139 protein-coding genes and 1 pseudogene are annotated in these 170600 nt (G+C 60.9%); 77 read left to right on the forward strand and 63 right to left on the reverse strand.

Translation table 11 applies throughout. The features are described from left to right. The 6 genes from CRI93_RS10085 to CRI93_RS10105 form a co-directional block, all read left to right on the forward strand. On the forward strand, positions 1-1856 hold a 1856-nt coding region (locus CRI93_RS10085; RefSeq protein ID WP_141491660.1), incomplete at its 5' end, for a T9SS type A sorting domain-containing protein. 58 nt (positions 1857-1914) lie between these two features. Continuing rightward, positions 1915-2109 (forward strand): hypothetical protein, encoded by a 195-nt coding sequence (locus tag CRI93_RS15165; protein ID WP_141491661.1) that lies wholly within the window; start codon positions 1915-1917, stop codon positions 2107-2109. 37 nt (positions 2110-2146) lie between these two features. Beyond that, entirely contained in the window at positions 2147-3238 is a 1092-nt protein-coding gene (locus tag CRI93_RS10090; protein WP_098062515.1) for a hypothetical protein, read from the forward strand. Between the two features lie 25 nt (positions 3239-3263). Further along, complete coding sequence (locus tag CRI93_RS10095; protein ID WP_098062516.1) at positions 3264-3593, forward strand: PqqD family protein; 330 nt, start codon at positions 3264-3266, stop codon at positions 3591-3593. Further along, complete coding sequence (locus CRI93_RS10100) at positions 3590-4096, forward strand: lasso peptide biosynthesis B2 protein (RefSeq protein WP_098062517.1); 507 nt, start codon at positions 3590-3592, stop codon at positions 4094-4096. The genes CRI93_RS10095 and CRI93_RS10100 overlap by 4 nt, the downstream gene beginning before the upstream one ends. Continuing rightward, positions 4096-5358, forward strand: a complete 1263-nt coding sequence (locus CRI93_RS10105; protein WP_098062518.1) for a nucleotidyltransferase family protein — start codon at positions 4096-4098, stop codon at positions 5356-5358. Before CRI93_RS10100 ends, CRI93_RS10105 begins: the two co-directional genes overlap by 1 nt. 268 nt (positions 5359-5626) lie before the next feature. Here CRI93_RS10105 and CRI93_RS10110 read toward each other — a convergent pair whose 3' ends face one another. Both CRI93_RS10110 and CRI93_RS10115 read right to left on the reverse strand, forming a co-directional pair. Next, complete coding sequence (locus CRI93_RS10110) at positions 5627-6937, reverse strand: NupC/NupG family nucleoside CNT transporter (RefSeq protein ID WP_098062519.1); 1311 nt, start codon at positions 6935-6937, stop codon at positions 5627-5629. A gap of 160 nt (positions 6938-7097) precedes the next feature. Then, positions 7098-8678 (reverse strand): hypothetical protein, encoded by a 1581-nt coding sequence (locus tag CRI93_RS10115; protein WP_098062520.1) that lies wholly within the window; start codon positions 8676-8678, stop codon positions 7098-7100. Positions 8679-8841: 163 nt separating this feature from the next. Here CRI93_RS10115 and CRI93_RS10120 point away from each other — a divergent pair, with 163 nt between their 5' ends. The 5 genes from CRI93_RS10120 to CRI93_RS10140 all read left to right on the forward strand — a co-directional run bounded on the left by CRI93_RS10120 (position 8842) and on the right by CRI93_RS10140 (position 13705). Beyond that, a complete protein-coding gene (locus tag CRI93_RS10120) occupies positions 8842-10068 on the forward strand; it encodes a hypothetical protein (RefSeq protein WP_141491662.1) in 1227 nt (408 codons plus the stop codon). A gap of 62 nt (positions 10069-10130) precedes the next feature. Beyond that, positions 10131-10784, forward strand: coding sequence for an ABC transporter ATP-binding protein (locus CRI93_RS10125; RefSeq protein ID WP_098062522.1), 654 nt, complete (start codon positions 10131-10133; stop codon positions 10782-10784). A 218-nt stretch (positions 10785-11002) separates the two neighbouring features. Continuing rightward, positions 11003-11572 (forward strand): NfeD family protein, encoded by a 570-nt coding sequence (locus CRI93_RS10130; protein WP_098062523.1) that lies wholly within the window; start codon positions 11003-11005, stop codon positions 11570-11572. A 128-nt stretch (positions 11573-11700) separates the two neighbouring features. Then, entirely contained in the window at positions 11701-12615 is a 915-nt protein-coding gene (locus CRI93_RS10135; RefSeq protein WP_098062524.1) for an SPFH domain-containing protein, read from the forward strand. 55 nt (positions 12616-12670) lie between these two features. Then, positions 12671-13705 carry an SPFH domain-containing protein gene (locus CRI93_RS10140; protein ID WP_217992528.1) on the forward strand — a complete coding sequence of 345 codons (1035 nt, stop codon included), beginning with the start codon at positions 12671-12673 and terminating at the stop codon, positions 13703-13705. Between the two features lie 96 nt (positions 13706-13801). On the opposite strand, the gene gcvP is transcribed toward CRI93_RS10140, so the two are convergent. Then, positions 13802-16693: an aminomethyl-transferring glycine dehydrogenase gene (gene gcvP, locus CRI93_RS10145; protein ID WP_098062525.1), complete on the reverse strand. Its 2892-nt coding sequence runs from the start codon at positions 16691-16693 to the stop codon at positions 13802-13804. 232 nt (positions 16694-16925) lie between these two features. Between gcvP and CRI93_RS10150 the strand changes: the two genes are divergently transcribed. Then, positions 16926-18623, forward strand: coding sequence for an amidohydrolase (locus tag CRI93_RS10150; protein WP_098062526.1), 1698 nt, complete (start codon positions 16926-16928; stop codon positions 18621-18623). 129 nt (positions 18624-18752) lie between these two features. On the opposite strand, the gene CRI93_RS10155 is transcribed toward CRI93_RS10150, so the two are convergent. Together CRI93_RS10155 and CRI93_RS10160 are read right to left on the reverse strand one after the other, a co-directional pair. After that, positions 18753-19646 (reverse strand): tetratricopeptide repeat protein, encoded by an 894-nt coding sequence (locus CRI93_RS10155; protein WP_176521820.1) that lies wholly within the window; start codon positions 19644-19646, stop codon positions 18753-18755. A gap of 136 nt (positions 19647-19782) precedes the next feature. After that, positions 19783-20469, reverse strand: coding sequence for a YiaD family glycine zipper/OmpA-like lipoprotein (locus tag CRI93_RS10160; RefSeq protein WP_098062528.1), 687 nt, complete (start codon positions 20467-20469; stop codon positions 19783-19785). A 474-nt stretch (positions 20470-20943) separates the two neighbouring features. Here CRI93_RS10160 and CRI93_RS10165 point away from each other — a divergent pair, with 474 nt between their 5' ends. The 3 genes from CRI93_RS10165 to CRI93_RS10175 all read left to right on the forward strand — a co-directional run bounded on the left by CRI93_RS10165 (position 20944) and on the right by CRI93_RS10175 (position 26285). Continuing rightward, positions 20944-21951 (forward strand): sugar phosphate nucleotidyltransferase, encoded by a 1008-nt coding sequence (locus CRI93_RS10165; RefSeq protein ID WP_098062529.1) that lies wholly within the window; start codon positions 20944-20946, stop codon positions 21949-21951. Between the two features lie 430 nt (positions 21952-22381). Continuing rightward, positions 22382-24847 carry an endonuclease MutS2 gene (locus CRI93_RS10170; RefSeq protein WP_098062530.1) on the forward strand — a complete coding sequence of 822 codons (2466 nt, stop codon included), beginning with the start codon at positions 22382-22384 and terminating at the stop codon, positions 24845-24847. Positions 24848-25520: 673 nt separating this feature from the next. Beyond that, a complete protein-coding gene (locus CRI93_RS10175) occupies positions 25521-26285 on the forward strand; it encodes a response regulator transcription factor (protein WP_098062531.1) in 765 nt (254 codons plus the stop codon). Between the two features lie 309 nt (positions 26286-26594). Here CRI93_RS10175 and CRI93_RS10180 read toward each other — a convergent pair whose 3' ends face one another. Next, complete coding sequence (locus CRI93_RS10180) at positions 26595-27317, reverse strand: response regulator transcription factor (protein WP_098062532.1); 723 nt, start codon at positions 27315-27317, stop codon at positions 26595-26597. 302 nt (positions 27318-27619) lie between these two features. Here CRI93_RS10180 and CRI93_RS10185 point away from each other — a divergent pair, with 302 nt between their 5' ends. Then, positions 27620-28696, forward strand: coding sequence for a M42 family metallopeptidase (locus CRI93_RS10185; RefSeq protein ID WP_098062533.1), 1077 nt, complete (start codon positions 27620-27622; stop codon positions 28694-28696). A 152-nt stretch (positions 28697-28848) separates the two neighbouring features. After that, positions 28849-29544: a TIGR04283 family arsenosugar biosynthesis glycosyltransferase gene (locus CRI93_RS10190; protein ID WP_098062534.1), complete on the forward strand. Its 696-nt coding sequence runs from the start codon at positions 28849-28851 to the stop codon at positions 29542-29544. A gap of 72 nt (positions 29545-29616) precedes the next feature. Here the strand turns inward: CRI93_RS10190 and CRI93_RS10195 are convergent, their stop codons facing one another. Further along, positions 29617-29895, reverse strand: a complete 279-nt coding sequence (locus CRI93_RS10195) for a DUF4290 domain-containing protein (protein WP_098062535.1) — start codon at positions 29893-29895, stop codon at positions 29617-29619. Positions 29896-30117: 222 nt separating this feature from the next. On the opposite strand from CRI93_RS10195, the gene CRI93_RS10200 reads away from it, so the two are divergent. Continuing rightward, complete coding sequence (locus CRI93_RS10200; RefSeq protein WP_098062536.1) at positions 30118-30402, forward strand: hypothetical protein; 285 nt, start codon at positions 30118-30120, stop codon at positions 30400-30402. Positions 30403-30538: 136 nt separating this feature from the next. On the opposite strand, the gene sov is transcribed toward CRI93_RS10200, so the two are convergent. The 5 genes from sov to dnaX all read right to left on the reverse strand — a co-directional run bounded on the left by sov (position 30539) and on the right by dnaX (position 43484). Continuing rightward, the gene (gene sov, locus CRI93_RS10205; protein WP_098062537.1) at positions 30539-38242 is read right to left on the reverse strand and encodes a T9SS outer membrane translocon Sov/SprA; all 7704 of its coding nucleotides are present in this window, start codon (positions 38240-38242) and stop codon (positions 30539-30541) included. Between the two features lie 373 nt (positions 38243-38615). Further along, complete coding sequence (locus CRI93_RS10210; protein WP_098062538.1) at positions 38616-39818, reverse strand: saccharopine dehydrogenase family protein; 1203 nt, start codon at positions 39816-39818, stop codon at positions 38616-38618. Between the two features lie 92 nt (positions 39819-39910). After that, on the reverse strand, positions 39911-40627 hold the full coding sequence (locus tag CRI93_RS10215) for a recombination mediator RecR (RefSeq protein WP_098062539.1): 717 nt from the start codon (positions 40625-40627) through the stop codon (positions 39911-39913). 69 nt (positions 40628-40696) lie between these two features. After that, complete coding sequence (locus CRI93_RS10220) at positions 40697-41038, reverse strand: YbaB/EbfC family nucleoid-associated protein (RefSeq protein ID WP_098062540.1); 342 nt, start codon at positions 41036-41038, stop codon at positions 40697-40699. Between the two features lie 121 nt (positions 41039-41159). Further along, a complete protein-coding gene (gene dnaX, locus CRI93_RS10225; RefSeq protein WP_098062541.1) occupies positions 41160-43484 on the reverse strand; it encodes a DNA polymerase III subunit gamma/tau in 2325 nt (774 codons plus the stop codon). A gap of 686 nt (positions 43485-44170) precedes the next feature. Here dnaX and CRI93_RS10230 point away from each other — a divergent pair. From CRI93_RS10230 to CRI93_RS10255, 6 genes are all read left to right on the forward strand, one after another. Then, positions 44171-44827, forward strand: coding sequence for a hypothetical protein (locus tag CRI93_RS10230; protein WP_098062542.1), 657 nt, complete (start codon positions 44171-44173; stop codon positions 44825-44827). A 162-nt stretch (positions 44828-44989) separates the two neighbouring features. After that, the gene (gene rpmE, locus CRI93_RS10235; protein ID WP_098062543.1) at positions 44990-45244 is read left to right on the forward strand and encodes a 50S ribosomal protein L31; all 255 of its coding nucleotides are present in this window, start codon (positions 44990-44992) and stop codon (positions 45242-45244) included. Between the two features lie 189 nt (positions 45245-45433). After that, positions 45434-46783: a thymidine phosphorylase gene (locus tag CRI93_RS10240; protein ID WP_098062544.1), complete on the forward strand. Its 1350-nt coding sequence runs from the start codon at positions 45434-45436 to the stop codon at positions 46781-46783. A 159-nt stretch (positions 46784-46942) separates the two neighbouring features. Then, positions 46943-47740, forward strand: a complete 798-nt coding sequence (locus CRI93_RS10245) for a PspA/IM30 family protein (protein ID WP_098062545.1) — start codon at positions 46943-46945, stop codon at positions 47738-47740. An 88-nt stretch (positions 47741-47828) separates the two neighbouring features. Beyond that, positions 47829-48332, forward strand: a complete 504-nt coding sequence (locus CRI93_RS10250; protein ID WP_098062546.1) for a hypothetical protein — start codon at positions 47829-47831, stop codon at positions 48330-48332. Between the two features lie 15 nt (positions 48333-48347). Beyond that, complete coding sequence (locus tag CRI93_RS10255) at positions 48348-49259, forward strand: hypothetical protein (protein ID WP_098062547.1); 912 nt, start codon at positions 48348-48350, stop codon at positions 49257-49259. A gap of 35 nt (positions 49260-49294) precedes the next feature. Here CRI93_RS10255 and CRI93_RS10260 read toward each other — a convergent pair whose 3' ends face one another. Both CRI93_RS10260 and moaC read right to left on the reverse strand, forming a co-directional pair. Continuing rightward, entirely contained in the window at positions 49295-49870 is a 576-nt protein-coding gene (locus CRI93_RS10260; protein WP_098062548.1) for a hypothetical protein, read from the reverse strand. A gap of 50 nt (positions 49871-49920) precedes the next feature. Continuing rightward, positions 49921-50409 carry a cyclic pyranopterin monophosphate synthase MoaC gene (gene moaC / locus CRI93_RS10265; protein WP_098062549.1) on the reverse strand — a complete coding sequence of 163 codons (489 nt, stop codon included), beginning with the start codon at positions 50407-50409 and terminating at the stop codon, positions 49921-49923. Positions 50410-50764: 355 nt separating this feature from the next. Here moaC and CRI93_RS10270 point away from each other — a divergent pair, with 355 nt between their 5' ends. From CRI93_RS10270 to CRI93_RS10290, 5 genes are all read left to right on the forward strand, one after another. Then, on the forward strand, positions 50765-52891 hold the full coding sequence (locus tag CRI93_RS10270) for a vWA domain-containing protein (RefSeq protein WP_176521821.1): 2127 nt from the start codon (positions 50765-50767) through the stop codon (positions 52889-52891). A 114-nt stretch (positions 52892-53005) separates the two neighbouring features. Next, positions 53006-53524: a hypothetical protein gene (locus CRI93_RS10275; RefSeq protein WP_098062551.1), complete on the forward strand. Its 519-nt coding sequence runs from the start codon at positions 53006-53008 to the stop codon at positions 53522-53524. Between the two features lie 150 nt (positions 53525-53674). Next, positions 53675-55042, forward strand: a complete 1368-nt coding sequence (gene hflX, locus CRI93_RS10280; RefSeq protein WP_098062552.1) for a GTPase HflX — start codon at positions 53675-53677, stop codon at positions 55040-55042. Between the two features lie 137 nt (positions 55043-55179). Then, complete coding sequence (locus tag CRI93_RS10285) at positions 55180-55842, forward strand: CBS domain-containing protein (protein WP_098062553.1); 663 nt, start codon at positions 55180-55182, stop codon at positions 55840-55842. A 211-nt stretch (positions 55843-56053) separates the two neighbouring features. Further along, the gene (locus tag CRI93_RS10290) at positions 56054-56557 is read left to right on the forward strand and encodes a hypothetical protein (RefSeq protein ID WP_098062554.1); all 504 of its coding nucleotides are present in this window, start codon (positions 56054-56056) and stop codon (positions 56555-56557) included. A 34-nt stretch (positions 56558-56591) separates the two neighbouring features. Here CRI93_RS10290 and CRI93_RS10295 read toward each other — a convergent pair whose 3' ends face one another. From CRI93_RS10295 to CRI93_RS10315, 5 genes are all read right to left on the reverse strand, one after another. Further along, positions 56592-57191 (reverse strand): hypothetical protein, encoded by a 600-nt coding sequence (locus CRI93_RS10295; RefSeq protein ID WP_098062555.1) that lies wholly within the window; start codon positions 57189-57191, stop codon positions 56592-56594. 250 nt (positions 57192-57441) lie between these two features. After that, positions 57442-57783, reverse strand: a complete 342-nt coding sequence (locus CRI93_RS10300) for a hypothetical protein (RefSeq protein ID WP_098062556.1) — start codon at positions 57781-57783, stop codon at positions 57442-57444. 593 nt (positions 57784-58376) lie between these two features. Then, positions 58377-60065, reverse strand: a complete 1689-nt coding sequence (gene argS / locus CRI93_RS10305; RefSeq protein WP_098062557.1) for an arginine--tRNA ligase — start codon at positions 60063-60065, stop codon at positions 58377-58379. A 124-nt stretch (positions 60066-60189) separates the two neighbouring features. After that, on the reverse strand, positions 60190-60573 hold the full coding sequence (locus tag CRI93_RS10310; RefSeq protein ID WP_098062558.1) for a DUF779 domain-containing protein: 384 nt from the start codon (positions 60571-60573) through the stop codon (positions 60190-60192). 113 nt (positions 60574-60686) lie between these two features. Continuing rightward, entirely contained in the window at positions 60687-62213 is a 1527-nt protein-coding gene (locus CRI93_RS10315) for an aldehyde dehydrogenase family protein (RefSeq protein WP_098062559.1), read from the reverse strand. A 249-nt stretch (positions 62214-62462) separates the two neighbouring features. Here CRI93_RS10315 and CRI93_RS10320 point away from each other — a divergent pair, with 249 nt between their 5' ends. Continuing rightward, positions 62463-63443, forward strand: coding sequence for a helix-turn-helix transcriptional regulator (locus CRI93_RS10320; protein ID WP_098062560.1), 981 nt, complete (start codon positions 62463-62465; stop codon positions 63441-63443). Positions 63444-63450: 7 nt separating this feature from the next. On the opposite strand, the gene accC is transcribed toward CRI93_RS10320, so the two are convergent. Next, entirely contained in the window at positions 63451-64962 is a 1512-nt protein-coding gene (accC, locus tag CRI93_RS10325; RefSeq protein WP_098062561.1) for an acetyl-CoA carboxylase biotin carboxylase subunit, read from the reverse strand. A gap of 121 nt (positions 64963-65083) precedes the next feature. Here accC and CRI93_RS10330 point away from each other — a divergent pair, with 121 nt between their 5' ends. From CRI93_RS10330 to CRI93_RS10340, 3 genes are all read left to right on the forward strand, one after another. After that, complete coding sequence (locus CRI93_RS10330; protein ID WP_098062562.1) at positions 65084-66031, forward strand: DnaJ C-terminal domain-containing protein; 948 nt, start codon at positions 65084-65086, stop codon at positions 66029-66031. A gap of 222 nt (positions 66032-66253) precedes the next feature. Continuing rightward, the gene (locus CRI93_RS10335) at positions 66254-67483 is read left to right on the forward strand and encodes a PGAP1-like alpha/beta domain-containing protein (protein WP_098062563.1); all 1230 of its coding nucleotides are present in this window, start codon (positions 66254-66256) and stop codon (positions 67481-67483) included. A 146-nt stretch (positions 67484-67629) separates the two neighbouring features. Next, a complete protein-coding gene (locus tag CRI93_RS10340; protein ID WP_098062564.1) occupies positions 67630-68370 on the forward strand; it encodes a class I SAM-dependent methyltransferase in 741 nt (246 codons plus the stop codon). A gap of 39 nt (positions 68371-68409) precedes the next feature. Here CRI93_RS10340 and CRI93_RS10345 read toward each other — a convergent pair whose 3' ends face one another. The 9 genes from CRI93_RS10345 to CRI93_RS10385 form a co-directional block, all read right to left on the reverse strand. Further along, positions 68410-69705 carry an APC family permease gene (locus CRI93_RS10345; RefSeq protein WP_098062565.1) on the reverse strand — a complete coding sequence of 432 codons (1296 nt, stop codon included), beginning with the start codon at positions 69703-69705 and terminating at the stop codon, positions 68410-68412. A gap of 35 nt (positions 69706-69740) precedes the next feature. Next, positions 69741-71381 (reverse strand): potassium channel family protein, encoded by a 1641-nt coding sequence (locus CRI93_RS10350; protein ID WP_098062566.1) that lies wholly within the window; start codon positions 71379-71381, stop codon positions 69741-69743. Positions 71382-71482: 101 nt separating this feature from the next. Beyond that, positions 71483-73504: a TonB-dependent receptor family protein gene (locus CRI93_RS10355; protein WP_176521822.1), complete on the reverse strand. Its 2022-nt coding sequence runs from the start codon at positions 73502-73504 to the stop codon at positions 71483-71485. Positions 73505-73808: 304 nt separating this feature from the next. Further along, positions 73809-75947 (reverse strand): heavy metal translocating P-type ATPase, encoded by a 2139-nt coding sequence (locus CRI93_RS10360; RefSeq protein WP_098062568.1) that lies wholly within the window; start codon positions 75945-75947, stop codon positions 73809-73811. Between the two features lie 87 nt (positions 75948-76034). Continuing rightward, entirely contained in the window at positions 76035-76805 is a 771-nt protein-coding gene (locus tag CRI93_RS10365) for a c-type cytochrome (RefSeq protein WP_098062569.1), read from the reverse strand. A 45-nt stretch (positions 76806-76850) separates the two neighbouring features. Continuing rightward, entirely contained in the window at positions 76851-77438 is a 588-nt protein-coding gene (locus CRI93_RS10370) for a cbb3-type cytochrome c oxidase subunit II (RefSeq protein WP_098062570.1), read from the reverse strand. Positions 77439-77498: 60 nt separating this feature from the next. Next, positions 77499-79016 carry a cbb3-type cytochrome c oxidase subunit I gene (locus CRI93_RS10375; protein ID WP_245850459.1) on the reverse strand — a complete coding sequence of 506 codons (1518 nt, stop codon included), beginning with the start codon at positions 79014-79016 and terminating at the stop codon, positions 77499-77501. Between the two features lie 53 nt (positions 79017-79069). Beyond that, positions 79070-79330, reverse strand: a complete 261-nt coding sequence (locus tag CRI93_RS10380) for a hypothetical protein (RefSeq protein ID WP_098062571.1) — start codon at positions 79328-79330, stop codon at positions 79070-79072. Between the two features lie 6 nt (positions 79331-79336). Continuing rightward, positions 79337-79624, reverse strand: a complete 288-nt coding sequence (locus CRI93_RS10385) for a hypothetical protein (RefSeq protein ID WP_098062572.1) — start codon at positions 79622-79624, stop codon at positions 79337-79339. 380 nt (positions 79625-80004) lie between these two features. Between CRI93_RS10385 and CRI93_RS10390 the strand changes: the two genes are divergently transcribed. Together CRI93_RS10390 and CRI93_RS10395 are read left to right on the forward strand one after the other, a co-directional pair. Then, the gene (locus CRI93_RS10390; protein ID WP_098062573.1) at positions 80005-80328 is read left to right on the forward strand and encodes an ArsR/SmtB family transcription factor; all 324 of its coding nucleotides are present in this window, start codon (positions 80005-80007) and stop codon (positions 80326-80328) included. 189 nt (positions 80329-80517) lie between these two features. Then, entirely contained in the window at positions 80518-82086 is a 1569-nt protein-coding gene (locus tag CRI93_RS10395; RefSeq protein WP_176521823.1) for an OmpP1/FadL family transporter, read from the forward strand. Positions 82087-82108: 22 nt separating this feature from the next. On the opposite strand, the gene mltG is transcribed toward CRI93_RS10395, so the two are convergent. The 8 genes from mltG to CRI93_RS10435 all read right to left on the reverse strand — a co-directional run bounded on the left by mltG (position 82109) and on the right by CRI93_RS10435 (position 90040). Next, positions 82109-83143 carry an endolytic transglycosylase MltG gene (mltG, locus tag CRI93_RS10400; RefSeq protein ID WP_098062575.1) on the reverse strand — a complete coding sequence of 345 codons (1035 nt, stop codon included), beginning with the start codon at positions 83141-83143 and terminating at the stop codon, positions 82109-82111. 36 nt (positions 83144-83179) lie between these two features. Beyond that, positions 83180-83551 (reverse strand): chorismate mutase, encoded by a 372-nt coding sequence (locus tag CRI93_RS10405; protein WP_098062576.1) that lies wholly within the window; start codon positions 83549-83551, stop codon positions 83180-83182. A 33-nt stretch (positions 83552-83584) separates the two neighbouring features. Further along, positions 83585-84598 (reverse strand): tRNA (adenosine(37)-N6)-threonylcarbamoyltransferase complex transferase subunit TsaD, encoded by a 1014-nt coding sequence (gene tsaD / locus CRI93_RS10410; RefSeq protein ID WP_098062577.1) that lies wholly within the window; start codon positions 84596-84598, stop codon positions 83585-83587. A gap of 223 nt (positions 84599-84821) precedes the next feature. Continuing rightward, positions 84822-85529: a succinate dehydrogenase iron-sulfur subunit gene (locus CRI93_RS10415; RefSeq protein ID WP_098062578.1), complete on the reverse strand. Its 708-nt coding sequence runs from the start codon at positions 85527-85529 to the stop codon at positions 84822-84824. Between the two features lie 101 nt (positions 85530-85630). After that, positions 85631-87373, reverse strand: coding sequence for a succinate dehydrogenase flavoprotein subunit (gene sdhA / locus CRI93_RS10420; protein WP_098062579.1), 1743 nt, complete (start codon positions 87371-87373; stop codon positions 85631-85633). Positions 87374-87431: 58 nt separating this feature from the next. Beyond that, positions 87432-87911, reverse strand: coding sequence for a succinate dehydrogenase hydrophobic membrane anchor subunit (locus CRI93_RS10425; protein ID WP_098062580.1), 480 nt, complete (start codon positions 87909-87911; stop codon positions 87432-87434). 125 nt (positions 87912-88036) lie between these two features. Beyond that, positions 88037-88462, reverse strand: coding sequence for a succinate dehydrogenase, cytochrome b556 subunit (gene sdhC, locus CRI93_RS10430; RefSeq protein WP_098062581.1), 426 nt, complete (start codon positions 88460-88462; stop codon positions 88037-88039). A 438-nt stretch (positions 88463-88900) separates the two neighbouring features. After that, complete coding sequence (locus CRI93_RS10435; protein ID WP_098062582.1) at positions 88901-90040, reverse strand: citrate synthase; 1140 nt, start codon at positions 90038-90040, stop codon at positions 88901-88903. Positions 90041-91161: 1121 nt separating this feature from the next. Here CRI93_RS10435 and CRI93_RS10440 point away from each other — a divergent pair. From CRI93_RS10440 to CRI93_RS10475, 8 genes are all read left to right on the forward strand, one after another. After that, a complete protein-coding gene (locus tag CRI93_RS10440; protein ID WP_098062583.1) occupies positions 91162-93105 on the forward strand; it encodes an Rne/Rng family ribonuclease in 1944 nt (647 codons plus the stop codon). A gap of 76 nt (positions 93106-93181) precedes the next feature. Further along, the gene (locus CRI93_RS15390; protein WP_176521824.1) at positions 93182-93544 is read left to right on the forward strand and encodes a hypothetical protein; all 363 of its coding nucleotides are present in this window, start codon (positions 93182-93184) and stop codon (positions 93542-93544) included. Beyond that, on the forward strand, positions 93534-94397 hold the full coding sequence (locus tag CRI93_RS10450) for an MBL fold metallo-hydrolase (RefSeq protein WP_098062584.1): 864 nt from the start codon (positions 93534-93536) through the stop codon (positions 94395-94397). Before CRI93_RS15390 ends, CRI93_RS10450 begins: the two co-directional genes overlap by 11 nt. Positions 94398-94671: 274 nt before the next feature. Next, positions 94672-95106: a type II 3-dehydroquinate dehydratase gene (gene aroQ, locus CRI93_RS10455; RefSeq protein ID WP_098062585.1), complete on the forward strand. Its 435-nt coding sequence runs from the start codon at positions 94672-94674 to the stop codon at positions 95104-95106. A gap of 109 nt (positions 95107-95215) precedes the next feature. Then, positions 95216-95725, forward strand: a complete 510-nt coding sequence (locus CRI93_RS10460; protein ID WP_098062586.1) for a metal-dependent hydrolase — start codon at positions 95216-95218, stop codon at positions 95723-95725. Positions 95726-95738: 13 nt separating this feature from the next. Beyond that, positions 95739-97439 (forward strand): murein biosynthesis integral membrane protein MurJ, encoded by a 1701-nt coding sequence (gene murJ / locus CRI93_RS10465; RefSeq protein ID WP_098062587.1) that lies wholly within the window; start codon positions 95739-95741, stop codon positions 97437-97439. 91 nt (positions 97440-97530) lie between these two features. Then, on the forward strand, positions 97531-98193 hold the full coding sequence (locus CRI93_RS10470; RefSeq protein ID WP_176521825.1) for a haloacid dehalogenase type II: 663 nt from the start codon (positions 97531-97533) through the stop codon (positions 98191-98193). A gap of 329 nt (positions 98194-98522) precedes the next feature. Beyond that, positions 98523-98906, forward strand: a complete 384-nt coding sequence (locus tag CRI93_RS10475; protein ID WP_098062589.1) for an Mth938-like domain-containing protein — start codon at positions 98523-98525, stop codon at positions 98904-98906. A 9-nt stretch (positions 98907-98915) separates the two neighbouring features. On the opposite strand, the gene CRI93_RS15395 is transcribed toward CRI93_RS10475, so the two are convergent. After that, entirely contained in the window at positions 98916-99437 is a 522-nt protein-coding gene (locus tag CRI93_RS15395; protein ID WP_176521826.1) for a nuclear transport factor 2 family protein, read from the reverse strand. Between the two features lie 334 nt (positions 99438-99771). Here CRI93_RS15395 and CRI93_RS10485 point away from each other — a divergent pair, with 334 nt between their 5' ends. Continuing rightward, on the forward strand, positions 99772-101178 hold the full coding sequence (locus CRI93_RS10485) for a Na+/H+ antiporter NhaC family protein (protein WP_098062590.1): 1407 nt from the start codon (positions 99772-99774) through the stop codon (positions 101176-101178). 6 nt (positions 101179-101184) lie between these two features. On the opposite strand, the gene CRI93_RS10490 is transcribed toward CRI93_RS10485, so the two are convergent. The 8 genes from CRI93_RS10490 to CRI93_RS10525 form a co-directional block, all read right to left on the reverse strand. Further along, on the reverse strand, positions 101185-102270 hold the full coding sequence (locus tag CRI93_RS10490) for a mannose-1-phosphate guanylyltransferase (protein WP_098062591.1): 1086 nt from the start codon (positions 102268-102270) through the stop codon (positions 101185-101187). Between the two features lie 171 nt (positions 102271-102441). Further along, complete coding sequence (locus CRI93_RS10495) at positions 102442-107433, reverse strand: C25 family cysteine peptidase (protein WP_098062592.1); 4992 nt, start codon at positions 107431-107433, stop codon at positions 102442-102444. Positions 107434-107502: 69 nt separating this feature from the next. Next, on the reverse strand, positions 107503-108693 hold the full coding sequence (locus CRI93_RS10500; protein ID WP_098062593.1) for a glycosyltransferase: 1191 nt from the start codon (positions 108691-108693) through the stop codon (positions 107503-107505). A gap of 24 nt (positions 108694-108717) precedes the next feature. Further along, positions 108718-110262: a polysaccharide biosynthesis protein gene (locus tag CRI93_RS10505; protein ID WP_141491664.1), complete on the reverse strand. Its 1545-nt coding sequence runs from the start codon at positions 110260-110262 to the stop codon at positions 108718-108720. 151 nt (positions 110263-110413) lie between these two features. Next, positions 110414-111601: a glycosyltransferase family 4 protein gene (locus CRI93_RS10510; RefSeq protein WP_098062595.1), complete on the reverse strand. Its 1188-nt coding sequence runs from the start codon at positions 111599-111601 to the stop codon at positions 110414-110416. Between the two features lie 29 nt (positions 111602-111630). After that, positions 111631-112269, reverse strand: coding sequence for a NeuD/PglB/VioB family sugar acetyltransferase (locus CRI93_RS10515; RefSeq protein WP_176521827.1), 639 nt, complete (start codon positions 112267-112269; stop codon positions 111631-111633). 11 nt (positions 112270-112280) lie between these two features. Then, entirely contained in the window at positions 112281-112886 is a 606-nt protein-coding gene (locus tag CRI93_RS10520) for a sugar transferase (protein WP_098062597.1), read from the reverse strand. Beyond that, complete coding sequence (locus tag CRI93_RS10525) at positions 112883-114052, reverse strand: DegT/DnrJ/EryC1/StrS family aminotransferase (protein ID WP_098062598.1); 1170 nt, start codon at positions 114050-114052, stop codon at positions 112883-112885. The genes CRI93_RS10520 and CRI93_RS10525 overlap by 4 nt, the downstream gene beginning before the upstream one ends. A gap of 713 nt (positions 114053-114765) precedes the next feature. Between CRI93_RS10525 and CRI93_RS10530 the strand changes: the two genes are divergently transcribed. The 5 genes from CRI93_RS10530 (at position 114766) to CRI93_RS10550 (ending at position 121284) form a co-directional block, all read left to right on the forward strand. Then, positions 114766-116157 (forward strand): UDP-glucose dehydrogenase family protein, encoded by a 1392-nt coding sequence (locus CRI93_RS10530; RefSeq protein WP_098062599.1) that lies wholly within the window; start codon positions 114766-114768, stop codon positions 116155-116157. A 72-nt stretch (positions 116158-116229) separates the two neighbouring features. Then, on the forward strand, positions 116230-117186 hold the full coding sequence (locus tag CRI93_RS10535; RefSeq protein ID WP_098062600.1) for a UDP-glucuronic acid decarboxylase family protein: 957 nt from the start codon (positions 116230-116232) through the stop codon (positions 117184-117186). Between the two features lie 76 nt (positions 117187-117262). After that, complete coding sequence (gene cysD / locus CRI93_RS10540) at positions 117263-118174, forward strand: sulfate adenylyltransferase subunit CysD (RefSeq protein ID WP_098062601.1); 912 nt, start codon at positions 117263-117265, stop codon at positions 118172-118174. Positions 118175-118225: 51 nt separating this feature from the next. Beyond that, the gene (cysN, locus tag CRI93_RS10545) at positions 118226-120112 is read left to right on the forward strand and encodes a sulfate adenylyltransferase subunit CysN (RefSeq protein WP_098062602.1); all 1887 of its coding nucleotides are present in this window, start codon (positions 118226-118228) and stop codon (positions 120110-120112) included. A gap of 125 nt (positions 120113-120237) precedes the next feature. Continuing rightward, positions 120238-121284, forward strand: coding sequence for an LLM class flavin-dependent oxidoreductase (locus CRI93_RS10550; RefSeq protein WP_176521831.1), 1047 nt, complete (start codon positions 120238-120240; stop codon positions 121282-121284). 72 nt (positions 121285-121356) lie between these two features. On the opposite strand, the gene CRI93_RS10555 is transcribed toward CRI93_RS10550, so the two are convergent. The 4 genes from CRI93_RS10555 to alr form a co-directional block, all read right to left on the reverse strand. After that, positions 121357-121821 (reverse strand): hypothetical protein, encoded by a 465-nt coding sequence (locus tag CRI93_RS10555; protein ID WP_098062604.1) that lies wholly within the window; start codon positions 121819-121821, stop codon positions 121357-121359. Positions 121822-121913: 92 nt separating this feature from the next. Further along, the gene (locus CRI93_RS10560) at positions 121914-123371 is read right to left on the reverse strand and encodes a sensor histidine kinase (protein ID WP_245850460.1); all 1458 of its coding nucleotides are present in this window, start codon (positions 123369-123371) and stop codon (positions 121914-121916) included. Between the two features lie 155 nt (positions 123372-123526). Continuing rightward, entirely contained in the window at positions 123527-124240 is a 714-nt protein-coding gene (locus CRI93_RS10565) for a response regulator transcription factor (protein WP_098062606.1), read from the reverse strand. A gap of 248 nt (positions 124241-124488) precedes the next feature. Further along, positions 124489-125652, reverse strand: a complete 1164-nt coding sequence (gene alr / locus CRI93_RS10570) for an alanine racemase (protein ID WP_098062607.1) — start codon at positions 125650-125652, stop codon at positions 124489-124491. Positions 125653-125871: 219 nt separating this feature from the next. Here alr and CRI93_RS10575 point away from each other — a divergent pair, with 219 nt between their 5' ends. From CRI93_RS10575 to htpX, 5 genes are all read left to right on the forward strand, one after another. Further along, a complete protein-coding gene (locus CRI93_RS10575) occupies positions 125872-126390 on the forward strand; it encodes a hypothetical protein (RefSeq protein ID WP_141491665.1) in 519 nt (172 codons plus the stop codon). 128 nt (positions 126391-126518) lie between these two features. Next, positions 126519-126839 carry a tetratricopeptide repeat protein gene (locus CRI93_RS10580; protein ID WP_098062609.1) on the forward strand — a complete coding sequence of 107 codons (321 nt, stop codon included), beginning with the start codon at positions 126519-126521 and terminating at the stop codon, positions 126837-126839. A gap of 46 nt (positions 126840-126885) precedes the next feature. Further along, positions 126886-128022, forward strand: a complete 1137-nt coding sequence (locus tag CRI93_RS10585) for a LysM peptidoglycan-binding domain-containing protein (RefSeq protein WP_098062610.1) — start codon at positions 126886-126888, stop codon at positions 128020-128022. A gap of 90 nt (positions 128023-128112) precedes the next feature. Further along, positions 128113-128424 carry a hypothetical protein gene (locus tag CRI93_RS10590; protein ID WP_098062611.1) on the forward strand — a complete coding sequence of 104 codons (312 nt, stop codon included), beginning with the start codon at positions 128113-128115 and terminating at the stop codon, positions 128422-128424. A 125-nt stretch (positions 128425-128549) separates the two neighbouring features. Continuing rightward, positions 128550-129389, forward strand: coding sequence for a zinc metalloprotease HtpX (gene htpX / locus CRI93_RS10595; protein WP_098062612.1), 840 nt, complete (start codon positions 128550-128552; stop codon positions 129387-129389). Positions 129390-129427: 38 nt separating this feature from the next. Here the strand turns inward: htpX and CRI93_RS10600 are convergent, their stop codons facing one another. Further along, on the reverse strand, positions 129428-130735 hold the full coding sequence (locus CRI93_RS10600) for an MATE family efflux transporter (RefSeq protein ID WP_098062613.1): 1308 nt from the start codon (positions 130733-130735) through the stop codon (positions 129428-129430). Between the two features lie 248 nt (positions 130736-130983). On the opposite strand from CRI93_RS10600, the gene CRI93_RS10605 reads away from it, so the two are divergent. The 6 genes from CRI93_RS10605 (at position 130984) to phoU (CRI93_RS10630) (ending at position 136534) form a co-directional block, all read left to right on the forward strand. Continuing rightward, on the forward strand, positions 130984-131691 hold the full coding sequence (locus CRI93_RS10605; RefSeq protein WP_245850462.1) for a response regulator transcription factor: 708 nt from the start codon (positions 130984-130986) through the stop codon (positions 131689-131691). 132 nt (positions 131692-131823) lie between these two features. Further along, complete coding sequence (locus tag CRI93_RS10610) at positions 131824-132906, forward strand: PstS family phosphate ABC transporter substrate-binding protein (protein ID WP_098062615.1); 1083 nt, start codon at positions 131824-131826, stop codon at positions 132904-132906. A gap of 161 nt (positions 132907-133067) precedes the next feature. Continuing rightward, on the forward strand, positions 133068-133967 hold the full coding sequence (gene pstC / locus CRI93_RS10615; protein ID WP_342752107.1) for a phosphate ABC transporter permease subunit PstC: 900 nt from the start codon (positions 133068-133070) through the stop codon (positions 133965-133967). Next, positions 133967-134845, forward strand: coding sequence for a phosphate ABC transporter permease PstA (pstA, locus tag CRI93_RS10620; protein ID WP_098062616.1), 879 nt, complete (start codon positions 133967-133969; stop codon positions 134843-134845). The genes pstC and pstA overlap by 1 nt, the downstream gene beginning before the upstream one ends. A gap of 50 nt (positions 134846-134895) precedes the next feature. Further along, positions 134896-135786, forward strand: coding sequence for a phosphate ABC transporter ATP-binding protein PstB (pstB, locus tag CRI93_RS10625; RefSeq protein WP_098062617.1), 891 nt, complete (start codon positions 134896-134898; stop codon positions 135784-135786). Between the two features lie 49 nt (positions 135787-135835). Continuing rightward, on the forward strand, positions 135836-136534 hold the full coding sequence (gene phoU, locus CRI93_RS10630; RefSeq protein WP_098062618.1) for a phosphate signaling complex protein PhoU: 699 nt from the start codon (positions 135836-135838) through the stop codon (positions 136532-136534). Between the two features lie 17 nt (positions 136535-136551). Here phoU (CRI93_RS10630) and tesB read toward each other — a convergent pair whose 3' ends face one another. Then, positions 136552-137421 (reverse strand): acyl-CoA thioesterase II, encoded by an 870-nt coding sequence (gene tesB / locus CRI93_RS10635; RefSeq protein WP_098062619.1) that lies wholly within the window; start codon positions 137419-137421, stop codon positions 136552-136554. Between the two features lie 74 nt (positions 137422-137495). After that, positions 137496-138701 carry an anhydro-N-acetylmuramic acid kinase gene (locus CRI93_RS10640; RefSeq protein WP_098062620.1) on the reverse strand — a complete coding sequence of 402 codons (1206 nt, stop codon included), beginning with the start codon at positions 138699-138701 and terminating at the stop codon, positions 137496-137498. Positions 138702-138917: 216 nt separating this feature from the next. Here CRI93_RS10640 and CRI93_RS10645 point away from each other — a divergent pair, with 216 nt between their 5' ends. From CRI93_RS10645 to phoU (CRI93_RS10665), 5 genes are all read left to right on the forward strand, one after another. Continuing rightward, positions 138918-139451 carry an SLBB domain-containing protein gene (locus CRI93_RS10645; RefSeq protein ID WP_141491666.1) on the forward strand — a complete coding sequence of 178 codons (534 nt, stop codon included), beginning with the start codon at positions 138918-138920 and terminating at the stop codon, positions 139449-139451. Between the two features lie 133 nt (positions 139452-139584). After that, positions 139585-142011 (forward strand): GumC family protein, encoded by a 2427-nt coding sequence (locus CRI93_RS10650; protein WP_098062622.1) that lies wholly within the window; start codon positions 139585-139587, stop codon positions 142009-142011. 373 nt (positions 142012-142384) lie between these two features. After that, complete coding sequence (locus CRI93_RS10655) at positions 142385-143608, forward strand: glycosyltransferase family 4 protein (protein ID WP_245850466.1); 1224 nt, start codon at positions 142385-142387, stop codon at positions 143606-143608. Positions 143609-143625: 17 nt separating this feature from the next. After that, positions 143626-144843 (forward strand): glycosyltransferase family 4 protein, encoded by a 1218-nt coding sequence (locus CRI93_RS10660; RefSeq protein ID WP_141491667.1) that lies wholly within the window; start codon positions 143626-143628, stop codon positions 144841-144843. Positions 144844-145021: 178 nt separating this feature from the next. After that, positions 145022-145714: a phosphate signaling complex protein PhoU gene (gene phoU, locus CRI93_RS10665; RefSeq protein ID WP_245850467.1), complete on the forward strand. Its 693-nt coding sequence runs from the start codon at positions 145022-145024 to the stop codon at positions 145712-145714. Positions 145715-145926: 212 nt separating this feature from the next. Here the strand turns inward: phoU (CRI93_RS10665) and CRI93_RS10670 are convergent, their stop codons facing one another. Then, positions 145927-147054, reverse strand: coding sequence for a glycosyltransferase family protein (locus CRI93_RS10670; protein WP_176521828.1), 1128 nt, complete (start codon positions 147052-147054; stop codon positions 145927-145929). Positions 147055-147190: 136 nt separating this feature from the next. On the opposite strand from CRI93_RS10670, the gene CRI93_RS10675 reads away from it, so the two are divergent. Then, on the forward strand, positions 147191-148408 hold the full coding sequence (locus CRI93_RS10675) for an MFS transporter (protein WP_098062626.1): 1218 nt from the start codon (positions 147191-147193) through the stop codon (positions 148406-148408). Between the two features lie 96 nt (positions 148409-148504). Beyond that, on the forward strand, positions 148505-149860 hold the full coding sequence (locus CRI93_RS10680) for a dihydrolipoyl dehydrogenase family protein (protein ID WP_098062627.1): 1356 nt from the start codon (positions 148505-148507) through the stop codon (positions 149858-149860). Between the two features lie 280 nt (positions 149861-150140). On the opposite strand, the gene CRI93_RS10685 is transcribed toward CRI93_RS10680, so the two are convergent. Further along, positions 150141-150962, reverse strand: coding sequence for a hypothetical protein (locus CRI93_RS10685; protein ID WP_098062628.1), 822 nt, complete (start codon positions 150960-150962; stop codon positions 150141-150143). 222 nt (positions 150963-151184) lie between these two features. Between CRI93_RS10685 and CRI93_RS10690 the strand changes: the two genes are divergently transcribed. From CRI93_RS10690 to CRI93_RS10710, 5 genes are all read left to right on the forward strand, one after another. After that, the gene (locus CRI93_RS10690; RefSeq protein WP_098062629.1) at positions 151185-152027 is read left to right on the forward strand and encodes an inositol monophosphatase family protein; all 843 of its coding nucleotides are present in this window, start codon (positions 151185-151187) and stop codon (positions 152025-152027) included. Between the two features lie 71 nt (positions 152028-152098). Beyond that, on the forward strand, positions 152099-152941 hold the full coding sequence (locus tag CRI93_RS10695) for an enoyl-ACP reductase FabI (protein WP_098062630.1): 843 nt from the start codon (positions 152099-152101) through the stop codon (positions 152939-152941). A 50-nt stretch (positions 152942-152991) separates the two neighbouring features. Next, entirely contained in the window at positions 152992-153789 is a 798-nt protein-coding gene (locus CRI93_RS10700; RefSeq protein WP_098062631.1) for an HAD family hydrolase, read from the forward strand. Positions 153790-153866: 77 nt separating this feature from the next. Next, entirely contained in the window at positions 153867-154673 is an 807-nt protein-coding gene (locus CRI93_RS10705; RefSeq protein ID WP_245850469.1) for a L,D-transpeptidase family protein, read from the forward strand. A 164-nt stretch (positions 154674-154837) separates the two neighbouring features. Beyond that, positions 154838-155551: an energy transducer TonB gene (locus CRI93_RS10710; protein WP_098062632.1), complete on the forward strand. Its 714-nt coding sequence runs from the start codon at positions 154838-154840 to the stop codon at positions 155549-155551. 137 nt (positions 155552-155688) lie between these two features. On the opposite strand, the gene CRI93_RS10715 is transcribed toward CRI93_RS10710, so the two are convergent. The 7 genes from CRI93_RS10715 to CRI93_RS10745 all read right to left on the reverse strand — a co-directional run bounded on the left by CRI93_RS10715 (position 155689) and on the right by CRI93_RS10745 (position 163389). After that, positions 155689-156096 (reverse strand): hypothetical protein, encoded by a 408-nt coding sequence (locus tag CRI93_RS10715; protein WP_141491668.1) that lies wholly within the window; start codon positions 156094-156096, stop codon positions 155689-155691. 171 nt (positions 156097-156267) lie between these two features. Beyond that, positions 156268-156738 (reverse strand): cupin domain-containing protein, encoded by a 471-nt coding sequence (locus tag CRI93_RS10720; protein WP_098062634.1) that lies wholly within the window; start codon positions 156736-156738, stop codon positions 156268-156270. 96 nt (positions 156739-156834) lie between these two features. After that, on the reverse strand, positions 156835-158124 hold the full coding sequence (locus CRI93_RS10725) for a GAF domain-containing sensor histidine kinase (RefSeq protein WP_176521829.1): 1290 nt from the start codon (positions 158122-158124) through the stop codon (positions 156835-156837). 121 nt (positions 158125-158245) lie between these two features. Continuing rightward, the gene (locus CRI93_RS10730) at positions 158246-158974 is read right to left on the reverse strand and encodes a hypothetical protein (RefSeq protein ID WP_098062636.1); all 729 of its coding nucleotides are present in this window, start codon (positions 158972-158974) and stop codon (positions 158246-158248) included. A gap of 562 nt (positions 158975-159536) precedes the next feature. After that, positions 159537-160172 carry a response regulator transcription factor gene (locus CRI93_RS10735; protein ID WP_098062637.1) on the reverse strand — a complete coding sequence of 212 codons (636 nt, stop codon included), beginning with the start codon at positions 160170-160172 and terminating at the stop codon, positions 159537-159539. Positions 160173-160237: 65 nt separating this feature from the next. Beyond that, positions 160238-161203 carry a sensor histidine kinase gene (locus tag CRI93_RS10740; RefSeq protein ID WP_176521830.1) on the reverse strand — a complete coding sequence of 322 codons (966 nt, stop codon included), beginning with the start codon at positions 161201-161203 and terminating at the stop codon, positions 160238-160240. Between the two features lie 833 nt (positions 161204-162036). After that, positions 162037-163389, reverse strand: coding sequence for an NAD(P)-dependent oxidoreductase (locus tag CRI93_RS10745; RefSeq protein ID WP_098062639.1), 1353 nt, complete (start codon positions 163387-163389; stop codon positions 162037-162039). A 251-nt stretch (positions 163390-163640) separates the two neighbouring features. On the opposite strand from CRI93_RS10745, the gene metH reads away from it, so the two are divergent. From metH to CRI93_RS10765, 4 genes are all read left to right on the forward strand, one after another. Then, entirely contained in the window at positions 163641-167402 is a 3762-nt protein-coding gene (gene metH / locus CRI93_RS10750) for a methionine synthase (protein ID WP_098062640.1), read from the forward strand. A 91-nt stretch (positions 167403-167493) separates the two neighbouring features. After that, positions 167494-167739, forward strand: a complete 246-nt coding sequence (locus tag CRI93_RS10755) for an AbrB/MazE/SpoVT family DNA-binding domain-containing protein (RefSeq protein WP_098062641.1) — start codon at positions 167494-167496, stop codon at positions 167737-167739. 316 nt (positions 167740-168055) lie between these two features. Further along, positions 168056-168919: an SDR family oxidoreductase gene (locus tag CRI93_RS10760; RefSeq protein ID WP_098062642.1), complete on the forward strand. Its 864-nt coding sequence runs from the start codon at positions 168056-168058 to the stop codon at positions 168917-168919. A gap of 99 nt (positions 168920-169018) precedes the next feature. After that, the gene (locus CRI93_RS10765; protein WP_098062643.1) at positions 169019-169609 is read left to right on the forward strand and encodes a Crp/Fnr family transcriptional regulator; all 591 of its coding nucleotides are present in this window, start codon (positions 169019-169021) and stop codon (positions 169607-169609) included. 23 nt (positions 169610-169632) lie between these two features. On the opposite strand, the gene CRI93_RS10770 is transcribed toward CRI93_RS10765, so the two are convergent. After that, positions 169633-170262, reverse strand: coding sequence for a hypothetical protein (locus CRI93_RS10770; protein WP_141491670.1), 630 nt, complete (start codon positions 170260-170262; stop codon positions 169633-169635). A gap of 144 nt (positions 170263-170406) precedes the next feature. Here CRI93_RS10770 and CRI93_RS10775 point away from each other — a divergent pair. Next, a pseudogene (locus tag CRI93_RS10775) lies at positions 170407-170600 on the forward strand (SDR family NAD(P)-dependent oxidoreductase); the annotation flags it as partial.

Below are 170600 nucleotides of genomic sequence, written 5' to 3' on the forward strand. Positions count from 1 at the left end.
CAATTACTATTGTCAACAACGAGTTGGCTGTAGATGCGGGCGTCGCCTCGATCACGGGCAGCCCTGACTTTAACGTGCAGAACCGCTTTACGGGCACCGACGGGGCCGGCAACGACGCGGGCTGGCGTCTTCTTTCGGCTCCACGAGCAGGGATGGACAGCGACGAGATTGGACAGACGCTGCCACAAGCGTCCTCGGGCAGCATTCTCTACACGTGGGACGGTGCGGCACAGAACTTCGTACCGCAGGACCTTACCAGCACCAACAACCTGCCTGCAGGCGAAGGCTTCTTCCTGTATCTATTTGACATCGCCGGGCGCGACCAGATTGACGCCAATCCGGGCAGTACCTGCGGGTCGGGCAGCGCCTGCATCCAGACGGAGGGCCCGCTCTCGTTTGCGGATCCAGTGTCGGATGCGTTTGGCACGGCCAGCGTCGATGTTGCCATCGCGGATGAGGACAACCCGACCGCCACCGAGGCGGGCTACGTGCTGGGCAATCCATTTGCGCAGTCGTTTGACGTGGGCAACCTCGTAGTCAGCAGCCGTAATAGCGATGTCATTGGCACCGAAGGCCAGTTTGTGGCCTCGGTGCAGGTCTGGAATCCGCAAGACGGCCAGTTTGAGGTGATCAACGCCGATCCGAATCTGGACACCGCTGTTGCGCCATGGCAGGGGTTCTGGGTGCTGCGCACATCGACCAGCAGTTTGGATCTGGAAACGCTCACGTTTGAGTCAAGCGGGCGGACCACCGGCGCGCCGTTCATCCCAGCGAAGTCGATGCAGCCGACCTCGGTGGAAAGCGGCATTCTGGATGTGACGATGGAGGTCGAGGATGGCAGCGGGGCACTGATCGCCTCCAGCGAGGCGTCGATCTACGCCCGAAGCGGCGCTACGCTCGGCGATGACGTCTACGACGCGCCTCGCATTACGCCGCCGAACGCGTCGTATGCGCAGGTCTCGTTCGTGCAAAGCAGCGACCAACGGCGGCAGGCGCAGTACAGCGTGCCCTACGACTTAGATGAGCACGTGGAGATTCCCTTGCATGCCGAAGGTGTTGGGCTCAGCGGCACAGCCACAATCAGCACCGATGACTGGACGAACATCCCAAGCGACTGGGCGCTCACGCTCGAAGACACCGAGACGGGCGCGCAGGTGCCGCTGGTGCCAGGCGAAACGTATACGTTCGACTTGAGCGATAGTGGAAGCGGCTCCGGCGGAATTGGCGGCGGCGTGCAAGGCGATGCAGTAGACAATCCGCGCTTTATTGTGCGGGCGGGACCAGAAGCGCCGCTGCCGGTGGAGCTAACCACGTTTGAGGGGCAGTCCGATGGGCAGGCGGCAGTGCTCTCGTGGACGACGGCCTCCGAGACCAACAATGCGGGGTTCCGTATCCAACAGCAAATGGAGAGCGGGACGTACGAAACGATAGAATTTGTCGAAGGCGCAGGCACCACCGACGCGCCGCAGTCCTACCAGATTCGGGTAGACGACCTGAGCTATGGTTCGCACACGTTCCGCATCGAGCAGGTGGACATCGACGGGACGGCCACGCTGAGCGATCCGGTGGAGGTGCAAGTGCGCCTGCAAGATGACATGGCCCTTACTCCAGTGGCGCCGAACCCGGTGCGCGGGCAGGGCACCGTAGAACTCACCGTACGCGAAACGCAGTCCGTGACAGCCACGGTGTACGACGCCCTGGGCCGCCGCGTGCGCACCCTGCACGACGGCGAGATCGCCGGGCAGCGCCCGGAGACGCTAACGATTGACACAGCCACCCTCGCAAGCGGAACGTACTTCCTGCGTGTGCAAGGCGAAGACGCTATGCAGACAACGCGGTTCGTCGTCGTACGATAACATCCAGACGGTGAGACCGCCAGCACCCTCAATCATGTAATCCAAACATCCCAAACTCATGTCTACGTCCTACAATACATCACCGCCCTGGCGTTCGGAGGACGCCGAGCCATCTGATCAATATGAATCGGATGCCGATACGCCGCGTCCTGCGGGGTACGAGCCGCCGCGTGTGCGCTCACTGGGCACGCTGCCCGAGTCAACCGGCATGCAGGTCTCGGCTCCTTCAAATCCGCCCACACCAACTCCATAGTGCGAACCGCACTCTCCCGTACGCTTTTACCGGCCCGATGAAAACCGATCCCAACACCCCCATCGCGGCGTTTCGCATGGCGAAGTCGGCAGGCGAGGGCGTTACAGTACACGTTACGTGCTCAGATGCAGACGTGGGGCCGTCGACGTCTGGCTGGCATGCCATCGGTCAGGCGCTGGAGCTGGAGCCGGTGCCTGCTGCTCATGCACTTAATGCCGACATCTACATTGAGCTGGCCCGTGCGTTGCCGCCCCGCCCCGAAGCAGCCACTCGCGTTAGCCGAGACGAGCGAGGGGCCGTATGGCGCGATCCCTCAGGGTGGTGGATCGAACGCACAGCATATGCAGCCACGCTGGCATCCACCACACCGCATGCCACGCTGGCCATGACGACCGCCCCAGCCGCTGACGAAGCAACGTACCATTGGGCGCATGCCTTTCGCGACGTGCTCACCCTGCTCCTCCCCCGCACCGGCTGGATGCCGCTTCACGCCGCAGCCCTGCGCGCGCCTCCTGCATCCACAGGACCGAATGCCCTCCTGCTGGTCGGGCCGTCTGGATGCGGGAAGTCCACGCTCACCACCGGGCTCATGATGCGCGGGTGGGCGGGCGTTAGCGATGACATGCTGATCGTGCCCCCGCCTGCAACAACGAGCGTGCACGTCCGCAGCCTGGCGCAAACCATTCACGTGTGCACCGATGTGTGGGACCGGCTGGACCTGCCCGCATCCACCAGCGCCAACCTGCCGCGCAGTCTGTTTGGGCGGTTTACGGAACGAGAAAAGCGTCCGCTGGGCTCGCATATCCGTCCGCGCCACCAGCGTCCCGATGCCGTTCCCACAATGCGCCGTGCGGCGCAGGCGGCCCCTGCCGCACTCCTTCTTCCAACCATTACGGATCGCAAGAGGAGCGAGCTCGTTCCTTGCTCAGCCACGCAAGCTCTGCCTGAACTCATGGCGCAGGGCGTACCACCGGCCCTCCTCCCGCCCGATGCCGCCCGCGCCCAGTGGGACCGCATGGGGCACCTGCTGCGTCAGTGCACCGCGTATCGTCTGCACGCCGGGCGCGACCTTTACCACGATCCGGGGCATCTAACAGCGCTCCTGCAAACTCAAACGGCGCTCGCATAGCCTTCTGCATCTGCCCTCCGTCATCATGTCTACCGCTCCTGCCTTTGCCGACGATGTGCCTGTGCGCTGCGCTGCGCATGCCACCGCCACCGCGCTTGATGCCGATGCTGCTGTCGTGCTCGACCTGAACAGCCAGACGTACTACGAACTCAACGAAGCCGGATACGTGCTCTGGGCATATCTGCAAGAGCATGAACAGGCCACCGCTCCCGAACTGGCCGAGGCGCTCCGTGCGCACGCCAACGCCAAAAGCAACGACGCCGACCCCGCCCTTTCACAGGCCACCGCCCGTACGCACACCGACACGTTTCTGCAATCCATGCGCGCGGTCCAGCTTATCGTGCCTGCATCATGATTGCCGACGAATCTCCAACCATAGCGGCGCAAATCCAGCAGTATGCCGCGCGCCCACGATGGCGCCGGGCCCTGGCGTGCACGCGGGTCCTGCCCCACGCGCTCTGGCTCTACGCCACTGTGGCGGTCCACCTGCGCCGTGTGCAGCATGCCGCCGCGTCGCGCACGCTTCCCAACGTACTGAAGCGCCTGACCCCATCCATACCTCATACCACGTGGCACGGACTGGGCTCGCCGCTTGCACTGGGTGCGTGCCTGACAGTGGCCTACCGGCTTACCACACGCGGGCACTCTGGCCGCTGCCTGCCACGCGCGCTTCTTCTGTTCGGATTGGTGCAGCGCACCCAACACGCACCCGTGCATTTCTGCCTCGGCGCACAGCGCGACCGTCCGCATGAGCACCTGGCCCACGCCTGGGTCGAGGTCCAAGGCACAGCGCTGGCCGAGCCCGTCGATCCGCGCGCCACCCATCGCCTGCTCTACCGTTATCCGTCTACCGCCTGATGGCCGTTCCCGACGCTGTTTCTGATACTGCTGTTCAGGTGGGATGCGCCGCGCTCCGCCACGCCCTCCAGGTCGATGCAAAGGAGACATGGACGGCCACGCTCAACAGGCATGGCCCTGCGTGTGAGCCGCGCCACCTGATGGCATGGGCCCAGCATCACAACGTGATTCCCTCGGTGTATCGCGCACTTGCGGCTGTAGACCACCCGAACGCCGCTCCCCTGCGCAGTGCCCTTGCTCCGCATGCACAGACCGTGGCGGCGGCCGGCCTCCTACAGGCCCAGGCACTTACCGACATCCTGCACGCGTTGGACCGTCACAACATCGACGTGATTCCGCTGAAAGGCGTGCACCTGGATGTGCGGGCGTACGGCGGCCCCGGACAGCGCAAAGACGGCGACCACGACCTGCTCATCCGCCCCGAACAACTCACCGATGCGGTCACGGTGTTGCGCGACCTTGGCTACGCCCCCACCGACCCTGACCGTCCGGTCGAAACGTGGCACGAGACCGTGCCCATCCACCATGGGCCGCCGCTCGTGAAGCAAGACGGTCCGATGCCAAGCTGGATCGAAGTGCACTGGCACACCGCGCCCGTCACCGAAGGGCTGCGCCTGCACAATCCAGCACAGCGTACTGCCAACGTGTGGCGCCGCTCGCACCCCGCGACCTTGCATGGTGCTCCCATCCGTGAAATGGACCCTGCCGACGAGGTGGCGTACCTGGCGCTGCATGCCATCCGCCACATGGCACAGCACACGCGTGGTCTCTCGCTGCGCTTTTCGATGCTCGAAGACCTCTACCGGCGCATCCAATCACTGCCGGATCTCTCGGGACGAACGCTTCAAACGCGCATGCAGGCACTGGGGCGGGTGGATGTACAGGGGCCGCTGCACTACGTGTGGGCAACCTTGCTCGGCGCTCCGCACGACGCGCTCTGGCCCAACGGTGCGAGTCCGAGGAGGGCGTGGCCGCGCCAGGGGTGGGAGCGATGGCTTTTGCCCGAGACGTTTCTGCGCAGTGCCCCCCATCCGGATGGGCCTTCAAGGCGGCGCTGGCATCGCGAAAAGGCGTGGGGATTGCTCCTGCACACGCTCCTCCTTCCACGCTGGCGCGACCGAGCAGCGCTTATTGCGCGTGATCTACTCGGTCCGCTGGTGCAGGTGAACGAGAACGACCGCGCGGTAGCTCCGTCCCTGCCCGACCCGCTGCTGCTTCCCGTGCGGTGGGTGCGACTCATGCGGCATCTGGTGCGCAGGTAATAGCCGGTGTTAGAGCCTGTTTTGATTTCTTATTTTGGGCTCCGAGCGGCTCCGCTGGACTACAAAGGATCCCCCGGTATCGGGCCGTAGCCCCAGCTACGAACCTCTACCGTGGTGTCCTTTTCGCCTCACCGGCGCTCGCTCTCGCCGTCAAACGAAACCCCAAACAGGCTCTTAGGGCGTCTTTTGTTTTCATTGGGTAGGGACACGACGCGCTTGTGTCCCTATGGCTACGTGGTCGCGGATACGATTGCACCAGAAGAACGGGTTAGGCCACGAGAACGCCCGCAATGGTGGCTGTCATCCAGGACGCGAGTGCTCCGCCGAGGACTGCACGCAGCCCCAGTGCGGCGATTTCGCCTCGACGTTCGGGCGCGATGCCGCCAATGCCGCCCAGTTGAATGGCAATGGAGGAGAAGTTGGCGAATCCACACAGCGCATACGTGCCAATGATGATAGAGCGCTCGCTCATCACGCCACGCAGTTCGCTCAGCGAGGCAAACGCGATGAATTCGTTAACAGCCACCTTTTCGCCCATGAGGGTGCCAAAGCTCAAGATGTCAGCCGCCTCTACGCCCATTGCCCAGGCCAGTGGGGCAAACACAAACCCAAAAATAGACTGGAGCGAAAGCGCTTCGAACCGCTGATTGGACCATTCGGCTACCAGCGTGTTGATGTCGTAGAGTTGCGTGCCGCCTACCGTGGGCCCGCCGAGCCATCCGAGTCCGGCATTGATGACGCCAATCAGCGCAATGAACGCCAGCAGCATGGCCCCTACGTTCAGGGCCAGCTTGAGTCCTTCGGAGGCCCCATCGGCGGCGGCATCCAGAATGTTATCGCTGGGCTGCTCATAGTTGATGTCGCCAGCGCCGGCTGTTTCAGGCGTCTCGGTTTCAGGGATCAAGATTTTAGCCACGACGATAGCGGCGGGCGCACTCATCACCGAGGCCGACAGGAGATGCTTGGCAAACAGGACGCGCTCAGCCTCCGACTCGCCCCCTAAGAATCCGATATACGCCGCCAGTACACCACCTGCAATCGTGGCCATGCCGCCCGACATGAGCACGAACAGTTCACTCTTCGTCATACTTTTTACGTACGGCTTGATGGCCAGGGGCGCTTCCGTCTGTCCAATAAACACGTTCGAGGCGGTAGCCAGCGACTCGGCCCCCGAGATGCCCAGGGTTTTCTGCATGATCCAGCCCGCGCCGCGCACGACCGGCTGCACAAGACGCAAGTAGTAGAGCACCGCCATCAGCGAAGCAAAGAAGACGATGGTAGGCAATACATGAAAGGCAAATGGCCCCTCAGCCGGACTCCCCAGCGAATCTCCAAAGATAAACGTAGAGCCTTCGTAGGTGAAGGACAGCACCGTGTTAAACAGGCTGGCCAGCGTATCGAAGACGACCTCGCCAGGGCCAGTTTTTAAGACCAGAAGAGCAAACACTAACTGCAAAGCAATGCCCGACCCCACCAGCTTCCAGTCGATTGCTTTTCGGTTGGTAGAGAACACATACGCAATGCCAACAAACACGGCCAGGCCAAACGCGCCGCGTAGCAACGCAACAGAAAATGACATACAAGGGTGGGGTTATCCGCAGAGAACACGTCCGCACAAGATACAGAATGAAACGAAGATGCCAAATAGTAGAGAGGCATTCGTGCACTCAAATGGGCATCTATGGCATCGCTCACACGTTATTCATGAGATGCCGGAGCCTGCGCTTGTTTTTGGAGCATTATCGATAGCGTCGCTCCACGGCATTCGTGAAATTGACGGCAGCATCGCTGTAGATATTGATCTTGTTACGCCGAAATACATCTTGCGCAATGATCTGCGACGCCTCGCGCCAGGACGTGGCATCGCCCAGTGCGCTTAAAATCTTCGCATAGCGCGCGGTTGAGCCATCGAAGAGTTGATCTACGAACAGGCGCCGCCGTCCAGCTTCGAGATCGCCGAGTGCGTCGGACTCCAGCGCATCGAGCTGGTCGGGCGTAGGAGAGGCTGCCGCGTCGTTCGTAGGAGTACGTTGGGCAGTGCTGCCCTGTCCAAACTGCTTCCAGCGTGCCGTGCCTCCCGCCGCCGACTCGTCGGATGCGGAAGGGGCTTGGGGCGAGGCACTGCCCGAGGCACGATGAAATTGCTTCCACCGGGGCGTGGGGCCGTTGGATGAGTCATCTTCGGACGATGTGGCGGAGGCGTCGGAGGAAACAGGGCGCGGGCCGCTGGGGACGTCCCAGGTGGGCTCGTGTGTGCTGTCGTTGCTTGCAGCACTGTGCTCTGTTGCCGCGTTGCTATTCGAGGTCGAGGAGGCATCGGCGTCCGATGAATCCGAATTGCGTTCAGAGGGGCGGCCCCACAGCGACGCGGTGTCGGAGGAGGCTTCTGCAATATCTTCTGCGTCAGAAGACGTTTCCGAGGGCTGTTCGAAAGAAGACGACTCGCGAGGCGGTTCGTTCGAGGTAGGCTCGGCCGGTGGGGAAGGCTCGTTTGCTTGCGTGTTTAGCGTATCTTCGGGCGGAGCAGAGGATGCCGTGGGGCGTGCTGAAGACAGTGGGGGCGAAGCCGCTTCCTTCGTATCCGCAAGTACCGATCGCAGCTCATCTTGTGTGAGTGAGCGGTTGTCATCGAGCGCACGCAGCCGGTCGGCGTAGACGGTTTGCTCTTTGTGCGCAAAGAACGGGTGCAGCACGCGCACCGGGCAGCCCGGATCGCCATAGGCGGCCTCAGCCGCGTCGAAGAGGGGCTGCAGCGTATCCAACCAGCGGTCCACGGAGTAGTCGCGCGTGAGGATGCGGTCGACTTTCATGAGGGTCTCCCGAAAGGTTTTCGCATCCAGCCGTTGCACCTCGCGGTGCCGCGCAAACGCGTCCAGTCCTTTGCGCAGATATTCGTACGGGGCCAGCGCCTGCATCCGGTACGCAATGTACGCGACCGAGAGCGTGGTGTCGCGGCCCTCAAACAGATACGCGGTAGCCGTGGGCACCGGGCGGACCAGGTACGAAACGCCAACGTGGGCGGCCTGCCGCACCATGCGTGGCCAGTCGGATTCGGGGATCTGCCCGTTGGCCCGAAGCGCCTCCTCAAACGCCGCACGCGCCGACTCCAGCTCGGGGTCGCTGTCGTTGACCCAGGCCATCTCTTCCTGGCGCATGCTATGAATCACCTCGTCAAGCTGCTCCAGCAGCCGGTGTTGCAAGAACGACTGCACCACACTCGGCACCGCAGCGGTGCGCCAATCGTCGGGCACATACGGTTGATTCGGGGGGAAGGCGCGCAAGAGGCGCTGCTCAAGAGCTTTAGCCGTGGCGTTGGGCATGAAGACAACACGCTATAGATGGACGATACGCGGCGTGCCAGAGGCACCAAGAAGACGGCAACACGAAGAGCCATTGCGGAACGGCTGCAGCCGGGAACGTGCCCTCGTGACCCTGCGTGCATGAGCGTCCCCGCCGTTGCTGATCCAGATGCTCTGACTGCTCGTGTCGTTGTACGCCCAACTCCGTGCTCGTTCTCCGCTGGTGCTGGGCGCGTATGGACTCTTGGTCACGGTGGTATGTATCATTGTGGCGCAAGCGGTGTTCTCTGCGCCTCCAGAAAGCCACGCGTCCCTGATGCGATACTGGGGGCTCTTGAGTGCGGCGGTCGTGTCGGTGGCGGCTTCAAACATGCTTTTTCCGGACCGCATGGCTCCGGGCATGCAGCTGCTAAACCCCTCCCCGAAGGCGCTGCTGCGCTATCAGTTGACGCGCTGGGCGGCCACTGCCGGCGTGCTTGTCATACCTGCTGTGTTGCTGGCGGTGCTCTCGGATGGGGCCACCGCTCCGCAGATCAATGGCGTGCTGGTGGTGCTCGGTGTGGCGCTGTACGGGTTTGCGGATACGGTGGCGCTGGGACCGGTATCGCAAGCCTGGAGCAGTGGCACATCGGGGCAGTGGTACGCCCGCATGCGCGAAACCAGCGGCGCGGGCTTTAGCGTGCCTCGCGGGCTGGTGCCGTACCTCTTTAGCACCAGCCGATGCTTTCTCTTGGGCGCGGCGGGCGTACTGGGCGAGGGCCTGCTGCGCGCAGCGGGCCTGCCAGGGGTGAGCATTGCTGGCGGGCTGGGCGTGCTCGCATGGGCCGTATGGCGCCTGCGTCCACTGGCCGCCGCATTCGACCGCTTTTATTACCGCACACACGCCTTCTTTCAGGAAGTGCTGGGCGGCAGCATGGGCGTCTCTGACCGCGACCCGATTCCGTACGACAGTCTGTACTGGGTGCCGTCGCGGTGGCGCCCGGCTACGTGGGCCGCGCTGCGCCAGCTCGACCGGCGGCTGCCGCTGGGGCGATTTGTGGCGCTGGGGCACGTCCTGTTTTGGGCGCTCGTCTATCAGGGTGTGGCCCCCGTCGTAGTAAGCGGCTACCTGGCGCTGTTTGTGCTCGTGCAGAACGGCACCGTGCTGCTGCTTACGCGTCCTGAGTTGGCCCCGGCGGCGCTGCACCTGTCGCTTCAGCGTCCGCTCGACTGGATCATCACCCGCTGGTTTGTGGCTGCCCGCTGGCTCGGGCCGTTTGCGGGAAGTCTGGGCCTGGTGGCCTGGGCCAGCCGCTCGTACACCACCACCGATATGCTGGTGTGGACTGCGATCTATGCTGCGGTAGCGGTGGGTACGGCGCTGTGGGCTACTGCGCGCGTTGAATGGGCCCACCGCCGCCAGCTGGCATAACCAGCGCGCCATTCTGCTATTCACATTCGTTGTCTCTTCCTCCCTCATCCTCTTTGCCTGCCATGGCCGATGCGCTCACTGCCGACGCCGTCACCAAACGATACGGACGCCAGGCGCCGGTCCTGCGCGACTTTTCGCACCGCTTTGCGCCTGGAACGCTTACCGTGCTCACCGGGCCTAACGGATCCGGTAAGACCACGCTTATGCGGCTGCTCTCGGTCCTGGCTACGCCGTCGGAAGGCACGATCCGCTACGGCACGCAGGTTATCCACGACGCGCCGCACCGCTACCTGCGCCACGTAGGTATTGTGCATGCCGAGGCCGTGCTGCCCGAACAGCTTACGGCGGTAGAACTGCTTCAGTGGGTGATGCGATCGCGGGGTGCATGGACCGATGACACCGGCGCAGCCACTGTATGCCGGTGGCTCGACCGCGTAGCTCTCGATGAGCGCCGCGAGCAGCGCATTGCGACCTATTCCAGCGGCATGGTCAAGAAAACGCAGATCGCCGCGGCTTTTGTGGCGGCCCCCGACGTGCTGCTGATGGACGAGCCACTGCGCAGCCTCGATGCTCATGCCCGCACCGCCACGCTCGATGCCCTCACCACCTTTCGCGATGATGGCGGCCTGGCCATTGTGGCCAGCCATCTTACCGACGATCTGCTTGCGCGTACCGACACCCATCTCGAACTGGCCGCGCCCACGCCCTCTGCGTAGCGCCTCCATTCAGCCCTGTCCCATCGGAATCTCTGCTAAATCCGAGTGGACGTTCTCCGGGCCAGCATATATCTTACGTACATGTGCAGATTTGGTGGGGAAAGCGGCAGTTGTGCTGGCATACGCTTATTTACGAGCGTGAAGGCACGACCGCACGGTTCGGGCGTATGACTACGTACTTTTTCTCCTCATGCCGAATGCAAGTGTTGGATACTGCGATGGATGCTGAACTACTCACGTGGATCTTCCTGCTCGGCGGCGTACTGCTGATGATCCTCGAAACCGTACTGCCCGGCGGCGTTGCCTTCTTTCTGGGCGTGGGCGGGCTCCTCACGGGCGGGCTGCGCCTACTCGGCCTCGTGTCGGATCCGGTGGCGTCGGTGATTCTGTGGATGTTTGTCTCTACCGGTCTCACTATTGCGCTGCGTCCGCTGGCTGTGCGCTATCTGGGAGGCGACTTTTCGTTTGCCATGACGGACGAGGATGCCGAGGCGATGGGCCAAACCGTAACCGTGGTCGAACCGGTTGATGAAGAAAGCGCAGGCCGCATTCGCTTTCGGGGCGCCACCTGGGATGCCCGCACTACCGAGGGCCGTCTGCCCAAGGGCGCTGAGGCGCGCATCCTCTACCGCGATAACCTGACCTGGATCGTGGAGCCTGTTGACCATGCCGCGCTCGATGAGGAGTTCTCTGATGCCATCAACAATACCCAGTCCGAATCCGAGACAGACTCATCGGGCGAAGATGGCAGCGCGACCCGGTCCTCCGACGCCTCTCGTACGTCATGACGCGTCCGTGCCCCCCGCTTGCATCCCCCGCTGCACCGCACTGTCCGCTTCGACGTCTGCTGTACGCACCTGATAGATGAGGACGTACGAGGCCTCCGCTTTTACTTTCCTGACTTCCTGTTGCTGCTATGTGGACAATTATCCTTGTTCTGGTTGGGCTTGCCCTTTTCATCCTCTACAAGATGTTCATTGTCGTAGAAATGCGCGAAGAGGTGATCCTGGAGCGCTTCGGCAAGTACCGTGAGACGCTCAAACCCGGGCTTCATTTCCTCATTCCGTTTGTGGATCGCGTCGCGTACCGCCAGGAGATTCGCGAGCAGGTGATCGACGTGCCGCATCAGAAGTGCATCACAAGTGATAACATCGAAGTGGAGGTAGACGGCATCATCTACGTGAAGGTGATGGATGCGTACAAAGCCAGCTATGGCATCAACGACTACAAACTCGCCTCCATTAACCTGGCGCAGACGACGATGCGGAGCGAGGTCGGCAAGATTACGCTCGATGACACCTTCAGCGAGCGCGATAAGATGAACGAAGCGATCGTCGAGGAGCTCGATAAGGCGTCGGATCCCTGGGGCGTGAAGGTGATGCGCTACGAGATCAAAGACATCCAGCCGTCGGAAGACATTGTGCTGACGATGGAGAAGCAGATGGAAGCCGAGCGCGAGAAGCGCGCCGAAATCACCGAGTCGACCGGCGAGCGCGATGCCCGCATCAACGTATCGGCCGGGAAGCGGCAGGGCGCCATCCTGCTGTCAGAGGGGGAGCGCGAGAAGCGCATCAACGAGGCCAACGGTCAGGCGCGCGAGATGGAGCTGCTGGCCGAAGCTACGGCCTACGGCATTGAGCGCATTGCCGACGCCATTGCACAGCCTGGCGGCTCGCTTGCCGTGAAGATGCGCCTCACCGAGCAGTACATCGACGAGTTTGAGGGTATCGTGGAGAACGCGAACGTGTCGGTGCTTCCGGTTGAGGCGGCTAATCTGAAGACCTTCTTTGAGGGCGCTGCGCAAATTAGCAACCAGACGAATCCGTCGTAACGAGGCGCGTTGCCTATCCTGCCCATTAACTTTGAGCCTTTGACCCCACTGTGCTATGTACAACTCTATTGAGATGATAAGCGGCACCATCCTGGCGCTGCTGGCTGTGTATGTGCTGTTCCAGTTCCTGAAAGCCATTCGGCTGGTGCCGCAGCAAGAAGCCTACATTGTAGAACGCCTGGGCAACTACCACAAGACGCTTGAAGCGGGATTCCATGCGCTTGTGCCGTTCATCGACCGGGTCCGCTATAAGCAAGACTTGCGCGAGCAGGCCATTCCTGTGGAGCCGCAAGACTGCTTCACCAAAGACAATGTGCGCGTCCGTGTGGATGGCGTAATCTACCTGAGCGTAACAGACCCGGTAAACGCCAGCTACGGCGTGACGGACTACCGACAGGCGGCCATTCAGCTTGCGCAGACCACCACGCGCTCCGTCATCGGCCGGATGGAGTTGGATACCACGTTCCAAGAACGAGCTCTAATCAGCTCCAAGGTCGTCGATGTGCTCAGTGAGGTGGAGCAGACCTGGGGCATGAAGGTGCATCGCTATGAGATCAAGAATATCGACACGCCGCGGACCGTGCAGAAGGCTATGGAGCGCCAGATGACTGCCGAGCGCGAACGTCGCGCCACGGTAGCCCGCTCCGAAGGCCGCGAAGAGTCGAGCATCAACGATGCCGAAGGCGAAAAGCAAGAGCTCATCAACGAATCGGAAGGCGAGCGCGAGAAGCGCATCAACGAGGCCGAGGGCCGCGCCGAAGAGATTAAGGCGATTGCCGATGCTACCGCCGAAGCCATTGAGCAGGTGGCACGCGCAGTGAACACGCCGGGCGGCGAGGAGGCCGTGAAGCTGCAGCTGGCCGAGCAGTACTTGCATGCCCTGGCGCGCCTCGGACGCAAGGAGAATCAGATCTTGCTGCCCACCGACCTGACGCGCTACGACCGCATCATCGACGGGCTGGCGCTCGACGACTTCAAAGTCGAAGCCATCACCGAAGCCCAGGGCGACGGCGCACCGGGGGCGCTTTCGGGCGATGATGAGGCTGCTGATTCCGAATCTGCGAACCCCGATCGTGAGTCGGAAGGGTGATGCTTTCCAGCACGCAACGGCCCCCAAAATAGCTGTAGGGACACGGCGCGCCGTGTCCCTACATTTGTTTGTGTCTAATAAGGGAGCGTCGTGGACCTACGCCACACGCTCTACGCCCTCCTTGTACGCTTCCATGGGCGGGCAGGCGCAGATGAGGTTGCGATCGCCGTAGGCATCGTCAACGCGGCGCACCGTGGGCCAGAACTTGTCGGTGCGGAGGCGCTCCACCGGAAAGGCCGCCTGCTCGCGCGTGTACGGCTGCGTCCACTCGTTCGCCGCTACGCTCGCGGCGGTGTGCGGGGCTTCGGTGAGGACGTTGTGCTCCGCATCCGCCATACCCAGCTCAACGGACTGAATCTCGGAGCGGATGGCAATCATCGCCTCGCAGAACCGGTCGAGTTCGTCTTTCGCCTCGCTCTCGGTCGGCTCAATCATGAGCGTGCCCACCACCGGCCAGCTCATCGTGGGCGCGTGGAAGCCGTAGTCCATCAGCCGCTTGGCCACATCTTGTTCGCTGATGCCCAGCTCCTTGCGGAAGGTGCGCAGATCGAGGATGAACTCGTGGGCCACGCGGTTATTCGCGCCGGTGTACACGATGTCGTAGTGCGCACTCAGGCGCCGCGCCACATAGTTCGCATTCAGAATAGCATGCTTGGTGGATGCGGTAAGTCCGTCCGCGCCCAGCATCTTGATGTAGCCCCACGAGATCAGCAGGATGAGCGCGCTGCCGTATGGCGCGGCAGAAACAGGCGCAATCGCATGCTCACCGCCAACATCTGCAAGCGGATGGCCCGGTAGGAACGGCGCCAGATGCTCCGCCACGCAGACGGGGCCCACGCCGGGTCCGCCGCCGCCGTGCGGGATGCTGAACGTCTTGTGCAGATTCAGGTGGCACACGTCCATCCCGATTTCGCCCGGACGGCACACGCCCACCATCGCGTTCATGTTAGCACCGTCCATGTAGACCTGCCCGCCGTGCTCGTGGACGACATCGCAGACCTCGCGGATGTGTGTCTCAAAGACGCCGTGCGTAGATGGATACGTAACCATCAGCGCGGCCAGGTTGTCGCTGTGCTTCTCGGCCTTGGCCGTCAGGTCCTCCAGGTCGATATCGCCATTTTCGGCGCAGTCGACCGTAACGACGTTCATGCCGGCCATCGAGGCACTCGCGGGATTGGTGCCGTGGGCGGACTCTGGGATCAGGCACACGTCGCGGTGGCCTTCGCCGCGGTGCTCATGGTACGCCCGGATGAGCAAGAGGCCCGTGTACTCGCCCGACGCGCCCGAATTGGGCTGCAGCGACACATCGTCGAAGCCCGTAATCTCAGCGAGCCAGTTCGACAGTTCGTCGATCACCTTGTGGTAGCCTTCTGCCTGCTCGGCGGGCGCAAACGGATGCATGTTACCAAAGCGCGCATCCGAGATCGGCATGAGCGAAGCCGTCGGATTCAGCTTCATGGTGCACGACCCGAGCGGAATCATGCTCGTCGTCAGCGACAGATCTTTCGCCGCCAGCCGGTGGATGTAGCGCGTAAGCTCCGACTCGGAGTGGTAGCTGTCGAAGACCGGATGTGTGAGGAAGTCGGTGGTGCGGGGCAGGGGACCGTTGTAACCACTGTCGAGCTCGGAAGCCAGCGTTTCGGCATCGAGCGAGCGTCCGTTCTGGGCCCCAAAGATGCGGAGCAGCGCGTTGAGCTCGTCGGTCGTGATGGCTTCATCGAGCGCGACGCCGACCGAGCCGTCGTCGTAGTAGCGCAGGTTGATTGCCTCGCCCTGCGCGGTGCGGCGGATGTCGTCAGCCGAGAGCCCGTCGGGGTCGATGCGGAGCGTGTCGAAGAACGCCGTATGCTGCAGCGAGTGCCCCAGGCTGCGCAGCCCGTCGGCCAGCGTCTTGGTTGCGTCGTGGATGCGCGTTGCAATTTGAGTGAGTCCGTCGGGCCCGTGGTAGACGGCGTACATGCTGGCCATGACGGCCAGGAGGACCTGCGCGGTGCAGATGTTCGAAGTCGCGCGTCCTCGGCGGATGTGCTGCTCGCGCGTCTGCAGCGCCATGCGCAGGGCGAGGTTGCCCTCGGCATCCTTCGAGACGCCAATCATGCGGCCCGGCATCTGGCGCTTGTGGGTTTCCTTGGTGGCGAAGTACGCGGCATGCGGCCCGCCGTAGCCCATGGGCACGCCAAAGCGCTGCGTGCTGCCCAGCACGACATCGGCGCCCCAGGAGCCCGGCGCTTCGAGCAGCGTGAGGCTCATCAGGTCGGCAGCCACGGCCACGTAGGCGTCGTGGGCATGGGCATCATCGCAGAACGCCTCGTAGTCGCGAATGGCGCCGTCGGTGGTGGGGTACTGTACGAGTCCGCCAAAGAAATCGTTGGAGAAGTTGAATGCCTCCGCATCCCCCACAACCACCTCAATACCCAGCGGCTCGGCGCGCGCCTCCACGACCTCAATGGTCTGTGGATGGCAGTCTTCAGCCACAAAGAAGCGGCGTGCATCCTGGCGACGCGTAACGCGGTTCAGCATCATCATAGCCTCGGCGGCAGCGGTAGCCTCATCCAGGAGCGAGGCATTGGCGATCTCCATACCCGTCAGGTCGATCGTCATCGTCTGGAAGTTCAGCAGCGCCTGCAGGCGGCCCTGCGAAATCTCGGCCTGATACGGCGTGTACTGCGTGTACCACGACGGATTTTCCAGAATGTCGCGCTGGATGACGGGCGGCGTCACCGTTTCGTGGTAGCCCAGTCCGATAAATGAGCGGTGCATGTCGTTGTCGGATGCGTAGGCGTTGGCCTGCGCGAGCAAGTCGCGCTCGGTGACAGCCTCGGGCAGGTTGAGCGGACGGTTACTGCGGATCTCAGCCGGAATGGCTTCGTCGATCAGCGCATTGAGCGAGTCGGCGCCAACAGCATCGAGCATGGCAGCGCGGTCTTGCGCCGTCGGGCCAATGTGGCGGTGGGCGAAAACATCGGTCGAACGGAGGTCAATAGGCATGAGGATACGGGCACGTAGCCAGCGGAAGAGCGGGATAGAAGATCGACACTCGGATAAACGAGATGGCAAAAGCCGGGTTCAGTCTCTGGGCCGGTGGGCAGTGCAGGAATGTTGAAGAATATGAACCATTTGGACGGATGCGTCTTCTGCTATGCCTACACCGTTCGCATCTGCCCGCAATGCCACCTATCTTATCAAAAAGCGCTTTCCCCGATCATCCCCCACCATATTTATGACTCGTTTGAAACTCCTCGTCTGCGCCACACTCGGAGCGGTGGTGACGCTTGCTGTGCTGGCTGCGCCCCACCCCGCCGCCGCCCAGGCCCGTGCCGATTTAGTGGTGCACAACGCAACCCTCTACACCATGACACCCAATCAGCCCACCGCCGAGGCAATGGCCATTCAGGGCGAGCGGATTCTCATGGTAGGCACCAGCGATCAGGTCCGCAACGCCTACCCCGAGGCTACTACGTTAGATGCTGAAGGCCGCGCCATTGTGCCGGGTCTGATTGATGCGCACGGCCATCTCATGGGGCTGGCGGAAACCTTCCTGCAGGCCGATCTGGTGGGTACCGAATCGGTTGATGCGGTCGTGGAGCGGCTGGAGGCGTTTGCCGAGGACCTGCCCGAGGAGGCCTGGCTTGAAGGGCGCGGATGGGATCAGAACGAGTGGCCGGGTGACGGCGACTTTCCCACCCGCCAGGACCTGGACGAGGCGTTCCCTGATCGTCCAGTGTACCTGGTCCGCGTAGACGGCCACGCGGCCTGGGTAAACACCGCCGCCCTGGAAACGGTGGGGCTGGATACGATTGCTGAGATGGAAGACCCCGAGGGCGGCACCATCCGCCGCGATGATGACGGCCAGCCCACCGGCATCTTGATTGATGCCGCCATGGAGATCATCAACTCCGACATCCCCGAACCCACCGATGCCCAGCTCGATGGCGCGCTCGAAGAGGCGCTTGCCACCACCGCCCGCCTGGGCCTGACGGGTGTGCACGACGCTGGAGCGAGCCGTGCTGACATTGAACGGTATCAGCGTTTTATCGACAACGACCGCTTTCCGCTGCGCCTGTATGCGATGGTGGGCGGACGCGGCGATACGTTCGACTACTTCTGTGAAAATGGCTTGATGCATGACTACGAAGGCCGCCTGAGCGTGCGCAGCGTGAAGTTTTACATGGATGGTGCGCTCGGAAGCCGGGGCGCGGCGCTGCTTGACGACTACCACGACGACCCCGGCAACCAGGGCTTGCTCATGCGCTCTCCCGAAGGGCTTCAGGAGGATGTAGAGGCTGCACTGGCTTGCGGATACCAGGTGAACACGCACGCCATTGGCGATCGTGGCAACCGCGAAGTGCTCGATGCCTACGCCAACGCCCAGGCCGAACAGGGGGTGGGTCCAGGACGCCACCGCATTGAGCACGCACAGGTGCTGGCCTGGCCAGACATGAACCGCCTGGCCGAACTCGACATCATTGCCTCGATGCAGCCGAAGCATGCCACCAGCGACAAGGGCTGGGCCGCCGACCGTCTGGGCGAGGAGCGCGTGCAGGGCGCCTACGCCTGGCAGTCGCTCAAGGAGCGCGGCGTGCCACTGGCCTTTGGATCCGACTTCCCCGTGGAGCCGGTCGATCCGATTCAGGGCTTCCATGCAGCCGTAACGCGTCAGGATTCTGACAACGAACCGGCGGGCGGATGGCAGCCACTGGAGCGCATGGCGCGCTTTCAGGCGTTGCGCGGCTTTACACACGGCGCAGCGTACGCGGCCTTTCAGGAAGACGACCGCGGACAGCTTACCTCTGGGGCCTATGCCGACTTCGTGATCCTCTCGGATGATATCATGCAGATGCCTGCAACCGAGATTTTGGATGCTGAGGTCGTAGCTACCTACCTGGGCGGCACGCCCGTGTATGAGCGCGACGAGTAGCTCTTGTTTCGCACTCATGCCCCACAACGCAAAACGACCGCCGGGCGGCCCATCCGCCCGGCGGTCGTTGCTGTATATTGCGTCTTTTGCAGAGTGCTTAGGCCCTGTACAGGAGCCCAACGGGTACGGTTATTCGCACTCGTTTTCGAGGTAGTGCTGCGCGCGGGCTCGGTAATCACCGTACGCGGCATCCTCAAAGGTAGAGCAGGCCGCTTCGGTATCACCGCTCTGGAACTGCGACTCCGCAATCACAAAGTGATAACGCGCTGCATCCGACCGGCTTCCGCTATGTAGTTCGAGCCCCTGGCGGGCGTTTTCGATCGCGCCCTCATAGTCGCTGTCCTCGAAGAGGGCCACAGCTCGGTAGAAGTAGGAGCGGTCGCTTGGGTCCACGTACTCTTCGAGGGTATCGAGCGCTTCGAGCGCCGCCTCGATGTCGCTCGACGTGACGTTGTCTTTGCTGAGCGACGCAGAAGCACGCGCTACGTACTCATCTCGGATGCGGTCGGTAGCCAGGCTTACCGTACGCTGATCTCCGTTTTCCTCGCCGATGCGAATGGATTCCTGCATGTGCTGCATGGCCTCATCCTCGTTCTCAAGGCGCAGCTGTGCTACGCCCATGCCGTAGTAGAAGTAGGCATCTTCGGAGGCATACTCGGCACCAGTCTCAAAGTGCATGAGCGCATCCTCGTAGTTTTCGTTTTCGAGCGCGTCATTGCCCCAGTTTTTCGCCATGCGCGTCAGGTTATCCTGAATTTGGCGGCGAGCGTTTTCTTGCTCTTCTTGCGCGGCCAGTTCAATCGCTTCAGACAGGTTGTTGTAGGCCACCTCGTGGTTGCCCTGCTGACCCGCCTGCATGCCCTGGCGGTACGATTGCTCCAACTGCTGCATCGCGCTATTACCGCCTTCGCTCTGCGCAAGCGACGGAAGGGCCGTAAACGCGGCCACTATGAAAAGGGCAAGGCTTGCAACCGCCAGGCTGCGCAGCGCACTGCGGTATGAAAAAGAAACAGAAGTAGCCATGGATAGAAGAGTTCGTGGGAAAAATACGATCACGGGGTTTTCTGGCATCGACCGAACGTTCATAGGACGATGGATCTTTTGATGTTTCATGGAAAACGGTAAGGCAGCAAGGTATGCTTCCAACAGGTGCAAATTGTTACTGTTGATTGCGCTGCACCTGCTGGCGGTATTCCTCGCTGGCATAGATGGCAATTTCCACGCGTCGGTTCTGCTGGCGCCCCGACTCGGTTTCGTTGGAGGCGACGGGTTCATCCTCACCGCGGCCCAGCGCGGTAATGCGGCTGGGCTGTACGCCCTGGCGGCCCAAGTACTGATACGCCGCATCGGCCCGGCGCTCCGACAGGTCCTGGTTGTACGATGCGCTGCCTTGCGCATCGGTATGGCCGACCACCATGAGTTCAGTCTTTTCGAAGTCGCGCACGCTGGCAGCCAGGTCGTTGAGGTTACGGCGCGCCGCAGGGCGTAGCTCCGACGAGTCGAAGTCGAACAGAATGCCCGAGTCAAACGTCACTTTGATGCCCTCGCCTACGCGCTCCACCTCAGCATCTTCCAGCTCTTCGTCGAGCTCTTCGGCCTGGCGGTCCATGCGCTGCCCAATGATGGCACCTGCAGCTCCCCCGATAACCGCGCCCAGAATGGCTCCTTCGGCGGTGCCTCCCGCCGCACGACCAATGGCTGCACCGGCAGCGCCGCCCGCACCGCTTCCAATTAGCGCCCCCTGCTCGGTATTACTGAGCGATTCGCAGCCCGTCCAAACGAGCGGGCCGGCCAGAAGCAGGAGCGCAACAAGTGCAATAGAAGAAACACGGGTAATGCGGCGCATAAGCAGAAGCAAAACAAATCAGCAAACGAACGAACCGTGGGATGCAGAGCACAGGCACGCAAGGTGCTCATGATGAGCCGACCCAACGCTCCAATCTGTACGGAGAGCGCCGACCTGTGGTGTGGCGGCTGCACGGGCACTTGTTCACTACAACCCACGTGCCAAGCCGTTCATTCACAGGTTATGGACTGCAACTAAGCGATGCAGACCTCGTATCGTCCACTCCACATCGAATCCGACGTACACAATACTGTACAACACAGCAACACAGACTGCCCTGCGCAGGCAAGCATTCGCTCCAAAGCGTTCATAACGGGGGTTTGATCAGATTTTATCGGTAGTTCTGCCCTGCTTCGGGCTATTATGGCGGATGCGGACGGCTCCGCCTCGTTGTGGTGGTTCTGTCGTGTAGCGGACGCTGGTTTATCCGTGCGGATTCTTCTCGTTTTCTGTAGACTGTTCTCTGGTACTGCTATGAAGCTCATTATTCCGATGGCGGGGCGCGGTACGCGCGTGCGCCCTCACTCTCACGTAACACCGAAGCCGCTGCTTTCGGTGCGCGGCACCTCTATCGTCGAGCGCATCGTCGACACGTTTTCTGAAGCCATCGAGGCCAACATCGACACGGGGGTGTTTGTGCTCGGGCCCGACTTCGGACAGGGCGTGCGCGACGACCTCACGGCCATCTGCGAGCGCAACGACATGGAGGCGCAGTTCGCGGTACAGGACGAGGCGCTGGGCACCGCCCACGCCGTAGGGTCTGCCGCCGATTACCTCACCGGAAGCGGCATCGTGGTGTTTGCTGACACGCTCTTCGGCATGAGCGATACCGTTTCGCTCGAAGGGGCCGACGTAACCATGTGGGTCCGCGAGGTCGACGACCCCAGCCGCTTTGGCGTGGCCGTGCGCGAGGGCGAGCAGGTCGTGCGCCTTGTCGAGAAGCCCGACGAGCCCATCTCCAACGAGGCGATCATCGGCATCTACCATGTGGATGACCTGGCGTGGCTGCATCGGGAAATCGAGTACCTGATCGAGCACAACATCCGTGGCAAAGGCGGCGAGTACCAGCTCACCGACGCCTTCGACCGGATGCTGCAAGACGGCGCCGTGTTCAAAACCGCCTCGGTTGATGCGTGGATGGACTGCGGCACGATTCCGTCGCTCCTCAACACCACGCGGCGCATGCTCGAACGCGAGCCCGACGACAACCGTCAGGGCACCGTCACCAACAGCATCATCCACGAGCCGGTGTACATTGGGCCGGATGCGGACGTCAAAAACGCCGTTGTGGGGCCGAACGTCTCCATCGAGCAGGGGGCAACCGTCGACGGCAGCGTGGTGCGCGACAGCATCGTGTTTGCCCAGGGCACAGTATCCAACGCCGTTCTCAAGGATACGCTCGTCGGCCAGCATGCTACGGTGGATCCGGGGGCTACGGTGCTCAACGTAGGCGACCACAGCTACGTAGGCCCGCGGTCATAGCACCGCTCTGTACGTTTCGTGATGCTGGATCGCTGCACTACCGCTGTATCACGCCTCAATCCTGGGGCAGTAACGTACCTCTCTTACATGCTGTCATCTTGAGCGAAGCGGCTCCGCCAAGGAGACGCAGAGTCGAAAGATCTCCCACACGCCTGGCACAACCTCTCACCCGCCAGGTACCCGCTAACCGAGCGGGAGATGGTTCGACTGCGCTCACCATGACAGGCTTTGTTGGAGAATGGCTTCAGGACAACCATCAAAATGAGGGTTGACACAGCACTACGCGCATCATGAACCTGTAAATTAGCGTTCGAACCGGGCGCGGCATGGAGCCTGCCGCGCCTCCTCTCGTTGAGCACACGCGGTTGATGCCAGGACGCCCTGCGCATCGACCGCTGCTCGTTTGTGCCATGCTGACACGCTGTATAGGATGCATACGTATCCCGATTCCATCGAAGACAAACTCGGCTTCACCCTGGTGCGCCGCCGCCTGGGTCAGCTCGTAAAGGGGCCGCTGGGCGAAGAACGTCTTGAGGGGATGCGTCCCGCCCGCTCGCGCGACTGGCTCGACTCGGAGCTGCAGCGCGTGCATGAAGCGCAAGAGGCGCTGCGCTACGACCGCGGCATCCCGCTACAACATGTGCACGACGTGCGCGGCACGCTGCGCAAAGCCCGCCCCGAAGACGCGTACGTCTCGGCAGAGGCGCTGCACGCGGTGCGTCAGATTCTGGTGACGGGCCAGCGCCTATCGCGCTACTTTGCGGATCGCAGGCACGACTACCCGTCGCTGCAGCGCAGCACGCGTCGCATCGACCCGCTCACCGACCTGGAGGCGCACCTCGGTGCCATCATCGACGACGACGGCTCGATCCGTGACGACGCCTCCGACGCGCTGCAACGCATTCGTCGCCAGATTCGGGAGCGGCAGAGCGCGCTGCGCACGACGCTGAACCGTGAGCTGCGCAAGGCGGTTGGCAAGGGCTATGCGACCGAAGATCAGCCCACGCTTCGCGCCGGGCGCATGGTCATTCCCATTCGGGCCGAGGCCAAGCGCAAGGTGGATGGCTTCATCCACGACACCTCGGCCACGGGGCAGACGGTGTACATCGAGCCGGCGGCGTGCCTCCAGCTGAACAACGAGGTGAGCGAGCTAAAGGCCGATGAGCGGAACGAGATTGAGCGCATTCTGCGCGCTGCCACATCGCGCGTGCGTAAGCACATCGCATCCATTGAAACCAATCTGGAGGTGCTCGGGCAGTTCGACCTGCTACAGGCAAAAGCCCGCATGGCCAACGAGATTGAGGCGCATGTGCCGAATCTGAACGACGAGGGCCACGTGAAGCTCGAAGATGCCCGCAACGCTGCGCTGGTGCTGCATCGCCTGCACAGCGACTCGCCCGAATCGGATGAGCCGATTGTACCACTTTCGCTGGAACTGGGGCGCGACTTTACGACGCTTGTGATTACCGGTCCGAATGCGGGCGGCAAGACGGTGGCCATGAAAACCGTGGGCCTCTGCTCGCTCATGACGGCGTACGGGCTGCCCATCCCCGCGGCGCCGCACAGTACAGTACCGCTCTGGTCGAAGATCATCGTCGATATTGGCGACGAGCAGTCGATTGAAGACGACCTCTCCACCTTCAGTTCGCACGTGGCCAACCTGCGCCACATGATGCGGCAGGCCACGCCCAACACGCTGGTGCTGATTGATGAGGCGGGTACGGGCACCGATCCGGAGGCCGGGGGCGCGCTGGCACAGGCGCTGCTGGAGCGCCTCACCAAGACCGGTGTGCGCACCATGGCCACCACGCACCACGGTGCCCTGAAGGCATATGCCTACGAAGCCGATGGCGTGGAGAACGGGTCGATGGTGTTCGACCAGGAGACGCTGGCCCCCACGTATCAGTATCAGCAGGGCGTTCCGGGGTCGTCGTATGCATTCGAGATTGCCGAGCGCATGGGGCTGGATACGGGGCTGCTCGACCGCGCCCGCACCCTGGCGGGCGAGCAGATGTCGGCGCTGGAGGACCTGGTGAAGACATTCGAGACGCGCACGCAGAAGCTGGAAAAGCAGGTGCGCGAGGCTGAAGAAGCCAAGCGGCGGGCGCAGTCGGAGCGCGAGCGGATGCAGCAGAAGCGCACCTCTATCGAGAAAGAGCGCGAGGAGTACCGGCAGCAGGCACTGGAGGAGGCCGAGCGCATCGTAAACGAGGCGAATGCGCGCGTAGAGCGCACCATTCGCGAGATCAAAGAGGCCGAGGCCGAGCGCCAGGCCACCAAAGAGGCGCGCGAGCGGCTGGAGGCGTACAAGAAGGAGGTGCACGCACGCAACGAAGACGAGCAGGAAGCCTCTGCCAACGAAGCCGCTGGGCAGCCTTCCAAGCCGAGCCCGCAATCTGGTGATGACGGGGCTCCGGCTGCCTCTAATGGCACACCGCAGCAGGAGCCGATTCAGGAGGGCGACCAGGTGGTGGTCGACGACGGCTCGACCAAGGTCGAGGTGCTCGAACTGGAGGGTACCGAGGCGCTTGTCGGCTCGGGGCCTATGCACATGCGTGTACCGCTACATCGGCTTACGCGGGTGGGCGGGGCGCGCTCGGCATCCGACAAAACCAGCAGCTACAGCAGCGGACCCATGACCGCGTTGGAGGCCTCGCATCGCATTGATCTGCGTGGGGAGCGAGTTGAGGAGGCTTTGCTGGAAGTGCAGCACTTCGTTGACGACGCCGTGGCGGCAGGGCTCAACCAGGTCGAGGTTCTACATGGCAAGGGTACTGGCGCGTTGCGCGAGGCCATTCACGACCAACTGCGTGAGCGCTCGGATGTGGCACACTTTGACATTGCACCCATTGAGGAAGGCGGAGCGGGCGTGACGCATGTTACGTTGGCCTCGTAACTGTTGCCCAACCCCTTCTGTCTGCCGAGCTTTGCCGAAGGCGTGATCCTCTGGACATTTCCCCCTTGGAGAAGAGGGTAGAAATCCACCCGAGTCCGCAGGACGACGGATGGAGCGAGGCGGAATGAGAACCTGTTTTGATTTTTTACTTTGGGCACCCCAGGAGTACTTCTTCCCTACGGTCAGGGCGCTGCGAGCGGCTTCAATGGGCTGGGGCCGAAGGTCATACCCTGGTGCAAATTGCCCCCGATCTCGGCCCGTAGCCCCGGGGGCCTTTAGGTCATGCCTCTGGTGCTACGAACCTCCATCGTGGTTCAATTTTCGCCGCATTGCTGCTCGCTCTCGCCTGCAAACCAAACCCCAAACAGGTTCTAAAGGGAGAAGGACTTCGAACGAAGTAGAGGGGCGATGTCTTGTAGCGTTATCACGTAGCGTCTACCCACCACCAGCGGCTGGAATTGCAGGCGGATGGCAATATCGTTTCATAGCGATTACAAACGCAGGGCACCCGCGTTCTCCCAAGTTGTTAGAGCAAGATACACGTTTTGCATAGCGGGTCTGTTCTGGATGGTAGCCGAACTGCATGGTAGTCAATGGAGCACGACGGCTACCGACCCCTTTGCGCTTGCTCCCCTCTATATTCGTTGGTTTGTTTCTATCTGCTCTTGGTGTTATGGAAAACGCGCAGTCGCCCCGCATCCTCGTCATTGAAGACAACGAAGAGCTGAGCACAAGCCTCACGCTCTATTTAGAATCACAGGATTACGATGTAACCATGACCACCGACGGCGAATCGGGCCATGAAGAGGCCGCGTCGCTACCGGGGTACGACCTCATCATCTTGGACGCGAAACTCCCTGACCGCGATGGCTTTGCGGTGCTTCGCCAGGCACGGGCCGAGGGCGTGCAAACGCCGGTGCTTATGCTTACAGGGCTTGGCGGCCACGAGCACAAAATGCAAGGCTTTCAGTCGGGTGCCGACGACTACCTCACAAAACCCTTTGCTACCGAAGAGCTGATGGCCCGCATTGAGGTGCTGCTGCGCCGCGAAGCGCAGGCGATCGAGGAAGGCGGCGTGTTTGAGGTGGGCGGCCTGACTGTTGACCTGGACGGGAATACGGTCACCCGCAATGGCAAGCCGGTCAAGCTGACTGACCTGGAGTACGCGCTGCTCGAATATCTTATCCGCCGTCGTGGGCGTACCGCCACACGTGAGCAGATCTTGCGGGATGTGTGGAATCTGCCCGCCGAAGTCGAAACCCGCACCATCGACCGCCACGTGAACGCCTTGCGCGATGTGATGGACGGCGATGAGGAGTCGCAGTGGGCGATCCGCAGCGTGTATGGCATTGGTTATAAGCTGGTGGGCGCCACGCATGTCGAGGAAGACCCGTCGGGGAACGCCTCCGACGAAGGCGCTGAAGCGGCTAACGTGTAGCGTGGGCTAACGTCGCAAGGTAGTGGTTAGACGTGAAGTGACTACTCTCCTGGCAACACCCTTTCCTGAGGCGAACGGTCCCCCGTTCGCCTTCCTCAGTCTCACCGTAGGCTAAGGCACGGCTCTGGCATGGAGGTTTCGGCGATACCCAGCAAAAAAGCTTCCCCCTCTCATCCTACACAGGACGCGAGGGGGAAGCGCATGCCTAACAGTAAAGGGGATCCGCAGCGAGGTGTGTTCAGCACGGTTGTTCAGTTGGATTCCAGGGCGCGGTGCCGCTCCAACGACCCGCCCGAAGCTGACGGCAGACTATGCGCCGGTGTTGGAGTCATCGAACCGATAGCCAATGCCGTACACGGTTTCGATGTAGGTGGGCGATGACGGGTCGGGCTCAATCTTCTTGCGCACGGAGGCCATGTGCCGGTCAATGGTGCGCGTAATGATATTCTCGTCGATGCCCCACACGTCGCGTAGCAACTGCTTGCGTGTAACCGTGCGCCCCTTGTGTTGAATGAGATAGCGCAGGATATCGAACTCCAGGGCGGTAAAGTTGATCTCCTCGTCGCCTCGGAAGGCTTCGTGCGTGGTGAAGTTGACCTCCACCTCACCAATCTCGTACACATCCATCGGAGCTTCTGAGGGCGGCATGGTGCGCTGCATCACCGCTTTGACGCGGGCGGCAAGCTCCTCCACATTAAACGGCTTGGTGACGTAGTCGTCGGCGCCCAGGCCAAAGCCCTTGAGCTTCGACTCCTGCTCCCCACGAGCCGTAATCATAATGACGGGGGCGCTGAAGCCGATCTGCTGTGACTCTTCAAGCACCTGAAAGCCGTCCTTCTTAGGAAGCATCACGTCGAGCAAGACGACATCGCAGTCCTCCATCGATTTCATCTGCTCAAGTGCTTCCTCGCCATCGGAGGCCGTTTCGACCTCAAACTCTTGCATATCAAAGTAGTCGCGGAGGCCCATCAGAATGTCGTCATCATCCTCCACGATGAGCATGTGGTACGTCCGTTCGGTCGTTTTGGCCATAACAAAAAAGGATTAGCGAGACAGGCAGTTGCGAAGTCAAACCGACGCGGAGCGTCGGAGGCTGTTCAGAGCAGGCCGTGCCGAGGGCACGGACACGTACAAATGCAATATGTTAATGCAGCATTGCAATATATGAACACCTGTCCCGGATCCAAGCCTGTGCGGGCGTTCTCACCAATTCATTACAGCGCGTTACGACCTTGTTGCGCCCTGCACAATTAAGGATGCGCATCATATGCTTTTGTACTGCGTGGTACACGCTCCACCGTTCATAACTCTCTTTCTTGCAACCGTTTCGACTTATGACAACCTCGGCGCACGACTTTCTCTTCGAACTGCTGGAAACCCCCAGTCCGACCGGCTTCGAAACTGCTGGGCAGCGCGTGTGGACGCAATACGTGGATGGCTTTGCCGATGATGTCGATTCAGACCCGTACGGCACAGCCTGGGCCGTGGTACACGGGTCCCATGACGATGCCCCCCGCCTCATGCTCGATGCCCATGTCGACGAGATTGGGTATATGGTGCGTCACATCACCGACGAGGGCATGATCTACGTCAACCGCATTGGCGGCTCCGACCGCGCCATTGCCCGGGGACAGCGCGTGCGCATTCTGGGCGACGATGGTGAGGTGCTGGGCGTGGTGGGCAACACCGCTATTCACCTGCGCGACCGAAGTGATGAATCCATTCCCAAAGTACACGAACTGTTTGTCGATATTGGGGCCGACAGCGCCGACGATGTGGCCGAGCGCGGCATCCGTGTAGGCCATCCCATGGTCATGGACATGTCGCCCGCGCATCTCACCGACTCGCGCATCACGGCGCGCGCCATCGACAACCGGCTGGGCGGATTCATCATGGCCGAGGTGCTGCGTCGTCTGGCTGAGCAAGACGAACCCGCAGCATGGACGTGTGTAGCTACCAACTCGGTGCAAGAAGAGATTGGCGGGCATGGCGCCAAGATGATTACGCATCGCCTGCAGCCAGATGCGGCGGTGGCGTTCGACGTAACCCACGCGACCGACTCGCCGGGCATCAGCGCAACGCAGCACGGGCAGATTAAGCTCGGCAAAGGGCCTACGGTAACGCATGGCACGTCGAATCATCCGCAGGTAGTCGAGCGCCTCATGCAAGCGGCTGAAGCCCACGACATTGCGCTGCAGCACGAGCCCTCCAGCCGCCGCACCGGCACCGACACCGATAGTATCTTCCGCGTGCGTGCGGGCGTCCCCAGCGCTTTGGTGTCCGTACCGCTGCGGTATATGCACTCAACCGTCGAGGTGGCCGACACAGACGATATCGAGCAGTGCATTAACTGGCTCGTCGCCTTCGTGAACGATCTGGAGGCCGATGCAGCATTCGACAGCGGGTTGTAGGCGGAGGGACGTCTTGCAGTGCAGTGCGTTGTAACGCCATGACGAGGACACAACACCCACTGCTTGTGCGTGCCGGGTTGTTTGGTTGCGCATCTGCCCCTGCACAACAGCCCGGTGCAACTGCTTGTTGTCTTTTGTAGGCCTGCTGTGCTATGTCTCGACCGCGTGTTGCTGTTATCATCCCCACGCTGAACGAAGCTGTGTGCATTGCCGATACGCTACGCCGCGTGCATGCGCTGCCAGGACCGGTTGAGTGTATCGTGGCTGATGGTCATTCCACGGATGAAACGCGCGCCTACGCCTCCCCTTATGCCACGGTCTGCACCAGCCCACGGGGGCGCGGGCGCCAGATGAACATGGGCGCTACTCGGGCTACGGCGTCTATTCTTCTGTTTTTACATGCAGATACAACTGTTACGCCAGCAGCATGGAGTGCAATGCACCGCGCGCTACAGCGCCCCTCGGTGCAAGCCGGTACGTTCCGGCTGACCTTCGACCGCTCTACACCACTGTTGCGTTTTTACGCATGGTGCACCGGCCTCAACTGGTGGGGATTTGCCTTTGGCGACCGAGGGCTCTTCATTCGGCGCACACATTTTGAGGCGATTGGAGGCTTCGCCCCGATTTCCATCTTCGAAGACCTCGACATGGCCCGACGGCTGTGCACGCAGGGCGGATTTCAGTTTGTGGATGCGCCCGTTGTTACATCGGCCCGGCGGTTTCGGGCGGTGGGCACGTTGCGCCAGCAGATGCAGAACGCGTGGCTTTGGCTTCGCTACATGACGGGTACGCCGCCCGCTAAGATGGCCAACGCCTATGCATACAGCAACGACGTGCGCCGCACCTGAGCAGGCATTCGCGCGAGAGGCGGCACGAGGTCCGTTAGCGCGATGTATTGGCATTGGGTTGGCAGGGTGCGTCTACCGGTAGTAGCCACGTTCCTCGTCGCGTACGCGCACCACTTCCTTGACCTCGTCAGAGTCGAGTGTGCCTTCGCTCATGCGGTCGAGCAATCCGGCAATCTGGCTGCCCTTGTTGGGGGCCTGTCGCCATTCGGGATGGGCCTGTTCGACCAGGCTCACCAGGATGCGCAGGTACGGGTAGCGTTCGGCGGGCGAGTCGAGCTCGGCAACGGCTTGCGAAAAGAGTTCGGCATTGCGGCCAACCTGGCGGTCAACCATCTTGTCGGTGTAACGCATAAAATAAGCAGGTGACGTTCAAGACGTGTTAAATGAGAGCGCACGTCCTCACATAGAACGAGGACGTGGGTAGGTAGATGCAGTGCTACGTTGCAATAGGCAAGGGTGTTGCACGAAGTTGGCAAAGCCAGCATTGGGAGCCATGCCCAGCGGGGCAACGAATCTCCCACCCGGCGCTTCCGTTAAGCATGGTGTCTTGATGACCAACCCGCTACAGGTGTTATGAGTACGCAGTCTGGCGAGCACACGAGCGCCTATCGGCTTGAGTTGCTGCCTACCGTTCCCGCGTTTCACCGGCGTGCCCTACGCGACAAGGAGTTCCGCAAAGGGCAGTTGGTGTACTACGGGCCGCATCCCTCGTTTTATGGTATCGGGGAGGTAAAGCGCGTCAACGGTCCCAACATCGCGGTCGATTTTCGGGGAACCGGCTCGTTTGATGTCCACGAAGAAATTATGGACCAGCGCTACCTCATCCGCATCCCGAAAGAAAAGATGGAGCAGCTGTAGCACCACTTGAGGAGGATAGCCCGGGCATCTGCAACCGCACTGTCGCGTCACCGCAAGCTCCTCTGCAGAAAATCCCCTCTGAAGGACCGCATTTGAAGATATTCTGTGCACGGATTACACCGAAGTGCGCATCCGTTCAGTTCTCGGCCAGGTCAATGATGAACGTAAAGCCGCCTTCTACTTCTGTGAACGAGGGGCGGCGGTTATCGCCATCGAACTTCTCATACGAGATAAACAGACTGCCATTCACCCGGTCGCTAATCTGATAGGTTAACTTGGGCTCAATGGTGGTACGCACCGCCTCGGTCTGGGTCGACACATTATCGCCTTCCAGGGCCTGACTTACAGAGAAATCGGGGTCGCCTGCGGCCTGCCGGAGGGCGCCTGCGAGCAGAAAGCGCTGGTCGTCTTCGGCCCTGCGGCTACCTGACAGAGAGAGCGTAATGGTGTTGTCGACGCGTCCGAGTGGAAGGAGCGGAATATCGAAGCCCTGGCTCCGAAAGTTTAGCGAAAGCGAGAGTTCGTTGGTCCGGCTTTCTTCGATGTTGAGGTTCGAAGTGCTCAGGAACACCGTGGTGCTTGTATTCCAGTCGATACTGGTGCTGAACGACGAGGACCAGCGCAGATCGACCCCAATGAGCGGGTTGAACTGCCGGTCGATGGTGGTGCCTCGCACGTTGTAGGTGGGGCGCGTGTACGAGCGAGACGCCCCCCCTATAGCCACCGAGGTGGTGTCGCCAGCGGTATCGCGCAGGTCGAACTGGGACTCGAAATTCCCACTGTAGCTGTGCTCCAGGGTTGCGCTGTTAACGACAGAGCGGATGAACGGCCAGTCGCCCAAGCCCGAGTATGAAACATTCCAGTTAGGGAGCGGCATGGGTAAGAATCCGCTCTGCCCAATGGTGCCCAGTCCTCTCAGGTAGGCCCGACGCGTATCCAGCGCCACGCTCTTGTTCGTGAGGGCCAGATCAACCGCATCAAACACAGTCCCCGGATCGGCGTCCTGCGTACTCCGCAGCCGATCAATCTGGCGAGACACGAGGGTCTCGTAACTCCCAAAGGCCCAGGTGGTAAGCGCATTGGTATTCGACTCGGTGCGGCGCCGCTCCAGTTCGCCTGTGGGAAAGCCGCGTTCGTTGAGAGCGGGAAACAGATCGGTAGAGGTATTTTTCGACCAACTCACGTTCCAGTTTAGATCTACCTGAAGGGCAGGACTGAGCTGAAAGCCCGTGCGGCCCTCCAGGCGGTCGGTGTTGCCAAGAATGTTGGATGTAATCGTGTCGAGCGAATCGCTGTCGACCAGGCGGCGGTCGTTGCTGAGCGAGCGCTGAAAGCCAAATCGGTACCCAAGCGAAGGCCCTTCTCCACGTAGTGCATCGACCAGGCTGTACGAGGTCTGCACGGTGCCGTCGTCGCGAAGCTCCCCGATGTTGTTGAGCGTGGTGGTGCGGTCAGCGGTGTAGTTGACGGAGAGCGGTGACATGTCGATAATGGCAAGGGCCAGGCGCTGCCCCAGGTGCAAGGGGTTAGGCAGCGGAATGTCGGGCAATGGAATTCCGCTTTCGTCATCGTCATTAGCCCCATCATCATCAGACTCGCCTTCGTCTTCAGCGTCCTCATCATCGGACGAGGGTGCGCGGTCCGATTCATTCTGGCGCTCGCGCACGGCGGTACGCCAGCGCTCTACGAACCCGAACCGCCCCCACACGCGGCTCGGGTCAAAGGTCATGCCGCTGCGCAGAGTAACCCGGTTTGTGGCCGTAGCGCCCTGTAGTGTGCCCTCACTGGCATTCTGCCACTGATAGTTCGAGCTGTACGAGATGTCTTGTAGGCGAATCCAATCAAAGGCGTCGCCCTCCAACAGGCTCGGCTGCAGGGTTGCGCTGAAGCGCTGGTTGTAGGTGTTGGTGCGAGGGCTTCCGTCTCCAAAAAAGATGGATTCGAAGACGTCGCCTTCGGAGCGGGTGCGTAGGCGCTCTTCGGCGAACACACGTCCAGCATCCACCTGGGCCTGGGTAACGTCGCCATCAGCGAGGGCCTGATCGAGGGTTTTGCCATCAATGGTGCGTTCAATCTCGGTTTGGGTGCTGTCTACCACAAGCACGGTGCGGTCGAAGCGGCTGCCCAGGTCGGCCAGGCTCTGTTCGGTATTGGTATCGAAGCTGGTGGAGAGGAACGAGAATGGCGTATACTGCAGCTGCCCGCCGCGGCTGTGTGTGAAGCGCTGATTCTCGCGAAACGGGTTCTCGATTCGATTCGGCAGGCGGTTGGTATTCGCGCGTAGCGCCGTAGAGCGGGTGCGTTGACGTGTGAAGGAGCGATTGACACTGGTGTTGAATCCGACCGCGTCGGGCACGTAGTTCCAGCTTAGCTGGCTCAAGCGTTTCAGCACCGGCCAGTCGGGCAGAAAGCCGAAGGGGCTCAGTGTGCGCGGCTCGCCAAATGAGACGTTATAGTCGAAGCTGCCCGACCAGCGCCACGAGTTGTCGATGCGCTGGCGCGGGCTGCGCCCCTCGCGGTCACTGTAGCTCGCGTTAAAGGCCAGCGCGTCGACCGTGTAGCGCATCAGCCGGCTCGATGAGTTGCTCTTGTCGAGGCTTACCGTAAGCGAGCGGTTGAGGCTGTACGTTTCGGACGCGGTGCGCAGGCTGTCGAGCGCACGCGAGCGGGCGGTTTCCCCCAGCGCCGGGTTGTCGTTGATCTGGGCCTCGACCTCGCTCAGGCGCACGTCGCCACGGTTTGGATCGAAACGAGGGACAGTGGTATTCGAGCGCACCTCCATGGTAACAGGGATGCGCCAGTTGTGGCGTGCCGGAAGAAGCTTGTCGAGATTCACGTCGGTGCGCAGCGTCCACGATTCCGTATTGCTCTGGTCGCGCTCGGCCAGGGTGCTCGACAGGCCGCCGAAGCCGTCGGTGCTGCGGTTGAAGTTGCCTCGCACAGTGGCAAAATCGGCCAGTTCCACATCGGCCTGAGCCGTAGCTGCCCAGCCGCCCTCCTCGTCGTATCCCGACACGCGCAGCTCGTCAACCCAGAGGGTCACATCGCGCAGGGGGACCGTGTCTTCACCGACGTGTCGCACGCCAATCACAATGTTGTTCACCGAGTTGAGAGAAGGCGTACCTTTGATCCCGATGCGCGCGCCTTCGGGCGAGGCGCGCAGCGGCACCCGTACTGTACCGTCGTTGCCAACATTGCTAAACAGCGAGTCGACGGGGGCGCCGTTGGCGTCGCGTGCCACCTTAAGCTGATTAAGGGCCGACACCGTGATGTTCATCTCGTTCTCGCGCGGCCACAGGTCTAGTCGAGTTTGGCTTCCATCGGGGAGGTCGCTCGCCGTAAGGGGCTGCTCGTACTCGTAGTAGTCGTCGACTTCGTTGGTGCCAAACCGCACGAACAGGCGCAGGTTGTCGTTAAGCGCCGCCTTTGTAATCGCTGACGAGTTGGCGCCGTGCAGATGCGTGTACATCCGGATGTTAGCGTACTTGAGCAGGTCGAGGCCCTGCGTGTAGGTCTTGAACACCCCGCGCTGCGTCCGTGCAGGCATCTCATCGACGCTAATCACCATCGACTGCTCGCGCGCCAGGCGCTGCGCTCCCCGGCTGGTGCGGTCGCGCCCGATGATCGTGCCCAGCGGCGGGGCGTACGTCGGGTCTTCTTCGTTGTTGATGCTGGAGATCTGCAGCGTACCGGGGCCCGGCATCAGCGAGTCTTCGGTAGCCACCGGTTCGGAGGCCTGCCACTGGCTACCCACCAGCTCGAACGAAGCCATGCGAATGGTGATGGGCACGTCGTGGCCGCGCGTCCACAGCCGCATCGACTCGATGCGGTTGAAGTCGTCGATCTCGCCCACGCGGCGGGTGAACTCGCGCACGGGCACTCGCGCCTTGTACCAGCCATCGCCCACCTCGCTCACAATGTAGTTATCCGTGTTTTCGGGGCGAGCCTGCTCCTGGAGCGTAGCACGGCTGAGCGGAATGTCGTACTCGTAGTAGTTATTTTCGAGATCGACGCTACCGGTGAAGCTGAGGTCTTCGGTGTTGGGCGAGCGTGAGCGTCCACGCCCCTCCGACACGTTGGTAGCCAGGCGGCTCTGTCCCTCAAATGTATTCAGTTCCAATCCCGCAAAGTAGCGGCTGAAGCGCTGCTGAATGGTCGCTCCATTCGGGTAGAGAGCGGGTGGGAAGAAGTCGGGATCCTCGTAGAAAACGTTGTTGCTATAGAAGTGATAATCATCAGCGGCCGGGTCGCGTTGAGCGCGGGCAATTTCTGCATCAAGACGTTGCTCTTGGGCCGGCGTAAGACCGGCGCGGTTAACTGTGGACAGCGCATCCAGAAAGCTGCGATAGCGAAACTGCTCGGTCAGGGTTTCCGGATAGTCGCCAGGATGCGATGACACAAGCCCGTTGAGCCCCAGGTCTTGCGTGCATCCGGCGTTTACGTCTACGGTACCGTTCTGCTGGCCGCTGGGCAGGCGGCTCCACGGGTTGAACGAAAAGGTGCCACCGAAATTGCACGAGAGACCGTCCTCCGCATTGAGGCGTCCGTCGGGAATCACATCTTCGGAGATGGTGCCCAGGTTCAGGTGCAGGGTGGCATCGTCTCCGGCATCTTCCTGTTCATTTTGAGGATACGGCTTAAATATGAACTCGACGAACTCCACATTCTGGAGCGAGAAGTCGGTATAGCCTTCGGGCAGCGAGCGCGTCATGCCGCCCCACACCTCGTCGGGGCGGCGGATGAATTCGTCTAAGGCACGGGTGTAGTTATAGGGGCCACGCTGGTAGGGCGAGAAGTACAGGTCGAGGGTGCGTAGGGTCGGGTCGGTTTCGCCGCGCAGGTCGCGCCCCGGAAACACGTCGCGCGTGTCAACCAGTTCGGTGGCTTCAGGATTGCCTCGCACCGAGGAGCGATCGGCCACGCGGTCGCGGTTGCTGGTATTGAGCTGGTACCATCCGAAGAGGCCGCGCCAGTTGGTGCGCAGCGAGTCATCGGTCAGGGTAGGAGATTCGGGGGATTCGCCCGGAAAAAGCGGAGGGGCAGACACCGTCCACGCCTCCGGCTGGGCGCGCAGCGAGAAGGTGTTCCGGAAGCCTTCGAAGTCGTCGATAAACGAGACGCCGCTCAGCTCGTCGGAGTCGAAGTCGAAGCCTTCGTCTTGGAGGTCTTCGCGAGCGCGGGTGAAGGCATTTGTTTCGGCGTGGCCCGGACGCAACTGCGCAAACTCGCCCGAGACCGAGACGCGGCTGTCGGCGCGGGTCTGGAGGAGCGGCAGGGCATCGACCGTACGCGTGAGCCAGTCGGGTTCGAGGTCAACGGTTCCATCCACGCCCCAGATGGTGTTTTGGATGGGCTCCTCGCCAATCCGAAACTTGTCGGTAGGGGCACGCTCGCTCAGGCGCATCAGGGTAGCGCCCACCGAAAGGCGCTCGCGCACGCTGTAGTCGGCCCGCGCGCCCAGCAGCGTTTTCTGCTGAATCTGGGCCAGCGTATTCTCCTCGTAGTTAATCTCAATGTCGCGTCCGGCGGTCAGGTACGTTGGGTTCGTAATGCTTACCGTGCCACCCTGGTAGTCGACCACGTAGTCGACACCCTCTTGCAGGGTGGTGCCGCCCGACTGCACCTCTACTGAGCCCTGTACGATACCGGCAAACGCATCCAGGTCGAAGAACTCCTGCACACTGCTTTGGAACGAGCCTCGAATCTGATAGACGTTGTCGCCGCTGTTATCGCGGGCGGTTTCTTGCTTGAGGCGATACAGGTCGCGAAAGGCAAATTCCTCGCCGGTAGCGGCCGAACTGCCGCTTTCGGTGGCTACGTCAATAATCCGCTGCCCGAATGGCTCCAGATACGGAAAGATGAGCAGCCCGGTACTCGGCTCAATAGTAACGCCCGGAATAAAGTCGAACTCGTTATCGGGGCGCAGACTGCCGTCTTGGTCGAGGCGGTCGAGGCCCAAGGCCTGCAGGAGCGGCGTTTGACCAGTCACTTCGGTAATTGTGTTGGAGGCCGACTGTCCAGAGGGCGCGTAGTCGATGTCGAGCTCGAAGTTGTCGGCGTCGAAGTTGCGCCCACGGAGCGGGTAGATGTTGCGCATCTCCAGGTACCAGGCCGCCGGGTTGGTCTGCGTGCTTGGCTGCACCGGATTCGACGGTCGAATGAGCTTGAGCACGAGGCGGTCGCTGTTCACACCTCCGGTGGAGCCGCCGCTGTCGGCGGTAAAGTCGCCGACCTGCACCGATTCGGCGCCCTCCCGGTAGCGAAAGGCTACGGCAATAGCCTCGTTTGAGCGCAGGCTCTGCTGCAGCGAGATATACCCGAGGCGGCTGTTGAGGGTGTAGTCGCGCCCTTCAGAGAGAAGGCGGTACGAACCGACCTGAAAGTCCTGCTCGTTGAGCGATTCAGGCAGTGTGCCGCCCGTAAGGACCTCCGACGGCGTAGCGGTATCGCCATCGCGAAGCGTTTCGAGGTTGGCGGTGCTGTACTGGTGGTTGGCGTTGGCCGGTAGCACCGGCGTGGTAAAGCCGTCGGCCTCTGTGAGGACTTCAACCGGCTCGCCGATGTCGACCATCGCCACGCTGCGACGTACGTTCTGGGCATCGGGGTCGGGGGCCGTTTCCAGGCGCCACACCTCTACATCCGTAATACGGTCGAAGCCATCGAAGGTCGTTACCGCATTGGGATTTTCAAGTGCGTCGTTCCAGCGGTTGCGGAAGTAGTAGCTCAGGAAGAAGTGCTTGCCGTTGTCGTAGTCGGTTGCTTTCAGGTCGAACTCGGTGCTCTCGGCGCCGCCTTCAATCGAGAGCGTGTTACCTTGCCCTTCCTGCTGGCTTGCTACGGCAGTTAGGCTCAGATTACCAAACTGAAGCGCGCTCTTGATGCCAAAGAGGCTCTGCCCACCGCGAATGAGCGACGACGGGGTATCCAGAAACACATTCCCGGCCTCCACCCGCTGCAAAATTTCATCTTCGTAGCCCGTGTAGAGAAGGCTGACCTGGTTCTGATAATCGAACGGGTTGTTGGTATCCCAGTCGATATTAATGTCGAGCTTGTCGCCGATGGTGCCCGTAATGCCGAGCTGGAGGTCCTGGCCAAAGTTGGGGTCGATCTGTCCGGCATCGCCGGTGGTGGCGGCGCGCTCTTGGCTGGTGCGATAGATAAAGCCCGCGTCGATGTTGGCGTTGCCCACCACCCGCAGGTCAACCTCGGGCGACCCGAACACGGTCGAGAACGCGCTGCTACGTCCCCCTGGCACGACCACGTTGAGGCCCAGCACCGGGCCACCTTCGGCAGACTGCTGGCGCCGCGTTTCAGCGAGCTCGCGCCAAGAAGACGCACGGTCGGCTGCGCGCCGCTCGGCCCGATAGGTAGCTGCGTCTACGCGTAGGGATGTTCCATCGGGGCGGGTGAGGCGGTACGCCTCGCGCTCGGTGCCAAACGTGAGCGTGTCGAGCTCGGCGGTTGGAGGGGAGCGGCGTGGGTAGATGCGAGACGCCGGGCGCTCGGTGAAGGGCACGGGACCGGTGCGCGAAGGGAGCAACCGTTCGGCGCGGGTATACGTCGTGTCGGTAGTAAGGGAGTCATCTGCTGGGGCGAGCAGCGTGTCGGCGCGGAGCCCGCCGATATGCCAGGTGGTGTCGCGCTCTGTGGTGTCGCGCTCTACGGGGCGAGGTGGCGCTGCGAATGTGTCGGGGGCGGAGGCGTTGCGTGCAGGCGATGGTGGCACGTCCTGCAATGCCTGGGTAAATGAGGCGTCGGGCCGATCATCGGCAAGCGGCACGGCAAGCGCATTGCCCCACAGCGCGAGCGAGACAGCCAGGCAGCCTGAAAGCTGGAGCATAATGCCCCAGGGCGACCTTAAAGCAGAACGTACAGCAACGAAGCGCAACGGCACAAATCCCAGATACAGCAAGAGTAGGTGCAGGTCCAACCGGTCAGTGGACGGGGCTGCCTATTCGTGGGCAGCGTGGAAGAACGTGGTAGCAGTGTGTGCCGATACGCAGCAGCGGTTCCGGTTCGAAGTGGCGAAGCGTGCCACGCAAAGCTGCAGCGGGGCACAATTGGAACGACAATGTAACTGAATACGGGCTCGATCGCAAATGAAAACCTACTCAGATCGGAGGGGGCGCCCAGGTCGTTCGGATGCGCAGTTGAGAGGAGCATGAGAGGAGCAGCGGCAGACGGAGAGGCCCCAATCGTCTGTTAGCGGGACGCTACGATGAGGCCGGCGCTGCATCCATGGGCTCCTTGTCGGTGATGCGCACATGGCCGTCGTACCACGTTTCGGTGATGTTCAATCCGTGGTCGCGCAGCGCGTCGCAGTAGTCCTCTTTGGGTACGATTGCCTCCGGCACGCGGGCGCCGCCTTCCGAGATCGTGTGACCAGCAATCATTTTTGCCACAACCACGATGGGAATGCTGGTGCAACGCATCATAGCGGTAAGGTTGTCCGTCTCGTTGTAGCGCTCAATCATTTCGTAGACGAGCGTTTTGGAGGCGCCATCTTTTTCACCTTGTATCATGACCCGCATGAGTACGGCGTCTTCATAGTCGCCACTCAGGCGCTCGCGCATGCGGCGAACGAGCAGGTCACGGTACGTCAGGTGCGTGCGCACGCCAATTTTGCGTTCTTGGCCGAAGCCGAGCCCAATCACAAAGCGCATTTGGTGCGCATGGCCGGGCCAGCGGATGGTTTTGTGGTCGAACGACGGCACACGTCCATCGAGGGTGTCGGTGAGGGTCGAGAGGCCGCCCTGGGTGTTGAAGGCCTCCATGTTATCGAACGGCCCATCAAAGTGGATGGTCTCATCCCCCGAGAGCGCATCCACCTCAACGAGGTTGCCATCTGCAATGTGCTGGGCCGGGCGCGTGTAGTCGTCAATGATGCGCTCGGCCGACCATGAGATGCGAAAGTTGAAGGGCGGTTCGGGATGCAGTGGCACATCGCCCACCCGAATAGACGCAGCCGTAGCCCGGTCGAACTGCTCTATGCCGCGCATGGTGAGCACGTTCACCAGGCCTGGAGCCAGCCCGCAGTTCGGCACAATCCAGACGGCCTTCTCGCGGGCGCGCTCGTCCAGGGCCAACTCCTGTTTTACGATGTCTTCGTTGCCCCCCAGATCGCAGAAGTTGACGCCCAGATCCAGGCACAGCTCCGCCAGGTCCGGATTAAGTTCAGAGGGCGCGCCGCTCACCACGCAGTTGCTCTCGCGCACAATCTGCGAGAGCACTCCCAGATCGCGGGCGTCGACCTGAAACGAACGCAGCGCGCCGTTGTGCTCCACCGAATCGTGCAAGGTTTGCAGCGACCGCGACCGCGTATCGCACACCTGCACCTGATCCACGTCATCGTGGCGGCACAGTTCGCGTACCACAGCGGCCCCAATGGCCCCGGCTCCAACGACAGTAATGGTCATGATTCGTCCAGCTAAGTAGGAATAAGATGAACCCTCGTGCGGATGGAGCGGAAAGCGTGCTGGGGAATGCGTAGCAGAGCCCCCTCACACCGCTACACCGCGCCGCGTCCTTCGAGCGCTCGCGCCAGAGTCGCCTCGTCGGCATACTCCAGATCGCCCCCGATGGGAAGCCCGCGCGCAATGCGCGTCAGCGCTACATCGAACGGCTCCAACAGCTGTGCGATGTAGTACGCTGTGGTATCGCCCTCCACGTTCGGGTTCACGGCCAGAATGACCTCCTCAACCGGCACCGGCTCGGGCGCGTCGTCGCCCTCAGGAGCATCTGTGTCGGAGGCATCTGCGTCGGGGGCGGCATCCGAAGACGGCGCATCGGGGGCGCCGTCTCCGCTGGGGCCGTCGGGGAACGACGGGTCGATGCGTTGTGCCAGCTCGCGGATGCGCAGATCGTCCGGACCGACCCCGTCCAGCGGCGAGATGACGCCGCCCAGCACATGGTAGAGGCCGTTGTAATCGCCGGTGCGCTCAATAGCGAGCAGATCGCTCGACTCCTCCACCACACAGATGGTGGCCCGGCTGCGCCGGTGCGAGCTGCAGATCGGGCACGGGTCTTGGTCGGTTACCACAAAGCAGGTGGAGCACTGCATCACCTGATCCTTGACGTCGACCAGGGCACTGGCGAGCGCCTCGACCTCCGCACGCGGCATTTTGAGCACGTGGTTGGTGAGGCGCTGCGCGGTCTTGCGACCAATGGTGGGCAGCTTCGCCAGCTCTTCCACCAGCGTTTCTACCGATTCGGACGTAAACTGCATGAGCCAGCACAGGGAGCAGAAGGGGGGCGCGATGGAGCACAACGAAGCCCGTTAAGGCGACGTGTGGAGCTACATTCCGAGTTGGCTCAGATCCATGCCCGGAGGTAGCATGCCGCCCATCGAGTTCTTCATTTCTTGCTGCGCCATATTCGAGGCCTCTTCGAGCGCCTTGTTCACACCCGCAATCACGAGGTCTTCGAGCAACTCAATGTCGTCGGGGTCCACGGCTTCCGGCTCAATCTCGATGGCCGTAATCGTCTGGTTGCCGTTGGCCGTTACCTTGACCATGCCTCCGCCTGCTTCAGCGGTCACCGTCTTTTCAGCGAGTTCGTCCTGGGCTTCCGTCATTTTCTTCTGCATGTCCATCATTTTCTTGAACATGTCGCCCATGTTAGGTCCACCGTTAGCCATAGCGCTGTAGAGAGATATAGAAAGAGAACGTGAGAGCAAAAGAAGTTGCTGCGTTCGCAACATGAACGGTGCAACGTGCAACGCAGGTGGTCGATCCGCAGCCATCCAGATGAGCCGACGGCTACCACACGGGTTCGGCCTTAAACATAGTGAAAAGGGTGTTGAGTCCGTCGTACTTGGCGCGCAGGGCCTGCATCTGAGCGCGCGGGTCGGCGGGCGTATCGCTGGTGGACGAGGACGATGCGTCGGGCTCCGGGGCCTGCACGTCGATCTCGATGCCATCCACGGCATCGGCCACTGCGTCGGGCAGGTGGGCGCGGAGCAGATCGGTGCAGCCCATTAGCGTGTCGAGATGCAGCTGTTTGGGTACGGTCAGGCGCAGCGTGCCGTTGGCGCAGCGGGCCGGACGCGCCTCGCCCAGCAGGCTGCCCACGCCTTTGCGCTCGTCTTTCACGCGCTCTACGTACTGCGCCCAGGCATCGGTCAGGGTCTGCAGCAGCGCGGTGCCGGTGTCGGGCTCGGTGGCCACCGCCGGACCCGGATTCGAAAAGCCGGGGGCAGAGGCTTCTTGCATGGTGTTCTGGGGCGCACCATCACCCGAGGCGCTGTCGTCGTCCGATAGCGCCGGCGGGTTGAACAGGTCGTGGTATCCGGCGTCGTTGTCTGCGGGAGTCTCCGACGATGCAGGCTCCGAGGGCGGCGCGTCGGGCGTGTCATCGTTGGGGGAGGCAGGTGTTGTGTCCTCAGGCGCCTCCGCATCCTCAGGGGCTGCAAAAGTGTCGTCGTCGGTTTGGTCGTCGGCGTCGGACTTGTGTTCGGGGGGGGCAGCGTCGGTGGAGTCGGGCGTGGGTTGAGGGGAAGCAGCGGCATCGGGCTCCTCCTGCGCGTCTTTCGCAGGATTTGGGGCATCGGGGCGCGGCGTGCGGGCTGGTTCGGCGGCGCGGGCCGTCAGGTCGTCGGCTGTGGGCTCGGGCTCCGTGCCCGTGTCGGGTTCGCTCGTGGTGGATTCGGGGGCAGAGGCATCACCCGGCTCGCTCGGCTCGGGGCTCGGGGTCGGCTTGGCCGTGGCGCTGCCGGGGGAGGTATCTTCCGGAGAGCGGGCGGATGGGCTCGACGGCGTGGAGCCGCGCGCCTGTTCCTGCGAGGCGTCTGCTGCCTGGGGCGTGGAATCGCTGGCGGGGGGCGGATCGGGTGTTGGCTGGGGCGCCGTGCCTTCGGTTTCCTCCTGAGAACCGGACGATGATGATTCCTGCACAGGGGCAGCGGTAGGCAGCGTGCCGTTTTCGGCGTGGGCTTCGAGTGTGCTGAGCTGGTCGAGGGCGTTTTGGAGATCGCCCGCGCGGCTGAGGTGCGCCATGTTGAGCAGCGCGAGTTCGAGCTTCAGGCGCGGCTGGCTGCTCTGCTTCACGTCGGTTTCGGCATCGCCCACGATCATGAGCAGGCGCAGCAGGTCGGCCTCGCTAAAGCGCTGGCTGCTTTCCACGTAGCGCGGACGGGCGCTCTCGGCGATGTCGGAGAGGGCCTCCGGGCCCAGCGTGTGCGCTACGAGCAGGTGACGCAGGTGCTCGGTGAGTCCGGCCAGGAATTCTTGCAAGTCGTAGCCGGTGCTCATCACGCGCTGCACGAGCTGCAGCACACCGCCGCTGTTCTGGTTGGCGACATGGTCGACCAGGTCAAAGAAGAGGTCGCGGTCCACGACGCCGAGCGCCTGGGCCAGTTCGCTGTAGGTGAGGGTTTCGCCGCAGAGCGAGACGGCCTGATCGAAGGCGCTGAGGGCATCGCGCAGAGCACCATCCCCTTTGCGGGCGATGAGCATGAGCGATTCTTCGTCGGCTTCGATGCCCTCGGTCTCGCAGATGTGGCGCAGGCGCGTGACGATGCGGGGCACCGGAATGCGCCGAAAGTCGAACCGCTGGCACCGCGACAGGATGGTGGGCAGCACTTTGTGCGGCTCGGTGGTCGCGAAGATGAACAGCACATGCGGCGGCGGCTCTTCGAGCGTTTTCAGCAGCGCGTTGAACGCCGAGTTCGAGAGCATGTGCACCTCGTCGATGATGTACACCTTCTTCTGGCTGCCCTGCGGCGGAATGCGCACCGACTCGCGCAGCTCGCGGATGTCATCGACCTTGTTGTTGGAGGCGGCGTCGATCTCGAAGATGTTGAGGCTGCGTCCGTCCTCGAACGACTGGCACGAATCGCATTCGCAGCAGGGCTCGGCCTTGTCGGGGCGCTCCTCCAGCGGCGTTTCGCAGTTGATGGCTTTCGCCAGGATGCGCGCTGCGGTGGTCTTGCCCACGCCGCGCGGTCCGCTAAACAGGTAGGCGTGCGCCAGGCGATCCATGCGCAGCGCATTTTTGAGCGTGTCGGCCACATGGTCTTGGGCCACCAGATCCGAGAACACCGCGGGGCGGTACTTGCGGGCGGTAACGAGATAGCGGTCGGCCATGGCGTAGGCGAGGCGGCAAACAGAACGGGCGAGTACAGATGCGAAGCATGCAATATACAACGTGGGCTACATGCCGTCAACTCTGTGTGGTGCGTATGCTACGACATAGTGAAGGTGTCGTTGCGCGGTGGGGGGCCGGGAGCGAATGGAAGACTTCCAGCATCGGACCTGTCCTGGTCGTGTTGTCCGACGGAGATGCACGCGAATCCTGCGGCGCGTGGGTAATGTCCATTGCATTTGACTTTCATGATCTATAGTTTACACATTAGAAATACTAATATCATAGTATTAAAGATATAATCCACACAGTAGCTATGCGTCTGTCAAACTTTATACTGGTCGTTCTTTTTCTATCGAGCTCCTGGGTTTTCGGCGTGCATGCACAGTCTATTGAATTGGGAGCCCCGCAACAGGTGCCTATTCAAGATACGGAAGCCCCGCTTAATGCAGTTAATTTTGTTCAACCGGTAGGGCAAGACTCCCTCGTCATTGCTGACAGAGCGGGGCGTCTTGCGCTTTTTGTCAATGGTGCGTACGCAACCGATCTTGGCGAGCAAGGCCAGGGCCCCTGCGAACACCAGTCGATTTTGACCACGGGTCGATACGCGTCGCTGCTTTTTGGGCTTGATCGGGGGCAGCAACGAGTTTTAGCGTACAATTTTGCATCGGGGGCGTGTACGGGGCAAATGCAGACCTCTGAAGTTCATCGTGCCACGGGGCTTGCCAGTACCGAGTCGAACCTGTTTCTTGCGCGAGGGCAGTACACATCGCAGACCGAGCCCGATACGCCGCTTTTCTTCCGGGTTGAGCGCGAACAGGAGGTAGAGGATGAACCTGCAGAAGGGTCCGTTGTGGTCGAGACGTCATTCACGTTGGCCGACCTTGATCCGGTTTCGTTTCCCGTCCCGCTCAGTGTGCGAACGCCTGTGGAAACGCATGAGACATCGGTGTATTTTGCGCTTCCGTTATCCCCTAAGATTGTTCGATATGACCGCGAGGCTGAGCAATTCTCGTCGTTTGAGATTGACCTTGCGCTTCCAACTGCCGATGAGGTCGCATCGCTTGCCCCTGAGGACCTACTGCCGCTGGTAGAGAGCGACATCGAATTTGTGGAGCATCTGCACGTTACGGATGACCATGTGGTAGTTGCTTCGCGGCGTGGAACAGGTGCCGATGGGGTATGGCGCGTACAGGTGTACGACCATGATGGCACAAAGCAAGCCGCCCAGACCGTTGAGCATCAGATTGTTCACCTTACCGGAGCGCACATTATGCAACTCCTGACAGAGGAGACCGAGGATGTGGTATATACGGTCAGCAAGGTGCCGTATACGTTGCCATGAAGGCGTGTCGTCGGTGCACTACATAGCTTTCTCGTGGGACTTAGCAGGCTCTTCGTGCCCTGGCAAGACACGCACGGAAACTTTCGGCTTTAAGATGCCGTGCATACACATCTGACCACTGTAGCCGCACCCCGGATATTGCTAAGGGCCTGTACCAAACCCATGAAGAACGAACTGCACCCCAAATACACCGCGCTGACCGTTCAGTTGTCCGATGGGTCGACCATCGAAACCCGTTCGACCCTCGACGTCGAGGCGTACGAGTCGGATGTGGACTCTACCAACCACCCATTCTACACCGGACGGCGTCAGTTTGTAGATACCGCCGGACGCGTCGAGAAGTTTAACCGGCGCTACGGCCTCAAGAACGACAATGACGACAATGACGACGCCGAGGACGACAGCGACGACGCGTAGTATATTATCTCGGAGCATCCCGCTTCGAGCTGTGTCGGAAGGGCGACCTGTGTAGGCAGGCCGCCCTTTTCTATTTACAGCGCATTGTGAAGCATGCGCGTGGAGTCCCCACGTTGTGCGTCCACCTTGCTCCTGTTGATCCGTCACGGTGCCCCCATCTATTTTTGCGAACTCAACCTCCCTTGCTCCATGAGCACGCCGCTAAACCCTGTTGCCCTCATTACGCAGAAGCGCGACGGCCAGTCCGTAGCGCCCGACGACATTACCCGCCTCGTGGATGCCTACACCGCAGGCGAGGTGCCCGACTATCAGATGAGCGCCTTCATTATGGCGGCGTTTCTGCAGGGCTTGAGTGATGCCGAGGCTGCAGCCCTCACCGACGCCATGCTGCATTCTGGCACCGTGCTCGACCTCAGCGGCACATCCGGCATCAAGGTCGACAAGCACTCCACCGGCGGCGTCGGCGACAAGGTCTCGCTCATCCTGGCCCCGATTGTGGCCTCGCAGGGCGTGCCCGTGCCTATGGTGTCGGGTCGCGGACTGGGCCATACCGGCGGCACGCTCGATAAGCTGGAGTCCATTCCCGGCTTTCGCACCGACCTGTCGATGGCCGCCTACAAGCAGCAGCTCGACGACATTGGCATTGTGCTGATTGGGCAGACGGAGGAGATGGCGCCCGCCGACCGCAAGCTCTACGCGCTGCGCGACGTAACCGGCACCGTCGAGTCTATCCCGCTCATTGCGGCGTCCATTATGAGCAAGAAGCTGGCCGAGGGCATCGACGCGCTCGTGCTCGACGTGAAGTGCGGGCGCGGCGCCTTCATGAAGACGGAGGCCGATGCGCGCACGCTGGCCGAGACGCTTGTAGCCATTGGCGAGGGCCACGACACCCCCACTGTGGCGCTCCTTACCGACATGAATGCTCCGCTTGGACGTGCGGTGGGCAACTGGCCCGAGGTGGCCGAGAGCGTGGCGTGCCTGCGTGGCGAACACGACGACACCCCGCTCATGGAGGTTACCTACGCTCTGGCGGGCGAAATGCTGGCGCTGGGCGGCGTGGCCGATACGCCCGAGGCCGGACGCCAGCACGCACGTGAGGCAGTGGCCTCCGGCGCGGCGCTCGACTGCCTGCGTACGCTGGTGGAGGCACAAGGCGGCGACGTCTCTGCGATCAACGATCCCAGCACGCGGCCCGACGCCGAGCCCGTGGCTACCGTCACCGCTCCTAAGGGCATGCGCGGTACCGTCAATGAAATTGACGCGCTGGCAATTGGGCACCTCGCGGTGGACCTGGGGGCGGGCCGCCGCACTAAAGAGGACACGGTGGATCCCACCGCTGGACTTACGCTACAGGCGCACATTGGCGAAGCCGTAGCTCCCGGCGACGTACTCGCGCAGCTGTACACCGACCGCACCGAACAGCTCGACGCTTTTGCCGAGGCGCTTCGCGACGCCTACACCGTGGGCGACGCCGCCCCCGAGCGTAGCGCGGCAGTGTGGGACCGCTACACGCCTGCGGGATGGGCGAGTCAGGTGTAGGTGGCTTGCACCGTAACAATTTGTGTTGTTGTATAGTAGATAGAGATGCACAAGATGTCCCCAATCAACGGGCCCGCCTCAAACGGCTAAACGCAGCGGTGCTTTGAGCGCTGTTGCGTGTGGGCCGCCTCACGCTACTTTTCAACTGGCTGCATTGTTATGATCTTATCCATCTGGGCGCGTTTTAAGCGAGCGATTCGTTCTATCTTTGGGGGAGCCGTTTCTGCGATGGAGAACCCCCGCCTGGTGCTCGAACAGAACATTCGGGAGCTTAACGACCAGGTCCCCGAAATGAACGAAAACATCGCCACGGTGAAAGCGAACATGATTATGCTGCGCAAGGAGGCGGAGAAATCCGAAGATCAGGTGCAGCAGCTCACCTCGCGCATCAAAAGCGCCATTCAGTCCGATCGTGAGGACATTGCGCGCAAGTACGCCATGCGCCTCGAAAAAGAGAAAGAGAGCATGGAGCGTACGCAGAAGCAGCTTCAGCACGCTGAGAAAGCGTATGAGAAGGCGCTGAAAGTCAAGAAGTCGTTCATGCGCGAGAAGGAGAAAAAAATCCAGGAGGCGCAAGATGCACTGCGGGCCCACGAGCAGGCCAAGTGGCAGTCCGAAATTGCGGATACGCTGGAGCAGTTCGAGGTCACCGGCCTCGACCAGACGCACGACGAGATGGTGCAGAAGCTGAACCGCGAAACCGCCGAGAACGAAGCCCGCATGGAGCTGGCGCTGGATTCGGTGGATTCGGAGGCCCTGCAAATTGAAGAAGACGCCGAAGAGATGCGAGCCGCAGAGCTCGTTGACCAGTTCAAGATGGAGATGAATGCAGGCGCTGAACGCGACAAATCGGACCGCGCCACCGAGTCGGAGGACTCCATCGATCTGCCCGACGAACTTGAAGAGAGCGAGCCGCAGAAGACCATTGGCAAGCAGCAGCGCACACAGTCGGAGTAGCACCGGGTCCCACGCATCCAACAGCTCCCTGTGCGTCGTGGCGCTGTTGCGTACGGAGATCCTTCTACACAGAAATGCTGGTGATGCTATGACCGACGATGAGTTCAACCGCATCAAAGATGCCGAGAAGCAGCACCTGCGGGCGAAGCGGACCCTGCGCCGGTTGCAGAACGCGCTGCGTGAACAGAAAGAGGCTGGGCGTGGCACCGTAGCCCGCATGACGGAGCGCATCCAGGCGCTGTTTAACGACCACCGCTCGGCCCTCGACGCATTGCAATGGGACACCGCACGCCTTGAAGCGCGCCTCGATGCGCTGCGCGACACACTGACCGGTGCATCTGCAGACACTGATGCACGGAACAGCGACCCCCGCGAAAGCGATGGGCCCGGCGATGACGACGTCTCCGACGATGAAGCTACTTTGCGCATGCACCGCGCCGAGCGCCTGGTCGATGATCTGCGCACCCAGTTGGACACCGATGCTCCCGATGCACCGAGAGATTCCAGCTCTTCTACCAACGACTCATCTGAGAGCGCGCCGCCCGACGATGGGCTCCCCGAGAAAACCATTGGCCGTGTGCCTCGCTCTTGATTGTACCCTCCTGCTATGGATGAACCCAACTACACGCAAGCTGCCTTCCTGCACCCGTGGAACCTCATCTTTCTTACGGTGGGGCTCAGCGTAGCTGTTGGGCTGGGCATTGCCACGGGGCTGCCGGTCTGGCTGCTCATTGGGTTTGTGCTGGCCTCGGAGCTTGTGGTGCTGGGCACGGTGCCGCGAAACGAGCGGTTTCAGCGTGTGGTGCGGGCCGACCACCGGGCCGAACGCCTAAAGCCACCTACAAAAGAAGAGAAGTACAAAGCCCTCACGCGGCGCCAGCAGCGGCGTTACGCTCGGCTGCGCACGCTCTGCACCGAAATCGAATCGAACTATGCCAGCCTGAACAGCGCCTCGCAGCAGCTGGTGCAGCGCACGATTCGCAAGCTCGATAATATTCTTGACTCATATCTCGATCTCTTGCATCAGCGCAACCGGCACCGCGAAGCGATCGACAGCGCCACCGAAAACAGCATCCAGAAGTCGATTTCCTCACTCGAAGACCGCCTCGACGACATGTCGGACCGGGTGCGCACCGTCAAGGAGCGTCGCCTGAAAGTGCTGAAGCGGCGGCTGGCGCGCTTCGAGAAGGCCCACGAGAACCTGGACGTGATCGAGGCCCAACTGCAGACGGTGGAAGACGTGGCGAAGTACATCCACGAGCAGTCATACACGCTGCAAAACCCCGACGAGATTACGCACCAACTCGATGCGCTCTTCCAAGAAGTCGAAGAAGCGCAGGAGCACGTCCGCGAGATCGAAAACGTGTTCAGCGACCCCGATTCATATCTCGATGACATGGACGAGATGGACGAGATGGACTGGCTCGACGAGGACGAAGAGCCGCTGTCGGCCCCGGACCCTCACTCCTCAGAGTCAGATAAATCAGGCCCAACCCGCTCGTCGCGCACACAGGCGTGAGCGTGATCGATCAACGATCACAAGGCGTAGCCCCGTCACCCCGGCACCTCGCCTTGACGCGCGTACGCCAGCATGAGTTTGGCATGCGCTACGATGGGAGCCTGAATGGGAAGCTCTTGCAGGCGCTCCTGCGGCGTGGTGGGCAGGCCCGGCGGACTCACGCGGCCCATCCACAGCTCCAGCTTATCGCCCAAGGCGCGCGGACCCGGAAATTGGCCTTCGGGGAAATGCGTTTCGTAGAAGCGCTGCTTTTTCGACAGACGCTCGCGTACCGCTTCGCCCGTGGCTGCCAGCTCCGGATCCTCCTGTTCAACCATGGTGCGGCCAATCAGGTAGTCGCGGTACTGAAATGGAAGCTGCAAGAGCACCGCTTCCAGCGCCTCGGCCTGTTCGGGATGATCACGCAGGCCCACCGCCATCGCGCGGGCCGTAACCGTGGCCAGCAGGCAAAGCGTCTCCTCGGCCACCAGATCGGGCTCTGTGCCCTCAATGGAGCCGATGTCGCTCAGCACCGTGTGGGTAGTGTCTTGCGTGCACGAGAGCGCCCCCAGCGCGGCAAACGTGCTAAGCTGGGCCACGCGGGTCCCCGAATCTACAGGCAAATCAGACATAAACAGACGGGTGCAACGGGCAAATGCAACAGAGAGACACAGAGCGGATGCTACTCGTCAGATTTCCAGTTTCCGCTCTGGCCTCCGGTTTTAGCGAGCAGGTGTACGTCGTTAACGCGGATCTCTTTCGTCACGGATTTGCACATGTCGTACACCGTAAGTGCAGCAATCGACACCGCCGTCATGGCTTCCATCTCCACACCGGTCAGTCCGTTCGATTTTGTGAACGCCCGAATTTCGATCGCGTGGCGCTCTGCATCCAACGAGAACTCGACCTCCACTCCGTCAAGCTGCACGTCGCGGCAGAAGGGGAGCAGCTTGCTCGTTTGTTTTGATCCCATAATACCGGCAATCTGTGCCACGCTCAGCACATCGCCCTTACGAATCGTACCACTTTGCACGCGTTCAAACGCCTCAGGGCCAATAACAACCGTGCCTTTGGCGACAGCAGTGCGAACAGAATCAGGTTGATCCGAAACGTCGGCCATACGAATACCACCTTGTAAGTCAGCGCGTGTGAGCGGAGGCGAGTCGGTCATGGGAACAGGATACCGGGAGGGCAGGCAGTGGAGCTGGTAGCCTAAAGCGATGGCTACACAGCAAGTCATACGGCACACGGTACGGCGAAGCGATCGCATGTGTTTTGGGAGGATGCAACAGCTTCGAATAATTTCCGAGGCGATATCGCATCCACACGGGGCGGTGCACCGCGCTCTATTGCGTTTTCGGAGGTACAGGCTGGCGCAGCACCAGCATCCCGACGCAGTTCGACAGGTGCTCGTTGAAGCGGCACGACCACGCTGCAGAGGAACTGCATCTTCGGCGGTTCGGTTCATGCGCATCCCCTATTCTACTTCTACGTTCGCGTTTTCCTCGGTAGCCTACCCTGCGTCTGTGACGTTTCTGAACCCACTGCTTCTTGTGGCCTTGGCCGCCGTTGGCGTCCCGCTGATGCTGCACCTGCTCAACGTGCGGCAGCCCACGCAGGTCGACTTTAGCTCGCTGGCCTTCGTGAAGACGATTGAGAAGGCCGCTGTGCAGAAGATCAAGGTAAAGCGCTGGCTACTCCTGGCGCTGCGGATGCTGGCGGTGGCGCTCCTCGTGATGGCGTTTGCGCGTCCACACTGGGGAGATGGCACCGGCACGCTCTTCGGCCCCGATGCGCGCTCGGCGCTGGGCATCGTAGTCGACAACAGCCCCTCCATGCAGCAAGACGGCCCGAGCGGTCCGTACCTCGACCAGGCCGTGCAGCGTGCGCAGGGCGTGCTGGAAACACTGCGCCCCGGCGACCAGGCCGGCATCTGGCCCACCGTGCCAGCGCCCGACTCACCCGAAGCGCTCGTGCGCACCCGCGAGGCGGCCCGCGCCGATCTCGATGCCGTAGCGCACCGTGGCGGCACGCCGTCATTGGCCACCCGCGCCCTCGATGCCGCACAGGCCGTAGCCGGGTCGGGCCAGCCTCGCAAGGTGGTGTACGTGACGTCGGACTTCCAGCGCACGCGCCTGGGCGATTCGCTACGCACCGCCTGGCCCAATGAGGTGGCGCTGGCGTTGCTCCCGGTAGATACCCAGCCGCGCTCCAACACCGGCATCACCAACGTGCGCGTGGCCAGTCCCATTGTGGAGGCGGGGCAGCCCGTGCGCATTGAGGCCACCATCGCCCAGACGGGCCCGCCGCCCGAGGAGGTTGTGGCCTCGCTCTATTTCGACGATGAGCGCGTCGCGCAAACCGCTGTATCCCCCACCCCCAACGATCCGACGGAGGCCTCTTTTACCGCAATGCCCGCCACGCGCGGCTGGGTGAATGCACGCGTTGAGTTGGAGGGCGACGCCTTTGCGCCCGACGACGTGCGCCACGTCACGTTCTTTGTGCCGGACACGCGCGAGGTGCTCGTTGTGCGCGGCCCCGGCCAGTCTACGCGCTTCGTAGAACTGGCGCTGTCGCAAGCGGTCACGGGCGAGGCCGTAGCGTTTAACACCACCGTGGTAGAGCGTGCCGCGCTGGCCCAGACCGAACTGAGCGCATACGATGCGGTCCTGCTTGTGGGCCCCGAGCGCATCGCCTCGGGCGAGCGAACGCGCCTTCAGCAGTATGTGCAGAGCGGTGGCGGTGTGCTGCTCTTTCCGCATCCAACCGCCGACATTGACAGCTATACTGCATTGTTTGAGGCGTGGGGCGGCGGGCAGGTGCGCGGCATAAGCGGCGCGCCCGGCGCAGATGTCTCGGTAGCTACGCTGGAGCGCGCCGCGTTCGACCATCCCCTGTTCGACAGCATGTTCGATGCCCGCGGCCAAGCCAGCGAACCCTCGCTGGAGCGCCCCGCCATCTGGGCTGCTCTCGATTGGCGACCACGCGGGGGCGGCCAAACGCTTATCGAGCTCTCTACAGGAGCGCCGTTTCTGTACGAATGGCCCCTCGGACAGGGCCGCGCGCTGGCCGCAGCCGTAGCGCCTACCCTCGATTGGAGCGAACTGCCCACGCGGGGCCTGTTTGTGCCGCTGCTGTACCGATCCATCTTCTACGCAACAGCGGGCGAATCGGTAGAGGGGCCGTCTGTGCCCACAGGGCAACCCGGCACGCGCACCGTGCAGGGCCTGGCGCCCGACGCGGATCTTGTGCTGCAGGGACCCGACTCCGCCGCACCGTTTCGTATTGAAGCCGCACCGCGTCCGGGAGGCGCAAGCATCACCGTCCCCGCCCTGTCGGTGCCTGGCGTGTATACGCTGCAAGCCGACGGGGAGCCGGTGCTGCATATGGCTGTGAATCATGATGCATCACTGACGCAGCTAACACCCGCTGCAGCGGATGAGGCGGTAGCACATTACGAATCGATCGGCATTCCCCGCGTGCAAGCCCTGTCGGTTGAAGCGCGTCCCGGTGCCGTAGCTCAGGCGCTTGAACAGCAGCAAGCAGGGGGAGCACTCTGGAACGTCTTTCTGATGCTGGCGTTGGTCTGCTTGGTTGCTGAAATGGTCGTTGCACGGCTCTGGACACCCGAAACGGCTACGCCGTCGGCGTGAAAACGCAGCGTCGCATGGGGGCTCTGCAACCGGCCCCGTCCCTCCCGTCTGATACCTGTTGTTCCTGTGGTTGCCACTGCACATTATACTGGTATCATCGTTGTCGCGCTGTTCATGACTGTTGCGACCGTTTCTGCTGCCGTGTGCCGCCTGCGCATCCGCCGCCCGCTACTGGTTGTGCGTGAAGGACCCTGGGGGGGCGTGCCGCTATCGCCTCTTCTCTTTTTGGGGGCTGTTGCCTTTGGACTGACAGCGGCGTGGGCTATGGCATATCCTGTGCATTCGATTCCTGCGCTTGGTTATCCTGTGGTCGGTGGGCTCTGGTTTGTGGCCCTGTGGAGTATCCAGCCCACCGTCATTACCGAATATGGGATCGTCCCTGATGTGCGGTGCATGGAATGTGCCGTGCCGTGGGGGCGCGTTGTGGATTACAGCGTGTCGCGGGATACAGATGATAGCGGACACTTCATTTTCTTCTATCGAAACGGGCCCCAAGCTCCCCCAGCTCGCGTAGATGTGCACGTACCAGCGGCGCAGCGCGATGCCTTAACACGAATCGTGCAACGTAAGCTGGATGCACGTTTTGCTATGGCTGTGCAAAGGGCCTACCGTACCCCCTCTTCTGCGCAATAAACACAGCGGAAGAGCGAGGCGCAGTCCCCGCAAAGCAGCCTCGCAACAGCATGTGCAACACCCCTCTCATCCATTCGTACAACCTCCACATACAAGCTCAACAGCCTGGGCTTGTACTCGCACGCTTTGTACTAACGTCCTGTTGCCTCTTTGATTGCAACGTCTCCCGATACGACTGAAACCGCCATCATCGTAGGCGTCATTACGCCCGACACTTCGCGCTGGGCGGTGCGCGATAACCTCAACGAACTGGAGCAGCTCGCTCGTACCGCCGGTGCCCACGTCGTAGAGCGCGTCACACAGTCGCGCACACGCATCGACCCCGCTACGTTTATTGGATCCGGCAAGGTAAAAGAGGTTAAGCGGCTGGTCAAACAGCACAATGCCGACCTGGTGATCTTCGATGACGACCTGGCTCCGGTGCAGGTACGTAACATCGAGCGCAAGATGGATGCGAAGCTGCTCGACCGTTCAGGGCTGATCCTCGACATCTTTGCGGGGCGGGCCCAGACCGCAGCGGCCAAGACGCAGGTCGAACTGGCGCAGCTGCAGTACTTGCGCACACGCCTCACTCGGCGGTGGACGCACCTTTCTCGTCAGAAAGGCGGCATTGGCACGAAGGGGCCCGGTGAAACGCAGATCGAAACCGACCGCCGCCTTATCGACAAGCGCATTGCTACGCTGCGCGAGAAGCTGGAAAAGATCGACCAGCAGCGTACCACACAGCGCAAGGCTCGGCACGGCTACACCCAGGTGTCGCTCGTAGGCTACACCAACGCGGGTAAGTCGACCCTCATGAACGCGATGGCCGATGAGTCTGTCTTGGCCGAGGACCAGCTCTTTGCCACGCTCGACGCCACCACGCGCAACATTACGCTCGGCGGCACCGAAGAGGTGCTACTGTCGGATACGGTCGGCTTCATCCGCAAGCTGCCGCACCGGCTCATCGAAAGCTTTAAGAGCACGCTCGACGAGGTGCGCACCAGCGACCTGCTGCTGCATGTCATTGATGTGACGCATCCGCGCTTCGAAGATCATATGCGCGTGGTCGATGAAACACTCGACGAGCTCGATGCACAGGATATCCCACGATTGCTGGTCTTCAACAAGGTGGATGCGCTCGACGATACGCATCTGCTTCGTGCGTTGCGCCGCGACTATCCCGATGCTGAGTTTGTGTCGGCACTGCGGGGCATTGGCGTCGAATCGCTCAAAGAAGAACTGCTTGCACGTATCCGGGCCGACTACGTGGAGCGCACCGCTGTGCTTCCGGTGACTGAGCCCGCTCTCATTGCGCAGATCCACCGCGACGCCGATGTGCTCACCGAAGAGTATACCTACACCGATGAGGAAGACGGCGCTGCCCCGCAGGCAATAGCGCGCATCCAGTACCGGTCGTCTGAGAAGTACGATCAGCGCCTGACCGAGCGTATTGAAGCGCTTGACTTTGGCCATACCGAGCGCGACGAATCAAACGCGGAGCCGGCTGTGGCACGCGCTGATGCGTCGGCGGCGTAGTGCAACCACACAGGCTATGGGCGCGCATGTGCCGAGCCTGCAATATGATGCATGAAACGGCACAACGGCATAGGCTTTGCGGTACATAGGCATCCACCGTCCTCTCACAGACCCGCCGGTTCGTCCGAGCGAGCGTTATGAAAGTTCGCGACGCCATCCATACCGACACGCCCGCTCTGCAGACTACCGATACAGTGGGCGAAGCGCTGGGCGCACTCATGGAGCATCATGTGCGTCACCTTCCGGTTATCGATGCTGACGAACAGCTTATCGGCATCATGTCGGAAGAGGCGCTGATGACGGCCGACACGCACGAGGCCACGATTGAGGCGCTGGTGGCGCGTCAGCCCATCGCGGTGTATCCGTCTGACCACGTGTTCGACGCAGCCCGCACGATGGTGCGCCACGGACTCAGCACCGTGCCCGTCGTTGATGGCGAGCGGCAGTACATAGGGCTCATCCGCCGCCACGACATTTTCGACACCTTCGCCCAGATGCTGTCCACGCAGGCGCCTGGTGCCATTTTGGCGCTCGAAGTGGATCCGCGCGACTATGCGCTTGCGAAGCTGGTGCATCTCATCGAGCAGAATGATGCCAAAGTGCTGGCTGTGGCCTCCGAGACGCCATCGCAGACCGATGCAAGTAAATTGCGTGTCACGCTGAAGTTGAATGTGGTGGATACGACACGCCTGCGCCATGTGCTGCAGCACAACGGCTATGACGTGGTGGCGTCGTTTGGCGATGAGGATGACGAGCTACTCGACCGCATCGAAGCCTTTATGCACTACCTCGACGTGTAATCGAACACACAACGAGGCCCCCCTTGCCTTTTGAACTGTCCATTGCGGCACGTGCGCCAAGGCCCGAACGCTTGCCCACCGTTCGTGCGTAGTTTGGCGCCCGTGCCGCGTCTATGTCTGCCTACACCATAGGGCGCTACGTGCAGCATTCGCTACAGCACGGCCCCCCGTCCGGTTCTCGTTGCTCTTCATCCAACAGCCCCGCCTGCCTGTGTCCGATGCCACGCCCTCGCCTGCTGCCGTTCTTGAATCGCTCACGCTGTTGGCCACGCTCTCCACTGCCTCCGATGTGCGGAACGCGGTGGCTGAGCGCCGGGCCGGGCAGGATCCCAGCGCGCAAGAACCAGTGGCACGTGCCCAGACCCGCATTCGCGACGCCTGTACGCCACTCACCAACACCGCGCTCTACCTGCTCCGCAGCGCCGTGCCCGCAGCGTCCGACGACGTCCCCATGGCCGCGGTGGTGCGCCACTTCGACGAGCGCATGCTGGTGTACCGCATGGGGCAGTGGGCCCACGACATCCACCAGGCGCTCTTGAGCCTCTACCCGCGCGTATCCGAGGCGCTGGTGGAAGAGGCCCGCGCCGTGTCGAACTTGGCCGACGCGCTGGCTGAAGCCCCCGCCGATGTGTTTGTCGACGAGCTACACACGGTCGCCCAGCAAGCGCTCAGCCTGTCGGCCTGGGCGAGCCGCGAAATTGATGATGTGTTGTAGCAGGTGTCGTGGAGGATGTAAACAGTGCATGCCATCAACGGAGCACACAGACCACGATTTCGTTTTGGTCTTGCGCCTGCTGATAAAACGAGCGAATAGTCTGCAAGAAGCGCGGCGCAATTGTTTCTGACAACCGTTTGCGGTCGAACCCCTCTCGTTCTTCAGTACGCACCTGTTGTTGGTTGATGCACTGCTCCACATTGGCTTGAAGATCTGCCACAGTCAGCTTCGCTAATGTGGTGCGGATCGCTGCTATATCTGACGGCATGTTGTAGCGTAGCGGAAACTCGCCTGCACCTGCCATGACAGGGACGTAAGTGTGCCACCCCACGCGGCGGGCCCCGCGTGTAGCCCATACGCAGGGATTGCCGGATGTGTGGGTTTCATGCCACTCCCACAGACTGTCTTTTACAAATGCTTTGCAGGTAGGTCCGACCAGCATGGCCAAGTCGGCATTGTTACGAGCAGAGACGAAACTAATCGTACGTGGCGGAGGCTCCGACGGAGGATCGTAGTAGTACTGCACCGGTTCATAGAATGCAGGCCGGTCAATGTCCTGCACGCGCTTACGAAGCGAGAGCAGGTCAACAGCCACTTCTGCATCATATCGGTACACATCGTAAACGCGGCCCATTACATGAGGTAGTTGAGAAACAAGACACTCGTGTACCCTATGAAGGTAAAAATGTTACACTTATGGGCATGCAACTACAAAGTCAACATCCCAATCTCCCAGGAAGTCTTGCACCATAGACCTCGTGGTTTGAGCGTCCCCAAGAATATCACCCTCAAGCTTGATGTCCCTCGACAATAGTGTACGCATGACTCGGAAATGTATCATGTTAACGTCTCGTTCGTTCGCATAAGATGGCAACTCAGGTCAGTCACCTCATGTCATCGAAGTACTGATTGACATCATGCCCTCTCCATTTTTTTAAAATGGTATACACCTCTTCTTGAGGCGCGGAGATATACCGACGCCAAGCCTCGTTTTCTTGATGCGGGTAGCCAAGTAGGTTGTTCATCGCGTTGTTTATTGCCAGAGCCGCAGTCTCATCGGAGGTGTCGTCCACAGGCCATCTTTGAATTACGCCACGAACCTCCTCCTGTGATAGCCCAAAGAGCGTGCTGAATTCCCAGTCTGGAAAGAAGGGCCCCTCAACAGAGGCGTTTAGACAATCCAGCACAATCTTTTGCTCGTCCGATGTCAAGTCTTGTAACGCCATACAAGGAGAGCTTGATTTCTATCAGTGCAGAAATGACTGGAGCAACTCATAAAAGTACTCCCGCCGCCATTCAATCTTGTGTGGCCCGAGAAGCATTGTCAGGAAAACACCAAATCAGCTTTCTGTATCACGGATATTGGAGCGAGCCTCCGACAACTTGTTAGCGTAATCCGGTTGAAACGGTTCGTCCAATTCTGATTCAAGAGCAGCCAGTATGTCCCAAAGCACACGAGCTTCTGCCTCGTACAGGCAACGTAGAAGTGAACCAAAGTAGATGGGGTGTGTCCAAATGCACTCGTACAGTAGTCTCACCGAAGACTTGCAAGGTTTTGTTGTAACGAAGCAGGAAGCGGAGCTTGAGAGGGCCAGGGACTGGACGCCCTTTCCTGAGGCGAACGGTCCCGACAGTGGTTGGGACAAGTTCCTCCGTTCGCCTCCCGCCGGAGACGTCCGCACCGGAGGCTCTTCCCGTCTCCGGCTACAGGCTCATTTCTTCCACCACGTAGCATTGAACCGCTACCAAAACGCCGAGCCATGGCCCAAAGCCATCACTCGGCGGTCTTCGCGTTTCCGTTTGTGTGGGAGCGTTGCGCCTACATGGACTCTGGCGCGTCAATACCGAGCACGGTGAGGCCGTTGCGCAGCACCGTGCGCGTGGCGTCGGCCAGCTTGAGACGGGCCGCGCCGAGGGCTTTGTCTTCGCCGATGATGTGGCAGGAGCCATAGAACTGCGAGAACGCCGTGGCCACCTCGCGCAGATACGTGGCTACGTGGTGCGGGGCGCGCTGCGCGGCGGCGCGGTCAATCACTTCTGGGAAGCGCAGCAGCTCCTTGATCAGCGCCGTCTCGTCGTCGTGCGTGAGCAGGGTCAAGTCGGCATCGTCCGTCGCATCCAGTCCGACCTCGGCGGCCTTGCCGTAGATCGAGCAGATGCGGGCGTGGGCGTACTGCAGGTAGAAGACCGGATTCTTGTCGCTGGCCTCGGTGGCCAGGTCCAGGTCGAAGTCGAGATGCGTGGAGGCGCTGCGCATCAAGAAGAAGAAGCGCGTCACGTCGGCGGTGACCTCGTTGATGAGGTCGTCGAGCGTCACGTAGTTGGCGCGGCGCGTGCTCATCTTAACGGGTTCGCCGCCGCGCACCAGCGTCACGAACTGGTAGAGCAGCACTTCCACACGGTCGGTGTCGTAGCCCAAGACATCCAGCGCGCTGATGACATCCGGATACGTGGCCACATGGTCGGCGCCCAGCACGTCGATGATCGCATCGAAGCCGCGTTCGAACTTGTCGGCGTGGTACGCAATGTCAGGCGTGCGATACGTCGGCTCGCCCGTCTTTTTGATGAGCACCGTGTCTTTGTCCTTGCCAAACTCGGTGGTTTTGAACCAGAGCGCATCGTCTTTTTCGTAGGTGTAGCCCGCCTCCGTAAGGCGCTCCACGGTCTCGTTGACACGGTTGTCGTCGTAGAGACGGCGCTCGTTGAAGTAGTCATCCATTTCGATGCCGAGGCGCGCCAGCGTGCCCTCGATCTCGGCAAAGATGACCTCTTCGGCCTTGTCCTGAAACGGACGCAGCGAGTCGGTCGTCAGGAGCGCGGCGCCGTGCTCGTCGGCCAGCTCCTGGGCAATGTCAATAATGTACGCGCCCTGATAGCCGTCATCCGGAAACGAGACGGGCACCTCTACGGTGCTGCCATCGTCGTGGGTGAGCGTCTTCATCTCCACATCCGCCACGAGGGCTTCGTAGCGCGCCCGCACCGACTGCGCCAGCACGCGCATCTGCCGCCCGGCGTCGTTGTAGTAGTACTCGCGGGTGACGTCGCACCCCGTCCATTCGAGCAGGTTCGCCACCGTATCCCCAAGCACCGCATTGCGCCCGTGGCCCACGGTAAGGGGTCCGGTGGGATTCGCACTGACGTACTCCACGATCGCACTTGTCTCAGCTCCGGTGGTGGTGCGTCCGTACGACGAACCGGCCTTGAGCGCGGATGCCAGTTGGTCGGTCAGATAGGTATCCGCCAGCCGAATGTTGATGAAACCGGGGCCGGCCACCTCCACAGCGGATACGCGTTTCGGGTCGACGCGTGCACGCAGGGTCTCAGCCAGTTCTTCAGCAATGGCGCGCGGGTTGTTCTTGAGCACACTGGCCAGTCGCATCGCGGTGTTGGTGGCCCAGTCGCCGTGCTCGGGCTGCGCCGGACGCTCCAGCTCCACCTCAAAGTCGGCGGGGACGGCGTCGTAGGTGTCGAGGATAGCGCGCAGGTGCTGGCGGAGTTGGTCTCGCATAGCGGCAGGCAGTCATACAAAAGGGCGATGCATACACGTAGAAGGTGCACGCATCGCCCAACGTAGGCAGCGCAAGCGTATCCCGAAAGACACCCCGGCAGGTTTGCCGAAAAATTAGCCGGTGTTACTCCGCTGGAACGGCGTCTTCGACCTCAACCACATCGCTGAGCTCGTCCTCCTCGAACATGCGCGACTTGGTGAGGAAGCGCACGCCGAGCGGGATTTCGAGGGAGAAGCTGGCCCCGCGCCCGGGTTTTACGTCGATGATAAGCTGCATGTACTGCCAGTACTCGTACTGATCGCGCGCAATGTAGAACGGGCAGTCGTGGATGGTGCCGAGCTTGATATCGCTCGTGCCCACTTTGAACTCATCGGCGGGGTAGCACATCGGCTGCGAGCCGTCGCAGCAGCCGCCGCTCTGGTGAAACATGAGCGGCCCGTGCTCATCGCGCAGCTCGTCGATTACGGCTTTGGCGTCGTCGGTGACGGTGACTCGGGGAATCGGCATAGCAGGCAGGCGGCAAGGAAAAGGAAGCGTATATGCAGCAGCCGAGCCGCCTCGAAAGACGACCCGGCTGTGCATCCAGTACACTACAGATAACGTGTTGAATCTATAGCAGGTTAGAAAAAGCCCATCGCATTCTTGTCGTACGAGATGAGCATGTTCTTCGTCTGGCGGTAGTGGTCGAGCGCCATCTTGTGCGTTTCGCGCCCGAAGCCCGACTTCTTGTAGCCGCCAAAGGCTGCGTGGGCGGGATACGTGTGATAGCTGTTCACCCACACGCGTCCGGCTTTGATAGCACGTGGCACCTCGTAGAGCTCATGCGCATCGCGCGTCCACACGCCCGCACCGAGTCCGTAGAGCGTGTCGTTCGAGATCTCAATCGCCTCGGCCTGATCCTTGAAGGTGGTCAGCGACGTGACCGGACCGAAGATCTCTTCCTGGAAGACGCGCATCTTGTTGTGGCCCTTGAAGATCGTGGGCTGGATGTAGTAGCCCTCGCTGGGCATGCCGTCGCCGCCCATGCGGTAGGCATCGCCGCCGGTGAGGACTTCCGCGCCCTCGTCCTTGCCGATCTGCAGGTAGTTCAGGATCTTCTCGTACTGATCGCTGGAGGCCTGTGCGCCGACCATGGTGTCGGGATGCAGCGGATCGCCCATCTTGATGTTCTCGACGCGATCAATCACGCGCTCCACAAACGCATCGGCAATGGACTCTTGCACCAGGATGCGGCTGGGGCAGGTGCACACCTCGCCCTGATTCAGCGCAAAGAGCGCGGCGCCTTCGAGGCACTTGTCGAAGAACGCGTCGTCGGCGTCCATCACGCTCTCGAAGAAGACGTTCGGGCTCTTGCCGCCGAGCTCCATCGTCATCGGAATGATGTTTTCCGAGGCGTACTGCATGATAAGACGCCCGGTGGTGGTTTCACCCGTAAACGCAATCTTGTCGATGCGTGGCGACTGCGCCAGCGGCTTGCCGGTTTCGACGCCAAATCCCTGCACGATGTTGACGACCCCCGGAGGCAGAATGTCTTGCACGAGTTCGGCCCAGAACATGATGCCGACGGGCGTCTGCTCCGCCGGCTTCAGCACGACGGTGTTGCCTGCGGCCAGGGCCGGACCCAGCTTCCAGGCGGCCATGAGCAGCGGGAAGTTCCACGGGATGATCTGCCCTACCACGCCCAGCGGCTCGCGCACCTGCATGCTCACGGTGTCTTGGTCAAGCTCCGACACGGTGCCCTCTTCGGCGCGAATGGCCCCCGCAAAGTAGCGGAAGTGATCAATCGCCAGTGGCAGGTCCGCATTGAGCGTCTCGCGGATCGGTTTGCCGTTGTCGACCGTCTCGACCCGGGCAAGAAGCTCCAGGTTTTCCTCCATCACATCCGCAATTTTCAGCAGGATGTTGCTGCGCTCTTGCGCAGACGTGTGATTCCACGTTTTGGCAGCCTCGTGCGCCGCGTCGAGTGCCTTCTCAACATCGGCTTTGCGCGAGCGCGCTACGCGGCAGAAGGGCTTGCCGTCAACAGGCGATACGTTGTCGAAATACTCCCCGCCCTCGGGCTCGACAAACTCGCCACCAATGAAGTTGTGATAGGTATCCTTAAACGTAGGCCGATCGTAGGCTTTTTTCTCTTGTACAGCTTCCATAGCAACGGTGTGGATCGATGAAGGTGGAAAACAACGGGCAAGCTCTGCTTCGTCCTCAGTTAACACGTACCCGGAACCGCTTCCAAAGTTTGGAACCGCTTCCAACTAAACGTGACACGAAGTGCAGCGATAGGAGCAGACGAAGCGTTCTTAACATCGCCTTCGCAACGACAATTCACTTGTTAAATTTTCCCAATCTGTTGTATATTTCTATCAATCCGCTGTATGTGCGTTCTTCTTTAGGATGTTATGGCTGATATGGACCCATTCGAGGCCATCCGTGCGGCGCATCCGCCCACCGACCTCATCGAGAATCGAACGACCTTCGGCGGACCCGATGCTGAGCTGTCCATCTACGACACGTACAACGAAGCTACGCATGTACGGCTTCAGCGCTCGCATCCACTCATCTGCGGCATGATTCGCGGCAAAAAGGTGATGCACGTTGAATCTAACGAAACGGCGCTGCCGCATGAGGAGGCAGACGACGCCCCCACGATGATTGCGGATGCGCCCTTTGACTTTATGCCGCACGAAACGCTCATTGTGCCGTCGGGACAGCCGGTGTACATCGACTTTCCGGAGGCGGCGCCCGATGCGCCCACGACCTGCCTTACGGTCGAGATCGACCGCGACCGCATTCAGCAGGTGGTCGACCGCATGAACGAGCACATGCCACGAACGCCCGAGTCGGGGGCATGGACGTACGACGACCTGCGTCCACAGCACTACCGCCACCTGCCCGATGTGGACGAGACGGCGCGACGCCTGGTGCGTGTGTTCACCGAAGACCGTCCGTACAAAGACACGCTCATTGATTTGGGCATCACCGAACTGGTGGTGCGGCTGCTTCGAACGGAGGCGCGCACGCTGCTCCTGGTGCACAGCGAGGAGGCAGCAGATGCCAACGGACTGGCGGCAGCTATCGAGTACATCAAGCAGCATTTGCACCGCCGCATCACCATCGACGAGGTCGCCAACGCCGCGTGCATGAGCACCTCCAGCCTCTACCGGTATTTTCGGAATGAGATGGGCTGCACGCCGCTTCAGTTCATCACCACCTGCCGCATCCGCCACGCCAAAACCCTGCTACGCGCCCCTGAGCAGTCGGTAACGTCTGTCGCGTACGAATTGGGCTTTTCGGATGTCAGTCATTTCATCCACACCTTTCGGGATGCGGAGGGCTGCACGCCCGGCACGTATCAGCAGCGCCATGCGCCGGACGCGTAGCGGCACGCTACCGGATGTGTCGTCGGCGTCGGCGCCACGGGCGTCCGTTCGAGGCAGTGGTCTCGGTGAGGTCTAGATCCGATTCGCTGCGTGCGTGGGCTTCGGACACAGCGGCAAGCGCGGCGTACAGATCGAACGTGGCATCGCTGGGGTGCAGGGCTGCGGGATCGAAGTGGGTGTCTACGAAGTGGGTTGAGAACTGCCCCGAGCAGAACGCCTCGTGCTGCATCGCAAACTGGCAGAATGGGATGGTGGTGTGCATCCCCGCGATTTCGTACTCGTGTAGCGCACGCCGCATCCGCCGGATAGCGTGGTCGCGGTCGCTACCCCACGTAACCAGCTTGCTGATCATGGGGTCGTAGTGGATGAGCACCTCGCCGCCTTCTTCGACGCCTGCATCAACGCGTACGCCCACGCCAGACGGGGCGGCATGGCGCAGGAGCGGTCCGGGATCGGGCAGGAAGTTTTCGGTGGGATTCTCGGCATAGACGCGGCACTCAATGGAGTGGCCGTCAATGGTGAGGTCGTCTTGCGTATAGCCGAGCGGCTCGCCCGCCGCCACACGGATCTGCTCGGCCACCAGGTCGATGCCGGTAATTGCTTCGGTGACCGGGTGCTCGACCTGTAGGCGCGTGTTCATCTCCATAAAGTAGAAGTTGAGCTCGGCGTCCACCAGAAACTCGACGGTGCCCGCGTTCACATAGCCGCAGGCTTCGGCAGCGGCGACGGCGGCCTCGCCCATTTCCTGGCGTTTTTCGGGCGTCAGGATGGAGGACGGCGCCTCTTCGATCACTTTCTGATGGCGGCGCTGGATGGAGCACTCGCGCTCAAACAGGTGGATGGTGTGGCCGTGCGTATCCGCCAGAATCTGAAACTCAATGTGACGCGGCTGATCGATGTACTTCTCCACAAACACGCGTCCGTCGCCAAACGCGTTCTGGGCCTCGCTCTGCGCCATCTGCATGGCCCGCTCAAAGTTGCTTGGATCGCGCACGATGCGCATGCCTTTGCCGCCTCCGCCTGCTGCCGCCTTAATGAGCACCGGGTAGCCAATCTCCTCTGCTTTCTGAGCGGCGGTCTCGACATGTTCGACCGCATTGGGCGTACCCGGCGCCATGGGCACACCGGCCTCTTTCATGAGCGTGCGGGCTGCCGTTTTGTCGCCCATCGCGCGGATGGCCTCAGGGGACGGCCCGATGAACGTGAGACCGGCATCGGCACAGGCTTCGGCAAAGTCGGCATTCTCTGACAGAAAGCCATAGCCGGGGTGCACGGCATCGGCACCGCTGCGGGCGGCTACGTCGAGCAGGGCCTGCATATCCAAATACGACTCACTGGCAGCCGCCGGACCGATGTGGTAGGCTTCGTCGGCCAGGCGTACATGCGGGGCGCGGCGGTCGGGGGTGCTGTATACGGCCACGGTGCGCACGCCCAGTTCCTGGCAGGTACGCATCACGCGCATCGCGATTTCGCCGCGATTGGCAACGAGGACTGTGTTGATCGAAGAGGAATCCGTCATTTCGTCGGTACACCCAGCTGTGGCATGAAATATGTGATTTAGCTATGGATGCATATAGTGCATCCTACCGTGATGCATCCTGCATGCGCGCCCGTTGCACAACACACCTGCTTCCGAGTCTATGGCGAACACAACCTACTACGACACCTTGGGCGTCGAGGAAGATGCGTCGGCGCGTGAGATAAAGAAAGCATACCGCCGCCTCGCACGCAAGCACCATCCCGACCGTAATCCCGACGACCCCGACGCTGAAGAGCGCTTCAAGAAAATTCAAGAAGCCTACTCGGTGCTTTCCGACGAGGAGAAGCGCCAGCAGTACGATGCCCAGCGCCGCAATCCATTTGGCGGCCAGGGGTTTGGCGGATCTGGATTTGGCCAGGGCGGCAACGGGCGTCGGCAGCGCGTGAACATCAATCAGGAGTTTGGTCAGGGCGGCCTGGGCGACATTTTTGAGAGCTTCTTTGGCGGAGGCGGCGTCGGAGGTCGAGCACAACGGGGCGGACGCGACCCGTTTTCGCAGGCCCAGCAGCAACAGCACCGGCAGCGCCGCCGTCAGCCCCAGACGCGCGATGCGGAAACGCGCCTGCACCTCTCCTTCGACGAGGCGCTTGAAGGGGGACGCCAGACCGTGGAGCTGCCCTCGGGCGAGTCGATTCGCCTGCGCATCCCCAAAGGAGTCCGTTCGGGCTATAAGATTCGCCTGCGCGGACGCGGACCGACCGGTCCTGCTGGAAAACGAGGCGATCTGTACGTAACCTTCGAGGTGGGCGACCACCCACGTTACCGGCGCGAGGGCAACGACCTGCACCTCACTGAAACGGTCTCTGCACTCGACGCCATGCTTGGCACCAAGCGGCGCATCCCCACCCCGTACGGGCAGAACATTAGCGTGACGATTCCAGCGGGCACACAGCCGGATGAAAAGCTGCGTCTGCGGGGCCAGGGGGTCAAGACGGAGAACGAGACGGGCGACCTGTATGTGCATGTTGATGTGCACATCCCTGACAACTTGACTGAGGACCAGCGCAAGGTGCTCAAAGCGGCTGCCGATGATGCGGGACTGCGGTAGTGCTGTGTCAACGGTCATTCTGTACATCGAACCGAGATGGTGACACGTGCAGTGCCGTTCCGAACAGTTCCCACTGAACGCCAAGGAGATGGTTCGACTCCCGGCTTCGTTGGGGGGATTGATTGCAGAGCAACCATCAAAATGAGGATTAACAGAGCATCAGGGATCCCGCGAGCACGTCTGTTCAACTCGCCCGGTCGTACCTGAACACACGTACCGCCTATGAATGATGCTGCGCTCTCTCACCTTCGCCCCTCCGATTTGCGTGCTCTGACGCAGCTTATCAGCGACGCGGTGGTGGGCGGTACCGATGTGGCCGAGGCTGTGCACGCGGCCATTGCGGAGCGCGTGGGCATCCGGTGGATTGAGCGCGATGCGGAACGCATGGGCGGCATTTCTGGGCTGGTGTACCGGTCGATTCGTGGCATTACGAATGGGGTGGCGCGCGTGTCCGATCGCGTGTTGCACCGCACCGAGCCGCTTCTCAATGGTGAGGGCAATTCCTCGCGTGAGCGGGATGCGGTGATCGCCATCCTGAATGGGGTGCTGGGCGACCACCTGGCCGCAACGGGTAATCCGCTGGCGCTGTCCATGCAATTGCGCCGGGGCGGACAGCCGCTTGTCCTGCATCCGAACCGTGTGGCCGAAGCGCTGCCCCACGCATCCAGCTATCCTATTGTGTGGATCCACGGCCTGTGCATGAACGATACCCACTGGACGCGCCAGGGCCACAACCATGCCACAGCCGCTGAGCGCGACCTGCCGGTGACGTCGGTGATGGTGCGCTACAACACCGGACTACACATCTCAACGAATGGGCAGACGCTGGCTACGCTCCTGGAGCGGCTTGTGGAGGCTTGGCCGCAGCCGGTAGAGCAGCTGGCGCTGGTGGGCCATAGCATGGGCGGGCTCGTGGCGCGCAGCGCCATCCACTATGCCACCGAGCAGGGGCTGCACTGGCCCCAGCACCTGTCGACGCTTGCGTGCCTGGGGACGCCCCATCACGGCGCGCCGTTAGAGCGCGGGGGCGGCTGGATTGACTATCTGTTGGGCACAACAGCGGTGTCGGCGCCGCTGGCGCGCCTCGGACAGATCCGCAGCGATGGCATCACGGACCTGCGCTACGGCTACCTGCGCGATGCCGACTGGAAGCACCCCAAGGCGCAGCAGGTGGGCCAGGATACGCGCACCCCCACGCCGCTTCCCCCGCACATCCAACCGTATCTGATGGCCGTCAGCACGGGCACACGCCGGGGCGACATCAAAGATCGCATCTTGGGCGATGGCCTGGTGCCGCTGGACAGTGCGCTGGGGTGCCACCCCGATCCCGACCTGGCCCTTCCCGTTCCGCGCGAGCAGCAGTGGGTGGGATACGACATGAATCACTTCGACTTGCTCGGCGACTACGCAGTCTACCGGGCGCTGCGCACCCATCTGGCGGGCACGCTTTGACGAAAGGGCGGCGCTGCGTCCTCCAGCAGTGCCAACCAGACGACTTAGCTGTGCTTGACTACAACCACAGAAGCCTGTCTGCTGCAGAAGAACGTGCTGTTTCCTATCTTGCAAATACACAGCCTGTCAAGTCGTCTAATACCCGCATGCCTGATACCACTCACCGCCTGTACGATCCCACCTTCGTGTCTGGCCTGTTCGACGAAATGGCGGCCACATATGGCGTGGTGAACTACATCAGTTCGTTTGGATTCTGCAAGCGATGGCGCCTTCAGTGCGTAGATTTGGCTGGTATTGAGCCTGGACACACGGTGTACGACCTGATGAGTGGAATGGGGGAATGCTGGCCGCGTATCGATACTCACCTGCAAGGGTGTGGCGCGCTGGTTGGACTCGACATCTCGCCGGTGATGTGCTCGCGGGCCAAATCGCAAGCTGAGCGCGTTGATGTGCCCACCTCGGTCGTGCGCGACGACGTGCTTACGAATACGCTCCCCACTGCTTCTGCTGACCGGGTGGTGTCGGCCTTCGGACTCAAAACGTTTTCCCCGGCTCAGCGCGAGACGCTTGCGCGTGAGGTAGCGCGCGTGCTCAAGCCAGGAGGGCGCTTTTCGTTTCTGGAAATATCGGTGCCGCCTTCCGCTTTGCTACGCATCCCCTACCTGTTGTATCTTCGCGCTGTGATTCCGCACATTGGGCACCTGTTTCTGGGCAACCCGGCGAACTACCGGCTGCTGGGTATCTACACGACGCGATTTGGAACGAGCCGATCGTTTTATCAGAAGCTTGCGGCCCAGGGGCTGAAGGTACGATACCAGCGCTTTTTCTTTGGATGTGCGACAGGTGTCACCGGCTACAAACCGGATCCCACTCCGGCAGCGGCGTGATGGTTATGCAGCATAGCGTTGGCAGTCAAGTACCCAGCGCTATCGCTGCGCCACCGCGTGCCAGATCAGTCCCACCGCAATGAGCGCCAGCCCGGTGGCCCAGACGGCGGGCTCGACCCAGAATGCCAGCCCAAGGCATCCCACCAGCCCGCCCCACGCTACCGCCCGTGGGTAGAGCCGGTGCTCGGGCGATAGCTGCAGCGCCGAAAGGTTGGTAAGCGCGTAGTAGATGAGCACGGTAAACGCGCTGAACGTCCATGTGGTGCGGACGTCGCCGATCAGCGCGAGGCCGAAGATGAGTGCGCCAATCGTGAGAACAGCGACGGTGGGTGTAGTGCGGGCAGCATTCAGGCGCGTGGTAGCTTCGGGCATGTCGCCGCGGCGGCCCATGGCCAAGAGCACGCGCGAGAGGCCCAGCAGCAGATTCAGCAGCACGCCCAGCATGGCGGTGCATGCGCCAATGGTAATGACGGCAGTGCCTCCTGGCAGCGCCAGCGCCTGAATCGCCGCTTCGAGGGGCGAGGCTGCATCGGTGGCCGCGCCCAGCCCATCGGCGCCAATGGCCGCGACCCCAGTGGCTGCTACGCCGATGTAGAGCACAGTCACCACGATCATGGTCACGACAATGGCGCGCGGGATGGTGCGTTTGGGGCGTTGCACCTCTTCGCCCAGCGTGGCAATGCGTCCATATCCCGTAAACGCAACGAACATGAGTGCACTGGCATGCAAGAGGGATGCGAACGGACCTTCGCCAGCAGCCGGGGCAAAGAACGGATCGAAAAACTGCGCGGCCCCGTCGGCGGAGACGGTGGTGGTGAGGCCGCCCAGCACAAAATACGCGAGCGTGGCCAGCGTGACCGAGACGATTGCCATGTTTGTCCAGTTCGAGCGGCGGATCCCGCTGAGCACGATACCGGTGAGCACCACAACAGCACCCAGCGCCACGGGCACGATCCACGACGCAGGGCCGCCCAGCGCGCCCAGCAGGTAGCCTGCGAATCCGAGTGCGGCGGTAGCGGCCGAGGCGCTCTTGGCCGCCAGGTACATCCATCCTGCTGTGAAGCCAAATCGAGCGCCCAGATACTCGTATCCATACTCATACGTACCCCCGCTGACGGGGTGATTGGCCGCCAGTTGGGCGCTGCTAAATGCGTTACATGCCGCCACACATGCTGCAATAGCGATGGCTAGCATGACCGCGGGCCCGGCAATGCCCGCCGCGATGCCAATGCTCACGAACACGCCGGTGCCCACCATGGAGCCGAGTCCCAAGAGCACGGCTCCGGGTACGCCGATGGCGCGGACAAGACGAGGGGTATCGTTTGAGGAAGCCATATAGATTGGAGATCAGCAAGGGATGCAAAACAGGGTCAGGTGCGAGCCATCGACACGAAGCGGTTCAGTGCTTCATCGCTTCCGGCAACGACGAGACGGTCGTCAGACTGCACCACGAAGTCGGGGCCCAGGTCGCGGAGCAGGTGGCCGTCGCGTTCGGCAGCGACCACCGTGCACCCGGTGCGGGCCCGCACATCAGCATGGCCCAGGCTCTGTCCGGCCAGCTGCGGTGCCGTAATGCGAATCACGTTAAACTGCGTGCCCGGCGACAGCGCCTGCTCGTTCTGCATGAGCAGCGAGAAGATCATGCGCCCCGTGACGGTGGGAAGCGCCAGCACGTAGTCGGCTCCCACGCGGTAGAGATTGGGCACGCTCTCGGTGCGATTCGCACGAGTCACCAGCTCCAGGTCGGGGTTCATGTGCCTCAGCACCAGGGCAGCGTACATGCTGGTGGTGTCATCATCCAGGGCCAGAATGAAGGCATCGGCGGTATCCGTTCCGGCACGACGCAGGATCTCTTCATCGGCTACGTTGCCAACGACATCGACGCTGGGCTGCTCGGCCCGATCAATGATCGTGTAGGGGATGTCGTTGCGCGCAAGCATACGGGCCGCGTGCTGCCCGACCACCCCGTATCCGCCAATAATGACATGCTCGGGCGGATGCGCCTGGGGCGAGGCCGTACGCAGCTTCAGCGACGAGAGGCGTTCATGATCGCTGGCCGCAACGAGGATGGTGTGGGGCTCCAGGCGGTACTGCGGATCGGGAGAGGAGATGAACTGGCCATCATCCCACAGCCCAATGATCGTCACGCCGGTTTCATCGCGCAGGTTAGAGTCCGCAATGGTCGTGCCTGCCAGGTCGCTACCCGGATGCACCAGCAGTTCAGTAAGCTCCAGGTTGTTGTCGAGCGCGAGGGAGTCGTGCAACTCGGCCGATATGGAGGTCGCGGCCTTCTGGGCAAGACGCGTTCCCATCACCTGACGCGGGCGTACGATGTGGTCGGCTCCGGCATAGCGATGATAGCGCGCCACATCGTCGTCTTCCACCACCGTAATGACAACGGCGTCTGAATGCACATGCTTGGCTGACAGAATAGAGGCCGCGCTGTGCTTGCCGTCCGCATCAATGACCAGCGCGCGGGCCTCGGCCAGCCGGGCATCCTCCAGCGTACCGTGCTCCTCAATGTGGCCCCATATGGCGTTTACATGGTTGCGCGTGAGCTGCCGGACCATATCGCGATCGTCTTCCACAACCAGATAGGGGACCGACGCTGCCTCAAGCTCGTCGCGCAGCACATCCTCATTTGAGGTGCGCCCGCCAATGATGACGTGGTTAGTGCAGTCGGTGGTGGTGGGCGGCGTGTCTTCAAGCGCGCGCTTAAACATGGGCGTCACAAAGAGCGGCAGTGCCAAGAACACCAGCAGCACGCCCGTCATGTTCATCGCAATGACGAGCATGTTCATGAGGTCGCTCTCCCATGGCGCATCGCCCCCGAATCCCGCCGTCGTAATGGCTTCAATGACCACCTGCAGGGCGTGCAAGTACGGCATCGGGTCGTTCTCCAGCGTGGCCATCCCAGCCTGGTAGATCAGCGCATACCCATTCAGGATAGCGAGTACGATAAGGGTAGCCCAGGCGGCGCGCGAGCCCCAGAACGTCCAGAAGCGATCCATTATTCAAGGACAGATGAGACAAAACACTCGGTAGGAGGAAGCACACCATTCTCCAAACCCCAGAGCCGCCGACCAAGGTTTCGAAGTTGGGCCAGCACGCACTACAGCGTAGCCGTTACGCCGGCCCGCACGGTGCGGCCCACAGCGGGCTCGTAGAAGTTGTCGTTGGCATTAATGGATACCGAGCCGATGTATGACACGTCGAAGGCGTTGCCAACTTCAACGTACGGACGCACGGTCGTTTGTCCGAGCTTTGTATCCGTAAGGCCGATGCGGAGGTCCGTAAGCGCGTAGCCATCAATGCGGGCGGTGTTGGCGTTGTTGGCGAAGTAGCTATCCACAGCCGTCCACGACAGGCGCATCCACACGGGACCGCGCTCGGCGGTGGCCTGTGCGGTAAAGCGCTGATCGGGCACGCCGGGCACGCGGTTGCCATCGAGCGCGTCGGTGCCGTCGAAGACGATGCGGTTGGCGGTGTACGAGGTCTGGAGCGCAAGCCAGGGCTGTGCCTCCCATTGCACGGCCAGCTCCATCCCGCGATGCGTGTTCTTGCCCACGTTCTGGAAATACGCGCGCCCGCCGCTGTTGGGAATCTCAAACGCGACCAGCCGATCCTCGACCCACAGTTGATAGAGCGCTACGTCGAACTGGAGACGAGCGGCGGTCCAGGCTCCGCGTGTTCCTACCTCAAACCCGCGCGTACGCTGCGGCTCCAGTTCCGGGTTGAAGCCGCCGGGCTGGCCGGGGCGGTTCACAAGTTCGGTGGTGGTGGGCGTTTCGAACGCGGTGTTGTAGTTAGCGAAGATCAGTGCAGGGCCGGTATCGTAGGCGACTCCAGCGCCGGGGCTGACGGCAGCAAAAGTACGCTCGCCCGAGTCGTCGACGCCGTCGGACGCGAAGTTGTCGTCGAGCGAGAAGTCGACCGCGTCGAGGCGGCTGCCCAGCGTAAGGCGCAGCCGCTCGGTCAGCGGAATGCGCACGTAGCCAAAGGCGGAGGTGCTGCGTACGGTTTCGACCTGATCCAGGGTGAGTTCGTCCAAGAACTCACGTTCGGCAAAGTCGGTGGCCTGGTTGATGCGGTCGTCGCGCTGCACCATCGCATCTGCGCCCACGTTCCACTCGGTGGCGCCTGCTGTGCCGCTGAGTGTGGTGCGCGCTCCACCATAAAGCCGGTCGAACGCAATCAAACTGAAGGGCAGCGGATTCTCCAGATCGCGAAATCCGCCAAACGCCGTGACATCGAGCGTGGTGGTGTCGAAGGCGTGGCGTACCCGTGCGCCCAGGTGCGCTTGCGTGCTCTGCTTGCCCGCGTTGAACGCGTCGAAAGCGGTGTTGGCTTGGGTGCGGTCCTCGTCGACTTCCTCGGCTGTGAGCGAGCCGGGGTTGCGAGCATCCTGGTCTACGAACGCGCCCACCACGTTAAGCTGTGTGCGGGAAGCCAGGTCCAGCTCTGTGCTGAGGAGGGCGCGCGTAAAGCGGCCATCGCTATTGTCGCGGAAGCCATCGCGCCGCATATCCGACACCGCTACGCGCCAGGTGCCGCTTTCGGTGCGGGCGACGCCCTCGGCGGCCAGTTGCTGCAATCCGTGACTGCCGCCACCCGCGCGCAATGTAAGAGCGGGCGTTTCAGCGCGGGGCTGCGTATCCAAAAAGAGGACGCCGCCGCTGCCGTTGCCCCAGAAGAGCGACGACGGGCCGCGCACAGCCTCGGTATTGCGCACGAATAGCGGATCGACGATGTCGAGAAAGGCCTGTCCGTCGGGCATGGTGAGGGGGATGCCGTCAAGCTGCACCTGGATGCCGCGTACGCCAAACGGCGAGCGCCAGCCCATGCCGCGCACCACGAGCCGCTCGCCCACCGCAAAGTGACCGCGGTCGTTCAGCCACACGCCGGGAATGCCCTGCAGGGCATCGCTCAAGAACACGGGGGCTTCCAGCGTCTGTGCGTTCAGCGTGCGCTCTACGGTCGACACGGTGAACGGCGCGCTGCCTTCGGTTTCGGTGGCGCGGCTGGCCTCCACGGTGATCTCGGGCAACTGCACGACCGTGCTGTCGACGGGCGAGCCGGTCTGGGCGGAGGCAGGAAGCGCGGTTCCTACGAGTACACAAAGCGCAATAAGCAACCCAAGTTGGGGGGTAAACCGTCCTTTCCACATTCTGTCATTCTGAGGAGCGAAGCAACGAAGAATCTCTCCCAATAGGAGCAAAACAGCTGCAATAAGGAGATTTACTCGTGTACACTCGTCAGTCGCTCCGCTCGTGTTTCGACTCCTGCCGACAGCTGTCGGCATCCGCTCAAAATGACAGCCCTGTGAGTGGCGATTTGAGTTAAGTATAGCGCGGTACATAGAACAACAGAGTGTGTGATACAACCAAGCATCCCCCAAACGGCACACCGCCCCAACCGATTCGCCCGTCACGCAACGATTATGCGTTGTCTGGGGTGTTTTCGGGCGGATCCACCCGCTGAATCCGGAAGGCGTTGGCGGTGACGAGCGCGCTACTTCCGGCCATGATGACGACCGCCGCAATCGGGTGCAGCAGGCCCGCCACCGCCAGCCCCACGCCGATGCCGTTGTAGGCGAACGTCCACCACAGGTTCTGTTTTACGATGCGCGTGGTCTGCGCCGATAGGTCGGCCAGCCACGGCAGCATGCGCAGGTCGTCGCGGTAGAGCGTGATGTCGGCGGCTTGCAGCGTAACGGGCGCGCCCTGCACCACGGCAATGCCCACGTCGGCCTCGGCCAGTGCAGGCGCGTCGTTGATGCCATCGCCCACCATCGCTACGGGACCGCGCTCTTCGCGCCAGCAGACGAGCGCCTCCAGCTTGGCCTCGGGCGTCTGCCCGGCGGTTACAGGCAGATCCAGCATCTGGCCCAGCCGGTGGGCCGCCTCGGGCTGATCGCCGGTGAGGAGTTGCAGCGCGTAGCCGTGCTCGCAAAGGGCCTGCAGCGCAGGGGCGGCATCGGGACGGGGCGATTCGCTCAGAAAAAGCACACCCGCCACCGCATCGCTGTAGGTTACAAACAGGCGGATGCGTCCGGCGGCGGCAGGCACCGCCGTGTTAGGCGGCAGCGCCAGGCCCATCTGCTCTACGAGGGCCTCGCTTCCTACGCCGATGCGCTGCGGTCCCTCCGGCGTATCGACCTGCCCAACCACGCCTGCGCCCGGCACGGTGCGCACATCGTGCGCGGAGGGGGCGGCTTCGTTCTCCGGACGCGCCTCCTGCGCCGCTGCGCGAATGGCCTGGCCCAGCACATGATGCGTGTGCATTTCGACGGCGGCAGCATACTGCAAGAGCTGATCGGGATTGGGGGCTGGCGCAGATTTTCCGTTAACGGCTGCCAGCGCCATGGCCTCCACCTGTACGTCGTGGGCATCCAGTCGGCTGAGCGTGCCGGTTTTGTCGAACACGAGGGTGGATACGCGGTGCAGATCCAGGAGCGTCTGTCCGTCGCGGATGAGCACGCCATGCCTGGATGCGCGCCCGTGGGCCAGCACGCGGGTTAGCGGCACAGCGAGCCCGAGCGCACACGGGCACGTGATGAGCACCACGCTCAGCGCTACGTACAGCGCTTTCTCGACGCCTGCGACCCACCACCATCCACCAAACGCGACGAGGGCAAGGGCGATGATACCCGGAATCAGCACGCCCATGATGCGCTCGGTGCGCTTGGCGAGCCGAGAGGGCTGCGCCATGGCCGCGCGCATTCTCTCCTCAATCTGATGCAGCCGCCGGTCAGTGCCGGTGGCCGTCACGCGAAGCTCCAGCGAGCCGTCTACGATCTGCGTGCCTGCAAAGCAGCGGTCGCCTTCCGAGGCCGCAATGGGCGTCGACTCGCCCGTGAGCTGCCGCGTATCCACAAAACTGCGTCCGGATACGACCACGCCATCGGCGGGCACCACGTCGCCGGCGTGTAAGCGGATGCGGTCGTCAGGCTGCAGGGCGTTGGGCGGCACGGTGCCGGGATGTGGGCGCAGGCGCTCGTATGTGGTGTCGGGTACGGTGAGCAGGGCGCTCAGCACGCGGCGTGCGCGGTGCTTGCTGCGGGCGGTCAGGTAGCGCCCCAGCGTGTAGAGCGCGAGCAGCATCACAGCGGTTTCGAGGTAGACGGGCCCCGTGCCGCGCACGTACGAGAGGAGGCTCACGAGCACCGCCGCCGAGGTGCCCATCGCAAACAAGAGGTGCAAGGACAGGCGCCCCTGGCGCAGCGTGTGCCAGGCCGCACGCACCACGGGCATGCCCAGCAGAATAAGTGCCGGTACCGCTGCCAGCACCAGCACGGCATGGGCTGTGCCCACCGCGTGCTCCAGGTTGCGCAGCGCCGCAAAACCATACTCGGAGCTAATGGCGAGACTCAAGACCATCGTAAATCCGGCCAGCAGTCCACCAATGATGGTGCGCTGCAGAAGCGGAGCAAGCGTGGCGTCGTTTTCGTCGACGGCCTCGGCGCCTACGGTTTCGTCGAGCATCTGGCATCCGTAGCAGCAGTACTGCGCATCGCCATCTTGGCCGGGGATGGGCGTGTCGAAGAGCGGAAGATCGCAATGGTCACAGTGCTGCATGGTAGGACCGATTCATTAGCCGCAGGATGTTACCCGCGTTCTTGAGGCAGGAGGCCGTCTTCGTAGAGACGCGCCAGTGGCACGTCTCTACTGGCTGGCAGATGCGGTTGCCTCGCTCGCAGCAGCCGTGGTGTCGGCCTCCGCTCCACCTCCCAAGTCGGCGCCTTCGGGGAAGCCTTGGTTCGCGGGGTCGTTGAGCTCCTCGGCACTCCATGCGCCGCTGCGTCCCGATTCAGCATCGCGCAGGGCGGCCACTTCTTCGGCGCTTATCTCGGAGGCGCTGTTTCCCCACTCGCCGCGAATGTGTGTGAGGACGGCAGCAATCTCTGCATCATCCAACTGATTCTGCCAACCCGGCATGACGCCGTTGTACTGCTCGCCGAGCACTTCCATGGGACCTTCCATACCGTGCAGCAGGATGCGAATGAGACGGCCTTTGTCGCCAGTCACCCAGTTCGATTCGACCAGTGGCGGAAACTGTCCGGCAATGCCCTGTCCGTCGGCCTGGTGGCAGGCCTGGCAGCGGTTGTTGTAGATGCGCCCGCCATCCACGACGACCTCGGTGGCCTCCTCATCTTCAGAGGCAGCGGCGATAGAGCGGCCTTGCAGCCACGGGTCGGCGCTAAAGTCGCCGATGTAGCTACCCAGGTAGAAGGTGCTGAATAGGATAACGCCGAAGATGGTCATCCATAGCCACATGGGCGGGGCCTCGCCGCCTTCGGGACGGAGCGGCTCCTCGCGAAAGAGCGGCGCGAGCATGTCGATTGGCTCAGGCGTCTCGTTCGGGTCAGGCCCTCGTTCTTCAGGTGTATTTTCAGTGGACGACGAAGCGTCGGGACGATCGGAGTCGGTAGGCATAGACGGGGGAAAGACGTTCAGAGGGAGCGAGCAGGCCGATCGGGACTACGAGTCATCCACTTCTTGCATCTCCAGCGTCATCAGGTACTCGTAGAGGGCGAGGGCTTCGTCGGTTGCTACCACGACTTGCCCTTCAGGCGGGGCATAGTCGCCGCTAATGGGCACGGTGACCTCGGAGGCGCGCACCTCTGCTTCGTTCTTGACCTCGAACAGATAGGGGTAGGCGGGCATCACCGAGCCGGGACTCACCGAGCGGGGCTGGTACAGGTGGGCCAGTTGCCAGTCGCGGCTGGGTTGGCGCGAGGCAATGTCGTGCAGGTCGGGGCCGGTGCGCATGGTGCCTAACTGATGCGTATCGTCGTATACGTAATCGCCCGGCAGCGACCCGCGTGGGCCCCACCCGCGGTCCATGTCGCTCCCAAAGCCATTCGGACGCACCTGTTGGGTATGGCAGTAGATGCAGCCCTCGCGCATGTACACCTGCTTGCCGAGGCGCTCCTCGAAAGTGTAGTTGGTAGTGCCGGGTGTAGGCTCGATGGCGGCCAGTTGCAGGCTGGGGACGAGCGCCAGCGCAGTGAAGCTCATGAGAATCGCCGCAAAGGCACCCATGAAGATGAGAAAAGCACGAGTCATAGCAAAATCGCCAGTCGTAAGGGAAGAACACAGCGGGACGTATATGCTCGGCGCATGCGGTTACAGGCCGGGCTGCTCATCAAGAGCTGGGGCCGACTCAGTGTTGCGGGAGCGGAACATGTCTTCGGGCGCGGGGCGGAAGTACGTAGGGCCCGTTTGCGGAGCGCCCTGGCGCATGATGATGCGGTAGAGCAGGTACGCGAACACGAAGTGACCGATCGTCATGAGCGTGCCTCCTACCGAGCGGACCCAGAACCACGGCTTCAGATCTTCAACGATCTGCAGGAACGCAACGTCTGGATCCAGCAGCTGCAGCCCCTGAATTACCCCGCCAATGAACAGGGCGGTAATGTAGATGCCAATGCCGAGCCCGGTCGTCCAGAAGTGGATGCTGACCAGGCGGGGGCTCTCCCACTCCCACTCCATCACGCGCGGCATGATGTAATACGTTGCGCCGAACAGAATCATCGTAGCGAAGGCGTACACGCCCAGGTGCGAGTGCGCGATGGTGTACTGCGTAAAGTGCGTAATCTCTTGCCAGGCCCGAAGCGACTGAAACGAGCCCTGCAGGCTCACGGCGGTGTAGCTCATCGCGCCAAACACGACAAAGCGCAGCGTGGGGCTATAGATCACTTTCTTGAAGTGCCCAACGACAGTCAGGTGGTGATTGACGGCCACTACGACGACCGGAATAATCATCATCATGCTAAAAACAATGGAGACGGTGGTCGTCCACTGCGGCACGGGGCCGCCCACCAGGTGGTGCGCACCGGCCCAGTTGTAGAAGAGCGCAAGCGTCCAGAAGCCCAGGTACGAGAGATGGTAACTGTATACGGGGCGCCCAATGACTTTGGGGATAAGATAGTATGCAGCAGCCAGCGCGATAGGCGTAATCCAGAGCCCCAAAATATTGTGGGCGTACCACCAATTGGCAGTAGATTCAGGTACGCCGCTGTAAATGGGTAATAGAATTGCAATGACCAGGAACGGGCCCCACAGCATAGCAGCGCCGGTGTACCACACCGAGATAAAGAGGTGGTGCACGCGCCGTTCGCGCAGGGTGAGGAGGAAGGCAGCCGTGACCATGGCCATGGCGGGCACGATAAACGCAAACGCCAGCAGCGGCATCTCGACCCACTCAATAGCACGCGAATAGCCCGCCAAGATGCCAATGGTGCCAATCACCATGCCTACATTCCAAAGGCCCACGCTGGTCAAGAGCAAGCCTTGCCCGCGAAGGCGGGTCTTTAGGAGACGGGCCCACAGCCAGGTCGCCACACCCACGCCGGTCATCGAAATCCACCCGTAGATGACCGTATTCAGGTGAGCCGGGCGCACACGTCCAAACGTGAGCCAGCCCTGCTGCACGAGCCAGTCGGGCATGTTGAACTTCAGGCTCGCAATGATAGCAAGGACCGACCCAACAAGGAGCCAGAACGTGCCGCTCGCAATGAAAGCGATGACGGGCCACTTGGTGGAACGGTCAACGGTGCGCCGCCAGTTGGCTTCCAGCGTGCCGTCGCTTGAGGCGGAAGACTCGGGCATCGACACAGTGCCCGAAGAAGACGAGTCGGCCATAGGTACGGGGCGTATTCCTGACGAAAGAGGCGAGCGAGGTAAACGAGTGCGGGTTAGGCAGGGTCGGGGTCGGCGGCCTGGCCACTGGAGGCTGAGCCATCGGTGTCAGATGCATCGTGCGATGCAGAATGAGACGCGCGGAACAGCTGGTCTTGCGGTGTGCCCACGGGCTCGTCGTCGTCAAAGATGACGTAGGCGCCCGATTGCAGGTTCGAGAAATGCCCGGCACGTATCGAGCGAAACAGCACGGTGAGCGTGACGGCAGCGCCGGTGAACAGCAGTGCAAGAATGGCAGCAAGCGGAAGGTACGTCATCGGACGTCAATGGGGCAAGTTCGAAGACGGCGCAGACAGGGGAGCAACGGCCCAGAGCGGCTCTGCGTCAGGCGTAGACGCGAGGCGATCCGGATCTGCAGGAGCGGGAGCCGTGGTAGTACGCGCCCCGCTGTTCTCGTTAGCCGGAGCAGACTCATCAGCAGGCATGGAGCGCATCACCATCCATACAATCAGAATCAGAAAGATGGCTGCCCCCAGGTACAGGGTGAGCACCAGGCCCGTGGTGGCCCGCTCTACGTTAAACTGGGAGGAATCGTACGAGGAATCGCTCATAACGGACCAGGTAAGTGAACGGATACTACCTTGTTATGACAAGCGGTGCAGGGATGCATACACGCAGTAGGAGCACAAGATTCGAGGCGACGGGGGCGCATGCGATGAACATGCATCAACCAGCGGTCAACCATGGGCTCAGTACACGTTGCTACGTATCCAGTAGAATACGCATTTAATGGAATGACGCAACATGCAGATGGGTTGGCATCCGCACTACATTGTGACATATGATCTGTTTGTAGGCGCACAGCCGTGTCTGTAAACGAGGGGGCCTCGGACAACTTTATGTTGGTGTGGCACGTATGCAGCCATTGCACAATGGAGGCAATTGCTCATTGTGCTTCGATACCGCTTCTCTGTACAACGAACAAGACCCCATGGCCAACGAACTCATTCCGAACCGGCATCTGGAAGAGGCCGCGAGCCGGTTCAAAATACTGAGCGAGACGGTGCGCCTTGAGCTGCTGAACCAGTTGCAACTCAATGGCGAAATGACGGTGAGTGAGCTTGTGGAGGCCACAGGGCACCGGCAGGCCAACGTGAGTAAACACCTGGGCATGATGGCACGCGAAGGACTGCTGTCGCGCCGCAAGGATGGACTGTACGTGCACTACCAGATCAACGATCCCACGCTCTCGGCCCTGTGCCTGCTTGTGTGTGGACGCATCCGTGAGGAAGAGCTTGACGAGCAGCCGTCCTGATTTGGCTACGCATTCGCCCGCCTCCGCATTTGCGCTGTGGACAAGATGCAATGGTTAACCAGAGTGATCTGTACCGTTGCTACAACACAGCAGGTGTTACCCGTAGCCCGGTCAGGGCGGCTACACCCACGCCTTGCTCAGCGTCCGCAGGGCGCTTCATCGTCTACCGACTCAGACTGCTGGCTTGCTATGCCTCGTTTCTATCTGTTGATCGCTGCTACACTTCTGTTTGTTGCAGGAGGCACAGCCCCCGCATCGGCTCAAACGCTCGATGATGTCTTTCGATACAGCGAGCGTGCGCCGGCCATCGGACCACACGACACCGGCTGGCTGGATGCGAATGGCACCGCCGGGAGCGGCACCTATACCGCGCTCTTCAGCAATCCAGCGGGGCTTGGATGGGCATCGTCGTCGACATTTGCAGGCGGCCTCGTGGGCGACTTTACCACCAATGAGGGACGCCTCTCCCTTCCCGATGCCGACGCAGGCCCCTTCGACCGCACGCAGTCGGGCTACCGCATTGGCAATGCGGCCCTTACCTACCGCGTACCCACCGAGCAAGGAAATCTGGTTCTGGGGGCGGCCATCGGGCGCACGCGCAGTTTCGACCGCACGCTTGTAGCCTCCGGCATCAACGGGCAGAGCTCCATCACCGACACGTTTCTGCCCAGTTCGCCCTCTCCACTCCCCAACGACGACGGCTCGTTTACCTTCGACCGTCGCCTCACCACGCTTGCATTCGATGCTGGAGCCATTGAGTTCGACCCCAGCCGGGCCGATAGTCCCACCAACGACTTCATCCAGGCGGTACGCCCGGGAGCAGGTCGCACCGTCGAGCAGCGCGAAGATCTCATCGAAAGCGGCGGACTCTACGATACCAGCTTTGGAGGCGCTATTGAAGTGGCGCCCGATGTGATGTTCGGCGGCGCGTTCACCGTGGCGTTCGGTTCCTACTCGTTCGACCGCATCTACGAAGAGGCCGATATCAATAACACGCACACCGGCAGCCAATACGACGTGATTCTGGGTGATGGCGCGGTGCTTAGCGGATTCGACGCACTGACGTACGAACAGGGTATTGAAGCAGACCTTACAGGCTTTGGCGCCCGCTTTGGCGCCTCAGCCAAGCCGGTCGACCAGCTGCGCCTGGGCGTTTCGTTTGCAACGCCCACGTACTACACCGTCACCGAAACCTTTGGCACCCGCATCGAGACGTTCTTCGACGAGGGGGGCTCGCTTGCAGCCGGCTCGATCGATGACAACGAGTTTGAATACGAAGTCCGCACGCCGTGGCGCGTCTCCGCTGGGGCCGAGCTCGACCTGGGCCCGTTTAACCTGGCAGGAGACGTTGAGGTGATCGACTGGTCGACCCTGAACTTTACCGCCGAGGGGGCCGGTCTTGGAGTGGAGCGCGACATCGACCGGCAGATCCGCGAGCTGGATGTGACGGTAAACTCGCGCGTGGGGGCGTCCTTTTCGATGGATGCGCTCACGGTTCGCGGAGGAACGGCCTTTCAGCCGAATCCCGATGACAGCGGCACCCGAAGCGACCGTACATTCTTCTCGGGCGGCATCAGCTACGCATTCGACTCGCAACTCACGTTCGACTTCGGCTGGATGCAGGAGCGCTTCACTGACGAGTTTGTGGCCTACGGTACGACCGAGGTGCCCGATGCCCGTGGCACCGCACCCGGACTGCGCGCCGACGAAGATATACAGCGCAATACCTTCTCGATTGGGATGCGGTATCGCTTTTAACTGAACGATGCGAGGGCAGCCCTCAGTTGTTCTGCTGTGCGCGCCGCTGTCGCATCAGTTCGTAATAGTCCTGGGCAGCGCGGTTGTGCTCGCGCAGCGTGCGGCTAAACGTGTGCCCGCCGGTGCCATCGGCAACGAAGTAGAGGTAGCTGTGGGATTCGGGGCGGGCTACAGCACGCAACGACGACCGCGAGGGGTTGGTGAGCGGACCAGGCGGTAGCCCCCGAAACTGGTACGTGTTGTAGTCGTGCTCAATGTCGTAGTCCGCAAAGAGCAGGCGGCGCTTGCTGCCTTCTTCTTCCATGACAGCGTACTGCACCGTAGGATCCGCCTGCAGCGGCATCCCAATCTCTAACCGGTTCAGGTACACGCCTGCCACGCGCGGCTTTTCGTCGGAGAGGCCCGTTTCCCACTCTACAATCGATGCCAGAATGGCTGCATCGTGCACATTCAGGTCGTGTGCATCGAGTCCATCGCGCAGATCCTGCTCTGCGAAGCGATCGAAAGATGTCTTAATATGCTCGACCACCGATGCGGGCGACGTCTGCCAGTAGAAGTGGTACGTGTCGGGCAGCATATAGCCAAACAGATCGGTGGGCGTGGTACCCAGCTCATCGGCCAGTGAAGAGTCGCTGAGGGCAGCCCGAAACGCGTCGGCGTCAAAGGCCATGTTGCGAGCCGCTCGTTGGGCCGCCACCTCGGGCGTTGTGCCTGGTGGAATGGTAACCCGCACTGGGGTTTGCAAGCCCTTGCGGATAGTATCGAGCAGATCCCAGTTCGAGGCGCCCGATGCAAACGCGTAGTGCCCGGCCTTCACCTGATTCTGCCAGCCTGTAAGCTGACCAAACCAGCGCATAGAGCGCGTTGATGTCAGCAGCCCCGCCGATTCCAGGCTGTCGAGCGTCGTTTCGAACGAGGTGCCTTCGGGAATCGTAACGCTGCGCTCGCCATCGAACGTGGGCGTGTTACTCGAAAAAGCCAGGAGCCCCCCAGCCAGCCCTATACCGGTGGCCAAAGCCGCCAGTATCGCCAGAGCCCATCGAATCCATGTGTTCATAGCCAGCAAGCGAAAGCGCAGTGGAAAATGGTGGGATTATTCGGTATGTCCTTCGTACGTCCGCTGCTCCAAGCTACGCGTTTCCTCCACGATCTGCTCAAAGATGCGACGGATGGCGTTATCGGTAAACGGGCCGGTGTTCGACTCAATGACGTTCTCCATGACCTCCGCCTCGCGGGTGGGCACGTAGGCGCGCATCCCAATAACGTGTTTAATGGCGCCAATCACATGTGCATACGCCGTGCGCTCGTTCAAAAGCTGCACCAGTTGATGATCAATCGCATCGATGCGGTCGCGGAAGGGGGCGAGATCGGCGCCGCTGAGGTCGTCAGAGAGCGGCGGCAAGGCCTCTGAGAAGCGAGCGGCTTGGTCGAGGCTGTCGTCGAGTGAGGGTGTGTCCGAATCCATAGTAACTAAAGCAGAGAGCAGAGTAAGAAACCCCTACGCCAGCGTAAGGCGCGGATTAATATCGAGCGTCAAGGGGGAGGTAGTGGGCCAGTGCATCCGGGCGGAAGCAGCAATCATTGCCGCGTTATCCATGCAAAACTGCGGGTCGGGCAGGTGGATATGCAGGTCCTGTTCGGTGCCCAACATCTGAAGCGCATCGCGCAGGCCGCGATTGGCCGATACGCCGCCCACCACCGCCACATGCTCTACGCCCGTGTCGAGCGCAGCGCGGCGTACGGCATCCACAAGCACATCGACCACCGCCTGTTGGAACGACGCACAGATGTCAGCGCGGTGTGCCTCAACGAACGCGTCACGCTCGCCCTCTGGGATGTCGCGCAGGAAGTAGAGCACGGAGGTCTTGAGTCCGCTAAATGAAAACGAGAGGTCATCGAAGCGCGACCGGGGAAAGTCGTGGAACGTAGGATCGCCCTGCTGGGCCCGCCGGTCGACCGCCGGACCGCCGGGATAGTCCAGGTCCAGCATCTGGGCGACTTTGTCGAAGGCCTCGCCGGCGGCATCGTCGCGCGTTTGGCCGAGTACGGTGTACGAGCCGATATCTGACACATGAACCAGCTGCGTGTGTCCACCCGAGACGATGAGGCTGAGGTAGGGCATGGGCGGTCCCTGCCCGGTAATGTGGGTGGAGTACAGATGTCCTTCCAGATGATTGACACCTACAACGGGGCAGCGGGCTGCGTATCCAAACGACTTCGCAAAGCTAAGTCCTACAAGGAGCGCGCCGGGGAGTCCAGGTCCGCACGTTACAGCCACCCCATCGAGGTCGCCCGGTGCGCAGTCGGCCTCGTCGAGTGCGTGCTGCACCACAGGCCCGATGTAGCGCTCGTGGTTGCGGGAGGCCAGTTCGGGCACTATACCGCCGTAGTCGGCATGCACGTCGTGCTGCGAGGACACCACATTAGAGCGCAGCGTGGTGCCGTCAAGCACCGCAGCGGCGGTGTCGTCGCACGAGGTTTCAATGCCTAAGAGAACAGGCGAGGCGGGCATGAGGATGGTGGGGGAGCACAAGAGAACAGCGAACGCACAAATGCGCGACGGGAGGCGGGAGTTTCACGCAGCGTAGCGGAGCATGCACCGACACGGCTTGCATGCAGGCTGTGTTGTACGATGTTTACGGGGGCACGATGCAAAACGCCCCGCTTGCCGATGGGCAAACGAGGCGCTGCATCATGCTGTGTGACGCCAGCTGTGCGAGCTGAGGAGCCACCTGTTACGCAGTGACTGCCGAGCGCCGCTTCAGGGCCGAGAGCCAGCGCGTAATATCGATATCTTTGGGGCAGGCCTCGTTGCAGTTAAAGATGGTGTAGCATTTCCAGAGCCCGTTCTCCGAATCGACCGTGTCGAGGCGTTCGCCTTCGCCATCGTCGCGTGTGTCGAAGGTGTAGCGATAGGCCTTGAGCATGGCCGCCGGGCCCAGGTAGTCGGGGCTGGCCCACGTGCTGGGGCAGGCGTGCGTACACGCACCGCACATGATGCACTTGGTGGCCTCCTCGATAATCTCGTGCTCAGCAGGCGACTGCTTGCGCTCTTTCTCAGGGGCCGGGTTGTCGTTGATGAGCCAGGGCTTAACCTCCCGGTACTTCTCGAAGAACCGCGACTGGTCAATCACCAGGTCCTTGATAACGGGTGCAGCGGGCAGCGGCGCAAACTTTACCGTAGCCCCGTCATTATCGACGAGGTCTTGCACCAGCACCGAGCACGCCAGCTTATTTTCCCCATTGATCTGCATCGCATCGGAGCCGCAGACGCCGTGGGCGCAGCTTTTGCGTAGCGAGAGCGTGCCGTCGATGTGCCACTTTACATGCAGCAGGAGCGCCAATGCGCTGTCGAGCGGGTCGGCAGGCACCTCGTACGACTCCCAGTGCGGAGCGTCATCTTTCTCGGGGTTGTAGCGCTTTATTTCAACGTTCAGGGTCATAAAAAGAGGGGGGCTGTGGTGGAAGCGGGCGTCTTGCAGTGATCCCTGTCGTGGGCAGGAGCCACTGCGCAATGCCGCAGGAGCAGGCTTCCCAGTGAGGATTAGTATTTACGTTCCTTCGGCTCGAATCGTGTAATCACGACATCCTTGTCGGCAAACTCGTAGTTGCCTTCGCCATCGCTGTAGAACAGCGTATGCTCAAGCCATTCGTCATCGTTGCGGTTCTGATAGTCCTCGCGGGAGTGGGCGCCGCGGCTTTCGGTACGGTAGTGTGCACTGGCCGCAATCGCCTCCGCATAATCGACCATAAAGCCAATCTCAACGGCATCCATCAAGTCGGTATTGAACTTCTTGCCCTTGTCCTCCACCACGACATGCTTAGCACGCTCGCGCAGCTCTTCCAGGTCGTTGAGGGATTCAGAGAGCGTCTCATCGGTGCGGAAGACACTCACATTCGACATCATCGTCTCCTGCAGATCTGTACGCACCTTCACCGTGGGCTCGCCGTCGTCTGGCGTGTTCGCAAGCAAGTCGTCGAGCAGGTCGCGCGTTTCTTGCTCCGGCTCGTCGGGGAGGGCCGCAAACGATTTGCCTTCGCGGACTTCCTTAGCCATCTGCATGCCAGCGCGGCGTCCGAAGACGACCAGTTCCAGCAGTGAGTTCGTGCCCAGGCGGTTGGCGCCGTGCACGCTCACGCACGCGCACTCGCCCACAGCAAAGAGGCCCGGTACCGAGGTGCCGCGTTCTTTCGTTTCAACGTGGCCATCGGCATCCGTTGGAATGCCGCCCATGGCGTAGTGGCAGGTGGGTGCTACCGGGATGGGTTCTTGCTTCGGGTTCACGCCCATGTAGGTGCGCGAGAACTCCGAGATTTCAGGCAGTTTCTTGTCGAGCACCTCGTCGCCCACATGGGTCAGGTCGAGGTGGACGTAGTCTTTGCCGTTTACGCCGCGCCCTTCGCGAATCTCTTTGTAGATACACTGCGAGACCATGTCGCGCGGGGCCAGGTCCTTCACGGTAGGCGCGTAGCGTTCCATGAAGCGTTCGCCCTCCGAGTTGCGTAAGATCCCGCCCTCGCCCCGGGCGCCCTCAGTAATGAGGATGCCGAGCCGGTAGAGCCCGGTGGGGTGGAACTGGACGAACTCCATATCTTCCAGCGGAATGCCGGCACGCAGCATCATCGACATGCCGTCTCCGGTACCAGCGTGCGCATTCGAGGTTGTTTTGAAGGCGCGTCCGTATCCGCCCGTGGCGAAGCAGACGACCTTCGCGTGAAAGGTGTGGACTTCCCCGGTCAGGATTTCGTAGGCAACGACCCCTGCCGGTTCGCCATCTGGGTTCATGATCAGGTCCAGCACCTGAAACTCATCGTAGAAGCGTACGCCCTGCTTGGTGCACTGGTCGTAGAGCGTGTGCAGAATGGTGTGGCCGGTGCGGTCGGCCGCATGGCAGGCGCGGCGCACGGGCGACTCCCCAAAGTTGCGGGTATGTCCGCCAAAACGACGCTGCGAAATGGTGCCTTCCGAGTTCCGGCTAAACGGAACGCCGTAGTGCTCCAGTTCAACGATCGTGCGCGGGGCGTCTTTGCAGAGCGCCTCAATGGCATCCTGATCGCCGAGATAATCGCTGCCTTTCACCGTATCAAAGGCATGCCACAACCAGTGGTCTTCCTCTTCATTTCCAAGGGCAGCGCTAATGCCTCCCTGGGCGGCTCCAGTATGAGAGCGTAGCGGATGGAGCTTCGAGACAACGGCAACGTCGGCTCCGCCTTCTTTGGCGTAGAGCGCGGACATGAGGCCCGCCCCGCCGGCGCCGACGATGACGACATCGTGGGTGAATGTCATGGTAGTACAAGAGACAAATGAGCGGAACAGTCAAACAAGGGGGGGCCGCTGGGCAGCGTTACCAGCCCGCCACGAGCACGGAGTACATGCCCACGACAAGTAAAACAAGAGCCAACGACCACGACAGCACCTTCGCAGTCTTGCGAGCCATCGGGTTGCGAATGTAATCCGACATGACGTTGTTAAGCCCGTAGAACCCGTGATGCAGCGCCACAATCAGGAAGAGGATGTTGAATGCTTTCCAGAGGACCGCATACACCGGATCGGCGAGGCGAAGCATTACCACATCGTAAGGAGTGACCTCGGCGGTTTCGCCGAAGCGGGCTTCGACGGCGGCTTCGGCCTCGGGCGTGTAACCGGGCAAGACATCGTTCTCAATCTGCTCGGTGGAAAGTACGTCGTGCGAAATGGTGGCCGTCTGCTGGTCGTAGTGCTGTACCCAGAAGTGGGTAATCAGCATAAAGATGAGAAATGTACCCGTAATGCGGTGCAGAAACCAGCTCTGGGCGTTGGAGGTTGAGGCGGCGCGAGAAGCCATAGCAGGTGGGGATTCAGAACGAAAAGACCAGCGAGTGCCCGCTGCGAGCAGGGCAGGGAGCAGGGCATTGCGCACATAGCGAAGCGAGCAGGTGGGGCCGCACTAAGCGCTTGCCCAAGACTGCGTTAGGCAGCCAGGAAGAAATATTCAACCAGCGAATAGATGGTTGGATATCCTCCTACGCCAATCAGGACGGCAGCTACAGCGCCAAGCGACCAAAACAGTCGTTTTTGGTTGGGGCTCCATCCCAGAAAGTCAATCAGTACGATACGAAGGCCGTTCAGGGCATGGTAGACCACGGCAGCCAGGAGGAGAAACTCCCCTATCTTAAAAATGGGTGCGTGGTAGCCAGCAATAAGCTCGTTGAACGACGCGCGGTCGGTAAGGGCACGCAGCCCCCATACATGAACAACCAGGTACGCCACAAGCGCTACACCACTCAGGCGATGCGCCATCCAGGCAAACATGCCGGTTCGTACGCGATAGCGCTGAAAACGACTGTCTTGAGAAGCGGCGGGCTTGGCCGGTTGGTCGATAGTGTCAACAGCCATAAGATTGAGAAGACGGTGCTATAAGGGTGAGTTAGGCAGCGAGCACGCCACCACATGCGAGAATAAGTGACGGGCCGAACACTCCAAGCGCCGCTACAAGCCGCGTGCGACTTGTTGTCCAGTGAAAGACATCCATCAAGTAGGCTCAATCAATGGACTTGGCCCGCTTGAACGTAACGTGCTTGTGTAGAACGAACGAGAGCCCGAATGGCTTTACCCGCGTTCTACAATGGCAACAATGCCTATGGTTGGCTCACTGTAAAAGTTTCATGATCGACCCGCTGCACGCGGGAGTTAATAAAGCGGTAGGGCGTACGTTGGCAAGGCACAGGTAGGCGCATGCATCAAAGTCTGAAGACCCATGCGCCCTCGCCCGTCCTCGGCAGGACGCCTATTGAGGCAGTCCCTGCTGGGCAGAGGCCCTGCCGCACAGATGTTCTACCGTGCATCGATAGGCGTCACCGTGCGTCCCGTCTTGCCAACATAGGCAGCGCGGGGTCGAATAAGGCGGTTATCAGCCCACTGCTCAAGCAGGTGTGCTGTCCAGCCCGCCGAGCGGCTCAGCGCAAAGATCGGCGTGAAGAGGTCCGGATCCAGCCCCATCATATAGTAGGTCGAGGCGCTGAAGAAGTCCACATTCGGGTCGAGGCCCTTCTCAGACTTCACTGTGTTGAGGATTGCCATGCTGTAATCGTACCATTTAGTCGCATTGCGCTCCTCGCTGAGCTCCTGCACGCGGTCGCGCAGGATGGCGGCACGCGGGTCCATGGTGCGATACACGCGGTGGCCAAAGCCCATAACACGTTCTTTGCTGGCGAGCTTCTCTTGCACGTACTCGACCGGGTCAGCGCCTTTTTGGTCGATGTCGAGCAGCATGCGCATGACTTCGCGGTTGGCCCCACCGTGCAGCGGCCCTTTAAGCGCACCGATTGCTCCAGACACTGCCGAGTACATGTCAGACAGGGTAGAGCCAATGACACGGCTGGTAAAGGTGGAGGCGTTAAGACCGTGGTCTGCGTGTAGCACGAGGCACGTGTCAAACGTAGCCTCTGCGGCACTGCCAGGTGCCTCACCATTCAGCATGTACAGGAAGTTGTAGGCCATCGACGCCTCGTCGAGCGGGTCGATTGGCTCGTCGCCATTGCGAAGCCGGGCGTAGGCTGCGATGATGCCAGGCGTGCGTGCCAGGAGGCGCGTGGCCTTGCGACGATTTGCCTCGGGCGAGTCGGCATCGGCTTCGTCGTCATAGAGCCCAAGCGCAGAGATGGCGGTACGAAGTACAGCCATTGGGTGGGCGCTGTCGGGGGCCTGGCGCAAGATGTCGATCACCGGAGCCGGGAGTTCACGGGCGGTGCGCAGGTCGCTCTTGAGCGCGTCGAGCTGGCTCTGCGTGGGGAGGTCGCCGTGCCACAACAGATAAACCACCTCCTCAAACGAGGCGTTTTCAGCCAGATCGTGGATGTCGTATCCACGATATACAAGCTGTCCGGCTTCGCCGTCGATTGACGAGAGTTCAGACGACAGCGCGATGACACCTTCTAAGCCGCGCACTTCTTCGGATTCATTTTGGGTAGCCATATGTTAGGGCGTTTCTCTTAAAGAAGGAACTGATGAGATAGAGGCAGTGGGCACCAACCCACGGCGCAGACGCAATGGAAATACAACAACAAGAAAATACAACAACGCAAACGAGGCCAGCTATGAAGCCCGCATGAGGGCTGTTTGTCGCTTGTGTGGAGCGTTGCTCACATGATTAGGGCGGTGCCCTGTTCGTTGAGAACATATGCTCTTTGGTGCGCAGCGGGCAAGCGCTTCCAACTGCACAGACTTCTGTCTGAGCAGTGGTATGGTAGCAAATACCAGGGGGGCACTTGAGCGTGTTCAACTACCAACTGTGTACAGCGGGGACATCCCGTTAAGCAGCATGCCCTGGAGTACGCGCTGCGCAAAAAGTTGCGTACGCATTCTGGTACGTATTCGCAACGGACTGCAGCCTTGTAGGCTCCTTTTATCACATATGGTATGAAAGAAAAAGACGCTATGTGAAAGAATTTCCATTAAAGGGCAGGCGAGAGGTCGAAACGAGCGTGCATCCCCGGCACTGAATGCTGCCACGTATACGTCTGGTAGGGATCATTTTTGCGTATCTGGCGATATGCAGTCGTGTCGTAATGTATCGTGCACTCTTTTACCTCCTGCGTTACGGCCTGCACACCCGTTTTCACCGCTTTCATGCATGGGTCTGTAGCGACACTGAAATGGCGCGGCCCCCTGACGGGGCGGCGTTCTTTCGCTACATGCTTATGTGCTATAGTTCTCCTACTGTTATGACATAAGCCGGTCCTGCACGTCCGGCGCCCCAGAGTCCTGTGTGCGGCTCTACTCCACTTTTTTCGTTTTCCCTTGCTCATTAACTGTCCGCAGGCGTGCACTGCACCCCCGCCGGATGGTCATCATGGTACAGAGCGTGTCTTGCAGCGTGCCCCGCAGCAAGTTTCTTGCGCATGATTTGCGCAACGACATGCATGGACAGGGGCGGCACAGTGCCACAGGCACTCATGCCCTGCCCGCTGCCGGTACGATCCCGTATCCATTTGCACATAACGCTTGCACATAAATAGACCGTGCCGATTATGATATGCCCCGCCCTGTGTGCTGACCGTTCGACGGCGTAGACGCCCTGCGGCGTACCTCGCCTTATGTCTAAAGAAATTGTTGTTAATGTAGCGGATAGCCGTACCCGCATCGCTATTGTAGAAGACGGCAAACTGGCCGAACTCTACATCGAAAATGCCGAGCATAAACGTACGATCGGTAATCTCTATCTCGGCATTGTGCGCCGCGTAATGCCGAGCATCCGCGCTGCTTTCGTGGATATTGGGCAGGACCAGGATGCCTTCTTACACTTCTCGGATCTGTCGGAAAACCTGCCGCAGCTCAAAGATTTTCTCAACCAGAACACGCCCAAGGTGGAGACGGTCAGTCTGCCCGGCGATCTCCACGATCAGGACCCGAACCCCACCGACCACCTGCGGCGCAATCAGCGCATTCTCGTACAGGTAAAAAAAGAGCCGATTGCCAACAAGGGCAGTCGCATCTCAACCGACCTGTCGATGGCGGGCCGCTTCTTGGTGCTTGTGCCGCTCTCGAAAGTGGTCGCGGTGTCGCGTAAAATCGAAAAGGATAAAGAGCGCAACCGCCTGAAAGCCCTGGCAGGCAGCCTGGTGCCAGATGGCTTCGGCGTCATTGTGCGAACAGTAGCTGAGGGGCGCGATGCCAAGTCGCTCGACAAGGACCTGCGCCTGCTCCTGGAACGCTGGCGCCGCGTGGAAAACCGGCTGGCCCAGGCCACGAATGCGCCCACGCTCATCCACGAAGATGTGGATATGGCGTCGTCGATCATCCGCGACCAGTTCTCTGACGATTTCGACCGCATCCTGATCGACAACAAGGCGCTCTTCCACAGTGTGCGTAGCTACGTACGCGCCGTGGCGCCGTCAATGGTCTCGCGTGTTGAGTATCACAGTGGAAACGCGCCGGTCTTCGAGGCCGCCGACATTCAGCAAGGGGCCGACCGCGCCTTCAAAGACCGGGTTGAACTGCCATCGGGCGGATACCTCTTCATCGAGCGTACCGAGGCGATGCACGTGGTGGATGTGAACTCGGGGCGCTCCGGGCGCGGCAAATCGCAGAAACAGAACTCGCTCGACGTTAACCTGGAGGCCGCACGCGTCATTGCCCATCAGGTGCGGCTGCGCGACCTGGGCGGTATCATTGTGGTTGACTTCATCGATTTGCGCGACGAAAGAGCCCGTAAGAAGGTCTACAACGAACTGGAGGCGCTCTTCGAGGAAGACCGGGCTATCACGAAAGTGCTTCCTATGAGCGACTTTGGGCTCGTGCAGATTACCCGGCAGCGCCTGCGCCCCAGCCTCACGTCTTCGTTTGCGTCGTCGAGCGGAGCCTCTGCACCCGACAAGGACAACGGCGATTCGTACCGCCAGCGCTTCCGAGATGCGCAGGCGCAGCTGAGCCGTCTCGAAAAACGTCTGCAGGAGGCGCAGCAGACGGTGAAAGACCGGGAATCGGAGCTCACTAAACTGAAGGGCAAAGCCGGAACATCGGCTCCAGACTCTACCGAGCGGCCCGCCACTGACGAGTTGAAGGCGCTGAAAGAGGAGCTTGAACAGGCCAAGAAAGCGCTTCAGAGCGAGCGGTCGCAGCACGGAGAAACGCGTTCGGCGCGCGACGAAGCCGAGGCCAAAGCGAAAGAGGCCGCATCAGAGGCGCGCTCGGCCAAAGCTCAGCTCGAAGCGGCTGAAGCGAAGGTGGCCGAAGCCGAAGCCAATGCCGTGCAGGAAACCAACAATGTGCAACACGGGGCCGAAGCAACGCGCCCGGCGCACGAGGTTATTGACGCATTGGATACATGGGTAGCCGATCATGCCGACCAGCATCGCGCTGTTACGCTGCGGGTGCATCCGTTCCTGGCGGCCTACCTCACGCGCGCCGTGCCCAGCTACCCCACGCGCTGGTTCATGGATCACTTTGTACGGGTCCACCTGGAGGCCGATGAGACGGTATCGCCGCTGTCGTTCGCAATCGACGCCCCCGATACCGGTGCTACGCTGGTTGAAGCATAGCCGCTCCGCTGCCCCTTTTGTTTTGTGGATGCCGGGGGAGCACTGCGCGTGCGTTTGGATCTTCAACATGAAAGCTATGACCACGAAAAAAATTATTGACGAGCTTACCGATGTGGCCAAGCGCATGGACATGGAGGTCCGCGTTGAAAAGGGTGATTTTCGGGGCGGACGCTGCCATGTTGGAGGGCAGACTGTGATTATGCTAAACAAGCGGCATCCCACCGAGGTGCAGTTGGCGGTGCTGGCCCGTAGTCTGCGCAACGAGCCGCTCGAAACGGTCTACCTGAAACCGGCGGTACGCGAGGCGCTCCACCGCCTGTGGCAAGAGGCCGACGGCGATGACGGTGATGCTAATAACAGCGCAGATTCTGAATCGTCTGAGGACACCTCAACTGCTGAATCGAACTCCCCCGAATCCCCCCGTGCCCATGCCTCTTAGCGACGCCGCCCCGCCCTCGCTTCGCATCACGCTACTGGGCACGGGCACGTCAACGGGCGTTCCGGTGTTGGGATGCGACTGCCGCGTCTGCACCTCTGCCGACCCGCACGATGAGCGCTTGCGCTGTGCGTGCTACATCGAAGCAGGGCCGCTGGGCATTCTGGTGGATGCCGGGCCGGACTTCCGCCAGCAGGCCCGCCGCGCCAACATTGAGCGTATCGACGCGGTGTGCTTTACGCATCATCACTTTGACCATGTGGCGGGCATCGACGACCTGCGTCCGCTGTTCTATCGCAACAGTCGGCCTATGCCGTGCTATAGCAGCGCGAATACCGCCGAGATTCTGCGTGAGCGCTACGCATACATCTTTGGGGACAACCCGTACCCTGGCGCGGCTCGTGTTACGTTGCGCGCGGTCGAAGAGTGCTTCGCAATCACCAGTCGATACGACGACACCGGACACGTCAACGTGCAGCCCATTCCGATGCAGCACGGCAACACGCCCACCACCGGATGGCGATTCGGCCCGTTTGCGTATCTGACCGACGCCCACCACATTCCCGATGAAAGCGTGGCGCTGCTCGACGGCGTGGAAGTGATCGTGCTCGATGCGCTACGTGCGCGTCCGCATCCCACCCACTTCTCGTTCGACGGCGCCGTGGAGATGGCCCGCCGTATTGGAGCGCGCGAGACTTACTTCATCCACATGACACACGACGTGCTGCATGCTGAACAAGAAGCTCGCTTGCCCGACGATGTCCACCTCGGCTACGACGGCTTGCAGATCGAGATCGATAGCACTCCTGCGGAGGCCCCGACCCATACACCCTCGGATGTGCAGTCGGATGCGTAGGGCGAGGACGTTTGGGGAACCGAACCCGGCCCCTCCGTTACGTGCGGTGTTGCTTTCTTAACCCATTTGCTGGATATACATCGGTTTATGATTCGGTAGCGGTTCAATGGTAAGTGATTGTCATATGGCCGACATCATCGGAGCCAGACAACCCCCTCTGTCTATCGACATCTCCCCCTTGGAAAAGGGGGAGAAACCCGAAGGGAGAGGGGGTTCGAACAAGACAAACCTACATTCTACGATAGCCTTATCACTTAGCGTCTACCCACTACCTATGATTCTTGTGCTGAACGGTCCGAACTTGAACCTGCTGGGCACGCGCGACCCTGAGCATTACGGCACCGAAACGCTGGATTCGCTCGAAGAGAAGCTCGCATCTATGTTTGCCGACCTTTCGTTTCAGTGGGTGCAGAGCAACCATCAGGGCGTGCTCATCGATGCGCTGCACGATGCCCATGCCGAGTCGTACGAGGGCGTGATCTTCAACCCCGGCGGCTACACGCACACCTCGGTGGCCCTGCATGATGCCGTTGATGCCATTGACCCGCCCGTGGTGGAGGTGCATCTGTCGAACATCCACGCCCGCGAGGATTTTCGCCGCACCTCGAAAGTGGCTCCCGCCTGTGTCGGGCAGATCAGCGGATTGGGACCAGCGGGCTACTTGCTGGCCGTGCAGTACATCCAGATGCAGGGTGCGGTGGCGGAATAGCGGGCCGCATCATTATGCAAATCGCAACGCCACGTGCGGGAACGCACCCGGCTTCTGCATCCGTACGTCTGATACTCAACAGCCTCTTTCGCGCACGCCCCTCGTTTGTATGCCCGGATACAAAGGTCATATCTACGGAGCTCTGGTTGCATTTGGCGCCTATGCCGCGGTCCTGGCGTATGTTGTGTTTGCCGAATGGATGCCGCTGCCCGTGCGTCCGCTTGAGGCACCGCTCGCTGCCGCCTTCTACGGGGCGGTTCTACTTGTGCTGACCGTGCTCTTTGGCCTCTGGCCCGATGTCGACATCGACTCGAAGGGCCGCCGCATCTTCTACGGGTTTTTTCTGATTGTGGATGTCTACCTCATCATTACCGGGCGCTTTGAGGCGGCGGCATACCTGGGGCTGTTTGCCATCTTACCCGCGGTGGGCAAACACCGTGGGTGGACGCACACGTGGTGGGCCATGCTTTTGGTGCCGTCGCCCCTGGTTGTGGTGCCGTATTTGAATCTGCCCGACACGCCGTGGGTGGGTGCGCCGTTTTATGCCGCAGCGGTCATCGGATACTTCAGCCACCTGTTCCTTGACGGTGAGCTCGCGCCCAAAAAGCTCTTTGCCTGAACCGCCCCGCTCCATGCCCCCCGATGCTGACCCGCCCGCCGATTCGTCTGCTGATGCAGAGGCGTCGCCTGCGTCGAGCGCGGCGGGGGTGGTGGCCGCCGGCATCTTTCTTAGCAAAATGGTGGGCCTGCTGCGCGAGCGGGCCATCGCTTTTTACTTTGGCGTAAGCGCCCATGCCGACGTGTGGCAGGTGGCCTTTCGTGCGCCCAACCTGCTGCAAAACCTGTTGGGCGAGGGCACCATCTCGGCGGCGTTCATCCCCATCTACAGCCGCTTCTTAGACAACGATAACCCCGAGGCCGCAGCGCGTTTTGCGGGAGCGATCTTCGGGCTCCTCTGCGTTGTCGTGGCGCTGGTGACGCTGGCGGGCGTTGCGCTGGCTGAGCCTATTGTGACGCTCCTCGCGCCGGGCTATCTGGGGGATGCGGAGCGCGTGGCAGCCGGCACGCTCAGTATCAACCGGTTCGAACTGGCCGCGCAGGCCGTGCGCATTATCTTTCCGATGGCCGGGGTGCTGGTGCTCTCCGCCTGGGCGCTGGGCATCCTCAACAGCCACCGTCAGTTCTTCGTGCCATACGTGGCTCCGGTGTTGTGGAATGTCGCCATCATCAGCGGACTGGCAGCAGGCGCCTACGCGCTAAGCGGCACCCCCGGCGCGCCAACTGCGCTCACCACCGATGCCCTTTCGCAGCTGCTGCTCATTGCCTGTGTGGGAGCCCTTGTGGGCGGCGCGCTGCAGTTTGGCGTGCAGCTGCCGTTCGTGTGGACACACCTGGATCACCTGCGGCTGTCCGTTTCAACCCGCGTGGAGGGCGTGCGCGAGGCCATGCGGGCGTTCGGCCCGGTGGTGGCCGGACGCGGTGTCGCCCAGATTTCGGGATACATCGATCTGTTCCTGGCCTCGCTGCTGGCCGTGGGTGCGCAGAGTGCGGTGCGCTACGCCCAGATCTTCTATCTGCTGCCCGTCAGCCTTTTCGGGATCTCCGTCGCCGCCTCCGAGCTCCCCGAACTGTCGCGCCTCACCACGGAACGCGCCCGGTCGTTTGGCCAGCGGATGCAGCGGTCGGTACACCAGATCGCATTTCTCACGATTCCCACCATCGTGGGCTACCTGTGCTTCGGCTTCCTAATCGTGGGGCTGCTGCTACGCACCGGTCAGTTCGATGCGCAGAGCAACTGGCTCGTCTACATCGTGCTGGGCGGATACGCACTGGGTATTCTGGCCACCACCGTATCGCGTCTGCTGCAGAACGCATTCTACGCACTGGGCGATGCCAAAACGCCCGCGCGTCTGGCCGTTGTGCGCGTGGTGGTCTCGACCATTGTGGCGGTGCCACTCATGTTCTGGTTGGATACGACATCCGTGCCAAGCCTCGTCCCCGTATCTTCCGAGAGCCCGCTGTTTCTGGGTGCACTGGGACTTAGCCTGGGAGCCAGCGTGGGCGCGTGGATCGAATTTGCCCTGCTGCGCCGCGCCCTGCGCACTGCCTTGCCGGACGTGACCTTGCTCCGCGGACGCACCGTTGGCCTCATAACAGCGCTGGCTGGAGCCGCGGCGGGTCCGGCACTGGGCGTGTGGTACCTGCTGGCCGATGCCTCCATCTGGATCAGCGCGCCGCTTGTGGGCAGCACCTATGCGCTCGTCTATCTGGGGGGCGCATGGCTCCTGGATCGCCCCGAACTCAACGCGTGGCTCAATCGCTTCGGGGTGTAGCAGCATGCAGACGTCCCCGCAGTGGCAGAAGCCAATGCCAGTGCGTATGTTGCGCGCACGCCCTGCTGCCGCTCCTCACGCCTCACACGCCATGCCGCCGACGCTCGTCTTCGATGTCAACGAAACCCTGCTCGACCTGAGCGCGCTCGATGCGCCCTTCAATGATGCATTCGGCTCGCCTGATGTACGCGCCGAGTGGTTTGCGCAGGTGCTGCAGTCGGCGCTGGTACACACCGTGCTGGATACGTACGCCGATTTCAGCGCCATTGCCGCGGCCGCACTCGACATGATTGCGGCACGCCATGATCGGTCGCTCTCGGAGGCGGAGCAGACTGCCATTCTGGACACCGTGCGCGAGCTGCCACCGCACCCGGACGTCCCCTATGCACTCGACCGCCTGGCGGCGGCAGATATCCGGCTGGCGGCCCTCAGCAACGGGTCGCCCGATGTGCTCCACGCCCAACTCGCCCACGCCGACCTCACTGCGTATTTCGACGAAATCCTCTCGGCCCATGCGGTGCGGCGCCTCAAACCCGCTCCCGACCCCTACCACATGGCCATGGATGTGCTTGGGGTGTCGGCATGCGACATGGGGTTTGTCGCGGCCCATACGTGGGACGTGGCCGGGGCTATGCGGGTGGGCTGCCCGGCAACGCTTGTGCTGCGCGACGGCGTAACCCCCGACCCGCTCGCCCCGCCTCCCACGCACACGCTGCCCACCCTGCACGCCCTCGCCGACCTGCTGGATGCGTGATTGGGCTTTCAAGAAGCTGTCAGCCTATGGGCGTCGGAACGCATGAGCGACTGGGCACCGTACGTACGCATCCCTCTTAGAACCTGTTTGGGTTTTGGTTTGAAGGCGAGAGCGAGCGCCGGTGGAGCGAAACGAGGACCACGATAGAGGTTCGTAGCCGGGGCTACGGGCCGAGATCGGGGGATCGTTGCACCAGGGGCATGACCTTCGGCCCCAGCCCAGCGACGCCGCTCGCAGCTCAAAATAAGAAATCAAAACAGGTTCTTAACAACATAGAAAAAGCACATACATCGTTTTCGTATCCGTGTACTAATCTGTGCACCAGTACAATGAATGTAGAAGCGATGAACATAGCCCCACGCATCACCAACGTGTCGTGGGGATCGGTAGCAGTGGCTGGTTTCGATACGCCGTTCAAGGATGTGAAGTGCTGGCCCGGTGGCGCGCGGCCGTGGGACTGGAACGAGACCGGCACGCATCACACGCCGGGCATCCAACCGGCTGATGTGCGGGAACTGGTGGAGCACGGCGCTGAAGCCGTGGTGCTGGCGCAGGGATTCCACGAGCGCCTGCAGGTGCAAGACGCGACGCTCGACTGGCTCCGCGAGCAGGGAGTGGATGCGCACGTGCTCGACACCGAAGCAGCCGTGGCCCGCTACAACGAACTCCGCACCACCCAGCCCACCGGCGCGCTGATCCACTCCACGTGTTGAGCAGGAGAGTTATTCCCGCTCGCACCCCGCCGTGCGGTGCGTGTAGGCAATGAGCGCAATGCGCCAGGCGGTGCCGTTGTGGATGAGCTGGATCGAGTTGTGCCCGCAGTGGCTGAACGTGTCGCCGTCGTAGAATTGGAAGAACATCCAGACGTGGGCCAGGGCGCCGTCGATCTGCACCTCGGGGTCGAAGTAGGGCTCGTGCCAGGGCGTGGTGCCGCTGGAAACGGCCTCGACGAATCCGTCTATGGTCTGAATGGCAGGAAGGGTGCTGTCGGCACCAGCACGGACGACGGTCATGCGGGCGTCGGGGTGCAGCACCGCCCGGGCGGCGTCGCCATCGCGGGCGCGCATCGCGTCGAAGAGCGCATCGACGGCAGTGAGCACCTCTGCGGCTTCCGGCGTCGCGGCATCGGCGGCAGACGCGCCCTCGGGGATGGATTGGGCCTGCACCGGAGCAGATACCGTCATCATCCCCACGCATAACACAATGCCACATGCAGAGGGTAGGTAGAACAAGAAGCGCAGCATAGGGGCAAGCGGTTGGGGAAACAAGACGGATCGCACAGCGCAACGAACAACGGTCGGGCGCGGTTCAACTTGTAAGCATTTGTGCATGAAAGCGCTCCCAACGTCTCTCAACAGCGCGGTGCGCAACACCGAGCGGTCCTTGTGCATTGCACAGCGATGTGTTTGCACCTGCTCTCGCCACGAAATGCTCGGCGGGACGTACAAGACTCGCTTTCCTATGTCTACGCATCCAATTTGGTGGTGGCTACAGCAGTGTAGCGGTCGATGTTTGGAGATGCGCATGGCCCTGCCATTTTGCATGCTCTCCTGACCTCCGACGGCTCCTTTTCTTCGTATGTCTGATTCCAAAGCGGCTACATCACCCGCTGCTGCATCCACTAACCCAACCCCTTCGTTTCTCGCGCTCACGCCGCTGTTTCTGTTCCTGGCGCTGTTCTTCGGCGTGGGGCTGATCAACACCATCAATGGCGTAGACCGCCCGTTCTCGCAGCTGGAGCCCGTAGTGGCCGTGCTGCCCGCACTGGTGCTCTCGGTGCTGCTGGGCGCTGCCTCTGTGAAAGAGAACATGCGTACGCTGCTGCGGGGTATTGGGGATGAGACGATCATCACCATGTCGATAATCTTCCTGCTCGCCGGGGCGTTTGCCACGGTCATGGAGGCCATTGGCGGCGTCGAAGCGACGGTCAACCTGGGCCTTTCGTTCTTGCCATCGGCCTTCATCCTGCCGGGACTGTTCGTCACCTCCGCGTTCATTTCGCTGTCTATGGGCACCTCAATGGGCACGCTGGCCGCGGTGGCGCCCATTGCCGTGGGCGTAAGCGGATCGACCGAGCTCTCGGCTGCCGTCACGCTGGGGGCGGTGGTGGGCGGCGCCATGTTTGGCGATAACCTGTCGATTATTTCGGATACGACGATTGCCGCTACCCGCACGCAAGGGTGCAGCATGACCGATAAGTTTCGCGCGAACCTGTGGATTGCCGTTCCGGCGGCGGTCCTCACCACCGCGCTGCTCTTCTTCATGCACACCGGCACGCCCGAAGCCACCGACGGCAGCATTAACGTGATGCTGGTGCTGCCGTATCTGCTGGTGTTGGGGCTGGCGGTGGCCGGGATGGATGTGCTGGTGGTGCTGGGTGCAGGCATCGTGCTGGCCGGAGCCACCGGCATTGCCGCGACCGACTACAGCCTTACGCCGTTTGCGGCAGACATTTATGCCGGGTTTGAAAGCATGTTTGGCATCATGATCCTGGCGATGTTCATCGGCGGGATGGGCGAGCTGATTCGCAAGCAGGGCGGACTCGCGTGGCTCGCGCAGGCCATTCAGCGCGCCACATCGGCCTTGCGCCTGAAGGGCCGCCGGGCGGGCGAGGCGGGCATCGGCGCCATGGCCGCCTTTAGCGATGTGCTCATCGCCAATAACACCGTAGCGATCCTGCTCTCGGGCACCGTAGCGCGCGACCTGGCCCAGCGCTACGACATCGACGCGCCCCGCAGTGCCAGCCTGCTCGACATTTTCGCGTGCGTGATGCAGGGGGTGCTTCCGTATGGCGGACAGATTCTGCTGGCAGCTTCGCTCGCAGAAATGGCCCCCACGGCGCTCGTGGGAGCCATTCACTACTGCTGGATCTTGCTGGCGGTGGCCATTGTGAGCATCACGTTTCAGGTGGCACGCGGACCGGGTGTTACAACGGGCGCAGCATCCGTGGGTACGTCGGCGGCCGATGCGGCGGCCACATCGTAGCGGACGCTACACGTACTCGTCGAGCTGGTGCGCATGCAGGTACTGCACCACGTTCTTCACCTGCTGCGTGCTTTCGCGATTGCTAACGAGCACCGCATCCCCGCTATCCACCACGACCGCGTCGTGAATGCCCACGAGCACAATGAGGCGGTCGTCGGTCTGTACGTAGCAGCGGCTGGAGTCGTGCATGATGACCTCGCCCTGAATGGCGTTGCCGTGCTCGTCTTTGTCGCTTAGCTCGTACACCGCGCGCCAGTCGCCCACATCGCTCCATCCAAACGAGCCGGGCACCACTTTCACGGTTTCGGCCTGCTCCATCACCCCATAGTCGATGGACACGCTGGGCGCATTCTGAAAGGCCTCCTCCAGCGGCTCGGCGGCTTCGCTTTCGAGCGCCTGCGCAACGGGCGCAAATGCTTCGTCAAGGTCGGGCAGATGCGCAGCGATCTCGTCTAAGATGGTATCGGCGCGCCAGATGAACATGCCGCTGTTCCAGAGGAAGTCCCCCGAATCCAGAAAGCGCTCGGCAGTAGCCACATCCGGCTTTTCAGCAAACGTACGCACTGGATAGGCATCCGGCGGGTTATCGGGCGAGATGGGCGGCAGGTCGGCGGGGCCGTCGTACTGAATGTAGCCGTAGCCGGTCTCGGGATGCGTGGGCTGGATGCCGATGGTGACGAGCGTGCCCGGCGTCTGCGCGGTGTCAATCGCCGTCTTGAGCACGGTGTGGAAGCTACGCACGTCGCGAATGATGTGGTCGGCCGGCAGGACGACCATGGTAGCCTCGGGGTCGTCGGCCTTGATCTTGTGGGCGGCGTAGGCGATGCAGGGCGCCGTATTGCGGCTTACCGGCTCCGCCAGAATGTTCTCGGCAGGCACCGCCGGAAGCTGCTCCTTGACCTGCTCTACGTAGCGCTCGTGCGTGACGATGAGGCAGCGCTCGGGCGGGATGATGCCGTTGAGACGCGCTACGGTATTTTGGATCAGCGTGGCATCTCCAAAGACATTAAGGAACTGCTTAGGGCGTTCCTGGCGGCTTTCGGGCCAGAAGCGGCTTCCGATGCCACCGGCCATAATCACAGCATAGGTCATAGGCGATCACATAAACACAAGTCAAGAAAGAAGCGGAGGCGTTACCTGTCGGGGAGCACTGGGCAACACAAGGGCTAAGGTAGGAAACAACGCGTCCAGATGCAGCCCCCGTATGCTAAGGGATGAAAAAGATGGAAGCAACGATGCGTCACAGAAAACGGAGGCACGAGACTATCGAATCACGACCACCTTGCCGACATCGCCCTCGTGCGTACCGTTTTCGGTGTCCATGCGCACGCGGTACAGATATACGCCTGTAGCTACACGATCGCCATCGGCATCGCGCCCGTTCCATCGGAATTGATTCCAACCGATGGCATTCGGACTGTCCTGAAGCTCGCGCACGAGTCGTCCCGACACGGTGTAGATGCGCAAGCGCACGTTGCGAGGGGGGGGCGTGCCGCCCTGCACGCGGTACGCGAACTGCGTATGCTCTACCATCGGGTTCGGATACGGGTAGAGCGCAGCAATCGTCTGATCTTGCTCCACACGCACATGCGTCTGATACGGCTCGGCCAGCTCGTTCCCGCTGGCGTCTTCGGCCTCCACCCGGATCGTATAGGTGCTGTCGCGGCCCGAAAAGTCGGGCTCGTAGAGCACACGTGCTTCCGGCTGCTCCTCGGTTGCAGGTTCAAACGAGAGTGCGGGATTGGCGTACGGCACGCGGTTATCGTCCAGGTACACATCGACGAGCGATGTATCGGCCAGGGGGAGGTACGGGTTTTCGTCTTCCACCAGAATCTCGAAGGAGGGTGCGGTGGATACGTACGGCAGCGCCGGGTCGGTGAGGTCCACAAGTGGTTCGCGATTCGGAGGGAGTTCGCGCCCCTCGGCCAACACGCGCACCGAGGGCTGCCCGGCATCGGTAGTGACGGTGAGCGGGCGCGCGGCGGTGTTGTTGGCCCGGATGCGTTCGCGGGGATCGGCCTGCTGGGCCTGCGCGCGAATCGTGTTTGCGCCGCTGCGGTCGCGCGTGCCAACGGTCACCGTGCTTTCGTGGGTAGCATCGGGGGCCAGCGCGCCCACGGTGTCGGCAGCCACGGTGGTTGACACGTTGCTGGCGTCGTTCAGATCGTACACGATGCGCGTCTCAGGTGCTGCAATCGCCCCCCAGTTCACCACGCGGGTGGTGAGCGAGAGATCGGCGCCTTCCTGCAGCGTGTCGGGGCTGGCGGTTAACGGGGTTGGATCCAGAATGAGCTCAGGCACGCCGGTGTAGTCGACGTGCCACGACCGAAGTTGAGGCGGCACACGATCGGTCTCGTTGCGCAGGGTTGCTTCCAGAAAGATGCGAGGATGCGCATCGGCATCAATGGCATTGAGAGGGGCGGTGTCGCTGAGTGCCTCCAGATCGCTCACGAGGAGCGTGGAGTCGGCAGCCGAGCGTACGTTAATCTGCAGCGATGCAGCATCAGTATCATCGGTGGCCGTCCATTCCAGGGCGTCCCAGCTTGAGGCGGGCCCGATGGCCTGTGTGGTGAGTGCCCCTTCAGCCCGTGAAAACGTAAGGTCATGTTCGTAGCCGTTGATGTTGCGCTCGTCGGGCGGGGCGCTGGGGTCGGTAACGATTTCCTCAGTCGCGTCCGGATTGCCCTTCTGTGCTTTCATCGCCCACACATCCACGTACGAGAGGTCATCCACGAGTGTGCTATGCGGCTCGGAGGCGCTGGGTGTGGTGCCCAGGTTGCGAATCAGGTCTTTGACGGATTCAGGAATGGTGGGACCGCTCTCGCGAGCCAGATGGCGGGTTCGGAAGAATACGTAGTCGCCTTCTTGGGCTACGTTGTCCAGAAACTCGCCCATGGCCTCAATGGCCTCTTCCTGTTCGCCATTTTCGCCAACGAACTGGTCGCGTAAGTCATAGGTGGGGAATGACTGGGCATCGCGCACCTCGCCGGTGGTACCATCCATCACCAAGATGCCAAATCCAAATGCGAGGTAGACATAGTTGGCAGATCCGTTAATAACGAATCCGTACACATTTTCGCCCTGCCCGCGCTCGGAGTAGATGGATACGTTGCTCGTGAACGTGTCGAAGGCCCACTGTTCGGTATCGGGACTGTAGTTAAGCGCATCGGTGTTGGTGCGTGTCCAGAGCGGGCCGCGCTGGCTCCAGACCGACGCGGGGCGCTCGGTATCGACCACAAAGCGGCTCTCTGACCATGTGACGGCTGACTCGCCCGCAATGCGAGCGCGCCAGTAGTAGACGGCTTCGTCGGAGAGCGGCTGCGGCGGCGTCCACTCCACAAGTGCGCCCTCTACGGTGGGGGTATGGGTTTGCAGGGCGGGCGAGTCGAACGTGGTGCTGGTGTCGACCTGTACCTCCAGCGGGAGTGGTGCATCAAAATCGCCCTGGCGCACCAGGTTGAGGCGCATCGTGGGCGTGCGCGTGGAGACGGTGTGCTGGTCGATCGGCGATATGAGGGTCACATTCGTATCAAAGACGACCTGTTCGCGGGTAGCGGTATTGTTCGATTCGACCGCTTCGTCGTATGCATTTTCAGGGTCAATGCGTGCAGTAAAGGTATTGGTGCCGATGCTGGCACCGTCGAGCTCGAACGTGAACGATTCGTAGCGCTCCACGGCAAAGCGCGGAACGCGGCGCTCGCGGGTGGTGGTCGTGCCATCGGGGCGGGTCCACTCCAGTGCTACGGTGGCGCTGTCGTGTGCTACGAGGCCCCGGTTACGCAGGCGGAGTTCTACCGTGAGGTCGTCGTCGGGGGTGGGAGACGCAGGTTCGATGCGAATAGCATCGGCGGTGAGGTGAAAGTCGGGCTTCCCGGCAATAGCGATTTCGGTGGCGGGGTCGCCCAGCAGGCTGTATTGCAGCAGGTGGCGCCGGTACGTATTGCTGCTTCCGAAGCGGTCGGCAACATTGGCCTTCGCGTCTTGGATAGCGGAGCCCAGCACGCGTACCGTATCCCGAAAAACGCGGTCGATGAGCTCGTCGTTGAGGCGTGCTGAGGGAATGCGGTTGCCCAGTGCCGAGGTGCCCCAGTGCGCAATGCCGCCGTTCTCAGAACCGCTAATCGGCGTGCCGTCGCCCTGTAGCGAGCCAACGACCAGCTGTTCGCCAAGCGAAGGGGCGCTGGCCACCTCGAAGCGCCCGCCTGCGAACGACCCGGTGCGGCACCCGAGCGATACCACCACAGGCAACCGACCGGCGTTGTTAAACTGCTCGGGTGGGTCGGTCACGATCTCCCAGGTCTGGGCGGCAGAGTGGCCAAAGTAGTTGAGCCACCCGGCCCCGCGCTGCAGACTGGTCGCGAGCGAGTCTTGAAGCGAGCTGTCGAGGGCATCGTCAACGCGCTTGTAGTAGCGGGTGGTATCCATCCCCGCCACGTAAAGCGAATCTTCAGTGCCGGTGGCCCATTCGCCCCAGCGATCGGAGTAAAACTGTAGCGACTGCTGCTCGGATGAGTTGGTGCCACCCGCCAGCAGCATCATGCGCTGTTGCCACAGGTCGAGCGGGGCGGTTTCGTAGGTTTCGAGCTTGTCGAGGAAGAGCTCGCCCTGTGCATTGGTGCGCACCGGGATGCGGCCGACCGCCATAAACTCGCTCCAGTCGCCCGCACCGTCTTGTTGCATGGCAAACCAGCCATCGGACGGCGAATAGCCAAACGACGGGATGCTCCAGTCCGGGGTCCGATCTACGATATTGTTAGTGTAAATAGGATGCTGCGCATCCCCCCAGAGGCTCAAGAACTGCGGGGCGGTATTCCATTCGCGCGTGTGATGGGCAAAGCGGCGCAGTGCGACTGGGCTCGGGCGTCCGTAATCGAACGCATCAAAAATGTCGTGCAGGGGAACGACCACAACGTCATAGCCGCCCTGTGTGCGTCGATAGTCAGCCATGGCCTGGCCGCTTTCTTCGAGGGCGGGCGGCACCACGAGCACGTAGTCAGCAGCATGCACGTTTGGATTGGTCCAATCGGTGCCGGTGTGCGGTCGAAGTTGGGTGGGTGTTTTGTAGCCCGATGCGCCCGCAACCCAGTAGGCGGCCTGGGCCTCCGCGTTGTTAAGCGACAGGTCGTCATCGCCATTGGTTGTTGCCTTTTGACCGGTATCGGGACTGTACGCAACCGGTGTACCGGTATGACCGGTTAGGGGGAGCGTGTACGACCCGGAGTTGGGAAGCACCAGGCGCTGCCAGTCTCCCGAGCGGGCACGAAGCGTGCGGGTGTAATCGGCAGCAATCCAGTCGAGGAGTACGTAGTTGGGCGTGCTGGCCGGAGGCGGGCATCCGCTGTCAAATCCATCGTTGTATGAGGTGATGCGCAGGTCTAAGCCATCGTTGGGGATGCGGTCCGGATCCACAGTGGTCTCAAACGTGCGGCGCGACACCCCTTGCCATGATTGCGTACCCAGCGATTCGAACGAAGCGCTGCCGCCTGTGCCCAAGCGCGCCTCTACCTCTACGCGATGGCATGAGTTGGTCTCCGCATCGAAGCGTAGGCGCAGGTCAAGAGGTGTAGCGGCGTTCTCGTCGCGACGACCAACCGAAAGCGTATGCGTGAAGGTGCGCGGTGCGGTGTTGTTATGCGAAAAGCGGTGCCAGTAGTAGCCTTCGGATTCGGTGTAGAGCGGGCTCCCATTCTCGTTGGGGCGGCCAAAGTAGTAGCGCGTATCGCGTTCGGCCCAGGCGGTGTCGCGCAAGGCCGTGGTCGGCGACACGTTATTTGTATTGGCGGATGCATAGCGCCGCCCGTTGTCCGTTTGGTTCCAGGTGAGCCAGTAGGTGGTCGTGTCAGTGTAAAGGCTCCGGTGGGTACTACTCTGCCAGGTAGGCTCGTCGTTGTAGGCCCAGGTTTCATCGGTGCCGCGGTTGCGGGTGCCTACGAACACGATTTCGTCGTTCGAGGCAAGGGCGCCAGTGGCAGACACATCGATGGGGACTTCCTGTCCGCGCTCGAAAAGCTGAAGTGTAGCCGGGTCGATGCTGGACAGTGAGGTGCCATTGGGGAGCGCATTGGCGATCTCGCTTCCAGATACGCGGTAGATGCCGTCTTCAACCACATCAATTTTTACATAGGGCGCGCCCTCAACATACCAGGAGGCATCGTAGTCGAGCCCGTTTTGGGCGTAGACATCCGCTGAGCACAGAACGCCAACCAGCCACAACCCAACAAACAGCGGACGGAAGCGAAACAAAGACACAGGCATGGGACACGAAGGATGACGCAAGGAGAGTCCGTGCAGCGGCAGGCTACTAATGCTCGACGGGGCGCAATGTCATGATGAGGCCCAGTGCCGCTTCGCATTTTGATACAGATTGATGGTGCGCGTTACAAACGTATCGTAACTGAACCGGTTGTGCAACCGCTTGCGATCGGCAGGAGTGGGGCCAAGGGACTGGCCCTGCTGAAGCGCACGAGTCATGCGAAGCAGTGCGCGCTGCAGAGCCGCCATAGAGCGTGGAGGCACCATCTGGCCCTGCACGTTAGAGAGTACGTACTCGGGGCCGCCGCATCGGGTTGCGAGTACGGCGCACCCACAGGCAAGGGCTTCGACCACGGGGATTCCAAACGTTTCGTAGTGGCTGGCCAGCACGTAGCCATGGGCCTGTTGAAGCACCTTACGCACGCCCTTCGGAGGCAGCGTCCCATGAAACTGCACCTGCTTACGAAGGCCCAGATCGCGTGCCAGGGCCTGCAGGCGCGTTCGTTCCGGGCCATCGCCCACCACGTGCAGGCGTACGTCGAGGCCATGCGTTCTAACACCGGCTATCGCCCGAAGCAAGGGGGCCGTTCCTTTCAGGGGAACCAGGCGTCCTACACTTGCCCACACGACCGGCGGCGGCGCAGGGCGTGCAGCGGGCGGCGAGAAAAAAGAAAGATCGATCGGGTTTGGAAGGAGGCGAATGGGGCGAGATGTCCCCGTCATGTAGGGGCGTATTGCAGTGCGTAGCGCTGGACTGACAGCCGCCACGGCATCCGCCTGGTTGAGCGCAGTGCGGGCCCAGTAGCGCTGTTCAGACGTGAGCGCATCCCGCATGAATCCGCTGAAGTGCTCCGTGAGAGCCATCGGGCGGTTCCACCGGCGGGCCAGATGGGCAGCAGCGGCCCCGGCCCACTGCGCACTAAGCGCGTGAATGACATCAGGGCGTCCGTAAGAGTCGGCATAGCGCTCCGCCAGGCACAGTGCAGCGCGGATACACAGGGCGTAGCTGCCAGGTGCATTCGAGAGCATGTTCCAGCCGTGCCGACGTAGCACCGGCAGGCCATGCTCAAGGTGCCAGCGCGTCTGAAAGCGGTGCGTAGCCAGGGCCTCTCTTGACAGACCGCGCAGGCTGTGGTGCTCAGGGTACACAACGCCAATGCGATGCCCCGCGTCACGAAGTGCGCAGAGCTGCTGATAGAAGTATGCTCCGTTACGTGGCGCATGCGCAGTTGGAAACCAGGATGGAAGGACCAGCACATGCATGGTGCGGGAGCACAGAGCGTTAGGTTATGAACGGGTGGGTACCGATGGAGGAGCACTGGGCGTATTCATGATGAGGCGGCGTAGCTGCGAGGCCGACGCGTCTGGGTGGCGGCACTGCTCTTCAACGTGCTGAATATGCATGTCGAGTTCAGCGCGGCTGTATGGCATGGCACCCTCTACCCCTAAGATAGAGGGATGCGCGGTGTCAGACGTTGCCTCGCCGGGCATCGCCAGTGCCTCGGTCATCTTCTCGCCCGGACGCCGCCCGGTGTGTTCGATCATCGCGTCGGTGGGCTGATTCGGGTACCAGCGCCGTACAAGTTGCTCGGCCAGATCCTGAATACGCACCGGCTCGCCCATCCGGAACAGGTACACCGGGTGCGAGTCGAGCAGCAGCGTGTGCATAATCAGGCTGCACGCCTCGGTGGCGCTCATGAAGTAGCGCTCCATATCTGGGTGCGTAACAGGGATCGGCTTGCCCGCAGCCAGGCATCGCTCAAAGCGCGGAACCACGCTGCCCCGGCTGCCAAAGACGTTGCCAAAACGCACAATGCTGCGTGATACGGGCGACTGAGCAGCCCGCACGTACCACTCGGCCAGCCGCTTGGTTGCACCAAGTACGCTGGTCGGTTGCACGGCCTTATCGGTAGATACAAACAGAAACTGCCCGGTCTGATGCTCTTCGCAGAGCCGGAGCAGCTGCATGGTCGCCTGCGTGTTGTTGCCAAAGGCCTCAGCGGGGTGCCGCTCCATCATAGGCACATGCTTGTACGCAGCGGTATGGATTACCACGTCGGGGGTGGTCTGGCGGAAGATGCGGTGCATGGTTTCGGGCGTGCGCACATCGGCCAGGCGCAGGTCGAGTGCGTTTTCGGGCAGGGTGGGAGCATCCAGCGTATGGCGCAGCCGGTACAGATTGTACTCGCTCATATCCACGCCGACGAGTCGGAACGGATGCAAGTGTGCTAACTGTGCCATCAGTTCGCTTCCAATGGAGCCCCCGGCACCAGTGACGAGCACGGTGCGGTCGGCCAAGGCATTGCGCAGCTCCTGCGTGTTGATGACGGGAGGCTCGCGGTCGACCACATCGTACAGCGTCATCGGTGCGGGATGTGGAGTAGGCGGGGCAGGCGTGTGCCGATGCTCCCACGCCAAACGCGCTAAGGCCCGGCTTCCCAATACGCCCCCGGTGGCCATGAGGGTATGGAGCGCCAGTACGCCCCGAGGGAGCATCTGCGTAGGATCCCAGAAGTATGCGAGCGCCGTGGCCACCAGCACCGCCCCCACCATACCTCCGCCCATGCGTATGAAGCGATGCAGGTGGATGTCGCGCGCCAACACCTGATAGGCCCCTGTTGCCCACAGGCTTAGCAGCATGGCGCCAAGCGTAACGGCAGCAGGAGACTGCAGCAGCGTAACTCCCGGTACAGGCTGGCTCATCAGTATGGCGGCCCCCCAGAGACTGAGTGCCACAAGTGTGGTATCCAAAAAGAGCCAGACTACAATACCGGCCCTGCGAGGCAGATCTGGAAGGCGATGCAAGCCAAAGTCGAGTCGATCTGTAGGCACGAGCAGAGGGGCAAGTCAACTAATGAACACGACGAGGGTGGGCAAACGAATCGTTGCCGGTGGGGGCGACACCAGCAACATACAACATAGCACGATGCCTTTCATCCTGAATCCATGTCCGACATATTCATGGTATCGATTCAGGGCTCAATCAAACAAGACTTTCAAGAAGCGTCCGGTAACGGGTCATGTGCAGGGCGCGGTCAAAGCGGGTGTGAGCAAGGCGTCGAGCGTTGCGTTGCCACGATGCCTGGCGTTCAGGGGGGGCATCGATCGCAGCGGCTACACATGAAGCCAGCGCCTCTGAATTTTCGGGGGGCACGTACCATCCGCATCCCCCCGACTCAACGAGCCGTTTCGTCCATCCCGGATTCGTAACAACCACGGGCGTTCCGGCAGCCAGGCTGTCCATCAGCTTCGACGGGGCATTCGCGCGTAGCACGGGGCGGTCGATGAATGAGGTAATGGAGAGCGATGCATGCTTGAAGAGCGCCAGCGTATGCGGATACGGCTGTGGCGGCAGCATGCGCACGTTGGGGAGACGGGCTGCGGCGGCTTCAACAGTGGGTTGGTGGTAGCCGCTCCCCACGAATCCCCACACAATATCGGATCGGTGGCGCAGGCGGCGGGCGGCATCGAGCAGCGTGGGGATAGCGTTGGCGCGACCCAGCGAGCCCGCATACAGGACGAGGTGCTGCCCAGCGTCCAGCGGACAAAGCTTTTTGGCTTCTTGAAGCGGTGCCTGCCGCAGCAGCGATAGGTCGGTGCCGTATGGATTGAGGTACACCCGGTCGTGTCCGGCACGGCAGCGCACATGGCGGGCCATGTCGGGCGAGAGCGCGACGATGTGCGCGGCACTGCGGTAGAGGCGTTGCTCCAGCGCATAGAGCGCGCGCTGCGCCCAGGATGACGGCACTGCCCCCATCTGGATGGGAAAGTCAGGCCACAGGTCGCGCACCTCGAACACCCACGGCACGCCGTGCCAGCGGGCCAGTACCCCCGCTACCATGGGCACCGAAAGCGGCGTTGACGATGCCACAATGAGATCGGGGGGCGATAGCCGAAGTCCGTTCCATCCAGCTCGTACAGCATATTGAGCATAGACCTGCAGACGCTCGCGCGTCGTCATCGCGTTGCGGTAGGGCACCTGGAGTGTCTTCAGCGACACGCCGCTCGGCACCCACTCAAACTGATGCGTAATGCGGCGCTCTTTTCCAGTCTGCGTCGTGATCACGGTCACATCGTGGTGCCCCGCCAGCGCCTGCACCAACGCGTATGGACGGCCCGCAGTGGGGCCGTCGGGCGTGTGGTAGTACTGCAACAGCACCAAAATGTGCATGCGGGAGGCGGAGGAAAGCCAGTAAACGACTACGAAACCACGCGCGCCGGAACGCCGACAACTGTGGCGCCCGGCGGAACATCTTTCGTGACCACGGCGCCTGCTCCTACAGTAGCACCAGCGCCTACGCGGCACTGCGGGAGCACCACGCTTCCGGCGCCAAGCCGGGCAGCCGTTCCAACATGCACGTGCCCCGAGATGCGCACGCCTGGATGGAGCGTTGCAAACGGTTCCAGCACGGCATCGTGACCCAGCGTGCACTGCGCATCAACGATGGTGTGCGTTCGTAGCGTAACGTTCTCCATCAGCACGCTTCCGGCGTACAAAATCGTGCCTTCGGCGACAGAGGCCGTGCGCGGCACATGCACTGACGGGTCCACGAGAACGCCTGCTGGAGCACAACCGGGAGGTATCTGCGTAGCAACACGCTGCCGAACGTCACTGTGTCCAACTGCAATGACGTATGCCACCTCCGGGTATGCATCGAGCCAGTCGCATCCCCCCAGAACGGGAACGGAGCGCACATGTGAGTTGCGGCGGGCCGGATCGTCATCAAGCAGGCCGCGGAGGGTCCACATTGGATCGCTGGATGCCGCATTGATGCGCTCTACCAGCGCGACCGTCTCGCACCCCAAATCGCCTGCACCAATAATAACAAGCGGGTTCACGGGACAAGGTGTTACGAGGAAGAAGTAGGCGATTGCGCGAACGCGTCGTTAGCACCGGTCGGGCCGTACACCCCCGTCCCGCGCCACAGCACCCGTGGGGTGTGCAGCAGAATCTTCGCATCCACCCAAGGCGACTGGTGCTTCACATACCAGACGTCCAGCCGGATACGCTCGGGCCACGACAGGGCGTTGCGCCCGTGAATCTGGGCCCAGCCCGTCAGCCCCGGCTTCACCTGCAGGCGCGTGCGCTCAAACGCACCATAGCGGCGAACCTGGTTGAGTAGTGTAGGACGCGGGCCGATGACGCCCATGTCGCCGCGCACGATATTCCACAGCTGCGGAAGCTCATCCAGCGCCCAGCGTCGCAAGAAGCCGCCGGTGCGGGTGCAGTGCGCGCCGGGTCGCTCCGGATCTTTAGGTCCAAGGCAGAGCGTGCGAAACTTGTAGATGCGGAAGGGCTGTCCGTTCTTCCCTGCACGCTGCTGTGTAAAGACAACCGGACGCCCGTCAATCAGGGCAATGGCCCCCGCAATGAGCGCCAGTAGCGGACTCAACACCACCAGCGCCCCAGCAGCCAGGAGGCGTTCGGCAATCGACTTACAGGTGGCGTAACTCATGAGGTGGAAAGCGGCATTGTGTTGGATTCAGGCGCGCATGTCGGCAGGTGTGTACGTAGCGCATCCACCACACGACGGATCTGCGTTTCGGTGATCTCTGCGAAGAACGGAAGCGCCAGGGTTCGTGCCGCCACCGATTCGCAGTGCGGAAACGCGCCTTCTCGAAACCCGAAGCGCTCGCGGTAGAGCGGCTGCAGGTGGATGGCCGGGAAGTAGGGCGCACAGCCGATACCGTCGGCTTGAAGCGCATCACAAAGCGCATCGCGATGCGTGCGCGTCCACGGCGCGGGCAGTTCGATGACGTACACGAACCAGCTGCGTTTGGCGTTCGCCAGGGTCTGAGAGGGACGTCGGAGCGTGTTGGAAAGAGGAGCCAGCGCTTCGTGGTAGCGGGTGGATGCGCAGGCACGTGCCTTCAGGATATCATCGAGGCGGTCGAGTTGGGCCGCGCCCAGGGCGGCATTCAGTTCGCTGAGGCGATAGTTGTAGCCCAGGCGCACGTGGCGCATCTGTCCCCGCGTAGCGCGCCCTTGATTGCGGAGCGAGCGGCAGGTTTCGGCCAGTGCGGCATCGTTGGTGGTGATGCAGCCGCCCTCGCCGGTGGTAATCTGCTTATTCGGGTAGAAGCCAAAGCCTGCGGCATCCCCCCAGGCCCCGATCGGCGTGCCGCCAATGGATGCGCCCAGCGCCTCGCACGAGTCGGCGATTAACGCCAGGTTGTGCGCATCAGCAATTTCGCGTAGGCGGGGCCACGGCGCCGGGCGTCCGAACACGTCGACTGCGAGGATGGCGCAGGTGTCGGGCGTGATGGCTGCTTCTATGCGTGCCGGATCGATGTTGTAGGTGGCGGGGTCGATGTCGACAAACTGCGGGGTAAGTCCCTCATACACCAGCACGTTTGCCGAGGCCACAAAGCTATATGGCGTGGTGATGACCGTGCCGCTTTCGGGCAGGTTGAGCGCCCGTACAATGCAATGCAACGCAGCAGTACCGCTGCTTACGCCCACAGCATGATCTACGCCGCAATGCTCCGCCATTTTGGCTTCGAAGCGCTCCAGCGCAGGCCCCATCGATAAGCGTGTAGACTGCATGACGGATGCCACGGCCTCGCGCTCGTGCGCGGTGATGCTGGGCTGCGAGAGCGGAATGGGAGCAGGCGCGGACATGCCGGAGTCCGAAATTGGTGCGAGGGGATGAACAATGTGCGGCATCCAATATACATGACGTGGCTGCACAAGTGCTACCGGGACGTTGGCCCATGCTGATGCGATGCGATCGCTGATGCGAAACACGAAGCGAAAATTGCACAAATACGCAGCTGGCCCCCATCTATCGCATGCTATTGCGCGTGTTCTACCATTGTGCCATTGCACTTGCCCGTTGTATCGTGCAGATTAGAGTCAGAATGCTACTGAAGATGTGGGGCGTACTACATTCCCGCAATACAGAAACGGGTAGCGGTTCAATGCTAAGTGATGTAGGAAACATGACAGTAGCCGGAGACTGGGAGCGCCGACTGGCGCGGACGTCTCCGGCGCGGACGAACGGAGGACCGTTCGCTCCAGTCAACGTTTTTATCAGAAGGCTATCACTTAAGGTCTATCCACTACCCAGAAACGTATAAGAAGAAATCGAATCTGTAAGTGTCTCTGCTGTATGTTGGCTTCGATGCCCTATCATTATGTCCCCGTTTGCATCGGAGCGTGGCTTTGTGGCAGTGGCGTTGCGCCAAACCGCTATAGCAAGTAGGGCCAATGCACCCAAGTGCGCAGCGCCAACAGTCCACGCAGGGGCCGCATAAATCGCGTACTGTATGTCCGCCTGGACGGTGCAGCATGCGCGTGCCATCCTTTTCCGAATTGATACCAACTGTTGAACCATGAACATTGCCATGATTGGCACCGGCTATGTAGGTCTGGTGTCGGGAACGTGTTTTGCCGAAATGGGCAACCGCGTCGTATGTGTTGACATTGACGAGAACAAGGTCGATCAACTCAAGAACGGGCAGCTTCCGATCTACGAGCCCGACCTGGAGCACTACTTTAGCCGAAACACTTCGGAAGGACGGCTTACCTTTACCACCGACCTGGCCGAAGGCGTGGCCCATGCCGAACTCATCTTCCTGGCTCTGCCCACGCCTCCCGGCGAAGACGGATCTGCCGACCTCTCGTATGTGCTGAATGCCGCGGGCGAGATTGCGGACCTCATCGCGAACGAAGACGACGATCGCTATCGCCTCATCATCAACAAGAGCACCGTGCCGGTGGGTACCGCCGACCGCGTGCAGAACGTGATGGAAGAGGCGGGGCTGCAGGCCGGAGAGCAGTTCGATGTCGTGTCGAACCCCGAGTTCTTGCGCGAGGGTGTGGCTGTAGACGACTTCCTGAAGCCCGACCGCGTGGTTATTGGTACCTCCAGCGAGAAGGCCGCCAACATGATGACGCGCCTCTACGAACCGTTTGTGCGGCAGGGCAATCCCATCGTCGTGGTCGACGAGCGTTCTGCTGAGATGATCAAGTACGCGGCCAACTCCATTCTGGCCACGCGCATCTCGTTCATGAACGAAATCGCCAACCTGTGTGAGAAGGTCGGGGCCAATGTTGACAAGGTGCGCCTCGGTATCAGCAAAGATCACCGCATCGGACGCCACTTCTTGTATGCGGGCATCGGATTCGGCGGCAGCTGCTTCCCGAAAGATGTACAGGCGCTGCATCGCACCGGACGCCAGAACGATTACAATTTCAAGATTCTGGATTCGGTGCTCAAGGTGAACGACCAGCAGCGCGAACTGCTCGCTGAGCGCGTCATTGACTACTTCGATGGCGATGTAAGCGGCAAGAAGGTCGCCATCTGGGGGCTTTCGTTTAAGCCGAACACCGACGACATTCGCGAAGCGCCCTCGCACATCATCATCCGCGCGCTGCTCGACGCAGGCGCCGAGGTCGTGGGCTACGACCCGGAAGCCATCGAGACCACGCGCCGCGTGTTTGGCGATGCGATTGACTACGCCGACGATATGTACAGCGCCCTCGATGGGGCCGACGTGCTCGTCATCTGCACCGAGTGGAACGCCTTCCGCCGTCCCGACTTGGCCGATGTGCGCGACCGACTGGCCGAGCCGGTCATCTTTGACGGACGTAACGTGTTCGACCCGAAGCGCATGGCCGAGATGGGCTTCATCTACTCCAGCATTGGGCGTCCGTCGCTGCCGCCGGAAAACGACGAAGCGGCCATCGAGACCGCCCTCTCTGAAAACGGGCAGCCTGCGTAGCCGCCCGGCTCCTGATTATTATGGGGCGGACCTGCGCATCCGCCCTGGTTTCTTGCTATCGCCCACAGCCTCATGCCACGCACACTCATCACCGGCGGTGCCGGGTTCCTGGGGTCGCACCTGTGCGACCGGTTCATTGCCGAGGGCCACGAAGTCCTCTGTATGGATAACCTCGTTACTGGCAACACCGACAACATTGCGCATCTGTTTGAGCGCCCGGATGAGCAGTTCAAGTTCATCCACCACGATGTGACGGACTACATTCACGTGGGCGGCGAGCTCGACTATGTGCTCCACTTTGCCAGCCCGGCCTCGCCCGCCGACTACCTGCGCCTGCCAATTCAGACGCTCAAGGTGGGCGCGCTGGGTACGCACAAGGCGCTGGGGCTGGCTAAGGCGAAGGGGGCCCGATTGCTCCTCGCCTCCACCAGTGAAGTGTACGGCGACCCGCTTGTGCATCCGCAACCCGAAGACTACTGGGGCAACGTGAATCCCATTGGCTCGCGCGGGGTGTACGACGAAGCCAAGCGCTTTGCCGAAGCCATCACCATGGCGTATCAGCGCTACCACGGCGTGGAAACGCGCATCGTGCGCATCTTCAACACGTACGGTCCGCACATGCGGCTCGACGACGGACGCGCGCTGCCCACGTTTATGGGGCAGGCCCTTCGGGGCGAGCCGCTCACCGTGTACGGCGATGGGAGCCAGACGCGCTCCTTTTGCTATGTAGATGACCTTGTGGAGGGCATCTACCGCTTGTTGCTGAGCGACGAAAACGAGCCGGTGAACATTGGCAACACGGAGGAGATTACCATCAAGGCGTTTGCTGAGGAGATCATCGAACTGACGGACTCAGGGAGCACCATCACGTACGAGCCGCTGCCGCAAGACGACCCGCAGGTGCGCGAGCCCGATATCTCAAAGGCGCAGCGCACGCTCGACTGGGCTCCGCAGGTGGAGCGTCGCGACGGCTTGCGCAAGACGCTCGACTACTTTCAGGACGCCGTTGAAGCATCAACCACCGCGTAACTCCTACGCTCGTCCCCGTTCTGACCGACATCATCTACACAACTCGACCGCGTTTTTTATAACGCACCCATTGCATATGAGTGTATCATCTGAAACCGCCCGCCATCTGGATACCCTGGAGTCTGAGGGTATCCACGTCATTCGTGAAACCGCAGCGCAGTTTGAGCGCCCCGTGCTTATGTTCTCGGGAGGCAAAGACTCGCTTACCATGACGCACCTGGCGCGCAAGGCGTTCTATCCAGAGCCTATCCCGTTTCCGCTGCTGCATGTGGATACGGGGCATAACTTCCCCGAAACCCTGCGCTTTCGCGATGACCTCATGGAGCGCATCGGAGCCAATCTGATTGTGCGTACCGTGCAGGAATCCATCGACAAAGGGCGCGTCAAAGAGGAGCAGGGGCCCAACGCCAGTCGCAACAAGCTGCAGATCGTGACGCTGCTCGACGCGCTCGACGAACTCGACGTAGATGCCGCCCTCGGGGGCGCGCGCCGCGACGAGGAAAAAGCCCGTGCCAAGGAGCGCTTCTTCTCACACCGCGACCGCTTCGGGCAGTGGGATCCGAAGAAGCAGCGCCCTGAACTGTGGAATCAGTACAACGGCCGCCGCAACCCGGGCGAGCACTTCCGGGTCTTTCCGCTGAGCAACTGGACGGAGCTCGATGTGTGGCAGTATATCGAGCGCGAAGGGTTGGAGATTCCAAGCCTCTACCTGGCGCACAAGCGCGACGTGGTCGAACGCGATGGCTCGCTCCTCGCCAAATCCGACTACATCTCGCTGCGCGATGGTGAGCACTACGCCGAGAAGATGGTCCGCTTCCGCACCATTGGCGACATGACGTGCACCGGCGCCATCGAATCGACGGCCACGACCATTCCCGAGGTCATCGAAGAGGTCGCCACGGCCACCCACTCCGAACGCGGTGGACGCACCGACGATCAGCGCTCGGAAGCGGCCATGGAAGATCGCAAGCGCAAAGGATACTTTTAGCGCATTGCTGGCTCCCCTCCATATCTCTAAACCGTACACAGATTACACTTTATGGACTTACTCCGATTTACGACTGCAGGCAGTGTCGATGATGGCAAGAGCACGCTCATTGGGCGGCTCTTCTACGACACGCAGGCCATCTTCGAAGAGAAGATGTCCGAGATTCAGCGCAACACGCAGCGCGACGACGAAGACCTGGAGCTGGCGCTCCTGACCGACGGGCTGCGCGCTGAGCGCGAACAGGGCATCACGATCGATGTGGCCTATCGCTACTTTGCCACGCCGAAGCGCAAGTTCATCATCGCCGACACGCCGGGCCACGAGCAGTACACCCGCAACATGGTGACCGGCGCCTCCACCGCCGAGCTTGCCATTGTGCTGCTGGATGCGCGCAAAGGCGTGCTCGAACAGTCGCATCGCCACGCGTTCATCGCGTCGCTGCTGCAGATTCCGCACATGATTGTGGCGGTCAACAAGATGGACCTGGTCGACTACGACGAGGACCGCTTCCGCGAGATCGTGGACGAGTTCCGCGACTTTGCCGACAAGCTCGATGTGAACGACATCACCTTCATCCCGATCTCGGCGCTGAAGGGCGACAACGTGGTCACCGAAAGCGAGAAGACGCCGTGGTATCAGGGTGCTACGCTGCTGCATCGCCTGGAGACGGTGAAGACGCAGACCGACCGCAATCAGGTCGATTTCCGCTTCCCCGTGCAGAACGTGATTCGTCCGCACCAGGACTTTCGCGGATTCGCCGGGCAAGTGGCCTCCGGCAGCGTGCGTCCGGGCGAGGAGGTCGTCGTGCTACCTTCGAACCTGACCACCGAGGTCGAAAGCATCGTCACGCTCGACGGCGAACAAGACCAGGCCAGCCCCGGCGAGTCGGTCGTGATTTCGCTGACCGACGAGATCGACGTGAGCCGCGGCTCCATGATCGTACGCAGCCGCAACCGCCCCGAAGTCACGCGGCAGGTGGATGCAGATCTCTGCTGGATGGACGAAGAGAAGCTGCGGACCGATCGTCCGTACATTGTGCAGCATGGCACGCGGGAGACGCAGGCATACGTGTCGAACCTGGTCTATCGCATCAACGTGAAGACGCTGCACCGCGAAGAGGCCGACACGCTCACGCTCAATGAAATTGGCCGCGTGGAGCTGGAGACCGCCGATCCGCTCTTCATTGATAGCTATCGCGTAAACCGGCATACAGGCCGTTTCATCCTCGTCGATCCGGACACCAATGCGACTGTAGCGGGCGGCATGATTCGCGGCGTGGGGCAAGACGTCGCCGCCGTAGGCGAAGAAAGCACCACGCGCAAGGAGCAGCAAACGAGTCCGAACGTCGTGTGGGAAGGACTGGCCATTCCGCGCGAAGAGCGCGAAGCCAAGAATGGCCACAAAGCCGCTGTAATGTGGTTCACGGGCCTTTCGGGGGCCGGCAAATCGACCGTGGCGAAGGCGCTGGAAGAACGCCTCTTCGACCGCGGCATCCAGACGATGCACCTCGACGGCGACAACGTGCGCCATGGCCTTTCGGGCGATCTGGGCTTCTCGGCCAACGACCGCGAGGAAAACGTGCGGCGCGTGGGCGAAGTCTCGCGCCTCTTCTTCGAGCAGGGCACATTCACCCTCTGCACGTTCGTTTCGCCCTACCGCGAAGACCGCACCCGCGTCCGCGAACTGCTGCCCGAGGGGCGCTTCCTCGAAGTGCACGTCGATTGTGCGCTGGAGGTCTGCAAAGAGCGCGATCCGAAGGGGCTGTACGAGAAAGCCGAGAAGGGCGAAATCTCGAACTTCACCGGCGTCTCTGCTCCGTACGAAGAACCGGAAGATCCTGAAATTGTCGTGCGCACCGACGAACATGACGTAGAAACCTGCGTGGATCAGATCGTTGATGCGCTCGAAGCACGCGGCCTGATTCCCGAAGCTGAGTAAGACTTAGTTTCCACGTAGCAGCGTAACGCAAAGAGCGCATGGGCCTGCCTGGCTGGTGCGCTCTTTTTTTTGAGACGCTCCTTTTTTACTGATACGAACTGTCCGAATCCCCCTGACTGCTCATGATTGATCTTGGCATTTGGCTGCCCATTTTTGGTGGATGGCTCCGCAACGTAGAGGACGAAGGCATGCCGCCTACGTTCGACTACAACAAGCAGGTGGCGCAAGCCGCCGACCAGCACGGCTTTTCGACGATTCTGATTGCCGAACTGAACCTGAACGACATCAAAGGTATCGAGGCGCCGAGCCTGGAGTGTTGGACGACCACTGCGGGACTCGCCCCCGTCACCGAAAACATTCGGCTGATGGCAGCGCTGCGTCCGGGGTTTCGTTCGCCTGCCGTAGCCGCAAAGATGGCGGCCAACATTGACCATATGTCGAACGGCCGCTTCGAGATTAACCTCGTCTCGGGCTGGTGGGAGGAGGAGATGAAGATGTACGCGGGCGAGTGGATCGAGCACGACTCCCGCTACGAACGCTCGCGCGAGTTTGTGGACATCATGCGCGGGGTGTGGACCGAAGATCGCTTTTCGCACGACGGCGAGTTCTACACCGTTGAGAACACGGTCCTTGCGCCGAAGCCGGTGCAAGACGGTGGCATTCCGCTGTACGCGGGCGGCGGTTCTGAGGCCGGGCGCACCTTCATCGCCGAGCAGTGCGACCACTACCTGATGCACGGCGGCTCGGTCGATAAGATTGCGGGCGACATCGAGGACCTGCGCGAGCGCCGCGCCCAGGCGGGCCACAACCCAGATGCTATGCAGTTTGGCATGGCCGCATACATGATCTGCCGGGAGACGGAAGCTGAGGCGCAGGCCGAGTTGGAGCGCATCACCACCGTCGATTACGAAGCGGAAGGGTTCGACAGCTACGACGACTTTGTGGCAAACTCGGAGCTCGATTCCGAGGTCGACCTGAAGGACTACTCGGTCTCCAACCGCGGCCTGCGCCCGAACCTGGTTGGCACGCCCGATCAGATCGTAGAGCGCCTGAATGCCTACGCCGATGTAGGCCTCGACCTGGTGATCGTGCAGTGCAGCCCAATGCTCGAAGAGGTAGAGCGCATCGGCCAAGAGGTTATCCCGCGTCTGAAGAACGTAGCAGCGGCGTGACCACGGTCTGCCGATCAGGTTGGACGTTCTGTAGGGACACGGCGCGCCGTGTCCCTACTTCTTTTTGGCTGATCACTCCACGATGACCGTATGCGTGAGCGTGACGAGTTTATCGAGATTGTTGGTCCACAACCGATCGCGCCCATTCACAGCAATGGTGCCCATGCCCGGCTCCCGAAAGGTCACCGAAATGGTGCGTGGCATTTCAGCAATGACCCAGGTGCATGCCGTCTGGTGCCCATTGCCTCCATCGTATGGCGTGATGGTGGTACGCATTGGTGCGCGCTCGACCTCCTCGCGTACTGCCTGCACGCAGGAGCTGAAGCCGAAGGTGGTCACTGTGACGTCAAACGCCTGCCCCGCCTGTGCGGTGTCGGGGGCCACGAGTGGAGCCGTAGGCGTGATGCCTTCACCAATAAATCCAATATACGCATCAACGGGATCTTTGTCGGACGAATTACCCCCCAGAAAGTCGCATCCGGTAGCAATCGTGATGAGCAGCGCAAAAGCGATTAGAGAGCGGGTAGACCGTATCATGAGATTAGTTGGGACTGTTCTACACTTTGCAGGTTCTACACACAGTATGCACGTCCCCATGCGTTGCAATGTTGCATGTCGCACGGCCGCGTCTACGCCTGCCCATTCTCGGATGTGGCGTGCGGGAGTTCAAACTGAAAGCGGGTGCCGCGCCCTTCGGTGCTCTCCACGCTGACGGACTCGCCGTGCGCCTGCAAGATCTGGTTTACGATGCTAAGGCCGAGTCCTGTGCCGCCGCTCTCGCGTGAGCGATGCGGATCGACGCGGTAGAAGCGCTCAAAGATGCGCTCCAGGTGTTCTTCGGGGATGCCCTTGCCGGTATCCACCACGTCGATGCGCACCTTATCCTTGCGGCGCGTCACGCGGCAGCGTACGGTGCCCTCGTCGGTGTATGCGATGGCGTTCTCGATCAGGTTTACGAGCACCTGCCGGATGCGTGAGCGGTCGGCATTCACCTCAAAGCTGGGGATGTCGACCTCCAGGTTGAGCCCCTTCTTGTCGGCTTTGGGGCGCAGCATCTCGACGACCTCATCCACCAGATCCTTCAGGTTAAAGACGCGCCGGTCGATTAGATCCTCGCGGTATTCCAGGCGCGCAATCTCGATCAGGTCGTTGAAGAGGTTCTGCAGGCGCTGCAGGTTGTTGAGCCCCTTCTCGGCATACCGGGTGCGCTGCTCCTCCGAAAGCCGCGAGGTGCCAAGCGCCTCCAGGTAGCCGCTAATGGAGAAAATCGGGTTGCGCACCTCGTGCGATACGTTCCCGATGAACTCGCTCTGCAGCTGCGCCATCCGCTCCAGCTCGTTGATCTTATCGCGAAAGCTGTCGGAGGCGCGATTGAGGCTCTCGGCCAGATCCTGAAACTCCGCTGCCCGGCTGTCAATGCGGATGCGTCCGGTAAGCTGCCCTCGGCTCACGCGCTGCGCGGTGTTGCGGATGCGCTTGAGGGGCGTTGTAATTTTGGAGGCAGCAACCCAGCTTCCAAGCACTGTCAGGATCAGTGCCAGCACCATCCCGGCAAGAATGACAATCTGGCTCCGCTCCAGCAGGCTGTACAGCGGCGACGAGGGCTGGCCCACCTGTACAACCATGTTGGACTCGGGGCGATACAGCGTGGCGTAGAAGACCCGGGGCTCGTTCAGATTCAGCCGGTTTTGGTAGCGGATGGTTGAAGCGGAAAGGGTATTGAGCGCTTCGACATTGAAAAAGCGAGTGCTGTCGGTAGGAGCAGGGTCTGGGTCGAATGGCATGCTGCCGAGTACGGTATCGGGTGTGGCCACCGTGACCGACCACTCGGTCATGCTCTGCAGATGGCGCAATGCGTCGCCGCGTTCAGAAGCGGTAGAGAGCTCACCCATCTGGAGGGCCACCCGCTCGGCCTGGTTGTTCAGCGTGCGCTCCAGCGCGTTCTCGACATCGCTCTTGAAGATAAAGAAGACATACAGCGCAACCAACACCACCGCCGCGCCCACGAAGAGCGTGAAGGTAGAGACCATCCAGAACTGGGTTTCCTTACGCTCGGGGACCAGGCGGCTCCAAAGAGAATTGGACACAAATCGATGCAATTAATGAGCAGAATGAGAGGCGGCTGAGACCATCTCGTCGACAAAGGCAAAAGGGAAGGGCCTGGCGTACACAAGGTACATCCAGGCCCTTTCCGTTTTCGTTAAGGCTGTAACGCGCATAGCGTAGCCCGGCGGGCGCAGCATTACGCTTCGGCGGACACTTCTTTGATGAAACGGTAGCCCACGCCGCGCACGGTCTGAATGTGCTCGGCAAAGTCGCCGAGCTTCTCGCGCAGATTCTTGATGTGTGCGTCTACGGTGCGCTCGGTGACCATCATGTGGTCTTTCCAGATGGTTTCGAGCAGCTGCTGGCGAGTGAAGGCCTTCTTCGGATGGCGCACCAGGTAGCGTAGCAGTTCGAATTCGGTCAGCGTAAGCTCGAGGTCTTCGCCACGTAGATGCGCCTTGTACTCATCCTCGTAGATGGTAAGGTCGCCCTCTTCCACCACGCTGCTTTCCTCGACGCCCGAGCGGCGCAGCACAGCCTTCACGTGGGCCACGAGCAGCTCTTTCCAGCCCGACTCTTTCGTGAGGTAGTCGTCGGCACCAATCGTGAGACCCTCGATCTGGTCTTCCACTTCCGACTTGGCGCTGAGAAAGATGATCGGAATCATCTCTGTTTCGACGCGGGAGCGCAGTTTTTCGCACACCTCAAAGCCATCCATGCCCGGCATCATCACATCGAGAATGACCAGGTTGGTATCGGAGTTGACCTTTTCCAGGGCTTCCTCCCCGTCGTAGGCTTGGTGCACGTTGTATCCTTCGGCACGCAGGAAGTCGCTTACGAGCTCAACGACGTTGCGCTCGTCATCAACAACCAGAATATCGATCTCGCTGGGGTTTGCAGTAATGGGCATGGGTATCCGTAAAAATTAAAAGGAGAACAACGGCAGTACAGGCTACAAAGCAGGACCGTGATACAAAAGCGGGTCCCGGTCTCAGCACAGCGCTCCGTGCATGGAGGCGCGCCCTGCAAAGCGCAAAAGCCCCGGGAGGCGTCGCGGCATCCGCGACACGGCGGGAAAATCAGGGCTTGTGCAAAGGGCGTGCAGCTGCAGACTGATTAATTGGTATGAATGCAGTGGAATTAACGATGATAGTCTCTCTATATTGTTCCATTATCCGCAACAGACGTCGCCGGAGCGTCGCAGTAATGGCGTGGAACGCGGGGGGCAAGCTGGCACGCGATTTCGTAAGGGATGGTATCACTCCACCGCGCCACATCGTGCAGGGTAGGACCTGCTGCGTCGAACAGCACGGCACGGTCGCCGACTGACGTGCGCTGAGCAAGGGCACTGGTAGGGGAACCGAGGTCGACCATGCACAGATCCATGCACACGCGGCCCACCATGGGGCGCAAGGTGCCATGGAGGCGCACATGGGCATGGCCCGAGGCGGCACGAGGGTAGCCATCGCCGTATCCGATGCTCAGCGTGGCTACCTGTGTAGCGCGTGGAGCTGTCCACTGGGCCCCGTACGACACGGTTTCGCCCTCGGGCACTGTGTGGGTATGAATCACCCGTGCACTCAGCGACAGCACGGGGCGGAGCGCATGGCCTGAGTCAGCGATACCGGTCGGGGCAGGGATCGAGGTGAGTCCGTACAGCCCGAGTCCTGCCCGTACGTAGTGGGCATCAGGGGGGAGCCGGGTAGACAAATGTGAGAGGGCATCGGTGTTGGCGACGTGCACAGCTGCAGGAGCCGGATGCAGCGTGCGAAGGACATCGGCAAACCGTTCTAACTGCGTGGCATTGAGCGGGTGGTCGGGGGTGTCGGCCGTCGCCAGGTGGGTGTAGATGCCTGTTGCCTCCACAGACGAGGCCTGGTGCAAGCGCGTCCACCATGTGGATACGTCGGTATAGTTCAACCCAAGGCGATGCATGCCCGTATCCACATTCAGGTGGGCCGGCAGGGGGGCGTCGAGCGTTGCTGTTGCAAGCATGCGCGCAACCGGCACGCTCGTTACAGAAGCGTGCAAGCGATGAGCCGTGTAGGCAGAGAGTTCGTCGGATGTGGGAGGAGCCAGCACCAGGATAAGCCCCTCAATGCCCAGTTGCCGCAGCGTAATGGCCTCGTGAAGACGAGCGACTGCAAATGCCTGAACTCCGGCCTCCTGAAGCAGAGGAGCTACGGTGCGAACCCCATGCCCATACGCGTCGGCTTTGAGTACAGCCATGAGTGCTGACGGGCGGGCGCGGGTACGAAGCACGTGCACGTTATGACGGAGGCGATCGGTGCGTATGGTAGCGTGCACCGCAGCGTTGGGCATGAGGGAGCATACAAGGTAACAGGTACAGGTGGGAGATGCATAGCATACTGCTTTGGAGCAGGTTCCCCAGCGCAGATAGCATTCCGAAGAACTGGAAACAGGTGCGCATCGCCATGGGATGAGAACAGCATACAGGCTGTGCGCAGCGGAACATCTGAGGATTAAAGTGCTATCTTATGTTCACAGTTTCTAAACGAAAAATACTGTCATCGAATGCCCATGGCTGCCTCTTCGTCCGAGTCTGACGTTGCCCCAATTTTGCAGGTTGCCCACACCAGCGCGCACATGCGCCGCCATTGCCACGAGGCGCTGCAGAGCGAGGGGCCTTGCATCGTGCTGGCCGGGGGCACGCGTGCCGAGCGCCAGCAGACGTTTGGAACGATCATCGACCTGGCCGATCAGAACGCCCTGCAGTTCCGTGCGGCTTCGTTGGTTGGGGAGCGCCGCAAGCATACGCAGAACAGTCTGCGCAAGGTGTTCGATAGCGGATCTGAAGAGCGAGCGCTCCTCTTTGTAGATGGTCTTGACACCCTGCTCACGTGGCATCACGTCGATGAGCCCGCAACTACCGATGAAGACGCGATGCCGTCTACCGCCGAGTATTTCTTTCAGCGTGTAGAATCCTATCTGTATCCCGTTGTACTTGGCGTTGACAATGCTGTGCACGTTGATGCATTGCGCCAATGCAGCCCTCATCTCGTTATTACACACGGAAGTCCCGAAGGCACCGCGGTCTGATTTCAGGTCACAGTCTTCCTGTACAGGGTGCAATAGCGTTGTCCGTCGCCGGTGCATCACGCGGCACATCCGCTTGGGGCGGGCGTACGGGCCAGTGTCTTGCTCTTCCCACAACGCCTTCGCTGGTTATGGACCGGATTGCCCAACTCGAATCGTTTCTGGACGACGATCCCGATGACGCGTTTACGCAGTTTGCGCTGGCCCAGGAGCACCTGAAACAAGGGGACCTGAACACCGCCCAGGAATACTTTGAGACGCTGGTGGCCGAGCAGCCTGACTATGTGGGCACGTATTATCATTTGGGCAAACTCTACGAGCGTCGCGGCGCGGTAGAGCAGGCTATCGAAACGTACGAGCAGGGCATTGAGGTGGCCCGCACGCAGCGCGATCGCAAGAACCTGTCGGAGCTCCAGGATGCGCTGATGCAGGCGAAAGGCGTCGGGTTTTAGTAAGAGGGATACACAGGTGTCTGCTGTCTAACGACCCAGATAGTTTATGAACGACACATGCTACCGGATGTGCGGGTGGGGACTTCTACTTGTTGGGCTGCTTCTGGGCGCCCCGTCAGTCGCTCACGCCCAAACCGATACCACCTACGTCGTGAAGTCAGGCGACACGCTCTACAGCATTGCACAGCGCGTAGGGGCCTCCGTGCGGGCGCTGCAAGCCTGGAACGAGCTTGACGGCACCGCGCTGGCTATTGGCGACACGCTGCGCGTGCGTCCGCTTCAGCGAGGATCTTCGCCGCAAGACAGAGCATCAGAGGAGCACGCCTCTCAACGCCGTGCGCCTCTCAACACGGAGCCACTGGCCGACAGCCTGCCCCCGGTTGAGCCGGTTGAGCCTTCCACCGATACAACAGCAGACCCCGCTGCACCCTCTTCGGCCTCGCAAAGCACATCGGATGCGTCTGCCCCCGATTCGTCATCTGCCGATGCCCCTGAATCTGCTCCTGATGACCAGGCTGAATCGCGCTCCTCGTCGGCGCGTGATGAAGATGCTGAAGATCAGGTATCGTGGCAGTTGGTCGAGCGTCCAGAAGGGGCGACATGGATTGACCTGGCACTGCAGACCGGTATCACCGCCGATTCGCTCTGGCGCCGCAACGACATGCCAGCCCAGGTGCCCGATCAGGTCTACGTACCCACAGAGTCCGTTCAGGCGGAGCAGCACACGGTGGCCTCGGGCGAGACGCTCTACAGCCTCGCAGGCCAGTACGGCGTGAGCGTACGTGCGCTTCAGGCCGCCAACGACCTTGACGCGACGAACCTGAGCATTGGGCAAACGCTTCGCATCCCCAGCCAGCAGTCTATGCTGACAGGCGCCTGGGCGCCGCCTGATACGGCTCAGGTGGCAGCATTTCCATCGGCATTTGCCGGACGACTCACAGCCAGCGGCGTAAGCTATGCCCCCGAAACCCTGGTGGGCAGTCATCCAACCCTGCCCTACCACTCCGTAGTGCTGGTATCGCACCCGGTCGGTGCCGCTCCCGAGGAGGCCCGCCACGTGTTCGTGCGTATTGTTGACCGGAGCGTAAACGGGCCTGAAGTGTCGACCGCTGCTGCCGAGGCACTGGAGCTACAGGGCACAGCGTCTGTGGCATTGCGCGTGGTGTGGCGCGCTCCCGAATAGCTTGGGGTTCCATCACGCCCTGCGAACAGATGCGCCCGCTCGGCATAGGCAAATGTGCCCGTTGTTTTCTCAACGCTCCGCCGCGCCCTGATGTCCAACGCTAATGCTTCATTCGAATGGCCTGCCTGGGTGCAAGCTGGGCTGTTTTTCGTACTGGCCTTTGGGGGGATTCAGGGCGTATCGGCAATGCTGCAAGGTACCATCACACTTCCGGCGCTTGTCAGCGCCCTGATAGCAGCTCTTACCGGCGCAGGCATTGTGTACAGCTACGAATGGCGACGCCAAGCCGGCGTGTTCGATCCGCCGCCTGCACCTAAAGCAGAGGCATCCGAAGAAACAGATGTTCGTGCACCCAACGCCGAAGCCTCTGCATCCTCCGCCCAAGATGCCGCATCGTCATAGCACAAGTCGCCCACTATCGCGACGCGACAGTGCGCTGACATTTCGACATACGAGCAGATCTGGGCACAGCGTTTGACGCTCTTGCCGTACAACATGGGTTGTATGAAGTAAACGGAAGAGGTCGTATGAGTACACTTCGCACTGCAGGCCTGATGGCCTTTATGATGGTCCTGTTTGCCCTGGTGGGACACGCACTGGGCGGCACAGGCGGCATGACCGTTGCCTTGGTCATTGCACTGGGCATGAACGTCTTCAGCTACTGGTTCAGCGACGCGATTGTCCTGAAGATGCACGGCGCACAGGAGATCAGTCGGGCCGATGCGCCTGCGTTGTACGACATGGTCGACCGGCTGCGCCGCCGCGCTGATCTGCCAATGCCACGCGTGTGCATCATCCCACAGGATCAGCCCAATGCGTTTGCTACAGGACGCAATCCAGACAACGGCGTGGTAGCTGTAACGCGGGGCATCATGCGCACGCTGAACCGCGAGGAGTTGGAGGGCGTGATTGCGCACGAACTGGCGCACATCAAGAACCGAGACATCCTCATCTCGTCGATTGCAGCCACTATGGCCGCTGCGATTACGCTGCTCGCCCGCTTTGGCTTTTTCTTTGGCGGCGGACGCGAACGCGGCGGCTTCGTTGGGGCGCTCCTGATGATGATTCTGGCGCCGGTGGCGGCTATGCTCATCCAGATGGCCATTTCGCGCTCGCGCGAGTACGTGGCCGACCGCGACGGGGCCCACATCGCTCAGAACCCGATGGGACTGGCGCGAGCGCTGCAGCGGCTGGAGTTGACAGCACAGCGACAGCCCATGCGGGGCGGCAGCGAAGCAACCTCGCATCTGTTCATCGTGAACCCGTTTTCGGGCGGGATGCGTGGGCTCAAAAGTCTCTTTTCTACGCATCCCTCCACCGAAGACCGCGTAGCACGTTTGAATGAGTTGGCGCGCACCGGTGTGTAGGCGACCGAGCATGCGGTTGTGCGTCGCACAACTGCGCATCACGCATGCAGCATGCGTCCGCGCAGGTAGGGCACCGCCAGTGTGAGGGTGCGCAACACCATGAGCACGGTAATGCCGGCCCATACGCCACTCAGGCCCCATCCCATGGGCTGTACGAGGAGTAAGACCCCTGCTGCACCTCCTGCCGAAAGGAGCATAGCCTTGGCGAGATACGGAAAGCGCTCAGCGCCCATGTAGATGCCATCGCCCACGAACACAAATCCGTTGAGCGGCTGCAGAAGCGCCACCACCGGAAACACCGTGAGAATGGCCTGGATGGTCGCAGCATCGTCGGTAAAGAAGCCCGGCAAGACGGGGCGCAGCAGCCCAAACCCGATGCCGAGCCCGCACCCAAGGAGCAGCCCCCACCCCAGCAGGCGGTTCGACACGGTGCGGGCGCGCTCCGGAGCCTCTGCCCCCAGGTGCTTGGCTACGAGGGCCTGCGCCGCCACCGCCAGGGCGTCAACCACCAGCGCCATGAAGAGCCAGAGCTGCGCCGCCACCTGATGCGCCGCCACGGCGGTTACGCCCACACGAGCAGCTACCGCCGTAGCCAGCGTCATGGTACCCACAAGCGCCGCCGTGCGCATGATGAGGTCGCGCCCCACGCGAAGCAGCGGAAGCAACGCACGCGGCGCAGGCCAAAACCAGGTGATGTGAAAGTCAGCGCGATAAGTGCGAAACAGCAGCACCATAAACGCAAGCGCCCCAATCCACTGCGCCGTAACCGTAGCCACCGCCGCCCCGGTCAGGCCCCAGCCCAGCCCAAAAATAAGGATGGGGTCAAGCACCAGATTGACCAGGTTGAGTCCAATGGTCACGTACATGGGCGTGCGCGTGTCCTGGTATCCGCGAAACGCACCGTGTCCGGCCGTAATAAGTAGCACAGCCGGACCGGCGAACGCACGGATGCGCAGATAGGCAAGCGCGGGTTCAAGTAGTTCGCCTGTTGCGCCCATCAGGCGCAGGAGCGGCACCGCAGCAGCCTGGAGCACGGCGAGAGCCGCCGCCCCCGTGACGAGCGCCAGAACCACCGCGCGTACCACCACACGTCCGGCAGCATCGCGGTCGCCGGTACCTACGTGGCGTCCTACCCGTGGCGTGGTGCCGTAGGCCAAGAAGTTGAAGATGACAAAGGCCATTGAAAAGAGCGAGGCGTTGACGCCCAGCGCCGCCAGCGGCACGCGCCCAAGCTGGCCCACGAACGCCGTATCTACAAGCGACACAAGCGGGTCGGTGGCCAGCCCCGCAAGGGCCGGAATGGCCAGATGGAAGATAGCACGGTCGTCATCGGTCCAGAGGCGCATTGGGGACGTAGTGCCAGCGGGCAAAACATGGCGAACGCGCATCCACACGGGGGGACGTGCGTAAAGTTCAACGTAGTGTGGCCGCCGCCCACCACGTCTGCATCACGCGGACGGTCCGCTAACGGTGGACAGGACTGGTGCCTTCGCATCCGCCCCACATGATGATAAAGGTTGCATAACAACCGAGCTATCGCTTAGGGGTATGCAGCCTATGCCGTGCATCTATCCATAAAACTCACCGGTTGCCTGTGACTGCCTCTGCTACCGAGGATCCACTCATCCTTGTTGTTGACGATGAGGAAGACTTGCTGAGCCTGCTGGAGTACAACTTGCAGGAGGAGGGATTCGCGACCGTGCTTGCACGCGATGGGGTTGAGGCGCTGGAGCAGGCGCGGGAGCACGATCCCGATCTGATTATTTTGGATGTGATGATGCCTCGCCTGGATGGCATTGCCGTGTGCGAGCGTGTGCGCAAAGATGCCCATCTGCGTACCACCCCCATCATGATGCTAACGGCACGCTCCGAAGAGGACGACCAGGTGGCCGGGCTCGATGTGGGAGCCGATATCTACATCAGTAAGCCGGTGTCGGTATCAGTAATTATCAGTCAGGCGCGAGCCCTTCTGCGCAGCGCACAGCGCTACGACACGCCGCCGAACCAGCTGGTGGTGCATTCGCTTACCATAGATCGCGACCGCTACCTGGTGTATCAAGACCAGGAGTCAGGCGAGAAAAAAGAGATGCGCATGCCGCGCAAGGAGTTCGAGCTGCTCTACTTTTTGGCCTCGCATCCGGGCAAAGTATTCTCGCGCCAAAAGATTTTGGATAACGTATGGGGGCCGGATGTGTACGTGGTTGACCGCACGGTAGACGTACATATTCGCAAGATTCGCGAAAAGATTGGCAGTGCCCTCATTGAAACCGTCAAGGGTGTCGGTTATCGTTTTAAAGAATAGCCCCCAACTAAAATAGCTCGGCATGCGGGCATCGCTTCGCTTTGGGGGGCACGGCACACGGGGCGCACTCTGCTTTGTACGACAACAAGTAGCCTTCTCGACAGCACTCGCTCACTAACGCTTTGCAACTGCATGAATCGTCTACCTTGTTTAACAGGCTGGCCTGCGGCACTCTGTAGTGTGGCGCTGCTGGCTGGATTGGTGTTGTTTACTGGATGCGGCGGCGACACGGCCCAGACCGTGCGCGTTGACGGATCGAGCACGGTGTTTCCTATCTCGCGGGCTGCGGTGACCGACTACCAGCAGGAAAATCCAGATGCGCGTGTGGTTGCGGGCAACAGCGGCACCTCCGCAGGCTTTCAGCGCTTCTTTCGCGGCGAAACCGACGTGACAGGCGCTTCGCGTCCGATTCGTGAAGACGAGCTGCGCCGCGCCGAAGAGGCCGGCATTGAGTTCATTGAGCTGCCTATTGGATACGATGGCATTTCGATCACGACGCATCCAACCAACGATTTCGTGTCGTGCCTTACGGTGAGCGAGCTAAACGCTATCTGGGAAGACGGAAGCACGGTAGAGCAGTGGAGCGACATCCGCGACGGCTTTCCGGATAAGGAGATTCGCCTGTACGGACGCTCATCTGCCAGCGGCACGTACGATTACTTTACCGAAGCCATCAATGGCGAGCGCGGCAACATTCGCGATAACTACAACGCCAGTGGCACCGACAACGCCACCGTGCAAGGCGTATCGCGCGATCAACGCGGCATGGCGTTCTTTGGGCTGTCGTACTACGAAAACAACAGCGACAACCTGCGCCTCATTGCCGTTGACAACGAGCAGGGGGAAGGATGCGTAGAGCCTACCCAAGAAACGGTAGCCAACGGCACCTATCAGCCGCTGGCCCGCCCGGAGTTCATCTATGTGAATGTAGCCAGCCTGCAAGAAAACCCCGAAGTGGTCTCGTTTGTACGCCACTACATTGCCAACGCGCAGCGTTTTGTGCGGCAAGCCGAGTACATCGCGTTCGAATCTGAAGTCTATGACTTGGTGATGCAGCGCTTTGAAAATCGCAAAACAGGCAGCATGTTTGAAGGCAGCGGCCCCACCATTGGCGTGCGCATTGGCGACCTGCTGAACCGCATGAACACAGACGGGAATGCAGCACCCTCTGACTCGACCACTGCAGCCCCCGATAGCACCAACGCAGGTTCGTAACCGAGCAGCTGTGCTCCATACGTTGAGGCGCGAGGCTGCAGCGGGCGGTCTCGCGCTATTCTGTTCTACGCACGAAGCGTCTTCACCCCGGCACTATGCCTACATCGCCCTCCGAATCGGCCACCATGCCACAGTCGTCCTCTGATGCGTCTAACGCCTCAATGGATCTGTCGGCGAACCTGTACCGAAGCCCACGCGAGCGGCTCGTAAAGTATGGGCTTGGGCTCTGCGCCGTGCTCACCATTCTGACGACGCTGGGCATTGTGGGCATTCTGCTCTATGAGTCGATCGGCTTTTTTTCGCAGGTATCGGTAATTGATTTCCTGACCGGCACCGACTGGGAGTTTGCTGGGTCTGATCCGTCGTTTGGCGTGCTGCCGCTGGTGTCGGGAACGCTGCTTATTACGGGCATTGCAGCGGCGGTGGCCATGCCCATTGGCCTGGCCAGTGCTATCTACATTTCGGAGTATGCTTCGCCCACAGCCCGGCGTTGGCTTAAGCCGGCGCTGGAGGTGCTCGCAGGCGTACCCACCGTGGTGTACGGCTTCTTTGCGCTTACCTTTGTGTCGGGGGTTATCATTCAAGGATTTGACTCAACGCTTCCCCCCCTGAACGCGCTGAGCGCTGGACTTGTGGTAGGCATCATGATTATTCCAATGGTGGCCTCAGTCAGCGAAGATGCCATTCAGGCCGTGCCTAAGTCGCTGGCGGCTGGAGCCTATGCACTGGGCGCAACTAAGTTTGAGGTGGTGCTGCGCGTCATTGTGCCTGCCGCGCTTAGTGGCATCATCGCCAGCTTTATTCTGGCCCTGAGCCGTGCTATTGGCGAAACCATGATCGTGGCTATTGCTGCAGGGGCTACGGCTACACTGACGGCCAACCCGCTCGAATCCATCCAAACCATGACGGGCTTCATTGTGCAGGTGGCCAAGGGCGACATTGATCAGGGTACGGTAAGCTACCAGAGCCTCTTTGCGGTAGGACTGCTCTTGTATCTGATTACGCTGGGGATGAACCTGGCAGCAAACTGGATTATCCGACGGTATCGCGAAAACTACTGATGAAAGATCATAGCGCGTTCCATCCACAGCTTGACAAGCGCCGCCGCTACGGCACGCTCATTGCCGGGCTGCTGTTTGCGGCCACCATGCTGGGCCTCCTGGTCCTTGCCACGCTCATTGTGGACGTGGTAACGACAGGCTCGGGCTGGCTCAGCGAGCAGTTTTTAACGGGATACCCCACCGCACGCCCCGAAACGTCGGGGATCTGGCCTGCTATTGTTGGATCTCTCTATCTGATGCTCATTGTGGCGGCCACGACGGTGCCGCTGGGCGTGGGTACGGCGCTGTATCTGGAAGAGTATGCCGACGAAGGCGGCCTGAAGCGCATCATCCAGCTCAATATTACCAATCTGGCGGGCGTGCCCTCGGTCGTCTACGGGATTCTGGGGTTGGGTGTCTTTGTGTATCTGTTTGATATGGGGAGCAGCCTGCTGGCTGCTGGACTCACGCTCTCGCTCTTGGTGCTACCCATCGTAGTGATTAGCGCACAAGAGGCGCTGCGCTCCATTCCGCAAGGCGTGCGCGAGAGTGCGTTTGCGCTGGGTGCTACCCGTTCGCAAGTCATCTGGCACCACCTGATTCCGATGGCGCTCCCCGGCATCATGACCGGTGTGATTCTGTCGCTGAGCCGTGCGGTGGGCGAAACTGCCCCTCTGGTGCTCGTAGGCGCGTCGCTGGCGATCAACTTTACGCCGGCGCATCTGCTCGACGATTTCACCGCGCTGCCCATGCTCGTCTTCCAGTGGACCGAAGAGCCGGGAGCCTCGTTTCAGGAGCTGGCTGCAGCGGCAATCATTGTGCTGATGGCCTTTCTGCTGCTGATGAACCTGTCCGCCATCTTGCTCCGCAACCACTTTGAAGACCAGCTCGCCGGATAGCACAGGCGGCCGTTCTCTTCTGCATCCTTTTGTACAGCGTTTTTGACCTCATGGCTTCTGCAGATTCATCGAATGTCGGCTCCTCCACACAGGCCAACACCGCCCCGTCCACCAACTCTACAGCAGATGCGCAGCAGGCGGATGCAACCCCAACGGCTGCGGGTCGTGCTGGGGACGCGGCGTCGGAGGGCGAGGCAGAGACGAAGATTGCGGTGTCGAACCTTAACTTCTGGTATGGCGACGACACCCACGCGCTGCAAGACATTACGATGGATGTGAAGGCCAACCGGGTTACAGCGCTTATTGGCCCCTCGGGATGTGGCAAGAGCACGCTCATCCGTTGCTTTAACCGGATGAACGAGCTCATCCCCAACACCACGCTCGAAGGCCGTGTTCATGTCAATGGACAAAACATCTACCAGGCCGATCCGGTTGCGGTGCGCCGGCACATTGGCATGGTGTTTCAGAAGCCCAATCCGTTCCCCAAGACGATCTATAAGAATGTGATATGGGGCGCGCGCATCAACGGATACACCGGCGATGAAGACGCGCTTGTGGAGCGGTGCCTGCGCCAGGCGGCGCTCTGGGATGAGGTGAAGGACAGCCTACACGGCAGCGCCTACAACCTGAGTGGCGGCCAGCAGCAGCGCCTGTGCATTGCCCGCGCACTGGCCGTAGAGCCCGACATTCTGCTGATGGATGAGCCCACCAGCGCGCTTGATCCGGTGGCCACGGGCAAGTTCGAGGATACCATTAGCGAACTGCGCTCTGAGTACACGATTGTCGTCGTAACGCACAGCATGCAGCAAGCCTCGCGCGTGAGCGACGAAACCGTCTTCCTGTATATGGGACGCCTGATCGAGATGGGCGCTACCGAGCAAGTCTTTACCCGTCCGCAAAAAGAGCGCACCGAGGCCTACGTTACCGGCCGATTCGGATGACGCCTCGTGCGTGGCGGGCTTCGCAGCCTTCTGATGCGCCTACGCTCCTATGTCTTCTTCTGCAAACGAACCCCGGTCGCAGCTTGACGGCGAGCTGCACACGCTGCGCCGTCATCTCGTCTCCATGGCCACCCTGGTCGATGAGCAACTGGCCCACGCCATGAACGCGCTCATTCAGGGCGATGTCGAAGCGGGCGAAGCCGTGGCTGCTCGTGACAGTGAGGTTGACGCCCTGGAGCTGACCATTGACCGCCACTGCGAGCGCATCCTGGCGCTGCACACGCCGGTGGCTGCCGACCTGCGCATGCTCATCATGGCGGTGAAGATCAACACCGACTTTGAGCGCATTGGCGATCACTGCCGCAACCTGGCCCGCTACACGGCGCCGCTGGCCGACTTTCCGGATATGCTGGCGGCCACGACCGTTCCCCGCATGGCCGACATCGCCCGCGATATGCTGCGCGGGGCCGAAGAGGCCTTTATCAACCGCGACCGCGTGAAGGCGCGCACGGTCATTGCCCGCGACCAGCAGGTGAACCGCCTGCACGCTGAAAACCTGTCTGCGCTCATCGCGCAGATGCAGCAGACCCCGGAAGCGACCGAAGCGCTGTCGTATCTCATTACGGCCAGTAAAGCCATCGAGCGCATCTCCGACCACGCCAAAAACATTGCACAGGGCGTCGTCTTCCTGGTAGAAGGCAACGACATCCGTCACCAGCGCCTCAGCGATGCGGACCGCTCGTCGTAAGGCATAAAGGCCGCTGGTCAGTCGTTGTCGTGCAGACGCATCAGTCCCTCCTGGGCCACCGAGGCCACCAGCGTGCCCTCCTGGGTAAAGAGCTGTCCGCGCACAAATCCCCGTGCGCCGTGCGCAGTCGGGCTCTCGGCGGTGTATAGCAGCCACTCGTTCATCGAAAATGGGCGATGAAACCACATCGCATGATCGAGGGAGGCCAGCTGCAGATCCGGATCCAGAAACGACCGTCCGTGCGGACGCAGTGCTGTGCCCAGCAGGCCGTAGTCCGACATGTACGCGAAGACGGCCTGATGCAGCAGGGGCTCGTTGGGCAACGTGCCACGCGCTCGGAGCCACATCGGGTTGGTCGGGGCTGCCGGTTCGGGCGCAAACGGATTGACCGGATCTACGCGCCGTACTTCGACCGGACGCTCTTCGGTGTAGAGCGCACGCAACCGAGGCGGAATGCGCCCCTTAATCTGGCGTAGCAGCTCCATATCCGAAGCAAGTGCATCAGGCGGCGGTACGTCGGGCATCGTTGTTTGATGGCTGAGGCCCTCCTCGGGCACCTGAAACGATGCCGCCATGTTGAAAATCGCGCGCCCGTGCTGAATCGCGATGATACGGCGCGTTGTGAACGAGGACCCATCGCGCAGGCGGTCGACCTCGTACACAATGGGCACCTCTACATCGCCAGGGAGAATGAAGTAGCCATGCATAGAGTGCGCCACCCGTTCGGGATCGTCGAGCGTACGCTGCGCGGCCACCAGCGATTGCGCCAGCGCCTGCCCGCCAAACACACTGCCCGAGCCAATATCGTAATTCGTACCCCGAAAAATCGTATCCTCAATGCGCTCCAGGTCGATCAGCGTGCGCAGGTCGTTGAGCGTGTAAGCCATCTGCAATGTGAAGAAAAACGAAGAAGAAAGAGGGAGGCAACGTATCGGCGCTATATCAGAATCAGGTTTCGGGATTACGAGGCAGGCGGTAGATGCAGTCCGCCAAGGCGGGCCGCTCGGGTTGCGCCCGTCACCGAAGGCAGCGCCGTAGCCGTGCCATGTGTCCACTCATGCGCAAGCACCGCCATCCCAATAGCCTCCTTCATATCCGGGTCGATGCCCACATCGGACGTTGAGGCTACAGGAATCGGCGCAAACGCGTTACGTAGTGCCTGCATGAGCGTGCTGTTATGCACGCCACCTCCACTTACGAGCACGCGGTCGGCAGGCGCATCGGGGCGGATGAATTGGGCATACGCCTGATACACAGATGATGCCGTAAGCAGTACCGCAGTGGCCAGCGCATCGTGACGGCTGCCGTCTTGCGTACGTACCTGTGCCCACACGCGTTGCGCGTAGTCGGCCCCAAACTGACGGCGCCCGGTGGAGCGCGGCGGGGGCTGCTGAAAGAAGTCTTCGCGGATGAGTGTAGCCACTACATCGGCGTGGGGGGTACCGGCCTCAGCGTAGGCTCCGGCGGCGTCGTACGGTTCGTCGAAGAGCAGTTCAGTGAGGGCGTCGAGCACCATATTGGCAGGACCGGTGTCGAAGGCGCGTACGTCGGCGCGGGAGGCGCCTGCGGGCACAACGGTTACATTGGCAATGCCACCCAGGTTAAGCATGAGGCGTGTTTCCTGCGCATCCCCCAGAACGACACAGTCGAAATACGGCATGATAGGCGCGCCCTGGCCATGAAGCGCCATGTCGGCAGGCCGAAAGTCGCCCACTACGGGGCAGTTCAACGCGGCAGCCAGCGCGCCCGGGGCCCCCACCTGCAGCGTACCGCGTCCGGGCGGTCCCTCGGCGAGCGGAGTCGGGACGTGCACGATCGTCTGCCCATGCACCCCGACAAGGTCTATGCGCGAAAGCGGGCGATCCGCCTGCTCCATTAGTGCCGTGACGGCTTCGGCATAGCAGTCGGCCAGATGGCCATGCAGAGCGGCCAAATGGTCGAGCGGAGCCTTGTCGCTACGGCTCAGGTCGTGCAGCATGCGGTGCAGGTCGGCGCTGTACGGAGTATGAAGCGCTGCTTGTGCATCGATCTGAAGCGTACCCTGTGAACCTGAGAGCTCGACAAGGACGGCATCCACGCCGTCGAACGAGGTGCCACTCATCAGGCCCACTACGCGGCGGCGTTCAGACAGCGTTGAGGGAAAGGCCGAGGCAAGAAACGTATCCATACAGAATAGGGAACCAAGATCAGGTGAAAGCAGGAGGGTTACGGGACGCACCGATACGGACGACGGCGTTGTATCCGTTCCCTGCAAGGAGTATCATCACGCGTTACAGAGCATGTGCCCGCGTGGAACGTTGCGTACCCGGCCCTGTAACGAACGCGTCCACAACGTATCTGTACTTACCCTCTCAGTGTATTGTCTGCTGATTCCTCTCGCCTAATGGCTGTGCGCTCTATTCGGGTGCTCGTTTGTTGGACCGCCGCTTGGTGTGCGCTTTGGATGTTAAGTAGCACACCTGTTGCGGCACAGAGCTTGGATCGGCTGGCAGAGACCGAAGCGAGCGTAGCATACTACTTTTACGCCCGTCCGGGTGATGCAACTGTGCAGGTGTCGGTATGGGGCACCGTTGGAAATACCGGGATCTATGAAGTGCCGACAGACACACAGCTTGACAAGCTCCTTACAATGGCAGGTGGGGCGCCGATTGATACGCGTCAGCGTGGCCAGGACCCCGACGACATTCGCATTACGCTGTACCGCACCGGCGAGGATGGAAGCCGCACCATTGTGTACGAGGAGCCGTTAGAGAATCTGGTGCAGAACCCGGAATATCCTGCGCTGCAAGATGATGACATCTTGGTTGTGGAGCTGGAGCGTGCACGCACGCCCTTCCGTTTCCGCGATGTGCTGGGTATTGTGAGCAGTCTGGCCAGCCTTACGCTGCTCGGACTGCGCATATTTAACAGAAATTAAACCGCATATGTAGACGAAGAGGCAATGGTACTCAAGCACGGGTATGCGTGCATTGGTCTCTTCTGCTTTCTACACTTAATGGAGCGTGCAAGCGTACCGGTTTGCCGTTCATGCAGAAGCCTGATAGTTTCTTATGGCCTCCCCTTCGCTGCCCCCAAACGGACAAAACGGACGCCACGACGCGGCGCCTACGCCGTGGCCTGCACAAGGCCAGTTGTACGATGAAGTCTACCACCCCGAGGGCAACGGGGTCTCGCAACTACGCGAAATGGCCGGACTGCTCTGGGCACACAAATGGATTATCCTGGGGGTGTTCGTTGTGGTAATGGCAGCAGCCGGTGTGTACACGTACACCTTGCCGAACCAGTACCAAACGTCGAGTCTGCTGCTCATCAAGCCCGACTCGCCGTCGACGCTCGTGAGCACGCGCGGTCGTATGGTGCCCGGGCTTGCAGGAAACCGGTCGCTCTCAAATCAGCTCTTTGTGTTGCGCCAGTCGCGGGAGTTAGCCCAGCGCGTGGCCGATCGTATGGATGAGATGTATCCAGAGGGCGAGGGGCCGCCCATTATGTACACGGCTGAGACCCAGGAGCGACTGAGTGCGCAGCAGCTTGCAGGGCGGCTCATGGGACGCGTGCAGGCCAGCCCCGGTGGTGAGGAGATCGACGCCATTCGCCTTTCGGCAACCAGCACCGATCCGCAAGAGGCAGCGCTGCTTGTGAACCTGTTCTCCGAAGAGTACGTCGAGTTCTCGCGCGACCGAAGCCGCCAGAGCGTGCAGGCAACCTACGACTTCCTCAAAGAGCAGTCCGAGAGCCTACGGGTGGACATGGAGGAGGCCGAGCAGAACCTGGTTGACTTCATGCAGCGCGAGGAGGCTGTAGCGCTCGACGAAGAAACCAGCTCTACGGTATCCCGCATTACGAGTTTGGAGTCCGAGCGCGCCCAGCTGCGTATCGAACTGGAGATGACGCGCGCACGGTTTAACGCTCAGCAGGATAATATTGAGTCGATTGAGCCGCAGCTTGCCGAGCGGCTCGCCTCGAACATCGACAGCGAACTGGCGCGGGTGCAAGAAGAACGTGCCGAACTCAAGCAGCAGCTGGATCAGGCGCTGGAGCGAAACTCCAACCTTTCGCCGAATCCTAATGGCAATGCGCTTGAGCGTGAACTGGCGCGGACCCAAGAGCGCATCGACCGGCTTGATACGCAGGCTCAAGACATTGCCGCCCGGTATGTAGATCAGGCACTGGCTGCCGGGGGCGCCGGGCCGGGCGAAGACAGTGAGCGTGGGGTGGGCTATGTGGCCGAGCAGCGGGAGCAACTGGTGCAGCAGCGCATCCAGATTAGTGGGATGGAGGCGCGTCTCTCTAACATAGACGAGCAACTGGCTGAAAACCGGACTCGCCTTCAGGAGCTGCCCGCGCAGTCGCTCGAATTGGCGCAGTTGCAGCGTGAGCGCCGCTCTGCTGAGCAGGTCTACAGCTTTGTACGACAGCAGATGCAGGAGACGCGCATGACCCTCGAATCCGAAATTGGAAATGCCGAGGTCGTTCGTTTTGCCGGAGTCCCATCGGTGCCGTTTGCGCCTACGCCGCGCCAGAACATGACGCTGGCTGCCCTGCTTGGTCTTGTCTTGGGGGGTGGGTTCGTCATCATTCGTGACCTGCTGGACACGCGGGTACGCCAGCCCGATGACGTGCGCGCAACGGGCGAGCATCTCATAGGTGTCGTGCCATCAATGGATGCCATCATCCAGCGTGACTTCGACGGCGAGCGCCATATCGAAATTGACGGGCAGAAGGTGCCCACCACGCTGCCCATGCTCGTAAGTCCCATGTCGGCGGTGGCCGAGTCATACCGGCGGTTGCGCACGAACCTGCGCTTCGCCCGCCCCGACGATGAAGTGCGTACGCTGGCCGTTACCAGTGCCAGCAAAGGCGAGGGGAAAACAACCACCGTGGCCAATCTGGCCCTGGCGCTTGCCAGTGCTGGGCAGCGCACGCTGCTGATTGACGCCGACCTGCGTCGCCCGCGCCTCCACACGCTTTTCGACGGCAACACCAGCCTGCCGCTTGTCGACATCCTGTACGACGGCCTGCCCGATCCTGAGGCGCTTCGCACCTCCGTAGATCACCTCTACGTAATGTCTGGGGGCGAAAAGGTGCCGAATCCGGCTGAACTCCTTGGCTCGCAGCGGATGCAAACACTCCTCGATGACATGGAGGGGGAGTTCGACTACGTGCTCGTGGATACCGCGCCGGTCTTGCTCTTTAGCGATGCCCTTGCCCTCTCTCCGTTCTGCAAGGGCGTGGTCATGGTGGCGTCGTCGGGAACGACCGATCATCGCGCATTGGAGCACGCCATCCACCAGATGCATGAGGTGGATGCGCCGCTGTTGGGATGCGTCCTTAATAACTACAAGGCCGATGACAACAGCCGCTATGCTTACAGCTATGACAACTACGGCTACGCACAGAGCATGAAGCGCCTCGACGACTATTACAGCGACGACAACGCCCCATCAAAAAGCCGACTACAGCAGTGGTTAGGGCGCTGATAGGCAGGACAGCAAAGCAATTCTGAGTTCCCTCGCTTTACGTTAGGCCGCAGGGACACACATAACCGAAGGCAATCAGCAAATGTGAATAGCGACCGCACGGCGTCTTCACGGCGCGTTGCGGTCGCTTTGCATTGGGCATAGACGGACCCGTACAGAATGAAATGTGAAGAAGCAGGTAGCTACTGGGGGGGCTGTTACCTTTCGGGGGATGATTGCGCCTTTCTTGTTCCCACACCAGGTACACTTATTACCCGCGCTGGCACAGCGATTAATGTGCGCGTGTGAGAGGCAGCGTAAGCTGCAGTGCCATTTGAAGCTTGTCCCTGATCGTCAACGTGCCGCATCCCTCTGCTTGCAACACTGTGTGTGCATGCCCGAATCGCTTGCAATAGCTCCACAAGAAGCCGCCGCCCCCAAACGGGTGGCACTGTTTGCAGGAGCCTACAACCACATTGCCGACGGCGTATCGCTTACGCTTAACCGGCTGGTGGCCCATCTGGACGCGCAAGACGACACGGCTGTTCGGGTCTTTGCACCTACCGTGAAAGAGCCTGCGCTTGACCATGCAGGCACGCTTTGTCCCGTGCCCTCGCTCGCCGCGCCCGGGCGCCCGGAATACCGTCTGTCGCTTGGGCTGTCTACAGAAGCGAAGGCGGTGCTGCGCGCGTTCGATCCTACGCTCTTCCACATCGCCACGCCCGATGTGCTGGGCTACCACGCACTGCAAACCGCACGGCGCTGGGGGCGTCCGGTCGTTGCCTCGTATCATACGCACTTCAGTTCGTATCTAAAGTACTACCACCTTACCGCGCTGGAGCCGCTGCTGTGGCACTACGTGCGCACGTTCTACGCGCAGTGTCGGCATATCTACGTGCCCTCCTCGGCCATGGCCGACATCTTACGGGCCCACGGCATCACCAAGGGGCTGCGTCCGTGGGAGCGTGGCATCGACACGGAGCGCTTTCATCCGAGGCGCCGTAGCATGGCGTGGCGTCGCGAGCAGGGCATTGCCGACGACGAGGTCGTGCTGAGTTTTGTAAGCCGTCTCGTTTGGGAGAAAGGCTTGGCGCTGCTCCCACAGATCCGCGATGTGCTGCGCGAGCGTGATATCAACGTGCGTCTGCTCATTGTGGGCGATGGCCCGGCACGCGACGAACTTGAATCACTGCTCCCCGGGGCCTGCTTCACAGGCTTCCTCACAGGGGATGCGCTGGCTACCGCCTACGCCAGCAGCGACGTCTTTGTCTTCCCAAGCGATACCGAAACCTTTGGCAACGTGACGCTGGAGGCGATGGCCTCGGGGGTGCCCACTGTGTGCGCCGATGCGGTAGGCAGCCGCGACCTGGTCGACGAAGGCACCACCGGCGCGCTGTGTCCGCCCGGCGACGCTCGTGCCTTTGCCCAAGCATTGGCCCCGCTACTCGTCAATGCTGAGCGCCGCACCGCGATGGGACAGGCTGCCCACGAGCGCGCTCAGTCGTACACCTGGGCCACCCTCCTTGCACGTATGGATCGCTACTACGACGAAGTCCGCGCGGCGGTGAACGCGGAGGACGCATCTTCTACACGCATGCCTGCTTCGCATTCTGCTTAACAATTAACATCTTGCCCGTGCATATACTTTATGTTTCGCACTCGCTGCCTCCAGAGGGGCGTCCCATGGACAACGTGGGCGGTATGCAACGCGTCGCGTTGAAACTCAACGAGGCGCTGCATGAACGTTCAGAACCGCCCCATGTAGAGTCGGTTCTGCTGCGGAGCTCGTGGAAGTGGACGCCCTACAAGGTGCCGTTTTTTCTGGGCAAAGCGGCGTGGCGCATCCGGCAGGCTGTGTTGCGTAACGAGGCTGATGTCGTGCTTTTCTCATCTATGGTAACGGCTGCACTGGCCGTGCCGCTGCGCGGGTTTTTGGATCGTCACAATGTGAAGACCGCTGCCATCACGCACGGCCTCGACGTTACACTGAGCGTGTCGGCGTACCAGTGGTTTGTGCCCAAGGTATTCGGCGCGCTCGATGCGGTGCTGCCAGTGAGTCGGGCTACGGGCGCGGCCTGCGTAGCACGTGGGATGCCCGCGGACCAGGTGCATGTAGTGCCCAATGGCATCGACCTGGATCGCTACGCGCCACCGCAGTCCAAATCCGAGATGCGAGCGGATCTCAGCGAGGCGCTGGGATCGAAAACGGCCCCCTTGCCCAACGATGCGCTGCTTTTATGCAGCGTGGGGCGCCAGGTGAAACGGAAAGGCGTGGCCTGGTTTGTGGAGCACGTTATGCCCACGCTGCCCGAACATGTGCACTACTGGATCGCCGGAGACGGCCCGCAGTCCAGCGCTATCCAGGACGCGATTGACCGCAACAACCTGAACGAGCGCGTGCGGCGTCTGGGGCGTATCTCAAACCCCGATCTGGCGCGCCTCTATCGCGGGGCCGACCTGTTCATCATGCCCAACATTCCCGTAGAAGGGGATATGGAAGGCTTTGGTGTCGTCATGCTTGAAGCGGGCCAGTGCGGCTGTCCGTCGATTGCGGCGCGGCTTGAGGGCATCCAAGACGTGATTACGGAGGGCGAAAACGGGCATCTGGTGGAGAGCGAAAACCCGGCGTCTTTCCGTGAAGCCATTATGCAGTACAACCAGGCGCCCGAGCAGCTCCGCCAGATATCGGAGCGCGCCGTGCAGCACACCGAGTCTAACTTTGGGTGGAGCGCTGTGGCCGAGCAATATGTCGATGTATTGCGCGCTGTGGTCGATCCCGACGCCGCGCCGCAGGGCGACTCGTTGCCCGGTGCTCCAGTTGAGGTGGGGGTTCACGCTGAGACTATGGCTTAACGGCCCTGCATCTTTTGCGCGGCCTTCGCTCGTGCAGATCAGTTATGGTGAACTGTAGCCGGACGTGGGGCATATGACACCGACGAAAGCGCACGGCGAATCGGTCTTCCATACCTTCCATACCTGCGATGCCGCTGATGCGCGTGCCTCGATGTGTTTTCCAAGCCTCCCTGCTCTCATGTCGCGCCAGAACCTGACCCGCGAACTTGCCGAACTGCGTCACCTGCTCCTCTCTATGGCAGACATCGTCAAAGAGCAGTTTGGGGATGCGGTGCACGCCCTCCTTACAGACGACCTGGAGCTTGCCGAGGCCGTCGTTGAACGGGATAACGAGGTTGACCGCCTGGAGCTGGAGATTGACCAGCAGTGCGAGCGGATTCTGGCGTTGTATCAGCCGGTTGCTGTTGACTTGCGGTTCCTGATTGTAGTTGTGAAGATCAATACCGATCTGGAGCGCATGGGCGACCATTGCCGCAATCTGGCGCGCAATGTGGAGCATGTGCGCAGTGCGCCGTCGGTGATTGAGCATACCAAGCTCAAAGAATTGGCCGAGGCGTGCAGCAACATTTTGGCAGAGGCGCAGCGTTCGTTCCTGGAGCGCGATGAAACCCTGGCGCAGGAGGTGCCGACCTTCGACGAGCGCGTGAACGCGCTGCATCGCGAAAACTTTAATCAGCTCGTACAATTCTGCAAGTCGCATCCCGAACACGCCGAACCGGCAGCCCATCTCATCACTGCCAGCAAAGCCATCGAGCGCATTGGCGATCATGCCAAGAGCATTGCCAAGAGCGTGGTGTTTCTCATCGAGGGCGAGGACCTGCGCCACGCTTCGGTGCAGGCGCAAGACGCTTCAAGCGAAAGCGGATCCTAAGAACCTGTTTGGGTTTTGGTTTGACGGCGAGAGCGAGGGCCGCTGAGGCGAAAATTGGACCCCAATCGAGGTTCGTAGCCGGGGCTACGGGCCGAGATTAGGGGCAATTTGCACCAGGGGCATGACCTTCGGCCCCAGCCCAGCGAAGCCGCTCGGAGCCCAAAATAAGAAATCAAAACAGGTTCTAAAACACTGGGCCTCCAGCCTCCTGTCTACAGGGACAAGGCCTCGCCACCGGCTACGCGTTCAAGGTGTTCAACGAGTTGTGCGGGCATCTGCTGCACACGAGCACGATACGCGGCGGTGTCGGGTACGTAGTGCGGGATAAAGCGAAGCAGCGCATCCAACGAAAACTGGTTGCTGCGGATGCCTGCTCCAGCACGCACGATGTCGTAGGCGTTGCACAGCTGCTCGTAGTGGCCGGGCACCGGCACTGCCTGCACAGGAGTATCCAGGTAGAGGGCCTCGGCCACCGACTCAAATCCCGCTGTCGTAGCCAATCCGCGCGCCTGTGCCATCGACTGGATGAAGCGCTCGGCGCTCAGCGGATAAATGGTGAGGGTGCTGTCGACCTGTTCGGGCGTGTGGATGCCGTCGCGTCTCCAAAAGCACCGTAGCGGCACCTGCGGATGCGCGTGATGCCAGCACATGAGCTGCTGCGCGTAGCTGTCGTTGAGGAGATAAGCTTGCACATGAGATGCCCGCTCGTTTCCCGGCGACAGGCGACGCACTGATGGACGGAGCAGCGGGGGCATCACAGTGAGCGAAACCCCGTCAGGGAGCCACGCTGTAGACGCGGGCGGAGCCGGATACAGCGACAGGGCAATGCAGGCATCTGTACCCCACGCGGTGAGGTGCGTGGCCCAATGCGTCAGGGCGCGCCGGGCCCACCGTTGCGGCGGAAAGCGGTAGCCGGGATGCAAGAACATGTACTGATGCGCCACCGCGACGGTTGGCACCGTTACGCCGCGCTTGCGCGCCAGCACGCCCATCATCGGCTCGAAGAAGTTGACAATGAGGTCCGGATCTGCCGTCTCGATGGCCGCCTGTAGTGTATCGAGCGGTTCCGATTCGAAAAAGACTCGTCGGAGTCCGCGCCCAACAGTAGCAAGGGGACGCACGGCTCCCGTAGCGGTGTCGGTGATGATAGAGACGCTGCGCAGCGGCGTCAGCGGCTTTGCAATGGCATCTGTAAAAAACGCAGGCCAGGATCCCTGCTCGGGCATCCCCACCGCAGCGCCCACGACCTCGTGGTTAGCAGCACGAAGCGCTTGCTGGAGCGCCAACGCCTGGGTAAGGTGGCCGCGACCTTCGCCCTGAATCACAAAAAAACAACGCATAGCGGATATAGAGCACAAGAGCAAGAGCATGCGGTGTATTCGTAGCCCGCCCGACCGTTCGCAGGCAGCCTGGACCGAAACCCGCATGCGTGCGGCTCGTTGAGCCTCCGATCTTTACGGGGAGTATCTTGCCGCTGTGCCTGACCTGAAAGGACATACCTACCTGATTCTTTTTGCGCTCTGGCTGATGATGTTTTCAGCCAGCAGCCAAGTGGTCATTGTCATCCCCATTCTGCCAGAAATCAGCCAGACGCTCGGCATCAACGAGTTGTGGCAGGGGGTGCTGCTCGGGTCGTATGCCTTTGCATTGGGCGTGTCGGCCGTTGTTACCGGACCCATCTCTGACCGCGTAGGGCGCCGCCGCATCCTGATTTTTGGCGCGACGCTCATGTCGATCGCGCTGGTGCTACACACCGTGGCTGCCAGCTTTACGTTGCTGCTGATCATGCGCACGCTTGCGGGCATTGGCGGGGGGATTCTAAGCGGCGGCTCGGTGGCGTACATTGGCGACTACTTTCCGTATGACCGCCGCGGCTGGGCCAACGGCTGGGTGATGAGCGGCACCGCCTTCGGGCAGATTGCTGGCGTGCCCACCGGGAAGGTGCTGGCTACAGCGTACGGCTACCGCTGGCCTTTCGTGATGTTTGCAGTCACCATGGGCATCGCGGCTATTCTCATCTGGTACGTATTGCCCGCCGTGAACGCGCATCTCGATCCGAAGCGTCTTACCGTGCGCCGCATGGTGAAGAAGTATGCCCGCCTGGTCCGCCGCTCTGAAATCGTAGCGGCGGTGGCCACGTACTTTCTCATGTTTCTGGGAATTGGGCTGTTTGCCTCGTTCTTGCCCACATGGCTGGAGGTCGAAATTGGGATCTCGGGCTTCCAAATCGCTTTGCTCTTCGCCGTTGGGGGACTGGCCAACATTGTAGCGGCTCCCGTGGCGGGGCATGTCTCGGACACCCTGGGGCGCAAACCGCTTGTGGTGGCTTCGTGCCTTGGACTAAGCGCGGCCATTTTGGTGGCGCCCTACCTCATCGACGGCTTTGCCATGGCGGCTTTTCTCTTCTTCCTGGCCATGATTGCAGTTGGCATCCGCATCAGCCCGCTTCAGGCGCTCCTCACAGCGCTGGTGGTCGATGCACGACGTGGGCTCCTCATGGGGCTGGCGGTTGGATTTGGGCAGGTCGGGTTCGGCGTGGGGAGTTTCATCGCTGGGCTTACGTACGGGCCCTACGGATATGCAAGCAACACCGTCATGGGGGCCGCCTCGGTGCTTCTCATGGCTGCAATTGTGCAATGGGGATTGCCTGAGCCCGACCTGCATGCTCCACATCCTGCTACATCGAAGTCGTAGAAAACGAAGTCGTAGTAGGATACGAAGTGTAACGGCACACGAGTCGCCTGCACAGAGCCTGTGTATTTCTTTTGCTCATCAGGCGTCCCATGCACTATGGACATCTCGTACGATCTTCTCGTCGTAGGAACCGGAGGCGGAGGCTCGGTGGTGGCCCGTCGATGTAACGACGCGGGCTGGTCCGTCGCTCAAATCGATAACCGTCCGTTTGGAGGTACGTGTGCCCAGCGCGGCTGCGATCCCAAAAAAGTGCTTGTGGGTGCGGCGCATGCCGTAGATCAGGCCACGCACTTGCATGGCCACGGCCTTACGGCGCCGCCTGCCATTGACTGGAGCGACCTGATGGCGTTTAAGCGCTCGTTTACTGAGCCGGTGTCTGAGGCGCGCGAACGGGCACTTGAAGATGCTGGAATTGATGCCTACCACGGCACGGCCCGCTTCATCAACGAACACACGCTGCAGGTGGGCAACGATACGCTCGAAGGCGAACACATCGTGCTGGCGACCGGTATGCAGCCGGTTCCGCTGCCATTCGAGGGCGCAGACCTGCTTACCACCAGCGACGAGTTTCTGGAGCTCGACGCGCTACCCGACGAGATTCTCTTTGTAGGGGGCGGCTACATCTCAATGGAGTTTGCCCACATCGCCCGCCGCGCCGGGGCCCGCGTACGCATCATTCAGCGCGATTCACGGATCCTTCCCCCGTTTGATGCCGACTGCACCGATCGCCTGACTGAGGCTTCGCGTGATCTGGGCATGGACATCCACTTGAATACGGATGCCGTGCGCATCGACAAAACCGACAACGGACAGCTTGCCGTAACCACGCGGGGGCCCGATGGGAGCGAGCAGACCTACACTGCCGACCTCGCCATTCATGGCGCCGGGCGCGTGCCGAACATCGAAGCGCTTGATTTGGAGAAAGGTAACGTCGACGCCGGACGCGGGGGCATTACCGTGAACGAGTATCTGCAGAGTCCGACGAACCCGCGCGTCTACGCCGCAGGCGATGTTGCCGACACTCCTGGGTTGCCCCTTACCCCGCTCTCAGGACAAGAATCCCACATCGTAGCCGACAATCTGCTGGGCGACACGCCCCACGCCGCTACGTACGGACTGCAGCCCAGCGCTGCGTTTACGCTTCCGCCACTGGCCACGGTGGGCCTAACCGTCGACGAGGCCGACGCCCAGGAACGCGAGGTGCGCATCATTGAGAACGACCTGAGCGGATGGTACAGCTACCGCCGCATTCAGGCCGATACCGCATACGCCAAGGTTCTGGTGGATGCAGAGACCGATGCCATTGTGGGAGCGCACCTCATCGGCGAGCAAGCGCCTGAACTGATTAACCTGTTCACGCTCGCCATCCGCCACAACATGACGCCCGCCGACATTAAAGACACCACCTTTGCGTATCCCACGCACGGTTCTGATCTGCAGTACATGGTCTGAAGAGCAATAGTGCTGTGTCACAGATCAATCCTGGGAGACGCGTGCTTCTCTCAAACGCTGACATCTTGACCCTGACGGCTGCTGGGGGAAGGATCTCCCCTGAGCTTGGAAGGGCCTCATGTCCCGCTGTATCCGCCAGGCGCCAAGGAGATGTTTCGACGCGCTTCGCTTGCTCAACATGACACTCTATTGGAGAGCAGGAGCCTGGAGGAGACTTCTTAGCACACGTCGCTTACGCACCATAACATTCAGGCATAACACGCCAACAGTGTAGAACTGCTCACTCGCCGGATGCGAACGTCGTTACCGTCTGCACCGACTCAACGGGACGCAGCGGCACGGACAGGCGGGCCCGAAACCGCATGATGTGCGGTAGCCACTGGCCGTTAGGGCCTGGCTGCAGTGCGATGTAGAACAGGCTGTCTTCGTCGTAGAGCAGGGCCCGGTCGGCACGTACCACGTAGGTGCTCACCGCAGAGCGCGTACCGGGCAGCACGTCAACGCGGGCATACGGAATAGCCATGCGGCGTCCGTCTCCCGTATCGCGGGCCACGACCTCAATGCGGTCAACCGGAATGCCCGGCGCGAGCGTGTCGCGGCGCATCCCGTAGCGATACGCCGGCTGGTTGCGTGCCTCCAGGAAGGGCGGTTCGTCGGGATACGCATCACGCACTATATTTTCTGGCAAGGAGGCCGCATTGGCGCGGGGCACCAGGCCCCACAGGTCGCGGTCGGGGAGCGTGCCGGTCTGCGTTTCCTCCAGCAGTTCCGGTTCAGCCTTGGGGCGGTGGTGCCACGTCTGGTAGAGCTGCCCGCGCAGCGAGTCGGCAGGCGTAAAGGCGTCGGTGCGCGTGGTGCGCGTGAGGGGCACGCGTGGCAGCGCGGCAAACGCCGAATCCATGAGGGCAAGGTCGAGGCTGTCGAGTCGGCTTACGACCGCATCGCCGGTGGTTGTCCACGCGGTGGTATCGGCAGTCGGCGCGTAGCGGGGCGGGGGGCCTTCGGTTCGGGCACAGCCCGACGTTGCCACCGATGCCGCAAGGAGCGCGCTGGCAACAAGCAGGAGCACAACGCGAGAACACGGCACAAACGACGGTATCATAAGCAGCAGGAGAGCAGAGTAGGATCGGACATCGGTACAAACAGCCAGGCATCGAACGCGCCACGCATCCGATTCAAATTAAAACCGGCTGGTTTCACAACAGAATAATGCATCGGTCCGAGCCGATGCTTATGTTGCTACACACCGCCTACCCCACACGGGGCCGCGCCGAAAAGTTTCGGGCGCGCGTTCTGCTTTTATTTCTTGACCCAGTTGTTGCGCATGAGTCACGCATCGGCGTCTTCCGCTTCGTTAGAGGCTTGGCACGCTCGCTACATTGCTGAATCGGCGGCCCGCGCTGGAGCGGCGGTCATCCGCGACCGTGTAGACAAGGCACATACGGTCGAGACGAAGGGCACGAACGATTTCGTGACCGAAGCCGACAAAGCCGCGCAAGATGCCATTGTGCAGGTGCTGCGCCGCTCGTTTCCCAACGACACAATCTTGGCCGAAGAGCAGGATGACGCTGTCGGCAGCATCGCCGACGTTAGCGGACGCCGCTGGATCATTGACCCGATTGACGGCACGACCAACTTCATGCACGGCATTCCGCCGTATGCAGTCAGCATTGCGTTGCAGCAGGATGATGCAATTGTTGCTGCGGTGGTGTTCAATGTACCGCACGACCGGCTGTATGCGGCGGTGAAAGGCGGCGGGGCCACCTGCAACGGCGAACCGCTCGCCGTAAACAATGCCGATACGCTGCCCGAGGCCGTCATTGCTACGGGCTTTCCGTATCAGCGCGTTGCGCACACCGAAGTGTTCTTGGATGTGCTTGGCGCGCTCTTGCCAAAGGCGCGCGGTATACGCCGCCACGGCGCGGCCTCGATTGATCTGGTGCGCGTGGCCGAGGGTGCGTACGGCGCTTACTACGAAACCGGCCTGAAGCCGTGGGACGTAGCCGCGGGTGCGCTCATTGTGCGAGAAGCGGGCGGACGCGTCACCACCGTTGGCGGGTCGGGGGGACTGCATCCCCTGTTTGATGCGCAGACTGTTGCGACGAACGGTCGCCTTCACGAAACGATGCAAGATGCGCTTGCTCCGCTGCAACACATTCACGCTTGACGATATGCCTCGCCGCAACGCGGGGCCTTTTGTATCCCCCTGTACCTTTTTTCTAACAGCTGTTTGCTCGTATGTCTGACGCTGGATATGGATTGCTCGATGGAAAGACTGGCATCATCTTTGGTGCCTTAAACGACGAAAGCATCGCCTGGAAGGTGGCTGAGGCTGCCCATCGCGAAGGGGCGCAGTTTGCGCTCTCGAATGCGCCGGTGGCGCGCCGCCTGGGCAGTATGGACGAACTCGCTGAGGCCACCGACAGCCCCGTCATCTGGGCCGATGCCACCGATGACGAGGATCTGGCCTCGCTCTTCAATGAGGTGCAAGACGAGTACGGCGGCATCGACTTTATTGTGCACTCCATCGGCATGGGCGTCAATGTGCGCAAAGACGTGCCGTACGAAGACCTGAACTACAACTGGTATCAGAAGACGCTCGACATCTCGTCGGTTAGCCTGCATCGCATTGTGCACCACGCCCTGGACACCGGCGCGATGAACGACGGCGGGTCGGTTGTGGCGATGAGCTACATCGGTGCCCAGCGCATTTTCTCGAAGTACTCCGAAATGGGGGATGCAAAGGCGCTCCTCGAAAGCATTGTGCGCTCGTTTGGATACCGGCTGGGCCAGCGCGACATCCGCATCAACGCGATTTCGCAGAGTCCGACCAAGACCACAGCGGGGTCCGGCATTGAAGGCTTCAACGCCATGTACGAGTTCGCCGAGCGCGTGTCGCCGATGGGCAACGCCTCCGCCGAAAGCTGCGCCGACTACACCGTCACGCTGTTGAGCGACCTGACCCGCATGGTGACCATGCAGACGCTCTACCACGACGGCGGCTTCAGTTCCATGGGGATCTCCGATCAGTTGGTGGAAGCGATGCAGGACGCCTTCCAGAACGACGATGACGACGCGTAGCCTATGGGGGGCGTGCCACGTGCTCAATTTGTTTTCCGGATGTGAACGCGATGCCTTCGATTGAACTGTTTGTCTCAGACATTGACGGCTGCCTGGCGCGCCCGTACCGGCCGTATGACCTTGACCGGCTGCAGGCGTTGGCCGCCCATGCCGATGCAGCTGGAACGCTGCACGACGACGGCACCGCCCCCACAACGCGTCCGGTGTTTACGCTCTGCTCCGGACGGCCCTACTCGTACGTAGAGGCAATGACGCAGGCGCTCGGGCTTGTTACGCCGGTGCTGTTCGAGAGCGGCGCGGGGCGATTCGACCCGGTAGCCGCGCAGACCACCTGGCATCCAGGGCTCACCAAGGCGCTGGAGGAGCAACTTGACGAGATGCGGGCCTGGTTTCGCAAGGAAGCGGTGCCCGGCACCAAAATCTCGCTCGACCACGCCAAGCGCGCGCAGGCCGGCATTGTGACCCCCGACCCCTCCGAGATCCGGGCCGTGCGGCCCAAGGCACTGGCCTTCGTTGAGAACCACCTGCCCGATTTGAAGGTATTCACCACCGATGTGTCGATCGATGTGCTCTCGCCCCAAATTACGAAGCGCGCCGGACTCGAATGGCTGGGGGCGCATTTGAATGTACCGTTAGCGGCCATGGCGTATATCGGCGACACCGATGGCGATATTGTGGCCCTGGAGGCGGTGGGGCAGTCGTTTGCTCCGGCCAATGCCCACGCCTCTGTAAAACCATGCGTTGATCATGTTACGAAAGAAGCCGTAGCGGCGGGCACCCTGGCGGCATATGAACAGTGCACGACACAGAATAACGCGCAGCGCACCCAAACAGAACGGGCTTCCTGATGTAGCGTCCGCTACGGGGTCTGCTTACTGCTCGTTGTAGCGTTCCCCACACGCTTGAGTATGAACTCCACCGTTGTATGACTGCTCTACGCATCGTTCCCTCAACTGCATCGCTCATTGCCGTTCTGCTGATGTTGGGCAGCGGTATCGTGCCTTGCACTTATGCGCAGACCGGGGCATCGCCTGAGGTCCCCACGCGCCCGGCTGCCAGCACCGTGGCCGATGCTAATCTGCACTACGTAGCGGGCGGGTCGGCGATGCTATACCGCGGACCCAGCGAAGAGGCCCCCCTGCAGCGCATGCCGGTGCGTACTCCGCTGCATCATCTGGGCTGTGCGGACGACTGGTGTCGTGTGCGTCTTGAAGATGGTGAACAGGGATATGTGGCAGCAGACAACCTCTCCAATGTCTGGATTCATGTGGATAAGGACGCCCGACGCTTGCACGTGTACGCCGGGCCCGAGCACGTAGCGACCTATAACGCCGATTTTGGGCCAAACGTGTTTCTGGATAAGGAGCGCCGCGGCTCGCTGCAAGAGCAAGACCATTGGCGCACCCCTGAGGGGCTTTTTCATGTTGTGCGCCTGAACCCGAACAGCCAGTACTATAAGGCATTGGTGCTCGACTATCCGGGCCGCGACGATGCTGAGCGTGGATTGGATCGTGGCGTTATCTCGGACGCCGAGTACGAAGCCATTATCGAGGCCCACAACGAACGTCGCATGCCGCCCATGTCAACCGATCTGGGCGGGTGGATTGAGATCCACGGCGACGGTACGGGCGCAGCCACTACATGGACGCGTGGTTGCGTTGCGCTACACAACACCGATCTCGACGAGGTTTGGGACTATGCTGAGGTGGGCACCCCCGTTCTCATTCGGTAGATGCGATAGATGTACGAAAGCGGATGAATGGAACAAAAGGCACTGCAGTAAAGCGTGGCGGAACTGCATAGCGCGCCTGCAATTCATGCCGTCTGACCAAGCGTTGCCCTTTTTGATGGGGCTAAGCACACGCCGCCCTATTTTTACCAATACATCCTGTGTTTATGCGTCACTTTTCTTATTCTCTTATCCCCACTTTTTTGGTGGCCGCGTTGCTGTTTGCCGCAGGCTGTGGGAGCGATGATCCTACTGCGCCCCCCGATGGCTGGGAAACGGCTGAAGACCGCTGGTGGCGTGCTGAAGCCGACACCGCCGAGGCCTTTCGCGACTTGAGCGATCTGTCGGCCATGGGTGTTCTCGAAGACGTTGACTCGCAAATGGCTATTGAAGGCGGTCAGGTCAGCGGCGAGGACTTCCTAAAGGCGGTGAAGCGTGAGATGACGGACTTTTACAAGAGCAATCCCTCACGCATCGATTCGCTGTTTGAGCAAGAGGCGGTAGAGGCGCTCGGCACTGCGCCGCGAACCGGCACCGTAGAAGACACGCTGGATGCCGCCGTGCAGCAAGCACGCAACCTGCTTAACGACTACTACCAGCGCCCACAGGTACAAGAGCAAAGCAGCGTTACCTACCCGCGCGATCTGTACGATCAGGGCGTAGAGGGCAATGTGGAACTACAGGTGCGAGTCAACACCAGCGGCGAGCCTACTGCTATTCGGTTGGTTGAGTCGGTGCACCCCGAGCTTGACGCCATTGCGATGCGGTCAGCGGCACTCATGCAGGCTTCGCCGGCCCGCGTACGGTACAATCAGAACGATGAGTGGGAGGACATCGAGGGATGGATTCACTTCGATGTGCCGTTCCAAGTGGGACGCTAAAAAATTGCGCTCCCAGGCCCCAGGTGCCTGTGCTGGGCATTCGAGTCTGTCACATTAAAAAACGCTCTGCCATCAATTAGCGATGGCAGAGCGTTTTTCTATGCGTAGCAGCGATTGGGTGTGTTGTGTATCAGCAATTATGCATCAGCATGCCACCACAGCACAAGTGCGCCGGCGACGATCATGCTTACTACCACGAAGCTCACCCACATCCACCGTTGTACGGAGCGAGATGAAGAGGGAGCGGCGGGGGGCGACTCCGTTGAAGAAGAATCCTCCGCATCCACAACACCAGCGTTCCACAACGGAGGACGTTCGGGCGGAGGCGTGTCGTCGAGCAGTGTGCGGGCATACGTGGCAACCGACTCGTCGAGCACATCGGTCGGTGTATAGATGTAGGCCAGCCACGACTTCACGTCACGTCGCATCTTTGCATTCGGGCAGTGTTCATCCAAGTAGACCTCATGCTCTTCGATGGGACGATCGAGGAGCGCGTCTATATGGGCATGAACGCGGTTCCAGTAGTCCGTGGAATCAGGATCCATGAGCAGTCGGCGGTAGAGCAGAAAGGCAGGGTGCGTGGGGGGCAATATATGCGCAAAACAAATCGCTTACCGGACGCTCCAGAATCCATTCAGAATCAGCACGGAGTGTTGCTCCCAATGCCCATCGGGTTGTGCTGCGTGACATGCAGATATCCCCCGAATCACAGATTCCTATGCAGGCGCATTTGTCGTAATGACAAACACGATGAGCGGCTCGTCGCCGGTATTTTGCACCGCATGCAGCGCCTCGCCTTTCACGCTGGTCACGCTTCCGGGCCCAATGTCGATGCTGCGCGGCTCGCTATCTGGATTGTCTTTTTCGAGGTAGATACCAGTTCCTTGCATCACCACATACAACTCCTCTTCGTTGCGGTCGCCATGACTGTGAAAGCCCACGCTGTCGGAATCGGTAGGCAACACCATGTATGCGGCGATGCGATTGTTGACGAGTTCGTCCGGGCGGAAGAGCTGAAGCAGGTACACCACGCCGGTGCCCCCGTACATAGCTTTGCGCTTGTCGTAACGCGATACGGTGCGTGGGGACTGGCCCAGTGGATGTACCTTGGGCGTGAGGTGCTCCTGCACCAGGGCGTCGACCTGTTGCTTTTCGTTATCGGTAAGTGGTTCGCGGGAGCGAGGCATAGAAGCAGCGGCGTATTAAGGGAAAACGGACTGCGTATATACGCTTGCAGTGCCCATTTTGGTTTGGGCTATTACCTACCGTACGGTCCGGTGCCGTTAGGACATCGACTGACCGGTGTTATGTGGGGCGGTGGGCAGGTGAACGGCAACATGGGTACCCACTCCTTTTTGGCTTTCGATACGAACAACTCCTTTCATCATCTCAACGAGACCTCTGACAATAGTTAAACCAAGTCCTATGCCTTCATACATGCGGGAAATCCCCTCCGATTCTTGTTTGAAGGCCGCGAACACCGTTGAAATGGCGCTCTCTGAGATCCCCACCCCTGTATCTTCAACCTCGATACAGGCACCGCTAAACCCCTTCGTATGCACGCGCACCCATACACGCCCGCTGTTTGGTGTAAACTTGATTGCGTTGTCGAGTATGTTCGTGACGACGCGCGAGACCGCTTCTGCATCAGCATAGGCGCATACCGGAGCCGAAGGGGTTTCTATGGCAACATGGATGTCTTGAGCGTGGGCGCTTTCGTTCATCGATTCAACAACATTGTGCACTACCTTGCACAGATCAACATGACGTCTATTTAACGTATAAACGCCTCCTTCCAGCTTAGAAAGCTGCATCATAGAGTCGAGCGTACGATGCAAGCGCTTTCCACATCGGTAAATGACTGCGGCATGTTCAGCCAGAGGACTGTCCAGTTCCTCGGTTAGGATTTCAGCAAACCCGATCATTGCAGTGAGCGGGGTTCGTACTTCGTGGCTCATGTTTGTGAGCACAGACTCCTTCAATCTTGTAAACTTATGTGCTTGCTCTTTCAAGCTGTGAGGCGGTAAGAGAGAACTGCTCTCGGAGCGGTTCTTAAGGGAGGCTGAATGAGTGTTATCAAGAGGGGAACGTTTCTCAAGAAGATCGACAGCAAGATCAGCCAAGAGGTGTAACCGATCGGCATCGGTGTCTGAGAATGAACGAGGATTGGGAGCCAGTACGCAAAGGGTTCCGATGCAGACCCCATCAGGGGTATGAAGAGGCGCTCCAGCATAGAAGCGGACGTTGGGTGCGGTAGCTGCGAGCGAGCACGATGCAAATCGTTCGTCTGTCGCTATGTCTTCGACCACAGTCAAGTCATGCTGGTTCATGGCATACTCGCAGGGGGGCGTCTGAATATGCGTACCCGCACAATCCCATCCCGTTGCCGACTTGCACCAGAGCGAGCGCCGTCCAGTGGCTATGTTGAGCAAGGCAACAGGTGTGTCGAAAATGTCGGATGCAAGCCGAGTAATACGGTCAAAAGCTTCCTCAGGGGGAGTTCCAAGGATCTGATAACGCCGCACGGCTTTAAGGCGGTTTATAGACATGAGGGACGCGCTGAGCTTAAGCATAAGGGGTACGGCACCTGGTACAATCATCACGAGAAGCAATCACGAGAAGGGCTTCCGCAGATTGTTGCGGAAGCCCCCAGAAATGGGACATCAACCCAGTGTCCCCCTCGTCTTTGTTTGCTCAAGGAGCAGCTATGGTCAATCCCTCTTCAACAACCATGTTGATAGAATGCAACGTGGTGGTTGACGCGACCCCAGACAGCTGTGCTCCAATGTGCGAGCATTCTTGCGTCTGGCTCTTCCCCGATGTTGTGATTTGCGAGTTGAGTGCAAAGTTGGCCGTTTGGGGCGTGGTGTTTTCCATCGAGCGCTCGTAGTCCCACTCAATAAGGACAGCGTCGCCACGGCGGATGTAGTGAAACGACGAGGGCCAGTCGTCAAGGGTGCCGAGCAGGGTAGGTTCGTTACTCAACGATGCAATTGCATCAATGGGCTGTGGCTCGGTGGCACCTGTCCGGCACGTAATCGCATCGGGCTGCCCATGCGGTGCAACGTGCGAAAGGTCAACATATCCCTGGTTGGACGAAGGGCGGTGGATGATCTCACTCAACACAACCGGTTTGCCCTGCTCGGTTTGCCCAATCACTTCAATCGTGAAGGGGTCGCCGCGCTCAATAGCATCCAGCGAAAAAACAAGATCGATCTGATCGTCGGAGTCAGGAAAAATCTGAAACTGGGCATGCTTGTCATCTTGCGCTGTGATGCTCAGTTGTTGGGTGCTGGAAATGGCGGTGCCTGACTCAAGCAGGAAGCTCAGCCCCTGCCATCCAAAAGAGCTTGTTGCATTTTGAAGAGGAGACTCCAGTTGTTGGGCGTCTTGCGTATCCGCACGGTTCAGGTCAGTCGGCATATCGCAGGCTCCCAGAAGGAGTGCGGCGGCAAGCAGTACACTGAAAAAAGAGTACGAGAAGGGGCAATACGACAACGAAGTCGCGGTACAGGGTTGCGTGTCTGCCATGATTAAGCCGTGTTGTTTGTAAGCACGATGGAGAGAAACAGCAAGCAGACGAGCAAAGTGCGTCCGCTTCGATGTTTCAAGTGCTACAAATGTAGAGTGCCCGCGGCCCTGATACTATACACACTTGTTCCCTTCTTGAGGGTACAAGTGTAGACAATCTCAGTCTACATAAGGACAAAACACTGAAAAACCGGGTAGTCGCTAATCCTGAAGTGATTGGCGTTATCAGCGAGACGAATAGATCCCGGATCAGCGGCGCGAAGAGCGCCTTGTCCGGGATGACGGCTTGGGAGGCATCACTTGCGATCTAACGGCTACCAAAAACCGGTCCAATGAATCCAATGACAGTTCGCATCAGGACTGCAATGCTGACAGCGGTACGGATTAGTAGATAGAGATGGAGGCACTGCTCAGAGCCTGTCTTTAGGAGGGCTCTGAATCGTAAAGGAGTGGCTTACAGGCGGTCAGCTACGCCCTGTTTCCATGCCCAGGCAATGGCGGCGCGGCCATTTGATACGTCTATCTTGTCATACAACGTTGATGCATACTTGCGAATTGTTGCTGGAGTCACATGCATGGCATCTGCAATCTCTGACGTTGAGCATCCGTCTACCAGAAGACCGAGTAAGGTGCGCTCGCGCTCTGTAAATTGGTCAAGCGGATTGGCATCAGGAGTAACAGAGACAAACCACCGCTTCTGGCCATCGGCTACAGCACGCACGGCCTCTCGGATGAGGTAGGGAGCCTGCTCCTTGGTCAAATAGCCAGAGGCGCCGGCTTGCAATAGCCCCTGCACGTACACCGGATCCTCGTGCGAGGAGAGGGCGAGGACAGCAGTTTTGCTCTTCATGGTGCCCAGGGTCCGCGCAACCTCAACGCCATCGCCATTGGGCATTTCTACGTCTAAGAGAAGAACATCAGGTGTTAAGTCATCTACTCGTAGGAGAGCTTCCTCTCCGGTCTCCGCTTCGCCAACCACAGAAATGGGAAGTGTAGCATCCGCGTTTTCGTCTGGAGCTTCAAGAATGGTTTTGAGGCCCCGACGCACAACGGCATGGTCATCGGCAACAACAACACGAATGGAAGGCATGAGCCCCTATAGGTTGAAGCAGTGTAAGCAAAGGTCGTTGGTTTGAGTCCAGTATAATGTAAATACTACCCCGTTTTTGCATTTTGATTATCAATGCGGATAGATACCGTAGTGCCTACCCCACGGGTGCTGTCGACAGTTACAGAGGCCCCGATCATCGTAGCACGCTCTTTGAGTCCAATGAGTCCGAGCCCGTTGGAGTCTGACGCAGCGTTCGATTGGGAAGCGACATGACTATCTGTATCAAAACCACAGCCGTCATCCGAAATGATCAAGCAAACAGTTTGACCTTTTTTCCAGGCTCGTACATCAATCGAGGTTGCATTGGCATGATGAATCGCATTTGTGACCGCTTCTTGTCCCATGCGATACAACGCCAGGCGCTTCGTATCGGATACGTCAAACAAGTCTTCAGGCCCCTCTACATGTATGGATGGAGTCTCCTTCTGTTGAGACGACCCCGACAGATCCAGGAGTCGCTGTGCGTGAGAGTCCAACGCTGCGACAAGTCCAAACCGTTCAAGGCTGGCCGGATGAAGCCCTTCGCTGATAGCACGCAGCTCACGGGCTACGTCCATAAGATCGGTGCTCAAGATAGAAGATGTATCGGCTGGGGGGCGGCTTTCTCCATCCCCCTGCGCTGTTGTCCGGGTCTGCTGAGACATAGACATTCCAACCACCTGCAGATGTAAACCGTGCAGTGCCTGCACCGGGCCATCATGGATTTCGCGGGCCAGTCGGCGGCGCTCTCGTTCTTCGCCTTCTTGCAGCGCCTGATAGCGCATGCGTAGGGCCTGCTGATCGTGTCGACTTCTGCGCAAACGCACGCCTAACCAAGTTGACAGTCCAACGAGCAGCATAAAGCTGGTGCCTATGCCTCCTAAAAGAAGCAGATCGTAGCGCTGGATCAGACTCAAGTGCAGGGCGCGGTCTTCCAGACCTACATTGAGCTGACTTGGGGTCATTTGAGATTCAAAAAGACGAACGTTAATACGTTCGTTAACCAATTCAAAGAGAGAGACAGGTATCATGATTGAAGTCTCCCCCGAACGTCCAGCGCTAAGCATGACTGTACTATCGGAGCGCACCTGAAAGTGGTAGATCTGATCTGTCGTTCCGCTATAGGTGTGCCCCTCGCTGAGGATGCGGATGTCTTCGGGAGAGGGGGGAGATGACGGAGCGTTTTGGGAAGTGGCATTAGCCCAGTTTGGAAAGAAGATACCCGCCACTATCAGACAACATGCAGCAAGGTGAAATGCAACGCTACCCCACCGGCATATGAAGGGAGGGTTAGAGTTCGGAGAGATGCAACAAGGAGGACAAGTCATTGCGAAGGTTTTGTCTGAGCGTACGCGACATCGTCAGTGTGGTAAAAAGCAAAAGAGTGAAAAGGGTAATGGTGTAGTACGTAGTCCTCCCGGAGACTCAATCCACGGTCGTGTTGGATTAGAGAAACATGGGAAGACCGATACGCGCGGTGGACAACAGAAGATGCAACACAAGATATCAAAGACGCAGCTCAATCCCTATATTGGCACTGGAGCACATGGGTTCGCGGAGTTCATGCGCTTGAGCTCCGAAGTAGTGTAAAGGTGATGCGCAATGTTCTGGATGCGTGGTGCCTTTTTGGAATGAAGAGATTGAGACAGGGCCAGACCCATGCCGATGCTGCGCTCGATGAATTCGCGTGCTTACCCACAGCACACACTGCCAAAAACGATCTCAAAAAAACATCTGTGCACTTCGGTCGGCTGTCGTTGGTTCGCGTGTCGTTGAACAGCAATGTGGTGCTACTACAGATGCGGCTATTTCCCGCACCTTGCGAGACTCGCGCTCGCCTGCAAACCAACCCCCAAACAGATTCTTAGTGCGACCCGTTCACCTTGAACTGGCGGATGGACCGAATCGCGTGCGGGTCGCCCGAGAGGTCAACGGCGCGCTCCACCAGGTCGTCGAGTTGGGCATCGGATAGCGGCTCGTTGAGCGCGTTTACGTCGTAGGCAATGCCGTATTCGGGGAAGTCGCAGTGATTCGAGTTGAGGTTGCTGGCACCGGCTTCGTACACCGAGTCGTCGATCGCCTTCTTGGTGCCGCGCACATCGCTGTGCACCACCGAGAGCGCCCAGTACGGCGTTTCGACGCGCGCGCCAATGGTTTCCTTTGGAGCAAACACCGTGTCGCGCACCGTGGCGTGCTCGTTGAACATGCGCGTGGTGGTGGCAATGCGCGAGGCAATGCGCGGCTGCGCCTCCTGCGTAGCAGCGCCGATGTGCGGCGTGGTCACGACCTCCCCGATATCGGCATACGGGTTCAGCCAGTCCTCATTGCTGCTGCCTGGCTCTTCCGGAAACACATCGATGGCCGCAGCGCGCACATGGCCTTCTGATACGGCTCGCTTCAGATCGTCGGGGTCGTATAGGAAGCCGCGTGCTGCGTTGATGAATCCGCGCGGACTGTTCTCGCCGCGCTCGGACGCCAGTTTCTTGAAGTGGTTGTACGTGATGAGCCCTTGGTTGGAGCGCCCCCGTGGGTCTTCAGCCGACACATGCAGCGTCACGAAGTCGGCGGCGGCAAAGGCCTCGTCAATGCTGTTGCAGGCCGTCCACCCCAGCGTTTCGCCCACTTCGCGGGCCACCTCCGAGGCGTCGTAGAAGCAGATGTCCATCCCAAACCGATCGGCGAGCTTCGCCACCTGCTTGCCGATGTTGCCCAGCCCAATAATCGAGAGGGTTTTGCCGAGTAATTCGTAGCGGCGCGTGCTCGACTTTGTCCACAGGTGCTGGCGTCCGGCTTCGTTGGCGGTAAAGATGCGGCGCGCGATGCCGATCATCTCGCCGAACACCATCTCCACGACCGAGCGTCCGTTGCTTACAGGGTCGTTCATAACAAGCACCCCGGCTTCGGCGCAGGCTTCCTTATCCACCGTATCGTCGCCGATGCAGCAGAGCATGATAGCCGCCAGGTTGGGAGAGGCTACAAGCACCTCCTCGGTCACCGGGAACTTGCTGCGTTTGTAGAGCAGGTCATGCTGCCCGTCTTTAAGCCGCTCGATGACCGCGTCAACATCCGACGTTTCTTCGTGGGGTACGCGCTCGGGCGTGATGCCCTGTTCACGCAGGTAATCGTCGAGCGAAGGGTCGGGATGCTCCAGGATGATTGCGTTCTGGAAGCGGTCGTTCAGGAAGCGTGGGCGAACCAACGTAGGCGACTCTTGCATGGGCGGGCAGCAGGCAGTCAAATCAGAAAAATCGAAACGTACGGAGGCCAAGGGTGGACGAGACATCCAGCCATAACCACCGATTCAATGCGTAGCATGGGGCAGAAAGGTCCGCATCCCCCCAAATATATTTTCCGATGTTGTGAAGTATTTCATGGAAGCGGTTCCGGTGCGAATCCCCGCAACATACGCGGTGGCGCACAGGTAGGCTACGCTGACGCCCCCTCTGTTCATGTACGCTTTGGCTTCTTATGGCAACGACGTTCGATACCCTCCGCGATCTGCTCACCCGGCGTATCTTGGTGATGGATGGCGCGATGGGCACTATGATTCAGCGCCACGACCTCTCCGAAGAGGATTTCCGGAACGAGCAGGTGGCCGACGTTGACGCCGACCTGAAGGGCAACAACGACCTCTTGTCGCTTACGCGCCCCGACATCATTAAAGATATCCACCGGCAGTATCTGGCAGCGGGCAGCGACATCATCGAGACGAATACGTTCAGCGCGACGACCGTGGCGCAGGAGGATTATGCGCTGGAGCATCTCGCGTACGAGCTGAACGTAGCCAGCGCCCGCCTGGCTCGCGAGGCAGCCGACGAGGCATCCACCTCCGAGAAGCCGCGCTTCGTAGCCGGAGCCATGGGGCCGACCAACAAGACGCTCTCCGTCTCTCCCGATGTCAACGACCCCGGCTACCGCGCTATCACGTTCGATGCGCTGCAAGAAGCCTATCACGAACAGGCGCGCGGGCTCGTGGACGGCGGGGCCGACATCCTGCTTGTGGAAACCGTCTTCGACACGCTCAACTGTAAAGCGGCGCTCTACGCCATCCAGCGGCTGTTTGACGAGCGGGATGCGCAGTGGCCGGTCATGATTTCGGGCACGATTACCGATATGAGCGGGCGCACGCTCTCGGGCCAAACGCCCGAAGCCTTCTACACGTCGGTCATGCACCAGCCGCAGCTTTTGAGCGTGGGCCTCAACTGCGCGCTGGGCTCCAAGCAGATGCGCCCGTTTATCGAGGAGCTGGCCAATGCCGCTGAAACGTTCACGAGCCTCTATCCGAATGCGGGCCTGCCCAACGAGTTTGGCGGATACGACGAAACGCCCGACTTCATGGCCGAGCAGCTCGACAGCTACTTGGATGAGGGCTGGCTCAACATCGTGGGCGGCTGCTGCGGCACCACGCCCGACCACATTGAGCAGTTTGTGAAGGTGGCTGCCCAGCACGAGCCGCGCAAACGCCCAGAGCCCTCGACCACGCTGCGCCTGAGCGGACTCGAACCGCTGGTCTTCCGCGAGGACCTCAACTTTGTGAACATCGGCGAGCGTACCAACGTGATGGGCTCGCGCCGTTTCAAGCGCCTCATCAAAGACGACGACTACGAAACCGCGCTCAACGTGGCGCGCCAGCAGGTCGAAAACGGCGCGCAGATGGTCGACGTGAACATGGACGAGGGCATGATCGACGGCCCCGCCGCCATGAAACGGTTCCTGCAACTGGTGGCTGCCGAGCCCGACATCGCCCGCGTGCCGATTGTCATCGACTCCTCGAAGTGGGAGGTACTTGAAAATGGGCTGCGTTGTGTGCAGGGCAAGCCGGTTGTGAACTCCATCTCGATGAAGGAGGGCGAGGACGAGTTCCTGGAGCACGCGCGCCTCTGCCGTCGCTACGGCGCTGCGGTCATTGTGATGGCCTTCGACGAAGACGGCCAGGCTGACACCTACGAGCGCAAGATCGAGATCTGTGAGCGCGCCTACAACCTGCTGGTGGATGAGGTGGGCTTCCCCCCGCAAGACATTATTTTCGATCCCAACATCTTCGCGATTGCCACCGGCATTGAGGAGCACGCCACCTACGGCATCGACTTCCTGAAAGCCACCAAGTGGATCAAGGAGAACCTGCCGCACGCCAAAGTCAGTGGCGGACTCTCCAACATTAGCTTTTCGTTTCGCGGCAACAACCGCGTGCGCGAGGCCATGCACACCATCTTTCTGTACCACGCCATCAAGCGCGGGATGGACATGGCGATTGTCAATGCGGGGCAGATCGAGGTGTACGACCAGATCGACGACACCCTGCGCGAGCACATCGAAGACGTGCTCTTCAATCGCCGCGACGATGCCACCGAGCGCCTGGTGGACTTGGCGGAAGAAATCGCCGCACAAGAAGACGATACCGAACAGGAGGAACAGACCGCTGAGTGGCGCGAGGAGCCGGTTGAACAGCGCATTGAGCACGCGCTCGTGAAGGGCATTCTTGATCATATCGTAGACGATGCAGAGGAGGCACGCCAGAAATATGACGAATCGCTCGATGTGATCGAGGGCCCGCTCATGGACGGCATGGACGTGGTCGGCGATCTGTTTGGCGATGGCAAGATGTTCTTGCCGCAGGTCGTGAAGAGCGCGCGCGTCATGAAGAAGGCCGTAGCCCACCTGCGTCCGTATATCGAGGAAGAACAGGCGGCAGAAGACGCCCGCCGTGAAGCCGCTGGAGAAGCTCCGCGCGAAGACACCGACAATCCGAAGGTGCTCCTGGCTACGGTAAAGGGCGATGTGCATGACATCGGCAAAAACATTGTGGGGGTGGTGCTGCAGTGCAACGGCTACGATGTGGTGGATTTGGGCGTGATGGTTCCGGCCCAGGAAATCCTTCAGCAGGCCCGCGAGCACGATGTGGACATTATTGGACTGAGCGGACTCATCACGCCGTCGCTCGACGAGATGGTTCATGTGGCCGAAGAGATGGAGCGGGAGGGATTCGACATTCCGCTCCTCATCGGTGGCGCCACCACCTCCGAAATCCACACCGCGGTCAAGATTGCCGAGCACTACAGCGGTCCGGTTGTGCATGTGCTGGATGCCTCGCGTAGCGTGAACGTAACGGGCAACCTCGTGGCTGAAGACCTGCGCGACGCGTTCCTGCGTGAGGTCGAGGAGCGCTACGACAAACTCCGCGAACGCCACCGCTCCGGCGGACGCCGCAAGACGTTCCTTTCGATCGAAGAAGCGCGCGCCAACCGCTTTACGAGCAACTGGGATGAGGTGCCCATCACTAAACCGAATAAACTCGGCACCACCGTTCTTCCGAAGGTGCCCATCGACACACTCCGCGACTACATCGACTGGACGCCGTTCTTTATTGCGTGGGACCTCAGCGGCAAGTATCCGCGCATCTTCGAGGATGAGGAGAAGGGCCAGGAGGCGCGTCAGCTTTACGAGGATGCAAATGCGATGCTCGACCGCCTATCGCAGCGCCGGAGCCTCACATGCAACGGCATCATCGGGCTGTACGCCGCTAACCGCGTGGGTGACGACATCGAAGTGTACACCGACGACACACGCACCGAAGTGGCCACCGTGCTGCATGCGCTGCGCCAGCAAACCGAAAAGCGCGGCGATCTGCCCAACCGCGCCCTGTCTGACTACGTGGCACCGAAGGACAGCGGCATCAATGACTACATCGGCGCATTTGCCGTAACATCGGGGCTGGGTCTGGAGCGTGTCATTGAGGACTTTAAGGCGGCGGAAGACGACTACAACGTGATTATGGCGCAGGCGCTGGCCGACCGGCTGGCGGAGGCATTTGCGGAGTACCTGCACCAGCAAGTGCGCAAAGATTACTGGGGCTACGCACCCGACGAAGACCTGTCCAACAAAGACCTTGTGCGCGAGCAATACCGCGGGATTCGTCCGGCCCCCGGCTACCCAGCGTGTCCCGACCATACCGAGAAGCCGCTCATCTGGGATCTGATGGGCGTGGAGAAGCACACCGAAATCTCTCTTACCGAGAACCTGGCGATGTATCCGGGGGCCTCAGTGTGCGGGGTCTACTTTGCGCATCCCGACGCCAGCTACTATAACGTAGGCATGTTCCAGCGCGACCAGATCGAAGACTACGCCTCCCGCAAAAACATGGCCGTGGCTGAGGTTGAGCAGTGGCTCGCTGACCGCCTGGCGTACGATCCGGCGGAATATGAGGAGGAGCCGGAAGCGGTGGCAGTGTAAGTTCAGAGCGGGCGAACAGAAAGAAACTGTGTAACGCCACGCCTGATTATAAGGAGTAGCACGTTGTAATGACGCTCCATGATAAACCGCTATGCCTACATCCACCCTGACGCGTGAAGGGTACGCGACTATTCCTCCATCTATTCGTGAAGCGCTCGACCTGCAACCGGGCGACCAAGTCGAGTTCGTGGTCGATGGGGATCGCGTTCTGCTGCGCCACGCTGAAACTGACCTCAAAGAACTGGATGGTTTTCTCGACCACTCAGGCGATGAGGCAGTATCCGTTGATGCGATGAACGATGCGATTAGAAGGCGCGCTTGCTCTGACAGCCTGTGAGGACAAAACAAAATGATTGGTCTGGACACAAATGTGATTGTCCGATACCTAACGCGTGACAATCCCGATCAGTATCATGCTGCTAAAGCATTGATGGAATCGCAGTGCACACGGGAGCAGCCAGGGTACGTCACGGTCATAGTGCTCTGTGGGCTTGTCTGAGTGCTGCGTGGCGCATACGACGTGAGAAAGGAAGACATTGTTAGGACGCTCACCAAGATGCAAGTAGTCTTGATGCTTGGAATGCATTAGATTGAAGCAAATACATCACGCCTCTGCATCCCCCAAATACACCGACAAGACCCACTGAAGCGATATGGCTACCAGCCAGCCTCCTTCCACCCTCGTCATTGGCGCGACCGGAACCGTCGGAAGCGCTGTCACGCAGCAGTTGGCCGCACAGGAGCAGCCCGTGCGTGCCGCCACGCGACGCCCCGACGCGTACGACGCGCCCAGTTCGCACGTCCACGCTACCGCGTTCGAGTATACCGACGCCTCGACCTACGCGCCCGCTCTGGACGGCGTGGCCCGGGTCTTTATGCTTGCTCCGCCCGATATGCAGGCGTACGATCACCTCGTTCCGTTTCTGGATGCCGTGGCTGAAGCCGGCGTTGAACAGGTCGTCCTCATGACCGCGATGGGTGTGGAGCACGCCCCGCCCGAGGTGCCGCTGCGTCAGGCCGAACTGCACCTGCAAGAGCTCAACGTGGCCGCCACCATCGTGCGACCCGGCTGGTTCATGCAGAACTTCCTGACGTACTGGCGCGGCATGATCGAGTCCAGTGGCATGATGCGTCTGCCTGCAGGTAGTGCCGCCACGAGCTTTGTGGATGCGCGGGATATTGCCGCCGTTTCAGTGGCAGCGCTCACCGAAGACGGCCATGCCGGAGCCGCCTACACGATCACCGGCCCCGAGGCGCTCACCTACCACGAAGCCGCGGATGTGCTCTCCGAAGCCTGGAGTCGCGACATCCGCTACGAGCCGGTGAGTGACGAAATCGCCCTCGATCTCTTCACCAGCGCCGGACTCGACGCCGACTACGCCGAGATGCTCGTGGGGCTGTTTCAGGGCGTGCGGGCCGGGCAGGCCGCCGCTGTCTCCCCTGATGTGAAGCAGGTCACCGGCCAGCCGCCGCGCTCGTTCCACCAGTTCGCCGCCGACACCGCCGGTGCATGGTAGCGGTGTAGCGCAGGACGTTTTGCACAGGGAGAGCTGCAGCAGTTGTGAACGCCCGGTACGCCGCCATGTCAACTTGCCAAACAGTTGTTGAAGTTGATAATGTCATCATCCACCAGGTTCGAGGGGTTCAGAACAGTACTGACCGATCTTGTCCCTTCCCTATCCGAGGACGAATGGGCAGCTGTTGAGCGCGGCGTAACTCCGGCTCGCCTGTCTGCAGGTGAACCGCTCGTCAACGAGGGCCAAGCGTGTCGCCGCGTTGCTTATATTCGTCAGGGAGCATTCGTGTATTTCACCCTCCGAGACGGGCATAAGAACGTCACGGGCTTTGACTTTGAAGGGGACATTGCAGGCGACCTGCAGAGCTTCTTCGAGGCCCGTCCTGCGGCAAAGAACGTGGTTGCGCTCGAAGACAGCGACGTGCTGATGCTCACACAGCAGCAGTTCAAGACGCTGGTCGACGGGAATCCGGCCTTCAAGCACATTCGCTTGGCAATGGCGGAGCGTCTTTTTGAAGGCGCTCAATCACGTGCTGTGGAAATGCAAACGTATTCAGCTGAGGAGCGGTATCGTCGGCTTCTTCAACGGAGTCCTCATGTAATTCAGCGCGTTCCACTCTATTTGATTGCCTCGTATATTGGAATTACTCCAGAGGCGCTGAGCCGTATTCGGAGTCGAATTGCACGTTGAGCATCCTCCCTGAGCAGGTGGGATCAGAACGTGTAAGTTAGCGAAACATTGGGAAATACGCCGAGGTCATGGGCGTTGTGCACTTGCTGGTTCCCCTCGGAGTCAACGAATGCCTGTTGATCGTCTTTGATCGTAGTGGTCACGTTGGGCCAAAAGCGAACGGTGAGGTCAAAACCAAGACCGTTATAGACCGGCTGATGATAATTGAGAGCTGGTCCTATCGAAAAGGTGGTGTACGCAAATGATGCGCTTCCGGGCGGCGTTACGCGGTAGCGATGAGCCTTGAACTCAACGCGGAGATCGAACCGCCACGGGAGACGATAGCCAAGGCCGAAGCCCGTTGTCCATGGACTGTCCAAGTCAAGGTCCTGGGCGCGTTCAGCATCTGTTCGCCCGACGCGATCATAGCTCAGCCACATCCCGTGCGAGTACTCAACCACCCACCGATCGGTCTTGTATGAGGCAGCAATGTTTGCTCCGCTAAGCAGCAGGGGTTGCGATAAACCAGCCTTGAGGGCCAAACTCCCACTTGTGAGCGACGCCCCCATCTGTTCAGTTTTATCAGAAGCAGCGCCACGCTGGGCTGTTGCTGTTGAAATGACAGTTACAATCAGAAAGCAGGTGCAGATACTGAAACGGAGTAGACTTCGCATAGCTTGTGCCGTGCATTTGTTAAGAGTACGCGTCATCCTCCAGAGTAGCACGGCAGCATCTGGATGTCATTGATCCGGATCAAGAAGTGATTGCAACTGCGCAAAACATCAGCGCGGCGCGGCCTAATTGAGTCCGACGGTACGATGCGCTTGCCCGCAGGTAATGCCGCCACGGGTTTTGTGGATGCACGGGACATTGCCGCCGTTTCAGTGGCAGCGCTCACCGAAGACGGCCATGCCGGAGCCGCCTACACGATCACCGGCCCCGAGGCGCTCACCTACCACGAAGCCGCGGATGTGCTCTCCGAAGCCTGGAGTCGCGACATCCGCTACGAGCC

Origin of the sequence: Longimonas halophila, assembly GCF_002554705.1 — a bacterium.
GTDB lineage: Bacteria > Bacteroidota > Rhodothermia > Rhodothermales > Salinibacteraceae > Longimonas > Longimonas halophila.

Bases quoted from the DNA above. Each gene is read 5' to 3' on its own strand.
- CRI93_RS10585 (WP_098062610.1), top strand. From the start codon at position 126,886: ATGAACGACACATGCTACCGGATGTGCGGGTGGGGACTTCTACTTGTT.
- CRI93_RS10610 (WP_098062615.1), top strand. From the start codon at position 131,824: ATGAATCGTCTACCTTGTTTAACAGGCTGGCCTGCGGCACTCTGTAGT.
- pstC (WP_342752107.1), top strand. From the start codon at position 133,068: ATGGATCTGTCGGCGAACCTGTACCGAAGCCCACGCGAGCGGCTCGTA.
- CRI93_RS10520 (WP_098062597.1), bottom strand. From the start codon at position 112,886: ATGAGTTACGCCACCTGTAAGTCGATTGCCGAACGCCTCCTGGCTGCT.
- CRI93_RS10535 (WP_098062600.1), top strand. From the start codon at position 116,230: ATGCCACGCACACTCATCACCGGCGGTGCCGGGTTCCTGGGGTCGCAC.
- CRI93_RS10315 (WP_098062559.1), bottom strand. From the start codon at position 62,213: ATGGAAGCTGTACAAGAGAAAAAAGCCTACGATCGGCCTACGTTTAAG.
- pstB (WP_098062617.1), top strand. From the start codon at position 134,896: ATGGCTTCTGCAGATTCATCGAATGTCGGCTCCTCCACACAGGCCAAC.
- cysN (WP_098062602.1), top strand. From the start codon at position 118,226: ATGGACTTACTCCGATTTACGACTGCAGGCAGTGTCGATGATGGCAAG.
- CRI93_RS10565 (WP_098062606.1), bottom strand. From the start codon at position 124,240: ATGCCCATTACTGCAAACCCCAGCGAGATCGATATTCTGGTTGTTGAT.
- CRI93_RS10200 (WP_098062536.1), top strand. From the start codon at position 30,118: ATGAGTACGCAGTCTGGCGAGCACACGAGCGCCTATCGGCTTGAGTTG.
- pstA (WP_098062616.1), top strand. From the start codon at position 133,967: ATGAAAGATCATAGCGCGTTCCATCCACAGCTTGACAAGCGCCGCCGC.
- CRI93_RS10745 (WP_098062639.1), bottom strand. From the start codon at position 163,389: ATGCAAGAGTCGCCTACGTTGGTTCGCCCACGCTTCCTGAACGACCGC.
- CRI93_RS10175 (WP_098062531.1), top strand. From the start codon at position 25,521: ATGGAAAACGCGCAGTCGCCCCGCATCCTCGTCATTGAAGACAACGAA.
- CRI93_RS10730 (WP_098062636.1), bottom strand. From the start codon at position 158,974: ATGCCGACTGACCTGAACCGTGCGGATACGCAAGACGCCCAACAACTG.
- CRI93_RS10755 (WP_098062641.1), top strand. From the start codon at position 167,494: ATGCCTACATCCACCCTGACGCGTGAAGGGTACGCGACTATTCCTCCA.
- CRI93_RS10125 (WP_098062522.1), top strand. From the start codon at position 10,131: ATGGCCGATGCGCTCACTGCCGACGCCGTCACCAAACGATACGGACGC.
- CRI93_RS10330 (WP_098062562.1), top strand. From the start codon at position 65,084: ATGGCGAACACAACCTACTACGACACCTTGGGCGTCGAGGAAGATGCG.
- CRI93_RS10295 (WP_098062555.1), bottom strand. From the start codon at position 57,191: ATGGGCCGCGTTTACGATGTGTACCGATATGATGCAGAAGTGGCTGTT.
- phoU (WP_098062618.1), top strand. From the start codon at position 135,836: ATGTCTTCTTCTGCAAACGAACCCCGGTCGCAGCTTGACGGCGAGCTG.
- CRI93_RS10135 (WP_098062524.1), top strand. From the start codon at position 11,701: ATGTGGACAATTATCCTTGTTCTGGTTGGGCTTGCCCTTTTCATCCTC.
- CRI93_RS10650 (WP_098062622.1), top strand. From the start codon at position 139,585: ATGGCCTCCCCTTCGCTGCCCCCAAACGGACAAAACGGACGCCACGAC.
- CRI93_RS10095 (WP_098062516.1), top strand. From the start codon at position 3,264: ATGTCTACCGCTCCTGCCTTTGCCGACGATGTGCCTGTGCGCTGCGCT.
- sov (WP_098062537.1), bottom strand. From the start codon at position 38,242: ATGCTCCAGCTTTCAGGCTGCCTGGCTGTCTCGCTCGCGCTGTGGGGC.
- CRI93_RS10320 (WP_098062560.1), top strand. From the start codon at position 62,463: ATGGCTGATATGGACCCATTCGAGGCCATCCGTGCGGCGCATCCGCCC.
- CRI93_RS10580 (WP_098062609.1), top strand. From the start codon at position 126,519: ATGGACCGGATTGCCCAACTCGAATCGTTTCTGGACGACGATCCCGAT.
- CRI93_RS10760 (WP_098062642.1), top strand. From the start codon at position 168,056: ATGGCTACCAGCCAGCCTCCTTCCACCCTCGTCATTGGCGCGACCGGA.
- htpX (WP_098062612.1), top strand. From the start codon at position 128,550: ATGAGTACACTTCGCACTGCAGGCCTGATGGCCTTTATGATGGTCCTG.
- accC (WP_098062561.1), bottom strand. From the start codon at position 64,962: ATGACGGATTCCTCTTCGATCAACACAGTCCTCGTTGCCAATCGCGGC.
- CRI93_RS10335 (WP_098062563.1), top strand. From the start codon at position 66,254: ATGAATGATGCTGCGCTCTCTCACCTTCGCCCCTCCGATTTGCGTGCT.
- CRI93_RS10530 (WP_098062599.1), top strand. From the start codon at position 114,766: ATGAACATTGCCATGATTGGCACCGGCTATGTAGGTCTGGTGTCGGGA.
- CRI93_RS10240 (WP_098062544.1), top strand. From the start codon at position 45,434: ATGAGCACGCCGCTAAACCCTGTTGCCCTCATTACGCAGAAGCGCGAC.
- CRI93_RS10360 (WP_098062568.1), bottom strand. From the start codon at position 75,947: ATGCAGCACTGTGACCATTGCGATCTTCCGCTCTTCGACACGCCCATC.
- CRI93_RS15165 (WP_141491661.1), top strand. From the start codon at position 1,915: ATGTCTACGTCCTACAATACATCACCGCCCTGGCGTTCGGAGGACGCC.
- CRI93_RS10310 (WP_098062558.1), bottom strand. From the start codon at position 60,573: ATGCCGATTCCCCGAGTCACCGTCACCGACGACGCCAAAGCCGTAATC.
- CRI93_RS10350 (WP_098062566.1), bottom strand. From the start codon at position 71,381: ATGGATCGCTTCTGGACGTTCTGGGGCTCGCGCGCCGCCTGGGCTACC.
- CRI93_RS10575 (WP_141491665.1), top strand. From the start codon at position 125,872: ATGGCTGCCTCTTCGTCCGAGTCTGACGTTGCCCCAATTTTGCAGGTT.
- CRI93_RS10110 (WP_098062519.1), bottom strand. From the start codon at position 6,937: ATGTCATTTTCTGTTGCGTTGCTACGCGGCGCGTTTGGCCTGGCCGTG.
- CRI93_RS10685 (WP_098062628.1), bottom strand. From the start codon at position 150,962: ATGATACCGTCGTTTGTGCCGTGTTCTCGCGTTGTGCTCCTGCTTGTT.
- CRI93_RS10195 (WP_098062535.1), bottom strand. From the start codon at position 29,895: ATGCGTTACACCGACAAGATGGTTGACCGCCAGGTTGGCCGCAATGCC.
- CRI93_RS10590 (WP_098062611.1), top strand. From the start codon at position 128,113: ATGTCCAACGCTAATGCTTCATTCGAATGGCCTGCCTGGGTGCAAGCT.
- CRI93_RS10260 (WP_098062548.1), bottom strand. From the start codon at position 49,870: ATGTCTGATTTGCCTGTAGATTCGGGGACCCGCGTGGCCCAGCTTAGC.
- CRI93_RS10210 (WP_098062538.1), bottom strand. From the start codon at position 39,818: ATGACCATTACTGTCGTTGGAGCCGGGGCCATTGGGGCCGCTGTGGTA.
- murJ (WP_098062587.1), top strand. From the start codon at position 95,739: ATGCCCCCCGATGCTGACCCGCCCGCCGATTCGTCTGCTGATGCAGAG.
- CRI93_RS10460 (WP_098062586.1), top strand. From the start codon at position 95,216: ATGCCCGGATACAAAGGTCATATCTACGGAGCTCTGGTTGCATTTGGC.
- tsaD (WP_098062577.1), bottom strand. From the start codon at position 84,598: ATGCCCGCCTCGCCTGTTCTCTTAGGCATTGAAACCTCGTGCGACGAC.
- CRI93_RS10440 (WP_098062583.1), top strand. From the start codon at position 91,162: ATGTCTAAAGAAATTGTTGTTAATGTAGCGGATAGCCGTACCCGCATC.
- CRI93_RS10655 (WP_245850466.1), top strand. From the start codon at position 142,385: ATGCCCGAATCGCTTGCAATAGCTCCACAAGAAGCCGCCGCCCCCAAA.
- phoU (WP_245850467.1), top strand. From the start codon at position 145,022: ATGTCGCGCCAGAACCTGACCCGCGAACTTGCCGAACTGCGTCACCTG.
- CRI93_RS10220 (WP_098062540.1), bottom strand. From the start codon at position 41,038: ATGGCTAACGGTGGACCTAACATGGGCGACATGTTCAAGAAAATGATG.
- mltG (WP_098062575.1), bottom strand. From the start codon at position 83,143: ATGAACACATGGATTCGATGGGCTCTGGCGATACTGGCGGCTTTGGCC.
- CRI93_RS10740 (WP_176521830.1), bottom strand. From the start codon at position 161,203: ATGATACCTGTCTCTCTCTTTGAATTGGTTAACGAACGTATTAACGTT.
- argS (WP_098062557.1), bottom strand. From the start codon at position 60,065: ATGCGAGACCAACTCCGCCAGCACCTGCGCGCTATCCTCGACACCTAC.
- CRI93_RS10115 (WP_098062520.1), bottom strand. From the start codon at position 8,678: ATGCCCAACGCCACGGCTAAAGCTCTTGAGCAGCGCCTCTTGCGCGCC.
- CRI93_RS10230 (WP_098062542.1), top strand. From the start codon at position 44,171: ATGCAGACCTCTGAAGTTCATCGTGCCACGGGGCTTGCCAGTACCGAG.
- moaC (WP_098062549.1), bottom strand. From the start codon at position 50,409: ATGACCGACTCGCCTCCGCTCACACGCGCTGACTTACAAGGTGGTATT.
- CRI93_RS10765 (WP_098062643.1), top strand. From the start codon at position 169,019: ATGTCATCATCCACCAGGTTCGAGGGGTTCAGAACAGTACTGACCGAT.
- CRI93_RS10090 (WP_098062515.1), top strand. From the start codon at position 2,147: ATGAAAACCGATCCCAACACCCCCATCGCGGCGTTTCGCATGGCGAAG.
- sdhA (WP_098062579.1), bottom strand. From the start codon at position 87,373: ATGACATTCACCCACGATGTCGTCATCGTCGGCGCCGGCGGGGCGGGC.
- CRI93_RS10170 (WP_098062530.1), top strand. From the start codon at position 22,382: ATGCATACGTATCCCGATTCCATCGAAGACAAACTCGGCTTCACCCTG.
- CRI93_RS10470 (WP_176521825.1), top strand. From the start codon at position 97,531: ATGCCGCCGACGCTCGTCTTCGATGTCAACGAAACCCTGCTCGACCTG.
- CRI93_RS10185 (WP_098062533.1), top strand. From the start codon at position 27,620: ATGACAACCTCGGCGCACGACTTTCTCTTCGAACTGCTGGAAACCCCC.
- CRI93_RS10645 (WP_141491666.1), top strand. From the start codon at position 138,918: ATGGCTGTGCGCTCTATTCGGGTGCTCGTTTGTTGGACCGCCGCTTGG.
- CRI93_RS10100 (WP_098062517.1), top strand. From the start codon at position 3,590: ATGATTGCCGACGAATCTCCAACCATAGCGGCGCAAATCCAGCAGTAT.
- CRI93_RS10130 (WP_098062523.1), top strand. From the start codon at position 11,003: ATGGATGCTGAACTACTCACGTGGATCTTCCTGCTCGGCGGCGTACTG.
- CRI93_RS10375 (WP_245850459.1), bottom strand. From the start codon at position 79,016: ATGGCCGACTCGTCTTCTTCGGGCACTGTGTCGATGCCCGAGTCTTCC.
- CRI93_RS10770 (WP_141491670.1), bottom strand. From the start codon at position 170,262: ATGCGAAGTCTACTCCGTTTCAGTATCTGCACCTGCTTTCTGATTGTA.
- CRI93_RS10490 (WP_098062591.1), bottom strand. From the start codon at position 102,270: ATGACCTATGCTGTGATTATGGCCGGTGGCATCGGAAGCCGCTTCTGG.
- CRI93_RS10395 (WP_176521823.1), top strand. From the start codon at position 80,518: ATGCCTCGTTTCTATCTGTTGATCGCTGCTACACTTCTGTTTGTTGCA.
- gcvP (WP_098062525.1), bottom strand. From the start codon at position 16,693: ATGCCTATTGACCTCCGTTCGACCGATGTTTTCGCCCACCGCCACATT.
- CRI93_RS10105 (WP_098062518.1), top strand. From the start codon at position 4,096: ATGGCCGTTCCCGACGCTGTTTCTGATACTGCTGTTCAGGTGGGATGC.
- CRI93_RS10415 (WP_098062578.1), bottom strand. From the start codon at position 85,529: ATGACCCTGAACGTTGAAATAAAGCGCTACAACCCCGAGAAAGATGAC.
- rpmE (WP_098062543.1), top strand. From the start codon at position 44,990: ATGAAGAACGAACTGCACCCCAAATACACCGCGCTGACCGTTCAGTTG.
- CRI93_RS10370 (WP_098062570.1), bottom strand. From the start codon at position 77,438: ATGACTCGTGCTTTTCTCATCTTCATGGGTGCCTTTGCGGCGATTCTC.
- CRI93_RS10405 (WP_098062576.1), bottom strand. From the start codon at position 83,551: ATGGATTCGGACACACCCTCACTCGACGACAGCCTCGACCAAGCCGCT.
- CRI93_RS10680 (WP_098062627.1), top strand. From the start codon at position 148,505: ATGGACATCTCGTACGATCTTCTCGTCGTAGGAACCGGAGGCGGAGGC.
- CRI93_RS10600 (WP_098062613.1), bottom strand. From the start codon at position 130,735: ATGCGCCTCTGGACCGATGACGACCGTGCTATCTTCCATCTGGCCATT.
- CRI93_RS10285 (WP_098062553.1), top strand. From the start codon at position 55,180: ATGAAAGTTCGCGACGCCATCCATACCGACACGCCCGCTCTGCAGACT.
- tesB (WP_098062619.1), bottom strand. From the start codon at position 137,421: ATGGCTTACACGCTCAACGACCTGCGCACGCTGATCGACCTGGAGCGC.
- CRI93_RS10690 (WP_098062629.1), top strand. From the start codon at position 151,185: ATGAGTCACGCATCGGCGTCTTCCGCTTCGTTAGAGGCTTGGCACGCT.
- aroQ (WP_098062585.1), top strand. From the start codon at position 94,672: ATGATTCTTGTGCTGAACGGTCCGAACTTGAACCTGCTGGGCACGCGC.
- CRI93_RS10500 (WP_098062593.1), bottom strand. From the start codon at position 108,693: ATGCATGTGCTGGTCCTTCCATCCTGGTTTCCAACTGCGCATGCGCCA.
- CRI93_RS10390 (WP_098062573.1), top strand. From the start codon at position 80,005: ATGGCCAACGAACTCATTCCGAACCGGCATCTGGAAGAGGCCGCGAGC.
- dnaX (WP_098062541.1), bottom strand. From the start codon at position 43,484: ATGGCCGACCGCTATCTCGTTACCGCCCGCAAGTACCGCCCCGCGGTG.
- CRI93_RS10475 (WP_098062589.1), top strand. From the start codon at position 98,523: ATGAATGTAGAAGCGATGAACATAGCCCCACGCATCACCAACGTGTCG.
- CRI93_RS10735 (WP_098062637.1), bottom strand. From the start codon at position 160,172: ATGCCTTCCATTCGTGTTGTTGTTGCCGATGACCATGCCGTTGTGCGT.
- CRI93_RS10275 (WP_098062551.1), top strand. From the start codon at position 53,006: ATGACTGTTGCGACCGTTTCTGCTGCCGTGTGCCGCCTGCGCATCCGC.
- CRI93_RS15390 (WP_176521824.1), top strand. From the start codon at position 93,182: ATGACCACGAAAAAAATTATTGACGAGCTTACCGATGTGGCCAAGCGC.
- CRI93_RS10435 (WP_098062582.1), bottom strand. From the start codon at position 90,040: ATGGCTACCCAAAATGAATCCGAAGAAGTGCGCGGCTTAGAAGGTGTC.
- CRI93_RS10345 (WP_098062565.1), bottom strand. From the start codon at position 69,705: ATGGCTTCCTCAAACGATACCCCTCGTCTTGTCCGCGCCATCGGCGTA.
- CRI93_RS10705 (WP_245850469.1), top strand. From the start codon at position 153,867: ATGACTGCTCTACGCATCGTTCCCTCAACTGCATCGCTCATTGCCGTT.
- CRI93_RS10215 (WP_098062539.1), bottom strand. From the start codon at position 40,627: ATGCAGTTTACGTCCGAATCGGTAGAAACGCTGGTGGAAGAGCTGGCG.
- cysD (WP_098062601.1), top strand. From the start codon at position 117,263: ATGAGTGTATCATCTGAAACCGCCCGCCATCTGGATACCCTGGAGTCT.
- CRI93_RS10720 (WP_098062634.1), bottom strand. From the start codon at position 156,738: ATGCCTCGCTCCCGCGAACCACTTACCGATAACGAAAAGCAACAGGTC.
- sdhC (WP_098062581.1), bottom strand. From the start codon at position 88,462: ATGGCTGTTGACACTATCGACCAACCGGCCAAGCCCGCCGCTTCTCAA.
- CRI93_RS10255 (WP_098062547.1), top strand. From the start codon at position 48,348: ATGGATGAACCCAACTACACGCAAGCTGCCTTCCTGCACCCGTGGAAC.
- alr (WP_098062607.1), bottom strand. From the start codon at position 125,652: ATGCCCAACGCTGCGGTGCACGCTACCATACGCACCGATCGCCTCCGT.
- CRI93_RS10180 (WP_098062532.1), bottom strand. From the start codon at position 27,317: ATGGCCAAAACGACCGAACGGACGTACCACATGCTCATCGTGGAGGAT.
- CRI93_RS10140 (WP_217992528.1), top strand. From the start codon at position 12,671: ATGTACAACTCTATTGAGATGATAAGCGGCACCATCCTGGCGCTGCTG.
- CRI93_RS10710 (WP_098062632.1), top strand. From the start codon at position 154,838: ATGCGTCACTTTTCTTATTCTCTTATCCCCACTTTTTTGGTGGCCGCG.
- CRI93_RS10190 (WP_098062534.1), top strand. From the start codon at position 28,849: ATGTCTCGACCGCGTGTTGCTGTTATCATCCCCACGCTGAACGAAGCT.
- CRI93_RS10425 (WP_098062580.1), bottom strand. From the start codon at position 87,911: ATGGCTTCTCGCGCCGCCTCAACCTCCAACGCCCAGAGCTGGTTTCTG.
- CRI93_RS10510 (WP_098062595.1), bottom strand. From the start codon at position 111,601: ATGCACATTTTGGTGCTGTTGCAGTACTACCACACGCCCGACGGCCCC.
- metH (WP_098062640.1), top strand. From the start codon at position 163,641: ATGGCAACGACGTTCGATACCCTCCGCGATCTGCTCACCCGGCGTATC.
- CRI93_RS10340 (WP_098062564.1), top strand. From the start codon at position 67,630: ATGCCTGATACCACTCACCGCCTGTACGATCCCACCTTCGTGTCTGGC.
- CRI93_RS10155 (WP_176521820.1), bottom strand. From the start codon at position 19,646: ATGGCTACTTCTGTTTCTTTTTCATACCGCAGTGCGCTGCGCAGCCTG.
- CRI93_RS10700 (WP_098062631.1), top strand. From the start codon at position 152,992: ATGCCTTCGATTGAACTGTTTGTCTCAGACATTGACGGCTGCCTGGCG.
- CRI93_RS10695 (WP_098062630.1), top strand. From the start codon at position 152,099: ATGTCTGACGCTGGATATGGATTGCTCGATGGAAAGACTGGCATCATC.
- CRI93_RS10245 (WP_098062545.1), top strand. From the start codon at position 46,943: ATGATCTTATCCATCTGGGCGCGTTTTAAGCGAGCGATTCGTTCTATC.
- CRI93_RS10300 (WP_098062556.1), bottom strand. From the start codon at position 57,783: ATGGCGTTACAAGACTTGACATCGGACGAGCAAAAGATTGTGCTGGAT.
- CRI93_RS10160 (WP_098062528.1), bottom strand. From the start codon at position 20,469: ATGCGCCGCATTACCCGTGTTTCTTCTATTGCACTTGTTGCGCTCCTG.
- CRI93_RS10495 (WP_098062592.1), bottom strand. From the start codon at position 107,433: ATGCCTGTGTCTTTGTTTCGCTTCCGTCCGCTGTTTGTTGGGTTGTGG.
- CRI93_RS10385 (WP_098062572.1), bottom strand. From the start codon at position 79,624: ATGAGCGATTCCTCGTACGATTCCTCCCAGTTTAACGTAGAGCGGGCC.
- CRI93_RS10450 (WP_098062584.1), top strand. From the start codon at position 93,534: ATGCCTCTTAGCGACGCCGCCCCGCCCTCGCTTCGCATCACGCTACTG.
- CRI93_RS10715 (WP_141491668.1), bottom strand. From the start codon at position 156,096: ATGGATCCTGATTCCACGGACTACTGGAACCGCGTTCATGCCCATATA.
- CRI93_RS15395 (WP_176521826.1), bottom strand. From the start codon at position 99,437: ATGCTGCGCTTCTTGTTCTACCTACCCTCTGCATGTGGCATTGTGTTA.
- CRI93_RS10485 (WP_098062590.1), top strand. From the start codon at position 99,772: ATGTCTGATTCCAAAGCGGCTACATCACCCGCTGCTGCATCCACTAAC.
- CRI93_RS10555 (WP_098062604.1), bottom strand. From the start codon at position 121,821: ATGATACGGTCTACCCGCTCTCTAATCGCTTTTGCGCTGCTCATCACG.
- CRI93_RS10150 (WP_098062526.1), top strand. From the start codon at position 16,926: ATGACTCGTTTGAAACTCCTCGTCTGCGCCACACTCGGAGCGGTGGTG.
- CRI93_RS10525 (WP_098062598.1), bottom strand. From the start codon at position 114,052: ATGTCCGCGCCTGCTCCCATTCCGCTCTCGCAGCCCAGCATCACCGCG.
- CRI93_RS10640 (WP_098062620.1), bottom strand. From the start codon at position 138,701: ATGGATACGTTTCTTGCCTCGGCCTTTCCCTCAACGCTGTCTGAACGC.
- CRI93_RS10165 (WP_098062529.1), top strand. From the start codon at position 20,944: ATGAAGCTCATTATTCCGATGGCGGGGCGCGGTACGCGCGTGCGCCCT.
- CRI93_RS10365 (WP_098062569.1), bottom strand. From the start codon at position 76,805: ATGCCTACCGACTCCGATCGTCCCGACGCTTCGTCGTCCACTGAAAAT.
- CRI93_RS10670 (WP_176521828.1), bottom strand. From the start codon at position 147,054: ATGCGTTGTTTTTTTGTGATTCAGGGCGAAGGTCGCGGCCACCTTACC.
- CRI93_RS10725 (WP_176521829.1), bottom strand. From the start codon at position 158,124: ATGCTTAAGCTCAGCGCGTCCCTCATGTCTATAAACCGCCTTAAAGCC.
- CRI93_RS10250 (WP_098062546.1), top strand. From the start codon at position 47,829: ATGACCGACGATGAGTTCAACCGCATCAAAGATGCCGAGAAGCAGCAC.
- CRI93_RS10380 (WP_098062571.1), bottom strand. From the start codon at position 79,330: ATGACGTACCTTCCGCTTGCTGCCATTCTTGCACTGCTGTTCACCGGC.